Here is a 230,686-nt window from a genome sequence, read left to right as displayed (position 1 = left end):
CTAAATGTATCTGTATATGTACATCCATATTGATTAGTTATTGTAACAGTGTATAATCCGATTTCATTAATTTCAATTTCCGATGAGGTTTCTCCGGTAGACCATTGGTATGTGTCTGAAGTTGAGTTAGTGTTGGCAGAAACTGATAATGGTAAATCATTTAAACAAATTACTTGATCTGAAATAGAAACTCTAGGAAGCGGATTAACAACAGCAGAAAACTGTGAGATATCATAACAACCTGTGTCATTATTTTCTAATCGAACATAGATGATATCACCGTCATAAATAGCATAATTTGAGGTTATTGGGTCTCTGTTTTCAATCGCATCAGTATTGGAACTATAATAGCTAATAGTAAAATCATTTGAATTTTGATTGCCTAAAACGGCTGAGTTTTGCTGCGATAAATTAACTGAAATAGATCCGTCAAAATCATCATCACAAACCACTAGAGTATTTGGGGTATTTGCAACAGGCAGGGGATTTGTAACCAATTGAAAAGGATAAACTAGATAGCAATGCGTAGTGCTAAATTCTGCCCTAGTATAAAGTGTTTCTGTTGGGCTAGAATAAACATAATTTGAGTCTAAGGCATTTTCATTAGCCTCTGCATCTGCCTCATTTGAGAAATAGTTGATAATAACGTTATAGGTATTATCAATAAGTATTTCGTTAATATCTAAAAGGTTTACGGCGTTTTCTGGGTTTTCACAAACACTATAGGTTTCAAATTCATTGATTTCTGGAGGGGTATTAATTATGAGTTCAAATGGAACAGTTTCAAAACAGCTCGTTGTTGCATTTGTGATTTTGGCATAAATAGTTTGTGGGCTAGATGTGTTTGTATAATTTTCAGGGTTTGAAATAGGGTTGCTACCTATTAATGCATCTTCTTCAGATTCAAAATAAGTAAATCCAATATTATATTGTCTGCCTTCTAAAACCTCTAATTCAATTTGAGTTAAATCCCATTCTAGTGAAAAATTGTTATTGTCAGCGCACGCAGTAATAGATTTGCCCAATTGTACACCTGGAAGTGAAAGCGCATTAAGACTAAAAGTAGGAGTTTCAAAACATCCCGAATTTATGTTTTCTACTCTTGCATAAATTATTTGCGGATTACTTGTTGCTGTATATATTAACGGAATTGCATTAGATCCAAGTTCAGCATTAAGTGGTGTGAGGTGAAAAGAAACGCTTAATTCTGTTGGACTCCCTGTAGTTATATCATTTATTATATTACTTAAATCTGCTGTTACTAAACCTGTTTTATCGATATCACATTCAAAGACGTCTATTGGATTATTATAAATAGGAGCTTGGCGTGCTTCTATTTGCATTGGCGCAATCTTATAACAATTATTTTCAGCTTCATTTTCTAATCGTACATAAAGCGTTTGTGGATTTGATAATGGAAGATAATTAACTGTTTTATCTATGGGATTTATTCGATCTATAGCATCATTTTCAGATTCAAAATATAACACTTGCATACCCACTTGATTGTTTATGATCTCAGCGTCTTTAATCTCAAATAAAAATTCCGAATCCATAGTGAGGTCAAGCCCACAATAGATGTAATCTTCAATAGGATTTAGATGTGGGTTGGCATATATCTTAATGTCATATTTAAAGACCGTAAAACATTCTAAAGCTTCTATTTCACCACGTATATAAACAGTATTACTTTCTGTTATGTAGTTGTTTGGATTAGAAATTGGCGATATCTTATCTACCGCATTTTCATAAGTTTCAAAAAAAGTAAAACTTAAATCATTGGATCCACCAGATAATTCAGGAATTATACTTTCTAGATTAATTGTTGCACTACCATCTTGGTCATCATCACATATAATTAAGGGCTCTGGATTGCTTGCTTCAATAGCATTAGTAACATTGACCTCTAGTGTTGTTACATCATAACATTGCGTAGACGTATTTAATACTCTTGCATAGAATATATGTTGATTTCCAACAATGTCATAGCTTTCAATAAGTTCATTCTCTTGGTTTTCAGCATCATCGGCAGTAAGATAAAACTCAACAGGATTTACAATGCTTGGACCAGGAAGTACCACTTCTACTAAAGGGGCTAATACAATATTCGTTGTGTTTGTATCTGGGTTGGTGTTACCACAATAATCTATAATTTTGGGAGCAACGTAAAATCCTGGTGTTATGGTTAAATTTATTTTTGAATAATGTAAACACCCTTGAAAAGTTGAGATCGCAAAAAGTGTTTTAGAATTGGTAACCGTTTGAATTGTATTTTCGTCTAATTGATTATTTCCGTTATTCCGATCGTCTTCCGTTTCATACAATTTTAAATCTATATCATAACCACCTTTGAGTTCTGTAGCTATTCCTGCTAAGTCAAAATCTACGATACCGTCATTTGTTTCGTCGTCACATCTTGAAATATTATATTCATCCTTAAACCTAGAATATAATAGGTTTTTGTGAAGTTCTAAAGTCATAAACTTTGGACAGTTCTCATCGATATACCTTATGCTAATAGGTATCACATATTTGGTTTCGGACGTTGTGAATATTGGACTGCCATCTGTTCCAAGGAGGATTTCTAGTTGTACTGTAATACCAGGATAAGTGGTTTCGATTTCTTCAAATATTTCAACTATATTATAATCCGCAGGTATCGTGTTATAGTTGTAAGAATTTCCATCTATGGTTTCGCTATAATTAGGATCCATGCACAAATCGAATATGTAGCGTTCTATACCAATGTCGGTTTCTGGTATATAATCTAAATGAATAGGAACTATTACAGGGCAAACACTTGAGTCATCTACAATCCGTGCATAAAACAAATCTGGCTCGTTACTTAACGAAGGGAATTCAGTTAATTCATTCTCTATGTTAACAGCATCATCTTCTGTATGATAAAAGTAAACAGTTGTGTCTAAATTAAAATTTGAAACTACAGTTCCTAAGAAATTTAAATCATTAAAAACGGCTTCTACAAGTTCACCATTACAAACATCTATCGTATATTCTAGAGTGTCAGGCGAATCGCTAACCGAAATTTCAAAACTACCGACTTGCAGACAATCACCATTTAAACTTTCAATCCTAACAAAAATAGTTTCAGTTTGTTCTGTATTTTGATAAAGTCCTGTAATGGTATTAGTGTTATTTTGAGCTGCTTCTATAGTTGGGTGATAACTTATTATATAATCCGTGGATGGTAAATTGGCATATATTTCATCATTTTTTTCAGTAAAATCAAAGTTATTAGTGCCATCACTTCCAAAAGGATTACATACTAACCAATTGTCAATAGGAGATGCTTCTTGAAAAGGAATAATTTCTATAGCTATAGAGTCGCTTAAAGTACAATTACCGCTAACCGTTGGTATGCTCACTTCAACATCGTAGGTTCCAGACGTACTAACTTCTAGCGTGGGATTGTTTTCTCCGGCAATAGGATTACCGTTTAATAGCCACGTATAGCTTGCAGACGTATTATTGATGTCAGCATCTAGGGTTAGGTCACTACCACAGATATTTTGATCTGGACCTAAGTTTATTGAAGCTCCAAAACCATTAGCTTCAATAAACACAGCAGAATCATAACGTTGATCAATATGATCTGCAATTATCATCTTTATTTGGTAAGTTTCATTTGGAAGTATATCTGCACTTGCAGTTAAAACTTCTGTACTGCCATTAAAATTAGTATCACCAGAATTATAACCTCGAAAATAATTCTGGTTTTGTGCCTCACAAAATCCTGTTATAGATGGGTGAATGGTATTAGTGCTAACTTCTGTTGTCGTTTCTGGAACTAAAGCAATATTAACGTAAGGGTCTGTTGTGCCAGCACGTTTAATTAAAATAGCAAAGACATCTTGAAAATTACAAGGGTATTCTTGTTGATATTCGTCTGAAGCAAATAAATAATTAAAGGAAATAAAATTATTAGGAGATGAAAAATCGAATTCAATTGTTGTTGCATTTAGGGTTTGATCTATATTTAGAACATTCAGAATATCAGGATCCGTCACCCAGTCTAAATTCCCTTCACTTAGATCTTGATGATTTTGTGGATCTCCAACAGAACTCACACGACCTGTAGATAAAATTATACCATTTTGTAGTGGAAAGTTTGTGCCATTACTATCGAATGATCCATAACTAACAATATTATTTATGTTACCATTTATAGGAGAAGAAACGTTGTTTACAGTAACACAGTTGCTACCAACTAAATTCTGAATAAGCTCGTTTGGTAGCTGCGAATTGTCCGTAGTTATTTGTTGCGCATATGAAATATATATATACGCGAATAGGAAGAGAAATAAGAGAATATTTTTCTTTTTCATTAAATAGTAATCAAAGCAATAGCCGAAAACGAAGTTTTCTTTTTTTTTATAAATGTAATGAAAAAAATATAAAATGGTAAAACACCCGTGCCAATAGGTTATTTACGACGGTAATGCGATTTAGCGTCTCAAAGCAAAATGGCCTTTTACATGAAATTGGTCTCCATTCTGAATAACATCAGCAACAAACCAATAATCTCCAGCTGGCATGTTTTTTCCATTATAGGTACCATCCCAACCTGGCGTATTGTGATTTAATACGGTTAATAGTTTTCCATATTTATCGAAGATGTGAATAACGGTGCCTGGAAGTGTTTCTGCACCTGTAATGTGCCATGTATCAAAGTCGCCATCATTATTGGGAGTCATATGTTTTGGAGTATCAATCACTAAAATGTCTCGTGTAATGTTAGCACAACCATTTTGGTCAATTATAGTAAGTGTGTTGTATCCTATAGGTACATTATTGAAAACATTAGAAGATTGAAAAGGAAGATTATTTAGTTGATAAAGATAATTGCCAATTCCAGTTACAGTGACGGTTATATTATTAGGATCAGAAAAATCTATAGTTTCTACAACGTCTATAGTCGCAGATTCTGATTCTGTAACGTTAAATGTTGAAGTGTTTTCGCATCCAAACTCATTGGTTATAGTTACAAAATAAGAACCAATAGTATCAATTTCAATATAAGATGACGTTGATCCTGTTGACCATAAGTAACTATCGGATGGGTTATTGGTTTCTGCACTTACTACGGTAGGAGTATCATTTGCACAAATGACCTGGTCTTCAATATGGACAAAAGGTAAGTCTTCTACTATCGTTGAAAATTGAGTAATCGCATAGCATCCAGAGGTGCTGTTTTCTAGTCGTACAAATATGGTCTCATTAGTTTGAGTGATGTGTGTTGTTTCAATAGGCTGATTTCCTTGGATAGCCTCAATTTCAGAATTATAGTAGGTTATAAGAAAATTATCTGGATTCTGACCACCCAAAATTACAGCATTTTGATTTGTTAAATTGATTTCAGCAAAACCATCAAAATCATCATCACAAACGCTTAAATCATTTGGCTGATGAGCAATAGGAAGCGGATTAATCACTAATTGAAATGGATAAACAATATAACAATGTGTAGTATTGTACTCAACTCTAGTATAAAGTGTTTCTGTGGTATTGGTATAGATGTAATTTGAATCTAAAGCGTTTTCATTAGCTTCGGCATCGGCTTCATTTGAAAAATAGTTGATCATAACGTTATAGGTATTGTCAACTAAAAGTTCATTTACATCTAGGAGGTTAATGCTATAGTCTTCATTTTCACAGCTATTAAATGTTTCAAACCTATTAATTTCTGGAGGACTATTTGTTATTAGTTCAAAAGGCACTGAGTCAAAACATCCTGTTGATGCATTTGTTATTTTAGCATATAAGGTCTGTGGGTTGGATGTGTTGGTGTAAGTTTCTGGATTTACAATAGGATTTATATCCATATTTAAATCGTCTTCAGTTTCAAAATAGGAGAAACCGATATTATATTGTCGTCCTTGTAGAACTTCTAATTCAATCTGAGTTAAATTCCATTGTTGCGTGTAATTCTCGTTATTGCCACAAGCTACAAGTTGTTTGTTATATTGAACCTCAGGAAGCGATAAGGTATTAATATTAAATGTTGCTATTTCGACACATCCTGTATTAATGTTTTCAATGTGGGTGTATATTAATTGTGGATTATTAGTAGTAGTATAAATTAAAGGGATAGGGTTAGTTCCTATTTCAGCATTTAAGGGAGTGAGATGAAATGAAATGCTTAATTCAGTAGAACTTCCTTCGTTTATTTCTGTTATTTTATCGATTAAATTCGTCGTTGCAAAGCCTGTTTTTTCAACATCACATTCAAAAACATCTGAAGGATAATTAAAGAGTGGTGCCTGTTTTACTTCAACGTGCATTGGTGCGACCTTGAAACAACTATTTTGAGCTTGATTTTCAAGTCTAACAAAAATAGTCTGAGGATTAGAAGACAGTACATAAGCAGTAGTTTTATCTATGGGACTTACATTGTTTATTGCGTCGTCTTCCGTTTCAAAATAAAAGACGTGCATACCTTGCTGTCCATTTATAATTTCTAAGTCTTTATCTTCAAAAATAAATTCTGTGGGAGTATTTAAATCAGAAGTACAATATATATAATCTTCAATTTCACTGAGCTGCGGATTGGAGTAAATTTGTATGTTATAAGTAAAGACCGTAAAACACTCTAAAGCTTCAATTTCACCTCTTATGAAAACGTCTTTACTTTCTGTTGTATAGTTGTTTGGAGTAGTAATAGGGTTTACATTATTTACGGCATCGCCATAAGTTTCAAAAAACGAAAAACTTAAATTACTAGATCCGTCAGATAAGTCAGGGATAACACTCTCTAGATTAATTGTTGCACTTCCATCTTGGTCATCGTCGCAAATTATTAAAGGCTCAGGATCACTAGCTTCAATAGCAATGGTTATATTAACTTGAAGCGTTGAAATCGTAGGACAAGAGTTTTCCCAAAATAGATTAACGACTCTAACGAAAAACTCTTGCTGATCTCCAGCCATACTGTAGCTTTCTGTAACTTCATTTGTTTGATTTTCAGCATCCTCATAGCTTAAGTAGAAATTTACAGAACCAGCAACGTCCAAATCAAGAAAGTAAATATCTTTAAGCGGAGCTATTGAAATATTTGTATAATTTGTAATAGGGTCAAGGTTGCCACAGTAATCTATAGTAATAGGATCGAGTTCATGGACAGGGTCTATGTTAATTGTAACTTTAGAATCGTATGTGCAACCATAATAGGAAGCTTGCATAAAAATACTTTGCGCATGGGCAACAGATATAATAGAGCTTTGATCTAATGGATTAACTTGGTTGGTGCGATCTTGTTCGGTCTCATAGAAAACAAGGTTAATATCGTCATATCCACTTTTATATTCTTCAGCTAATTCAGCGAGGTTTATATCTATAAAGCCATCATTAGAAGCATCATCACATTCCGTAATATTTTTATCTCGTCCAAAAAGATTATAGACCAAATTTTTATGAATCACAACAGACGTAGAACTGTAACAATAGTCATCAGGAAATTTTACCCTTATAGGCAATACAAAAGACGGAGTAGAAAAGTGAATGATTGGGTAATCTGGATGGGGAAGTATAACCAAATTCATTTCTACTATAAGATCTGGGTATTGTGCTTCAAAATCACTAATTAAGTCATCTACATTATAAGTTAATGTTAAGTTGTTATAATCAATAGTATCAGAACCACTAGGTTCGCTATACATTGGGTCTATACATAGATTAATTATAGTACTGTCTATATCGGGTGGTATTACATAAGAGAAATTAACAGGAACTACCGATGCACAATCGTAAAAAAGGCTTTCTACTCTTGCAAAAAATCTAGGTGGTTCTTGTTCTAAATCAGGAAAGTCACTAATTTCATTTTCAGCATTTATAGCATCATTTTCTGTTAAGTAATAGGTCACTGTGGTGTCAAATTCGTAATTTGAAACAGTCCTATCAAGAGCACTCAACTCGGTAAATGTAGATTCAAAAATGACGCCGTTACAAACTTCAATTGTAAATTCTAATGTGTTAGGAGAATCTTTTACATTAATCTCAAAACGTCCCAACTGAAGACAATCACCATTTAGGCTTTCAATTCTAACAAAAATAGTTTCTATTGGAGCGGTGTTTTCATAAATACCTGTAATTGGGTTAATATTGTTTTCTGCATCATCTTCACTCAGGTGATACGTAATTATATAGTTTGTTGAAGGTAGCGACGCATAAATTTCATCATCTTTTTCTGTGAAATCAAACTGATGTACACCATCACTTGGGGCAGCATCACAGATATTAATGGTATCAATAGGTGAGGCATCCTGAAACGGAATAATTTCTATTTCGATTGAGTCACTCAAAATGCAATTACCACTATTTGAAGGAATAGAGATTTCAACGTCATATGTTCCAGATTCAGTAACATCTAAAGTTGAATTATTTTCTCCAAGAATTGGATTACCATTTAAATACCAAGCATAAGTTGCGGTAGCAGTATCAATTTCGGCATCTAAAGTGAGGTCACTACCACAAATACTTTGATCTGGTCCAAGATTGATAGAATTTCCAAAACCTTCTGCTTCAATAAATACGGCAGAATCAAATCTTTGATCAATATGATCTGCAATAACTAATTTTATATGGTAGGTTGTATTAGGAATAATATCTGTTCTAGCCGTTAATACTTCTGTACGACCATTAAAGTTAGTGTCACCATTGTTGTATCCTTGAAAATATTCTTCATTTTGAGCCTCGCAAAAGCCTGTGATGTTTGGGTGAACGGTATTGGTGCTAATTTCTGTTGTCGTTTCAGGAACGACAGCAATATTAACATAAGGATCTGTTGTTCCTACTTGCTTTATTAATATAGCAAAAACATCTTTAAAGTTACAAGGGTAATCTTGTTGGTATTCATCTGAAGCAAATAGGTAATTAAAAGACACAAAACTATTAGCAGATGAAAAATCGAATTCAATAGTAGTGGCATTAAGCGTTTGGTCTATACCAAGTACATTGAGGATATCAGGATCAGTAAGCCAATCTATATTACCATCATTTAGGTTTTGAGCGTTGAAAGAATTTCCAGCAGAACTTACGCGACCAGTAGAAAGTAGGATACCATTATTTAATGGGAAGTTAGAAGTACTTTTATCGAACGTACCATAACTAATTACGTTATTGATACTACCATTTATTGGTGAGGAAACGTTGCTTACAGTAACACAGTCGCTGCCAACTAGATTTTGAATAAGCTCATTTGGTTGTTCTGTATTAGTCGTGGTTATTTGCTGTGCATATGAGAAATATATCTGCACGAAAAGTATGAGAAATAGCAGTGTACTTTTCTTTTTCATTAGATTAGAATCAAAGCAATAACAGAAAGTGCTAGTTATCTTTTTTTGATAAATATAGAAAAAATTAAATACTTGAAACTAGATCTGAGGAAATAACATAGTTTAACCGTTAAGACGTCACTTTCGGAAAGTTGAATGCGTTTTAATCTAGACCTGTTTGTTCTTCTGAATCAGATTTAATAAATACCGTTATTTTTTTTGTAAATAAAATACACAATCGGTAGGTCCTAAATATAAAAAATCCCCTTACCGAGAAGTAAGGGGATTGTTATAAACTATGATTGAGTTTAATGTTTTAATGTAAAGTGACCTTTAACTTCAAAAGCTATTGAACCACGTTTTACGTCAGCAGTAAACCAAAAGTCACTTGTTGGTAGTATATGACCATTGTAATAACCATCCCAACCAGGAGAACTAGAAGTTAACTGTTTAATATGTTTACCGTAGCGGTCAAAAATATTAATTACAGTTCCTGGTAATGTTTCAATACCTACAATATGCCAAGTATCAAAATCACCATCATTATTAGGTGTAAAGAATTTAGGAATATCAACAACTAATACTTCTTTAGTTACATTAGCACAACCATTTAAATCTATGATTGTAACCGTGTGGTAACCCATGGCTACATTTTGAAATACATTAGAGTCTTGAGGTTCAAAATCATCTAACTGATAAAGGTAATTACCAATACCACTAATAGTAACTGTAATATTGTTTGGGTCTGAGAAATCTACAACTTCTGTAGTTTCTATAGTCGCTGTTTCTGATTCAGTAACACCAAAATAACTTGTGTTTTCACAACCAGATGCAGTGGTAACCTTTACCCAATAATTTCCTACTTCAGTAATGTCAATTTCAGGAGTTGTTTCACCAGTTGACCATATATAGGTATCTGTTGCATAGTTAGTGTTAGCAGAAACGAGTAGAGGCATATTATCGATACAAATAACTTGGTCTCCAACATCAACGACTGGAATCGGGTTTATAACAACGTTAAAAGACGTTACAGCATAACACCCTGTGTTGTTATTTTCTACACGAACATAGATTACTTCGCTATCAAAAGCCATATAATCAGTTTCTAAAGCAGTATTGTTTTCATTAGCTTGAAGTACTGTGTTATGATACGATACCGTAAAATTATTAGGATTTTGACCCCCTAAAATGCTTGCATCTTGTTGGGATAAATCAAAGTCTAAGAGACCATCAAAATCATCGTCACAGGCCTCTAAATCATTAGGTTGATTAGCTATTGGTAATGGATTAACTTTTAAATTAAATTCATAATATGTAGAACAATGTGTGGTGCTGTATTCCGTTCTTACAAATAAGGTGTCATAATTGCTTTGGTATGTGTAATTCGTATCTAACGCATTTGTATTAGCTATTGCATCTGCCTCATTAGAGAAATAACTATATAAAACATTGTAAGTATTATCAGTTGCTATTTCGTTGATTTCTGTTAAATCTAAGATGTTAGATTCATTTGCACATATTTCATAATCTTCAAAATCATTAATAATAGGAGGTTGGTTTACTATTAATTCTATAGGAAGTGCGGCATAACAGTTAGACACTGTGTTGGTCACTTTCATATAAACCGTCTGAGGATTTGAAGTGTTCGTATAATTTTCAGGATTTGAAATTGAGTTTATACCTGCTTCAGAATCTTCATAATTAGCAAAATATTCAATGATGATATTCTGTTGTCTAACATCTGTAATGTTGGCCTCTTTAACTGTTAAATCAAATTGAAGCGTACCATCGGTGTCATCATCACATGCTATAATTGGTTCCGGAAGTGTGACATCTGGTACTGCAATTACGTTAACAACAAATGATGTAATAGATTGGCAAATGGTACCATTATCTATCTGTACAAAAATTTGTTGTGGATTTACGGTGTTACTAAATTCTAGAGGTATTTCATTTGTGCTATTGATAGCATCACTTTCTGAAGTATAGAATTTTACCGTTTGTATATCTGGAATGCCAGCAGTGACTTCATCAACTACCCTAGAAAAATCAAAAAGCTCTGAACCGTCGTTTGAAATATCATCACAAACAAACCAATTTGTAGGCTCATTGTATGTTGGATTTGTACCGACTTCAACAGCAAAAGATGACGTGGTATAACAAGATTCGTCAGTAAGATTTTCTATTCTAACATGGATTTGTTGTGGGTTAGAAATATTCTCATAAACACTTGTTTTGTCGATAGGGTTAGTCTTATTTTCAGCATCAGTTGCGTTAAGATAGTAACTAACTTCTTTACCTGTTTGGCCGTCTAAAGCTTCACTATCCTTGTTTTCAAAAACAAATTGACCAATGCCATCTGTCACATCTTCACAAAACGTATATTGCTGAACATAGTTAGAGAGGTCGCCAACGTAAGGTAAGGTATTTACAATAATATCTAATTCTTCAATAGCATAACAACCGGTTGTACTGTTCTCAACACGCATGTAAACAGTTTCTGTTTGAGCGGCATAATTAGATGTGCTGGTAATTTCGTTTTCATCAGAGCGCGCATCAGCTAAACTATTATGAAAACTAACACTTCTGTTTGGTGTTGCCAAAATAGAGTTAGGAATACTATAATTTAAATTAATAGGTGAGAAACCGTCTCTATCGGCATCACATATTATAATATCTTCTGGTTTTTCACTTTCTGGTGCTGGTAAAACGGTAACTTCAAATGAATTATAGTCGTAACAACCCGTTTCAGAAAATGTAATTCTTGGAAATAATGTAAATGGGTTTGTTGTATTTGCATACGAGTTAGGAAGCGGATTGGTGTTGTCAATAGCATCTTGTTCTGTTAAGAAATATTTGACAGCGAATCCTTCTTCTCCATTAGTTACATCACTATTTAAAGATGATAAATTGGTGGTTGTAAAACCATCTTGATCTTCATCACAAACCGTTAAACTTACGATCGATTCAAACTGAATTATAGGATTTAGTACCAAATCGAATTCAGCAACCTCGTTACACGTTGGGTTTTCTAAAGTGATATAAATGGTTTGTGGATTACTCGTAGAGCTATAAGGAGATAAGGGATCAATAGGGTTTGTTCCATTGTCTCTATCAGTTTCAGTTTCGTAAAATACAATTTCTACATCAGGTAATTCGTTAATGATACCTATTGCAATATTTTCAAAATCGAAATCTTCTGTATTATCATCACCAGCATCACATACAGAGATATCTCTGATATTAGTTGCTGTTAACAAAAGGTTGGTGTGTAACTCAATAGGTGTTACAGATCCACAGCCAGAAGTTGCATTTTCTACTCTAATATATATCAGTTGTTCTTCAAAATTAATATTGGCATAATTCGTATCATCTGCTATTGGGTTTAATCCTGAAAGTGCATCTTCAGGAGAGATATGAAAAGTTACTGTCACATCAGTCAAACCTTCCAGTACTTCAGGTATAATTGATGTTAAATCAAAATTGGCATAACCATCCAAATCTGTATCACAGGCATCTATAAAATGTAGCTCTGTATTAATTACAGGGCTTTCAATAACGCTAATATCTAAAGTTGTTGTGCTAATACAACCGGTTTCTGTGTTTTTAACACTCACAAATACTTGTTCTGTAGCATTGGTGTTGGTATAAGGCATAGAATACGCATTAATACCAGCAGTTGCATCTGCAGCAGAGCTATGATAGCTAACCACAAGGTTGGGTTGCGAAAGTGTGATTTCGGTATCTTTATAAGCGTTTAAATTCATGGCTACTCTTCCGTCAGCAGAACCATCATTACAAACTTCTAGCTCTGTTGGGTTAGAAATGATTGGTAATGCATTTACAACCAAGTTAAATGTTGAAAAAGCTAAACAACCATTTACTGTATCTTCAATTCTTACATGAATAGATTGTGGATTCGAGGTGTTTTGAATAGGACTTGTAATAGCATTACTATTATTTATAGCATCTGTATTGTCATAGTGATATGAAATGGTATACGAAGATGATGGCACTGAGGCTATAACTTCAGCGTCTTTAGTAGATAAATCAAATGTTTCTATACCATCTCCGCTTAAATCATCACAAAGTTGATAGTCGCTAATAGGATCAGACGTTTGTGTAGAACTTAAAGTCACTTCAATATCATCCTCTATAATACAAGAGCTTCCTGCAAGGGGCAATTGAATTTCTACACGATAGTTACCAGACTCTAACGCTGTTAAGGTCGATCCATTTGCCGTAGGAATTTGTGAGTTATTGAAATACCAAGAATACACAGCATTAGGGTTATCGATGTTTCCATCTAATGCAACACTACTAGCACATGTAGAGAAATCTTCTCCTAAATCTACCGAAGCATCAAAACTATTACCTTCTATAAATACCGCAGAATCGTAATTTTGATCATTTTGATCTGCAATAACCAATTTAATTTGATATTGTACGTTAGGTTGAATAGTAGCTGTGGCAGAAAGAACTGCTGTTCTTCCATTATAATTGGTGTCTCCTAAATTATAACCTTCAAAATATTCTCCGTTTGAAGCTGGACAAAATCCGACAATTTCATCATGAACCGTTTGCGTATTTACTGGTGTTGATGTCCCTGGTATTAAAGCGATGTTTGTATAAGGATCGGAAGTTCCTGCTTCTTTAATTAAGAAAGCAAAACCATCAGAATAATCACAAGGGAAATTCCCGAAATATTCTTCGGAAGCTAGTATATAGTTAAATTGTATTTGATTTGAAATAGAAATAAACTCAAATTCTATAGAGGTTGCGTTAACAGTACCAGAAATGCCTAACGTGGCTTCGAGATCACTATCAGTTAGCCAAGTCGCATCTCCTTCGTTTAAAATATCATTGTTTTGTCCGTTACCAGCTGAAGTTGCATTTCCTGTTGTTAATACAATTCCATTTTCGAAAGGGAAATCTGAGGAGGCGCGTTCAAAGTAACCATAACTACCGATACCAATAGAAGAGCCGTTTGAGGGTGAGTTAATATTTGAGACTTCTACACAACCTTGTATTAGTGTGTTTTGAATTAAGTCTTGTGGTGAAACTGAATTATCTACGGTAACTTGTTGGGCAAAAGAAATAGTACAAATTAAGCCTATAAATAAGCAGAGGGAGCGGTTTAAATAAGTCATTAGTTTCGGTTAAGGGTTACTATGTTAGTGTAGGGTAGATTTGGAGTCGACTCGCACACATTATTTAATTATGGCCGAAAAGTATATTAAAATAAGATGAAATACAAAAAAATACGTCGAAATACACGAAATGTTAACATTTGGGCCCGAAAAATGGGCTTTTTAGCTGTTGGAAGCAGTGAAAAGAGAATATTCTTACACTTGAAAATCAGATTATTTACTTTTGTTTTGTAAGAAATATCTTAAATTAAGTGTCAGTAATTTAATTTCATAGCCATAGTAAACCTAAAATAAAATTAGAGGTACTACAATGAACTATTATAATTTTTTGAGGGAATTTTTAATAAAATTTTGAGGGAATTAGCGATGAAATTCTGCTATTGATTATAAAAATAATAGAACAAAAGTACAAATGCAAAAAAATAAGACGAACGGACTAAAATTTTAACAGTTCTAATAATTTACGTAAACCCAACCTACAAAAGGTTTATAATTTGGATCATTTAAATTCAAAATATAGTAATAGGTGCCAACTGGTGACAGGCCTCCAATATTATTAAGGCCTCTATTAATTGTGCCATCCCAAGGTTTTTCATTGTCTCCTACAAAGATTAAGTCACCGTAACGATTGTAAATCTGTAATTTGTGTTCAGTAAATATGTCGTATAAATCTTGAATGTTAAACCAGTCATTTTTAGTGTCGCCATTAGGGGAGAAGCCTTGAGGAATGTATGGAGGACAATTTTCGATGGTTAAGTTAAATTGAAAAATTTCATAACACGGAACACGTTCTACTCTAACATAAATTGTTTCCGGATTTGAAAGGTTATTATAATCCGATGGTATAGATATCTCATTAGAGGCAACTTCTAAATCCTCTAAGGCGAGATAAAAGGTGACGTTTTCTTCATTCAGATTTAACGTATTTAAAGCTTCAAATAAATTATAGCTCGCCGTTTCAAATCCTTCATTACAACCTATAAGGCTAGGTAAAACAACAATTCCCGGAATAATTTGTAGTGTTATTTCCGAGAACGCACTGTTGTTATTTTCGTTAGTTTCTGTTACAACGCCATTCATAGTACCGTCATCATCTACTATGGCAATGATTGTAACATTTGGCTCTGAATTTTCAGGTAGATTAAGGTAAATAGAGTTCATCTCACTACCATTAATAGCAATATCAGCTGCGGTTTCACTAGCTCCTATAAATTCACCATTATAATAAAATGCAATGGGTGTCTGTGCAGGTAAAATATCGGTGCTATTACTATTATATACGGTGTAAAATATTTCAATTGTAGTGTCTCCACAACTGATGGTGTCGTCGTCTATGGTTATCGTAGCATCTGGAAGCTGACTGTTTAGTACGGTGATGATATTATTTATCATTACAAAATCTTGTCCAGAAGTCAGTGCAATGGTGGCAGACGTATCTCCAATCGCTATATTATCTTGAATATTATACACATCAATATCCATATTATATAGATTGGTCGCTCCTGTGAAAGAATTTGTACCATTAAAAGCATTGTTCGCAGGATTCAACGGATAATTACTAATGACGTTACCGTTTATAGTCAGCTGTTCATTAACAGCAATAGACCGATCTCCTTCCCAAGCAATGAATCCAATTTTAGCATTTTCATTGTCTAATACGTTTAAATTATCTAATGAAATACTTAAGTTATCCGGAACACTTTGTAAACCATCATAAACATTAAGTTGATTTAGAGGAAGGTTGCTATCTTCGTAAATCACCGTAATTGCCCAACCTCCAAAATTTGTACCAGAAGGACAATATGGAGCAATAACAGCATTAAGGTCAAAATTAGAAATGGTGTAATCTGTACTACCTTGATCTATAATTATAGAGGTAACATCTGCAAAAGCAGCGAAGAACACTCTGCTACTATCTAAAGCGTCACTAAAAGTACGTTCTGCAGTAATGTCTATATTATTTATTGAGATATTTAAATCTCCATTCCCAGAACCAGCCCAATACAAATAAGCGGCTACTATAGTTTGGTCGCTATTAAGTGATAAGTTGGCAGATGAGGAGGTTAAAATAGTACAAGGACCTAAAGTACCGTTTTCAACAGTATTCATGGTGTTGCCTATCGCTGTATAATCATACCTGCCGTTGTATTGTTGGAATAATGATACATCTTGAGCTATTACAGGAAAAGTAAAACCAATCAGTAGGAAACATAATATGTAAAAATATTTTTTCAATTTTATGGGGTTGGTCAAACGAAAATACAATTTTTTATTTACCGTTTCAATGAAAAATGATTGGTAAATGTACGACCATCTTGAAGCTTCACTTTAAACCAATAATCACTTGTTGGCATTTGTTCGCCATTAAATGTACCATCCCAACCGACACTTAAAGGATCGAGTTCTATTAATAGTTTGCCATAACGATCAAAAATTAATACAGAAGAATTCTCTTGAAAAAGTGAAGAAATTCCTTTCACTTGCCAAAAATCATTAACGGTATCGTCATTTGGAGTAAAGAATTTAGGAAAACCGATTACAGAAACTAAAGCGTCTGTAATGCCACAATCATTTTTATCTTTGATATAAACCGTGTAAAGTCCTGGTTCTACATTTTCAAAAGTTGTAGAACTTTGATATGGCCCATTTATATCATCTAGCGCATATTCATAATCACCTTCACCACTAACAAAAATAGTTATGCTGTTATTCTGAGTAGCATCCACAACTTCAATATTAGTGACTGTGGCTATATTTGAAGGAGAAACCGTTATGGTTCTATCTTTAAAACAACCATTTGTATTGGTTACTCTTACGGTATAGGTTCCAGGAGCATTAATATCTATAGTTGAGGTGTCTTCTCCTGTAGACCATTCATAATAGTAATTGTTAGGGATGTCGTCAATAACACCACCATTGAGTGTTATCGTTTCTGGAAAAAAGTTAAGACAATATTGCGTTTCAAACGTCGTTTCGATATTTGGTAATTTAAAAACGGTCAGTTCTATTTCGCTAATCCCATAACATGCATTTTCATTTTCCATACGTCCATAAATGGTTTGATTATACGGTATGGTGTTCGTAAATGTTCCCGAAATAGGATTGGTTTCCAATAAGGCATCTTCGTAGGTTTCGTAAAAGACCAAAACAAAATCTTCAATTGTATTCGGAAAAATAGTACCAGCTACCGTACCGAGATTAAATTCCATAAAACCATCTTCAGTACCATCTGTATCACATAGCTGGATACTAGCGTTGTTAGTTGCTGTTGTACTAACTTCTAACGAAATTTCACTAAAGTTAACACAGCTAGTAGTATTGTTGGTGACCCTAGTATAAATAATTTGTGGGTTGAAAAAATTATCAAAAGAACTACCGTCAATGGCATTTTCTTGGTTTTCAGCATCAAGTAGTGAGAGGTAATATTCAATAGAGGAGTCTGGGTCACCTTCAGTAATTTCATTGGCCGCTTGCGTGATGTTAAACGTTGTGAATCCTTCTGGAATACCGTCTTCATCACATTGCAACAGTGAAACATCATTCGCTATGGGTTTAGGGTCAACGGTAATAATAAAATATGTGAAACCAATACAACCAGAATCCACATCTTGAATTCTAACAAATATTTCTGTTGGAGTAGGTGACGTATTACTATAGCTTAGAGGTAAAGCAGCTGTAGATGATTCTGCATTTGCTTGACTTAAATGATAGCTGATAGCGTAATTAACACCAACAATACCATCTAGAATTTCTTGTGATTTTATATTGAAATCAAATGTTGAAATACCATTTTGGTCATCTCCATCTAAATCATCATCACATATATTATAATCTGTAGTAGGATTAAAATTGGTGAGTGCAGAAACATTAATGTCCACATCATTAATAATAAAACAGCCTGTTGTTAAATTCTCGACTCTAATATATATGGTTTCATTACTCGATGTGTTATTGAAAATACTCCCCAAGGCATTGATATTAATGTTGGCATCACTTTCAGATTTATGATACGTTACCATTACATCAGATTCTCCATTAATGATATCTTGCGTTAATGTAGTGAAGTCAAATTCTGTAATGTTATCATCAAAAGGAGCCGTTGCATCGCAAACATCGATACTAGGTAAACTTGTTGAAATTGTATTTGCCGTTATCGGATTTGATGGTGCTTCAGGAAAGGTAGCTGTACCCGTCCATTCTAATGAAAATGGACTATTACCAATAGGTCTATCAATAACAATAAAATAGCTTTCGCCTGCTAAGACGTCGATATCACTTACAAAACTATCTCCATCTGCTCCTGGCCCTTCGTCTGGATCTGGATCCGTGGAATTTAGACCGGTTCTATTATTCCCTTGATTAGCGGCTGCAGGATTCGTTGTAGAACAGCGAATGGCTTGGCCTAGTTGTCCGCAATTCACATTCGGTCCAAAAATAAAGAAGTCATAATCTTCACTAATACTTGTACTGCTCGGTGTTAACGTAAATGCCAAAGTGCCAGCTGTGGCAATATTAACTTCTAGCCAAATACTATTATTTTCTTGACTTCCACAGGTGTTGGAGTTGTTTAATTCTTGCGTTCCAATACCATTAACATTTAAACTGAAATCGGAATTTCCACAAACTGTTACCGCAAATTGGCAATCGTTTGGCTGTTGAGCATAAACTAAACTGCCAAAGAAAAAGCAACACGTTAATACTATAAATTTGATAATATCAGTAGGGTAATTCATCATCGTTTTAATGTAAAGTGATTTGTGTATGTGCGACCATCTTCTAAGGTAACTTTAAACCAATAATCGCTAGTTGGCATTTTTTCGCCATTAAAAGTGCCATCCCAACCAGGACTTAATGGATTCAGGGTGGTCAGTAATTTTCCGTATCTATCGAAAATATAAATTTTTGAATTGGCTTGAAATTGTTCGGAAACACCATAAACTTGCCAGTAATCATTGACTTCATCGTTATTTGGCGTGAAAAACTTAGGGAAACCAATTACCGAAACGAAGTCTTCCGTAATACCACAATTATTTTTATCGCGAACATAAATCGTGTAAATTCCTGGTTGAACATTATTAAAAGTTGTACCGTCTTGGTATGGACCGTTGCTGTTGTCTAAAGCATATTCGTAATCGCCTTCACCATTCACGATTACAGAAATAGAATTATTTTGTGAAGCATCAATGACTTCAATTTGGGTTATGCTGGCTATATTGGAAGGTGATACCGTAATTGTTCGGTCTTTAAAACAGCCATTAGTATTAGAAACACGAACTGTATAAGTTCCTGGAGTATCTATTTCTATTTCTGATGTGGTTTCACCTGTAGACCAATTATAGTAATAGTTACTTGGTGAACCGTCAATGACTCCACCTTGTAAAACAATAGGTTCTGGAGAGAAATTCAAACAGTAATAAGTTTCAAATTCAGTCTCTATATTTGGTAAATCGTAAACAGTTAATTCTATCTCACTTATCCCATAACAAGCATTAGAATTCTCTACACGTGCATATATGGTTTGATGATTTGGAGTAGTATTGGTAAAACTTGTGCCAACCGAATTATTTTCTAACAAGGCATCGTTATACGTTTCGTAATAAGTTATATTTAAATCTGACGGAGAATTAGCTAAAATAGTAGCGTTAGCATCTGTAAGATTAAAAGACATTAAACCATCTTCTGTACCGTCCGTATCACATAGTGATAAACTTGCATTGTTTGAAGCGGTTGTACTAACTTCTAAAGTAACTTCGCTAATATTGGCACAATCAGAATCTGTGTTTGTAACTCTTGCATAAACGGTTTGAGGGTTGGTGTAGTTCTCAAAGGCATCAGCATTTAATGGGTTTTCTTCATTTTCGGCATCGGTTTCTGAGCTGTAAAAGTTAACGGTATTTAATGTTTCATCGGTGATTTCGCTGATGCTTTCATTCAAATTAAAGATGGTAAAACCTTCAGGAATACCATCTTCATCACACTGTATAATAGTGATATCGTTGGCTAAAGGAATAGGATTAATAAAGACATTAAAACTATCTGTAATAAAGCAATCCGTATGTAAAGCATTTTCAACTCTAACAAAAATAGTTTCATTAATCGCTGTGGTATTGGTATAATTTAGAGGTAGTACATCTGTATTTGTATCGGCATCATCTTGTGAGTTATGGAATGTAATATTGATATCCGTTTGGTTTCCTCTGATGCTGGGCAGTAAATCTCCAAGTGCAACAGTGGCAATACCATCCATTACATTACCAAAATTATCACAAAATTCAATAGTGTCTAAATTTGGAATTTGAGGTGTGTTAAAAACCTCTAGTTCAAAGGAATTAACAGCGAAGCAATTGGTATTATTAGTATTGTCTACACGAACAAATATAGTTTGTGGATTTGCTGTGTTTATATACGGAAACGTTATTATGTTTTCATTGGATTCTGCATCTTCAAGTGTTTCAAAATAACGGACGTTGTATTGCAAAGGGTCTTGGGTTAATAAGGCTTCAGAATTTTTATTTGTAAAATTGAATTGTGAAAACCCATCATTATCGAAAACATCACAAACCGCAACATTAGAAAGTGGATTTGCAATAGGAATTTCAAAAACACCAACTACAGCACTACCTTCAATTGGACATTCACCATTATTTGGTTCAATATAAACTTCATAAAAACCAGGTGTATCTATCATTAATTGCGATGAGGTTTCTGCTAATTGAACACCATTTAGAGACCATACGTAATCTGCACCTGCAATGTCATCGGCTTGTAAAGGGTAGGTGTCGTTGGTACATAATTTTAATTCGGTAGTACTTTCCCCATTTCTAATAATATCAATTTCAGAATTAAATAAAGATTGAATAAATGGAGGCAAACCAATCTGACTTGTGTTTTGGTTGGAGCCGTTAATATCTAATAATATACCTTGTTCGTCGTAATTTACAGATGAACCATTGGCTTCAGGATTATTAATAACTCCTAAGTATTTTGTAATTGTAGGGTTATTATTATAACTCAGATTTGCTCTATAAATACGACGATCAATTCCTAATTGTAAGGCACCAGCAGTAATATCGTTAGAAGAGTGAATAACTTGTTGTGAATTAGGAATATCAGTACTTTCTAAATCCCATTGTAACAAATGACTGGTTCCACTTCCTGATAAGCCTTCACTTAAAGTAGCATAAACCTTTTTACTTTCTGCAGAAAACTCTACACCATATGGACTATTTCCATTTTGAGAACCGTAAAGTTCTAAAGGGTTGGAAACCATTCCTGTTTCATTATTAAAATCATATAAAATAACATTTCCGGCAGCATCACCTCCAGCTAGAGTAGCTTCTCCAAAGTTCGCAGCAACAAGTTTTGAAGCATCAGGAGAAGTTTTTATATAACCTAAAGAATTTCGCCTGTAACCTTCAATAGGAATATAAGGACCAATTTCTGAAATTACAGGTGTCGTCTGTACTCCATTGGTGTCAATTTTAAAGGCATAAAACTTATTACCAAAGTGTGTAATTACCCAGAAGGATGAACAATCTTCAGCACGAACTGCCGTAATTTTTTCTGAACTTTTATATTGAACTTCGATAGGTGTAGAAGGATCATAAGTCACTAAATGGTTATTCTTTTCAATAGCATCTACATCACCTAATCCGCTATTTAAAGTCATGTCTATTAATGAATAATTAAATCCATTATTGTAACCATCATCAGCAGAAGGAATCGTTCCTCCTCCTTCATATGTTCCGGTGTATTGGTTTGGAGATGTTGTGGCATTAAATTGATGAGGTTCATCTACTGTAAAGAGGTAATACTTATCAGGATCTTCTGGTTTGGGAACAATTAGTCCAGATGACGTACTAGATGGATCGCCTAAAAGTCCGGTGCCACCAAAATAATCACCATTAGACATAATTTGGTGATTGCGGTTCCAAACCGTTCTTCCATCGGAATAAAACAATAAATTTCCATCAGAATCTGAAATAGATGTGCAGCCTTCTAAAGTGTTTATTTGACCATTGGTAATTGCTGTTACTGAACCCGTTGAGGCATTAAACCGTAGGCCAGCATTTCTGCCGAAATACCAAAAAGAGGCTTCACTTTGCGCGAAAAAATGAGGGCTTGTAAATAGTAAGACTAAAATTAAAAAGATCCTTTTCATAAGAGCTAAATGTGGGTCATTCACATTGGGCACACAATATAACACCTAGAATATAAAAAATCCCAAGTTTTAACATTGTATGATTGTAAAGCAATTTCTACAAAGCTATTATAAATCTCTCTTTTTTAGTAATTGATAAGATAAAAAGATAAAAATGGCAGTCCAACCCAAAACGATAGCAATTTCGTACCAATGTACAGCATAATCGTAAGATATGTCCTCACCAACTTGTTGTGCCATAGCTTGTACGGCAGATAATCTTGAGCCTGGTTCATCAATTAGATTCCATAGCGATTTAAATGGTGCAAATTGATAAATTTTATCAGCAACTTCTGTTCCTCTATTGTAACCAGAAACAATGGCGTAGCTGATAAACTCTATAAAAAACAATACGACCATTGTGGCAACTGCAAATGCAGAACGCTTAACAAGGACTCCTAAGAATAAACCAAAAGAGAAAAATCCGACTAATTTTATAAAAAACGCAAGGAGATATTCTAAATCAGAAAATACAATTGAAGGCTCTGTGTAACTAGAATAGATATGACCTAAAATTAAGGATACAACAAACACAAATAAGGTAGACACTAAAGAAAAAGCGATGACCATATAGAATTTAGATAATATAAATTCCTTTTTACTTAATCCATCGATGAGGTTTTGCTTTAGAGTTTTATTACTGTATTCATTTGAGACCATGGATACAATAACGAGTAGCAGAAAGAATTTTAGCAAGCCGGCAACAAACGTATTAAAATGCCATATATACGGAAAGTTGAACATGCCAAGCTCAGCAAAATGAAATTTTATTGGACCAATATCAAATTTTATCATTGCGAAAAGCGCAATAAGTGCTAATAGAATAAAGTAGGTTGAAATCAGTACTATACTAGCTTTACTATATCGTAATTTTTCAAATTCTATTTGTAATAATCGTAACATATGTCTATTGGTTTTGCATTATCCGATGAATAGGAATTATGCTGATTTTGATTGATTTATTGGTTGTCTGTAAGTTGTAAAAATTGCTCTTCTAAACTTTCTTTTCGTTTTACAAGATGCGACAAGAAAATTCCTTTTTCAAACATAAACTTATTAAATTCTGAAGCGGACATAGGTTCATTTAGAAAAGCGGTAATCAATTCTCCTTCTTCTTTTACGTTTCCAATATTTGAATGCGATTCTAACGCATTTAATAAAGCTTGATGATTTTCAGCCTTTAACTCAAAAAAACCATGACTATTAATCATTTCATCCACACGACCTGCATATAATTTTTCTCCTTTACGAAGTACAACAACATGTGTACACACTTTTTCAACTTCATCCAAAAGGTGCGATGCTAAAAGAATAGTTGTACCATTAGCAGCAATATCTTTTATAATTTGACGAATTTGATGAATGCCTTGAGGGTCTAAACCATTAGTTGGCTCATCTAAAATTAAAATTTCCGGATCGTTGAGTAGGGCAGAAGCAATAGCTAAACGTTGTTTCATTCCTAAAGAAAACGTTCTGAATTTATGGTCTTTTCTGTCTAGTAATCCAACAATTGCAAGTTTTTCTCCAATTTTACTTTGTTCAACACCTTTTATCTTACAGACGAGCTTTAAGTTTTGATAAGCCGTCATATACGGATAAAAATTTGGACGTTCTATAATCGCTCCAACTTGTTTTAAGGCATTATGAGTTGAGGTATTTCCGTCAAACCAATGAAAATCGCCTTGTGTTTTATTTACCACATTTAAAACGATTCCTAAGGTTGTAGATTTACCACTTCCGTTAGGTCCTAAAATACCATAGACATTGCCTTTGTTAATGGTAAAACTTAAATTTTTTACGGCCGTTAAATACCCGAATTTCTTGGTGAGATTATTAATAGTAAGGATTGGCTCCAAAATGATTGATTTTTGTAATGCTGAATTAAATTCAGCAAAAGTTGGTTATAAAGATAAGACGATTGATGCTTTTGTTTGTTACAGTATTTTTATTTTATAATAAAAGATACTCCAAATCAGTAATTAAATAAATGAAGAAGTCTTCAGGAGATTATTTCAATCAAATTTAGAATTAACTTTTTATAATTCATTTTAAAACCCTTAAATTTATCACATGAGTGAGGATTTAAAAATATCAAAGCGAAAACCAACATATCCAATTTCTGAAAAATTAGATGGTTATTTGTCTAAATATAGACGAAACATAGATTTGCCTATTTTTTATTCTGATTTGCTGCGTTTTCAAGGTTCTATTGTTGTTTATGATAAAGATGATGTTGATACACTTTGGGTACGTGTATATTATAATGATTATGAACGCGAAGAAATTGATAGTAGTTTAAAACAAGTCTATTCCAGTTTAATTTCAGATGGAGGCACATGGATTTTAAAATACCTGAGTGTAGATGCTATTGATTTCTGCACCTTTGGGAATTCTAAACCTTTTAGAATAAAGGTGAGAAATGTACTTAATGATAATTTTACTCATTTTTATGTTAAAACCGCAGATGCATCTAGAGTTTACGGCTTAGAACTTGAGCAGATGTTATCACCCTATCAAATCAACTTTTTGGTCTGTAAGGATACGTTGATTGAAGAGCACATTGCTGGTATTCCTGGTGATGAGTTTATAAAAAATATGTTGCCAGATTGTAGCCCTTCTGAAAAATCACAGATAGCTAAAGAGTTTGTAAAGTTTAATGAGCGCTGTTTAATTCGACTTTTAGGTGATATGCGTTCTTATAACTATGTCATTGTTCCTACGCACGATTTTGATCATGTAGTTTTTAAAATTAGAGCCATTGATTTTGATCAACAATCTTTTGAAGGCAATCTAAAGATTTATAGACCGCAATTTTTTAAAGAGAATAATAAGATGGTAGAGTTGGTACGAGAAAAAATTCAACCTGAATCGATAGATCAATATAAAATTGAAGAACGGTCTATTGTTGCTAAACGAATGATTAGTTATCACACACGCTTAAATGCACTACTAGATTGTATGGAAGCTGATGAAATTTCGCTTCCAAAACATATAGAAAGACTTAAAGATGAAATTTATAATCACACGTTAGATTTAAATTTTAGAAAAAGTAAAAACATGGGAGAGGTGCTTAAATATGCACTCGACTTTGTAAAGCGGAATTATGAAGATGTTAATTTAAAACGTTTGTTATAGGTCGTATAGGCGATCGGTTTGAAGGCAATTAACGATTGCATATAGGCATTTAAAAAGAATCTATCTTTATAGATTTTAATATAATTAAATATTAATTCCAGTTTTCATCAAAATTCAAATTATCGTAGTCGTCTAAATCTAAATCGTCGTCAAATTCATTGTAGTCGTCATCGTCTTCTTCAGCTTCAAACGTTTTTTCAGGAGCTTCATCAGGTATTTGACCGTGAACAAACATAAGATTAGGGTAATCCGTACCTTCTGCTTCTTCAACAATTTCTCCTAATTCGACATAAAACGTCCACATATTCATGAAATCGTAGAGATAAATTAAGCGTGTAGATGCTTCATGAACTATAGAATTAAGAACAGTTTCGTTCATCATCTTTACTTCATTACCAGCTTCGCTCATATCCATCATTGAGATTTCTTCACCTTGGTTCCACTGATCGTCGCTTATATAAAAAGACGCCATTTCCATACCATCAAAACCAAAAGATTGGGTTATAGTATTGTGTAAATCTTCCATCGTGTCACTTTCGCGGATTTCTATATCGCGGAACACATCATCTTCGGTGTCGTTATCTAGTATAACTCTAAATCTGTAAATCATGCTGCAAAGTTAAGGGATTTTTTAATTATTTAGTGAAGCGATGTAAGGTAAATGTCATCGCACTTAATAAAATAAATGCTCCAACCTGATGTGAAACACCTAACCAAACCGGAACCGCAAATATTAAGGTTAATACTCCCAATAAAAATTGAACTCCAACCATTATTAAAAGTAGGTTTATACCTTTAGTTTGCCAAATGGTTAGTTGCGTTCGTTTCGCTTTATACCAAATAGCTAGAATAAAAATAACTACGACATACGCCAATGTTCTGTGTACAAATTGAACGCCACTTTTACCTTCTAAAAAGTTAAGATATGTAGGACTTTGTTCTATAAATACGGTTTCATGAATCCATTTGCCTTCGTTCATTAATGGCCAATGGTTATGAATCCAACCAGCATCTAAGCCTGCAACAAAAGCACCATAAATAATTTGAAGAATAAGTACGGCTAATCCGATTCGTATAAAGTTACGCAACTTTTTATCAATGACTTTTTTATCTGGAAACATTAAATCTAATGCCACCCAAAAGGTGTAAGCAAAAGTTAGAAAGGCTGTAGTTAAATGTGCTGCTAGTCTAAAATGACTCACATTAGGCTCATCTACTAATCCAGATTTTACCATATACCAACCTAAAAAGCCTTGAAAACCTCCTAAAATAAGAAGTATTACAGATTTTTTTATGGTGGATTTAGAAAGACGTTTTTTAATTAAAAAATAAATAAATGGAATGATAAAGACCAATCCGATAAAACGACCAATAACTCTGTGGATCCATTCCCAGAAATAAATATCTTTAAATTCTTCTAAGCCAAAGTGATTATGAAGTTTTTGATATTCTGGGTATTGTTTATAAAGCTCAAACGCTTCATTCCATTCTACCTCATTCATTGGAGGGATTGTTCCTGAAATTAATTTGTAGTTTGAAATCGATAAGCCAGAATGCGTAAGTCTCGTGATACCACCAACGACAACCATGATAAAAATTAGTATGCAACCTGTGAGTAGCCAATAAATGACGGCTTTATTTTCTTTTATTTGATGATCCATAAATGCAAGAATTAATATTATTTTACTGCTTCAAGTCCTAATTTCTTCCCCTTTTTCAACATCAACTCAAAAGCCGCTCCATGTTCATTAGGAATCTCTCCTTCTAAAATGGCTTCCTTTATAGCTTCTTTAATCAGTCCAATCTCTCTTGAGGGTTTTAGGTTGAAGGTTTTCATAATTTCTTCACCAGAAACTGGTGGTTGGAAATTACGAACCTGATCACGTTCTTCTACTTCAACAATTTTATCTCTTACCTTTTGGAAATTATTATGGTATTTTTTGAATTTCTTAGGGTTCTTAGTTGTAATATCTGCTTCACAGAGTGTCATTAAATCTTCTACATTATCGCCTGCATCAAATACCAAACGCCTAACTGCAGCATCAGTAACGTCAGAAGCTAGAACTATTGGTCGCGAACTCATAAAAACCATTTTCTGTACAAATTTCATTTTGTCATTCAAAGGCATTTTTAGTCGTTTGAAAAGTTTGTAAACCATTTTTGAGCCTACAAATTCATGCGCATGAAACGTCCAGCCTATTTTTTTGTGGAATTTCTTGGTTGGTGCTTTTCCAATATCATGTAATAATGCAGCCCAACGCAACCATAGGTTATCGGTGGTTCTGGCAATATTATCTACGACTTCTAGGGTGTGGTAAAAATTATCTTTGTGACGTTGTCCTTCAATTTCATCGATACCTTTTAAGGCGGTCAACTCAGGAAGAATATAATCTAACAATCCTGTTTGTTCCAAATGAATAAAACCTATAGAAGGCATTTTACTTTCTAAGATTTTATTGAGTTCTACTACAATACGTTCTTTAGTTATAATCTTAATGCGCTCTTTATTATCAGCGATGGCTTTGAGTGAAGCATCTTCAATTTTAAAATTAAGTTGCGTTGCAAAACGAATAGCGCGCATCATTCGTAATGGATCATCGCTATAGGTAATATCGGGATTTAGGGGTGTGCGAATGATGCCTTTGTCTAAATCATTAAGGCCATTAAATGGATCTAGAAGTTCCCCAAAGTTGTTTTTATTTAAGCTTAAGGCTAAAGCATTTATTGTGAAATCGCGTCGGTTTTGGTCGTCTTCTAATGTGCCATTTTCAACAATAGGGTTTCTACTGTCTTCGTTATAACTTTCTTTACGAGCACCAACAAATTCAATTTCAATATCATCGTAACGCAACATCGCAGTTCCGTAAGTTTTAAAAACTTGAACTTTAGGTTGGTTTGGTAAATTTTTAGCGACTTGTTTTGCTAACTCAATTCCACTTCCAACGGCAACCACATCAATATCTTTAGCAGCACCACGTTCTAAAAGATAATCGCGCACGAAGCCACCTATAACATAGCTTTCTATCTGCAATTCTTCAGCAGATTGAGTGATGTATTTGAATATATTGTGTTTTAATGCTTGTTTGTGATTCATAAGATAATTGAAACTACAGATGCTCTATAAATGAATTGAAAAGTAACTGTATTTTTTAGCTGCGCAAAGATACGACACCTAGCCAATCTTTTAAAATGAATATTGTCCTTTTTTAGTTGAAGTATTCAAGTGAAGTAACTAAAACAATGGGCTAAAACTTTATGAACTTAATATCGTTTTGGGCTTTTTGAAAATCTTCGGGTTTTCCAATATCTAACCAATAGTCTAAAATCGGAAAATTGACTATTTTTTTTTCTTTAGCAATTAAGATTTCTATTAAGTCTGTGGCATCAAAAAAGGCGTTTTCTGGAATAAAATCGAAACATTCTTTTTTAAACACATAAATGCCAGCATTGGAATAATAGGTGTAAGACGGTTTCTCTTTTAAATCCGTAACAAAACCGGCTTTGGTTTCTACAACACCATGTGGAATGTCTACTTTATAAGGTATAGTAGCAATTAGGGCATCTCCATTTTTTAAAATAAAATCATTAAAAAGGGCTTCAAAATTTACATTGGTAAGTAAATCAGCATTCATTACTAATATGTAATCATTTTTAAAATTTTCTATAAGCTTTAATGCTCCAATAGTGCCTAGTGACTTCGATTCTTTTATATAATTAAAATCAATTTGATGCTTATTATTTTCTTCAAAATAACTGATGATTTGATCACTTAAATAATTGACAGTAATATTTATATGTTTTATTCCGAAAGCCCCTAAACGATCTGTATTATACTCAATTATAGGTTTGTTACCTATTTTTAAAAGTGGTTTTGGAGTGTTTTCTGTTAGAGGCATTAAGCGTTTGCCTTTGCCACCAGCCATAATTACAACATCTATTTTCTTATGCATCAATTACATTTTATGATCTAAATATTTACCAGTCTCTTTATGACTAAAGGTCGGTAATATTTTGTGAAATAATTGGATTAAATTTTCCTTTGTCCAAGATTTATTAGCTTTAAGATCTTTTATGGCATTCGAAAAATTGTTGAGTTTATCATCACTTTGTATGTCCAATTCGTTTTTAATAATGCCGAGCGCCTTAAAACGGTTGAGGTCTAATGTTTCATGTTTTGTATAGAATACTTCAGATTCTTTTTCGCCTGTGGTATCACTTTTAGTTATTAAATATGGCCACTTCCCTGTTTGCGGTAAGGTTTTGGCTAATTGCCGTGCTTCATTTTCATTGGCGCATACATATGGTTCGTAGCCATGTGCTGTTATATAGTTTATAGCAATGTCAGCGAAACTAGTGAGGTTTAAATAATCAGTGAATTTCGGGAAAAATATATCATTATTCTCACCAAATATGCAGGACATTAAACAGAGTTCTCCTGATTCTTTTGGCGTCATAAAATATCTTTTAATATCGTTGGGTGCCACAATGGGTTGCCCTTTTTTAATCCGTTGCTCAAAACTGTATAATAAAGAACCATCAGAAAATGCCACATTAGCAAAGCGTGCTGTAGAAATAGAAATGTCTTTACTGTTTTGCATTAGAAATAACTCCATGATACGTTTGGAAGCTCCCATCATATTCACAGGATCTGTAGCTTTATCCGTAGAAATGCAAAAGTATTTTTTTACACCATTATCAATAGATTGTTGAATCGTTTTTTCGGTATTAAAGATGTTTACATCAATCATTCGCATTAATGTAAAAGCGTCTTCTTCGCTTCGAACATGTTTTAAAGCTGAAAGATTCAGTACATAATCATAATTACCGTCTGAAGCGATAAAAGAGTCGTATTCTATAGAACCAATGTCTAAGGCAAAGGTTTTAAAATCACCATCAATATAACCGTAAGAACTTCGTAAATCTCTCACTAATTCTACTAAATTGTTTTCGCTAAGATCAACGCCATGCAGTTTTTTTGGCCCACGTTTAAAAATTTCCTTAGTCACAGCTTGCCCAATTGTGCCAGCAGCTCCTAGAACTAAAAATTTTGAAGAAGCTACGATAGCGTTAAGTTCGCTATTATGCGTTTTAACATCGTGTTCAAACAATTCATTGTCTCTATTTATGAGATTTAATATACTTTGTTTGGACATTTTTTGGTAGTTCATAATATAACAAGCGCTTTTAATGTTCTATAATTCAAAATAAAAAAAACGCGATTCTTAGCGTTGTAAATATAGGGTTTACCAATTATGTTTTAAAATGGTTCCATTTATTTCTTTACTTTTAATATGATAAAAATATTCACGGCAAAAATTATTAAAAATTGTAATATTGCTAAATGAAAACGATTAGAATTAGAACTGAATACAAGGATTCCAAAGAGAAATTGGATTATTTTATTCAAAATTTTGAAACTGAAGGAACGCCTTTTGGTGATCAAAAGCGGAATTCTCTTAGGCTCTTTAAGTTGAAGGATTTTCAGGTGAATATAAAATCCTTTAAAATTCCTAATATCGTTAATCAAATAGCCTATAAGTTTTTTAGAAAAAGTAAGGCACAACGCTCATACGAATATGGATTAGAGCTTAAAAAGCGAGGAATAGGCACACCTGAACCGATTGCTTATTATGAATTTAAAACGCTTTTTCTATTTAAAAAAAGTTATTATTTGTCTGAACAAGTAGATTGCGATTTAACCTATAGAGAACTTACACACGATTTTAATTACCCAGATTACGATGCTATTTTGAGAGCATTTACAAGGTTTACATATCAATTGCATGAAAAAGGCATTAAATTCTTAGATCATTCTCCAGGAAACACTTTAATAAAAAAGGTAGCTGATGGTTATGAGTTCTTTTTAGTGGATTTAAATCGTATGGAATTTAAACCTATGAGCTTTGAGGATCGTATTAAAAACTTCGACCGATTAACGATTCATAAATCGATGGTAGAAGTGATGAGTGATGAGTATGCTAAAGTTTCAGGCGAAGATTATGATAAAATCGTAAATATAATGTGGGATGCTACTGAAGCTTTTCAGGCAAAACATCACAAGAAACAGCGTATAAAGAAGAAATTGAGATTTTGGAGAAAATAATTATTTTCTATTTGTTTGCTGCAGTTCTCTTAACTTAGCGTATTTTAAAAAGGTAATATTGGCCGTTTGGACACCAATAACAAAACCATTAAATCCATCTAAAAATCCGAGTTTTAAAACATAGGATTTAAAAAATGCCCAAGTTGGATTCCAAATAACGTTTAATACAGAAGCTTTTTTCCCAGAATCGAAATAGGCTTGTGCTGCAATAGTCGAAAAATATTCTGTCTTCTGATTAAACTCCGAATAAGTTTGGTAGGTTTTATGTAAAATGTCACCTTTTAAATGTCCTGATTTGGAGTTGGAATCATGTAGTTGCACATTGTCGTGTGGATTAATTCCTTTCCATTCGGCACATCTTCTATCAAAAACACGTAATTTTTTATTAGGATACCAATCAGAATGCTTAATCCATTGTCCACAAAAGTTATTGAAACGATTGGCATAATATCCATCAAGTTTCCAATTCGATTTTAGATCAATAATTGATTTCTGGAGTGTCTTAGATAAGGCTTCGTCACCATCTAATGATACAATATGGTCGTAGTTTGCTTGTGATAAGGCAAAATTCTTTTGTTCTATATAACCCAAGAATTTTTGTTCAATAAATTTGACGTTAAACTGTTCACAAATGGCTTTAGTTCTATCTGTAGAAAATGAATCTACAACAACAATTTCATCTACCACATTAGCTAAAGATTGCAAACAGTGTTCAATGTTGCGTTCTTCATTAAAAGTGATAATGACTCCAGACAGTTTTAGCATGTTGTTGATTTCAATGCTGTAAAAATAGTATTTTTGCTAAATGCAATCTAATCTACAAGCAACTATAATTATAAGTACCTTCAATAAACCAGAATGGCTTAAATTGGTGTTGCTCAGTTTTGATATTCAAACCACTAGGAATTTTGAAGTTATTATTGCAGACGATGGTTCTGATAAAAGAACAAAGACTGTTATAGATTTATTTACTGAGCGTACAGATTTAAAAGTTATTCACGTTTGGCAAGAAGACGATGGTTTTCAGAAAACAAAAATTTTAAATAAAGCCATTGTAACTTCAAACGCTGACTATTTAATTTTTACAGATGGAGATTGTATTGCTCGTAAAGATTTTGTTGAAACCCATTTAAAATTAAGGCAATTAAGAAAGGCACTCTCTGGTGGTTACTTTAAACTAACAGAGGACGTTTCTAGGAAAATAAATGATCAAGTAATTAGACAGCAAAACTGTTTTGAAAAGGATTGGTTGATTGCTGAAGGGCAGCCAAAAACTTTTAAAATGAATAAGTTGACAACATCCAATGCAAAAGCAAACTTTTTAAACTTTATAACTCCAACAAAAGCCACTTTTGACGGTATGAATGTATCGTGTTGGAAAAGTGATATTCTAGCAGTTAATGGTTTTGACGAGCGTATGAAATATGGAGGAGAGGACAGAGAAGTAGGGGAGCGTATGATGCACAATGGTATCAAGTTTATACAAATACGTTATAGTGCCATTTGTGTTCATTTACATCATGATAGACCTTATAAGAATGAAGGAGCCTTGTTGCTAAATAAAAAAATTAGACAGGAAACTAAGCGTGAAAAGTGCACCCATACAAAATACGGAATTCATAAAGCATGATGCTATTTCTCTAAAGTATATGCTTTAGAATAGCTCTTAAACGTAAAGTAGCCAAGACGTTTTCTTATTTTATACTTCCTAATAAGGTTGAGCGGTTTCTTTTTTAAATATCGTTTGTCTTTATGTAAAAAGGTTAGGCAAGCATCCACAACACGTTTACTAGATTCGCCATCAAAATACGGATGTAATTGCTCAATAAATGCTTCTATGCTTTTTGTTAAATTCAATGAAGGATTTAATGCTTGTGTAAATGCAGTTTCAATAGCTTCTGCTGAAGTGATATTTATAAGATAATTGTGATTAAAGGTGTGATTATAAGTTACTACAGGTTTTTTTTGAAGTAAAAATTCTTGAATTGCAGATGTTGTATCAGCAAACATAATATCAGATGCCTTAAATAGAGGAATTAAATCGGTGGTGTTATAATAGGTGAAATTTTTATTCTCTAATAATTTCCATTTCTCTTTTATAGCATTGGGTAATTTTGGATGAAGTACCATGATAAATTTGTACTCATCAGTATTTGAAAGCCTCTTAATTTCATTATAAACCTCGTCTTGTAGTGCTAAACTTAGACGTTTGGTAAACGTAGAGGCAATCATAATAGTTGGTGTCGTACTTTTGGCTTTTGTCTTTAATGGAAATAAAGGGTCTACTTTACTCCAACCGGTTTCTATAACTTCAAAATGCGGATGCTTTTTTTGTTGTTCTTTAAAGCCAATAGTAGATGTTGGACCCTGCGTACAATACAAATCGAAAAATCCACGAATTCTGAAATGAGAAAAATTATTGTCTCCTTCTGGTCGTTTTTGGGCATTAAAACCATGGAAAATCTGCACTTTCAATCCTGAAATAAAGTCAGGAATATCATTGGTTGCAGCTAGTACAATATCTGGTTTGTAGCTTACAACACTTTCTATAGTGTCTAATATATTGTTTTTTCCTTGTAACGCTGTTTTACCATCGTTAAGGTCGCTAAACCACATTACGGAATATCCTCTATTTAGGATTTCTTTTTCTAACGGAGTGCCAATAGGTAAAGCGTAACTATAAGAAATGTATATTAAAAATTTATAATCCATTCTACTTTTATCGTTTAAGCTGTGTTGTTCTTAGCGCATACGCTCTTCTAGCCAACCTATTATATATTCTAAAATGTGAGGAGGACTGCGATCTAAACTTTGAAGACCTAAGAATAATTTCCCTTTAGTTTTTACATTTAATTTAAATCGATACCAAAACAACGGTTTTTTATAAGATCTGAAATACATCAGTTGAAGATCATCTTTAAAATAACATGTTTTGTTTTTTATTTCTAAATGATTCGCTAAGCCTTGAGGTGTAAATTGACTTGTTTTTCTAAAGCGATGTTTTATGTTTTCTATAAGCACATCTTCGTTGGCTTCAAAATAGGTTTCAAATGTCGATTTTCTAAGCGGATGTGGTGTGTGCTTAAAATTGTAATATTTTTTAAATCCGGCTAGTCGAGCAGCATTTTGCTGAATAGATTTATGACCAACTCTTCGTTTCTTGAATTTTTTATAGAAAATATCCTTATCAAATTTTAACCATTTTCCTCTTAAAATAGGAAGACCATTTTTAAAGAAATCACTGGGTTTTGTTTCATTTATTAAAAAGAAATCATCATTAAAATAGATGAAATGTTCCGCTAAATCAGGAATTCTGAATAAACAGGTTTCAATAGGTCTGCAGTTAAACGTAGGTAGATAGTCTTCATAATCTTTAAAAACAACTTTGTGATCAACAATAGAAACCTTCTTATACGTGTCGTCTTTACTGTTTTTTAAAAAATCTGGTGTTTGATTATCGGTTATAATGTGAATATTTCTAACGTAAGGAGCATATTTTAAAATAGAATCAATGGTGAAGTTAATTTCATTCACTTGGTCATAACGTGTTCTAAATTTTTCAGAATTAATTTTAGCTTTATCTTCTAAATAAGGCAGCATTTTGGCTTTATGATTGTCGTCATTTCCATCTACCCAAAGAATAACTGCGTCTATGGGATATTCCTCTATAATGTCCTTCGTCATAGTATCAATTACTTAGTTAAACAAAAAATGATTCATAGTCGGTCTATTAAAATTTAGTAATTACGTTTTGACCATTTTCAAGTTTAGGCAATTCAAAATAATCTCCAATAATAGTATTGTATTCATCTGGATAAAACTCTTTTCTAGCATCAGATGGGTAGAACGTCATTTCTCCAAATATAGTTTTACCATTTACAGAGTAAAAATCTACTCTAACAAAAGGAAGGTTTTTAGATAAGATTTCAGCTAAATCTATCATTTCTTTAAGATTCGTAGGTTTTGGGATTCCGTCAGAAATACTCTTATAAGTCTTACTTTTTCCAAATGGTAACACCTTAAAATCTAAATCAAAGCAGCCTTGTTTGTGGTCTTCTTCTCTGTCTATGTGGACATCTATAAATTTAGGTTCACCATTAAAGCAGTAAAATTTATAATCGATTAAGGTACTTTTGTCATCTTGCTTTAAAAATTTCTCAATAATGTATCTCGGTTTTACATCTTTATAAGCCCATTCTTGACCCATTCTGTAATACTGATTAACCTTAATCCACTTTTTTAACTTCTTAGACACTTTTTTAATGTCTAGTTGAGATTTGTCCTTAACAATTACATTGTGTCCGCTTGAGTGTGTTGCCTTTATTACAAATTGGTTGGGTAAGTCTTTAAACGGAATATCTTCAGCATTGTCGTAAACTCCATAAATTTCATTAAGATAATTTTTACCGATTGTGTTTTCTATAACATGCCTAACTTCATACTTGTCTACTAAGGTGTTTAATATCTTTGGCCTATAAAACACTTTATACCATTCTATTTTTGCGTTGAATTCTTTGGGGTTTTGAAGGTTTAACTTCTTACCAGAAAAATATTCGTAATGATATTGTACATATAACTTAGAAGGTAAAAAACGCATTTTTCGTAACTGTCTTAATAAGCTGCGACGTATTTTATTAGGCATTATTCAAGTTGTTTAGTTAAATATAAAACAAAAATTTGGTGTCAATTTTTTATGTTAAATTGAATTTAAACGAAGTTCATTATTCAAACCGATAACCAAAACAGTCTGCCTTTATAAAAACATAAAGGAGTTACTTAGTTTATTCATGGTAATAGCGTTGAATAATTCTAAACGTAGAATCCAACCATCAGTCTATAAAACAATTTTATTTTCCTTCAAATTAAACGGCTACATCATACTCGCGCAATGCATCATTTAAAGATGTTTTCTTATTTGTACTTTCTTTACGCTTCCCAATAATTAAAGCACAAGGTACTTGAAATTCGCCAGCAGCAAACTTTTTAGTATAGCTACCAGGAATTACAACAGAACGTGCAGGTACAACACCTTTAGTTTCTACAGGTTCGTCACCAGTAACATCTATAATTTTAGTACTCATTGTTAAAACAACGTTAGCGCCTAAAACCGCTTCTTTTTCTACACGTACACCTTCAACAACAATACAACGAGAGCCTATAAATGCACCATCTTCAATAATTACAGGAGCCGCTTGTAAAGGTTCTAAAACTCCACCAATTCCAACACCTCCAGAAAGGTGAACATTTTTACCAATTTGTGCACAACTACCAACAGTAGCCCAAGTATCTACCATCGTACCTTCATCTACATAGGCGCCAATATTTACATAACTTGGCATTAAAATAGTACCAGAAGAAATATAAGCTCCATGTCGTGCAACGGCATGAGGAACCACTCTAATTCCTTTTTCAGCATAACCACGTTTTAAAGGAATTTTATCATGATATTCAAAAATACCAACTTCAAATGTTTCCATTTTCTGAATTGGGAAATATAAAACAACGGCTTTTTTTACCCATTCGTTTACTTGCCATCCATTGTCTGTTGGTTCTGCGACACGCAATGTACCAGCATCAACAAGGTCAACGACACTTCTAATAGCATCTATGGTTACTTGATTAGTTAAAAGAGAACGATCGTCCCAGGCATTTTCTATAACAGATTGTAATTGTTTCATATTTTCCATTGTGTTTTGACATCAAAGATACTTTTATAATAATTGAAGCTAAAATACTTTTCAATAAAAAATGTGACGTTTTAATAAAGGTGGTGTCTTAATACTAATTAAATGCTTTGATATTTCTCATAGGTATCTAAAAATTTAACTAATAGCTAATGTTGAAAACTCCTCTCCCCATTAATTGAGGAGTTTTCTTTTTTATAATATATTTAAAATGTGACCAACGTAAATAAGTGGTGTCTTAAGTATAATTATCACAATGATTTATTTTTTAGAGGGAATATATCATATGATTAATTTGGTTTAATTGATTATTTTAAAAACGCTTCTTTTTTTTAAGAAGCGTTTTTTATTGCGTTATCTTTGCATTTATGGGACGAATTTTAGCCATTGATTATGGCACAAAACGAACAGGATTAGCAGTTACAGATGAAATGCAAATCATTGCATCTGGTCTTACCACAGTAGAGACTAAAGCGCTGCTTCCGTTTTTAAAAAATTACATATCAACTGAAAAAGTGGAGAAGATAGTCGTTGGTTTGCCAAAGCAAATGGATAATTCGGCTTCGGAAAGTGAAGTCTATATTCAGAAGTTTTTAGTGCAATTATCAAAAGCTATTCCTGAAATCCCTGTGGATCGTGTGGATGAACGCTTTACGTCTAAAATGGCATTTCAAACAATGATAGATAGTGGATTGAAGAAAAAACAACGTAAGAATAAGGCTTTGGTTGATGAAATTAGCGCAACGCTTATTCTACAGAGTTATCTTTCTAGTAGTCAATTTTAAGTATTTAGTAAAAAATGTAACGTAAAAAGTATTAAATCTTTGCATCTTCTATAGAAAACATAATGGAATTTAGTTTTTGAAAGTTGAAATATTATGTTAGAATTTGGTACTTTTGCACCCGAAAATAAATGAATTATGATTTTACCTATCGTAGCCTATGGCGATGCTGTTTTGAAGAAAGAGGCCAAGGAAATTGATAAAGATTATCCGAAATTAAATGAGCTTATCGATAATATGTACGAAACCATGTATGGTGCATATGGTGTTGGTTTAGCTGCTCCTCAAATTGGTTTAGCAATTCGGTTGTTTTTAGTAGATACAAGTCCTTTTGCAGATGATGAAGATCTTTCTGAAGAAGAGAGTGCAAAAATGAAGAACTTCAAGAAAACATTTATTAATGCTCAGATTTTAGAAGAAGAAGGAGATGAATGGGCTTTTAACGAAGGTTGTTTAAGTATTCCAGATGTTAGAGAGGATGTTTTTAGACAGCCAAAGATTAAAATTCAATATCAAGATGAGAATTTTGAGACTCATGTTGAAGAATATGATGGATTAATAGCGCGCGTTATTCAACATGAATACGACCATATCGAAGGCATTTTATTTACAGATAAATTATCATCATTTAAAAAGCGTTTAATAAAAGGACGACTTACCAATATTTCAAAAGGTAAGATTAAAATTGATTACAGAATGCGATTTCCTGCAATGAGCAAGAGACGTTAATAAAATATATATGAGCTTAGACAAAATTTTATCTATTTCTGGGAAACCAGGTTTATACCAAATCGTAACGCAAACTAGAACAGGTGCTGTTGTAGAATCGTTAATTGACAAAAAACGCATCACAGTTGGTGCTCACAGTAATATTAGTATTCTTAGCGAAATAGCTATTTATACTTTAGCCGAAGAAGTGCCTTTAAGAGAGGTTCTTAAAAAGGTGAAAGAAAAAGAAGGAGGACAACCAACGTCTATCAGTCATAAGGATAGTAAAGATACTTTAGAGGAATTTTTCTTTGAAGTATTGCCAGATTATGATGAAGATCGTGTGTATCCTTCAGATATTAAGAAAGTCGTACAATGGTACAATTTACTTCAAAAAAATGATCTTTTGGATTCTCTTGAAGAATCATCAAAAGAAGACAAAACTACTTCTGACGAAGAAGAATAAATATGTCTGATAAAACAGCCCAATTAAAAGCTTTTGAACGTTTGTTAACTATCATGGACGAGTTGCGTGAGCAATGTCCTTGGGATAAAAAACAAACCATGGAATCCTTGCGTCATCTCACTATTGAAGAGGTTTATGAACTTGGTGATGCTATTCTAGATGACGATTTAGAAGAGGTTAAAAAGGAATTGGGAGATGTTTTACTTCATATTGTGTTTTATTCTAAAATTGGTAGTGAAACCAATAATTTTGATATTGCAGATGTCTGCAATAGTATTTGCGATAAACTTATAGATCGTCATCCACATATTTATGGAGATGTTGTGGTTAAAGATGAAGCTGAAGTAAAACGTAACTGGGAACAACTTAAGCTTAAAGAGGGTAAAAGTAGTGTGCTCGAAGGTGTTCCAAAAAGTTTACCTGCTGTTGTAAAAGCTAGTCGCATACAAGAAAAAGTGGCAGGAGTTGGATTTGATTGGGAAGAACCGGAACAAGTGTTTGAAAAAGTGGAAGAGGAGATTGCCGAATTAAAAGTTGAAATTGCTAAAGGAGATCTAGATGCGATTGAAAGTGAGTTTGGTGATGTGATGTTCTCAATGATAAATTACGCACGGTTTCTTAAGGTAAATCCAGAAAACGCTCTAGAACGCACCAATAAAAAATTCATAAAACGCTTTCAGTATTTAGAATCTAAAGCTAAAGAGCTGAACAAATCTTTAAAAGATATGACACTTTCTGAAATGGATGTCTTTTGGGAAGAGGCAAAATTATTGTAATATTTTTTGTCATTCCTGCGAAGGCAGGAATCCACTTTAAATTATGCTTTTTAAGTTTACAGTCCTATCTATAGGAAATAGAAATCTAGATATAGATATCTGAATTGCCTTTCTGAATTGTAATTAAATCCTTAACAGCCGTCTTGTTTTTTAATTTGAATGCCTGTACTAAAGTTTCAACTTACATCTTGAAATGCTAATGGTAAGGTGCAATTTGTTAAAGTTTTCTAAAAATCAAAACCCAAACATCCAAAACTAAACTTTGTGCGTAAATACTGTATATAAAAACAAAAGCGTTTTTATAATCTTAGTAGGAAATCTTAATTATTATTTTAAGCGGTTGTAATTAAGGTTAATTTAGTTTAGTTAGGGCAAAACCCACTTGTAAAGCACAAGTGGGTTTTGATATTTTAGGCTTTAGCTAATATTAGTTCTATTAGATATAAGTTGACTTTAATATTAAAATAGCGATATTGAGAATGCCGACTAATTTTTTATTAGTTTTTCTCTAAAGATGGCTCCATTGGCATTTTTTATTTCAACAATATAATTACCACTATTCAAATCTTGTATATTTATTTCCTGATTTAATTTAGAACGTCCTTCTTTTACCGTTCTTCCTAATAAATCAATAATATCATAGCTAATATCTTCAGTAACATTTTCGTTGCTAGTTACAGTAATAGTATTGCTAGTTGGATTTGGAAATAATTTTAATTCTGATTTCACAGCGATTTCTTCTGTACTCAAAGTCTGGCTTTCAGCCATGATGTTGTCAATATCTAAAACCGCTTCGATGGGATCAGATTCCCAGGCAGGTACATCATTGTGTAATATTCTCATTTCTTCTACGCCTTGACTTGAACTTCCAAATGTAACAGAGTAGCTGAAGGTATCTGAAAGTGCTGTTATGTTTTCTTCAAGAATAGAAAAAGAAATTCGTTTCCATCCTTCGTTTGGTAAAACAGCTATGGCATTAGTTGTACTGCAACGATAAATAAGACCATAATCGGTTTGAAAAGATAACCTTAAAAAAATAACATTATCACCTGAATTTCTAACATCCATTGATATGTATTTAACACGACTCGAAAGATTACCTTGATAGTAGTTACCTTGCCATTGAGCATTATTCTTAGTCATTAATTCAAGATCAGAACCTGAACCGCTTGAGGTAACTCGTAAAAAATTATCGCCTTCACCAGAAGGACCTCCGTCATAAATATTTTCGTTAGCAATAGAATTGTTTTTGGTCCAGTTACTCATCGTATAATCTTCAAAATCATCAACCTGATCTAATTCAACTTGTGATAATGCAATAGTTGGTAGGCATAACAGTAAAAAGCGTAGAGTTTTTTTCATAATATTTGGGTGTTTAAATTGTTTGATTGAATTGATTTGTATTTAGAAATAGGACATAATGTATTTGTGATGCTGAGACTAAACTTTTTTAATATTTGGTTTATTACAGAAAGTATTTGCTTATAACAAACGGGTTGTGTGTTATAAGCAAATGAGTTACATCTAAATTCTATAGGATTTTAGCTATACATGCCACGAACCTTGGATAATTTGGCTTTCCAAGTGTCTAATTCCTTTTTGTGATTCGCAATATTTTTATGGACATCTTTCACTAAAGGATTATCTGATTTTACATTAGAGAAAAACTGTAAATTATTTTCCAATTGATTGATTTCAGATTTTATGTCACTAATACGCTTTCGGATGAAATTTTGTTCGTTATCCAATAATCTGGTATCATCAGAATCGGCTAAATTTTCAAGTTTGCTTTCAAACTTAATCATCTCTAATTTCGACTTATCCATTTTAAGCTTATCAAAGGCATCATCAATAGCTTTGTAGAATTTCCCATCAATATAACGTTTGTTTTGTGGTACATATCCTATTTCTTTCCACTCAGCAATCTTATCTTGAAGCACTTTTATATCTGCTTTTGGATCTTCTTCAGTAAATTCTAGTGTTTTTAAACCGTCTAGAAGTTTTACTTTTTTATCAAAAGCATCATATAAATGTTGGTCTTGCGCTTTGCGTTCAGCATGCATTTTATCAAAATAGTGATTGCAAGCTCCTTTAAATTGCTTCCAAATTTTATCACTATCACGTCTTGGAACATGACCGATTTTTTTCCATTCATTCTGAATTTTCTTCATCAATGGAGTTACCGTTGCAAAGTCATCGCTATCCTTATTGTCTTCTGCGATTTGAATTAAATCTTTTTTCTTTTTAAGGTTGTCGTATTGGTCTTTCTTTAACTCTTTGTAAAAATTGTTTTTACCACGATTAAAAGTTCTAACAGCAGCTTTAAATTTAGCCCAAGTACTTTCATTTACTTTTAAAGGCACTTTTCCTGCTTTAAAAAAGGCATCTCTTAAAGCTTCAATTTCTTTAATCTTTTTCTGCCAAGCACTATGTGAATTGCCTTTGTCTTCAGCTACAGCTGTTATTTTAGCAATGATTTCTTCTTTGCGCTCAAGATTTTTTTCGTGAGCCTTATCCATGTCAGCATAATACGCTTGACGCTTATCATGAATCAATTTTGTAGCATTACTAAAACGCTCCCAAATGACTTCTCTATGTTCTTTACCAACAGGACCTAATTCTTCTTTCCAAAGTTTGTGTAAAACTTGTAACTCTCTAAACGATCGGTTGGTGTTTTCATCTTCTGCTAACTCTTCTGCACGTTCAATGATTTTTAATTTCTGATCGTAGTTGTGCTTAAAGTCCATATCTCTCAAATCATTATTGAGATGTAAAAAGTCATAAAAACGTTCTACATGATGGTGGTAAGTATTCCATGCCGTATTGTACTTATCTCTTGGGATTGGGCCAGCATTACGCCATTTTTCTTGAAGTTCCTTGAAGGTTTTATAGGTCGTGCCCATGTTTTCTTCAACACTAAGTAAACCTTTTATATCTTCAATGATTTGAAGTCTATCATCAAGGTTTTGTTTTAAGTTTTGCTCGCGCTCCTTGTAATAGGTATTTATAGTTTGTTTGTATGTTTTATAATGCGAATTGAATTGTTTTTTGGTGTCGTTGGTGTAATAGAAGTCTATTTCGTTACCACCATCTTCAATAAACTCTTCCTTTTTTTCATCTAGAAGCTCACTGAATTTAGCATTAAATTCACCTTTTATTTCATTAACATGCTTAGAAATCGTCTGAACCTTATGGTTATTTAAGAGTCTGCCGAATTCAGCAGTCAGCTCATCCATAGTCATGGCATGATAATCTTTCTCTTCTACTTCATGTCTCTCAGCATTAGATTCATCTTCAGCATCCTCAGCATTTGATGCTTCTATTTCGTCAACAAGATTATCTTTAGGAGCTTCATTTTCAGGTAAGTCTTCTGTCTCTTCTTCCGTTTTTACGATGCTTTCTGCTTCGGTTTCAACTTCAGAATCCTTTTCCGCTTCAACTTCAATTTCGACTTCTGGCGTTTCAATTTCAGACTCGATTTCAGTTTTAATTTCAACTTTTGGTGTTGGAGTAGTTTCGGTTGATTCTACTTCTTTTTTTCCATCTGCATCTTGCAGGTTATCATTCTCAGACATATGTCAAATATTTTTTATAGTTGTTAAAGATACTAACTAGCGGTTTAACTACAAAGGAAATGCTTGTAGAGCTTGTATTTTAAGACTTATTCCATATTTCCCAAGATTTTTCGGCCTGTAGTCTTAGCATTTCGAGACCGTTTATAGTGGTTGCACCTTTAAGTTCTCCACATTGTAAGAATTTCGTTTGCTCAGGATTATAAATAAGATCATATAAAATATGCTTATTAGTGATCGCGTCATATGGAATGTCTGGACACTGATTAACCTTGGGAAACGTACCAATTGGTGTGCAATTGATGATAATTGTATACTTTGAAATAATTTCACTTGTTAAGTCGGAATACAAAAAGGTGACATTTTCCTTTTGAGACCGTGAGACAAAATCATATTTAATTTTTAATTTTTTCAGTGCGTATGCAATGGCTTTTGAAGCACCACCTGTTCCTAGAATTAAAGCTTTTTTATGATGAGATTTTAAATATGGTTTTATAGAGTTCTTAAAACCATAATAATCGGTATTGTAACCAATTATTCTATTCTTTTTTGTAAAACGAATGGTATTTACAGCACCAATGTTTCTCGCCTTTTTATTGAGTTTATCTAATAAAGGAATCACTTGTTCTTTATAAGGAATAGTAACGTTTAGTCCTTTTAAGTTCGGTGTATTATTTATGATTTCTGAAAGTTCATCAATTGATTGTAAATCAAAATTTACATAAGAATTCAGTGAATTTTCGGATTCAAATTTATTTTTAAAATAACCTCTAGAAAAGGAGTAGGAAATGTCTTTACCTACCAGTCCGAATTTATGCTTTAATTTGTCTTGTGCGTTCTCCATACCATTCTAATCCTAAAACTATGAGGATTCCTAGGGCAATATAAACAATTGCGATGTAAGTTTCGGTGTTCAATTCTGGTAAATACCGCTGGTAATTGGCAATGATTTGTTTTCCAGTGGAATCCAAAATAGTTGTGCCTTCAGTATTTGTTTTATATATGGTTTCTTTCCATGGCCAAACGACTCCTAAAGAACCGATGATAAAACCCATGATGGTGGCAAGCGTGATGAATTTATAATTCTTCAGAATATAACTTAACATGTGAGAAAAAGTCACCAAACCTGCTACGGATCCAAGAGTAAATACAGCTAAAACTTTCAGCATTCGTATGCGATAGGCGTTATGAATAAAGTCGAAATTACCACTAAAAATATCAAACATCGTATCGTATAAGGCATTTACAGAATCGACTAACAGCAATACGTAATTCCCTAAAAGAATAAGAATAAACGATCCTGAAAATCCGGGTAAAGTCATGCCAGAAACACTAATAATACCACAAAAGAAAACGAAAAAAAGGTTGTCATTTTCCGTTGCAGGATCTAGAAAACTAACACTAATACCTGCAATGGCTCCAAGAATTAAAGCGAGTAAAGTCGTTCTATTCCATTCTTTAAAATCCTTAGAAATATAATAAATTGACCCTAGAATCATTCCGAAGAACGTGCTCCAAACATAGAGCTCGTAGTGTACAATGAGGTAATCAAGAATTTTAGAAACACTAAAATAACTCACTATCATTCCTGAAAATAGTAAGCCTAAGAATTTACCATTGATATAGCGATAAAAGCTTTTAAATCTCCCATTTAATAAGAGCTTAAAAGCAGTTTTATTAACCCGTTGTAATGAATAAATGAACTCTTCATAGAACCCAGCAACAAAAGCAACAACACCTCCAGATACACCTGGAACTTTATTTGCTGCACCCATAGCCAAACCTTTAATGACCAAGAATACGCGATCTATAAGAGATCTTGTGCTTTGCATTACACGTTGTTTTTTTGTTTTCCTAAACTTTCTAAAATAAGAATCGTTGCAAAACCGATGACAATAAAAATGATTGCCATTACCAGTTCATTATCTCCTGTATAAGATGTTGGTAAAATACTTTTATCGAGTAAGGTAACAACTTCTCCTTCAGAATTAATACGTGTTTTTAGGATTTCTTTCCATGGCCAAATTTTATTTAAAGATCCAATCATAAATCCGGTTAGGATGGCTAACGTAAGATTTTTGTGATGTTTAAACATCCAGTTTAAGGCTTTTGAAAATACTTTTAGTCCAATGATAGCACCAACACCAAGTAAAACAAATTTTAACAAGGCATCTTTGAAAAGTTCCATGTTTCCATCTAATAATCCGTCTCTTAGATTATTAATGGTATCAATTGCGGTTTGGTAAGCTCCAAGAATAAGCAAAATGAAGGCTCCAGAAACTCCAGGTAAAATCATTGCAATAATGGCAATAAATCCACAGAATAATAAATAATACGGACTGTCTGGCGAGGCAAATGGTTCGGCTAACGTAATGTAAAATGAAACAATTGACGTTATGGCAATAGCAATTATCAATTTTATAGACCAACCCTTAATCTGCTTTGCGATATATAAGATACTAGCTAAAACAAGTCCGAAAAAGAATGACCAAAGTAAAATAGGCTCGTTGTGTAGTAACCATTTTATAATTTTAGCTAAGGATAATATACTGATTGCTATCCCAGAAAAAAGTGCTATTAAAAAATTTCCGTTAAACGAGTTCCATGCGGCTTTAAATCCTTCTTGTTTCCAAACTTTGATAACACTGAGGTTGACCTTATCAATACTTTCAATAAGTTCTTCGTAAATACCAGAGATAAAAGCAATAGTTCCACCAGAAACACCTGGCACAACATCTGCTGCTCCCATTGCAATACCTTTAAAAGTGATAGCTAAATAATCTATAAATCGTCTTTGCATTTTATAAAAAAAATATGAAATGCTAAGGTATGATTTTTTTTAGTTTGACGCCTTTTTAGCTTCTGTAATTATGGCTTTAATCAGAGGCTTATCTGTGAGTTGTGGAAATAATTCAGAAATAATAAAGTTGTAATCAATATTAAGTCGGGTTGCGTTTTTAAGATGAAAACGGCCTTCTTCAGATTGATGAAGGGTGAAATAGAGACCAGCTAACCGGTATTCTACTTCTGCATTTTCCGGGTAAAATTCTGAAGCTTGCAGCAAATTATAGATGCCAGCGTCGTATTCTCCTAAAGTTATTAAAACGTCCGATCTGCTTAACCATGTATCTAATTCGTAATTCCCTAGATCTAAAGCACGTTTGTAACCACGTTCAGCTTCTTCAAGTAAATTTAATCGTTTATTTACAGTGGCATATAATTTCCAATAACTAACATTTTCACCGTCAATAATAACGGCTTTATTAATGTAGTAAAGTGCTTTTTGGTAGTTAAGACGCTTCGTGTAAAATTTGGTTATTGCAACCCACCCTTTATCAAGTAAAGGATCTTCGTCTATTGTTTTTTTGAAAAACTGAATGGCTAATTCATCTTGACCGAGTTTATCATAGCATTGACCAATTCGCAAAAGGGCAAAGGAGGTTGGGTCCTCTAATGCTAAGGTGATTTTATAGTTGTCAATGGCTTCGTCGTATTGTTTTAATTTTTCTAAAACTTTACCTTTTTCAATGTAAGCACCAACAAACGTGTCATCTGAAATAATCGCGAAATCGAATGCTGTATTTGCTTTTACGTAATCTTTAATAGTATAATACTGTCTTCCTAATTGATGCCAAGCAACTTCACAATACGGATTCGTGTTTAAAAACGTATTCAAATAGTCTATAGCTTCTGAATTCTGATTTAGAAAATCATAACAATACACAATATTATGAAGTGCAGAATAATCTGAAGTGTCACTTTCTAGGCATTTTTGAAAATATTCTATAGCATTTTCAAACTGATCTAAAAACAAATACTCCATGCCAACTAAGGCATATAAATCAGCATCATCTTCTGGTGTGTGTGAAAGTTCTATTGCAATAAGTAACGTATCTATAGCTTGTTGATGTTTATCTTGTTTAGATAATACATTTGCTTTTTGGATATAAATTTCTTCATTGGTAGGTTCAATATCATGAAGTCTATCTAATAAATCGTCTGCTTCTTTAAACTTGTTTTCAATCACTAATATTTCAACTTGAAATAATCTTAGATTAATAGATGTAGGGTGTTGTTCTAAACCTAATTTAATGGCGCGTTTAGATAACGCAATCTTACCATTTTCTAAATAGTGGTGAATGATATTTTCGAACTCGTTAGAATCAAAGAACAATATATTATTGGTCTTTAACATCGATTCAAATCGAGTAAGAGGGAAGTTTTCGTCGTCTTGACTGTATTGCATAAAAAGTTCAATGGTTCGCTGAAATAAAATTACAGTTATCCTATCCGTTACATAGGTTTTTAAACTAATGTTCTTAACAAATTAATTAACATTCAAATTATTATTTATGTTATGGTATTTAAAAGATTGAATTACAGCATGTTGGGTGTGGTTAAACAAAATTAAATTTTGTCTAGTATTGAAGTTATAACACGACATCCTGCTATTATTTCATCATGAGAAATGGTTAAAGGAGGCGTAATTCGGATGGCTTTGGGTTCAAAAAGTAACCAGAATAAGATTAAGCCTTGGTCTTGAGCTGTTAAAATTACGTGGTTTGTAAGCTCTGCATTGTCGGTAAATGCGGCTAACATTAAACCACGACCTCTAATTTCTTTGATGTGTTTGTGCTGAAGATGTTGTCTAATTAATTGCTCTTTTTCTAAAGCTTCAGACATGAGATTAGTCTCTGTAATTTCTTTTAAAGTCGCTAAAGCTGCGGCTGCAATTACTGGATTGCCACCAAAAGTGGTAATATGGCCAAGTTTAGGATTGTCGCTTAAGCAATCCATCATGGGTTTAGACGCCGTAAATGCACCAATAGGTAAACCGCCTCCTAAACCTTTGCCTGTAACAACAATATCTGGTTGGCAGTTATAGTTTTCGAACCCAAATAATTTTCCAGTTCTACCAATTCCAGGTTGGATTTCATCGAGAATAAAAACGGCACCAACGTCATTACAACGCTTCTGTACTTTAGTTAAGTAGTTGTTGGTAGGTTCGATAAAGCCTGCTCCTCCTTGAATAGTCTCAAGAATAACTGCTGCAGTATTATTGGTGATTTTTTCTAAGTCTGTTACCGAATTAAATTCAATATGTTTTATATCAGGAATTAATGGCAGAAACGGTTGTTTGCGTTCTTCATAATCCATTAGACTTAATGAGCCCATCGTGTTACCATGATAAGCATTTTTCGCAGCAATAATTTCGGATCGACCTGTAAAGCGTCTTGCTAGCTTTAAGCTACCTTCTATAGCTTCTGTTCCTGAATTTACGAGGTATGTGGATTCTAAAGGCTCAGGTAAATGCTTTGCTATTAACTTTGTTAATTCTAATGCGGGTTTTTGGATGTATTCTCCATAAACCATTACATGAAGGTATTTATCTAACTGTTCTTTTGCTGCTGAAACAACCTTAGGGTGTGAATGCCCCAAACTACAAGCAGAAACTCCTGCTACAAAATCGAGATAAGCTTTGCCTTTCGAATCATAAATATAGCATCCTTTTGCGTGACTAATTTCCATCGCTAAAGGATGTGGCGTCGTCTGAGCTTGGTATTTTAGAAACTCGTTTTTCAATTATTGACCTTCGTTTTTGATGACTTGTTTTAAAGGATTTGCCTTTGTAGAGTCTGCCTTTTTGGTTAAAGATTCTAATGGTTTTACTTCTGTCTTTTTAGGAAGGTTTCGTGCTGCTTTATTCTCTTTTTCTGGAGTTGCTTTTCCGGCTTCTTCTATGCGTTCCGTAACACTATCGTCAATAAACTCTTCTGGAGGAACATAATCGAGTAATCCTTTAATTATTGGTAAATCTAAAGGCGGGTCATCTTTAAATAAATCTTCAACTGAGAGTGGTTGCTCATCTCCACGCCAATCGAAGTCTCTCAATTTTCTGCCACTTTTTGGAAAGTCGGACTCTGGAAAAATATTACCGTCAATTTGATTTATAAAACGTACTTCGTCTATAGCTTGTTCTATAATTTGAACATTGATACTACCCGATTTTGACTTTTGAATACCTATTAATTCGCCTTCGTCATTTCTTAAATAGCGAATGGTTTCAGCATTTTTAATGATATCTACAGTATTAAGTTCATTATCTTTAAATAATCCAATTAAACGAAGTCCTTTGATTTGGTTGAAGGCATCGTTACTTATAGTATCCTTATTTATTAAAAATGCATTTTCAAACACTTTTAAGGAATCTAATTGCTCTGTTTTGGGATTTGAAATTAAATGGATCGTATCACCTGTCATTTGGTTTCCAATATTCCAAAGTATAGGTTTTCGTTTGGTAGCAAAAACATCAGTAGAACTAAACCTATCTAGGTTAATTAATTGTGTTAACCCTTCTTTATGATTCACATGTATGGAATCTGCTTTACCTGCCATATTACTTTTATACAATCTGGCATTGTAGAATGCGCGCGTAATACGATTTTCGGGTTTGCCAGTTACCATTAAGGTATCTGCATGGATGTAAATTGAATCATTATCTTGAACGGTAATCGCTAAAGCGCGTTTAGTGATGTACATGGAGTCTTTTGCGCGCCAAACTTCGGCATAATGACCTTTTACAATACTTTTATTAAGTGTATCGGTCACTGTAATATTATTTGTTGCTGAAGCAAAGCTTTTATCGCGATCAAAATATAAACTATCTCCTTCTATAGTGCGATTGTCATAGTCGATTTTAGCATTCCGTTGAAAATGTCCTATATTATTATTGGTGTCGTAAAATCCACGTTCTGAATAAATTTTACTCGCTTCTCCAACGATTGTCGAAGGGCCAAAAAGATAAGCGAATCCATTTTCTGTAAAGAAATCGAGACGTTCTGTGTTTAAAGTATATTTCGGATTAACAAGAACTACATCTTTTACAAATTGGTATTTACTAGAATTCATGTAATACCTTCCAATTTGACTTGTAATAGTTCCCGATGTATCTCTTACAACCGTGCCTTTAGTGTTGTAATAAGCTTGCTGCTTTAGTCTATCAAAATAAAGGGTATCGGTTTTAAGAACGGATTGCGGTTCTGTTAAAACAACGTTACCTCTGGCAATGGCCAATTGAGATTTTCCGCTATACTCTAAATATTTAGCAACCATATTGATAGAGTCGCCTTGTTTCATTACGACGTTGCTAAAGGCTTCTATAAAGTCTTGGTCTTCATAATAAATGGCCTTATCGCAAAAAAGATCTGCTCCTTTATGAATAAAATGGACTTGTTGAGACTTATCTCTAAGAAATACTAAGGCACCATCTTTAATATCAGGAGAGGTTGATGTACTCCCAGAATATTTTACCGTTATTTTTTGCTTTTCTTGCCCAAAGCTAAAAAAGACAGACAGGAGGCAAATGAGAAATAGAAGCTGTTTAAATCGTTTCAAAGACATATATTTTTTACAAAATAACACTTATTAGATTTGCTTTAGTGTGTGTTAACGTTTTTTTTAACAGAACGGCATAGCTTACCAAGTATAATAGTAGATAAAAATATTGGTTTTTTTGTGAAATAGTTTAAAGCTAAGACTATAAATCTTTACTCTAAATTTCACAAAAAAACCAATACGTTATTTAAGTCTAATTATACCGTCTTACGGATAATTGTTTGTTTACGATCTGGACCTACAGATACAATTGTAATAGGAATATTTAGTTCTTTTTCTAAGAATTCAACATAACCATTAAGGTTCTCTGGAAGTTGTGATGCTTCCGTCATTCCTGTTAAATCTGCTGCCCAACCTTTTACTTCTGTGTAAATAGGAGTAACATTTTCTTCTTCTATATTATATGGTAAATGCGTAATCGTTTCACCTTTATAGTTGTAAGCTGTACATACTTTTAAGGTTTTAAATCCTGAAAGGACATCACCTTTCATCATAATTAATTGTGTAACACCATTAACTTGACAAGCATAACGTAAGGCTACTAAATCTAACCAGCCACAACGTCTAGATCTACCTGTTGTTGCTCCAAATTCCATACCAACACGTCCCATGGTTTCTCCATCTTCGTCAAATAATTCTGTAGGGAAAGGACCAGAACCAACACGAGTTGTATAGGCTTTAAAAATTCCAAACACTTCACCAATTTGGTTTGGTGCAACGCCTAATCCTGTACATGCACCTGCCGCTGTTGTGTTAGAAGAAGTAACGAAAGGATACGTTCCGAAATCAATATCCAATAAAGACCCTTGAGCACCTTCAGCTAGAATGGATTTTCCAGATTGTTGAGCTTGGTGAATAAATTCTTCAGAGTCAATAAATTTTAATGATTTTAAAGTTTCGATAGCTTCAAAGAAATCAGCTTCTAATTCTTTTAAATCATATTGAATATCGACGTTGTAAAATTCAATCATTGCTTCGTGCTTATCTGCTAAAGCTCTGTATTTGTCTTTAAAATCAGCTAATTCAATATCACCAACACGTATACCGTTTCTACCTGTTTTGTCCATGTAAGTTGGACCAATACCTTTTAGAGTAGAACCAATTTTTGCTTTTCCTTTTGAAGCTTCACTTGCAGCATCCAATAAACGGTGTGTAGGTAAAATAATATGAGCTTTACGTGAAATACAAAGCGATTTTTTATAATCTACATTTTGCTCTTCTAACTTATCTAGCTCTTTTTTGAAAATAACAGGATCGATAACAACACCATTTCCGACAAGATTCACTTTGTCCTCGTGAAAAATACCTGATGGAATGGTATGTAAAACATGTTTTTTACCGTTAAACACTAAAGTATGACCTGCATTTGGGCCACCTTGAAAGCGTGCAATAATATCGTATTTAGAGGTAAATACATCGACAATTTTTCCTTTGCCTTCATCTCCCCATTGTAATCCAAGTAGTAAATCTACTGCCATTTTAAAATTGAGTTAGTCGTCTTTTTTACGATTACCGTAAAAATATAATGAATGATTAGTTATCTGTATATCAAAAACCTCTTCAATGGTTTTTTTGATGGATTGAATGCGTGGGTCACAAAATTCTATGACCTCTCCTGTATCTGTAAGAATTACATGATCGTGATTTTTATCAAAATACGATTTTTCATAATGTGCCTGACTTTGACCAAACTGATGTTTGCGGACCAAGGCGCATTCTAATAGTAATTCAATGGTGTTATAAAGCGTTGCTCTACTTACACGATAGTTTTTGTTTTTCATTTTGATATATAAGGATTCAATATCAAAATGTTCTTTGTTATCGTAAATTTCTTGAAGTATAGCGTAGCGCTCAGGTGTTTTTCTATGACCTTTATCTTCAAGGAATTGTGTAAATACACGTTTTACAATTTCCTGATTACTTTCTTCTGTGGTTACATTCATAATTAAGGAGCAAATTTACACAAATTTTATAGGATATGGATTATAAAAAAGACGATTAAAAGCGAAAGAAATGAACAAGTTTCGAATAATAGTTAATAACCTTTATGCTCGTGATACTTTGTCAATTCCATTAATTTTTTTAAGCTTATCAATGAGCTTTTTAAGCATTGCTTGATTTTTAACCTGAACTGTTATCTTACCAGTGAATATACCGTCGTCACTAGAGAAACTTATACTCTTCATGTTTACATGCATATTGCCCGAAATGAGTTTTGTGATATCGTTTACAAGTCCCAAATTGTCAATACCAGATAAGAGTATCTGCGATGTATATACTTGTTGTGAGGAATCTATCCATTTGGCTTGCATAATTCTATATGCGTAGTTAGATTGTAAACTCACTGCGTTAGGGCAATTTGTTTTGTGGACTTTTAGACCATCGTTAATAGTTAGAAAACCAAAAACTTTATCACCTGGAATAGGGTTACAACAATTAGCTAAGGTATAGTTGAGTTTTTCTTCTTCTTTACCAAAAACCAGCATGTCATATTTAGAAGTGATTTCTTCTTTATGAATATCTTTTGAAACGGATGGTTTGTAAATCTTATTTTTAAAGTAACTCATAAAAGCATTACTACGCGATGACGCAAATGCTTTTAATTTGGTGTTGTCTATACTACCAATTCCAACACGATAGAATAAATCTAAAGAGGTATTAAGTTTAAAATAACTCACCAATTCATTAATAGAACTTTCATTCAGTGTAACTTTAAGCTGCTTTAACTTTCGTCTTAAAATCTCTTTTCCTTCTTCTGCTATGAGTTTAGTGTCTTCGTTTAATGCAGATTTAATTTTACTACGCGCTCTTGCGGTTGTAGCATAATCTAGCCAGTTAACATTAGGTTTCGCATTATCCGATGTCATAATTTCTACACGGTCACCACTTTGTAATACATGACTTAAAGGCATCAACTTACCATTGACTTTAGCTCCACGTGTTTTTAGTCCAATTTCGGTATGAATGCTAAATGCAAAGTCGAGTGGCGTAGCTCCTTTAGGAAGCGATTTTAAATCACCTTTTGGCGAAAAGACAAAAATCTCTTTAGAATATAAATTTAATTTGAATTGCTCAACAAAATCAACTGCATCGGCTTCATTATTTTCTAAAGCTTCTTGTAAGCGGTTAATCCATAAATCGAGATTGTCTTCTTTGACATCGGCGTTTTTGTATTTATAATGTGCAGCATAACCTTTTTCTGCAATCTCATTCATCCGGTCACTTCTAATCTGAACTTCTACCCAACGACTTTTTGGGCCAACTACAGTAATGTGAAGCGCTTCATATCCTGTAGATTTTGGAGAAGAAATCCAATCTCTTAGTCGAATAGGATTAGGTGTAAAATGATCTGTTACTATAGAATATATTTTCCAGGCTAAGAATTTCTCGTTAGCAATATCCGATTTATAGACAATACGAACGGCAAATTTATCATAGACTTCATCAAAAGAAACCCCTTGTTTCACCATTTTTCTACGAATGCTAAAAATAGATTTTGGTCGACCTTTGATTTCGTAGTTTAATCCTTCTTTATTAAGTGAGTCTTCAATCACTTTAGAAAAAGCTTTAATATAAGCATCTTGATCTTCCTTACTGTCTTGTATTTTACCTAGAATATCATTGTAAACTTCTGGTTCAGTATATTTTAAGCCTAGGTCTTCGAGTTCTGTTTTAATGTTGTAAAGTCCAATTCTATGTGCTAATGGAGCATAAATGTATAAGGTTTCGGAAGCGATTTTAACTTGCTTGTCCGACCGCATGGAATCCATAGTTTGCATATTGTGCAAACGGTCTGCAATCTTAATAATAATTACTCTAACGTCATCATTTAGAGTGAGTAGCATTTTTCTGAAGTTCTCTGCCTGTAAAGACACATCCATGTCTTTTTTTAACGAAGAGATTTTGGTGAGTCCATCTACAATTCTAGCAACTGTTTCTCCAAACAATTGCTCCATGTCGTCAATCGTGTAATCCGGATTGTCTTCAACGACATCATGGAGTAAAGCTGCAGCAATTGATGTGGCATCCATACCAATTTCTTGAGCTACAATTTTGGCCACAGCAATAGGGTGAAAAATATAAGCTTCACCAGATTTACGTCGTTGATCTTTGTGGGCATCAACAGCGACTTCAAAGGCGTGTCGAATTAATTTTTTATCGTCTGTCGTTAAAGTCTGGTAACTTACTTTTAGTAATTCTTTGTAAGCTTTGGCAATGGCTTTATTTTCTTTTTCTATAGCTTCATCAGTCATAGAACTAAAGTAGTGAATTGGTTTTTAATGAGCAATAGTTTTTTATAGGTAAATTTAGGAAATCAATTATATTTATTAAAATGGTTCATTAGTTAATCTTGGTAATTACTAATCATAAGCTTACTTATTATTTAATTTGCAGAATTTAGAAAATTTTTAAATATTTCTTTGTCATTTGTATAGCTCATTTTAGCTATTATGATTCCGTGCTCGTCAATTAACACGAAGTATGGCTGACTATTAGAACTGAATTTTGTTCTTTGTAAATTAGAGTGTTTTTGACCAATACTTTTAATTGTTTTCCCATTGTGATCTAATAGTGTCCATTCATCTTCTGGTAAAATCGATTGATCATCCACGTATAAGTTCACAAAATGAAAATCATTTTTAAGTCTTTCTTGAATAGATACATCTAAAAATGTATTCTGTTCCATTTTTCTACAATTAACACATGCGTAACCTGTAAAATAGAGCAGAAGAGGTTTCTGTAACTTTATAGATTCTTTTAATATCTCTTCGTAATTAACATTTCCTGCGTTTTTGAATAAGCTTTTAAGTTCTGTTTTCGGAATATTTTTGTTTGGAATTTCCTTATCTCTAAATGTAGTAAATACGTCTTTGTAGGTCTTGTTTGGGTTAGAATGTTCTTTAAGATACTTGTAAAATGCATTTATAAAATCTTCTGAGACTTGAAGCTTTTGTAAGAGTAATTTATCATCTTCCCAGTTTGAAATATCTGCTGGTCGCTTTTCTAAAGTCAATGAAGTCGTTATAAAAGGTTTATTATTCTTATAGTCTTCCGAATCTTTTATAAGTATTAATTTATCATATAAAGTTTGATATGTAAGTATTGAATCTGTTTTCTTCTCTGATGCTAATTGGACTATTAATGTTCCTATAATAGGACTGTTAGATAAAAATTCTACATCAGTATCGTCGAAACCACAATTTTTGAATAAAGAAAAACTCTCAAATAATTTAATTAAATTATCAGAGCTTGGATCGAGGTTTAACTCCATTTTTAATATATCCTCACAGTTCGCTTTGGGTTGTGTAACTCCTGGTAGAAAATTAAACAGTAAAAGTAAAACTAGAATTTTTTTCAATCTTCTGAGTATTAGAATAACTACAATGTTATATGTTTTTTTTAATAATTACAACTACTTTAAGTTTATAAAACAACAAAACCCACAATTAATGCAGGTTTTGTATAACTTATTTTAATTTGAAACTAAAATTACGGATTAGTAGACCATAAAGAGGCATTTGCCATCATAGCTCTACGTGGTAATTTTAAACCAGATACAATTAATTCGGCAAAATCTTCGGGTTGTAAAACACTGTCTTCAGAGTCTTTATTTGCAATACCTAATTCTATTGACATGTCTGATGCAATGGTACTTGGTGTTAGTGTGCAAACTCTAATATTATTTTTTCGAACTTCTTTCATTAAGGATTGCGACATGCCAATTACTGCAAATTTTGAAGCTGAATAGGCAGATGTTGTAGCGTTACCATTTAAACCAGCAGTAGAAGATACGTTAATAATATCACCTTCATTTTGATCTATTAAATAAGGAAGAACCTCTTTAGTAACATAATACATACCCATAACATTGGTCTGTATAATTTGGCTCCATTGACTTACAGGCATATCATTTAAGCTACCAAAAGCTGCAATACCAGCATTGTTTACTAAGATGTCTATAGAACCTAAAGTGTCAATTAAAGATTTAATGTTTTTCTGAACCTCTTCATAGTTGCTCACATCAAAAGACGCATAAATAGCATTGACACCAAATTCTTTTAATTCGGCAACAGTTGCTTTTAAAGCCTCGTCATTTCTTCCTGTAATAGCGACATCAATGCCTTCTTTTGCAAATGCGATTGCGGTTGCTTTTCCAAGGCCTCTGCTTCCTCCAGTTATTATTGCTTTTCTATTTTTTAACTCTGTCATGATTTTTTGTTTTTTTTGGTTACTCAAAGTTATAAAAAATGAAAGGGTATTATGTTATTGTTTTGTGAATTTAGGATTTTAAATTTTTAACACGTTCTAAAAGCGTAGGGTGTGAATAATGCATAAAGACATAAGCCTTATGAGGTGTTAAATTACTTAAGCTATTTTTAGATAGTTTTTTTAATGATGTTATTAAAGGTTCTGCTCTATAAGTGTTCTTAGCGTAATCATCAGCTTGATATTCAAAAACACGAGACACATAATTCATGATTAATCCTGTAATTTCTGAAATAGGCGAGTAGAGTAAACTAAATGCAATGAGTCCAACATGGAAACTTGGTTTTTCAACTCCAATGGCTTGTGATAAAAGCGGATTTGAAATAAAAATCGATAAAATAAAAAGTGTTAACCCGGTGAGTAGGATAGAGGTTACTAAATTAAAAATGATATGCTTTTTTTTATAATGCCCAACTTCGTGTGCTAAAACCGCAACAATTTCTTCATCGTCTAAATCGTTGACCAAGGTGTCATAAAGTGTGACACGTTTTTCGCTTCCAAAACCTGAGAAATAGGCATTAGCTTTAGTGCTTCGTTTTGAACCATCGATGATAAATATTTTTTCGAGATTAAAACCTACGGATTCTGCATAGGCTGAAATTTTAGTTCTTAATTCACCATCTTCTAAAGGAGTTTGTTTATTGAATAGTGGCACAATAAGTTTAGAATAAAACATATTCATAAACACTGTGAAGATGGTAACAATTCCCCAAGCATATAACCAAAATTGATTTCCGGTAACTTGATAAAACCAAACGATAAGTGCAATAATGCCACCTCCAAGAAAAACCGTGATAAGTAAGCCTTTCAATTTGTCTAGTATGAATGTCTTTCGGGTGGTTTTATTAAAACCGAATTTTTCTTCAATGACAAAAGTTTTATAATAACCAAATGGTGTGGTTATAATATCGCTAGCAATCATAATAACACCGAAGAAAATTAAAGCGATGATAATTGGGTTTTCAGAATAACTTCTAGCGATGTTATCAACATATTCAAAACCATCCAAAAGCAGAAAACCTAACGTTAGCGCGAAAGAAAATACGGATGTTTTTAGTCCAAATTTATAATTAACAGCTTTATAGGCTTGTGATTTTTTGTATTCCTGAGCATCATACACGTCGTTTAATTCTTCAGGAATTGGGTCATTATAATGTTTGACATTTATAGCATCGAGTACTTTATCAACTATAAAGTTGATGATAATGATGGCTAGGATAATATAGAATAGGGTTTGTGCTGTCATTTTAATAGTTTATGTGTGTTTTCGTCACTTCGAGTGAAATTTCCTTTTTGATATTTTGTATCGAGAAGCTTCGTAGTAACAATAGTTCTCGATACAATTTTCTCAGACTTCGAAAATCACTCCAACTGAAGTTTTTTATTTATTTAAAATCACGCTGTCGTTTCGCTTCAAAAATAAGAATTCCTGCAGCAACAGAAACATTCATAGAATCAATAACTCCTTGCATAGGAATGCTGATATTTTTAGTAGCAGCTGCTCTCCATTCTTCAGTTAATCCCGTCGCTTCAGTGCCAACAACTATAGCTGTAGGTAACGTATAATCTTGTGAATAGTAAGGTTCGGATTCTTGTAAAATGGCAGAATAAATATTGAAATTGTATTTCTTCAAAAAAGCAATAGCGTCCTCCGAGCTTGCCATAGCAATTTCAGTAGTAAACACACAACCAACGCTAGAACGAATGATGTTAGGGTTGTATAAATCAGATTTTGGATTCGCAATAATTACAGCATCTACATTTGCGGCATCTGCCGTACGTAATAATGCTCCAATATTTCCTGGTTTCTCAGGGGCTTCTGCCACCAAAATTAGTGGGTTTTTAGATGTGAGTTTTAAATCTTCGAGTGTGTGTTTTTTTGAATTTACAACAGCAATGACACCTTCAGTGGTATCTCGATGTGCTAATTTTTGAAATACGTCTTTTGAAATTTCAATGCATTCAATTTCATATTGCGATAAGGCATTAGCTTCGCTTTCCGAAAATAATTCAGGATAAAATAATAAGGTATCTATTTTATAACCGCCTTTAATAGCTAATGATAATTCACGTTTTCCTTCAATTAAAAATTGTCCAGACTTTTTACGTTGTCTCGATTTTTCTTTGAGCAGCACAAGTTGTTTTACAAACGGATTTTGAACGCTGGAGATGGATTTACTCATTACAATATTATTTAATCTAAATTTGAGAGATACAAATTTAACCTATTATAAAATAAAAACTATGTTACCGTTTTCAATTCTTAATATTTGAGCAACAACATTTGTTAAGGTAGCTAATCTACAAAGTGACTTAATGGTTTGGGATACTAAAAAATGATAATTTTAATGTTCGATTTTAAATCTATATGATGTGGAGTTAATTTTACAAAGTTGAAATTCTAAATGAGTGTTTTATCCTAAATAAAAGAACAATAATTGCTGTTTGATGTGATCATTTAAACTTCATTGCATTAAGAATTGAACCGATAGCGACTACGCTTCAACATAAATATAATTAATATTGTAGTGAGCACAAATAAATGTTGATAATGGTTAAAGATTATAGTTTATTTATATTAATGTTGGTAACCCTATTTTCTTATGGTCAGGGTATTACATTTCAAAAAAATACAAGTTCTGCAGCCAGAAAATTTAAATTAGTACAAAAACTGAATAAAAGTGGTGATAGTTTAATACTAGCTACAGAACATGAAAAGATAAAGGAAGTCGACATATTAAATACAGATTACTTTGAGACTATTGAGGTGCATAATACAAATGCAAAGATTAATTTAAAACATCTAACTATTGGTAATTACGTTGTACAAGCCAGAATTGGTAGACATTGGATTGTAATGTACTTAGAAAAAAGAGATTTGAAAGCAAATGGCCTTAAAACTGTGAGCCTTAATATTGAAAGTGATCCTATTAGAATTGTTCCTAAGAATACTATTGATTCCTTGGCATTCTCTAAAAGAAAATCTAATCAACTTTATTTAAAGACTAAAGAAATGTATTGGGTGGTTTATGAGAGTAAAACACAATTTGCGTCGCATAGGACCATGAGTTTAAAATATGCTGATGAAATTTATAATTTAATAAATCAAATAGAATTAGAAATTAATTCTAAAGTAGGGATAAACAATACTTTAAAGGTTTATGAAGTTTTTAATAAACCAAAATTTATGCGTAAACAACTTAGGAATAAGGACTATTATAAAAGAAAACGTTCTGAACACTTTAATGTTGAACCTTTATACAATTCTGATGAAAAAAAAGAAGACATTAAAGAGTTTTGAAAATTAACGGTTATTACGGATAGACTATGCTATTTCAGTGGTATATCGACTCACTTATTGCCCTTTGCTTTCCTAAAGCAAAACAAGTAAAAACAAAATTGTTTCAGCTCATTATTCCTTTTTATGACAAATGATCATTTGCATTTTTCTTCAATTAAAAATGGTCTAGACGCTCTACGCTGTCATATTTTTTCTCTTAGCTAAATAAACAGTTTTATTAATAGATTTTGAACGCTAGAGATGGATTTACTCATTACAATATTATTTAATCTATATTTGAGAGATACAAATTTAACCTATTATGAAACAAAAACTACTTTACCTATTTCTATTCTTAACAATCAACACAATTTCATTTGCTCAGGTGGCTTATCAGCCAGACCCTTTACAGGTTTGTGATGATGACAATGATGGTTTTGCTTTATTCGATTTAACTTATGCAGATGCCCAAGTTTTTGGAGCCCAAAGTGCAATAGATTTTACAATAACATATCACGAAACGCAGAGTGATGCTTCCAACGGCACTAATGCGATAAACGGTTCCTACATAAATATAATTAGTTGGTTTCAGACGCTATATGTACGATTAGAAGCTAATGCTACGGGAAATTTTGCTACTACTGAACTCACCTTAGTAGTGATTAATACGTCAGAATTTACAGCGGAGATAATAAGTAACGACGTTTTTTTTAGCGATACAGATTCTGATCCTGAAACACCAGTGGAAGCAAACTTGTGTGGATTTGGTTCCGTCACAATAGAAACCAACTCGCCATTAGCAGATGGGTTTATTTGGTATAGGAATGGTTTTGAAATGTTTGGAGAAACGTCTTCTTCGCTTGTAGTTACACAATCTGATGTTTATCAAGTTGCAGCATTTTATAATCAATGTGGATCTGTAGCGTTTTCTCAACTTGTAGTTCTAAATTTGTATGAAGAAGCAACTGTAATAGACCCACAAACTATTATGGCTTGTGATAATTCATCTACAGATGGTACGGCAGACTTTAATTTAGATGACTTATCAGCTTCATTTGGTCTAGGAGACGGGTTCGTAATAAGTTATTACACGAGTACTGCAGACGCCAACCAAGCGATTAACTCAGTAGTGAATTCTTATAACTCTGCCGGCGAAACTTTAATTATTAGAGTAGAAGATATTGATGCAGCGGCTGATGGTTTTTTAGGTTGCAGATCTTTATCAACAGTAAATCTTGTGGTTAATCCTATACCGGTAGCTGTATTTCCAACTGCACTTTCATTATGTGATGATTCTACGAATGATGAAATTGCTGTATTCGATTTAACTGTAAAAGATGCTGAGATTACCAATGGTAATACAGATTGGTCCGTAACTTATTATGAAACCAATGCAGATGCACAAGCACAGACTAATGTTATTACAAATCCAACAGCATATACCAATAGTTCTATAAATGGATATGGAGCTAATCCACAAACTTTATTTGTTGTAGTGACTGATATTAATACAGGTTGTGTTGATTACACCACATTAACCATACGTGTTTTACCAAATCCTTTTGGTGCTATGGGAACTCCAAGTGATATTATGCTTTGCGATGATGATAATGATGGAATTACCGATTTTGATCTAACACTAAACGAGGGTGAAATAAATCCGTCAGGAGAGTCCTTTACGCTATCTTATTTTATAAATGAAGCTGATGCCTTGGGTAATTTTGCTCCATTAGATCCAACTAATTTTACAAACGTAAGTAATCCACAAACTATTTATGTTAGAGTTGAAGGATCAAGTGGCTGCTTTGCGCTTACTAATTTTGATATTTATGTAAATACGTTGCCAGAAATATATATGGAAAGTAATTATAGCTTTTGCACAGGCGGCACTTTGGTATTGGAAACAGGATTGTCTGGTTTTGATAATTATTTTGAATGGGATTTTAATGGGAATACTATACAAGGCGCAAACCTACCTTCACTTACGGTAACAGAACCTGGTGAATATGCAGTTATGTTATATTCTTCAGATTTTGGGTGTTCTAGCATTACTCATATAATTGTAGAGGAATTCAGTTGTACAGATACTGATGAAGATGGTGTTATTGATAGCGATGAAGATTTGAATGATAACGGTGATTTAGAAGATGATGATACTGATGATGATGGGATTCCGAATTATTTAGACAGTGATGATGATGGCGATAACGTTGCAACTATAGATGAAATTAATATTGTTTTAGGACGATCTAATAACACAATACACCAATTTGTAGATACAGATAATGACGAGATAGAAAATTATTTAGATGACGACGATGATGGTGATGGCATTTTAACGATAGACGAAGATTATAATGATAACGGAGATCCAACAGACGATGATACCAATGACAATACTATTCCAGATTATCTTGAAAGTTCAGTAGCTTTAAGTTTAAATGAATTTAATGTCACTCGCTTTAACATGTTCCCAAATCCAGCAAAAGAAAACGTCACCATTCAATTGGCATCATCTAATTTTGAAACTGGAAACGTCAATATCTTCAATATTCAAGGAAAAGCAATTTTGAAACCTATTAATTTTGAAGGAAACTCTTCGGTTTTAGATATTTCAAGTTTAGAAAGCGGCTTGTATTTTGTAGAGTTAACTATAGGAAACACATCAATCGTTCAGAAGTTAATTGTGAATTAAGTTGAAAACAAGTTTTTAACTAAAGCTTCAGGTATATTCTGAAGCTTTTTTGTATTAGCAATAGAAATTGATATTTTCTTATATCTTTAGGCAACCCAAATAACTAAACATGAGACAAAAACTACTTTTATTTTTTATTACACTATTTCTTACGATGATTGCTTCAGCGCAATGTGATATCGTTACCCCAAATTATTATGAAGACTTTTCTGTAATACCTAATGAATGTTGGGAAGAAGCAGATAGTGGAGATGCTGAATCTGGACCTATGGATATAGGATCGGGATCTTGGTTGGCAGAAGGATTTTTAAATAATGGGCTTAGTGGTGCTTACCGAATCAACCTATACTTAGCTAATAAAAGTGATTGGCTTTTTTCTCCCGAGTTTGATTTGTCAGGTGGTCCTTTTCAAGTAGATTTTGATTTTGGCATCATGGCATGGGATAGTAGTACCACTGCAGGTACGTTGGGATCTGATGATACGGTTCAATTGTTATTAACCAATGATGGTGGTACAACATGGATACCGCTATTAACTTATGATGAAAACTCGGAGGTATCTGTTGAAGGTGAACATCCTATTATTGATTTAACGGCCTATAGTGGCGAAACTGTTCAATTTGGAATATTAGCTTCAGAAGGCGAAGTCGATGATATTGAAGATGTAGAAGTATTTGTCGATAATTTTAGAGTGAGGAATTTAATTACTTGTTTCGAACCCATAGCGCTTAATGCTAATAATTTAAACTTTACTTCGGCAGATATTAGCTGGGAAGAACAAGGAACAGCAACTTCTTGGAATATAGAATATGGTGTTGCAGGTTTTACACTAGGAACAGGAACCATGATTAATGGAGTTACAGAAACAATGTATAGTGTAACAGACTTAACTAATAACACAGCATATGATTATTATGTTCAATCGGTATGTGGCGAAGAATATTCTAATTTTGCAGGACCATTTACATTTACAACAACACTTCAAACTAATTTTGATATTGATTGTGTTGGGGATGGTTCACTTACTCAAGACTACTGTTACGGTGATGGTGGGGCAACAGATCCAATCATACTTACTTACACAAGTGCAGATGGTACGCCACTTAATTTAACCTTTAATTCGAAACTGCATGGGATGAGTTAGTGGTATTAGATTCTAATGGTGTACCATTTCCAGGTTATGCCGCAGAAGATGAAAATTACGGAAACGGAGGTGATATCGGCGGACTTACCTTTCAATCTACAGGAGATTCCATTTCATTTTATATTAATTCGGATGCTTCTTGGAGTTGCCAAAGTAGTAATTCTAGTGTGTCACAAGGTATTAATTATACGGTTTCTTGTGCTACATGTATTAATCCAGGAGTGACATTTGAAGTGGTTAATGATTGTGAGAATGGGGATCAATTTTTAATCGATGTAGATGTGACGAGTTTGGGTGATGCCACTTCACTAACAATTTCAAATAATAATAATGAAGAAACAACGTCTGTAACATCAACAGGAGTGTATCAAATAGGTCCTTTTCCTTTTTTAGTTGATGTAATTGTTACCGTGGACAATGACCAAGATGAAACTTGTAGTGTCAATAGCTCAATCATTCAAGTTTTAGGTTGCCCTCCTTCTAATGACGAATGTGATGCGGCGATTGTTGTACCTGTTAATAGTGGAATATCTTGTGATGTTTTAACTTCTGGTACTATAAATTTAGCTTCAGATTCTGGTTTGCCAAATAATAGTTGTGAGGGAATACCAAATGACGATGTTTGGTTTTCTTTTGAAGCTACAAGCGAAGAGCACGCCATCTCAATTGTTAATTTGGCAAATGGAACGTTAAGTATAGACCATACTTTGTATGAAGGTACATGTGGTGCTTTAACAGAAATATATTGTTCTCAAGGTTATTCAAGTATTGTTTCTAATTTAACTATTGGTGAAACCTATTTTATTAGAGTTTATTCACAAGATGATATTGCAGAGACCACAACTTTTGATTTATGCATTAGAGAAACACCATCAGAATTTATGTGCGAAAATACAAGTATGTTTTGTGCAATAGATGGTGTGTTGACAATTGATAACACAACGGGTGTTGAAAGCTTTGGAAGTATTGGCTGTTTGTATAATGCACCAAACCCAACATGGAGTGCTGTTCAAATAGGTAGTTCTGGTTTAATAAACATGCAAATTGAACAAAGAAATGTTAATGATGTTCTATTAGATGCTGATTATGTAGTTTGGGGACCATTTGATTCTTTGGGTATGGCATGTGAAACTATTGTTTTTTCCGAATGCTCTAATTGCCCTAGTGATTCAGAAAACCCTGATTTTTATCCTTTTGGTAATATTGTAAATTGTAGTTTTTCAGCTAGTTCCATAGAAAATTTTACTATAGATAATGCGCAAGCAGGTGAGTTTTATATCCTTTTAGTGACAAATTATAGTGGAGATCCTGGTACTATTTCAATAACACAAACTAATATAAATGAAGAAGGCGCAGGTGGTCTTACTGCCGATTTTGACATCGCTTTAGGACCAGATATTAATGTTTGTAATGATGAAGCAGAGGATGTAATATTAAATGCTACTTCACCTTTCGCAGATAATTATGAGTGGTTTTATAATGGCGAATTATTATTCTCGGGAATAGATGTTAGCTCAATAGAGGTTAATTTGTCTGGTGTATACAAAGTTATAGCTTATAATGATAACTGTGAAACACTAGCAGAAGATGAAATTGTAGTTTCGTTTTTAGATTGTGATAATACAGGGATTATTGAAGTCAGCGCATTTTATGATGATAATGAAAATATGGTTTTTGATACAACTGAATCCAATTTTACCAATGGATATTTTACCTATGAGTTAAATAATGACGGCATTATAAATACAGTTACTTCCTCTTCTGGAAGCTTTACAATAGCAAGTTTAGATGAAACAAATAGTTATGATATCAATTACTATTTCTATAGTGAACACGAAGATTGCTTTGATGTTTCGATACTTAGTTTTGAAGATGTAAGTGTGCTATTAGGTGAGATTATCACAGTTGAATTCCCTATCGTTAATGACCAGTCTTGTGAGGATGTCTCAGTCCATCTTATTAACCAAGAAACACCAAGACCAGGATTCAGTCACACTAACTATTTAATACTTGAAAATCTAGGTATATCTGCAACTTCAGGAACTGTAGAATATCTTTTAGATGAAGATTTAACAATTAATAGTATAAGTACAGGTAGCAATTATTTAACCACAACAAACGCAAATGGTTTTAGTCTCGATTTTGTTAATTTATTACCTCAACAAACGATAATTGTGAATGTAAATTTACAAACAGCAACCTCTGCGAACCTTGGTGATTTAGTTACCACCACGGCAACGTATACAACGTCTTCGAATGATATAGTTTCAGAGAACAATGAATCTTCTGTTACCGAAGAAGTCATCGGTTCTTACGATCCTAACGATAAAATGGAATCCCATGGAAAAGATATTTTGTTTGATGATTTTGCAGCATCAGATGAATATTTGTATTACACCATTCGTTTTCAAAATGTGGGTACAGCAGAAGCTATCAATGTTAGAATTGAAGATGTTTTAGATACACAATTAGATGCTTCTACTTTTCAAATGTTACGTTCTAGCCATAATTACGTAGTTACTAGGACAGCTAATAATTTAGAATGGAATTTTCATAATATCAACTTACCAGCAGAACAAGATGACGCAGATGGTAGTAATGGTTTTGTGTATTTTAAAATAAAACCAAACGCAGGGTATGCTATTGGAGATGTAATTGAGAACTCAGCATCCATTTATTTCGATTTTAATGCACCTATTATCACCAATACGTTTCAAACTGAATTTGTAGAAACCTTATCTGTAAATGGTTTTGATAGTACTAGTTTTAGTCTCTTTCCTAATCCTGCAAAAGAAAACGTCACCATTCAATTGGCATCGTCTAATTTTAGAACAGGAAGCGTAAATATTTACAACATTCAAGGAAAAGCAATTTTGAAACCTGTTAATTTTGAAGGGAATTCTTCGATTTTAGATATTTCTAGTTTAGAAAGCGGCTTGTATTTTGTAGAATTAACTATAGGAAACACTTCAACCGTTCAAAAGCTAATTGTGAATTAAGTTGAAAACAAATTTTATAAATAAAGCTTCAGGTATATTCTGAGGCTTTTTTTATTATCAAAAGAAATTGATATTTTCTTATATCTTTAACCAACCCAAAGTACTTCATTATGAAACAAAAACTACTTTTATTCTTTATTGGAACGTGTATTGCTTTTTTAACAACGCATAAAACAAGTGCACAATGTGATATTATTAGCGCAGATTATTATCAAGACTTCACAACAATACCAGCAGAATGTTGGGAAGAAGCTAATGGTGGAGATGCTACTACTGGACCAACAAGTATAGGAAGCGGCTCATGGAGTGAAGATGGATTTCTTAATAATGGAACAGTTGGCGCTTTTAAAATAAATTTATTTTTAAATTCAAAAAGTGATTGGCTTTTATCCCCAGATTTTGATTTATCAGGAGGTGGATTTCAAGTCGATTTTGATTTTGGTATAATGGATTGGAGCAGTTCTACGGTTGCCGGAACCTTAGGCTCTGACGATACTATTCAGCTGTTAATAACAACAGATAATGGTGCAACTTGGACAACACTTTTAACTTATGATGAAAATTCAAGTGTTTCTGTATCTGGTGAGCATCCTGTAGTCGATCTATCTGCTTATACAGGTCTTAATGTTCAGTTCGGTATTTTAGGTTCTGAAGGATTGGTTGACGATCAGGAAGATGTCGATGTATTTATAGATAATTTTAGAGTTAGAAGTTTGGTTACTTGTGTAGAACCGATTGAATTATTTGCTACGAGTGAGAGTTTAAATTCTGCTGTAATTAGTTGGACAGAAACAGGAACAGCAACTTCATGGAATATAGAATATGGTATAGAAGGCTTTGAATTAGGAACAGGTGTGTTTGTTGCAGAGGTAACATCAAACCCTTATGTAATTACAGGTTTATTACCAGATACAAGTTATCAATTTCACCTGCAATCTATATGTGGACCTGGAGATGAGAGTTCTTGGTCTACACCTTACCAACTCTTTTTTGGTTATTGTGAATCCGTTCCTCCTAGTAATGATGGGGAAGGAGTTGGAAATGTGACTATAGGTAATACCGATTTTCCAAGTTTAGGTGATCTAACCTATGAAAATCAAACCACAAATGCGGTTAATGTTTATCAAGGACTTAACAATACTGTGATTATAGATTATGAACATTCACTTTCTTATTATACTAACATTTGGATAGATTTCAATGATGATTTTACATTTGATTCAAGTGAGTTAGTTTTTCAAGACTCGTCTACAGGAGTCACCAATCCGCACAGTATAGAGGCTTCATTTTTAGTGCCATCAACAGCAACGATTGGCGAGCATAGAATGCGAATTGGTACAGCTGATACTGGTCAGGCAAGTCCGAACCCTTGTTACAGTGAATCTTGGGGAGTAACTTTAGATTTTATAGTTAATGTGCAGCAACTAAATTGCACACAACCAGAAGCCAATTACACTTTAAATCTAGATTGTGATGCTGACGTATTTTATGTAGACGTTAATATAACCAATTTGGGTGATGCTACTTCTTTAGAAATTTCAAATAATTTTGATTTAGCAAAACTTCAAGTTACGGAATTAGGGCTTTATCAAGTAGGTCCTTTCTCTTTTGAAAGTTCTGTGAAGGTCTTTGTAACTAACGAGCAAGATAATAATTGTACCATAAGTAGCAACTTGTTTGACGTAGATGGTTGTCCTCCTGCTAATGATGAATGTGAAACTGCAACACCTGTTATTGTTAATGATGCATTATCCTGTGATATAGTTGCTTCTGGCACCATTTTTTTAGCAACGGATTCTGGTGTTTTAAATGATAATTGCATTGGTGTACCTAATGACGATGTGTGGTTTTCTTTTACAGCCTTAGGTGAAGCTCAAATTATTTCTATATTAAATATGGAAGGTGGAACTACTGATTTAGATTTTACGTTATATGAAGGGGCTTGTGGTACATTAACAGAATTGAGTTGTTCACAAAGTACATCTGCTAATGTTCAAAATCTTACCATTGGAAATAACTATTATGTCAGAGTCTTTTCACGTATAGACATTTCAGAGACTACCACATTTGATTTATGCATTAGAGAAGCTTCATCCAATTTGATTTGTGAGAATGCAGTACCGTTTTGCTCTGATGGGACTGAATTTACTACATCTAATACTATAGGAATACCGAGTTCTTATAGTATGTCTTGTTTGACTTCAACACCAAATCCATCTTGGAATAGTCTCCAAATTGATAATAGCGGAGCCATTGAAATTGAAATTAGTCAATTAAGCACAGAAGGGACTAATTTAGATGTTGATTTTGTATTGTTTGGGCCTTTTGACTCGGTAGAATATGTATGCGACGAAATAGTTGAAGGTTGCACTACATGTCAAAATATTATCGATTGTAGTTATTCTGCATCTTCAGTAGAAAATTTCACGATTACCAATGCGTTATCAGATGAAATATATATTCTATTAACAACCAATTATTCAGGTCAGGAAGGCACTACATATATCAGTCAAACTAATTTTGGTCAACCTGATTCTGGATCTTTGAAGGCTGAGTTTGAAATTGATTTAGGTCCTGATCAAAATTTATGCGATGTAGATGCTTATGAAATAAATGCAGCATCACAATATGCAGATAGTTATCAATGGTTTCTTAATGGGTTTGCTATCTCAGGCGAAGTAAGTGCAACGCTTACTGTTACTGAACCTGGAGATTATGGTGTTGCTGTATTTAACGATCTATGTTCTTCTCAAGTTTATGAAGAAATAACAATAACATTTAATAATTGTGAAGATGTTGGTTTAATAAACGTAACTGCTTTTTATGATGATAATGAGAATACTGTTTATGAGGCTAATGAATTTAGTTTTTCTAATGGTTATTTTACCTATGAGGCCAACAATGACGGTGTTATTAATACCGTTGCCTCTTCTACAGGAAGTTTCAGTATTGCAAGTTATGAAGACACCGATACGTTTGATATCAATTACTATTTCTATAGTGAACACGAAGATTGCTTTGATGTTTCGATACTTAGTTTTGAAGATGTAAGTGTGCTATTAGGTGAGATTATCACAGTTGAATTCCCTATCGTTAATGACCAGTCTTGTGAGGATGTCTCAGTCCATCTTATTAACCAAGAAACACCAAGACCAGGATTCAGTCACACTAACTATTTAATACTTGAAAATCTAGGTATATCTGCAACTTCAGGAACTGTAGAATATCTATTAGATGAAGATTTAACAATTAATAGTATAAGTACAGGTAGCAATTATTTAACCACAACAAACGCAAATGGTTTTAGTCTCGATTTTGTTAATTTATTACCTCAACAAACGATAATTGTGAATGTAAATTTACAAACAGCAACCTCTGCGAACCTTGGTGATTTAGTTACCACCACGGCAACGTATACAACGTCTTCGAATGATATAGTTTCAGAGAACAATGAATCTTCTGTTACCGAAGAAATTATCGGTTCTTACGATCCTAACGATAAAATGGAATCCCATGGAAAAGATATTTTGTTTGATGATTTTGCAGCATCAGATGAATATTTGTATTACACCATTCGTTTTCAAAATGTGGGTACAGCAGAAGCTATCAATGTTAGAATTGAAGATGTTTTAGATACACAATTAGATGCTTCTACTTTTCATATGTTACGTTCAAGTCATAACTATGTGGTCACGAGAACAGATCGTAATCTAGAATGGTATTTTGACAACATCAACTTACCAGCCGAACAAGATGATGAGGAAGGCAGTAATGGTTATGTGTATTTTAAAATAAAACCAAATGCAGGTTATGCTATTGGTGACATCATTGAGAATTCAGCTGCTATATATTTCGATTTTAATGAACCTATTATCACCAATACGTTTCAAACTGAATTTGTAGAAACCTTATCTGTAAATGGTTTTGATAGTACTAGTTTTAGTCTCTTTCCTAATCCAGCAAAAGAAAACGTAACCATTCAATTAGCCTCATCTAATTTTGGAATTGGAGACGTCAATATCTTCAACATTCAAGGGAAAGCAATTTTGAAACCTATTAATTTTGAAGGAAACTCTTCGGTTTTAGATATTTCAAGTTTAGAAAGCGGTTTGTATTTTGTGGAATTAACGATAGGAAACACATCAATCGTTCAGAAGTTAATTGTGAATTAAATTTAACTTTGTTTAATAATTTAAGAAGCTTCAGAATTTATCTGAAGCTTTTTTTTGTAATGTATTGTATTTATTCACGTCGAAAGAACCTAATCAAAACCATATCATGAAAAAAATAGGACAAACTCTACTCTTAGCAATTTTAATTACAGGGTGTAAAAACGAACCAAAACAAGAATCTACAGTTATTGATGAGGTAAAACAAGAGCAAATTATCACAAGTATTTATCCAGAATCTATTACTAAAGTTTTCAATGCACACGGAAACATTGAGCAATGGAATAAAATGAATACACTTTCTTTTACCATGACTAAGCCAACAGGGAAAGAGAAAACAACTAAAGATTTAAAAACCAGAGCAGAACTAATAGAAACACCAACGTATACACAAGGATTTGATGGTGAAACGCTTTGGATTAATGAAAAAGATGGTAATGCATATAAAGGAAAACCTCAGTTTTATAAAGGTTTAATGTTTTACTTCTATGGAATGCCTTTTGTTTTTGGTGATGATGGTATTTCTTATGAAGAGACAGAACCTTTAGTTTTTGAAGGAAAAACATATCCAGGAATTCTAATTTCATACGAAGCTGGAGTTGGTGAGTCTTCAGACGATCAGTATAAGATTTTTTACGATGCCGAAACAGGGCATATGCAATGGTTAGGGTATACAGTAACTTTTGGTAAAGCAGAAGGAAGTCCAGATTTCCATTTTATAAGATATAATAATTGGCAAACAGTTAATGGTTTGTTAATACCTAAAAGTATTGATTGGTATAATTATGAAAATAATGTACCTACAGAAAAACGAAATACAGTTGAGTTTACAGATGTAGTGCTTTCTGAAAAAGTATTAGATAAAGCTATGTTTTCAATGCCCGAAGGAGCAACTGTAATTGATTAATACTTTTGTAAAAGTAAAAAAAGCGAACTGTGAGGTTCGCTTTTTTTATTATTAATCTATTTGACTGGGTTTTTTAGAAAACCGTTTCCAAAGTTTTGTTTGGTGTGTTTCTAGACTTAAACTTCTACCGTCAATAAAGGCGTGCGTTAATTGATTGGTACGCATATCTAAAGCATCACCTTCACTAATAAATAGTGTAGCGCTTTTACCAACTTCAAGCGTTCCGTACATATCATCAATTCCCATAATCTTCGCAGGATTCTGAGTGATTAATTGTAAGGCTTGTGCTTTTGTTAAGCCATGTGCAACGGTTGTACCAGCATAAAAGGGAAGGTTACGAGAATTCATGCGTTCCATTTGTCCGCTTGGTTGTAGAGCGACTAAAACACCTGCGTCAACTAATAACTTTGCTTGTTTATAGGCATAATCATAATCATCATCTTCTAACTCTGGTCTAGAATGAACACGTGTTAAAAAGACAGAGACGTTATTCTGTTTTAAGAAGCTAGCAATATTCGAGGCTTGATAACCACCAACGATAGTAATTTTGGCAACACCTTGCGACTTTGCAAAATTTACAGCGTCAGTAATCCCTTTTTCATCATCTACAGTAATATATAAATGTTTTGTGCCATCAAATAAACCACTCATGGCTTCATATGGTAAATGTCTTTCAGTTTTATCTCCATTATTAAAGCTGTGTGATTCTGTAAAATAATCGTTCAGCTCTTTAACTTGTTTAGTGTAGTTTTTATTTGGTTTTAAACCAGCGTCTTCACCCATCCACCAGCGCCCACGACTAAAACTATTCGGCCAATTAACATGAATCCCATTATCCATTTTTATAGCAGCATCTTCCCAGTTCCAAGCATCATATTGTACAACAGATGATGTCCCAGAAATACGGCCTCCTCTTGGTACTACTTGTCCAAGTAATACTCCATTCGGTCGCATAGATTCTATGATTTTAGATTCTGTGTTATAAGCTATAATACTTCTAATATGTGGATTAAAAGTTCCCAATTCTTCAAGATCATCTGAGGCTTTTACGGCATCAACTTCAACTAATCCAAGAGTTCCATTAGCAAGAATAAATCCAGGATAGACATCTTTGCCTTTAGCGTCAATAATATCCATAGCTTGTCTGGTCAGTGGAGTTGAAGCTTCTGGTCCAATTGTCGTTATTTTTCCATTACTAACAACGATAATACTGTTTTCGATAACAGTTCCATTTCCTATATGAGCTGTGGCTCCAACAATAGCAAAATCTTTGGTTTGCTTTGGAGCTGGAGTTTGTTGTGCGAATCCAACAGTGATACACAACAAAAACAATAGACTATTCAATTTATGTAAGTTTTTCATTTTTAAATCGTTTTTAGTGTTGATGTGAATCCATGGTGTCACAATGCATTATTTTTTCTTCTTTCTTTTTTACCGCCTGTGTCTTTAGGCCTTTATTTTTATCTTGAAGCATTAAATTGATAAGTTCACTTTTTTCTTTTTTAATGGCGTCGCGCATTTGTTTGTCGCGTTCCAAATCGAAATATATGACTCCTTCAATGATTGTTTTTTCAGCTTTAGCATAAATGGATAAGGGATGATCTGACCATAATACTACATCGGCATCTTTACCAACTTTTAAACTTCCAACTCTCTCATCGAGATGTAATAATTTAGCCGGATTTAACGTCACAAATTTCCAAGCCTCTTCTTCGCTAACTCCACCATACTTTACAGATTTAGCAGCTTCTTGATTTAAACGACGCGACATTTCAGGGTCGTCACTGTTTATAGCTACTGTAATGCCTGCGTTGTGCATAATAGCTGCATTGTATGGAATTGCATCATTAACTTCATATTTGTAAGCCCACCAATCACTAAATGTAGAGCCTCCAGCTCCATGTGCTTTCATTTTATCAGCGACTTTATAACCTTCCAAGATATGCGTGAAGGTGTTAATTTTAAAATCGAATTGATCAGCAACTTTCATCAACATATTAATTTCACTTTGCACGTAAGAATGACAAGAAATAAAACGCTCTCCGTTCAAAATTTCAGCAAGTGTTTCCATTTCTGTGTCATGTCTGTAAGGTTTGCCACTTTTCTTTAAGGCATCATAAGCTTTCGCTCTAGTAAAATAATCTACAAAAACCTGTTCAACTCCCATTCGAGATTGTGGGAAACGCGAATTGGTTCTGCTTCGAGATTGCTTTACATTTTCACCTAAAGCAAATTTGATGAATTTTGGAGAATTATTATAGATTAAATCTTCAGCTGATTCTCCCCATTTTAGTTTAATGATGGCAGAACGTCCTCCAATAGGATTTGCAGAGCCATGTAAAATTTGAATTGATGTCACACCACCAGCCAAATTTCTATAGATCCCAATATCTTCATCATTTAAGACATCTTCAATGGTAACTTCCGCTGAAGAGTTTTGACCTCCTTCATTTATAGAAGATGCTGCAAGATGGGAATGCTCATCAATAATGCCAGCCGTAACATGTTTTCCTGTGGCATCAATAACCGTTGCATTATTGCTAGAAAGATCTTTTCCTATTTTCGAAATCTTACCGTCTTTAATTAAGACATCTGTATGTTCTAAAACTCCTTCGCTTTCATTAGTCCAAACCGTGGCATTTTTGAATAATAAAGTTTCCGATTTTGGTTTTTCTGTGAAGCCGTATGCTAAGTTTGGATAAGTGATAGGACTCATAAAAGGTGTGTCGTCAGTTTTACCACCTTTCTTTTTATCATTGTCTTGGTCGCTAAGCGAAGTCGAAGTGTCAGTTTTATTTGCAAAAAAGGATAGCTCATTGCCATTTGGTAAAATAGCTTTTCCATTAAGATCATTGCTGTTTGTAGCATTGGCTACAATTCTAATATATTCTTTTTTAGTACTGTCTGCCGTTTTAATCGTAAGGTTTAACCAATCATCTGAATAATTCGTTTTAGTCCCTAAATTTTTGTCGTTGCTCTCAATTTTAGCATCTGCTTTACTAGTACTGTTCGAGATGGTTAATTTATAGCTGTCACCTTCAAGTTTAAATTCATAATCACCATCTATATCTTTAGTATTAATATCTTCAATGACATGCGCTGAACCTTGTACCCAATTTTCGTAGAGTTTTGTTTTCTTTTCAAAAATGTCTCCATCTGTTATTAAGAAGTTGGCATAACTTCCTTTTTTTAAAGTTCCTAAAACATCTGATTTTCCTAATAAGGACGCAGGAATTGTTGTTAAAGCTTCTAAGGCTTTTTGTTTGGATAATCCATTTTCTATAGCTTTCATTAAATTAGATGAAAACGATTTATTCGATTTTAAACCATGTGTTGTTAAGGCGAATTTAATACCATTTTCTGCTAGTAGTCTTGGGTTGTGTGGTTCTTGATTCCATGAACGCATATCGTTTAGTGACAATGTGCTCGCTAAGAAGGGGTCATCCACATCATACGCCAATTGAAAATCTATAGGCAGAATAATAGTAGCATTAGTTCCTTTTATTTCATCAATACGTTCGTATTCATCACCACCTCCCACAATGGTATACTGAATTTTAAAGGCATCTCCAACTTTATCTGCTCGCATCAAATTAGCTCTACTGCCAGCTTCAAAAATTTGAAGTAATTTTTTGTTTTTATTTAAGGCTTCTAGTGATAAATCTTTCGTGTCTATATGGCCAGCTTCATACCATTTTGAGTCATCATACATTTGACGCAATAAAGCCATACTTCCCATGATTGAAGACGGATAGCGTTGTTGTGATCGCACACTTTTACTAAATGAGAAGTGTTGCGATGTTTTTCCATCAACGATACGCATAGAGTTATCGGCATTACTATTAAGCGCAATTAACGCACCTGTACCACGCACAACACCATCTGGCATATGTGTGTTCACAACTCCAAATCCTAATTTGTGGAGTTCAGAAGCAGATTTAGCATCGTATTCAAAACTGGCCATCACATCTTGTTCTGGCATAATATGATCATTCCAATAATAGCCACTTCGACTTGCCCCATATTGTGGGCCATCTCCACCACGTTTTGGTTTCTCTACGCCAAAAGAGGTGTACACATCAATAAATGACGGGTAAATGGTTTTTCCAGTTAAATCAATCTTTGTGGTGTTCTTCGGAATGTTTACTGATTTTCCAACACTAACAACTTTACCATCTTTTATAAGGAGTGTAGCATTGTCTATAATTTCGGTTGGAGTGACATGGATCGTTGCATTTGTAAATGCTGTGTAGTTAGAGTTATTTGCAATGACTCCAGAATTACTCGGAAAGTAATCTTGTGCAAATAGCGAAAAACTGCACATAAAAATGAGCAGCCGTAAATGTACTTTAATCATATGTTTTGCTTGGTTAGATTGAATTCTAAAGATAGGAATTTAACATTAAAGGGAAATTTAATTTCAAATTTTAACTTTTACTGAATTCTGCATGATTGTTTGGTTGAGCGCAGTTGAAGCTTATATTAGAAAGATTTCAGAAGCATATCGAATCACTCAATGAGAAAGTAAGTTTCAATTTATAATGCTTTATCCTCATAGTAATTAACTAAAAGCGCTACAACATAACTGTAACTTTTCATGCCAGCAGATTGATTATTCGCTTTTAAGAAACTATCAAAGGTTTTTTCAAATACAGGTTCTATTGGGTTTTCGTAGGATTCCCAAAATTCTCGTACCTCTTGATAATTTTTTAGGATGCCTATATTTGCCTTTAAAATCATGGTATCATAAAGTTCTGTATCGCGTTTAAATACTTCTGCTAAACAGTAGCGAAGCGCAAACGTATAACCCGAATATTTAAAGTAAATATCATCATTATGAATCGCTGCTAAACTTCCAATAAAATTAGCTTCGTTTTCAGCGGCATAGCCCAATTGATGAGCGGCTTCATGGCAAGATGTTGTTGGAAATTTATAGGTAGAAATTAAACCGTTGACCTGAGCTTCATTAGTAAACGGATTTAAATAACCCGAAAATCCCATATAAGTTAAGGGGAGACTGTAAATAGATTTTTTGATACTTTTTGGGTGGTATTCTAAGTGAGGATATACTTTTGAAAGGTTTTGATAACCATCTTTTATTTTATCAAATATTTCAGACTTGGTATAAGGTATTTCAACTTTTATGGTATCATTCTTTGCTAATTGTAGCTGTAAACTATTTGATTTCTGAATCAGTTGTTCGGTAAATGTCACCAGTTGTTCTGTGGTGTAATCCGCCTCAAGTTGCAATGATTTATTAAGTGGTTGTCTGTAATAATTAAAAGCCCAAAGCATGTGAAAAGCAAAATAGGCTACAGACAATGTGGCTCCAATATCTAATAACCAGTTTATGGTGTCTTTAAAAATACGTTTTCTATATACTATAAGCCATCTGATGAGGTAGATTCCTGCTAAAGTATAAAAGAGGTCTCCAACAGAAAATGGTAACCATCCAAATGTATAGCGCATTAATTTTGAAATAAAAACGTAAAGTCCGTTGCTGTAAAATTGCTCAACAAATTCAGGGTAATGCTTTAATTGCGATAATAAAAGCAATTGAACTCCGAAGAAAACAACTAGGATTAATTTTTTGTTTTTAAGCATGACTCAAAAATAAGGAAAAGTTTGGATAGCTGTTTTTTATTTTGCAAGTAAGCGAATGGTAATTTAGTTAGTAAACTAAAGTTTTTAACGACGTGATTTTTCGTTATGCAATCACGTTCTTCTTTGCCGTAAGAACGGTATGGATGTCAAATTCAGATTCTGATGTTTTATATTTGATTTTAAAGGTTTTTATATTGTTAAAATTCGAAAGTTTTAATTGCGCTACTAAGTCTTCTAATTTGTAATACTGAAAATAAACTCTACCCAAATGACTTTCTTTAAAATGAGATTGTTCTGGGTCACCTTCAACAAAACTTAAATAAATTAAGCCATTTTCGTTTAATAGATGATATGCGTTAGAAATTAGGTCGTTACTCTCATTTTGTGATAAATACGGTATACAAAAGCCACCAATAATTCCATCATATTTAGTAGAAAGTATATGGATATCTCGGCTGTCCATAACGGCAAAATTTGCCGTTGGGTTATTCTTTTTAGCAAATTCAATCATATTTGGAGCAATGTCAATTCCAAGAATATCGAAGTTAGGTCTTTTAGTCAAAAGGTATTTTGTGATGTTTCCTGGCCCACAACCAATCTCTAGGAGCTTTGCGTTGGGTGGAGTGGAGTCGCAGATATAGTTATAAGTGTCATTATATACGGCTATATCCATAAATTTATCTTGATAAATAGATGCAATATTATTCCAGGTTTCGAATGTTTCGTCGTACTTGTCCATTGTCGTGTCGTGTTGTTCACGAAATTAAACATAAAACTTTAGAAGACATTCAAAACCTAGTAACCATGCTAAATGGAATGTTGTCCTATTTGCTTTTTAAATGAATGGTTTGCATCGCTCTAGGTGCAATCTGAGCGGTATAAGTTTTAGTGTCTAATTTGATTGTTATTTCATGCGCTTCTTCATTATTGTTGTACACCACAACTGCCATTGAGCCATCAGGGTTTTTAGCAGCAGTATAAATTAGGCCGTCAACGTTATCTCCTTTTAATGCAATTCGGTGGGCATTCGGACGGATAAATTTACTAAAGTGGCTTAATAAGTAATAAAGCGGTGTGTAAATCACTTCGTCCGTAACTGGATTGATAAGTACAGGCGCACTATTAAAATTATCGTAAGGATTTGGTTGCCCTTTATGACTTAGAATACTGCACCACTCAATGTAACCTTGCGTTCCGTGATTTAAATCGGTAATGATGTCGTTGGCATATGTTTCAAAAGGCACAAAGGTACCTGCGTAATCTGTACTTGCTCTCCAATATTGACCAATTGGATCATTTGCGTCAATATCGATGCTCGACTCTGTATGGATCATTGCTTTGTTTGGCCAGTTCTTTTGTAATTCGGCTAATTCTTCAGCATACCAATTGTTGTCTTTTAGTTCAGAATTGGTGTACCAATGAAAACCAGTTCCCCAAGCATATTTAGATGCTTCAGGATCTTCATACGTTTTTTGAACATAGTCGTTCATTGTAGACTTGTTGTGATCATAAATAAGAATACGTAAACCAGATTCTAAATCATCAAGATTAAGATGGCCGTCTTTAACAAGTTGTGGTCCTAAGTGATCTCTTAAGAAATCACGACCTTGTTCAGGTGTAAAGCCATTACTATCCCATTGTGCGTCATGCGCGTGAAGTGGTTCGTTTTGTGGTGTAAGACCCCAAAGTTCAATCCCCTCTTCTTTATATGCAGTCACATATTTTGACATATATTCCGCCCAAAGTCCATAATATTCTGGAAGTAAACTACCATTAGTCATTGTAGACGTTTCTCCAGATTTCATCCAAGATGGTGGACTCCAAGGCGAAGCGATAATTTTAAAGTCAGCACCAGAAATACTAGAGGCTTCCAAAATCATTGGAATAAGATCATAATTCGGTTCAACGAGTTCAACATCACGAACCTGTTCGTTTTCATCACCTGTAAACCCTTTCATATCTTCATGAATGCTGAAGGTTGAAAGATCTTCGTCACCTTCTTCAATATATGTGTAATGATTGTTTGAATAATCGCTACTATTAATATGTGTTCTTGTTAGCGTGAAACCAGCACCTTCTGTCGGACTAAAAAGTTTAGTTAAGACTTGTTTGCGAGATTCAACAGGAATTGTAGCCAAATTCCATGCTGAAGATTCAGTAAAAGAAGCACCAAAACCGTAATACTTTTGGAACTCTTCGTCTGGAAGTAATTCTAGAGTCACTTTCTTTACATCAGAGGAAGATGTCGTCGTCTCATCACGCGATAATAATTTAAGGTTGTCACCGGCTTGAGACGTCTGATAGACATCAGAGACATAATCGTCGTAAGCGCTTTTCTGTGTTTCAGATTTACAGCTAACAACCACCAAAGCTATAGCTATGGCGTGTAACCATGTGATTTTTGTAATGTGATTTTTTTGTTTTTTTTTAGTGATTAATGCTTCCATTCCTTTAGAGGTTTTACTATTAGTTTCAACTGATAAAGATACATAATGAATCTGTAAATTTCTTACAGAATTAAATAAAAAGGCTATTGAAAATAGTGATTTTTTCATGATAAATTGAATTCAATAGGATGCCGTTTTTCGATTCTGAAACAAGTTAAGAATGACCATAAAGTGATAATCGTATTTTGTACCTTTGCAAATCTAAAAACAAGATTTATGAGTTCAGAAATAAGAGCCTTAGAGCCAAAACAACTATGGAATAAATTTGCAGATTTAAATGCTGTACCACGACCTTCAAAAAAGGAAGAACGTGTGATTCAATTTATGAAAGATTTCGGGAATAATTTAGGTTTAGAAACGATAGAAGATGAGGTTGGGAATGTTATTATCCGCAAACCAGCATCAAAAGGGATGGAAGACCGTAAGGCCATTGTAATGCAATCGCATTTAGATATGGTACATCAAAAAAACAACGATACTGTTTTTAATTTTGATGAACAAGGTATTGACATGCATATTGAAGGGGATTGGGTAAAAGCAAATGGTACAACGCTTGGAGCAGATAATGGCTTAGGAGTTGCTACAATCATGGCAATTTTAGAAAGTGATACGATTGCACATCCTGCGTTAGAAGCACTTTTTACAATTGATGAAGAAACCGGAATGACAGGTGCAAAAGGTTTAAAAGGAGGCTTGCTTCATGGCGCTATTCTTTTGAATTTAGACACGGAAGAAGATGATGAAATCGGAGTTGGTTGTGCAGGTGGAGTTGATGTGACGGCAACTCGCGATTATAATGAAGAAGAAACACCGGAATTTAAAATTGGTTATACCATTACTGTAAAAGGTTTACAGGGAGGGCATTCAGGCATGCAAATCCATGAAGGCTTAGGGAATGCCAATAAATTAATGAACCGTTTATTATTTGATGGTTTTGAGAATTTTGGACTTCGTATTTCTGAAATTGATGGAGGAAGTTTACGAAATGCTATCCCTAGAGAAAGTAATGCAATAGTTGTTATTGATGCGGTGCATGAAGACGCTTTTGAAGCTGAAATGAAAGAATTTTCTGAAACGCTTAAAGTTGAATTTAAAACTATGGAACCAGATTTAGAAATAGTAGTTTCTAAAACTGAGACTCCAGAGACAATTATGGATTTAGGTGTGCAAGAAGGTTTAACGAGAGCTTTGCATGCGGCTTGGAATGGTGTTTACAGAATGAGTCCAGATATTAAGGATTTAGTAGAAACGTCTAATAATATAGCTAGAGTTATTGTGAAAGATGGTGCTATTAAAATTGGCTGTTTAACGCGTAGTTCTGTAGAAAGTACAAAACTAGACTTAGCTAATACGTTACGTGCTGTTTTTGAGCTTACAGGATGTGAGGTTGAGTTTTCTGGTGATTATCCTGGTTGGGCACCAAATATGGATTCAGATATTTTAAAAGTTATGGTGCCTATTTATGAGCGTTTAAATAATGGTGAAAAACCTCATGTTGCCGCTTGCCATGCAGGTTTGGAATGTGGGATTCTAGGAACTAACTACCCAGATATGGATATGATTAGTTTTGGACCAAATATTAAAGGGGCTCACTCTCCCGATGAACGTGCTCAGATTTCTTCAGCACAGAAGTATTGGGAATTTGTATTAGAGATATTGAAGAATATTCCTAAAGCTTAATTGGCGCAAAAAAAGACCTATCAGGTTTTTTAAAATCTGATAGGTCTAATTCATTATAAAAAAAAGCAGCTATTCAAACATATTTTGAATAGCTGCTTTTTTATAAGTTGTAATTATAGTATTATTTTATACCTACCAATTCAATGTCAAAGACAAGGTTGGCATTTGCAGGAATTACTGGAGGATTTCCGCGTTCTCCATAGCCTAAATAGTAAGGTATGAATACTCTAGCTTTGTCACCAATTTTCATGTTTAACATCGCTTCTCTAAAACCAGCAATTAAACCAGCGGTTTCATTGTATGGCATATCAAAAGGAGCATAACGACCAGCTTTATCTTGTCTTTCGTCGTATTTGCCATTTTTCTCTGCAACATCCTTTAAGGTGGTCCAGAAAAGATCACCGTTTTCTAAATAACCAGCACAATCAATATTAACACGTTGTGTAGCATTTGGTTTTACACCATTACTTTCGTGTGTAAATATCATTGCCATGCCTGTTGGAGATTCAATTTTACGACCTGTTAACTCTTCGTTCTTTTTTAAGAATTCAGTTTTTGCGACATCAGCTTTTGCTTTCGCTTCTGCCTTAGCTTCTTCTGCTTTTGCTGCAGCTTCAAGTTTTGCAGCAGCAGCTCGTTCTTTAATTTTTGGAAGTTCTTCTGTAAATACTTTAGGAGCATCAAATTTCTTAGCTACCGATCCAATGCGTATAATATTTAATTTAGTAATTACAACATCTTCCAATGGTTTGTTAGATCCAGGTGCCACTTTTACATTAGAAATAGAATCGAGTACAGGTAATCCTTTTACTAATTCTCCAAAAACAGCGTGGCATGCCACTCTAGGATTAGAACAATCTTTTAAATTGCCGTTTTCGTCGTAACCATCTAACCATGGAGTTACTTTTTCTGTGATAAAAAATTGACTTCCATTAGAGTTTACACCAGAGTTTGCCATAGATAACATACCTATCTTATCATGTTTATATTCAGGAACTAATTCGTCTTCAAATTTATATCCAGGATCACCAGTACCTGATGCTGTTGGATCACCTCCTTGAATCATAAAGTTGTTCATTACCCGATGAAACGTTAAGCCATCATAAAAAGGTTTTCCTTTAAGTTCTTCTTTTACTAAAGGATGGTTTCCTTCGGCTAAAGCCACAAAATTAGCTACTGTTACCGGTGCTTTCTCAAAAAAGAGTTTAGCAACCATAGTATCTTTTGAGGTTACAAATTCGGCATAAATCCCATTTTCTAAATCAGAATAGCGTTCTTGGCAAGAAATGTTTGCTAATACTAATAGTACAACGAATGCTGTAAGTGCTTGTTTAATCATTTTTTTTAGTTATAGTGTTTAAAGTTACTTCACAAATTAATGGAACATTAGTTCCTACTTTACTTTCATCTCCGTAATACCCATAGGCTTTTTGAGATGGAAAAATAAATGTTGCTGTTTCGGTTGGTTTTAAGAGTTTCAAACCTTCACGTAAACCTGTGAACAATTCTTCTTTGTCCATAATATAGGTTTTATCAGTGTCGGCATAAATTTCATCACCTTCAATATTAGAAACATCATAGGTAAAGTGTATTTCATCACCAAATTGTGGTTTAATGGTGTCACTTTCAATTTTAGTTTGATAAAAATACCAAAAACCACTTTCGGAAGCGATATACTCTTTATCAGGATTACTCTCTATAATATCTTGAATTTGTTGGTGTTCTAGTTCGTTTAGTTTTTTATTGCGCTCAGCAGAAGCTTTTAAGAATGAACCAGATTGTACGGATTCTGGTAGTCGTGCCTCTGGCGGTTTACAACTGAAACACAGCAGTAATACAATGGTAAGTATGAGTAGGTTTTTCATGAGTCTATATATTTTAGTCGACACCAATTTAGGGGTTTCATTGGGACAAATCTTGTTTATACTGCGGTAATATACTAATAAAATTATTTATTGTGGTTTGCATGTCATCATCACTACGTCCTCCAGCGGCATTGGTATGACCTCCTCCGTTAAAATGTGCTCTCGAAAATTCATTCACCGAAAACGCTCCTTTACTACGTAATGATATCTTTATAATTTGATCTTGCTGACTTTCAATAAAGATAGCTGCAAAAATAATATCTTTTAATGATAATGCATAATTAACAAAGCCTTCTGTATCTCCTTTTTTAAAGTTGAATTGATCCAATTCTGCCTGAGACAACGTAATATAAGCCGTTCTTAACTCGGGAATTACCTTTAAATTCTGCATGGCTCTTCCTAATAATTGTAAACGGCTATAACTGTTAGTATCGAATGTGTTATTATGAATTTGAGAATTATCAGCTCCTTTTTCAATAAGGTTTCCGATAACGTAATGCGTTCTACTCGTAGTTGCCGGAAAACGGAAAGATCCAGTGTCTGTCATAATGCCAACATAAAGACAGGTTGCTATAGTGGCATTAATTTTAGCATCATCACCAAGCATTTCAATGAAATTATAAACCATTTCACAAGTTGAAGACATGCTGACATCCGAATAGGTGTATTTGGCATAATCATCTGGTTGTTGGTGATGATCTATCATTATTTTAATCGCTTTAGAGGCTTCTAAAACTTCAGCCATTTGATGTCCTGCGCGATGAAACGCATTAAAATCGAGCGTAAAAATAAGGTCGGCCTTATTTATAAGTGTCGAAGTGTCATTTAGATGAGTTTCAAACTTTAAAACAGTGTCGTCTCCCGGTAACCATTTTAAAAAATCCGGATAATCATTAGGAGCAATGACGACTGCATTGTGATTGTAGAGTTTTAGATAGTGGTACAAGGCTAATGTTGAACCCATGGCATCGCCATCTGGATTTCTATGTGGAACAATAACGATGTTCTTTGGTGCGCTTAAGAGTACTTTTATTTCTGGAATTTGGTCTTTAATCATATGTGGCGAAGATACGTTTTTTAGATATTTTGAAGACTGCTTTTAATATGAAATTATAATTCTTGTGACTCTTGAGAAATTAGGAATCAACACTGTTATTACGTAATGGTTCTTACTAAAATATTAAAGAAAAAGGAATTTTACTCAAACTGAGGCTTGAAGCTTTAGACATAAATGAGATGATTTTTTATTGAAAATGAGATATTCATGCGCTTATTTTGGTAACATTAATTTAATAAAATCGGGACTTGATTAATTAAAGAAATATATTACTTTTGCACCTCATTTAAAAAAAATACATGGCAACTAACAGAACATTTACAATGTTAAAGCCTGATGCTGTTGAAAAAGGACACATTGGCGCAATATTAGAAAAGATTTCAGCTTCAGGATTTAGAATTGTAGCAATGAAATTAACACAAATGACTTCAGCAGATGCTGAGGAATTTTATGCAATACACAACGAACGTCCATTTTTTGGAGAGTTAGTAGAATATATGACTCGTGGTCCTATTGTAGCAGCTGTTTTAGAAAAAGAAAATGCAGTTGAAGATTTTAGAACTTTAATTGGTGCAACTAATCCTGCTGATGCAGCGGAAGGTACTATCCGTAAAATGTTTGCAGCTTCAATTGGAGAAAATGCAGTTCATGGAAGTGATAGTGATGAGAATGCAGCTATTGAAAGCGCTTTCCATTTTGCTGGAAGAGATATGTTTTAAACTCAAACAGTATATTATAAATAAAAAAAGACCATCTGTAAAGGATGGTCTTTTTTTTGTTTATAATTATTTTAGAGATTGGACATTGACGTAATTATGTGCTTGTGACTAAACTAAAGCACCATTTGCTCCTATAACTTGACCTGAAATCCATTTTGAATCATCACTCGCTAAGAACAAAACCACTCTTGCAATATCAATTGGTTCTGCTAATCGGTTAAAGGCGTTCATAGAACTCAACTTATCAATTGTTTCCTGTGATTTTCCATTTAAAAATAACTCTGTAGCTGTTGCTCCTGGCGCAATTGCGTTCACAGAAATACCTCTTCCTATTTCCTTAGAAAAAACTTTCGTTATTTGCTCTACAGCCGCTTTTGTGGCTGAATATAAAGCATATTTAGGAAACATTAATTTGGCTGTACTTGAGGAAAAGTTAATAATAATGCCGTTGTCCGCTAGTTTGCTGTCTGCCTCTTGAAGTGTATTAAAAATACCTCTGACATTGACATCAAATAACTTCGTAAATTCGTCTTGAGTGTTATCCTTTAAAAATTTATTATACATAATGCCGGCATTATTTATGAGGACATCTACTTTACCAAAAGCTTCTATTGTTTTATCAAATAGATTGGTGACTTCATCCTTTTGACTAACATCAGCCTTAATTGCTAATGCTGTACCACCATTTTTAGTGATTTGCTCTACGGTTTTATTTGCTTCACTTTCACTATTAGAATGGTTGACAATGACTTTGGCACCATTTTCAGCTAAGAGAAAGGCAATTTCTTGTCCTATTCCTTTTGATGATCCGGTGATTATAATGACTTTGTTGTGCAGTTTCATATATTTTATTTTTTAGTTGTGTTTTTATCATCATTCATAAAGTAGAGTAGTAAAAATAGAAAACCAATATAGGTTGATTGTAATCCTACAAGATCCCATTTTTGTGCAAAAGAACTTCCAATGACCAATATATTCATGAGTATAAACGTGGCTAATAATGTAGGTCTGGTGTATTTATTTAAAAGTAATAGAATACCAATAATCATTTCGGCAAACGGAATGGTATAAGCCATAGGTGTGACGAGAACTTCAGGTAATAAGGTATCCTGAAATGTGTTTTGCATGCCTGTAACAAACTTGTCTAAATTAGGCATTCTTACCAGTCCATGAAAAAAGTAGTTGATGCCAAAGGATATACGGAATAAATGTATAGCGAGGGTTTTATTATCTAGAGTGTTTAATTTCATATAGCTTAGTTGTTGTTAATTATAAAACATTCTTATTGGTATGTGTTTTTTTTTGTTTAAAAAAATTATAACTTTAATTGATTCAAGTAAACGGATAAGCCAGAAACATAATGATCTAAAATCACATCATTATCATATAACTTCCGAAGTCCTCTAACGCCTTCAAAAGCACTAATTAAATAAATAGCTACGGCTTCACTTGAGATTTCCTTTTTTATAGTGTTTTGGGTTTTACCTTTTTCAATAAGTGTGATGAGTGCTGCTTTCCAGTTTTCTACAATATTTTTTAAAGCTAATTGGTAGCTAGTTTCATAATTGCCAATTTCATTAATAAAGTTATTCATTGGACAACCATGTTCTTTATCGTAAAGCGGAAAGGATTTAATTCTGTTTAAAAAGGTGTTTTCTAAAATTTCCATGGCATTACCAGGCTCACTTAAAGGTAGAATCATACCGTCATAAACACGTTTCTGAACTTTTAATTTAATGACTTCTAACCCAAGTTGATGTTTGCTTTTGTAGTGATGATAAAATGCGCCTTTAGTCATTTTTGTAGCCTTCATCACATCATTTACGCTTGTTGATTTAAATCCGTTTTTATAAAACAGATGAAACGCTTCATGTATAATGTGCTGTTTTGTGATTTCGGATTTTAATTCTTGCTGCATATTACAAATATATAAAAAAGTCTAGTTGGTATGTTTTTTATTAAAAGAAATATTGTTGTTGGTTTTTATATCTAGTTTGATTTAATGCTGATGGCATTCAATTCATTAATGATATTTTATTTGGTATAATATATCCTCTTATCCACTTTAACTCTAAGAATAAGAGGAGGTTTTATATTAATTTATTTTTTCAATAAAGCATTACTTTTTTTAGTCTTCAATTTTTCGTTTTGCCACAAAAGTTCCATTTGGCTGAATAAACTTTACTTCATTAATACTTTTGTCGTCACTTTCAATGAATTCAATTTTAAAGCCTTCTAACGTTTTAAAATTAAATTTATGTGCTGCCGTTGGGATTAAGGCATATTCTGGTTGTCCAGGTACAAAAACATAAAGAACATTTTTATCTTTAATGTAGGCTTTGATTTCTGTTCCCATTAAATCATATTCTCCAACATACTGTTCTAAAGTTTTAGCGTCAACATCTATGGTGTTTGGTGTATGCTTAAAAGCAATAGGATCTACTATACCTTCAATATCTATACGTCCATAGTCAATGTCTCCTGCAACATTGGTGCTAAAGTTTAGTTTTAAAGCATTTCCAATTTCTGTGGTATCTATTTTTCCGTTTTTTACATCTATAAATTCAAAGGTGTCATAATGATAATGATGTAAGTATTGTTTTAATCCGTTGAGTTCTGTAAATAGAGAATCGTTTTCTAATGTAATTTCAAACTTACCGTAACCTTTCTGTTCATAGGTACCTGTATAATCTAATTTAGTATGTGAAGGCCTAGTGTTTTTTACATTAGAAGTTCCGATGTCATCTTTAGCTTCTTTCATGGCTTCTAAAGATTTTTCTAAATCTTCTTTATGCTTTTTTGCCCATTCTGTTTTGTTTACTTTTAGCATATAGTCTGCTGCAATATTTCTAATAAGTTTAGGGACCTGAGAACCGTTTTGATTGGCTAAAACCACAATGCCTAAACTGTCTGATGGATATAATGCCACACTAGCCGAAAAACCATCAATATTACCACCATGTTCTACCATATAATGACCTTTGTATGAATGTAAAAACCAACCATAACCGTAGTTGGCGAATTGCGCATCTGGTAATTCCTTGGAAGGAAATCCTGCAGCAACCACCATTTGAGAACTCATGGCTTCTTTTACATAGTTTTCGGGTATAATTTGCTCATCTTTATATTTTCCGTCGTTAATCCAAGTGATTAACCATTTACTCATATCATTAACACTACTGTTGATACTTCCTGCAGGTGACATTCCAGCAATATCGTAATAATCCATTTTTGTAATAGTTCTATCGCTATTTAATTCATAACCTAAAGCGGCGTTAGCACTCGATTTCATGCCAGCGATTGTGGTTTTAGAACGGTCCATACCCAAGGGTTTAAAGAATTTGGTTTCAATATTTTCTTCCCAAGTGTTTCCTGTGATTCTTTCGGTAATTACGCCTTGTAATAAAAATCCAAAATTGTTATAATACCATTGTTGGCGTACTCCAGTAAAAGGTTCGTGATATTTTAGTTTTGCGACTAAACTATCCTTACTATGACTTGGGAAAAAATACCAAGAGCCGTCGTGCCTTGGTAAACCTGTGCTATGACGCATTAAATCTTTGATGATAATGTTATTGTTCATATCGTCATTAAAAAATTCTAATTCCGGAATATGTTTCCTCGGACGATCATCAAATGTCAGCTTGTCGTCATCACGATGCAACCCTAAAAGCGCAGACGTGAATGCTTTGGTACTAGAACCAATAGCAAAAAGCGTGTTGGCATTGGCAGGAATTTTATTTTCATAATCGGCATAACCAAAACCTTTGGCGTAAATAATTTTGTCTCCTTCTACTATTGCTACAGCAAATCCTGGTGCTTTTGTGCTTTCTAAAACGGCATTAAATTGTTTTTCTATGCCTTTAAGGCGCTTGTCGGTTTGTGAAAACACTATAGTTGAAACTAGTGTTAACGCCATAATAAGTATTCGAGTTTTCATTTTTGATTGGTTTTAAGCGTGATTGTAACATATTAGTATGTAAATACTTCTGTAAGTTACTGTTTTTTAGGATGAATTTTAAAAAATTACAATTCGTCATTAAAAAATAACATTTCGGTTATTTCAGTTTTTAAAACCAGAACTTGTGTTCGATATTTGTATCAAACAAAACCACTCATCATGAATATACTCTTAAAAATCATCATTATTTCTGTTATTAGTTTATTTAGTTTTCAGTTAGAAGCACAAGAAAATTATACGCTAACTGTAACAGTTGTTGAAGCCGATAGCAACGATGGTAAAATGTTTATTGCCCTTTATAATACTGAAACAGGATTTTTAAAGGAAAACTATAAAGGCCATATAAGTGCTATTGAAAATAAACGTTGCACAGTAACTTTTGAAGGGATTCCTGGGGGTATTTATGCAGTTTCCGTTTTTCATGATGAAAATGATAATGGAAAAATGGATACTAATTTTATGCATATTCCCAAAGAAGATTATGGCTGCTCAAATGGAGCTACTGGTTTTATGGGACCACCAAAATGGAAGGACGCTAAATTTGAAATTAAAGCAGATAAAGCCATTAAAATAACATTGTAATTATAAAACTATCTCATGAAATATCTAATCCTTATTACATTTCTTGTTGTTACATCAGTAACACAAGCCCAAACCAATTTCGAAAAAGGCATGATAAAAGCCTTTGAACTTTGGCAAGCAGACAAAACCGACGAAGCTGAAAATATGTTTGAGCGCATTGCAAAAGCCGAACCTAAAGAATGGTTGCCCAATTATTATATTGCTCAGATTAACAGTTTAAAAAGCTGGACAGAAAAAGATGTCACCATTTTAAAAGCGCAACTAGACAAAGCCCAGCTGCATTTAGATGAGGCGCTATTAAAAAGTGAAAATAACGTAGAATTGCTAGTAATGCAGTCACAAGTTTATACTAATTGGGTGGCTTTTGATGGTATGACCTACGGTATGAAATATAGTGGAAAAATAGCAGAGTTGTATGAAAAAGCAGTGGCTTTAGATCCAAAAAATCCAAGAGCAGCTTTGTGTAAAGCAGAATGGGCAATGGGAAGTGCCAAGTATTTTGGAAAAGACACCACGCCTTATTGTAAAGAGATTGAAGCATCCGTAAAACTTTTTAATACCTTTAAAGCAGAGAGCGAATTGCACCCTAATTGGGGAAAAGAACGTGCTGTAGCCGTAGCAAAAGATTGTAAAGCTTAATAATAAATTATATGAAGTCATTAAAAAAAATAATTCTAACATTCGCCATAGGCTGTGTGGTATTTGTAATTGGGAACCTTTTATCAGATGGTTTTAAATATGATTCCTTTAATGACTTTGCTGTTCAATTCGGATTTTATCAATTATATGCCTTTGTTTTAGGGTATTCTAATATGGCGTTTTTCGATTATATGGAAAAGCGAACTTGGACAAAAGGAGATTACGCAAAGCGCATCATTATTGGTATCATTGGAAGTACCTTTATTACTCTCGTTGGTCTTTTTCTTTTACGAGCCGGAACGTCTGTGTTTTATTATAGTAATGACTTTACTAAGTTTATACAAAATGAAACTTGGAAAGCCTATTCGTTTGGTGTATGGATTACATTAAGTATTGTCACTGTTTTTCATGTGGTTTATTTCTATAATCGCTATCAGAAGAATAAAATTAAGGAGCAAAAAGTTATTGCAGGTACGGCAAGTGCTAAGTTTGATGCTTTAAAGAATCAGTTAGATCCTCATTTTTTGTTCAATAGTTTGAATGTGTTGACGAGTTTAATTGAGGAAAACCCTGAGAATGCTCAAAAATTCACGACGTCTTTATCAAAAGTGTATCGTTATGTTTTAGAGCAGAAAAGTAAAGAACTAGTAACGGTTGACGAAGAATTGAATTTTGCCAGAACCTACATGTCGCTATTAAAAATGCGATTTGAGGACAGTATCATTTTTGAGATACCAGATCAGGCTTCAAATCCTGAAAGTAAAGTGGTGCCTTTATCTTTGCAATTGTTGTTAGAAAATGCAGTAAAACATAATATGGTCACATCGAGTAAACCCTTGCATGTTAAAATATATGAGGATGGTAATCACTTGGTCGTAATGAATAATTTGCAACCCAAACAAATAGTAAAGAAGAGTAGTGGAGTTGGTTTAGAAAACATAAAACAACGGTACCAATTACTTACAAATAAAAAAGTACACATCAATCAACGAGAAAAGGATTTTGCCGTGGCAATTCCGATGCTCACAAAACAAGTATCAATCATGAGAACAATACAAAAATCACCTAAACATCTTAACGACGATTATGTAAGAGCACGTAAACGTGTAGAGGAATTAAAAGCCTTTTACTATAGTTTAATTTCTTATGTATTTGTAATCCCATTTCTAGTATTTATATGGTATAATTATTCTTATATGACCATTCAGTGGTTTTGGTTTCCTGCCTTTGGTTGGGGATTGAGTTTGGCTTTTCAGGCGTATAGAGTATTTGTAGATGACGGAGCGCTAGGATCTGGATGGGAAAAACGAAAAATTGAAGAGTACATGCGTAAAGAAGATGAACGTAAACGTTGGAATTAAACACTTGGATTATGGACAGTAATAAATCAAATTTTAGAAAAGCGAAGAATAAAGTTGAAAAATTAAAACGGTTTTACACACATTTAGGTGTTTATTTTATGATTAATACAATTATCACTATAGTAAAAGTAATGAGTCATATGAATATTGGAGGAACATTTAAAGAGGCCTTTTTTAGCTTCTCTACGATGGCTTCTTGGTTAATTTGGGGCTTGGTCATTGCTATACACGCGTTTTCTGTATTTGGACTGCCACTTATTGTTGGCGATGATTGGGAGGAACGAAAAATACAGCAGTTTATGAATGAAGAATTTGAACACAATAAAAAATATAAGTAATGGAAAAGTTTGAAATAGAATCTTACGAAGACCATAATGAATCTACCGATTTTAGAAATGAAGAAGCCTATTTAAGAGCAAAGAAAAAGGTAGATGCTATTGTTGGTTTTTACTGGCATTTGGCGGTTTACGTTATTGTGAATTTGTTTCTAATAATTCTGATCGGAGTTAATTCTTCAGAAGGGTTTACAGGTTTTGGACCCTATGCCACGGCTTTTTTCTGGGGCATAGGATTAGCATTTCATTTTCTAGGCGTATTTGGCACTAATTTCCTCTTTGGAAAGCAATGGGAAAAGCGAAAGATTCAAGAATTTATGGAAAAGGAAGAGGAGAATTGGGAATAGGTTTTAGTTGAGAGTGAAAAGTTAACAGTGAAGGGGTAATAGTGAAGAGTTGAAAGTGGGGCGTGAGGATGGAAGCGAAAAATATAGAAAATGAATAACAAGGAAAAAGAACAGTTAAGAATAGCAAAAGCTAAGGTGAGGAGAATTAAAATATTCTATATCCACTTAGCAGGATATATCATTGGTATAGGGCTTATTTTATATAATCTTTATATTGTTGCTGGCCCTTATAAAAATAATATCATCAGCTTAAATTTGAGTATAATAGTGGCTTGGACTATTTTTATTGTTATCCACGGACTGAATGTTTTTAAAGATAAACGTATGTTTAATAAGCGTTGGGAAGAGAAAAAAATAGAACAATTTCTAGAGAAAAAGGAAGAAGACACCACCTTTTGGGAATAAGATATATTTATAAATTAAGGAATCATTTTATATAAATTTAAAATCATGAATGTAATCATAATAGAAGACGAAAAACCATCAGCAAGACGATTACAACGTATGCTAAAAGCTGTAGATCTAAATGCTGAAACGATGTTGCATTCGGTTGAGGAATCTATAGCGTGGTTTCGAAACAATGAGCATCCCGATTTGATTTTTCTAGACATTCAGCTAAGCGACGGTTTGTCTTTTGAGATTTTTGAGGCGATTGAGATAAAATCAGCAGTCATTTTTACAACCGCTTATGATGAATATGCCTTAAAAGCCTTCAAATTAAATAGTATCGATTACTTATTAAAACCCATTGATGATGAGGATTTAAAAACGGCTGTTGAAAAATACAAAGGGAGATTACCTCAAAATCAATCGGTAACTTTAGATTTTAATGATATTAAAAATTTACTGGTAAATCCTATAGAACGCGAATACAAAAAACGGTTTTCAGTAAAAGTGGGTCAGCACCTTAAACTTATAAATATTGAAGACATCGAATGCATTTATAGTGAAAACAAAGGCACTTATGTCTACACATCTGAAGGTCGAAATTATCTTTTAGACGCGACTTTAGATGAGTTAGAAACCGAATTAGAACCGGATGTGTTCTTCCGGATAAGTAGAAAATTCTACGTGAATATAAATGCGATAAAAGATATGGTGAGCTATACCAATTCAAGGCTTCAAATAAAACTCAACCGTTTTAACGATCACGATATTATAGTGGCAAGAGAACGTGTAAAGGACTTTAAAAATTGGTTAGAATAAATATCGGATAGATATACTTTTTATGTTAACCGATAAAACTGTACCTTTGTGTTATGTGGGACGTTAGTACAGTATATCGTAAGGATTTAGACGCTACATTTAGTAGATTGTTAGACAAGGTTAAGGTTTTAAATGCAGCCAGACCATTGCCCAATATTGTATTGCAAAATATTAAAGAGTCCTTTATTATAGAATGGACCTATAATAGTAACAGTATAGAAGGTAATACGCTTAGCTTACGAGAAACTCAAATGGTATTACAAGAAGGCATTACCATAAAAGGCAAATCACTACGGGAGCATTTTGAAGCTAAAAATCACGAAACGGCAATCCATAAGTTATATACTTTAATTGAGGATGATTATGTTTTAAATGCTAAAGATATTTTAACGCTTCATGGTTTGGTGTTGCGATCCATAGAAGATGATTATGCAGGTCGTTTACGGAATGCTGCTGTTCGTATTTCTGGTGCTAATTTTATACCTCCAAACGCTCGTAAAGTGTCAGATTACTTAGATACATTAATAAACTATATTAATATAAACCCACAAGGACTCAATCCTATTGAGTTAGCTACTGTGTTTCATCATAAGTTTGTATGGATTCATCCATTTTTTGATGGTAATGGTCGTACCATTCGGCTTGCCATGAATTTATTATTGATGCGTTCTGGTTTTCCTCCAGCTATTATTCTTACTAATGATAGAGCAAAATATTACGCAGCATTAAATCAAGCTAATAAAGGTAATTATAGCAAACTAATGTTGTTAATGGCTCAGGCTAGTGAGCGCTCATTAAATATTTATTTGAGCGCTATTCCAGGTTCTGATAAAGACTATCAGGCTATTTCTAATATCGTTGAAGAACCAGAGGTGCCTTATAGTCAGGAATATGTAAGTTTATTGGCACGTCAAGGTAAAATAGATGCGCATAAAGAAGGTCGTAATTGGTTTACGACTAAAGAGGCGGTTCTAAATTATATTAATGCCAAAGGATAATAGAATTAATACAGCTATTGATAGTTGTATAGTTACTTTAGATCACGATTTTCATATAATTCAATGGCCTTTACGTAATCAATAGCACCTTGCATACTTAAATCGTGTATAAATCCATCCAATTCAGGGTGGTTTATCTTAACCCAATCAACCAGAGTGTCGACTTCTTGTTTCCAGACTTTCCAATTGGCATCGTTACAATCTAGTTCTTCTATTCTTGATATTTTTCCTGATGTAAATTGAAACTGATATTGACACGTCATTGGGTTATTCTTTAAAAATTCAAGTTTTAAAGAACGCATAGTAACTGTTGCCATAATTTGATCGTCTATTTCGTCTATAGCTACTAATTCATAAACGGGCTCAAAAATGGAATCCCATTTGAATTGTTCATAGTAATGCTCAGGAGTGAATGTGGTGGTGTAGTCACCATAAACAGTTGTAAGGCTGTCAGCTATTACGTTTCTAATGCTTTCGTAATTTGCATTTTTATAGCCATTGTAGTATGCTTTTAGTTGCTCTGATTCTGTGGGTTGTTTTTCAGTACAACTCGCAACTAATACAAATATTAAAAATACTAGAATGTGCTTCATAAGTTGAAGTGTCTTAGGTTGGCGTATCACAAACTCACTCCTTATCGTCTATTCTGTTATCGTCAAAAGCCGAAGGCAATAACCTAGGAATGAACTTAATAAATAGAGGTAAAAGCAACATCCCACCAGGCAGCATAAAGATGGCTAAACTTGGGATAGATTTAAAAATATCAATGAGTTGGGTTTGAATTTTCTTTTGCTCTTCGTTTGTGAGATTTCGCTGCGTGGATTGTGTTAAGAGGTATAGTGCTTCTTTGCTTTCTGACAACTCTTTAATTAAACGTTTACTATTTCGTTTGATGAGTTTCGAAACGACTTTACTACTATTATTATAAAAACTTTGTGCTAAATTTTTAGAACTTAAAAAGGCAACGTCTTCTTTATGTTCGTCATAAAACAGGTTAATGTCATTTACAGATCTTACAATAACTGTGTTATCAACGATTAAATCCGTTTTTAATTGATTTAAAAAATCTTGTTCTTCTCTATCTATAATTTTATCAGTCCACGATGCCATGCAGACTAAATCTATAACATAATATTTTTCTAATGGTTCATTTATAAAAGCAATAGCATCGCTGTACGTGAGAATCTCAGTATTTTTATGACGAATAGAACCTTCAAACAATTTAATAAGGTTTTCGTCATATTCTGATTTTTCAGTCTTATTTTCTATAACAGAGAATACTATGGTTTCCAATGCCGATTCAAGATTACCAACATAATCCTTAATGTTATTTTCATCTTTCAAAAAACGTTGATAGCCTAAAACATCAACAAACAAAAGAGCGTTAATTAAGAAGTAATTAAAACTTTTTGAAATAAAATTATCATCAATATGTATGCGCTTATGGATAATTTTCTCCAACAAACTATCTGGTGAATTGTCACTAAATAAATCTTCAAAAAATGAGCGCTTTTGGTCACTTATAGACTTGTAATATTTTATGAGGCTTTCTGTAAATTGTTCTTTAGACTTTTCCCTATTATAAATGTAGTAGAAGGTAAGCAGTAAATTAGTTTTACAACGCTCTTCTTCACTAAGCTCAAAGGGTTTAACAATATCTAATACCACTTTAATATTACTCCCATATATAAATCCGGCGCGTTTTAAATTAATATAAAACGCATCTGTTTCCGTTTCAGAATACATCGTTTCTGAAACTTGATTAAGTAATTTTTTTATCCAGCCGCTAGCTGATGGATTCATAGGGTATGATTTGAATGGGCAAAGTTAATTTTTTATCCTGAAAAACCCTTAATTTATTTCATTAACAAAATTTTAACAAAACCGCTATTTGTATTTTTTCGTAGGTAGAGCAGAGACATTAAAACTAACAAAATCTCAGAAATTATGAAAAAAACAAAAATTTTAATCGCAGCGGCAATTTTAGGAATTGGAACATTCGTTGCTATTGCAGCAGATCATATCGATGCTCCTGCTGTACAAGGTGGTACAAGTGATATCACAGACTTTTATGCCTTTAGAGGTGAAAACACATCAAATTTGGTTTTGGTTGCCAACGTTCAAGGACTATTAACTCCAGGTAATACGGCAGCAGCTTCATTTGATGAACGTGTATTATTAGAATTTAATATTGATACCGATGGAGACAATGTAGAAGATTTAGTTATACAAGCAACTCCAAGAGATGGTAAAATGTATTTCTTTGGACCAACGGCTCCATCGTCAACGGGTTTAAATAGTACAATTGTGACAACAACAACGAATGCAGGTGTTGTAGATATTACAAGCTATGGTGAAACTGCAATGGTTGAAGAATTTGCTGGTATGAAATTCTTTGCAGGCCCAAGAGATGACCCTTTCTTTTTCGATTTTAACAAATACACAGAAATTATTGCAGGTGATGCTGCTGGATTTGCAAGTCCTGGTGACGATACATTTGCAGGGTCTAATGTATTATCTGTAGTTGTTGAGGTACCGAAATCTATGATTGGAGGAACTGGCACAATTAACACGTGGGTAGAATCTAAAAGAAAACAATAATTTAAAAGTAAGCAGTCATGATGATGCCTCAATGTTTTTATTTCAAAATAATGAACAAAACAAAAAAGGTGATTCATGATAATCATTAATAATAAAATTTAAATACTATGAAATTCAATAATATAAAACTATTTGCAGTTGCAATTTTAGCGTCAATGACAGCTATTAACTGTAGTGACGACGACGATACTATTACAGGTCCAACAGCTCCAAACTTTACAGGAACTTATGTTCAGGAAGACCAAATGGGACGACCTGCAATTAATACGGTTTTTGTAAACGACGGCATGAAAGATGCTTTTAATACTACAACACCTTCTGATATGGGTGCGCTGTTTCAAAGTGCTTTTCAAACAAAATTAGAAACTTTGAGTCCTGCTTATGATCCTGCAAATCCAGATGATGCTAACGCTTTAGGGTTTACCGCAGCACAATTTACAGGAGTCTTAGCAACTGATGTTCTTTCGGTATCATTGGATGCCCCAACAACATTTTTTGATGGTACAAATATCTTAACCGGTAGAAACTTAACTGATGATGTTATCGATGTAGAATTGATATTAATTTTTGGTGGTGAAGAAGGTTTAACGAACCCAGAATTTCCAGGGTTAGTGAGTGATAATGTCGCTTCTAATGACAAAGAATTTTTGACGTCTTTCCCTTACTTAGCGTCTCCGTGGTAAGCGATTAATTAGTAAGCTAAAATGAGGTCGCAAGATCTCATTTTAGATTATTAATACTTACCTCAATACGAATTAACAAAACTCAAAAAACAAATTACTATGAAACTCAAAAACATACTTCCGATTTTTATAACCTTACTGATGCTTAGTTGTAATTCTGATAACGTTACAAACGTAGCTGATTATAACCAATACCTTTCTAACGAAATAGACCAAACCAAACTTTTAGGTGATGTCGATTTTTGGACTACTAGAATTGAAAACAGTACTAGTACCTATTCGTATTTAATTAATCGTGCTAATGCCAACACAGAGGTGTTTAATGTTACAGGTGAAATAGACTATTTAATTAAGGCTGAGGAAGATCTTCTTGAAGCTAATAAAATTGTTAAGGATAGTGACGCAGGACTTTTAAAAAATATTGCTGCAAATTACATTTCACAACACCGTTTTAAAGAGGCTTTAGTTTTACTTAAAAAAGCAGAAGCTAATGGTGCAAAATTGAATGGGACTAAAAAAATGCTATTTGATGTACACTTAGAATTAGGAAACTACATCTATGCAGAAACCTATCTAAAAGATTTACAAAACACCTCTAGTTTTGATTATCTCATTCGTTTATCAAAATTAGAAGATCATAAAGGAAATTTAGATGGAGCTATTGAACACATGGAAAAAGCCATGGCTATAGCTGAGGCATCTAATTTAAAAGGGATGAAATTATGGTCATACACTAACATAGCAGACTTTTATGGTCATGCAGGTGACATAGATAAGTCTTATTCTTATTTCTTAAAAGCATTAGAATTGGATCCTAATAATGCCTATGCTAAAAAAGGTATTGCTTGGATTGTGTATTCTCATGAAAAGAATCCGGAGGAAGCGTTAAATATCTTAAATCACATAACGTCTTATCACAATACTCCAGATTACGATTTATTAAAAGCAGAGATTGCTGAGTATAATAATGATTTAAAATTGAAAGCAGCATCTTTAACAAACTATCAAGCTGCTGTTAAAAATGATAGGTATGGAGCCATGTATAATAAGTATAATGTGATGGTATTTTCAGAAGATTTATTAATACCAAAACGTGCTTTAGAAATTGCCATGCAAGAAGTTGAAAACAGGCCAACACCACAATCGTATGATTTGTTAGCGTGGAGTTATTTTAAACTTGGTGAAGTAAAGAAAGCCAATCAAATTATTGAAGAATTTGTAGATGGAAAAACCTTTGAGCCAGCTGTATTGTATCATGTCGCTGAAATTTATAAAGCAGTAGGCAAAACAGCCGAAGTGCAACCTTTAAAAAAGGAATTAGTGGAAAGCTTATACGAATTGGGACCTTTAATGAAACAAAAAATTAAACAACTATAATTATGAAACATCATATTTTAGCCATCTTTATCTTTGGATGTTTCTCATTAGTTGTAACAGCCCAAAATTTAAAAGGATTAGTAAAAAACGAACTCAATCAGCCTTTAGAAGCAGCCTATATTTATAATCAAAATTCAGAATCTCATGCACATACTTCAGAAAATGGAGTATTTGTAATCACAAATACCAAATTAGGTGATACATTAAGAATAGGTTTATTAGGCTATAAAACGAGATTTATACCTTTAAAGTCAGCCGATAATTTTAAAATTATTCTGGAAGAAAAAGCCTTTCAATTAGATGAAATGATGATTACCGAAGAATTGAATACAGTAAGTACCATTTCGAGATTAGATTTAAATGTCATTCCTGTGAATTCCTCGCAAGAAGTCTTACGAAAAGTGCCTGGTTTATTTATAGGTCAGCATGCAGGAGGTGGCAAAGCAGAACAGATATTTCTTCGTGGATTTGATATCGATCATGGTACTGATATCGCACTGTCAGTTGATGGTATGCCCGTAAATATGGTGTCACATGCTCATGGTCAGGGTTATAGTGATTTACATTTTGTTATCCCAGAAACGGTAAACAAAATAGATTTTGGTAAAGGTGGTTATTATGCGCAAGAAGGAGATTTTAATACCGCAGGCTACGTTAATTTTAAAACAAAAGATTATCTAAAAGATAGCGAGGTTTCATTTTCTGTAGGACAGTTTAATTCGTTGAGAACGGTTGGTTTATTTAATCTATTAGAAAACACGAAGAATCAAAATGCCTATGTCGCTATGGAATATATTGCTACAGATGGTCCTTATGATTCACCTCAAAATTTTAACCGTTTAAATCTCTTTGGAAAATACGTGATGTTTTCACCAGAAAATGACAAACTGACGTTGACAGCTTCACATTTTACAAGCCGTTGGGATGCTTCAGGGCAAATTCCACAGCGTGAAGTGGACAATGGAAACATTTCACGTTTTGGGGCTATTGATGATACAGAAGGTGGACAAACCGAACGTACCAATCTTAATGTCACGTTTGATAAATATATTAATGATAATACTAGTTTAAGTGCCAATGCCTTCTACTCGCATTATGCCTTTGAGTTGTATTCAAATTTTACTTTCTTTTTGGAAGATCCTATTAACGGAGATCAAATATTTCAAAAGGAAGATCGGAATATTTTTGGAGCCCATACAGCCCTTACACATACTACATTTCTAGGTGATACAGAATTGAAATTGACGACTGGTTTAGGCTTAAGACATGATATTGCTGATGATGTAGAATTATCTCGAACATTAAATAGATCAACGACTTTAGAAAATATTCAACTAGGAGATATTAACCAAACGAATATTGATGCTTTTGTGAATGCAGAATTTGAGTTCGGTAAATTTAAAGTAGCACCAGCGTTACGTTTAGACTATTTCAAGTTTATGTATAATGATGCGTTACAAACCGATTATCAAACATTATCAGAAACTAAAACAATTGTAAGTCCGAAGTTGAATTTCTTTTACAATGCACAAGATAATCTGCAGTTGTATTTAAAATCCGGATTAGGATTCCACTCTAATGATACCAGAGTGGTGGTGGCCAATGGAGGTGAAGCTATTTTACCACGTTCTTATGGAGCTGATTTAGGTTCTGTATGGAAACCCTTTCCAAAGTTAGTTGTAAACTCTGCATTATGGTATTTGTTTTTAGAACAAGAGTTTGTTTACGTCGGTGATGCAGGTATTGTAGAACCAAGTGGAAAAACGAGACGTTATGGACTAGATTTAGGATTGCGTTACCAGTTAACCGATTGGCTGTTTTTAGATTCAGATGCCACTATTACCAAGGCGAGAAGCGTTGATGATCCGGATGGTGAAAACTATATTCCATTGGCACCCGATTTTACATTAACAGGAGGTTTATCAGTTGATGATCTTAACGGGTTTTCTGGAGGCTTACGTTTTAGATATTTAGATGATAGAGCAGCGAATGAAGACAATTCCATTGTCGCAGAAGGGTATATGGTCACAGATTTTAATGTGAATTATAAGTTGAACAACATCACATTTGGTTTTGCGATTGAAAACTTATTCGATGTGGACTGGAATGAAACCCAATTTGCTACAGAATCGCGATTACAAAACGAAGCACAGTCGGTTGAAGAAATACACTTTACACCAGGGACACCATTCTTTTTAAAAGGAACGGTAAGTTATAGATTTTAAAAAGCTTTCAACCCCTTAATTTGTGGGGAAGCAGATTAAGTTAAGTTGATTGGTTGCTAGCAAAAAAGATGAATCTAAACGTTAGGGTTTAGATTGATCGTGTCATGAGTTACTCATGATATTTTTTGAGTTTTTTTGTTAGTTAAGGCACCTGCTCGAAAGAGTGGGTGTTCTTAGTTTCATATAGAACAGCAACACTAAGTTTGCTAAAGAAGAACCAAGTTTTAAGATTTATTCAAGTTCTATTAATTTAATTTCGTTTGTACCGAGTCTCGTAAAAGTACCAATAACGATATCTTGATTTTCCAATAGTGCCTCTAGCGCTTCACATAAGGTATTGCAATCGATATCAATTTGATTCAGTAATTGGTAACCTGAATCGGTAGTCACAAAAACGTTGTCGTTTAGTTTTAAATTGATGTCAAATTCAATTTCCGCAGGTATTTCTTGTGCCGCTATAACTTCAAGGAGTGTGTATTTATATGAACCAGCATCAGCCGCTGGGTTGCCGATTTGGTCAATTCTCACAGAAAGATCATAGATATATCCAGGCACATAATCAAAACCTTCAATGGAGGAGTAGAAGTTGTTCCAACTTTCTGTTCCAAAGGAATCACCATATTGCACAAGTAATGTTAAAACGGGCTCTAAGGCTATAGCTGTATTTTGATAATGATTAATACGCATGGTCGTTATTTCAGAAGCCGTGACATCATCGTTAGAACAAGCGCATAATAGACCTATGGTCATTACCAATAGAAGGTGTTTTTTCATAATCGTGTAGATTGTGTCGTTTTTAAAGTAGATGCAGAAAAGACTTAAAGGTTGCGTCAAAATCGGAGAGAATTTTTTATGACGTTTAGAACTGAGCGCTAAATTTTACAAACCTTAAGGTCATAGGCTCGCATTACTCCTCTGTTTGTTAGTGTTACTCCGCTCTCCATGACTTCTCATATGCTATAAGCTTGTTTTAAGCATTTTATAAGCATGTTATAACCACGCTATAACCTGTATTATAATTTTTTGTATATTGCTGTATTGTAGGTGTTTAACTTAAATATTGGTGTTATGGCACAACAGACCGGAATTATCCCTTTAGTAGGGACCTTAAATGGTATTAATTTTTATTATTTGAATGGTAAGCCGATTGCACGAAAAGCGGGAGGTGGGTTTACTAAAAAAGCAATAAAGACAAAGGATAGTATGCAGCGTGTGCGCGAAAATGCCAATGAGTTTGGGCATTGTTCAGCGGTGAATAAAGCGTTTAGATCTGCTTTGGCTCCTTTCTATAAGGGCCACAGGTTTACGCATTTTCATAGTCGTTTGATGGGGCTTTTTACGCGTATAAAGGTTTTAGATACGACGCATAAACGTGGGGAACGCTTTGTTGCTGATGGGATAGGGCAGGCACATGGCCTTCCGTTATTACAACAGTTTAACTATACACCAGCTTGTGATGTACGGCAGGTGTTGCCTTTTGAGTTTCGTGTTTCTGAAACTGATTTAGCTTTGAGTATTACTGATTTTGATATTGCGCAGGTGGACTTTGTGGAAGGTGCTACTCATATGGCACTGACGTATGGTGTTTTGGATTTTGATTTTGACAGTTTAAATTACGCCTTGCATTTAGCGCCTCCTTTGGTTTTAAATCGTTCTTACGTGGGTTCTACGGTGACTTTAGAACCTGATACTTTGCCTAGTGGTGTTGGCACTGCGCTTTGTGTGCTTGGCGTGCGGTTTTACCAAGAGGTTGATGGGGCTTTGTATGTTCTAAATGCTAAAGACAGTGTGGGTATTGCGATTTTAAAATGTTTGTAGGGAGTTATAGGTTGTTAGTGTATTTTAATTTGTTTTGAGTTACAGTACTTTTGTTGGGCACAGTTATTAATAATATTCTATTCGTCGATAAACGATGTAATATTCATCTTTAAAAGTATGCGCAACTTTTTTAATCCAATTGTTTGATGAGTCATATTCATAAATGTATTTCCATTTGATTTGGGAATTGTCAATTACATCATACTCAATAACTTCAATTTCATTGCCTTTCTCGTATCTATAGTTAATTCTTCCCTCAATTTCTCCGTCATAGTAATTTTCCCAGATAGAAGAGGTCAGTTCATTTCCGCTGTAAAAGTTCTTTTCACTTTCTATAATTCCATCAACATTATCAAACCACTTTTTAGTTACAATATTTCCATTTGAATCATAATCATACGTAAACCATTCTTTTTGACCATCCTTATAAGTTGTTTCTTCTTTGGTTAATAGTCCATTTTCATTATAAGAGAAGAGTGTTGATGATTCAGTTTCGTTGGATTTATTATTCTCGAGTTTTTCCTTTAAACGACCTTTTGAATCATATAAATATTCTACGAGGATTTTTTCTTTGCCATCTAGTTCATCAATACTTGAAGCACTTATGACATCAGGTGTTTTGTCAAAAGTTTTAGTTCGTTTTAGTTTATTGTTGTCTTCATAGTAGTAAAATGTTCTTTTGTATTTCTCATCAGATTTAACCAAGTTGCCATTTTGATATTTATAATTTTGTTCTCTTACTAGTTTCGAATCCTTATCATAAAATGAGACCTTTACTATCTTTCCAGACTCATTTAATTCTATGACCTGGTTGTTTTTATCCGATTCTTCCCAGCCCTTTTTGACTTTTTGTAAACCTTTAAAAGTCATTTTTGCGAGGTAAGAGTCATAAGTAATTTTTTTTACTCTTCCATTGATATTGATGTCGCTATAGTAGGTTTCTTGACAGTATATTTCACTCTTACATAAAAAAAGAAATATTAGAAGAACTGATTTTATAATTGTATTCATTTAATTTTCTATTGAAGCTTTTTTATAATTGTGCACAACATCTTTGTATATGATTTACTTCGTCAGTTCGCTGCGCTCTGGTGTTGGGTGGTTTAGTGACTAAATTAGCAAACTTTTACGAACCCGTGAATATTCCGTAGGAATTTTTGCAAGTAGGGAAGAACCTAGCAATTAATTATACACGGTGTTGCCATTAGTATTTTTCTGTTAATTTTTCAAATCCATTCATTAAGTCAACGAGTTTTTGTCTTTCTTTCCAACCAGGAAATTTGCCATCAATAAATGATTCTGGTGAATAGCTCCCGTAAGCTAAGTAATTATTTCCTTGACATATCCTAAAGCTGTAATTCGCTCCATCAGAAACACTCATAGTTATCATTGTTCCTTCTTCTTCTCCTTTTTTTTCTGTGATATTCAATTTAGATTTATCAATTACATACTTGTTTCCTTCGATGATGTCGTTTAGATGATTCCAATAATATTTATACTCTTTTTTCTTAATTTTTTTCCGCTTGATTTTTGTTTTCAGTTTAGTCGAATTCGATTGGTAAACAACATAGCGTTTCACTTTACCATCGTTTAGGTAAACGATAAATTCCGAGTTCTGTCCTTTTGTCCAATAAGATGAATAACCAATCTTAATTATTAAAGAACTCTTATCCTTTAATTTCAATAATTCCACAAAATTATTTTCCGTTTCTGTAATTCCTTCCCATTCAATTTTTGGGATTTCGAAATCTTGAGAAAACGATTTTCCAACAAGTGTTAGAAACAATAATATTAAAAGATTTTTTTTCATTTCTATAGTTTGAATTCAAACATAATTTAAGATTTAATTCCTACAAACTTAAATTTAGTGAAACAGTCTTTCTGTTTAGGGAAATGTTAGATTTCAGTAGTTATTCTATATTAATGGCAACGTTGTTGTATAAGATTAGTTGTGTGGTTTAAGCATTAAAGTTAGCAAATAAATCACAGATAGAAAGTCTGCGAGGACTTTCGTAAGTAAGCTCTAACTAGCAATGAATTATACACATTGTTGGCTGTAGTTTTAATTTTTAATAGTTCTAACAGTTATCTTTTCATCAAACTTATCAAACGTATTCTGGACTTTCTTCTGGTCTACTTTGCCATCTAAGTCAAAACATTTATTTTTATACAAGAATTTAACATGATTTTTCCAATAATTATATGTAGATATTTCAATTATAATATCTTCCTTAAGAAATTTATATTGAGTATAATCATCATCTCTATAATCAGTGCCATTATCATTTTCCCTAATAAATATAATTTCATCGTCATTATCTAAATCAAATAAGGTGAGCCAACCTTCTCCAGCATTCTTTTCATATTTGAATACTTTCACGTCATCAATATAAACAAACTCTTTCTTTAATTTAACTTTTTGGGCATTCATCAGATTGTAACACATTATCATCATTAATAGTAAAAAGAGATTTCTTAATTTCATTTTTTCAAATTTTTTAATGTTAATTTTTAGTATTAATTACAGCCAACGGTTTTGTGTATGGTTAGCTGCGTGGTTAAGCAACTAAATTAGCAAATAAATCCCAGATAGAATATTCCGCAGGAATGTTCGTATGTCGCCAGTGACCAAGCAATGAATTATACACAGTGTTAGCAAAAATATTTTATTATTCCGATAGTTGCAATAATTAAAATTAGTTGTAGTATGAATAATATTAATACTGTTGTTGATAACGCCATTGCTTCAATTCTACCATTATTATTAAATATTTTATAAACTAGCCATAGAATCGCTAGATAAACTACTGGGTCAAAAATTAATGGAAACCTGAAAACTAAGAAGCTCAAAATTCCTATCAAAGTAGCTTGTCCAATTATAAATGAACTTATAGCTAGGTGTTCTATAAAATTATATTTTCTAAAAATTAGCTTTAATGTTATTCCTAATGGAATTATACATAATACCCAAAAATATTTTAAGTAAGCTCTAAGAAAAAATCCAACGTAATTACTTGTTTTTTCAAGTTGAGATTTTGTTACACTATTTTCTTCGACTAAATCTTTTGGTACCTTAAAAAAGGTTATAACAATGATATAAATGGTAATAGCAATAACTAGAAACGAAATAGGGTTAAGGATACCTTTTCTTTTTCCTAAAATATAGTCAATTGTAATTTTTTTTGGCTGTAGAACTAATGATCTTATATTAAATAAAAAGCCTTTATCCATATTTGTAATAGATGAAAATGAATCTTCAACTATTGAGCTCAACGTTATTTTTTTTGTTCCTTTTCTTTCGCCACAATTTGGACAGTATTTTTCATTGTGTTCAAAATTACAGTTAATACAATTCATTTAATTCTTTAATAGTGCGTTCTGGTTATATGTTTTTGCAAACGTGATTGTATATGGTTTACTTCGTCAGTTCGCTGCGCTCGGGTGTTGCGTGGTTTAGTGACTAAGTTAGCAAACTTTTACGAACCCGGGAATATTCCGCAGGAATATTCGCAAGTAGGGAAGAACCTAGCAATTAATTATGCACGGTGTTGTGCATAGTTTTTTACTTTAAGCAATTGACGCGACTTGTGTAAAGAAGAATATGATAAATATTGAAAAAAGTAATATTCCTAATTTTTTCAGCAAAGCTAGTGTTGATTTTTCTTTTTTAGAGACACCAAACATCTTTGCGGAATCAGAATCTTTAGATATCCAGTTACTTACTAATTCCCTATTGTTATTTATGATAATCAGCATTTTTATCATAATTATTGCTATAGAGATTATCAAGATAGATTTAAATATTATCACTTATTGTCTTGTAGTTTTTTATTCAGTTTTATATTCCGTTCTTAATTCAGCATATTAATCATATTCCTTATCGAGTAAGCTTTCCTCAAACTTGTATTTCAAATATTTTATGTCCAATTCAGTAAGAGAAACAGTCTTTTTTCCGTCCATAAAGTTTTCAATCGCTTTTTTGTGATAAGCGCAAAATATTCCCCAAACCATTAACTTTATTAAATTGGATTCATTTTCGGTTTTCAATTCCGCATTGTCCCATAATTCCGATAATGTTTTAAAATTTCCGCCACCTTTTACAACCATTGTTCCGTCCGAAATATCAATTTCAGATGGATAATATTTAATTGTCAGATTATATTCTTCCTTAAATGTCAATTTTTATCGGGTTTTGGTAAATTATGCATAACGTGTTTGTGTATGATTTCGTTGCGTGTTTAAGCATTAAAGTTAGCAAATAAATCACAGATAGAAAGTCCGCGAGGACTTTCGTAAGTAAGCTATAACTAGCAATGAATTATACACATTGTTGGCAACTGGCTTTATTCAGTCGAATATTTCTTTAATACACTAATAATTTCTATTTCCTCTTTTTGTAATTCCTTTGTATCTGTTGTATTCCCAAATAGAATATAACCTACTAAATTTTCTTTGTCAAAATAGGCATAAGTAGAAGTTCCTGCGTGTTCTCCGCTATGACCAATTGATTTAGAATATACTTCCCAGAAAATCCCTGATTCAAATTCAGGATTTATTTGTTGAGACATCATTTCATTATAACTCTCCGAATTTAAAATATTATTTTTTCCAGAATATCCATTAATCATAGTTGATAGATAATTTCCAAAATCGACAACGTTCGTAACAAAACTACCATCGGGATATGTTATGTCATTCATTTCGGGCATTGGAATGTCATTGGCATAAAGAGTTGATATATTTTCGGATATTGAACCTTCAAAAACCCAATTTGAACTTGTCATATTTAAAGGTTGAGTTATATGTTTTTTAATAAAATCATTATATTTTTCTCCTGTTACTTGTTCAATGATATAGGCTACAATCGTTGTATTATTATTGGTATAATTATATTTAGTTCCAGTAGGTTCTTTTAAGAAATGTCTTTTTTTGTACCAATCTCCTTGTGAACTATAAATGTTTTCAATAAAATCTACCATTGGAATATCTTTATTGTCTTCGCATTTTCTGCACCAATTATTTGAAAGATATTTTCTTGTTTTTTTTGGCAGACTGCAAAAGTCTTTCACAATCATTGTTTTTGAATAATTTCGAGAATCTTTCAAGCCAGAAGAATGTGTTGCAATATTTCTAATAGTTATTTTACTATTTGGAAAATAAGGATTGACAATTTTAAATGGTAAATATATATTTATGTCATCCTCAAGATTTAGTTTTCCTAATTCTTGTGCTTTCATTAAAGCAACTCCAGCCAATGTTTTCGAAATAGATGCAATTGGCTGTACTGTGTTTTTTGTGTAGAGTATCTTCTTTTCTTTGTCAGAGTAGCCAAAACCTTTGGCAAATAAAATACTATCTCGATTAACAATTGCTACTGAAAATCCGACAATTGAATTTTTATTAGATAGTTCAGTTAATTCCTTTGTTAGTGATTCCGTCTGAAATTTTTCATTCGTTTGAGCTATCAAGATGTTTGTAAACAGTAAAAATGTCCAAATTAATAACTTCATTTTGTTGATTTGTTTAGCTTGTTGCCAACTCGTTATATAAATCAAAACACATTCCTTATCGCATCCTATTTTTGGGATATCACCAGTTTATATGTTTTTGTTAGGTTTTAAAATTACCTAAATTTATTGAGTTCTATATACGTGAAGTCACGTATTTTTCATTGATACAACATACATCCTATCCGTCACTAAATGAAACTAATAAGCTTAGGTTATTTAAGACTGTTAAATGGCTAAAAATAATACTGTTTTAAAATAGTAATAGTTTTAAATCACCTTAAAATTTCAGTATTTTTATCGCACTAAATAAAACAACAAAACATGAAGAAATTATCCCTTACAATTATTGCCTTTATTATTGCATTTCCGTCGGTTATGGCGAATGAAGGTATGTGGTTTCTAATGCATATTGAGCGGCTAAATCATCGCGATATGCAAAAAATGGGTTTACAATTAACCGCTGAAGAAATCTATAGTGTTAACAACCAGAGTTTAAAAGATGCTATTGTACAATTCAATGGTGGCTGTACAGCTAGTATCGTTTCAGATAGTGGACTGGTATTAACAAATCACCATTGTGGCTATGATGCTATTGCAGAATTATCTACAGCAGAACAAAACCACTTAAAAAACGGCTATTGGGCAGGTTCTTTGGCAGAAGAATTAAAGCCAGAGAGTTTATACGTTCGCTTTTTTGTGCGCATGGACGATGTGTCTAAACGTATGTTAGCGCAAGTTAATGATAGTATGAGCGAAAAAGAACGTGAAGCTGCATTGAATAAAGAGATTGCTAAAATTGAACAAGAAAATAACGAAGGTGGTAAATACACTGTTTCGGTACGTTCGTTTTACCAAGGTAATGAGTTTTACTACTTTGTTTACGAAGATTATAAAGATGTACGATTGGTAGGAACACCTCCAGAGAATGTAGGTAAATTTGGTGGTGACACTGATAACTGGGAATGGCCAAGACACACCGGTGATTTTTCATTATTTAGAGTGTATGCTGATGCCGAAGGCCAACCAGCAGAGTATTCAGAAAGCAATGTCCCTTTAAAAGCAAAATACCATTTACCTGTTAATATTGATGGAGTAGAGGAAAATGACTTCGCCATGATCTTAGGGTATCCTGGTCGTACTAACCGTTGGATGCCAGCACAAGGTGTTGAGCAAAATGTGAAATTTGCTTATCCTGCTTGGGTTGAAGGTTCAAAATTGAGCATGGATGTGATGAAGAAATATATGGACGCAGACGAGTCTGTAAATCTTATGTATGCTTCTGGTTATGCAGGCATTGCTAACTATTGGAAAAATAGAGCAGGTATGATTGAAGCTTTAACGGAACACAAAACCGTAGAAAAAAAGAGCAAAACGGAAGCTAAGTTTGACAAATGGGCGAATAAGAAAGCGAACAAAGCGATGTATGGTGATGTAATTAAAAACATTAATAACTATTACAGCTTAACCAACGAAAAGGCGAAACAAACGAATTACTTATTAAATATATTACGTGCTAGTAAATTTTCAGTGTTGCCGTATAGAATAGGGTCTGCTTTTAAACAATATCTTGGTGCTACTGATGCCGAGCGTAAAAATCTTTTACCACGTTTAGAGGCTTTTATAGAAAGTAACTATGAAGATTATCACTTGCCTTTAGAGAAAGAAATTTTAGCCAAACAATTAGGTTTGTTAGCTTCAAAATCTAACTATTCTTTGCCGGAATTGGTTGCTGAAATTGGAGCAAAGAATGACAATGATTTTACAGCGTATACTAATGCTATTTTCGATTTGAGTATGTTTTCTTCAAAAGAAGGTGCTCTAGCATTTTTACAATATCCAGATGAAGCGCTTCTTGAGAATGACCCTATGTTTAAATTATCGAATCAATTATTGGATAAGTACAGAGAAAGTCCTGAAGAATTAGAACAACCAACAAATGATTTTGAGGCGTCTTTTAGATTATTAGTAAAAGGCTTACGTGAATCGGGATTAAGTGATATCCAGTATCCTGATGCGAATTCTACTTTAAGATTATCTTACGGAAAAGTGAGAGCGTTGCCCGCAGATAAAAGAAACGATGCTAAAGTGAACAATTATACCACATTTAAAGGTATGATTAAAAAATACAAGCCCAACGATAGCGAGTTTGATTTAGATCAGAGCATGTTAGATATTTATGAAAAGAAAGATTACGGACGTTATGCTAATGAGCGTGGCGAATTACCAGTGAACTTCCTAACCGATAACGATATTACAGGTGGTAACTCTGGTTCGCCAGTAATTAACGGAAAAGGAGAATTAATTGGTTTAGCGTTTGATGGTAACATTGAAGCGATGGCTGGTGATGTTATTTTTGATAAAGATTTACAACGTACCATTAACGTTGATATTAGATATGTCCTTTGGTTAATTGATAAGTACTCTAATGCCAAGCATATTGTAGATGAATTGACTATTATTACCAAATAGTAAACATTAGCAATACCTCATACGAACAAAAAGCGACCTGAAATTCAGGTCGCTTTTTTTGTGCTCTATTTTTAGTAAATAATGTTGAGGTTCCTATGATTATAGTTTTGTTCCTTAAGATTTTTCAATTCCGATGGCGTCAGCAATTCATCAAGCTATTGGATTGGGTATCTAATTCAGTTTTTAATTATTTCATTACATGAAAATTTGTACTCGAGCTAAAATATACTAAGTGATCTATATCTTCTATTTTAGTTTATTCTGATTTATTTTTTTGAAAATTGCCCAAATCATAATACCTCCAAAAAATACAATACAGGCAATTCCTACTGTTTTTGCTAAAAAGGTATCTTTAGTATTAACTAGGTATATTCCGCCTAATACAAATAAGATTGATATTCCAAATCCAAATACATGTTTCATGTTTTTATTTTTTAGTGTGTTAGTCAATACGTATCAACTTGTTTGTATATAATTAGTTGCGTGTATAAGTAACTAATTTAGTAAATAAAAACCGAATATAAAAAACGGAAGGATTTTTTGAGAGTAGGTTAGCACTAGCACTAAATTATATGCGGTGTTGAAATCATTTTTTATCGTTTTCTTCTTGTTAATTCATCTTTTGTAATATAACCGTCTTTGTTTTTATCTCGTTTATCAAAGTTATCTTTCAATTTACCTTTTGCTTCTGATTTAGAAATTTTTCCATCATTGTTGGTATCCATATTTGTCAGCATTTTTTCAAAAGAAGGCGCTGTATTTTTTAAACTTTGATTGTTGTTTTTTTGTCGATTTTCCTGTGTCTTTTCAATCTTAGGAACTGATTGTTGTGTCGTCTCAGTATGTTCTGCGTTGTTGATATTTCTAACACATCTTACATAATTATAAACATATCTAACATCACCTTGTGGTCCAAAATATTGAGGATAATCTTTTTTGTTCCCACTTTTTGGATCGCTTCTTTGAGCTCCGGCACCATGAACATCCATTAATCTACCATTCATTTCGCCTTGTGCTTCACCAAAAGCGATGTAAACGGCACTTGCGTATGGGTTTTTTCCATCTAAATGTGTTGTACTTGTCCAGTAAAATGGATATTGTCCAAGATTTCCCTTAGGATCTTTGATTTCAGTAGACTCAAAAATGGGGTTAATTGCAGGTGAATTGGTTGTTTGTGGAGAACGTGTATAATCCACAATACTTTGTAGTTCTTTTGCATTGGGCAAACGCCAATCTGAATGCTCTGCTAGTTTATTGTTTTCGGCATAATTTAGGGCTTCTTCCCAATCTTTGCCGATACCATCATCCATTTTTTGCCACATTAAACCAGTTGCGTAATCACTTACTGTACCATCTCCATTATCTATAAAATTATTTTTTCCATAGGCTGTATTTCCACGGACTAAACGGAAATACATTTTGTTGTCAGTACCAGATTTGGGTTTGTGTTTTGGATACCCTTTTATCCTTCCGTCAACAAAATTAACTCCGAATATGGTGGCATCACTTCTCATTGTTTTTCCTACATATACGGTTGAAGACCAAGTTTGTGCATCGATTTCTCGTTCTCCATTTTTACTATTCCCTAAAGGTTGATAAAAATAATTGGTATCAATAAATAGTTTTATAGCTGTAGCTCCTTTTACTTTTCCAGTGAACTGAATTAGCGAATAAAGTTCTTTAATTGTGGGTATTCTCCAGTCAGAATAACCACCCAATTTAGAGTCTTTTGCTTTTTGAATGGCTTCTTCGAGAGTCATTTTTGTTCCCATATCCTGTTCCCACATTAAACCCGTAACATTGTCCGTTACAGTACCATTTTCATTATTGGTATATGACGGCTGATTACCATAGTAGTTGGCATCTTGTCCGTAGAAAGAGTCTCCTACAGATGGTTTAGAAATTTCTTTTGTGTCAGAATAAAAAGTTTGAACTCCTGTGTCAACAATAGGGTAGCTATACTTCAAAGTTGAATCCTTGATTGTAACACTGTTTTGATTAAGTGGCAAAGCCATTAAGTCTTCTCCATATATAATTGTGCCTGGATAATTTTTACGTATTTCGGCAGTTGTTGCTTCTTTATCAATAGTTGTAAAGTTGAAATGTGTTAATACTAAATTTTTAACATTAGCTTCTTTTGCCATTTGAGAACTTTCTGCTAAATTAACATGTGCTTTTTCTTTAGTTTTAGAGTTATTTCTATTGGTGTTGTTTCTTGTTGGTTTTATTTTTTTTCCTAATTCAATAGCACCACCAGAGTCCATTATTAAATAATCGGCATTGTTAGCCAGGACAGGTAATGATTCTGAGTAGGTTAAATCTCCAGAAATCACAATAGATTCACCACCTGCATCAAAACGATAGGCATACGTTTCTATAGTATGTTTTACAGGTGCATAATTAATTTTTATATCTCCAATATAGAAAGGGGTATTGCCTGTTAAGTTTATGGCGGTGAAGTTTGGTTTAACATCGTTTAAACTTCTTCCTGATTTTGAGAGTCTATAGCTAATATCTTCTTCATATATACTAAGACTATTATTTACCATTGTTGTTGTAGGTTTTGGCCCAGCAATAATTATGCTGTTTCCTCCGAGCAGTGATTGAATAAAAATAGGGATAAACTCTTCATTGTGGTCTAAATGATGATGTGTAAAAAGGAAACCGTCAATGTCTTTAATTTTAGTGTTGTTTTTGTTTAAATTGGCTTGTGTCCCATTTCCCATATCTACCAAAATTAGAGTGTTTTTGTAAGCTATTAGCACAGAAGGTCCTGAACGTTCTGTATTAAATTTAGGTGAGCCAGAGCCAATTATTGTTGCCGTTAAGTAGTCGTTGCTTTCTTGAGCAAAAAGTTGTGAGCCAAAACAAATGATTATTAGAAAAACGTATTTCATTTTAATAAAGATTTTGTTTGTTGGACACCTTTTTTTCTAAATGGTTTAATTTTAATATGGAAATAGGTCTATTATCAGGTTTTGTTAATTTGGCAACAGTTTCTATTTAATTTTTAATGGCACCATATAAATTTTACTCAAGCCATTATTACTTTCTTTAATATGCTTTTTAAAATCGGACATGTTTTTAAAATTTCTTGAGTTAATATTACTTCTCTTACTTGTAAAGTACAATATTTGGTTTTTTTCATCATAGAAAGGACAATATTCCATTTTATTTGTATTGATAGGAATGCCTAAGTTAGTTGCCTTTTTCCATTTTCCGTTGACATCTTTTTTCGAGATATAGAGATCACCACTTCCTTGTCCATCAGCCTCATTGTATTTTGAAAATAATATAAAATCTTCTTTCTTCGATATAAAAGCATTAAACTCATAACCGTCGCTATTTATGTTTTCATCTAATAAAATAGGATTTGAATATTTATCATTCTCCCATTTACTAAAATAAATATCATCTTTTCCAAATCCATTGGGAGACTCCAATGTGAAGTATAAATTATTGTTTTCACTAAGCGTAGGATAAAACTCGTTTAAGTCAGAATTTATTGGTGTTCCTATGTTTTTTGGGGTTGACCATTCACTGTGGTTATTATATCTTTCAACATACCAAATATCAAAGTTTTTCTTAACGTTAATAGAATCATTTAAAGGTCTGTCTGAAGCAAAGAATAAGCGATTTCCATCAGCTGATAAAAATGGTTCTAAATACAGGTTTGAATCACAGAAGGACAATAGTTCTGGTTCTGACCATGCATTATGTTCTTTTTTCATGCTAGCCAATTGAGAAATGTCCTGATTAGGGCTTTGAACAGTAAAAAACACTTCATCCCCATTTTTTGAAATACAAAAATCTCTTACATTAAGAAATTGATTTAGTGTTTTATCGAATTGTCTAATATCATTTTCATTTTGCGTTAAGACTAAATTTGAAATCAAAAGAAATGCAATGATTAACCTGTTATTTATCATATTTATCTTTTCTAGCGTTTGAGTAAATTCGGTCTGTAGTTACTTATGCGTACAGTGTTATTAATAGTATTGAACTTAATTCTGTGAGTGAAACTTTATTTACTTGGATGCTTTTCTATCTCTTAATAATTTCATCAATAACCCATATACTAAACCACCAGCTAACCAAATTAAGACTTTTACCCAAAAACGGTCAAATGTGAAGTCATTAGTGATTAAATCAAGAATGCTTGAGAATATTAGCATAATTACCCCAAAGATTAAACCTTCTACAATCCAATTGATTTTTGTGTTCATATTTTTATTTTTTAGTTTGTTCGTCAATGCCAATTTGTGTGTCTATAGGATTAGTTACGTGTATAAGCTACTAATTTAGCAAATAATTACTGACCAAGAAAGTCAGCGAGGACTTTCGAAAGTGGCTTTTACTTGCAATTAATTTGATACGGTGTTGTATACCGTTATTTTTTTAATAATCTTTCTAATTCAGTAGAATCAGTTTTTTTTAGTTCGATTACAAGGTTGCCGATTGTGTTTTTATTCAACAGTATTCTGTTTGCATAAATATCTGTTCTTTTTTTAGCTATTACGACTAAAGATGTTTTATTCTTAATTGGTATTTCTGTAAATTTTAAATTATTCGGTTGTCGAAAATCCGAGATAAAAGAGTTTAAATCTTTATAAATCAAAAATGTGGAGACATTATCTAATTCTGTTTGGTTCAAGTTTAGTTCGTAAGAGATAATTGCATCAGGTTCTATAATTTTGTCAACATTTATCCAACCTAAATCATTAATCAAAATAGATGGGTAGTCCCACCAGTTTATAACATAAAGTTCAGTTGTTTCATCCGATAACATATCAATATTTAACTGAGAATAATAATCTAAAGAATCGATTGATATTATTTTATTCATATAAGTCTCCACTCCACCAAATTGTCTTGTTGATACAGAATCAAATACAGGAAATGATATATGTGTCTCTTTATCATCAATCCAAGTAATTTGATTTAATGAATCCATAACACCGTTATAAATTCTGTCTCCTTTTCTGAATTTTTGTGCAAATTCGATTTTTAATTTTTTATCATTTTTTAAATTGATTTTTTTATCTCCTACTTTTAAGTTGAGATATATCACACCGTTGGATTCTAACAGTTCATTTTTGTTGGTAATTGTATTTAAATTATCGGAAATCAGCTCTAATCGATTGTAATATTCTTTTAATTCTAAAGTTACTTTATCATTTTCGTTAATGTCAAAATCTTCTCGATTGAAGTATATTTTTGTCCCTTTTTCTCCCGTGATTACCTGGTTGGTTAGCGTATCTAAATCAAAGAATTGTTTTTCTATAACTAGAGTATTTTCAAAAGGATTGGTAGGTTTAAATTCAGCTATATCTTTTTTACAACTAAATATAGAAATTGAAACTAAAATGTATAATAAGATTCTGTTTTTCATAATTGTGTAGAACGTTGTTGTATAATATTAATGGCGTGTTTAAGCACTAAAGTTAGCAAATAAATCATAGATAAAAGTCTGCGAGGACTTTCGTAAGTAGGCTTTAACTAGCAATGAATTATACACATTGTTGCCTGTCAGTATTTTTTTATTAATCTTTTATTTTCATTAGTTGACTATATAATTCATCTAAAAACCTTTGTTGATTTTTATCTTCCTTAAAATACCTTTGGTTATTTACACCACAAGATTCGATATCCAAAATATTTTTTTTGTTAAAAGACCAATCATTTGTGTTTTCTACAGTTATTCCTAAATTATTATTACAACTGAACCATAGATTAGAGAATTGTGTTTTATTATTTTTATTCAACTTATCGAAATCGGCATAAACAGAAAACCCTTTCATTTCTGAATTAAAAAATTTATGAATAGAAGTTATCGGTACTCCTCCCCAATCTATTGTAATTCCTTCCATAAAAGAAATATCAGTAACATTCTCTTCATTTAGTAATTTATTTTGCTTGTGTTTTTCCCAGAAATACCGTTTTTTATATGTGATTTTCGTTCCTTTTGGCAATGGTATATTTTTAATAATTATTGATTTAGTAGTTACGAAATAAGGACTTTCGTCTGGCTTATTGAGTACCCACATTGAACCAAGTGCATTGATATAAGCATAAAAACAACCAATCAATAAAAGTATTATAATACTAATTATGATAAATATTGTTTTTCCTTTCATTTTTGTTGTTAGTTTCGATTTTTATATTGTAGGCAACTCGTTATATAATAACTGCCATTACCGATATCCCGAATTATTTCGGGATAAGATAATTTAATAGCTATTCTATAGCGTAAAGCTAACCAAAACAATTCGAATGTCTATACGTAAAGTTACGAATGTAACGCATAAAAAAACCACCAAGTGGTCACAAGGTGGTTTTCAAAATAAGATGTTTTTTATTTAAGACTCAGTATTTACGACACCAAGTGTATATAATTGATCCATTGTTGGAGAAGTGCTTCCTCCTGCTGGTTCTAAAGTGATACCAAAGGCCTGACTTTCGTTAACGTTGACAATGGTAAAGATTTTATTGTCGTCGGTATTAAAGTCGTCTATAGTTCCTAAACTTGTTGGTGTAAGGGGATTTAAGGTTAAGGACCATACTTGCCATACTTTTCCTTCGGGTGCGTCTGGGAGCCCTTCTGCATCTAAATAAATAGTATTATCAGCTTTGTTCCAATACACTTTGGCAAAGCTAGACGCATAATTTCCTTGGCCACCAAGTGGTACTGCAATGATGTCTTTATCTCTAATAACATTCAATAGGTTTTTAGTAGCTACCAAATCGGTTTTGGCATCTTCTATTTGTGTTTCGAGATATTGGTTTTCTATATCAGCAGTTTGCAATTCTTGTTCTAGACCGGTATTTAAACTTTGTGTCCAAAATAAACCTACAGCTAATAAAATAGCGGCTGCCCAACCTGTGTAGCTTATCCAGCTAGTGGCTCTCGGTTGTAATTCTACAACCTTAGTGTCGTCAGCCTTTAGTCTTGCCTCAATAGACTCAAAACCTTTTGCTCTTGGTGATACTGCTGCGGTTAGTTTAACTACAGCTCCTTCTATGTCTATAACTTCTTGTAACAGCTCTGGGTACTGTTTTAGGAGTTGATAGATCTCTTCGTTTTCTGTTTCAGAAAGTTTACCAGCTACGTATAGCTCTAAAATACCTGATTCTATGTATGCTTTAATATCCATATTACAATACCATATCTCTTAATTGTTGAATACAGTTCCGGTTTCTTGTTTTAATAGTACCTATTGGCATTTGTAATTCTTCCGAAGCTTCCTTTTGCGTAAATCCTTTAAAATAAAGGAGCTCAATAACGGCTTTACATTTTTCGCCTAATTGTGTTACAAAATTCTTAATACCAATGGCATCCGTACTGTTGTCTAAGTTATCATGGCTGGCTATGATATCTACGAAATAATCAGTGTTGAGGTTTTGTTTTGATTGTTTAAACGCTTTAGAACGTGTTTTATCTATAGCTGCATTGCGCGCTATATTTAAAATCCACGTAAAAAAACGTCCTTTTTTTGACGAGTAGGTATCGGCTTTGTGCCAGGCTTTTATAAAGACATCTTGCATCAACTCATCGGCAATAGCCGTGTCTTTTACGATATTGTAAACCACTCCATGTATACTTTTGTGGTACATGCCATATAGCTTTTCAAAAGCCGTATGATTTTTATCTTGAAACTGTTTTACCAGTAGTTCTAATTCCATTAAATAGCGATATTATTTAGAAGTTTTCGCAGAAATGGGGAAGTGAATCACCGCAATTGTTCTAACAATTAATTAGTGTTTATATGTCTATATTGTTTACTGTATAATTCCTGCGCAACCAATACGTGCGCCTGCGTCACCAGAAGGTTGCGATGTTAAATCATCGACACCAATGTGTACAATAACTGCTTTTCCTAAAATATCTTTAGTCTCATCGCCACAGCCAATACACCACTCATCTGTTGTTTTTGTAATGGTAGCACGTCCGTTGGCATTTGCTGTTAAATTTCCGATATCCCCTTTATGATACCCCGTTTCTGCTCCCCAAGCGCCATGCGGCTGTGCTGTGGGATTCCAATGGCCTCCAGCGGATGAACCATCGTTTGCTGAACAATCGGCTTTTTCATGAATATGAATCGCGTGTCCTCCTTCTTCTAATCCGGTAACCGTACCAACCATACTAACCACGCCATTAGTCTCTGTAAAGTTAATAGTTCCTTCTATGTTACTATCACTTTTAGGTGATAAGGTTACTGATAATTTGTTGGATGTGGTATCAACGTTTTCTTCTATAACTTCAGTTTCTGTTTCCGGCATGGTGTCGGTTTCTTTCTTAGTGTCTTTACAAGCTGTTGCTACAGAGATTATTAAGAAAGATAATAGTATTACATTTAAATTTTTCATGATATGCTCAAATTTTTAGTTGGAATTAATATGTTTAACAGTGTTATAATCCGTCTCTATTGGCTATGGTTTATAGCATTAAGACGACTAACATTGGGTACAAATTAATGAAGTAAAAAATGCTTCAAGTGCTCAATTACAATTAATATTAATTCATTTGATACTATTTAAGATGAGACTATTAGTAATGAAAGATAATAGTAGTTTACTTGTCACGTAAAAAAGTGCTCACTTCAATAGCGACATCTTCCCACGTTTTACTCACACCATCAGCACCTTTATGCAAATCAAAACACACTTTGTTTAAAGATTCTAATGCGCCTAATGCGTCCCAATCTTTAAGATCCATGGTGCCTTTCATGCTTACACGTCTTTCATCGGTGATGCTCACTTCTAAAGGTAAGTCTTTAGTAACTCCATTCATTGTTATTTCAGCAACATACGCGTTGTTGGCATATTTAATTTTTCCTTTTAATAATTCAGGATTTAACATCGCACCAAAGAATGACGTTTTTAGCTTTTCATCTCTAGTTTCATCCTTAGTAAATAAACTACTTACCGGAATTGAAAATTCTAAATTATTTAAAGCCTCTTCTGGTGTTGTACCTGCTTTTTCTTCAAAATTTAGCGTTGCAAATTCTCCACCTACTGGTACTTTATCGGTCGTTTTATAAGCTGTCCATTTTACATTGGTCGCTTCAGGTTTAACAACATATGTAATGGTGTTTTCAACAGTTTCAGTTGTTTTAATTTCTCCTTCTTTTTTCTCGTCTTTACAAGATGTAAAAACTAAACTAACAATAACTAATAGGGATACGAATTTTAAGCTTTTCATGATGTTTTTTATTTTAAGTAAAATTAATCATATAACTGCGTTAATGCAAGTAACGTGTGATTGATAAACTAAAAATTATTACCGTATGATAAATATCATATTTTTTATTGTCACTTAACTCTAATTTTGAAAGCTAATAAATAGGTATGAGTCAGTCATTAATCCACAAATACAATGTTGCAGGACCTCGTTATACGAGCTATCCTACGGTTCCGTATTGGGATTTAGAATCTTTTTCTTTAGAAGGGTGGAAAGCATCATTAAAACGTGCTTTTATTGAGAGTAATGCTACTGAAGGCTTAAGCTTATATATTCATTTGCCTTTTTGCGAAAGTCTGTGCACCTTTTGTGGTTGTCATAAACGCATTACTAAACGTCATGAAGTTGAATCTCCTTATATTAAAGCGGTTTTAAAAGAATGGAGTTTGTACTTAGCGTTGTTGGAGTCTAAACCAGTAATTAAAGAATTACATTTAGGTGGAGGTACACCAACTTTTTTCTCGGCAGAGCACCTTAATTTATTAATTTCAGGACTTTTAGAATCCTCTGAATTGGCAGAAGGGTATGAGTTTAGTTTTGAAGGTCATCCCAACAATACCACAGAAGCACATCTTCAGACCCTATATGATTTAGGATTTAGACGTGTGAGTTATGGAGTTCAGGATTATAATCTGAGTATCCAAAAAGCCATTAATCGTGTTCAACCTTTTGAAAACGTAAAACGTGCTACAGATTTGGCGCGACAAATAGGATATACGTCTGTTGGACATGATATTATTTTCGGTTTACCATTTCAGACCGAAACCGACGTGATTGAAACCATTACTAAAACAAAAGCCTTAATGCCAGATCGTATAGCATTTTATAGTTATGCGCATGTGCCATGGATAAAAGGTAACGGACAGCGTGGTTTTAGTGAAGCCGATTTACCAACACCAGCATCTAAGCGTCAACAATACGAAACAGGAAAACAGCATTTTGAAGCTGCAGGTTATGTTGAAATTGGCATGGATCATTTTGCCTTAAAAAGTGATTCGCTTTACAAAGCTATGGCACATAAAACCTTGCATCGTAATTTTATGGGTTATACAGCATCTAAAACACAAGCTATGATTGGGTTGGGAGTCTCTTCCATTAGTGATAGTTGGTATGGTTTTGCACAGAATGTAAAATCGAATGAGGAGTATTACAAGCTGTTAGAACAAGATATAATTCCGGTGTTTAAAGGTCATGTTTTAAATACGGAAGACCTTATCATTAGAAAACACATCCTCAACCTGATGTGTAATTTTGAAACGTCTTGGGAGGATGACTCATTAACATTTAATGAATTACCCGATGTACTCATAAAACTAAAAGAATTTGAATTGGATGGTTTACTACAGTTCGAATCAAAAAAAGTAATCGTAACCGAAAACGGGAAGGCTTTTATAAGAAACATATGTATGGCTTTCGATTTGTTATTGCAGCGGAAGAAACCTGAAACTCAGTTGTTTTCAATGACTATTTAATATAGAAAAAAATGTAACACGCCTATTCACAATTTAATCACCTTATGGTCTAATGAATAGCGAACAGCATGTGACAATTAAAAATTACTAAAATCAAAAGACATGAATAAAATTATTGTTCCAGTCGATTTTTCAGAACATTCAGAATTTGCGCTCGAAGCAGCAGCTGGGATAGCACATAAATTTGGGGCTGAACTTATTGTTTTGCATATGTTAGAATTGTCTAATGCAATTGTTTCATCTGCAAATGAATCATTACAACAAGAAGCTATTTATTATTTAAAACTTGCGGAGCAAAAGTTTGACGATTTTTTAGATAAACCCTATTTAGAAGGTCTTAAAGTGCATCCTATTGTGAAGCAATTTAAAGTGTGGAGCGAAGTCAACAAGGTTGCCACCGAAAATAATGCTCAACTTATAGTTATGGGTTCGCAAGGTGCTAGTGGTATAAAAGAGGTTTTAGTTGGTTCTAATACACAAAAAGTGGTGCGGTATGCCGATGTGCCTGTTTTGGTTATAAAGCACAATCCCATTCTAATGGATTTTGAAAATGGTGTTTTTGCTAGTGATTTTTCAGAAGAAGCGATTGCGCCATACCTAAAAGCAAAAGACACTTTTAATTCGCTCGGAATTTTTATGCACTTGGTGTATGTAAATTCACCAGATGGTAGCTTTAGAAGTTCTTCGGAAATAGACCAGCGTGTGTCTCATTTTTTGGAAAAGGCTGATGGAGACTTGAGGCATATAGATGATATTAATGTGGTTTCGGATTATTCCATAGAAAAAGGTATTCTTAATTTTGCTAATGTTATTGGTGCAGACCTTATTGCTGTAGCAACACACGGAAGAAAAGGATTGGCACATTTCTTTGAGGGTAGTGTTTCAGAAGATATTGCAAATCACTCTACCTTACCAGTTATGACTTTTAAAATATAGATGTCGATATTATTAGTTAGTGTTTTAATGTCGTCTATGAAAACGTCAAAGATATTTTTCTTTGGCGTTTTTTTTTTAGAAACGATATCCAATTCGTAAATGAAGGTTTAAAATAAGACCGTCGTAATCATTTAGATAAACATTCTTTTCTTTAAAATAGCGGATGTATCCTATTCCTATACCTGTTTCATAAGTGAAATGTTGACCGACATGACGTCTAATTCCCCAAGTTGGAATAATAGAAATATCACTAATAAAATTCAAATTATCAGCAACAGACCCTATTACGATATCCGGATGATACGTGGTTTTAATTGAAACGAAATTACCACTGTTACCATCTATACGTCTAGATTTGGAAACTCTTTTATTAAGGTTGTAATACCAACGAGGTTCTAGCGTAAGGGCTGGGACTAAAAAAAATTCTCTTGTTCCAATAAAGCTATTGCTGTAAATGCCGGCATCTAAGCCCAATTCACTTCGTAGGGCCATAGAATTTGATAGTTTAGATTCATAATGTCCCCAAACCCCTAAGAAACCAGCTTGTATGCCATAGGTAGATTGTTCTACACTTGCATCTTGTGCATTTGCCGCTAAAATTGAAAAACTAAAAAGGAATAGGAATAGAAAATATCTCATGGTTTTGATTGATTTATAAGTGCTGATTAAACAATGCCAATATATCAATAATTAGACCATTTTGTAGGAATCTATTTATATTTTAATGACACTCAATAGCACTAGAAGTCATTTCTATCATTGGAGCAGGTGAGAGGTAAGGAATTCCTAAACCGAGTCCACGTAGTATAAATAATAAACCAATAACTACGACGAACACAGGAATGGCTTTTTGAATACGTTGTTTAATAGTCGTGTTTAAAAACTTACCTAAATATATGGCCGAAGTCATTAATGGAATAGTACCAATCCCAAATAACACCATATACAAACTGCCTTCTAATAAGCTACCCGTTGCAACCGCTCCAAAAACGGCCATATAAACTAAACCACAGGGTAGAAATCCGTTGAGAAATCCAATAGTTAAAAACGTGTCTGCTGTTTTCTTTTTTAAGGCTTTGCCTAAAGAGGATTTTACTTTTGAAATAGCTTTGTAAAGTGGTTTTGATAAGTTGTATTTACCAATAATATGGTGTGGTAAAAGCACAATAACAATCATTAAAACTCCAATAATAATAGAGAGCTGTTGTTGTATGCCAAAAAGAGAAAAGCTTTTGCCAACAAGGCCAAAAACTAAACCAATAATACTATAAGCCAACAATCTACCAAAATGGTACATACCAATTTGACTTACTTTTTTAAATGAATTAGACCGATCTACTGGCAACATAAAGGCAATAGGGCCACACATACCAACGCAGTGCAAACTTCCTAATAATCCTAGTATGAGAGCCGATACTAACATTTAATAGGTAATTTCTTTTTTAAAGAGATAAGAATTTGTGTTATATTTCCAGTCTACTTTAATGTTCCATCGACCATCCAACAAACGTTTGTCAGGTATGAGCAAATTGTGGTTAGACAATGAAATCGTTGTTTCAAAATCTAATTGTTTGTTAGATGGTCTGTATAGGAACACTGTACCTGTTATATTTTGAATATCTAAATCTTCTGGAAATGTAATGATTACGCCATCATTAGTTTTTTTCAATAAAACGTTCGTTTTTAAATGGTTTGCATTTTCTTCATGATCAATATCAGCTTGAAATTGAAGCTCTTGTCCGTAATAATCTTCAATCACTAAATCATGCTCGTATTTTGTATCCGTACTCATAGTGATTACAAAATACATTATGAATGAAATAAAACATACAAATGCAATGACGATTGCTGTTCCCCAATTTATTTTCATAATTCATTATTTTTTATCCTGAATTATATTCAGGGTTTTATCGCGTTCTGGACTGCTTTTTTAGCAGTGTAAGCATTTGTTTCTTAAAGACCTACAAGGTTTTTGAAACCTGCTAGGTCTACTTTAATTAAAACTTCTTGGTCCTAAGAACGTTACAGATGTGGTTTCAATAATTTCACCATTACTGTAAAGATCTATCATCACTTCATTTTTATCACCAGACAAATCACTTTGTTTTAATTCTATAAATAAGGTGCCTTCTGCTATACCTTGAGCGTCTACATTAAACGTGTCTGAAGTAGACACTACGTTTATGGTTCCATCCCAACCTCTAAGCTTAAAGGTTATATCATCAATTTCTTGAGAGGTTTTATTAACAAGTTTAAAGGTGTAAACATTACTAATAATACCATTTTCTTTATGCTCAAATAATTGTCCAGGCAGTCTTAATATTCTAGCTTCAACATCACTACGCAGTAATAACATACCCGCTAAAATTCCGATTAAAATGGTGAGAACTGCCATGTAACCTTTCATACGAGCCGTTATTTTAAAAGGCTCTTTTTTCTCAATTTCATCCTCACTAGCAAAACGAATTAAGCCTTTAGGAAGATTAATGCTTTCCATAATATGGTCACATTCATCAATACAGGCTGTACAATTAACACATTCTAACTGCGTACCGTTTCTAATGTCTATTCCGGTTGGGCACACATTAACACATTGAGAACAATCAATACAATCTCCGTGACCTAATGCTTCTCTATCTTCGTTTTTTCTAAATTTCTTTCTACCATTTTCAGCTTCGCCTCGTTTGTAATCATATGCCACAACGATAGATTTATTATCTAAAAGCACTCCTTGCAAACGTCCATAAGGACAGGCTATAATACAAACTTGCTCTCTAAACCACGCGAATATAAAATAGAATACAGCAGTGAATATTAGTAAGGGAATTAGGGTACTTGTATGCTCTAAAGGACCTTCGGTGATATATTTTATGAGTTTATCACCTCCAATTAAATAAGCCAAGAATACATTAGCGATTATGAATGAAATTACTAAAAAGATAAACCATTTTAAGAGTCTTTTTTTAATTTTTTCCGCGTCCCATTTTTGGCGTGCCAATCGCATTTGTTTGTTTCGGTCGCCATCAATCCAGTACTCAATACGTCTAAAGACCATTTCTAAAAAGATGGTCTGTGGACAAATCCATCCGCAGAACACACGACCAAAACCAACTGTAAATAGCGTTATAAATATAACACCAATCAGCATAGATACCACAAAGAGGTAAAAATCTTGAGGCCAAAACGGAAATCCAAAAATATTAAAGCGTCGTTCTAATATGTTAAATAATAGAAACTGATTACCATTAATTTTTATGAATGGTGCAACTAGTAAAAATGCTAATAAGAAATAGCTTACTAATTTACGCTTCTCATATAATGGCCCAGAAGGTTTTTTAGGAAATACCCACTTACGTTTACCTTCTTCATCAATTGTACCAATTGAGTCTCTAAAAACTTCATTATCTGGCGTTTCCATTACTTGTAACTTCTAATTAATTATTAGATACCACGTTTTCAACAGTCTCAACCACTTCTTCAGCAGTATTGCTATTATCTTCTGTAGCTTCTGTTTTAGTATTTTCTGACCCTTCTTGGACCCAAATATCACCTTCCGCATCTTTAGGATTAGCAGGTGTTGTACCTTGAAACTGTAACACATAACTTGCTACTTGTGCCATTTCAAGAGGCTTTAAACTTTGTTTCCAGGCAATCATTCCTTTTCCAGATCGACCACCTTCAGAAACCGTTTTAAAAACATTTTTAATACCTCCACCTAAAATCCAATGGTCATCTGTAAGGTTTGGTCCAATTCCACCACCTCCATCTACCATATGGCAGGCCACACAGTTGGCTTCAAAAATCTTTTGACCAGCATTTAAATCGGCTGTTTCTGTTAGCAATTCTACAGTATTAATGTCTACTAAACCTTTTGCTGTTTTCTTATATTCTTCAATAGCTTTGTTAGCTTCTGCATATTCCATTTCATATTCTACAATTTGGTTATCTGCATCCAAAACGTGATAACGTACCATATAAACCACTGCAAAAACTATTGAGATATAGAAAGAGTAAACCCACCATGGCGGTAAATTATTATCTAATTCTCTAATGCCATCGTAATTGTGGTCTAGTATAATTTCACCTTCCTCTTCAATAGGTTTATGCTTCCCTACTAATTTTGAGTAAAATGCCTTTACTTTCGTAAACTGAGGAACTTTAGTCTGAGATGCTATGTAACGTTTCTTACCTTCTTCATCTAAACTTTGAAAAAGAATATTATCTAATGAATTTACTATACCTTCAATAGCTATAAGGACTATTAAGACTAAAAGTAAAAATAGTAAGATAATAGGCTGCTCAATAAAAGCTGGCTGATCTCCTGAATCTACAAAGTATTCTACAAGTCCGGCAATGGCGAAAAACATTACAGGTACTCTAATGTATGATGGGATTAAATGTCTCATATTTCGGTATCGTTTTGGTTGTCTAATGGTATATTACTAACAGTGGTTATATAATCTTTCTTAGCTGTGAATACCCAATAGAATAACACGACGAAGAAAATAAAGAAAATAAGAAGTGATATCATTGGGTATATTTCTATACCCGTAATACTTTCTAAATGACCTTTTATAAATTTGAACATAATAAATTAGTTTTGAGCGGTTTCGTCAATAATATCTTTTACTTTGATATCCGTTCCTAAGCGCTGTAAATAAGCAATTAAGGCTACGATTTCTCTATTTCGCATTTCAACAAATTCGTCACCTGAGGCCGCTTTATCGGCTTCATAAGAAGCTACAAAATCTGGGTCATTATATAGGCTTTGCTCGATTTGAGTACCTTGTTCTAACATATGCGCTTGTGCATTAGCAATTTCTTCATCTGTATAAGGGACACCTAATGACACCATGGTTTCCATTTTCATTTCAGTTGAGGATTTATCTAGTTTAGCTTCTTCTCCAACAATTAACCATTGATACGCTGGCATAATGGATCCTGACGATGTACTTTGAGGATCGTACATGTGGTTAAAGTGCCAGTTGTCTGAGTACTTACCTCCAACACGATGTAAATCTGGTCCTGTACGTTTACTTCCCCAAAGGAATGGGTGATCGTAAACAAATTCTCCCGCTTTAGAGTATTCACCATAACGTTCTACTTCAGATCTAAACGGACGCACCATTTGTGAGTGACAGCCCACACAACCTTCTCTAATATAAAGGTCTCTACCCTCAAGTTCTAAAGGAGTGTAAGGTTTAACCGTGCTAATAGTTGGTATATTAGATTTTACAACTATGGTTGGTATAATCTGCACAATACCACCAATTAAAATTGCAATTGTAGCGTAAATAGTTAATTGAATTGGTTTACGCTCTAACCAAGTGTGCCAGCCTTCTCCAGCAACTCTACTTTTAGAAACACGTGTTAACGCAGGAGCTTCAGCTAATTCGTCTGTAACCCCATGTTTAGACGTTACAACGGTAAGAATAACATTGACCACTAAAATGATCATACCAGTAATGTATAATGTACCTCCAATAGCACGCATCCAATACATTGGCATAATTTCGGTTACGGTTTCTAAAAAGTTACCGTATACTAATGTTCCGTCTGGATTAAATTGTTTCCACATACTTGCTTGTGCAAAACCTGCAACGTAAAGTGGTAAAGCATATAACATAATACCTAACGTACCAATCCAGAAATGCATATTTGCTAAACCGATAGAGTATAATTTTGTTTTAAATAATTTAGGGATTAGATAATAAATCATACCAAAGGCTAGGAAACCATTCCATGCTAAAGCACCAACGTGCACGTGTGCGATAATCCAATCCGTAAAGTGGGCGATGGCATTTACATTTTTAAGGGATAACATTGGTCCTTCAAAGGTTGCCATACCATAACCGGTAATAGCTACCACCATAAACTTTAAAACAGGATCTGTACGTACTTTATCCCAAGCTCCACGCAAGGTTAACAATCCGTTGATCATTCCACCCCAAGATGGCATTAATAACATAATTGAGAATGCCACACCTAAATGTTGTGCCCATTCTGGTAATGCTGTATATAAAAGGTGGTGAGGTCCCGCCCAAATATATATAAAGATCAATGACCAAAAGTGAACAATAGAAAGTCGATATGAATACACAGGTCTATTGGCAGCTTTAGGTACAAAATAATACATTAACCCTAAGAATGGTGTTGTTAAGAAAAATGCAACGGCATTATGTCCGTACCACCATTGTACTAAGGCGTCTTGTACACCTGCATACACAGAATAACTTTTCATACCGGTGAAACTTACAGGAAGTGCCAAACTATTAAATATATGAAGTACAGCTACCGTTACGAACGTTGCTAAGTAAAACCATAGCGCCACGTATAAGTGACGTTGACGACGCTTAATCATGGTACCAATAAGGTTAATACCAAAAGCGACCCAAATTAAAGCGATAGCAATATCTATTGGCCATTCTAATTCTGCATATTCTTTAGATGTTGAATAACCTAAAGGTAATGTAATTGCTGCAGCGACAATGATAGCTTGCCAGCCCCAGAAATTTAAGTTACTTAAAAAGTCACTAAACATTCTTGCTTTTAAGAGGCGTTGTGTAGAGTAGTAAACACCAGCAAAAATGGCATTACCAACAAAGGCAAAAATAACGGCATTGGTGTGCAATGGTCTTAATCGACCAAAACTCAACCAAGAGATGCCATCAGTCATGTTAGGGAATAAAAACATATAGGCCAAAATGAGGCCTACAAGCATCCCAACAACTCCCCAAAGAATGGTAGCATAGAGGAATTTTTTAACGATTTTATTATCGTAATAGAATTGTTGCATTTCCATATTTAATTTAATTAGTCAGTTTTAGTTTGTTTTGATGTATTGGTTGGTTCTTTTACCAGTTCGTCTTCAAATAGCATTCGTACAGAAGGAGTATAGTCGTCATCATATTGTCCAGACTTTACGGCCATTATAAAAATGACAAAGAAAGCCACGCCAATAACGACGCTAACCGTTAATAAAATATAAATAACACTCATACCTACTGAAGTTATGGCTCAAAAGTAATATTGAGGCCGGTTTGAAAACATGATAAATATCATGTTTCATTATTTTTAATCATTCTAATTTCTTTCCTAAAAAATTTGTGGCAATAGTTGTAAATATAACAATACTAATTGAACTTAAAGGCATTAATATTGCGGCAACTACGGGTTCTAATTGTCCGGTTATAGCAAAGTATAACCCAATAATATTGTAAAAAAACGACAATACAAAACTCCACTTAATAATTTTTATGGCTGATTTAGAGGCTTGGATATAGCTGTATAATTGCTTAAATTTTGAAGCATCTAAAATAGCATCACAAGCTGGAGAGAAGACGTTTACATCTTCTGATATAGCAATTCCAACATCACTCTGTGCTAATGCACCAGCATCATTTAAGCCATCACCAATCATTAATACTTTAGCTCCTTCGGATTGATGATATTTAATAAACTCTAATTTATCTTCGGGTTTTTGATTGAAAATTAATTTAGTTTTAGCTGGTAGCAATTTTTTTAAATTTTCAAGCTCACCTTCATTATCGCCAGAAAGAATGACCAAATCAAAATGTTTTTTTAATTGATTGAATAATTTTGAAACCCCTTTTCTATAGCTGTTGTAAAATGTAAATTTTCCTTTATAGATATTATTGCTACTGACATGAACTGTAGTGTTTAACAGAGCACTAGTGTTTGGATTTCCAACAAAACTTGCCGAACCAATTTTCATGTTTACAGCATTGTGTTTTGCTTCAATTCCTTTACCTATGTGCTCTTCAAAAGTATCAAGTGTCACAATATTGTTTTCTTCTAAAATAGTATATAAGGTTCTACTTAAGGGATGATTAGAACCTCTAAGTGAATTTTTAAGAACGATGTTTTCAGAATCTGAAAGTAACTCTCCATCATATTCGGCACTACTATCTTTATTAGAGGTAATGGTTCCTGTTTTATCAAAAATCACGGTATTTATTTGTGCTAATTGTTCAATGACACTGGCATTCTTTACATAAAATTTTTGTTTACCGAAGATTCTTAATAAGTTTCCAAAAGTGAAAGGTGCGGAGAGAGCAATTGCACAAGGACACGCAATAATTAGCACAGCTGTAAATACATTCATGGCTTTGCTAGAATCCACAAATAACCAAAATGATGTTGCAATAAATGCAATGGTTAGTATCGCAATAGTAAAATGTTTACTTATAGTGTTGGTAATATTGGTAAACCCGTCTTCTTTATTTTTGTTGAACACATCATTACTCCATAATTGTGTGAGATAACTTTGTTCAACGGATTTTAAAGCCTCCATTTCAATGACTCCATTGGTTTGTTTTCCTCCTGCAAATAATTTGTCTCCAGATTGTTTGGAAACTGTTTGTGATTCACCTGTTACAAAACTGTAATCTAATTTTGCTTTTCCATTAATAAGAATACCATCAATAGGAATTAGTTCTTCATTCCGAATTAAAATGCGATCCCCTTTTTCTATATCGTAAACCTGAATTGAATTTTCGTTTCCATCTTTATCAATTTTAGTGATGGCAATTGGAAAGTATGATTTATAATCGCGTTCAAAGGATAAGAACTCATAGGTTTTTTGTTGGAAGAATTTTCCAGTTAATAAAAAGAATATTAATCCGGCTAAACTATCAAAAAAACCAGAACCCATATCAAAGGTAATTTCGACGGTACTTCTTATAAAAAGAACAGAAACTCCAAGTGCGATTGGAACATCAATATTCAGGATTTTTGCTTTTAAACCTTTATATGCTGATATAAAATAATCTTGTGCAGAATAAAATACAATCGGTAATGACATGGCAAACATTAACCAACGAAAGAGCGGTTTATATTGTTCTAGCCAAAATTCGTTGACTTCAAAATACTCAGGAAAAGACAAAAACATAATATTACCAAACCCAAAAGCAGCAACTCCAAGTTTGTAAATTAAGCTTCGATTAATATGTTTTTTGCCAGAATTAAAATCATCTAAACTAATATAAGGTTCATAACCGATAGCGCTTAATAATAGAACTACCGCTTTTAAATTGGTTGTGTCTGAATTGTAAGTAACTCTAACTGTTTTCTTGCCGAAATTGACTTGAGAATCTGAAATACCTGGATTGAGTTTGTTTAAATTTTCGAGAATCCAAATACAGGAACTACAGTGAATATGTGGAATGTAAAGTGTAGCTATTTCTACGGAACCATCTCTAAATTCTGTAAGCTTTTCGATGATATTTTCTTGAGATAGAAAATCGTATTTGCCTTCTATTTCCTTTGGAATTGCTCCAGGAGAATTTTGTAAATCGTAATAACACGTAAGATCGTTTTCGTTAAAAATCTCGAAAACGGTTTTACAACCATTGCAACAGAATGATTTATCCTGAAATGTAATTGGATGACTACCACAGTCATCACCACAGTGAAAACAAGTTTTGTTTTCCATTTTTAATTTGCTCATTTATACCTATAACAAAAGTCTTAAAAGTACTAATTTTAATCTATGATATTTGTCATGTTTTGATTAACTTTGAATTTAAGAGTTTTTCCTATGACAAAGTGCCAACAATGTATCGTTAAACAGTTTAATGCTTTAAGATCTTTAGAAAAAGACGATTTAATTCGTATATCTGGATGTAAAACTTCTAAGTTTATACAAAAAGGTGAAACTTTATTTAGAGAAGGTGAAAGTATAAATGGTATTTATTGTATTAAGGATGGTGTTTGTAAGTTAACAAAATTGAGTGCTAATGGTAAAGACCAAATTGTTAAACTAGTCGTAAGAGGTGATTTATTAGGGCAACGTTCATTAGTTACCGATGAGAAATCTAACCTTACCGCTATTGCAGTAAATGAAATGGAAGTTTGCTTTATTCCTAAAAACGAAATTCTTCATGATTTATCAAAAAACGCAAGCTTTTCTTTAGATATGTTACAAGACATGGCTAAAGAGCTGAGAATTGCAGATAATATCATTGTAGATATGGCTCAGAAATCTGTAAAACAACGTTTAGCGGATTTACTAATGTATTTGCATTCTACTTTTGATGTTGACGAGAATGGGTATTTAAGCGTTATCTTATCTAGAGAAGACTATGCCAATCTTGTAGGAACTGCTACAGAGTCTGCCATTAGAATTTTGTCTCAATTTAAAAAGGAAGACTTGATTTCCACTACAGGAAAACAAATAAAGGTTATAGATTTTGAAGGTTTGAGACGTGTTGAGTAACAGACGTTTTTATTTATAAGTTTTAAGGCTAGAGTTTTAGTGATATTCTTATATATCATGCTAATGATTACAAAGTTGCTCAATAAGTATAATTTTTATTCATTGGAATAGCGTTACTACTGTCTAAAATATAGCGAAAAGCTATTGTTTAATTTCTAAAGGAGATGTTAATGCTGATGATAGCCGTGTGAAAAAGCCTTATTTTTACATAGCTATGAAACAAAAATTAAATAAATCGGGTTTTGTTTTTAAAACCTACGAAGCTCCTCACCAATCACCTTTCGAAAAACTTTTCGAGATTTTTAAGGAGCTCATTACGCATACCTCAGGCGATTTTGACGAAGCTATTGATTGGTTACGTAGTCTAGATAAAGAATATAAGTTAACGACTCCAGAGTATACCATTGATGATTTTATTGAAGACCTAAAGAATAAAGGTTATATAAGAGAAGAACTAGATCCTAATGGAACAGGTGAAGGCGGTATGACAATTACAGCCAAAACAGAACGCGCTATTCGTCAGCAAGCTTTAGATCAAATTTTTGGTAAAATAAAGCGCAGTGGTTCTGGTAATCATAAAAGTAAAGGTGTTGGTCTAGGGGATGAACATACAGGAGATTTTAGAGCCTATCAGTTTGGGGATAATCTAGATAAAGTTTCCATGACTGAAAGCATTAGAAACGCGCAGATCAATAATGGTATTGGTGATTTTAGTCTAACCGAAGAAGACTTGGTAGTTGAAGAAACCCTTCATAAAAGCCAAATGAGTACAGTACTCATGATTGATATTAGTCACAGTATGATTCTTTACGGAGAAGACCGAATAACACCTGCTAAAAAAGTAGCTATGGCTTTGGCAGAATTAATTACCACACGCTATCCAAAAGATACTTTAGAAATATTAGTATTTGGAAACGATGCTTGGCCCATTAAAATCAAAGAATTACCCTATTTAAAAGTAGGGCCATATCATACCAATACGGTTGCCGGATTACAATTGGCAATGGATATGTTACGCAGAAAACGAAATACTAACAAGCAGATTTTTATGATTACGGATGGTAAACCCAGTTGTTTGCGTATGCCAGACGGACAATATTATAAAAATAGTAATGGTTTAGATCCATTTATCACTAACAAGTGTTATGCGATGGCGCAACAAGCTAGACGTTTACATATTCCGATAACAACGTTTATGATTGCTGAAGATCCCTATTTAATGCAATTTATTAGAAAATTTACGCAAGCCAATAGAGGTAAAGCATTCTACACAGGATTGAAAGGTTTGGGTGAAATGATTTTTGAAGATTACGAGAATAACAGAAAGAAGAGAATTAAAGGATAAAAAAAGAATAAAGAATAAAGAGCATAGAATAGAGAAATGGCTGAGTCTATTTTCTTTTATCTATAATCTCTTTTCTAATAATTGAATATGAAAATAGAAACAATACATACGTTAGGCGAACTAAAAAAAGCAGGCTATCAATCAAAATCTATTAAAGATGAATTGAGAGATAATCTGATTGAAAACATAAAAAATAAGAAAACCACGTTTGAAGGGATTCACGGTTATGAAAATACGGTGATTCCTGAATTAGAACGTGCTATTTTGTCGAGACATAATATCAATTTATTAGGATTAAGAGGACAGGCAAAAACACGTTTGGCAAGAATGATGGTGAATCTGTTGAATGAATATATTCCAGTCGTAGAAGGTTCGGAGATTAATGATGATCCTTTAGCACCAATTTCAAGATTTGCTGTAGAATTGATTGCAGAAAAAGGAGATGATACTCCAATAACTTGGCTACACAGAAATGCTCGTTTTGCGGAGAAATTAGCGACACCAGATGTAACTGTTGCAGATATTATTGGTGATGTCGATCCGATAAAAGCAGCCAATTTAAAATTGAGTTATGCCGATGATCGTGTTATTCATTATGGCATGATTCCACGTGCTAACCGTTGTATTTTCGTCATTAATGAACTGCCAGATTTACAAGCTCGAATTCAAGTCGCCTTATTTAATATTTTGCAGGAAGGAGATATTCAAATTAGAGGATTCAAATTACGCTTGCCTTTAGACATGCAGTTTGTGTTTACCGCAAATCCTGAAGATTATACTAATAGAGGAAGCATTGTAACACCTTTAAAAGATAGAATTGGTTCTCAGATTTTAACGCATTATCCTGAAGATGTAGAAACGGCAAGAACAATTACAGCACAAGAGGCGAAACTAGATTCAAGACAATCGGAATCTGTTTATGTCCCAGAATTAGCAAAAGATTTACTAGAACAAATTAGTTTTGAAGCGAGAGAAAGTGAATATGTAGATGTTAAAAGTGGAGTAAGTGCGCGTATGAGTATTACGGCTTTTGAGAATTTATTAAGTACCGCCGAACGCCGTGCATTAATTTCTGGAGATGATACAACTTCAGTCCGATTATCTGATTTTATTGGAGTGATTCCTGCAATTACAGGAAAAGTAGAATTGGTTTATGAAGGAGAACAAGAAGGTGCCGATTTTGTGGCTAACGCTTTATTGGAAGCCGCAGTGAAAACGTTATTTCCTAAATATTTCCCTAAAGTTGAAAAACTAGAAAAACAAGGAGATGAAACTCCATATGATGATTTAATCTCATGGTTTTTCAATGGAGACGGTTTTGAATTGTTAAATGAATATGACGATAAAGCTTACAAAGCAAAATTAGATGAGGTTACTCCTTTAGATGCTTTAATTGCAGATTATCAACCAGAAATAGATCCTAAAGATGTTTATTTTGAAAAAGAATTTATTCTCTGGGGATTAACACAATTTAATAAGTTAAGCAAGTATAGTTATTCTGAAGGTATGCAGTTTAAAGATCCTTACGGAAGTTATATTAGTGGTTTGTAGTTTATCTTACCTCCCGACTTTTAATATTAGCATCGCAGAGTTTAATTATCTCTGCGATTCTTTTTTGTTGCGTAGTTTCTCTTTTTGCTTGATTTAACCAGTATAAATAGCTTTTTCTATAACTAGGAGCAAAGTTGAGGTAGTTAGAATAGGCTCTTTTATTGGAATCAAATGCCTTCTGTAGTGCTTCAGGAATAATGCCATTTTCTACATCATCTAATGCTGACCAGCTACCATTTTCTTTAGCAATCTTTATAGAATTATGACCGCTTTTGTGGATTAAGTTTTCTTTATGTAAATCAATAATATAATTTTTGTTAACCGCACTCCAAACACTCTTCGGTTTTCTAGGACAAAAATATTGTCGCCGTTTTCCATTACCCAAACTTTTTACAGTAGAATCTATCCAACCAAAACAAAGCGCCACTTTTACGGCTTCTTCCCAACGCATAGAGTCTTTTTTATGATCTACTTTGTAGAAAATTAAATGGACGCCTTTTACTGAATCATGATAGTCTAGTAACCATTCACGCCATTCCATATCGGTTTTAAAATATAATTCTGGTAATTCCAATAGTTATAATTTTTTAGAATTCACGTAGAAATCTCTATCTATTTTGAAATCTTCAGAAAAGACTTTTTTAGATTGCCATTCGGCTTTTGGAAATAACCACTCCGATTTTTCTCCAATTTCAACTTGAATGGGCATATCAAATTTCTCAACACTATTTGTCCAATGATACTTTAGTTCCCCTTTTTTTATTTCATATTCCAATGTCGGAATTTTAGTGGTTCTTAAATATTGATTAAAAAACTCCGTTAAATCAATACCTGAGTGCTCACTTAAGTAATCTTCAATCTGCTTAGTTGATACTGTTTGATGATAGAATTCAGAATTTAAACCTCTTAGAATTTGTCTCCATTTTTCATCATCTTCAATGAGTTGACGAAGTGTATGCAACATATTGGCACCTTTGTAATACATATCACTAGAGCCTTCATTATTTACGTTATAATGACCAATTAACGGTTTGTCATTTTGGATGTTTTTACGCGTACCAATCACATAATCCGCAGAAGCTTCTTTGCCGTAATAATAGTCTAAAAATAGATTTTCTGAGTAGGAGGTAAAGCCTTCGTGAATCCACATATCAGCGATGTCTTTGTTGGTGATATTGTTGGCAAACCATTCGTGACCTGCTTCGTGAATTATAATAAAATCGAATTTTAATCCCCAACCAGTACCCGATAAATCACTGCCTAAATACCCTTGTTTGTATTGGTTACCATAAGTGACAGAACTTTGATGCTCCATGCCTAAATAAGGGACTTCAACTAATTTAAAACTATCCTCATAAAATGGATAAGGTCCAAACCAATATTCAAAAGCTTTCATCATTTTTGGTGCATCTTTAAAATGCGTTTTGGCGAGTTCTAGATTATCTTTTAGCACCCAATAATCCATATCTAAATTACCTTTTTCGCCTTCGTAGGTTTCTGAAAAATTAGCATAATCCCCAATATTTACATTAACTCCGTAGTTGTTAATCGGGTTGTTGACGAACCAATGCGATGTCACGGTATTATTATCATTTTCAACTAATGCTCTAAGTCTTCCGTTTGACACATTAGTTAAACCTTTTGGATTGGTTACACTGATGAGCATACTATCCACTTCATCATACATGTGGTCTTTATTGGGCCACCAAACACTAGCGCCTAAACCTTGACAAGATGTGGCAATAAAGTGGTTTCCGTTTTTGTCTTTTTTCCATGAAAACCCACCATCCCAAGGGGCACGTTTGGCTTCTTTTGGATGTCCTTTATAATAGACTTCAATAAAATTGATATCTCCAATATTTTGATTTTCAGATAGCGTTATAAAATGTGCATTGCCTTCGTGTTTTACCTCTAATTCTTTTCTATCCTGAAGCACCTTTGTTATTTCCATCGGTTCTTGCAAATCGATTTGCATCACCTGATTTAGTTGCAATACTTTGTATTGAATGGTATTTTTTCCTGAAATGAATTTGTCTTCAGGTTTGACTTCAATATCTAAATGATAATAAGTTAAGTCCCACCATTCGCGTTCTGGATTGATGCTACCTCTAAGTGTATCTTGTTTAGTGAATTCTCCCTTGTCTTGAAGTAATTGGCCTTGAATGGTCGAAAATGCCAGTACGAATATTACGATTAATTTATTTTTCAATTTTAAACCATTTTTAATTTCAAATATTTATAAAACATAAATCCTGCCAATATTAAATTTAATCCAAGATATAAGGATCCAAAAATAACGAGGTTTTTCCAATTATGATTAACGTTGTCAAATTCTGATAACTCTGAAATCAATGCTAAAACCATAAATAAGGTTAGAACTATAAATACGGTAGAAAGAACTAATCCTAAGGTTGTATTTTTCTTAATGATTTGATAGCTTAGAACAGCTAACAAGCCAATAGCAATCGGATTAAAAAGATTAGGAGTTAAAAACCAATAATATAATACGGAAACTATTAAAAATAATTCGGGTATTAAGGGTTTGAGCTGACTGATTTTCATTGGTGTTTATCTCAAAATCTTATTTGGAAAAACCACAACACTTTCATGTCCGCCTGCACTAACAGCAGCTACTCCAAAGAAGGAATTATCAATAACAATACCCTCTAAGGTAAACTCAGTAATGTTTTCAACATAGCGACTGTGATCCCAAATTGGGGATGTAGTATCTCTCCAATAGATTTTATAACCTTTGGCACCTTCAACTTTAGACCATTTTAGTTTAGCAGAAGCTTCAACAATGCCACCAATGCTAACTTCGGTTGGTGACGGTGGAGCAGAGGCGAGGCTTGCCATGGTTATCGCATTGACTGCAGTTAATTTTTTACAATACGGAAAGTTAACATGCTCAAAAGTATCTCCATAGTTAATACCATTTTCAGTTCTGATATCTTGATGTTGTTGTGTGTAATTTTCGTGAGCTTCCATAATTCTAAGTCCAGGAAAACCTGCATCGTTAAAAGGTCTGTGATGGCCTCCGCGACCAAAACGGTCTAATCTATATATTAACATGGGATTCATTTCTGGCATGTAAGTTTTTGTCGTTTTGTGCACATAACGTGCTAACTGACGAGATGTTCCATCAACTTCTCCACCATAAAAACGTCTAGCTCTCGCTTGATTTGCTAATTTCTCTGGATCCGTTTCTGAGGTTGTAATAGGTTCTGAGAAAATCCTAAAGGTTCTATTGTCAATCACGCCATCAACTCCTGAGATATTGCCAATCATGTCATTATTTAAAACTCCAATAATATCCCAATTATGGTCTTGTGCATATTTTGCTAATCCCTTACCACCAAATAAGCCTTGTTCTTCACCTGACAATCCGACATAGATAATACTATTTTCAAATTTGTATTTCGATAATACACGTGCAGCTTCTATAGTTCCTGCCATACCTGTGGCATTGTCATTAGCTCCTGGTGCATCAGATGTGAAATCATTTGGGTCTGAGACTCTCGAATCGATGTCTCCACTCATTATAATAAAACGGTTGGGATATTTTGTGCCACGTTGTATTCCAACGACGTTTACCACCATAACATCTTTAACGATACGTTGATTTTCTCCTTTTTTGACTAAGTCTTTCTGGTAGAAGACCTCTAAACAATCGTTGCAATCTTTAGAAATGGTTTCAAATTCGGATTTTATCCAACGACGCGCCACGCCAATACCTCTAGTTTGTGAGAGTGTATCACTTAAAGTATGTCTTGTGCCAAAATCCGCTAAAGTTTTTACATCTTCACGTAAATTTTCTTCTGAAATTGCATCTATAATATCGTAGATTTTTTGGTCGGTTTGAGCAGTAACACTGATCGTTAGTGCTAACGTGACTAATACTAAAAGTTTGTTCATTTTAAATAAATTTCTTGAGTAATTCCCTAACCTCATTTGGGCCTTTAATTTGATACTTAGCTTTTGTTTTTACGTAACCAACTTTTATAGTTACCGCAGATTCTGGTGCGGCTTCAAACATATATTCATCGGTCCAGTCATCTCCCATAATTAATACAAAGTCGTAATCGTCTTTCATTAATAATTGGGTTGTTGCTCTACCTTTATTAACATTACTGCTTTTTATTTCAATAACCTTATTGCCTTGTAAAACTGATAATTCATTATTAGCGATCATACTTGTTAAAACGGTGCTGAGTTCCATGGTGCGTATTTGTGCTAATTCAGGATCAGCAGTTCTGTAATGCCAAGCCAAAGAGTATTCTTTTTCTTCGATAAATGTTCCTGGTGTTCTATCTACAAAAGTTTCGAGTATAGGTTTAATGCTAGACATCCATTCTGTTTTAAGAATTTCTAAGGGTGTCCATTTTTTTTGTTCCCGCATCCAAACTCCATGATCCGTAATAAGATCATAGTCTTTGTCTCCATGCCATTGTTGAAATGTCGCTTTGTCTCTTCCGCTAATTAAACAAAGTTTGACGGCCTTTTCGTTTTCAAATTTATCTAAGAGGTCATATAATTCTTCGTCTGGTTTGGCATCTTGCGGGTTGTTTTTAAAGCCAACTAAAGTACCGTCGTAATCTAAAAGAATAAGTCTGTTTTTAGCGTTTTTAAAGTGTTCAATAATTAGGTTTTCCTCCTCTTCGTTTAATTTTTTTGAAACACTCACATCTTTGAGCTCTTTAGTGGAATCCAAGGTTTTGAAAAACTCTCCAGCCCATTTTTCGACATCATAACGTTTTAAACGTTTTTGTAAAATTTTCATTCGATTTTGTTGTTCCTCTAATGGCATGGTTAATGCCTTATAAATTGCTTTTCCAAAGTCTTCGAAACTGTTAGGGTTAATAAGAATAGCTTCGTTCATTTCTTTTGCAGCACCAGCCATTTCGCTTAAAATAAGAACACCATCTTGTTTTGTGCGGGTAGCCACATATTCTTTAGCAACTAAATTCATACCATCTCTTACAGGAGTGATTAAAGCCACATCAGATGATGTATATAAATCGATAAGATTTTCAAAAGGCATAGATCTATAGAAATACCAAATTGGTGTCCAGCTTACTGTAGAAAATTCACCATTAATACGACCAACCAATTCATCGGTTTCACTTTTTAACTTTTTATATTGTGGTACATTAGAACGCGAAGGCACTGCGAGCATTACTAACCTCACTTTTTCTTTATATTGAGGATAAGTATTTAGAAAATGCTCAAATGCACGTAACCGGTTTGGAATTCCTTTTGTGTAATCTAATCGATCTATAGAAAGGATAAATTTTTGATCATCAGCTACATTTAAATGTGTATCTAAGCGTTTTTGGAGCTCAGATTTTTCAGTATTTGGATTGTCGTGCGCCAGTGCAGCATTGTAAAATTTGTCATAGTCTATTCCCATAGGAAATGAATCGACTTTTATAATTCTATCGTGATACGTAATTTCATTAAAATTAACATCGAGACGTAAAATTCGTTTAACGGAACTTAAGAAATGACGTTCGTAATCATAGGTGTGAAAACCAATAAGATCTGCGCCAAGCATTCCTGTTAAAAGTTCTTCGCGCCACGGAAATGTTCTAAATATCTCATAAGAAGGAAACGGAATATGCAGAAAGAAACCTACGGTCACATCTGGTCTTGCTTCTTTTATAAGTTGCGGTAAAAGCAATAATTGATAATCGTGAACCCAAACGGTATCACCTTCCTCAATGGTTTCTAATACAACTTTAGCAAATTTTTCGTTCACGCGCTTATAAGCTTCCCATTGCGATTTTTCGAACTCTGTATATTCTAAAAAATAATGAAATAAAGGCCAAAGTGTTCGATTGCTAAAGCCTAAATAAAAATCTTCAACATCAGCTTCAGTAAGACCTACAGCTCTACATTTGGCGTCTTTAACTTTAGCATTAACTTTTGATTTTAAGTTGTCATCTAAATCTTCATCTGTAATCCCAGACCAGCCAATCCAAACTCCATTTCCATCTGCGTGTACAGACTTCATTCCGGTGGCAAGCCCGCCAACACTAGGCGTTACGTTAAGTTTGTCATCTTCTATTGAGATTTGAAGTGGTAATCGGTTTGAAACTATTATTGTTTTATTCATGATAATATTTTGGATGGGTTTCAATATTTTCGTTAATTTAAAGAAATTAGAATTTTTATCATCATTTTAAATAGAGAAATTAATGAATAATTTAGATTACGGAATTATAGGAAATTGTAGAAGTGCCGCTTTAGTATCCAAAGACGCCTCCATTGATTGGTGTTGTTTACCAAAGTTTGATTCCGCATCTGTATTTGCAAAGTTATTAGATGATGACATAGGGGGTAGCTTCGGTTTTATTGTTGATGACGGTTATACAACAGATCAATTTTATCAAGAAAATACAGCGATATTAATTACACGTTTTAGTAAAGGTAATGATGTTTTTGAGGTCATAGACTTTATGCCTAGGTATCATAAACCAAATGGTAATTACCATTCACCTCCAGAATTTATTAGATATCTTAAATATGTTTCGGGGCAACCAGAATTAAAAGTAGCTTATGATCCTAAATTAGAATATGCTAAAGGCGTTACTTCTACTTATGTAAAGGATGATTTTATTGTGAGTCTTAATAATGAAGATACTTATGACACCTTGTTTTTATATACAGATTTAGATAAAGAAATTGTAATAAATGGGGATAACATTATTTTAAATGCCGATCATTTTTTCTTAGTGGGTTATAATGAAAAATTATTTTTACCCAATTTAAAATACGCAAGTTTAGAGTACGAACGTACTAAAGTATATTGGTTAAACTGGTTAGAGCGTACGCCAACTTATAAGAAATTTAATGAACAAATATCGCGTAGCGCAATGACATTAAAGTTGTTGAGTTATGATAAAACAGGAGCCGTTTTAGCAGCTGCAACCACATCGTTGCCAGAAACTATTGGTGAAGTTAGAAATTGGGATTACCGTTTCTGTTGGATTAGAGATGCTTCTATGGTGATAAAAGTAATGTCACAATTGGGCCATAAAAATATTGCTAGACGTTATTTAAAGTTCATTATTGATTTGATGCCGGATAAGGATGAAAAGTTGCAAATTATGTATGGCATTAGTGGTGAAAAGCAATTAACAGAAATATCTTTAGATCATTTATCGGGTTATAAAGGGTCTAGTCCTGTTAGAGTTGGAAACGCAGCCTACATGCAAAAGCAGAATGATATTTATGGTATCCTAATGGATGTGATTCATCAGTTACTTGTTAATTTTAGTAATGATATAGACAATGGCGAAGAACTTTGGACCATGACTAAGGGCATTGTTTGGGTTGTAAGTAAACACTGGAGAGAACCAGATAAGGGTATTTGGGAATTTAGAGAAGGAGATCAGCACTTTACATTTTCTAAAGTGCTATGCTGGACTGCTGTAGATAAAGCCATAAAAGTAGCTAAACTCTTAGGTAAAACTTCTAAACTTCAACGTTGGGAGGTTTTAGAGGAAGACATAAGAACAGACATCATGGAAAACGCTTGGAATGAAAAAGCCCAAGCGTTTACACAAGCTTATAATTCTGAAGATTTGGATGCTTCTGTGTTACTCATGGAGTCTTATGGATTTATAGATGCTAAACACCCTAAATTTGTGAGTACAGTAAAGGCCATTGAACGCGATTTATGCTACGAAGGGCTTTTATACCGCTATAAAACGAAAGATGATTTTGGATTACCATCATCTTCATTTACTATTTGCACGTTCTGGTTTATTAATAGTTTATACAAAATAGGAGAGGAGCAAAAAGCCACCGAACAATTTGAAAAATTATTGTCCTATAGTAATCATCTTGGTTTGTTTAGTGAAGATATAGATTTTAAAACAAAACGATTGTTAGGTAATTTTCCACAGGCTTATTCGCATTTAGCATTAATTGAAACTGCAATTAATTTATCTAATGTCACAACAGCTGATGAAAAAGTAAAACACACTATAAGAAACTAAAACTTAACTAGTCTTTTAGTAGAAGTGTTCCAAAGATATTAGCATCGATCCAACCTCGATTTTTATCTTCACCTTCTACAGGAATAGATCCTATGAAGTTTTCACGTTCTAAACTTTTGTCATTGTCACAGTAGGCAATGGCAAAGCCTATTTTTTTGTTAGCACTTAAGTTTACAGGTGTATTTTCTCCGTTGTCGTTGTATGAATCATCATATAATGCCATTTTTACTTCCCAAATGGTTGTGTTTTCTGTAGTTACATTTTTAGATTCTATATGTGAGTTGTAAAGTTTTCCTGTTTTTTCAGTAGACATATCAACCACATTACCATCTAACGCTATATGATACGCAAAGGCATTATGATTAAATTGATGTTCGCCACCACTGTTGTCTTCATCTATAAAAATTTCTAAGCAATCGTCATCCCACCATCTCACTAAAGGATCTTCAATAGTATCAATTAAAGTATCGTCTTGTATTTCAGCTAAAACATAAAGCGCATCATCAGACCAACTCAATTTAAAACGCCCTGAATAATCATTTTCAGTCAGAGAATCACCTAACCAAACTTGGTCTAAAGCATACCAAGGACTTTTTATCCAAGCAGAATCGTTAGCTATTCCATCAATTGTAATGGTCGTTTTAGCTTTGTAAACGTCTCGTAATTGCTTTTCAATTTTAGTTGATGCTATGTTTTGAGGTGTTTCATTTAGAGACGGTTCTTCTACTTTTTTAGAAGTTTCATTTTTACAATTGAAAACTAAAATTAGAAGTAGTAAGAGGTAGATGGCTTTTTTCATGTGTTATTTTTTGTAATTGAATTTTACGGTTTCAGTTTTTCCTTTGTCTTCGATATCAACATAGACATTCATTTCACTATCTGAAATTTTTTCAAAGGACATACCCTCAAAAATAACTTTATTTTCTGTGATTTCTTTTAAAGGAAAGTCTACTGTTTCATCCTTTGTTTCCCAGCCTTTAAGATCTGGACCGAAATGTTTTAATTGCAGAATTAATGAATTTTCGACTTCTCGGATGACTTCTATTTCGTAAAAGGTAACTTTTCCGTCGTTAATTAATTTAAAGGTTGCCATCATGGATCCACCAGAAGGTTCGCTCCATATTTCTTCGGTGATGCCTCCAAAGGCTTCACCATGCCATGTGCCAGCAATCCATGCAATGTTTTCTAATTTAGGCTCAAGAACTTTACTCGTTTGTGCTTTACTCGTTAAGGTAAAGGCAATTAGTAAGAACAGTAAGTGTTTCATTGAGTATGCTTTTATATAATCAAGTAAAGATAAAAATTACATGGTATAAACCGGTTATAAATAAAATAATAAGTCCTAGTGTTAATAGACTAATAGCACGTTTAACATTTTTAAATTTCCAATCGGATATTTTTGAAATGATAATTTGCTTTCTTAAGAAACACCTTATAAACGTGCTGCTGCATGTACCCTATCTCCCATAACGGTATAGACTATATCTTTGTAATAGGCATTGAACATTTCAATATCTGTTATATGCTTGTAAAGGACTGCGATTTTTTGCATTGTATATGGTTTTAATTATTTCTCTTTTAGTGCTACACAACAGGTTGTTAAGTTGTGCATTTCGAGATTACCACCTGTTGCTCTTGCTAGCTCAGCATTAGAAAACATCCCTACCATTGGAACATTCCATACGTTTTTTATTCCTTCAATTTCGTCATTCATAAGTGGTCCAAGCGATAGAATTCGTCCTCCACAACTAAACACCACTAAAGCGTCTGCTTCGGGCATTTCGGTATCTTTTAAATGTTGTACGCCTTGAATCACTTTGTCCATAACATCAAAATCTGGTGGTAATGAAAAGCGCACTTTAGAGCCTTGAGGTACAGTGCCACTGCAATAAAAGGAACGGTCGTTCCAATCTATAACGAGACCAGGGCGCATTACAGGATCTCCTTTTTCTCTTTGTAGTTGCAAGGGGAAATTGGCAGCAATTTCTAAAATGATATCGTCATTTTCCTGAGTTACATTTTCGATGCCACCATATTTTTGGGTAACATCTAAAACAGGAATATCATCCACGGTGTAAACGTGATTGCCTTCACTTTTAGTCACTGTTTTTTCAGTGCCAACAGCTTTCCAACCACAGGTAGCCACACCTTTAATTTTTATATAATCTTCGTCTAAAGCGAGTACAAGAGTACCTCTACTGCTTTCTTTTTTATTAGTAAATACAAATTGATCTAAAAATGCGTAATCATCTCCTGCCATGCCTCCATAAACATTAACGTGCTTTCCTATAACGTCTTCAAAGCCACGTAGTAACTGTTCGGCGTCAGTTTCTAAATGACTAGCTGAAATAAAAAATGCTGGTTTTTCAAATTGAGATGCTGCTTTGAAAGCGATATATTGAGCAACTTCACGGTAATTTTTTTCAGGAAACTCTTCGAGATAAATTTTAAAATGTTCACGCTTCATATCGAGCAATAATATTGCAGTCGATTTGTTATCAGTGTTTCCATCAATGAATTCTCCGTTTGATGTCGCTCCGAAAACGGAGATATTTTTTAAATCTAATAGTTCTCTAATAGCTTTGCGATCTTGAGCTACTGATAGAAAGACGATGGCTAGTGTGGGTTTGAAACCGTCATTTAAATTTTGCTCAAGGGCATTTTTAATCTCATTGAAAGACTTACCTTTTATGGATCTTGTGTTCATTTATAGATGAATAATAATACATTAGTTTAAAATTAAGATGCTCTTAATCAATTTAGGGTAATGGGATGCTTAAAATTATGATAATCTCTAACGATTGTCAATCACATATTAATGTGATATTAGACGGTACATGTTATTGATTCGGACGGATGATATAATAACTAATGACTAATCCATTTATTGATAAGCTTAGGATTAAAAAAAATCCATTTTTTAAACTGAATTTGGATATGTGATTTTTATTACTACATTTGTAGTATTAAAACTATATTTGTGGATATAAAACAATTGAATAAGTCAGAGCTTCAGGTTATGAAGTATTTATGGATGCTTGAAAAAGGATTTATGAAAGACATTGTAGAAAAATTTCCGGAACCAAGACCAGCTTATACAACGATTTCGACTTTATTGAAACGTATGACAGATAAGGATTATATAGGTTTTGAACGTTTGGGTAGAGACAAACAATATTTTCCAATTCTTAAAAAGAATGATTATTTCACGAAACAAGTTAATGGAATGATTCAGCATTTCTTCAACGATTCTAAAGCACAATTTGCGTCTTTTTTTACAAAAAATGCCGATTTATCCATGCAAGAGATAGAAGAACTACAGGCGTTGTTAAAGCAAAAAATGGAACAAAAGAAAGCCAATGATTAGTTATTTTATATATACCATTATTAGTCTCGGCTGCTCTTATGTGCTTTATGTTTTGTTACTCAGAAAACAAAAGACATTTCAGTTTAATCGTTTTTTCCTTATTGGTTCTATCTTATTGTGTTTGGCAGCACCATTTATGGAAATTGAACTGTTTAAATCGGTTCCTAGTATTACTGAAATTCCTCTAGAAAAATTTACTGAACCTGATGTTGATATGACTTCTAAAGAAAACGGAACTTTTGGTGAAGTAACACCAATGCAGGTCTCATCAACGCATCCGCTTTTCTATATTTATTTAGTGGTTGCTGGTTTTTTCTTATTTCGATTTTTGAAGAATTTATTTCAGATGTATCGATTAACAAGACAAAAAAGTAAACGTGTTGGGAAGCTAAAATTAATCACTATTACCGATTCGGAGATGGTGTCTAGCTTTTTCAATTATATGTTTATGCCTAAAAATCATGTTTTATCTGAAGATGATTATTTAAGCATTATTGCTCATGAAACCGTACATAGTAAAGAATTACATACCGTAGATATTATACTTTTAGAAGTGTTGCACTGCATCTTTTGGTTCAATCCATTTATCTGGTTGTACAAGAAAGCCATTCTGCAGAATCACGAATTTTTAGCCGATGAACAATCCGTTTTATCGGGCATTGCTATTGAAAATTATTCTAATACCATTATCAACTTAGGACAAAAGGACTACCGCGTTCCTCTCACTAGCGGATTTAATTTCATTCAAATCAAAAATCGAATTATTATGTTACATCAATCAAAATCATCAGTATTCAAACGAACTTTAAACATTATATCTGTCATTTTGCTTTTTACCAGCATTTTTGTATTTAGTTCATACAAAGAATTAAAAGAACCGCTCGTAGTTGTTATAGATGCAGGTCATGGAGGACATGATTCTGGTAATTTAGATGAGAAAAATATTGTTTTAAATATTTCTCATCAGTTATCTCTTTTGAGTAGTGATAATATCAGAATTATTACCACAAGAACTGAGGATACATTTTTTACATTACAAGAACGTGTTGAATTTATTAATACGCAAAATGCAGATCTAGTTGTAAGTTTGCATGCCAATGCACATTCAAATCCATTGACAAATGGAGTAGAGGCTTACTACAACGACAAAGACGAGTTTAAGGATAAATCTTATGCATTTGGCAAGATTTTATTAGAAAACCAGATGGAATTATTTTCAACCAATCGCGGACTTAAAACAGTGCCTATGTATATTTTTAGACATATCAATAGTCCTGGTGTATTATTAGAACTCGGATTTATTACGAATGAAGAGGATCATAAGGTTTTGATGAATGTGGATCGTCAAAAGGAAATAGCAGCTTCCATTTTTGAAGGATTAGAAGAAATTAGAAATAGTAACTAAACTAAAAAAGCCAACACAACCGAAAATCATGAATCGGAAGTATTGGCTTTTAACCATTTTCAACTTACTTAAATTTTAGAAGCAGTACTTATTTTCTGCTTTTACTTTTTCTGCAATTTCGATACGTAAATCTACGATATCTGGATAGTTAGCATATTTTGTAAAACGCTTAAGTCCCATTAACATCATACGTTGTTCATCGCCTTCAGCAAAAGAAATAATACTTTCTTTTCCTTTTTCTTCAACGATATCTACAGCGTGATATAAATATAATTTCGCCATAGCAATTTGTGCTGATTGTGATTCTTCGCCAAAACGCTTCACATTTTTCTCAGTCCTTAAAATTGCTGATTCTGCCATATAGATTTCAATTAAGATATCTGCAGCAGCAATTAATAACTGTTGGTGCTCTTCTAGTTGAGGTCCATATTTTTGAACGGCTCCACCAGCAACCATTAAGAATGTTTTCTTAAGTTTTGCAATCATTTCCTTTTCTTCCGAAAATAATTCAGAATAATCAGGCGTTTCAAAAGAAGGAATACCCATTAATTCTTCTTGTACTTTTTGAGCAGGACCTAATAAATCTACATGACCTTTCATCGCTTTCTTCACTAACATACCAACACATAACATTCTGTTGATTTCATTAGTTCCTTCATAAATACGTGCAATTCTTGCATCTCTCCATGCAGATTCCATTGGTGTGTCTTCAGAGAATCCCATGCCTCCAAAAATTTGGATACCTTCATCGGCAGCACTTTGAACATCTTCAGAAACCGCTACTTTAAGAATAGAACATTCAATAGCATATTCTTCAACTCCTTTTAGTTCTGATTCTTGATGTGTGTTTCCTGCAGCTACACGTAAAGCAATTCTATCTTCTATGTTTTTTGAAGCTCTATAGGTAGCAGATTCACCAGCATAAGCACTAGCAGCCATTTCAGCTAGCTTCGTTTTTATGGCACCAAAGTCAGCAATAGGTGTCTTAAATTGTCTACGTTCATTGGCATACGTTACGGCAGTTGTTAAAATTCGTCTTTGAGAATCTAAACAAGCTGCAGCTAATTTAATACGGCCAATATTAAGAGCGTTCATAGCAATTTTAAAACCTTCACCACGACCAGCTAACATATTTTCAACAGGTACAACGGTATCATTATAAAAAACTTGACGTGTAGAACTTGCACGAATACCTAATTTGTGCTCTTCTTCACCTAAAGTAATGCCGTTAGGATTATTTTTATCATATTCTACTATGAAACCAGTAATGTTTTTGTCATCTTCAATACGTGCAAATACAATCATCAAACTACAGAATCCTGCATTTGAGATCCACATTTTCTGACCGTTAATTTTGTAGGATTTACCATCCTCAGAAAGTGTCGCCGTTGTTTTACCAGAGTTAGCATCTGATCCTGCACCAGGTTCTGTTAAACAGTAGGCTCCAAACCATTCACCAGTTGCTAATTTAGGAACGTATTTTTGTTTTTGCTCTTCTGTTCCGTATAAGGTAATTGGCATCGTACCAATTCCGGTATGCGCACCAAAAGCAGTACTGAATGAACCGGTTCCAGAAGAGATATAATCACAAGTTAAAACTGTAGATACAAATCCCATTCCAAGACCTTCATAAGCTTCAGGAACAGCAACACCTAAAAATCCAAGTTCAGCAGCTTTTCGCATCACTTCTTCAGTTAAGGCATAATCTTTAGCTTCAAAACGTGCTTTATGTGGGATGATTTCACGGTCGTTAAATTCCATAACCGCTTCTTTCATCATTGTTTGTTCTTCTGAAAAATCTTCAGGAGTAAAAATGTCTTGGCAATCTGTTTCCTTTACTAGGAATTGACCACCTCTTAATAATTCTTTTTCTGTTGTTGCCATGTTTTTTGTTAGATTATTTAGACACAAGAACCAAGAATCAAGACTATTTCAGTCCAGATTTGAAACTTGAAATCATTTTTTGTATTTGTTTTATTTTTAGTTCTAATTCTTTAAATTTTTCTTCTGAAATATAGTCTTCATTAAAAGCTACATTCAGTTGTGTTTCCCATTCAAAAGCAGAACCTAAACTATGCTCTAAAAAAGCCGTAAAATGTTTTTATACTTTTTAGTCTTGGCTCTTGATTCTTTTAGTCTTGATTCTAATTCAAAAATTCAAATATCCCACAAGCCCCTTGACCTGTACCAACACACATGGTAACGGCTCCATATTTACCTTTCATGTCACGCTTACGCATTTCGTCAAAAAGTTGTACGGATAATTTTGCTCCTGTACATCCTAATGGATGACCAAGTGCAATAGCACCACCATTTACGTTAATGATATCAGGATTAAGACCAAGTTCTCTAATTACAGCTAAAGATTGAGAAGCAAATGCTTCATTTAATTCAATTAAGCTTAAATCGTCTTGTTTTAATCCAGCTTGTTTTAATGCTTTTGGAATAGCTTTTACTGGTCCAATACCCATGATACGAGGCTCAACACCAGCAGCAGCATAATTTACCATTCTTGCGATTGGTTCTAAGCCTAATTCTTTTACCATGTCTTCACTCATGACCATAACAAAAGCAGCACCATCACTCATTTGTGACGAGTTACCCGCCGTAACACTACCTCCAGCTGCAAATACGGCTCTAAGTTTTGCTAAGGCTTCTTTACTAGTTCCGGCACGAGGTCCTTCATCTTTAGTTACGGTGTATGATTTTGTTGCTTTTTTACCGTTAGCATCAATATAAGTTTGTTCAACTTCAATTGGTACTATTTGATCTTGAAAACGATCTTCGGCTTGCGCTCTTAAGGCTTTCATATGTGAATTGTAGGCAAACTCATCTTGATCTTCACGAGATACATTGAATTGTTTTGCAACAGCTTCTGCTGTATTTCCCATACCCCAATAATAATCTTCGTGACCTGCTTTTACAATGGCGTCATAATTTAATTCTGGTTTAAATCCAGTCATTGGAACGCTACTCATGCTTTCTGCTCCACCAGCAATAATACAATCTGCCATTCCGGCTTGTATTTTAGCTGTGGCCATACCAATGGTTTCCACTCCTGAAGAGCAAAAACGGTTGACAGTTACTCCAGGAACATCTACGATATCTAATCCCATTAAAGAGATTAAACGTGCCATATTTAATCCTTGCGAACCTTCTGGCATGGCGTTACCAACAATAACATCGTCAATACGCTTTGGGTCTAAATTAGGAAGCTCTTTCATCATATATTTGATGGTTTCTGCTGCTAATTCATCTGTTCTTTTAAAACGGAACACGCCTTTTGGTGCTTTACCAACTGCGGTTCTATATGCTTTTACTATATATGCTGTTTTCATAATTTTAGATTTTTAGATAATTAGATTTTTTGATATTTTAGATTTCTAAGCGTCTAGAAATCTGAGAATCTAAGTTGTCTAATTTCTTAACGGTTTCCCTTTAGTTAACATGTGTTGAATTCGTTCCAATGTTTTACGTTCTGTACAAAGCGATAGGAATGCTTCGCGTTCTAAATCCAATAAATATTGTTCTGTTACTTTAGTTGGTTCAGATAAATCTCCACCAGCCATAACGTATGCTAGTTTATTTGCGATTTTCATATCGTGCTCAGAAATGTAATTAGAGTCTTCCATAGAGTCTGTTCCTACCATAAACATTCCTAACGCTTGTTTTCCAAGAACTAAAACATCATCTCGTTTCACCGGTTGTGTATAACCAGAATTAGCCATTAACATAGCGTGTTGTTTTGCAACGGCTATCTGACGGTCTTTATTCACCACAACAACATCTTTTCCTTTTTGAAGTAATCCTAAATCAAAAGCTTCATAAGCAGATGTCGAAACTTTTGCCATACCAATGGTTAAGAAATATTCTTGTAAAATGTTTAATTGCACATCGCCTTTATGGAAAAGGTCTTGTGCTCTTAAAGCCATTTCTTTAGAACCACCACCACCAGGAATAACACCAACACCAAACTCTACAAGTCCCATGTAAGTTTCTGCTGCTGCAACTACTTTATCTGCGTGTAACGATAATTCACATCCACCACCTAAAGCCATGCTGTGAGGTGCAGAAATCGTTGGAATAGATGAATAACGCATGCGCATCATCGTGTCTTGGAAGTATTTAATAGCCATGTTAAGCTCATCGTACTCTTGTTCAGCAGCCATCATAAAAATCATGCCGATATTTGCACCAACAGAAAAGTTTGCGGATTGATTACCAACGACTAAGCCGGCAAAATCTTTTTCGGCTAAATCAATAGCTTTATTTAAGCCTGCTAAAACATCTCCTCCAATGGTGTTCATTTTAGACTGGAACTCACAGTTAAGGATGCCATCACCTAAATCTTCAATCACAACACCAGAGTTTTTAAACACTTCGTTTGTTTTTCTGATATTATCTAAGATGATGAAACTATCTTGACCAGGTATTTTTGTTTGTTTTTTAGAAGGAATATCATAGAAATATGAAGCACCATCTTTTACAGTATAAAAGGACGTGTTACTAGAAGCAACCATATCATTAACCCAAGCAGCAGGTTCTAAACCTTCGGCTTTCATTAATTCAATTCCTTTTTCTACGCCAATAGCATCCCAGATTTGGAAAGGTCCGTGTTCCCAACCAAAACCAGCTTTCATAGCATCATCAATCTTATAAAGCTCATCTGAAATTTCAGGAATACGATTCGATACGTAAGCAAATAGTGCGGTGAAGCTTTTTCTGTAAAACTCACCTGCTTTATCTTTTCCTTTTATTAATATTTTGAAACGATCAACAACTTTATCAATCGTTTTCGTAAGTTCTAAAGTGGCAAATTTTGCTTTTTTAGAAGCTCTATATTCTAGTGTATTTAAGTCTAGTGATAAAATTTCAGAAGAACCATCTTCTTTTCTCACTTTCTTATAAAATCCTTGTCCAGTTTTACTACCTAACCATTTATTTTCCATCATGGTGTTGATGAAATCTGGCAATTCAAATAACTCTAAACGTTCATCTTTTGGGCAGTTTTCTCTAATACCGTTTGCAACGTGAACTAAAGTATCTAAACCAACAACATCTACTGTACGAAAGGTTGCCGATTTTGGACGACCAATTACTGGTCCTGATAACTTATCTACTTCTTCAATGGTTAAATCTAAATCTTTAACCGCATGAAATAAACTTTGAATGCTGAAAATACCAATTCGGTTTCCTATAAAAGCAGGAGTATCTTTAGCAATTACGGAAGTTTTACCTAAGAATTTCTCTCCATACTCATTTAAGAAATCTAATACAGCTTGGTCTGTTTTAGGACCAGGAATGATTTCGAATAATTTTAAGTAACGAGCTGGGTTAAAAAAGTGCGTGCCACAGAAATGTTTCTGGAAATCGTCGCTACGACCTTCACTCATAAAGTGAATTGGAATACCAGAAGTATTTGAGGTAATTAATGTACCTGGCTTACGGTATTTCTCTAGTTTCTCAAAAACTTGTTGTTTAATGTCTAGTCTTTCGACAACAACTTCCATAATCCAATCGACATCAGCAACTTTGGCAATATCGTCTTCAATATTTCCAGTTGTAATACGACTTGCAAATGCTTGACTGTAAATTGGTGAAGGTTTAGATTTTAAAGACGCTGTTAAAGCATCGTTTACTAATCTGTTTCTTACGACTTTGTCTTCTAAAGTTAAACCTTTAGCTTTTTCTTTGTCGTTAAGTTCTCTAGGTACGATGTCTAATAATAAAACATCAACACCGATATTGGCGAAATGACAAGCGATACCGCTTCCCATAATTCCTGACCCAATAATTGCTATTTTTTTAATTCTTCGTTTACTCATCTTATTTTAAAATGTGTTCTTTTTTATTGTAAATCTGTTTATTTGAAATCATATTGTTTATGACTTCGGCAACTTTGTAAAAGTTATTTAGTTCTTCTGTAGAGATATTATTTTTTATAGTTTCATCGAAGGTTAAAACCTTTTCTTTTGATAAAGCTCTTTTTTTTCTGCCAAAATCAGTTAAAAAAATTAGCACACCACGTCCATCTTCAGGATTTGGCTTACGTTCTATTAAACCTTTGGATTCCATGGTTTTTAAAGTTCTAGACAGACTTGTGGCCTCCATTCCCATTTTTGGACCTAACGATGTTGATGGTGTTCCTTTTTCTGGATCAATACTTAATAATGCAAACCCAGTAGCCATCGTTGTTCCAAATTCAGACGCTTCTTCATTGTACATTTTGTTGACTGCTAACCATGTGGTTCTTAGGACGTAGTCAATAGTTTTATCTTTCATTTTTTGGCTTTGAATACCAAATATAGTAAAAAATTACTATGCACGCATAATAAATTTCATAATTTATCCTTAATTTTTTGGTATATGCATATTGATGCCGTTTAAATAAATACCTTAAATTTGCCACATTGTATTATTAATGGCATCTTGCCGCGAACGACACATTCCATTGAACAACTCAGTTTATAGATTTCAAGAATATAAAGTATTTTTTTACAGGCTTTTTCTAGTTTATGTTTTTTACTTCATTGCTAGAATTTTGTTTTTGATTTACAATTTTGATTTATTACATGTAGCGTCAATAGCAGAATTTCTTAAAATTCAGTACCATGGTTTAGCATTTGACACCACAGCGATATTATACGTTAACAGCCTGTTTATGTTATTGTCTTTTTTGCCATTCTTTATAAACACAAAAAGAGGTTATCAAAAGCTATTGTTCTATGTTTACTTTATAACAAATCTTATAGCTTATGCAATTAACTTCGTCGATTTAATTTATTATAAATATACTTTTAGTCGCACAACAATTGTTGTTTTAGATGTGCTTAAGCACGAAAAGGATGGAGGAAGTATGTTTTTTCGGTTTTTGATTGATTATTGGCATGTCTTTTTACTCTTTGGTTTATCTGCAGCACTTTGGATCTATTTATACAAAAAAGTAAAAGTAATCACAGTAGAACGTCCAAAACTCACAACTAAAAACGGATTAATTTATGTTGTACTATCATTAGTTATTTTTTGTGGTGTTTCAGTACTAACCATTGGCGGTATAAGAGGAGGTGATTTTAAGAAGAGCACGAGACCCATTAATCTTGTAGATGCTAATAGGCACGTTCAAAAAATCGAACAAGCTGATTTGGTATTGAATTCGCCATTTGCATTTATCCGAACGATTAATGCCAATTCGTTTAAAAAAGTGGCATATAAAATGGAACAAGAGGTTGTAGATAATTATGCACAACCCATTAAGCAATATTCTAATAATTCAAAATCGAAACCTAACATCGTATTGATTATTACTGAAAGTCTTGGACGTGAATATCTAGGTGCTTTTAATAAATCATACGATATACCTAACTATAAAGGTTACACTCCCTTTTTAGATTCGCTGGCAGGCAAAAGCTTAATTTTCCCAAATGCTTATGCAAATGGAAGTAAGTCCATTCATGGAATGTCATCGGTTTTATCTGGTATTCCTTCATTTAAAGATGCATTTACATCTTCTGCATATTCAAAACAAGACATTCAATCTTTGGTGTCTATATTGAATGAAGAAGGGTATTATTCCACGTTTTTTCATGGAGCAGCAAGAGGCTCAATGGGTTTTTTAGGTTTTAGTAATATACTTGGATTTGATTCGTATTTGGGTAGAGAAGATTATAACAACGATGATGATTTTGATGGCTCTTGGGGAATTTGGGATGAGCCTTTTTTACAATATATGAAGGACGAAATTAATGACATGCAAACACCATTTTTTGCAACCGTGTTTACAGTTTCTTCACATGAACCTTATGTTATTCCAGAGAAGTATGAAGGTAAATTTCCAGTTGGAAACGTGCCTATGCATAAAACCGTTGGTTACACAGATTTTGCCTTTAAACGGTTTTTTGAGGAGGCTAAAAAAGAAGAGTGGTTCGATAATACCATCTTTATTCTTACTGCAGACCATAGTAATCAGGTGTTTTATAAAGACATGTATTATAAGCCTATGAATCGGCATACTGTACCAATTTTGATTTATAAACCAGATAACTCCATGGCAGGAGTGAACATGGATTTGGCACAACAAATTGATATTTATCCAACAATTTTAGATATGATAGGCTACCAAAAGCCGTTTAGAAGTTGGGGACGAAGTTTAGTTGATACCTCATTTTCAACGATACCATTTGCCGTAAATTATAGTAACTCATATTACCGATTTCAGATGGGTAATTATATTTGTATCTTTGATGGTGTAAAAGCGACAGGATTTTATGATATTTTAGATAAAGGTTTAGAAAAAAATCTGATTGAAAATAAAAATTCTGAAATGTCTAAAATTGAAGCTATTTGTAAAGCTTATATTAAAGATTATTACGATAGAATTATTGATAAAAAATTAAGTGCAATAGAATAAACACATGAAACAAGTTTGTTCATTTTTTTATCACTTAAGGTGATAATTAATAGCGAATAGGATGTGACCTTGCAAAACAATAAACATTAACACATGAAAAAAAAAATAGGATTACTTGTCTTAGCTATCGTTTTAATTGGAGCTGCTAAATTTTATTACGATGTAAATTTAAACTACAATTTTAAAGCTATTACTGAGGGTAAGGTCTATAAGTCAGGAGTTATTCCACCAGATGAATTGGAAGATTATATCAGTGAACACAATATTAAAAGCGTTATTGATTTAAGATATCCTGGGACTAATGATCTTATTAACAATCCAGAAATTCCAGAACAATTAACACGCGAAAAGGAAGCTATTGAAAAAATAGATAATGTAAATTATTATAATGTCGGGTCTAGACAAGTACCAGATCAACCAACCGTAGATAAGTTTTTGGAAATTATGGATAATGACGATAACTATCCTGTTTTAATACACTGTTATCATGGTGAAGGGAGAGCACCATTATTTTCGGCAATTTATCAGATGGAATACGAAGATATGCCAAATGAAGAGGCGCGAGATAAAACTCGTGTTTTATTGAAATGGAGTTCTTTTGATGATGGCAAACCTAAAGGTGAATATCTTAAAAATTATAAGCCTCGTAGTAGCAAGTAATTTACGGTCTCAGTTTTTCTAAATTTTTATTACTAGTTAAAAGTAACGTGTTTTTTATAAATAAAACGAAAGCGCTTGGTAATATTTTATTGTTCGATAATTTAAAAAATAGTAGAATAAACACTTAGTGAGATTATTGAGTATTCTTTAAAATTGAAGACTTCTTTTATTATACCTTTCTGCAATGTCATCAAGAGGTATTAAACACTCTACCTTATTCTATTTTTAGAGCATTAAAAAAGGTCCAATAAAGTCCTAAAACTATATTAAACCCTTCATTATATCTTTATTGTATATTAGGCTCTATATATTTTATCGTAAAGATCTTGATAAATACCTTTTATAATAGCACGTTTCATTTTTAAAGTCGGAGTAAGATGCCCTCCATCAATAGACCAGACATCTGGTGTGAGTTCAAAACGTTTAATTTGTTCCCATTTTCCAAAATGCTTATTGTATTTATCTATTTCTCTTTGAATTCTGTTAATTACAATTTCTGAAGAGGCAATTTCAGCATCGGTTTTTCCAACACCATTTTGTTTATGATCTATCCAATCTCTAATAAAATCGAAATTAGGCTGAATTAAAGCGGCTGGCATTTTTTCACCTTCACCGACAACCATAATTTGCTCTATGAAAAGTGATTGTTTCATGTCGTTTTCTAAAAGTGGTGGAATCACGTATTTTCCTCCAGAGGTTTTGAACATTTCCTTTTTTCGACCTGTAATTTTTAAGAAACCATCGACGTCAATTTCTCCTTTATCACCTGTGTGAAAGAAATCATCCGTCATAACTTCTGCTGTTTTTACGGGATCTTTATAATAGCCCATCATCACATTTGGGCCTTTGATTAATAGTTCACCATCGTCAGCAATTTTCACTTCAACATTATCTATAGGCTTGCCAACGGTCCCTACTCTGTACATGTGGTCTTTATATAAACCAACAGCAACTACAGGCGAGGTTTCTGTTAAGCCATAGCCTTCCATAACTCTCATTTTAGCAGCTCCAAAAATTCTAGCTAATCTTGGTTGTAATGCAGCACTTCCAGAAACCATAGTTCCTAATTCACCACCTAGAGCTTCTCTCCATTTACTAAAAATAAGTTTATTGGCTATTTTCAGTTGAAACTCATACCAAGCTCCGTTAGCACCATAAGGTTCCCAACGTTCACCTAAACTTACTGCCCAAAAGAATAAGGCTTTTTTTATACCCGATAATTCATCTCCTTTAAGCATTATTTTATCGAAAACCTTTTCTAGTAATCGAGGTACAACACTCATTAAGTTCGGTTTGATCTCTTTTGCATTTTCTCCAATTTTATCAATGCCTTCGGCAAAATAAATTGAGGTGCCTGAATATTGATATACGTAAATCAATAAACGTTCAAAAATATGGCAAATAGGTAAAAAACTCAATACGCGCGTTTCACCTTCCTTTAAAGGTACTCTTGGAGAACTGTCTAAGGCATTACTTGTAATATTCCAATGCGATAACATTACCCCTTTAGGTTTTCCTGTGGTACCCGAAGTGTAAATTATTGTTGCTAAATCTGTAGATTTTACAGCATCTTTTCTTAGTTCTACTTCAGGTTGATTACTATCATCTTCACCGAGTTCTATTAACTCTGAATAATGTTTACAACCTTCAATGTGGTTAAAAGAATAGACCTCTTTAATCTTTGTGTTTGCTTGAACTTTTCTAACTTTTTCTAAGACTTCTTCATCAGAGACAAAACAATATATAGATTCACTGTGGTTAAGTACATACTCATAATCTTCAGCAGAAATCGTTGGGTAAATCGGGATATTTTGTGCTCCGAGTTGAAGAATTCCAATATCCATAATATTCCATTCGGTTCTATTGGTCGTTGAAATAACGGCAATTTTATCATCCTTTTGCACACCCAAACGCAACAAAGCCCTGCTCATTGCATTCGATTTATCTACATACTCTTGTGTGGATATAGATTCCCATTTGCCATTGTATTTGGTAACTAGGGCATTAGGGTTTGGTTTGTGTTTTAATTGGTAATATGGAAAATCAAAAAGACGTGTTACTTGGGTCATATTAATTGGCGCTTATTTAGTATAGAGATATTACGAAAATATAAAAATTAAAGTTATAAAATATAAAATTAGTAATGTTGATGCAAATAAATTGATAATATGGAAACTAGTTGTTCTTATCGTATAAATTTAGTAATGGTTTAGTGAATTCTGTAATAATAGTTTAGTTTTTTTATTAAAACTATATTTTTATTTATATATTTGGTTAACCAGTTTGGTTAACCAATTATAAGCGGTTGAAATTAATATCAATAACTAAATAAATTAATCAATTATGAAAACTTTTTACAATTTGAAGTCTCGGACTTTTTATGTGTTAACGATTGCATTATTCTCTACAATTAGTGCGATTTCCCAAACAACCTATAATATCCCCAATTTGGATGATATCGATGAACTTGAAGATTTATTTGAAACACTTGAGGCAGGAGATACTGTTATTCTAGCGGATGGAATTTATGATGACGATGATAGAATTAAGTTTTCACCTACTGCAGGTACTGCAGCTATGCCTATAACATTTAGAGCAGAAACTCCTGGTGGAGTTAGATTTACTGGAGGTATGCAATTGAGTATTGGAGGAGATCATGTTGTTGTTGATGGTTTTTATTGGGATGGCGGTTATGGATCTAGCGTTGTCATTGAATTTAGAGATGGAGAAAATTATGCCAATTATAGTACCCTTCAAAATTGTGCAATGGATGGTTTAGCCGTTGAAAGTCCATCTGCAGGAACAAGTACGAAACATAACTGGGTTATGTTATATGGTACCTATAACACGGTAATTAACTGTTCATTTATGAATAAGGGAAGTTCTGGAAATATGATTTTGGTTGAACTTGCTTATAATGCTTATCCGCCTGTAGGTGATGATGAGCCAGAAATAAACACGAGTTGTGATATCGTGGGTCATACTATTAGTAATAATTATTTTTATAAATATGCTAAAATTGATGCAGAATTATCTAATGCAGGAGATAGTGAAACGATACGTATTGGTACAAGTTCTTATCAGAATGTAGATAGTAGTGTAATGGTAAGCAACAATTATTTTGTTGAAGCTGATGGTGAAAACGAAATTATAACAAATAAAAGTAAAAACAATTCCTATATTAATAATACGTTTAGAAGAAGTAGAGGGTCTTTAGTGCTTAGACACGGATCCAACGCCACAGTTGAAGGTAATTATTTTTTAGGTGAAAATGTAGATGGAACTGGAGGTATTAGAATTGTGGATAGTGAGCATACTATTACAAATAATTATATTCAAGATTGTATCACAGTGGTTGATCAAGCTAAATGGAACAATGGTATTACATTTTTAGGTGGAAGCTCAAATAACTCAGTGCCTTGTACTTCTGACAATACTTCAAGTGATTATCAAAAGGTTGAAAATATTAATGTATCCAATAATACACTAATAAATACGAATGCACCTTTATATTATAATACAGATAAAGGATCAACCGATCCAACAGGTACAGTTTCGAATAACCTAATTTATTTTACAGCTGGTAATCAAAATATTACAGATATTATAACAGGTGATACTGAAAGTTCATATTCAAATCTTGGTACAACTTTAGATTATACAGGAAATGTATATACAGGATCTACTTTAGGTGCAACTAATACAGGTTTTTCTGAGGAAACAGGAATTGTAGCTACAGCTGATGGCGAAATTTTCACATTTTCAGGTCCTGGTTCTGAAAGTAAAGGTGCTGATATGGGCGTGTATGAACCTACTACAGACACTATGGTAGGCCATGGCATTGGAGCTTGTTTCTTAAATAATTTAGGGGCAAGTATAACTGATGGTGATTGTACTATTGAAATACCTGAATCATTAACGATAACCGGTTTGTCTGCTCTTGAGCCAGATGCTGGTAGTTACGATATTTCAGTAAATGCAAATGTAAGTTGGTCCGCTGTTTCTAATGATGCTTGGATTTCCATTGATCCAAATTCTGGTACTGGTGATGCAATTGTTTCGGTAACGGTAACTGATAATGTTGATACAAGTGCTAGAACCGGTTCTGTGACGTTTACACAAACTTCAGGTGAAAATGTTATTATAAGACAATTAAGTGTCACTCAAAATGGGGCAGATTTAACCGATTTGTACGACCTTATTAATACAGGTGTAGAAGGTGAAGATCCTGTTACAGTACATTCTTTCTCACAGCAAGAAGTAGATCTTAATGCAGACCCTCCCAAAACAAATTATGCATATAATACTTTAGATAAGGATACTGGGACGCAATGGACCGCATCAGATGGTTCTATTCTTGCAGGTGATTTTAAAGGTGATGGTGAATATATTATTTATGATTTAGATGATGAATATGAACTGGATTTAATACAAATTGCTACAGATGATAAGGCAGATCCTTATGGTATACAATTTTGGGTGTCTACTACAGGAACAGAGCCTTCAGATTTCACCATGGTTTTACCAACTACGGCAGATGATTTATTAATTACTACAACGACAGGTACAAGAGATGATTTTGACCAGTATGAAGTTTCAGTTAATGCACGTTATGTAAAATTAGTAAGTTACGGAAGATTTAATACTGCAGGTGATAGTAGAGCAAGTGCTTGGTCTAATATTACTGAAGTAGAGTTTTTTGGTTCTCAAGTTTTATCTGTAAGTGATGCTGATTTTCAAAATAACGTTTCTATTTACCCTAATCCTACTAAAAGCAATTTAACGATTAAGGTTTTAAATGAAACCGAAATTGAATTCGTAAAAGTATTTAGTATAGATGGTAGATTAATTATGAATAGAGAAACGAATTTTATAAACTCTGAATTCTCAATGGACGTTTCTACTATACCAAGCGGAACCTATATTCTTAAATTAGGAAGTTTAAATGGTGCGAATATTTCAAGATTTATTATAATAACTGATTAACAGCAACCCGCTTAAATCCTTGAATAATTATCCTAACAGGCTATTCAATAAAAAAAAGCTTTTACAATTTGTAAAAGCTTTTTTTGTTTTTATATACATCTAATTTATTTTTCCAACCAAAGTTTAGCATTTACAAATGCTTCCAACCAAGGAGATACTTCGTCTTTTCTGTCCTGTGGATAATTCGCCCAGTTCCATTGGAAAATAGAACGTTCAATATGTGGCATGGTTGCTAAATGTCGTCCTGTTTTATCACAAAGCATCGCCGTATTAAAATCCGAACCATTTGGGTTTGCAGGATACGCTGCATAGCCATATTTAGCTACAATATTGTATTTGTCTTCAGAATAAGGTAAATTAAATTTTCCTTCTCCATGAGAAATCCAAACTCCAAGAGTAGCTCCTTCTAAGGAAGATAGCATTACTGAATTGTTTTTTTGAATTTCAACAGATGTAAAACCACTTTCGTGTTTTTTAGAATCGTTATAGGTTAGTTTGCCATGTGTCTCGTGCTCTGGATTGACTAAATCTAATTCCATCCAAAGTTGTGCTCCATTACAAATACCAACAGAAAGTGTGTCTTCTCTTTTAAAGAAATCGTTAATCACTTTGTTCGCTTTCTCGTTGTATTTAATGGCTCCGGCCCAACCTTTGGCTGAACCTAGCACATCAGAATTACTAAAACCACCAACAGCACCTAAAAATTGAATATCTTCAAGTGTTTCTCTACCCGAAATTAAATCGGTCATATGAACATCCTTCACATCAAAACCAGCTAAATACATCGCATTTGCCATTTCGCGTTCAGAATTTGAACCTTTTTCTCTAAGAATGGCCGCTTTTGGACGTGAGCTGTTTGTACTAAGAGCATCTTTTAGTTTTCCTGTAAAATGACTTGGGAACGTAAAGTTTAATGCTTGATTTTTATAATTATCAAATCGGTCTTTCGCTAAACCGTTAGCCGTTTGCTTTTGATCGAGTAGGAAAGAGGTTTTAAACCACATATCTCTTAATCTCGAAACTGTCATGGTAAAAACTTGATCTCCATTGATAATCCCTAAAACATCACTTTCAGTAACTTTTCCTAATTTATGAAATTCAATATTAGCTTTAGATAATTCTTCTTCAATTGAATCATTTTCAGACTGAAAAACTAGTCCTGCGTTTTCAGCAAATAAAACTTTAAATGCATCTTTTTCGTTTAAGCTAGTGATATCTAATTCAGCTCCTAAATTAGTATCTGCAAAACACAATTCTAATAAGGTTGTAATCAATCCACCTGAAGCCACATCGTGGCCCGCAACAATTTGATTGTCTTTTATTAAATCTTGAATGGTATTAAATACCGTTTTTACGTAAGCCGCACTTTTAATATTAGGAGTGGTGTTTCCTATTTTATTATTGATTTGCGCGAATGAACTTCCTCCTAATTCAAACGTGTCTTGTGATACATTAATATAATATATAGATCCTTTTCCTTTTTGAAAAACAGGCTCCACAACTTTCGTAATATCATTACAATTTCCCGCAGCAGAAATAATTACGGTTCCAGGAGAGATCACATCACCATCAGGATATTTTTGCTTCATGGAAAGTGAATCCTTTCCTGTTGGAACATTGATGCCCAAATCGATTGAAAATTCTGAAATTGCTTTCACAGCTTCATACAAACGGGCATCTTCACCTTCGTTTTTACAAGGCCACATCCAGTTTGCCGATAATGATACACTTTTAAGTCCATCTTTTAGAGGTGCCCAAATAATGTTAGTTAACGCTTCTGCAATAGAATTACGACTTCCAGCTTCTGGATTAATTAATCCAGAAATAGGAGAGTGCCCAATCGATGTTGCTATCCCTTCCTTACCTTTAAAATCGAGTGCCATAACACCAACATTATTTAAAGGGATTTGCAAAGGACCAACACATTGTTGTTTGGCTACTTTACCACCAACACAACGGTCTACTTTATTTGTTAACCAATCTTTAGAGGCTACAGCTTCTAGTTGTAATACTTGGTCTAAGTAATCGTAAAATTTATTGGTGTCATAAGATATACCTCCATAATTTTTTTCAACCGTAATATCGTTCATTATGGTTTTTGGAGAGCTTCCAAACATATCTTCTAATGCTAAATCCATTGGCTTTGCACCAGTCGTTTTAGATTCAAAAGTAAAGCGGTGTTTTCCTGTAACTTCACCAACATCATAAATTGGTGAACGTTCTCTGTCTGCTATTTTATGAAGTGTTTCTAAATGTTTCTCAGCAATCACTAATCCCATTCGTTCTTGAGATTCGTTACCAATAATTTCTTTGGCAGACAATGTAGGATCACCAACGGGTAATTTGTCTAAATCAATTTTTCCACCGGTATCTTCAACGAGTTCAGATAAACAATTTAAATGTCCACCTGCACCATGATCGTGAATAGAGACAATAAAATTCTCATCGCTTTCTACCATGCCACGAACCGCATTTGCAGCACGTTTTTGCATTTCGGGATTAGAACGTTGAACGGCATTTAATTCGATGCCAGAAGCCAAAGCTCCTGTATCAGCAGAAGACACTGCAGCTCCTCCCATACCGATTCTATAATTATCACCACCGAGGATGACGATTTTATCTCCTTCTTTTGGAATATCTTTTATAGCTTGGTCTGCTTTTCCGTAGCCAATACCACCAGCTTGCATAATGACTTTATCGTAACCAATTTTACCGTTTGTATCTTGATGCTCAAAAGTTAAAACAGATCCGCAAATTAAAGGCTGTCCAAATTTGTTTCCAAAATCAGAGGCTCCATTACTCGCTTTAATCAAAATATCCATTGGAGTTTGGTACAACCATTTGCGCTCAGGAAATGCTTTTTCCCAAGGACGCTCATCGTTTAATCTCGAATAGGATGTCATGTAAACCGCTGTTCCTGCTAAAGGTAAAGATCCTTTTCCGCCAGCAAGTCTATCTCTTATTTCTCCTCCAGAACCTGTTGCAGCGCCATTAAAGGGTTCAACTGTAGTTGGGAAATTATGCGTTTCAGCTTTTAATGAAATTACAGATTCGTAATCTTTAGTCGTATAGTAATCTGGAATATCTGCGCGTTTCGGTGCAAATTGTTCTACAACAGGTCCTTTTATAAAGGCTACATTGTCTTTATAGGCAGAAACAATAGTACCAGGATTTTGTTTCGATGTTTCTTTGATAAGTTTGAATAAAGAGGTTTCTTTTTCTTCTCCATCAATTACAAAAGTTCCGTTGAATATTTTATGACGACAGTGTTCTGAATTTACTTGTGAAAATCCAAAGACTTCAGAATCCGTTAATGGTCGTCCTATTTTTTTTGAAACACCTTCAAGATATTCTACTTCTTCATCACTTAATGATAAGCCTTCTTGCTGGTTGTATTCTGATATGTTTTCAATGTTAAGAATGGCTTCAGGTTGAATATCGATTTTGAATATATCTTGATTCAAACTCTGATATTTCTCAGAAATCATGGGATCAAAATCTTTAAAATTTTCGGAGGTGGAAGTGAATTCCTCAATTCTAATGATATCAGAGACACCCATATTCTGAGTGATTTCAACGGCATTTGTACTCCAAGGAGTAATCATTGCTGCTCTAGGTCCAACAAAAAAAGCATCTAATGATGCTTGTTCTATTTTGGGTTGGTCGCCAAATAACCATGTCAATTTAGAAATGGTTTCTGTTGATAATTCTTTTGTGGCTTGAACAGCAAATACCTTACTGTTTTGGTTTCCGAAGAAATGAATCATTTATGTCGTGTGTTTGAGTTGTGTTTAGTAAAATGCAAATTTACTTTTTTTAAACGTGATTTAACTTATAATTCTGTATTGAAAATTGGGAGTTGTTCACGATGTTTTAAACATAAAAAAAGCGACTCATGGAGCCGCTTATTTTATTTTGTGTAATTATAATTATTGTTTAATCAAACGTTTTGTCTGAGTGCCGTTTTCTGAACTTAACTTTACGATATAAACACCTTTAGTTAATTCAGAGATATTTAATTTAGTTTGGTTGGACGTCATGTTTTGAACTGTCACTTTTTTGCCTAAAATATCGTAAACTTCAGCCATAATGTCTTGGTTGGAGATGATTGAAACTTCGTTGCCATTAACAGGGTTAGGGAACATTTTAATACGATTTTGTTGTTCATCATTAATCGAAAGATCTTCCCATCTGTTTTGAGCATCAGGTCCTCCCCAAATAACAGTAGCTAAATAAGGATTATCTATAAAAGGGTTTCTATTGCCTTGAGCAAACTCATTACTTGCATTTCCGTGATATGCGTTTCTCACATCTTCTAAACCACCATCAACTACAGGGTCTTCAGCATTCCATTGTAAAAACAGATCAATCATATCATCAGGTGTAGAGGCGCTACTACCAAAACCTACATTTGTTGGTAAGCATCGCTCGCCATAACGCAGATACATGTACATAATAATTCTAGCACAGTCACCTTTCCACTCATCTCCAGGATACCAGCCACTATTTGTAGTTCCAGACTCTCCATTAGGAAACTCACCAGAATTTTTATCAGCAAACTTTAAGCTCCCACGTTGACCGTTTCTTTGAACATCACTAGGTCTAAGCATTTGCGCATCAGAACCAGGGCCAGAAGTGCCTAGGTTAGGATTTCCTAAAGATTTTGGGTAAACATGTTCTCTGTTCCAATCGCCAACACCACCACCGTTATCAAACTTTCCTCTTGTTCTGTCAGTCGTTATGCTGCCATCAGTATCGTTATATCCGTAAAGTAAAAGGACATTATTTGAGTTATTTGGATCTAAATCTGTTATTCTTGAAGCATCCCAAACATCACCGTAACTTAAATAGTTAACGTGTTTGTCTGCCGTAACATCAATTAAATCATTTTTCAAATAAACACCCGTCGTAGTAAAATCAACAGTACTGTAGTATGATTCTAATTCTGTTGGAGGAGCTAATTGTGCAAATGAAAATGACGTTATAAATGCTAATAGTAAAGTGTAAAAGTGTTTCATTAATTTTTAATTTTTTATAATTAAGACATATTGAATCCGTAGAAAGTGAATTCATAAATATTGTCCGCAACAAAGGTAAATAAAAATAGAGATTAGATTTTATTTTAACACCGTTGTGACAAGTGCTTCTTTAAGTGCTGATAATTATAGTCTTAACCAAAAAAAAAGCAGTTACACTTCGACTATGGTCATTGTGCAACTACTTTTTGTATTAAGAATTCTTAAGTTTATTGTTTAATCAGCTTTTTAGTAACAGTTGAGTCACCTTGAGTCATTTTAACAATATAAATTCCAGTTTTTAAAGTCTGAAGATTTAAATCGCTAGTTTCATTGATGTTGATTTTAAAGACGCGCTTTCCAAGAATATCAAAAATTTCAATATTTGTAGCAATATCAGATTTAAAATCTACAGTTAAATTATTTTTAACTGGGTTTGGGTGCAGTTTTATATTTCCTAAACTATAGTCAGCCACAGAAAGTAAACCACATGTCCAAGATAAATTATCAAACATCACTCTGTTTGATGTTGAACTATTATTGTTGATTACCAATGATGTTACAGGGTTTACATTTATATCAATAATTGTTGTTATAGGATTATCACCATAGGGTATTGTTTCTACAAAATTTCCGTTAACAACTAAATCAAAAGTTCCAGTAGCCCCTCCAAAAACACGTTGAGTAGTTATGGTTAATTTATCTATAAAGGAAATGTTACTAAAATCCGTTGGTCCTAGTGTACCATTTCTAACGGTTATGGCTCTACCATCTAGCGTTTGATCTGTTCTAGCATCTGTAGCATTCCAAGTAAGACCTTCATTACCTGTCCAGGTAACACTTGAGTAAGATGCAGATGAAGTTCCTATGTTTTCAAAATTTTCGTCAATACAATTTGGATCAGGGTTATCACCGTTGTTTGTGGTTGTTTCACAAGATTCATTACTGAAACCTGACTCATTTCCTTCTGCATCTTTTGCTTTTACTGTAAAACAAAAGTTGATGTTTGGTATTAACGATGTTTTGGTGGCAGATGTATTATTAGAACTAAACGCATAATTTCCATCCATGTAAATATCGTAAGTTGTTACACCTATGTTATCTGTTGCAGCCGTCCAAGCTAAATCAATAGTGCTATTTGTAGGATTAGAAGCTACTAAATTCGTTGGGTTAGTTGGTGCTTCTGTATCTGGAGTAGGATTCCAAATCATATTCACATATTCTGGATGATCTACAAAAGGATTCGCGTTACCTTGAAAATTATATGCAGCATCATTTCTATCACGCTCTGTTTGATCTACAGGATCTACGTTATTGTGCCAATCTAATAACATATCAACAGCCCAATCTGATAGTGCTTGGTTTTCTGTGCCATTAAACATTTCAAAACTGGTATAACCATCAACATTATCTTGATAACGTGTTACAAAATAAAGTATGGCTCTAGCGATATCTCCTTTAAATTCATCTAGAGGTTCGAAAACAGTACCTGAATATCCTGATACATTACTAGATCCTAGTTTAGATCCATTTAGTGATGTCCAAGTTGCAGATCCAACTGTTCCAAAAGGGAAGTTATTTCTTTTACCATTAGCATAACCATCACTTGGTACAACATGGTGAATATCATTTTTCATTGGAGATGCGCTTCCAAAAGAGCCCTGTGGTACGATATGCTCACGGTTATAACAATCAGATTCAGCACCATAATTTCCACATTGGTTAGTGCCAAGTGTAAACGTGTAAGGATCTGTACCATTAGGGTTTTCAGTATAGTACATTAAAAGTGTGCCATCATTTTCATAACCAGTTTCTGCTATATTGTCAATAAACGCTGTAGCATAGCCTGTATATAATTCGCCATAGCCTTGATCGTCATGACCGCTAGTAATAATAGTTTTTAATTCAGTTTTTAAATCAAAACCAGTTAAGCCATTGGCACTATCATAATAATTTGAAGGGATTTGGGCAAATCCAATACTTGACACCAATAAAAGTAATAGGTAGATGTGTTTCATATGTATTGTTATAATAAATTATTTAGTCGTTTTTTTCTAAAAGCGCCATATAAAATCCATCGAATCCAGATTTGTAGGCTAATACTTTCTTATCCTTTACGAATGTAAAATCTTTCCCAGCTTCTGACGTTAGAAATTTTTCAACTTGTTTTTGGTTTTCAGAAGGTAAAACAGAGCATGTAGCATACACCATTTTTCCACCTGGTTTTACCATTTTAGAATATTGTTCTAAAACCTCTTGTTGCGTTTTCTTAATATTCTCTATAAATTCAGGTTGTAATTTCCACTTGGCATCCGGATTTCGTCTTAAAACTCCAAGTCCAGAACATGGAGCATCAATTAATAAACGATCGGCTTTACCGTGTAATTTCTTAATAGGCTTCGTAGAATCGATGACTTTCATTTCAATATTATGAACTCCATTTCTTCTAGCTCTAACTTTAAGTTTTTTCAATTTACTTTCGTAAATATCCATAGCTATAAGTTGGCCTTTGTTTTCCATTAACGACGCTAAGTGTAAGGTTTTACCTCCAGCGCCAGCACAAACGTCAACCACTTTCATTCCTGGTTTAACATCTAAATAGTCAGCAACTAACTGTGATGAGGCATCTTGTACTTCAAACCAACCGTTTTTGAAAGCTTCAGTAACAAATACGTTAGCGCGCTCTTTAAGTTTTAAAGCAGAAGGATGGTTTGGTAAAAATTCAGTTTCAATATCTTCTGATTCTAGCTTAAGCTGTAAATCTTTTTTAGTTGTTTTTAAGGTATTGACTCTAAGAATAACCTCGGCTTGTTCATTTTGCTTGGCAATTTCTTTAGTCCATTCGGCTTCACCTAATTCAGAAACACCCAATTCATCAATCCAATCTGGAATAGATTCGCGGTATTTTCTAATTTTAGACAATTCGTCAAAACGTCCTTTTATTTTACGCGTTGGTGTATCTGTAAAGTATTTCCAATCAGGTAACTTAATCCCTTTTAGCGTTGCCCAAACGGCAAATAGTCTCCATAGGTCATCTCTGTGGTATGGTGCTTTTACATTTGCTATTTCGGCATAGAGTCTTTGGTATCTTACTATGGTATAAACCGTTTCTGCCACAAAACCTCTATCGCGACTTCCCCAACGCTTATCGCGTTTTAATAATTGTTGTATCACTTTGTCAGCATATTCACCTTCATTAAATATAAGGTGTAATCCGTCAATTACTGCAAAGCATAAATTTCTATGTAATCTCATAAATACGTCTTCAGTTTTCAAGTTACAGTATTATTTTTCTGTAAAAATGAACGTACAAAGGTAAGAGAAAAGATTAAGAGTATAATGTTTTATTATAAAGTGTTATATTAAAAGGATAAATAATTTTAGTAAGTTTTTTTCGCTAAAGCATTTAAACTAAATTAGCTTCGTAATTAATTAAATTACTTTTTGGAAGAAACTGAATTTATACAAGAATTAAAATTGAAAAGCACAAAAGCTTATAGTCAGCTTTTAGATGATTTTCAGCAAAAAGTATTTAGCACGTGTATATCGTTTGTGCCAAACAGAGAAGATGCTGAAGATATTGCTCAAGATGTTTTTATTGAAGTTTTTAATTCGATTAATAAGTTTAAAGGTGATTCTAAATTATCGACTTGGATTTACAGAATTACAACCAATAAATGTTTAGAGTTTATAAGAAAGAAGAATACTAAAAAACGTTTCGCTTTTTTACAATCTATAACAGGTAATGCTATTCCGATGGATAAAACGGATTATTTCACTGAAATGAATCATCCCGGAATTTTATTAGAAAACAAAGAACTGAATGCCACTTTATTTAAAGCAATCAATAGTTTGCCAGAAAGTCAGAGTGTCGTTTTTACATTACATAAAATAGATGGTAAGAGTTATCAAGAAGTTGCTGAAATAACAAATAGAAGTTTGTCATCGGTTGAGTCTGTAATGTTTAGAGCTAAAAAGAATTTACAGAAGGTTTTAGAGAATTATTATAAAAATGAACATTAGCGCAAGTTTTTTTAAACTTATGCATCTAAAGATATAGTTATCAAAACAAATATGAAAATGGATAAAAAAGTGAAAGCTACTATAGATTCGGTTGAATCCATTAGTGAAGTTAAAGTGTCTCCTTTTTTTAAAGAAAATGTGATGCACCAAATAAGAACGGCATCAGAAGACGTTAAAGACGCAACATACTCGTGGTTTACACCAAAATTACAATTGGCGACTTTAGCATGTGTTGTAATTTTAAATATTATGGCATTTCAAAATTTGAAAGAAGCTACGTATAATGATAATGTTACTAGTTTTGCAGAATCTTATGGATTATCAACAAGTACAGAATCCTCTATATTAGATTAATCATGAAGAACAATACCATATTATACGTTTTACTTATTTTCTTAATAGTTGTCAATGGTTTTTTCTTGTTTAATTATATAGGAAGTGTCAATGATAATAGACCTAATGGGCCACAGCGAAATAACGAAATCATTGTAAAAGAACTTGATTTTAATGCAGAACAGTTAAAAGAATTTAAAGAAAGGAGTAAAGGACACCATAAAACTATAATGCGATTATCTGATGATGTGAGAGCATTAAAAGATCAGTTGTTTGGCACGTTATCTAATGATTTCATTAGTGAGAAAACAATTGACTCTATTACAGCTTTGATATGTGTAAAAGAAACTGAAAAGGAAAAAGAAATTTTTTATCACTTTAAAATGATTCAAGATATTTCTAATGAAAAGCAAAAAGAAAAATTTCAGAGAATATTATTGGACGCTTTGCGACAAGGAGAAAGCGCCAATAGGCCACCACCACCAAATGGAGAAGAAGGTCATAGACCACCTCCGAGACAAGACTAATACTATTAAAATGATATAAAGACCTTCAACTAAAATGAAGGTCTTTTTTTGTGTTTTATTTAACAAAGGCCATCACAAGTTTAATAGTGAAAGCACATCTAAACTTATATAACATTAAAAATTTAAAAGATGAAAAATCACACATTAAAAACAGTAGTCCTAGTTGCAATAGTTTCATTATTTATGGTGAACCATTCTTATGGGCAAGACAAACAAGACAGAAAAGGACCACCAACGTATGCTAAACTTTTAGAAGAGATGGATGCCAACGATGATGGAAAACTTGCAAAAGATGAAGTAAAAGGACCTTTGAAAGATAGTTTTTCAGAAATAGACACGGATGAAGATGGTTTTATAAGTGAGGAAGAATTTAAAAATGCTCCAAAGCCAGAACGTAAAAAAAGAGATAATTAAAGTTGAATTGTTTGGTTGATTTTTTAAAGGCTTCGTGAGAAATTACGAAGTCTTTTTATAAATACAAAAAGCGATGTACATGTATAATTAGCAGTAGGAATTATGAGATTATTCAGAAAAATCAGAAGAAAATTATTGATATCAGGCAAAATTCGAAACTACGTAATTTACGCATTAGGCGAAATTCTATTAATTGTTATCGGTGTTTTAATAGCATGGAAAATTAATGATTTAAATGAATTAAGAAAAAATAGAATCGTAGAATTAAAAATATATCAATCACTTAATGAGGAGTTAAATTCAAACTTAGTGCTTCTGGATGCTTCCATTGTAAGTTATACTGAAAACACTAAAATTATAGAAAATACAATTGATATTATAATGGACGAGCTCCCTTCAACATTAACAGAAAAGGAAAAAAGAAGTGTCGTTTATGTTAATTATAAACCTACAAAATTGCATTATGGAGCTATAAACTCTGTGAATACGACAAACAAATTTGAGTTTATAGAAAGTGATATGCTAAAAGATTTAATAGCTGCTTATCCGAATGAATTAGACAGTTTTGAAAGCCAAGAAACTAAAATTGAAAATATTATCGTTAATCGATTGCAACCAGCTATAGAGAAATATGTGTCTTTAATTGACATGCTTACGAAACGTGAATTTAAAATTAATTGTCTCGATTCATTTTCAACGGAATCAAATTACACACAACTGCTTAAAAGTAGAGAATATCAGAATAGTTTAGTCGATAGGTTATTACAAACTGAAATTCAATTAACCAACGCCATAAGCTTAAGGGATAAAACACAAACCATAGCTTATCAACTCAGTAAGGAGTTAGAAAACTAAATAATAAATATGATATTTTTAGTTGGAGCGCAAGTTTTTTAAAACTGTGGCATCTAAAATAATAGAGTTTAACTAAAACATGTAAATAATTATGAGAACGAATCAATTTTTAATAAAGTCAATTTCAATTTTTAGCTTTGTTCTATTAATATTTACATCATGTAGTTCTGATGATAGTACAGATAGTTCAGACGATGGAGGTGATGATGAAGTTTTAGTGACCAATGTAGATGCATCCTTTTTTACAACTGGTGATGGATCGGTTACTATTACAACTGTGCCTTGTACTTTATCTGATGGTACATCTACAGATTGCTACCAAATTGTAACAAGCAGTATACCAACAGACCATACGCTAGGGCCTTGGTGTCCAGATAATATTTCAGATGATGCTTCTGCTGGTGGTATATGGTTAGAGGATGGATTAGTTTATGATGTCGATGGCGCTTTTGTAGAAAATCTTGCCACTTTTTATAACGATGATAATTGGTTAATGTACGATGGCAATGGAGACATTTATATCACAGAAACAGAAGAAGATTGTATTAACGCAGCAAACCCTAATGTTAGCGAAGCTTACGAGAATTTTTGTGTAGAATGTCTGCCATCTTACATCACCGATTTAACTCAAACTTGGTTGATACCAATTTCTCCAGTGCTTCAAAATACAGGCGTGTTTTTTGCAACAGGACCAGGTGGACCAGCAAATACGGCACCTTCAACACGAGGTATCGCCTTAAATGGTATTGAGTTTTCAGCACCTGCACCTGTGGATAATATTCTTGGGGCTTATACTTTGGCACCTTTTGATGATGCAGGTGGACATATTAATGTCAACCAAGGCTATCATTACCATGCTGCAACAGGTTTTAGTACCAAGATAGAGCAAACCGATGGACATGCGTCATTAATTGGCTATGCTTTAGATGGCCATGGGATTTATGAATTAGAAGATAGTGAAGGTAATTCGCCAACTAACCTAGATACCTATCGTGGTCATACAGATGATACACGTGGTTATCATTACCACGTAGATGCGGCAGGAAACAACAATTTTATAAATGGTCTGAAAGGAGCATACGCGATTTAAAACAGGTATCTTATGAAAAGAATCTTGTCATTTTGTGTTTTAGGATTGCTATTTTTTTCACAATCGGTAAAAGCACATCAGCCAGAAATTTCTACCATTATGCTAGTAGAAAATAGTAACAATGTATGGGTACTTCAGATTAGTGCGTCGTTAACGGCCTTTCAACAGGAAATTAAATTGCATTATGCCGAGACACCTTATAATTCTCCAGAAGAGTTTCGTGAGATGGTAATTGCCCATGTTAAGAATAATTTAGACATAGAATTTAACGGAAATCATGAAGTTACCTTAAGTCAAGGTTTGGTTAAATTAGGTCATGAGACTAAAGTCATATTTCAACTTGAAGGTGTACCAAAAGAAATTTCTTCTGTTGTAGTTGAAAATAAAACCTTTCAAGATATTTATAATAATAAAAGTGCGGTAGTGATTTTGAAAGAGGGTTATGATAAGGATAATTTTGTACTAACAAAAGACAATAACCATATTCTGAAACTTGAATCGACAGGACATAAATTTATTCGTGTTGAAGAAAAAACACTGAGTTCATCATCCTTAAATGTGATTTTAATTTTATTTGTGATTGGTGCTTTAGGTCTTTTGGTTCATAGTATCGGCATAAGAAAAAAGTTGAAAAAGAATAATTAATAAAACACACTAAAAATAATATTTGTTTAGATTGTTTGATTGAAAAAGGCTTTGTGAGAAATCACGAAGCTTTTTTTTTTTTTTTTGAAAATTTTAAAATTGAGCACAAGTTTTAACCACTTATAGCATCTAAAGTTTTATACAAGAAATAATTTCAATATAAATACGATGAAAAAAACAATTACTCAATTTATTATTTTGTTGATATCTATCAATGTCTTTTCACAAGAATTGTACGACATTAATACGATACAAACTATAGAAATTGAATTTGCTGAAAGCAATTGGGATGCGTTGTTAGATGCTGAAAAAGCCGGTGACAATGAGTATACAGAAGCGACATCTGTTACTATTAATGGTACTGTTTTTAACCAAGTAGGGGTTAAGTATAAGGGCAATAGTTCTTATAGTGCTAATCAAACAAAAAATCCATTTCATATCGAATTAGATACCTATGTAGATCAAGATTATCAAGGGTATACAGATATTAAATTAGCGAATGTTTTTGCAGATCCTTCATTTGTAAGAGAGACCGTAGCTTATAATATTGTCAACCAATATATGGATGCACCTCAGGCCAATTATGCTAATGTCTATGTCAATGGAACATTAATTGGTTTGTATACCAATACAGAATCTATTTCTAAGAAATTTGTAAACAAGCATTTTAATTCTAATGATAATGCGTTCTTTAGTTGTAGTCCACCAGATGGCGCTGGTCCAGAAACAACCACACTCCCTAATTTAGAATATTTGGGAACCAGTTACACAAGCTACGATGATGCTTATGAAATTAAATCTGATGACGAAGACGATGAGTCAGTAGCACTTGCACATTGGGGTGATTTAATTGAATTAACCAATATTTTGAATAATGATATTACGAATATTGAAACTGTTTTAGATGTCGATATGGCGATATGGATGTTAGCTTTTGATAATGTGATGGTAAATCTAGACAGTTATATTGGTCAGTTTAAACAAAACTATTATTTATATAAAGATAATAATGGCCAGTTTAAACCTGTAGTTTGGGATTTAAATATGTCTTTTGGTACGTTTGCGATGACAGGTGAATCTAGTACTAGTGGTCCAGGAGGTCCAGGAGGTCCGGGTGGTCCAGGAGGACCAGGTGGCTCAAGTGGAACTTTGAATTCAACTACTGAAAAAGCAGAGTTGGATTATTTGCTTCATGATACAGATACTGATTTTCCGTTGATATCTAAATTATTAGCAGTACCTAAATACAAAAGAATGTATTTAGCACATTTTAAAACTATTTTGACCGAAAACATCAGTAACTCAAATTACTTAACATTAGCTAATGATTATCAAGCTATAATTTCAGAGGCTGTTACTGCAGACCTAAATAAATTTTACACAAATACACAATTCACAGGTAATATCAATACAGATTATAATATTGGCGGAAATACAGCTTGTGGCTTAACCAATTTAATGACTGCAAGAAGTTCTTATCTACTAAGTCAGTCCGATTTTACAACGACACAGCCTACTATAAGTAATGTTGAAACATCGGTATCGACACCATTAATTGGAGATACGGTTTCAATCACTGTAGAAGTAACAGATACGGATAATGTGTATTTAGGTTATAGAACAGATCTAACGGCACCTTTTACAAAAATAGAAATGTTTGATGATGGTACTCATAATGATGGTGTTGTGGGTGATAATGTTTATGGCATTGATGTCACTATAGATACGGCTAATCTTCAATATTATATTTATGCAGAAAATTCAAATATTGGTGCGTTTTCACCAGCTAGAGCTGAGTATGAATTTTATAGTATTGAAGCAACCTACACAACAATCGCCGTTGGTGATTTGGTTATCAACGAAATTATGGCCTCTAATGAAACTACAGCCGCAGATCAAGATGGTGACTATGATGATTGGTTAGAGCTTTATAACAATAGTTCTGAAACATTAAGTCTAGATAATTTATATTTATCTGATGATCAAGATGATTTATTGGTTTGGGCTTTTCCTTCAGGATTAACCATCGAACCAGATAGTTATTTAATAGTTTGGTGCGATAAAGATGATGATCAAGAAGGTTTACATGCAGATATAAAATTTTCTTCAGATGGTGAAAGTGCCATATTATCTTATGCAGACGGAACAGTAATTGAAAATATAACTTTTGGTGCCCAAACAGATGATATGGGGTATGCCAGAAATCCTAACGGCACAGGTGATTTTGTGATACAAGAACCAACGTTTAATGCCAATAATGAGAATATTGATGATTATGATGTTTTAAATGTGGGGGATTTAGTAATAAACGAAATCTTAGCATCTAATGACACAGGCGAAACTGACGATGCAGGAGAATATGAAGATTGGATAGAGTTATATAACACCACCAACGAAACACTTAGCTTAGATAATTTGTATTTATCCGATGATGCTGATGACCCGTTAGTATATCAGTTTCCAACAGGTACAACGCTAGATGCCGATAGTTATCTTATTGTGTGGTGCGATAGTGATCCAGATCAAGGTGATTTTCACGCTGATTTTAAACTGTCTAGCGGAGGTGAAACAGTGATTTTATCTTATGCCAATGGTGTGATTTTACAAGATATCGAATTTGGAGAACAAACTACAGATATGGGGTATGCTCGAAATCCAAATGGAACAGGAGATTTTGTGATTCAAGAACCAACTTTTGGTTTGAATAATGAGACACTATCTATAGATGAGGTTCTTTTTAGTAATGCGCTTAAAGTTTACCCTAATCCAACATCGAATAATCTTACCATAGAAAATTCAAATTATGCTATAGAAACTGTTGAAGTTTATAACCTTCAGGGACAACAATTATTTCAAAATGAGTATGCTAATAAAAATGCGATAACTCTAGATTTTACATCTTTTTCAAAAGGGCTTTATATGGTTGTATTGAATAAGACAACAGTCTTAAAGATTTCGAGAAGTTAAATATCAATTATATGAAGATAATGAGATAATAATCAACAACTCTTCTTAAAAAAAATATAACTAGATTTTAAGGCTCAAGAATAATCATTTTCTTGGGCTTTTTTTTATTTCAATCTAATTGTGCTAGAATTCTGAAAATTTGCGAACTATCGAGATTTTTTTGTGTTTTTTTTAACAGTAACAGACACAAGTTTAGAATAAAGAGCACATCTAAAGTTATATAACCTAAAAAGTTTGAAAATATGAAAAGTAACAGATTTAAAACAGTCGTATTAATATTAAGTGTTTCGCTGTTAACATTTAATGCTTGCAGTGATGATGATAATGATTATAGCGTAACATATTCAGAAGATATTTCTATCACTGATAGTGGCATAACAGGAACAGCTGAAGGTGATATCAATAATACAGGTTACGATGAAGATGATTTGGTAGAAAATGCAACGTTTGAAGATACGGTTCAAATTGTATTTTCCAATACGTCTGCAACAATAGTAAATCCCGTTCCTGATGATGTTGTTATTACCCAAGACGGAGCAGATATCACTATTAATTCAACGATTTCAAAAGTGGCATACGAAGTTTCAGGTACAACAACTGATGGTATGTTGAAAATTTATAGCGATAAAAAATTCAAATTATCGTTAAGTGATTTAAGTATTACCAATGCTGATGGTCCTGCGATTAATATTCAATCTTCAAAAACTATTTTTGTAATATTAGAAGGTACAAATAACTTAACCGATGCTTCAATCTACAGTGATATTCCAGATGATGAAGATGCTAAAGCAGCTTTTTTTAGTGAAGGACAATTGGTGTTTAGTGGTTCGGGAGCTTTAAACGTTGCAGGACTATACAAGCATGGCATTGCTAGTGACGATTATGTTAGAGTTATCAGTGGAACAATAACTGTTACTGAGGCGGCTTCAGATGCTATACACACCAACGATTACATCATTGTAGATGGTGGTACGCTCAATTTATCAGCAAGTAGCGATGGTATGGATTGTGAAGAAGGCTATATTATTATCAACGATGGGTCATTTACAATAAATACTGTTGATGACGGCATTGTAGCATCATATGATATTGACGAAGAAGAAGAGCCTGACGATTCTATTTTACCTAATGTGACTATCAATGGTGGTGACTTTGTGATTAATACTACTGAAGGTGAAGGTATAGAGTCTAAAGGCATAATGACTATTAATGATGGTATTATAAATATTACGGCCTATGATGATGGACTTAACGCAAACGGAACATTATACATTAACGGTGGAAATACTTATGTGTATAGTACACTTAATGATGCCATAGATAGTAATGAAGGTATTACCATTACAGGTGGTACTACTATTGCTATAGCTGTAAGAACCGATGAGCCAGATGGTAGTTTTGATTGCGATGACGGCTTATTTAAAATAACAGGAGGCACTATTTTAGGGTTGGCATTAAATACCTCATTCCCAACAGAAAGCGAGAGCACACAAAATGCTGTTATTTTAGATGGAATAAATGCGAATCAATTATTGCATATTCAATCAGAAGATGGTTCTGAAGCATTGACTTATCAGGTACCCTATCGTGTAAATACCATCATTTATTCAAACGCAAAATTAGAAACGGGTCAAACCTATAAAATCTTTACTGGTGGAATTGTAAGTAATGGTACAGAAGTTAATGGATTATATACATCAGGAACTTATAGTGGAGGAGCAGATTCTGGTGATTCATTTACTATAAGTAGTACAGTGACACAAATCGGAGGTGAAATGGGACCAACAGGTGAACCTAATACTGGTGGTCCTGGAGGTCATTAATTTTAAAATTAATAAACAAAATATAAAAATGAATTTTATCAAAGTAACATTAACAATTTTAGCGGTATTCATAAACGTCATTGCTTTTGCACAAGGACCACCAGGAGGAGGACAAAGCGGTAGAGGTGGAGGACAAGGAGGACCACCTAAAGGAGAAAAACCAGAGGCTTCAGATATATTGAAATTGTTAGACACTAATAACGATGATAAAATTGATAAAGTGGAAGCCGTAAATGATGAAAGAGGAAAAATAGCCAAAGATTTTGATGAAATAGATACTAATGAAGATGGTTTTATAGATTTAGAAGAGCTTGAAACTGAGTTAAACCGTGAAGGACCTCGAAAAGTTTTAGCAGCTAAACTTCTAAAAGAGGTTGATCAAAACGAAGATGGACTATTAAATGGATTAGAAGTTGCCGCAAAAGACAAACGTGATCTTATGGATAATTTTAATGCTATTGATACCAACGATGACGCTCAACTAGATTTAGAGGAGTTAAAAGCTTTTTATTCAAAAGATGAAGAGATTGAAAATAAGAAAAGAAAGAAAAGAGATTAAGAATTGTAAGATTAGCTTTAACTTAAACACTTAAATCACATTTATTATGAGACAATTTAGAAGTATTCAATCTTTTCTATTTTTTGCATTAATTACATCCTTTGTGTGTTGTAAATCAAATACAAATTCAACGGATGAAAATCCTGAAAATCCACCAGCACAACAAGCGCCTAATGTCTCAGAGTTATTTAGTCAAATGGATTCAAATAATGACGGAAAATTGGCAAAATCAGAAGTTGAAGGTCCATTATTAGAGGATTTTTCCAAAATAGACACCAACAATGATGGTTTTCTAACAACTGAAGAATTAGAAAAAGGTCCCAAGCCAGAAGGTAGAGGTCCTAGGGAAAATAATTCTAACAGTAAAAATAATGTGCAAAAAGATTTTGCAGTCACTATAAATGTCGATCCTACGCTTTTTATTAAAGAAAGTTTATTACAAGAAATAACCCAAGAAGAACATACATTGAGTAATGGTACAAAAGCACTTTGTTATGTTATTACAACAGCTTCCCAACCTCATGAACATAAAATGGGCCCTTGGTGTCCAACGCATATTGAAGATGGAAAGGATAAAGGAGGCATATGGTTTAAAGATGATAAAGTCTATGATGTAGATGGACACTTTATTGCTAATCTTAAAGAATTTTATAGTGACGAAGAATGGGCTTTATTTAGAGAGGATGGTTCCGTGAAAGTGACAAAAACTCAAGAAGAATGTGAAGGAGCAGCAAAGCCAGATGTTGAAGAAGAGTATCATAATTATTGCGTAGAATGCTTACCAGAATATTACAGAGAAAAACAGTCTACGTATTATATTCCCGTAAAACCGTTGTATTTAGAAAATTCAAATTCATTGGGTAGAGACGGTATTGGTGTTGCATTTAACGGAGTTAATTTTGAAGCACCTGCACCAACGCATGCTATTTTAGCTGCGCATACTCTAGCACCTTTGGATGATGCTGGAGGTCACGTTAATCCTCATGCAGGTTATCATTACCATGCCGTTACAGGTTCTACAAAAGAAGTAAAACAAAAAGATACACATGCTGTAATGATTGGTTATGCTATGGATGGTTTTGGTATATACGCACATAAGGATGCTGATGGTAAAGTAAGCACAGATCTAGACGATTGTAATGGTCATTACGATGAGGTGAGAGGTTACCATTATCATGCGGGTTCTGCAGGTAGCAATCAAGTTTTAGGTTGTTTACACGGAGCAAGTGGGTCAATGTCTGTTAAAGGTTAAAAATAAAAATGTAATAAGACCACAAGTTTTTGCAAACAACCGCATCTAAAAACTAAACGATTGCAAACACTAACAAAATTAAATTATGAAAAAGGTATTTAAACTATCAACTTTGGCCTTGTTACTCTTTACTTTAGGGATAGCTTGTTCAACAGACGACGACTCAACAGGAACAGACGATGGCGATGATGGCATAGTCACAGAGCTTCATGCAGCTTTTGCAGCATTTAACACAGATGCTACAACTATTTATTTGGATGGCTCTAATGTGGTTATTGAAACCACAGGCTTGCCAGATCATGAGACTGTTTATTGGGGACAAGGAAATACGCTTTATAGAGATGAGCCAGATGTTGAGCTTACACCAAGTATTATGTCTAGTAATAATAATGCGGTAACAATCACTGTTGATGCCACACCAGACTTAGATGGTAATACAGTTTCTACAAATTTTGATACTATAGGTATTGCAGTTAGTGGAGCTTCAATTTTTAATGATCAAGAAGGAGGAGGAGCTTTAGATGCAGCAGCAGCTTCTTTAGATTGGACAGGTGCTCACATCGGACCAGGTGTATATCACTACCATTTAGAGCCTAAAGCATTTTCTGATGATGATGACAGTTTGGTAGGCGTTTTATTAGATGGAGTTTTTCTTTATGGAAGAAAATGTAGTTCAATAGGTGCGTATCCAACAGACTTAGATGCATCAGGAGGACATACATCAACAACTCAGTATACTGATGGAGTAGAGGAATATCATTATCATATTATTAATGAAGTGTATTCTACTACTGGATCTTATTTAGCATTTGCAGGACCTTACCAAGGCTATTAATCATGAAATCGTTTATTTTCATCTTATTTGCCATATGCTGTTTTAGCTGTCAGGACGCTTCGAAGAATAATACTTCGAATGATTTTGACATAGCCAATGGAGAAAATGTAATTACGGTTGAAAATAATGAAGTTTTAAAATCCGACTTAATCTTGAATCAACTAGAAGGTACGTGGTATTATAATGATGAACCTTTTAATGGCTATTCCGTAAAATTTCATAGTAACGATTCACTACAAGAAAAATTAGGGTTTCATAATGGCAAGAGACAAGGTGTAGCTAAAACATGGTCAGAAAATGGAGTTTTGCGTATTGAGGCTTATTTTAATCAAAACAAATTAACCGGAGTTTATAAAAGCTACTGGGAAAATGGGATTTTAGCTTTGAAAGTGAACTATGTAGATGGAAAAAAACAAGGTGAAGAAAAGCAGTGGTATTCAAACGGAGAAATTTCTAAAATTCGACAATTAGAGGATAATGAAGAAAATGGACTTCAAAAAGCGTGGTTGCCAAATGGACAACTTTACGTTAATTATGAAGCTAAAAATGGACGGATTTTTGGAATGAAAAGAGCTAATTCTTGTTATAAATTAGAGAATGAAATAGTGATTAGGAAAGATGTTGTTGAAGCTAAATAAAAAGGATATGAAATATATTATGATTTTTCTGTTAGCGGTTAGTGTGAGTTGTAAAAATGACATTAAAAAAGAAAATAGTAAAGCAGAAGAAACAAGTAGAGTAGATTACCTGCCGTACTATAATGAGGAATCTTTTACACCAAATTGGATAACACCTAATTCCAAAGAAGAGAAAGCATTTCATAAAATACCAGATTTTGAATTAACCAATCAACTCGGAGAAAAAGTAACTCAAAGTACATTTGAAAATAAGATTTACATTACAGATTTCTTCTTTGCTAGCTGTCCTGGCATATGCCCTCAAATGACAGGGAACATGTTTAAATTACAAGAAGAATTTATTAATGATGATGAGGTTTTGTTCTTGTCTCATACAGTGACACCTACTCAAGATTCTGTTCCTGTTTTAAAAAACTATGCAGATAAATATGGTGCTATAGATCATAAATGGCACTTAGTAACTGGTGATAGAATTGATATTTACGAGTTAGGTAGAGATCAGTATTTTGTTGAAAATGATTTAAGAGAGCCTAAAACTATAGATGATTTTCTGCATACTGAAAACTTCTTATTAATAGATAAAAACAAACATATAAGAGGTATCTATAACGGATTAAATAGAGCATCTATGCAACAATTAATAATAGATGTTAAAGCCTTAAAAGAAGAAAGCTAGAGTGATGATCTAGTTTTATTTGATTGATTGATTATGGTTACTGAAAAGCTTTGCTGTAATACAGTAAAGCTTTTCTATTTTTAGAGAAAATTAAATACCCGTCTTATAACACAACTAACAGAATGTAAATGAAAAAAATAACTCAACTCATAACCGTAGTAATACTCATATCCGTTTTTTCTTGTTCAAGTAATGATGAAATGTCTTGTACAGAATCAACATGGTATCAAGATTTAGATAGCGATGGTTTGGGAAATCAAGATATCAGTCTTGAAGCTTGTGAACAACCAGAAGGCTACGTTGCTGATCATTCAGATTTAGATGATACCGGTTGTGAATCCGATCAAGTTCTTGACAGTTCACGAGGAGCATGTAATGAAACGCTGGTGTTTTCTAATTTATATAATCAAACAATTTCAGGTTCCAATAGAATTATAACCTCTAATAGTATTCCAGAACATATGGTTGGACGTTTCGGAATGGGCATAGGGTCTCTAAATCCAAATGCTATTTCTGAACAAAATGAAACATATACCTTAGAGTTAAATCCAAGTGTAGCCAGTACATTCACCCCTTTATTATCTACTACTGGTAATGGACCCAATGTAGGACCACAGTATGCCTTTGGTATATTATTAAATGGTGTGGAATTAGACCCTGTAGCAGCAGAACCTTTTCCGCATGAGGGTATTTTAGATCCCAACGTGAACTGGGAATGGAACTTAGAAGCCTTAAACGTTAATTTAGGATTAGATTGTAACAGTGCACATGTGCAGCCAACCGGAAAATATCATTATCATGGTTCCCCAATATTGTTTTTAGAAGCTCTAAATGTACCAGCAAATACAATGACATTAATTGGGTATGCCGCAGACGGATTTCCTATATATTATAAATATGCCTATGCGGAGGCTTCAAATAATAATTCTTCTATTGTGGAAATGACATCGAGTTACCAATTAAAATCGGGTAGTAGAGGAGGAGATGGTATTACAGTACCTTGTGGAGTGTATGATGGTGTGTATTCTAATGATTACGAATATAGTTCTAGTTTAGGAACACTAGATGAAGCTAATGGAAGAACAGGGGTTACTCCAGAATACCCATCAGGAACTTATTATTATGTTCTCACAGATGAATTTCCAAGCATCCCGAGGTATTTTAGAGGTACACCATCTCAAGATTTTAAAATAGGAAACAATTAAATGACGCGTTCTCGTTTCTTACTTTTTATTTTTGTCACGCTGTCAACGTTTAGTTTTGCTCATGATGCTAACAAAGCATTTTTTACAATTCAGCAAAAAGAAGCTATGGTTGAGGTAACTGCTGAATTTCCTTGGAGCATAAGAAATGCACTTATAGACGCTTCTCCAGAATTAGAAAACGCTAAAAGTCAAAATGATTTTGATACTGCTTTTTTTGAATATGTCCAGAATAATTTTCAAATTAGAAATAACGGTTCTAGTTTAAAATTACTGTCCGTTAATGACGCTTCTCATAAGGGGCATTCTCATCAAACCAATTTTGTTTTTTTATTCCAGGGAACTGAATTCGATGATATAAAAAATACCATGATGTTCAACATTTATAAGGATCAAGAAAACTTCCATGATGTTTTGTTTAAAAACGGACACTTAAAGTTTATCACATCTTTGGGTTTGAACTCCTTCGAGATTGTACCTTCTTCATCTGATTTAGGCGGTATAATTAAAATGGGCTTACTATTAATGGGTTTTATAGTTTTGGTTATTTCCTTTTGGCTTAAAAAGCAATTATAATTTGAACGTCTTAACCGTATTATCGCAAAGCTTTTCTATTTTTAGGGAAAATTAAAGTTATGCGATTAATTATTTTTTGTCTTTTATTAATTGGAATTGTCTCTTGCAAATCGGAAGATCCATTAAAAACTAGAAATTTTTCCAAGGTTGAGATTACACCATTGCAACAAGATTCGTTATTAAATATAAGAGCTCTAGAAGTTGTTAGGTCAGAGGGAGTTGGTATGTTTGCGACTTCAAGTGGTAGCTTAGGTCATGTATATCCTATTAATCATCCAAAACTTTATCCAGACCAAGAAACGCAAATGTCTTGTGGTATTTACTCCAAATTAGAGCATGATACATTAATGATTAATGTTAGAGCAATGGCATTAACAAGTAAAGGAATGCATTACATAACGATTGGCAGCCCAGCTTTAATTTATAAACGAGCTAAATCAGTAAAAAAAGTTACTTATTCCGAAACCCATCCAAAAGCCTTCTACGATTCCATGGACTTCTGGAATGATGAAGAAGGTATTGCCATTGGAGATCCAACAGATAATTGTATGAGTATTATTATCACGAGAGATAGTGGTGAATCTTGGACAAAATTACCGTGTGATGATTTACCAAAAGCTAAAGAGGGTGAAGCCGCGTTTGCAGCAAGTGATACCAATATAGCAATTATTGGAGATCACACATGGGTAGCAACAGGTGGTAAGTCGAGCAGAATATTGTATTCTCCAGATAAAGGTAAAACATGGGACGTTTTTGATACTCCAATCATTCAAGGTAAAGCAACTACAGGTATATACTCTATAGATTTTTACGATGAGAAAAATGGATTTGCTATAGGAGGTGATTATACTAAACCCAATGATACTTTACAAAATAAAATGAGAACCATAGACGGAGGGAAAACTTGGAAAATTGTTGCTAGCGGTAAAGGACCTAGTTATAGAAGCTGTGTGCAGTATGTTCCTAATTCAAAGGGCAAAGAATTAGTAGCCATTGGTTTTAAAGGTATAGACTATAGTAATGATTTTGGAGATAGCTGGACGCATTTAAGCGATGAAGGTTTTTACACCATTCGGTTTTTAAATGATTCTACAGCTTTTGCGGCAGGAAAAGGAAGGATAAGTAAATTGACTTTTAGAGAATAAAAAAAGGAAGCGTAAGAGCTTCCTTTTTGTTTTTTCAGTACACACTATTGTTTAGAGTGTCGTTTTTTATATTCTTCAAACATCTTCTGTCTAAATGAACGTTCTGCTTGATACAATTTAATTATTTTTTTTGCTGGAAGAATTTCTAATAACTCATTTAGCATTTTAGAATGTAATTCTACTTTTTGTTTTTCAACTTTCTCCATGGCTAACAATAAAGATTTGGCTTCAGTTTCTGAGAGTTCTTCTACGTTTTTATCTTTCCTTCTGTTTGTAGAATTTTCTCTTAACTTGTTCTCAGCATCCTCATTGGCATTGTAGATTGGCCAAAACTTCTGTGCTTCAGTTTCTGTTAAATCTAATTGCTCAGTGATGTGTGCGATTTTTAAGGCTTTAATTTTCTCTCTATCAAGTTTTTGTGCAAATATGCTTGTAGAAACAAATAATGTAAGTAAGAGTGTGTGTATTATTTTCATAATCTGTTTATTCAAAAATTAGGTCTTCTGTTGCGATGTTTTCAAAATAAAGATCAAGTGTTTCATCTGAAACATTTATATCTATGAAATCAGTTACCGAAATATCATCAGATTTAAATAAAGTGGCAAGATCGTCATTAGTGTAATCTTCCTGATATAAGTAACTTTCAAGTATTTCGGTTTCTAAAGTATCAATAGTAATATTATCGTTATTAAATCCTAAGCTAAATAATAGCATAATAGTAGCAGCAATACCAGCAAAATAATAAAATCTGCTTTTTGGTTTGAAGTTAATAACAGGTGTTTCCGTTTTATTTTTAAGTTTTTCTAAAACCTCATTTTCAACAGCATCAAAATAATTTTCCGGAACAGTGAAACCTGAAACTTCTGAAGACGTAATGGCTTCTTTTTCTTTTAAACGTTCAAAAAAGTCAGCGTCAAACGACTCAAAATAATTTTTGGGTGTTTTAAAACCTGTAGATTTAACGCTATGTAAATTATTTTTTTTCATGGTCATTTTCGGAATATCCGAAATCATTTAAACTTTTTTCTATTAATAAGACTTCAAATTATTAAAATGGTTTAATCTGAAGTTAAAAAGGCTTCAATTTTTTTAGCTGCAATATGATAGGATGCCTTTAAAGCCCCTTCACTTGTGTCTAAAATGTCGGCCATATCTTTATATTTTAAATCATCAAAATAGCGCATGTTAAACACTAATTGCTGTTTTTCTGGTAATGTTGCTATGGCTTTCTGTAATTTTAGTTGAATGTCATCCCCTTCAAAATAAACATCCGCTTGTAAATTATTAATAGCTTTTGTTTGGTGCTCTTGGTTAGTAATCTGTAAACGTTTGGCATTTTTGTTTATAAGTGTAATTGATTCATTTGTCGCAATTCTGTACAACCAAGAAAACAATTGACTCTCTCCTTTAAATTTGTCAATGCTACGGTATACTTTTATAAAGGTATTCTGAAGCACATCATCTGCATCATTATGATTGATTACAATTTTACGAATATGCCAATACAAGCGCTCCTTATAGAGTTGTAATAGTTCTCTATAGGCTACTTCTTTTGTTGAAGGATTTTTTAAACGCGTTATAAATTCCGATTCGTTAGTCAATTGCTACTATTTGTTATTAAGACTCCGTAAAATACTAAAAGTTTAATCGGTTTTTTTGATAAAATTTATTGTGCTTTATTGAGGTTGATAATCAGTGTTTTAAATACGAAATAATCGATTAAATACGTAAATAAGCGATAAAATGCGATATTTTCTTGTTTTCGAGTTTTATTTGCGCTATGTTTGTTTAAGCTTAACCTATTAAACGTTATCAGTTCCCCAATTCTGATGGCATATGTTATAAAGGATGTATTTAATTATATATCCTTTTTTTTTGTTTGTAAGAATTAGATAGTTGATGGATTTGGAAATTAAGTCACCACGTTGGCTACCGTTTAGATGGAGGCAAACCGTGTTTTTTAACTACAAAAAGTCAAAGTTTACTCAAAGCTTTGCATATCAACAAGCTTCTTGTAAACACCGTTTTTAGCAATCAATTCTGCATGTGTACCTTGTTCAGCAATTTCTCCTTTTTGCATTACCACTATTGAATCTGCATTTTGAATCGTAGAAAGTCTATGTGCAATAACAATAGAAGTTCTGTTTTTCATCATTTTTTCTAATGCATCTTGCACTAAACGTTCGCTTTCAGTATCTAAAGCTGAGGTAGCTTCATCTAGAATCATTATTGGAGAATTCTTAAGTACAGCTCTTGCAATGTTTATACGTTGTTTTTGTCCACCAGAAATTTTACCACCAGAATCTCCAATGTTAGTGTGTATACCTTGTGGTAAGTCTTTAACAAATTCCCAAGCATTCGCAATTTTTAAAGCTTCTATAATTTCATCATCGCTAGCGTCTTCTTTTCCTACTCTTAAATTATTAGCAACCGTATCATTAAACAATATAGAATCCTGATTAACTAAGCCTAAGAATCCTCTTAAAGATTTTTTAGACAGATTCTTAATATTTTCACCATCAATAGAGATATTACCTTCATTTACATCGTAAAAACGAGTGACGAGATTAGCGATAGTACTTTTTCCACTTCCAGATTGCCCAACAAGTGCTATAGATTTTCCTTTTGGGATTGTTAAGCTGAAGTTCTTTAAAACGTAGTGATTTTCATATTTAAATGAAATATTATTGAGCGTAATTTCGGTTTCAAAAGTTTGCTTTTCTATTGGGTTTTCAATTTCTACGATGTTATTCTCTGTCTCTAAGAACTCAAGAATTCTATTAGCGGCACCATCACCACGTTTTACACTATAGCTAGCTTTTGCAATTGCTTTTGCAGGTGTAAGAATATTATAGGCTAATGTAATATACCCAACAAAGAAACTAGCGTCCATGGTTTTATCTACAAAAACGAGGTATCCACCATAAACGAGTAGCACTCCAATAACAATAATACCCAATAATTCACTTAATGGAGAGGCTAAATTTTGTCTGTTTAGTAATTTGTTAGAATATTTATAGTACCTGTCATTACTATCTTCAAATTTACCAGCAAACATTTTTTCTACGTTAAAGGCTTTGATAATTCTTAAACCTCCCATAGTCTCTTCTAAAACGGATAGAAAGACTCCTTGTTCTTTTTGAACTTTTAATGAACCTTTCTTTAAAGATTTACCAATTTTAGAAATAATAAAACCTGATATAGGAATAAATACCAGAACAAATAACGTTAGCTTAGGACTAAGAATAAGCATTGAAACTAATGAAAATAAAATAGTAAGTGGTTCTCTTACTATCATTTCTAGTATAGCAAGAAATGAGTTTCTTACCTCATTAACATCTGCACTAACTCTAGATATAGTGTCACCTTTAGATTTTTCCGAGTAAAATGCCAATGGCAGTGTTATTATCTTGTCATATAGTTTATTACGTATATCTTTTAAAACTCCATTTCGTAAAAACGTAATGAAATACATAGCGAGATAATTAGAAATATTTTTAAGTAAGAACATACTAATTATGACTCCTACCATCATCATCAACACTTTAAAGTCACCGTGTTTTTCAATAGTATCAACCATAAAATAGTTAAGGTAGTCTTCACCGTAACTCTGTAATTCTAACCAACCTTGCCAAACAGGTTTATCTTTTATAACACGTTGATCACTAAAAATAACTTTAAATACAGGTATTAAAGCTATAAATGAAAGTGTGCTAAAAAGGGCATATAAAATATTAAAGAAAATATTTAAATACGCATACCTTTTGTATGGTAAAGCAAAAGGTATGAGTTTTTTTATGTAATTCATCTACTGTAAATTCATGTCTGCTAAAATCGCATTAATTCTATCATTCAATAACTGCTCCTTTGATGCAAAGTCTGCCGTATTGTCAAGATCAGTATTTACGCTGATGTAGAATTTTATTTTTGGCTCTGTACCACTTGGTCTAAGTGCAATTTTACTTCCGTTTTCAGTGTAGTAAATTAATACGTTAGATTTTGGAATATCTATAGTTGTTTCTTCATTTGTCTGAAGGTTCTTAGAAATAGATAATTGGTAATCTTCAATTAAGACTACTTTTTCGCCGTTGATTTCTTTTAGCGGATTTTCTCTAGCATCAATCATCATTTGTTTAATTTCTTGTGCTCCTTCAATTCCTTTTTTAGTTATAGACACTAAGCGCTCTTTAAAGAAACCATGTTCAACATATAGATCAATTAATTCTTGATATATAGTTTTACCTTTTTCTTTTGCTTGTGCAGCAATTTCAATAGCTAATAGCGTAGAAGTTACAGCATCTTTATCGCGAACAAAGTCACCTACCATAAATCCAAAACTTTCTTCACCTCCTCCAATAAAATCCATGGTTGGGAAGTCTTTAATCATTTTTGCAATCCATTTAAAACCAGTTAATCCAATTTTACACTCTACGTCATAAGAATCACCCAAAACAGACATCATTGGAGTAGATACAATTGTAGAGGCTATAAATTGGTTTCCGTTTATTTTATTTTCATTTTTCCATTGTTTTAATAGAAAATTAGTCATTAAAATCATCGTTTGATTTCCGTTAAGAATCACCAATTCATTTTCTAAGTTTCGCACCACAACTCCCAAACGATCGCAATCTGGATCTGTACCAATAACAATATCTCCATCAACTTTTCCTGCAAGTGCTATAGCCATTTTTAAAGCTTCTGGTTCTTCAGGATTTGGAGACACTACCGTTGGAAAATCTCCATTAGGAACACGTTGTTCTTCAACAATATTAACGTTAGTATAACCTGCGCGCTTTAGTGTTTCTGGAATTGCTGTGATAGAGGTACCGTGAAGAGACGTAAATACAATATTTAAATTTTCTTTAGCTTCTTTTGAAGTATCAAAACTGCCATTTTTTACAGAAGCATCTATAAAAACGTCATCAACATCTTTGCCTATATATTGAATTAAATCTGAATTCGTTTCAAATTTAATTTCAGAATAATCTAAACGGTTTATTTCTGCAATTACAGCAGCATCTTGTGGTGGTACTAATTGCCCCCCATCTTGCCAATATACTTTGTAACCATTGTATTCTGGTGGATTATGAGATGCTGTTAAAACGATACCACAATGGCAGTTTAAATGTTTTAAAGCAAATGATAATTCTGGTGTTGGTCTTAAATCCTCAAACAAAAAGACTTTAATACCATTGGCAGAAAATACATCAGCAACGAGCTTTCCAAACGTTTTACTATTATGTCTACAATCGTAGGCAATAGCTACTTTAATATCTTCGTTAGGAAACGATTGCTTTAAATAATTACTTAAGCCTTGTGTGTTTTTTCCTAAAGTGTATTTGTTAATTCGGTTGGTTCCTAGTCCCATAATACCTCGCATACCACCAGTTCCAAATTCAAGATCTTTATAAAAGCTTTCTTCTAATTCTTTTGGGTTAGAGGCAATCATCTGCTTTATTTCTTTTTGAGAATTGTCATCAAAAGTTGGTGTTAGCCAAGAATTTACGCGTTCTAAAATTTCTGGTTTAATGTGTATCATGGATATAATGGATTTATTAACAAAAATAAACAATTCAATATTTTAATATGTCTTGTTGTGAAACAAAATTGTCTTATTGTGGCAGATTCAAATGTTCTTTTATAAAATAACGTTGTTGTTGACGGTTAGAGCGTAACACAAGTTCTCCGAGAAAACCTGCGATAAACAATTGTGAACCAATAATCATAGTTGAAAGAGCAATATAGAATTGTGGTCGGTCTGTAATTAGACGTCCTGTTGGATTTAAAAATAATTTATCAATGCCTAAATATGAGGCGAATGCAAAACCAATAAAAAACATAATAACACCAAGTGCCCCAAATAAATGCATTGGTCTTTTACCAAAGTGTGATATAAACCAAATAGTGATTAGGTCTAAAAAACCATTTACAAAACGATTCATTCCAAATTTAGTATGGCCATATTTACGAGCTTGATGTTGTACTACTTTTTCACCAATATTAGTGAAACCTGCGTTTTTAGCTAGTACAGGAATGTAGCGATGCATTTCTCCATACACATCAATATGTTTAACAACGGTATTACTGTAGGCTTTTAAGCCACAGTTAAAATCATTTAGGGTAACACCAGACGTGCGTCTTGCAGCCCAATTAAATAATTTTGAAGGTAAATTTTTAGAGAAATATGAATCGTAGCGTTTCTTTTTCCAACCTGAAACTAGATCAAAACCATCAGTTTTAATCATTTTAAAGAGTTCTGGGATTTCTTCAGGATTATCTTGTAAATCGGCATCCATGGTAATAACCACATTTCCTTTCGCTTTAGCGAAACCAGCATGTAAGGCCTGTGATTTCCCAAAATTCTTAAGGAATTTAATGCCTTTTACATTAGGATTAATTTCTCCAAGTTCAGAAATAATTTGCCACGATTTATCAGTACTACCATCGTCTATAAAAAGAATTTCATAAGAATATTGATTTGATAGCATTACTGATACTATCCAATCGTGTAATTCTTTTAAAGATTCCTCTTCGTTAAGTAGTGGAATTACTACTGATATATCCATATAGTTTAAGTCTAATTTCTACTCTTCAAAAATAAAGAAATTATTTAAGGATACTAACGATCCTTTTTCAAAATAGCAGATATTATAAGGGAAACAATAAACCCAAAAAATAAACTTCCGAGAAGCATCATTGTTGAGATGAAAAAAGTAGAGGCTGTAATATCTATAAAATTCATTGCCGTATCTAATTGTTCTCCTTGCATGTTTGGATTTTGAGACATCATTTCTGCAATTGCTTCATCTTTTTTTCCTGATAAAAATTCAGGCATAATATAAGTGTAGTGTATCGCAGCGTAAAAAGCAGAAATTATTCCACCGATTAAAGCAATGCCCATTCCTGCCTTTAAACCATCTCTTATGCTTAACAAATTAGAGTTTAATTTTTTGTAAGCGTTAATTCCAAAATAGTAAATTGCAATTGTAGCAGCTGTACTTATTACACTAGCTATCCAATGACTCTCTATATTTAAGGCATATAAAATTATAAGTACTGCTATAGAAATAAGTGCTAAGTAAAGTCCGTAATTGTAAGCGATTTGTTTAACAGAAGGTTTGTCGTTTTCCATAATAATTGGACGTTTTTTTGGTTAATTATCTAGTTAGTAGTCAAAGTTACATAATTGTTACATACTTTTACTTAATAAAATTTGTCAAAAACATTGTAGATTTATAAAAATTGGTTAAATTTGCACCTCGAAAAATCGAATACATTTAAAGCATTTAGTGATGAAAGCAGGAATACATCCAGAAAATTATAGAGTAGTAGCGTTTAAAGATATGTCTAATGAAGAGGTATATTTAACTAAGTCTACAGCAGATACAAGTGAGACTATCGATGTAGATGGTACTGAATATCCATTAGTAAAATTGGAGATTTCAAGAACATCTCATCCTTTCTATACAGGTAAATCTAAATTAGTAGATACAGCTGGTCGTATTGACAAGTTCAAAAACAAATACGCTAAGTTTAAAAAATAAGCTTCGCCTACCAATACATAAAAAGCCTTTCTGTTATCAGAAAGGCTTTTTTATTTTCAGCAATTACGTTATTTTTGATATTATAACTAAGTTGAATTTATGAGCGTTAATCTTCTAGATGTCAATTTATAACTCAAAATCTCACAATGAACTACATATTATTTGACGGTCCGTATCGCAATAATCTTTTGCCATTTACATTTACTAGACCTGTTGCAGACCTTAGAGTAGGTATTTTAACCATTAGACAAAAATGGGAATCGTATATTGAATATACCACAACAACGGTTACCGAAGATTACTTAGCAGATAAGTTTCCGATGGTAGAAATGGAAAATAACATTATGATTAATGCTTCTTTTTTACCTAATATGGAAGTTGTAGCGATTGTGAAAAATTTAAGTCATAATCAAGCTTTATTTAAAGGTGAAGATGTTATTGCATTTTTTGTTAAAGAAGGTGAAGAGGTTAATGATTTTTCAACCTTTGAGGCTATAGAGTTTGAAGGTGAACTTTTGAAGATTGAACATACTTGGGATATTTTTGCTTTAAATGGAGAAGCAATCCTTGAGGATTTTAATTTAATCACAAAGGATAGACATTCTCAACCAATACCTGCAACTATAAATACGATTAATCCTGAAAACATTTTTATAGAACAAGGAGCAACTTTAAATTTTGCAACCTTAAATGCGAGTTCAGGACCAATTTATATTGGTAGAGATGCAGAAGTGATGGAGGGATCTATTGTAAGAGGGCCTTTTGCGTTATGTAATAATGCAACGTTGAAAATGGCTAGTAAGATTTATGGGCCAACAACAGTAGGACCACATAGTAAAGTTGGAGGTGAAGTCAGTAATTCTGTGATTTTCGGATTCTCTAATAAAGGACACGATGGCTTTTTGGGAAATTCTGTTTTGGGTGAATGGTGTAATTTAGGAGCAGATACCAATACAAGTAATTTAAAAAATAATTATGCAGAAGTGAGACTTTGGGATTACCAAACCGAAGGCTTTGCTAGAACAGGTTTACAATTTTGTGGGTTAATGATGGGAGATCATAGTAAGTGTGGCATTAATACCATGTTTAACACAGGCACTGTTGTAGGAGTGAGCGCTAATATCTTTGGAAGTGGTTTTCCTAGAAACTTTGTGCCAAGTTTTTCTTGGGGAGGGAGTAAAGGTTTTGTAACTTATAAAACTGAGAAAGCGTTTGAAGTTGCAGAAGTGGTAATGGAACGACGCAAAGAGGAATTTACAGAAATGGATAAGGCAATATTGACTCATGTTTTTGAAGAAACAAGTCAGTATCGTAAAAATTAAAAGCGACTTAAATGCGAATTTTCAATGACGCCAAAGTCATTTTAATTTTTAAGTTCAGATTTTTTAACCGATTTTAGTTCTAGTAAATTAGTAGCATTAATTCCTAATCCAGTCACATTTTTGCGAGTAAACCTAACGACTTCATCATAAAACATAGGGACTATTGGCGCAGAAGCCATAATTAGAGAATCCATTTTAGTATAGAGTTCTATTCGTTTTTCATAATTCGTTTCTAAATAGGCTGCTTCATACATTGTATCAAATTCAGCATTTTTAAAATGTGTATAATTTGGACCATTTGGAGCAAAATTTTTGCTGTAGTATAATGATAAATAGTTTTCAGCATCAGGATAATCGGCTATCCAACTGGCTCTAAAAAAATCGACTTGTCCATTGGCTTTGGCATCTTTTAAGCTAGAAGGAGGAATCACATCAACCTTCACCAATAAGCCTGTCTTTTGAAGCTCACGTTGAATAAATTCGCAAAAGCTTAAATAATTACTTGTCGTGGTTAGTGTGATCTCTGGGTTTTTAATGCCTGTTTCCGCTTTAAATTCTGATACTAATTGTTTAGCTAATTCAGGATTATAGTTATAACCAATTGTAGCATCATAACCTGGTAAACCTTTAGGAATAAAACCACCGTTTGCAGGAATACCGATTCCATTTCTCAAATATGTCATCATTTTATCACGGTCAAAACCTACGTTAATTGCTTTTCTCAGTTTTAAAGATTGAATGGTATTTGCCTTAGTTTCCATGTAAAATGCTAAATACTCCGTGTTGAGATATGGTCCACGAATCATTTTTACATTATTTGCATAGTTCGGTTTTAATTGTCCAACTGTGGTTAAAATTTCATCTTTATAGGAACCGTCTAAGCCAGAAACAAAATCAATATTTCCTTGTGCAAATTGTAGAAATTCACTTTGCTTATCTGGTAAAAAGGTTATGGCAACAGCTTCAAGATAAGGTAATTGTTGGTTTGTTGAATCCGTTTCAAAATAAGTATTGTTTCGTCTAAAAACCAATTTTAAGTTTTCTTCCCATCGTTTAAATTTAAAAGGACCTGTACCTATAGGATGTGATCTAAAATCATTACCATAATGTTCTACAATTTCTTTAGGAACCACAGAACAATATTTCATGGTTAATAAACCTAAATATGCAGGGAAAGCTTGTTTCAGTTTAATTTGAAACGTAGAATCGTTTATAGCCGAAAAATTTTCGACCTTATTTAAAACCCAACTTCCTGGAGAAGCGATAGCTTTATCTTTTAATCTATTAAAGCTATATTCAAAATCTGAAGCTGTAACATGTCGTGTGGAATCTTGGTTGCCGAGCGAAGGTGAAGGATTGAATAATTCATGTTTATGAAAAAACACATCATCTCTAAGCGTAAATGTATAGGTTTTTGCACTGTCCGAAATTGTCCAATTCTTAGCAATACAGGGTTTTACATTGAGTTGGTCATCCATTTGCACCAAACCATTAAATAATTGATGTGTTGCCCAAATGTCTGCTAAATCCTTAGAAAAAGCAGGATCTAACGAACCTATGTTTTTATGCTCATTGTATCTAAAAACGAGATGGTCTAATGGTTCACTTTGACTTGTGGTGCAAGAAAATACCATGAAAACGAATGCTCCAAAAAGTAATCTATTGAATAAGGATGGTGTGAGTTTTAGCATATAACTTATATGTTGTAAATTTGCCAACTTGGTAAAAGTACAAGAATGAATCCAACAAAAAAAGTCGCATTTTATACACTAGGTTGTAAACTTAATTTTTCTGAAACCTCTACAATTGCTAGAAGTTTTAAAGATGAAGGATTTGATCGTGTAGATTTTAAAGAATCGGCTGATATTTATGTGATAAATACCTGCTCGGTTACCGAAAATGCAGACAAGCGTTTTAAAACCATTGTTAAGCAAGCGCAAAAAAGCAATCCAGAAGCTTTTGTTGCTGCTATTGGGTGTTATGCGCAACTAAAACCAGAAGAATTAGCGGATATCAATGGTGTGGATTTGGTGCTGGGTGCCACAGAGAAATTCAAAATTACCGATTACTTAAACGATCTTACTAAAAATGATTTTGGTGAAGTGCATTCTTGTGAAATAGAAGAAGCTGATTTCTACGTTGGTAGTTATTCTATTGGTGATAGAACCAGAGCTTTTCTAAAAGTTCAAGATGGTTGTGATTATAAGTGTACTTATTGTACGATACCATTGGCTAGAGGGATTTCGCGAAGCGATACTATGACTAATGTTTTGAAGAATGCCAAAGAAATTTCAGAACAAGGTATTAAGGAAATCGTTTTAACAGGAGTTAATATTGGAGACTACGGAAAAGGTGAGTTCGGGAATAAAAAACACGAACATACGTTTTTAGATTTAGTTAAAGAGTTAGATAACGTTGAAGGCATAGAGCGTTTAAGAATTTCTTCAATTGAACCCAATTTATTAAAGAACGAAACAATAGATTTAGTTTCAAACTCTAGAGCTTTTGTGCCTCATTTTCATATACCATTACAAAGTGGAAGTAATGACATCTTAAAAAAGATGAAGCGTCGCTACATGAAAGAATTGTATGTAGACAGAGTTTCTAAAATAAAAGAGGTGATGCCACATGCTTGTATTGGTGTTGATGTAATTGTAGGTTTTCCTGGTGAAACCGATGATGTTTTTCTTGAAACATATAACTTTCTGAATGTATTAGATATTTCATATTTACACGTATTTCAATATTCAGAACGCCCTAATACAGAAGCTGCAGAAATGCCTAACGTGGTATCTAAAGCAAAACGAGCTAAACGCAGTAAAATGTTACGTGGGCTATCGGCTAAAAAACGACGGGCTTTTTATGAAAATCAATTAAACACAGATCGTACGGTGTTGTTTGAAAGCGATAACAAAGAAGGTTATATTCATGGGTTTACAGAAAACTATGTAAAAGTAAAAGCACCTTGGAATCCGGAATTAGTAAATACACTTGAGAAAGTTAGATTAACTAAGATTGATGAAGATGGCTTGGTTCGTTTTGAGTTTCAAGAAGATTTAGCACTTAAATAGCTAAAATTTGCATTTTTATTTATGTGTATTTTCCTATAAAGACATTATTTCGTTTTATATTTGAGTTTATTAATATTTCTAGTTTGAATAAAGTATTTTCAGTTTGTTTTCTTATTGGTTTATTAGGTTTAACCACATCTTGTTCTGATAAGAATGAACATGGCGTTGTTGGAACCTGGTTGTTAACCACACGAACCGTTAATATTCCTTTTGATGTAAACCAAGATGGTGTGTCTAATACCAATCTAATTGCAGAGATAAATTGTAATGAACGGGAAACATTAACCTTTGAAATTAACGGGACTGTATCTTCGGGAAATGAGTTTTCTAATGTGTTGCGCTATTTTAAAGAAGAGAATACCGATGTTTACAAAGTTAATTCAGACTGTAACAGAGAAGGAATTATTAGTTTTGCTTCAGAATATTCTACACCTGAAGAAAATACCATTAAAGTTTCAGCTAGAGTATACGTGTTAAATGGTGATACGTTAACGACTGTTTATAAAAATGCAGTAGATATTTATAACGAAGATTTTACAGAAGTCATAGAGACTAAAGATTTAACGCTGGTTTATACGAAACAATAAATTAGTTTAATTTTTACATATCAAAAAACCCGAAACTTTTAAAAGTTTCGGGTTTTTTGATAATTCATTCTCTAAAATTAGATGCGAATACCTACAGGAAGCATGCGCTTATATTTTCTATTGCGTCTTACAAACTTAGCAATTTCAGGACTTGTTGGTACCACGCTAATGTTACGTTCTTTAATGTTGGAAAACACTAAATCAATAAACTCTAATTCAAACTCTTCGGTCCTAATAGCATCAGGAATAACCATTTTTGTTAAGAATATCTTCCTTTCTTGTAAAGAATATTCAATAATTGCCATTTCGTTTTCAACATTTAATTCAAATTGACGTAGGAAGTCGTTGTCAATTAATTCAGCAGTTTCTGTCATAATTTGTTTATATTAAATTCAGCGGTCGGCAGTGTAGATACTATATTTGATATAGTTTTGCTGTGCAAAGGTACAAAAAATCAGCGAATTTTTAAGGTTATCGATGTTAAAACCTTACATTGTAATTATTTAAGACGTCCCAAAATAAAAGTTTTAAGACCTATGAATAGTCAATTAATACATGTTTATTTAATGCCAGGCATGGCTGCAAATCCAACAATTTTTGAGCATATTAAACTACCAGAAGAAAATTATAAAATTCATTGGCTAGAGTGGCAAATTCCCGATCATAACGAAACTCTTAGCACGTATGCGCAACGCATGTGCAAGTTTATTGAACACGATAATGTCGTTTTACTTGGCGTCTCTTTTGGTGGTATTTTGGTTCAGGAAATGAGTAAGTTTTTAACTCTCAAAAAATTAATTGTTGTTTCTAGTGTTAAGTCATATCATGAGCTTCCAAAACGTTTAAAATTCCTTAAAATCACTAAAGCTTACAAAATATTACCTACATCCTTACTTGGTAATATAGATTTATTAGCTAAATATGCTTTTGGAGAAACCATAAAAAAGCGTGTCGATTTATATAAAAAATACCTTTCCATTAGTGATAAAACTTATTTGGATTGGGCTATTAAGCAAGTGGTTTGTTGGGATCAAGAGAAACCAAATACAGATGCAACTTATATTCACGGAGATAAAGATGTTATTTTCCCACATTCTTGTGGCGGAAATTGTCACGTTGTTACAGGCGGAACACACATTATGATTATTACTAAGTTTAAATGGTTTAACGAAAATTTACCAAAACTTATTATGGCCTGAATTTGAATGGTGTTATTAGATTGATTACATTTATAAAAAGAAAAATGACGAAAAGATCATGTTTTAAAGCGTTAAAAATCAAATAAATGATTGATATCGAATAGCGTGTGACATTCAATTAATCTCAAATTTAAAGATATGAAAATCATAAAAAATAGTTTAGCAATAATAGGCGTGATTTGTATATCAGGCTTATTTATTTTTTCAATGCAAAAGTCACCTGATGAAATGGCGATACCAGATCATTTACTAGGTAAAGAAGATCCAATTGTAAATAGTTACAATGTTTACGCATTAGAAATGCCTGAAAATTTGAATTTTGCAGGTGAAGTTGTTCCTGTTAATGATCCAGATATTTATGAACGCATGGATAGGGAGTTATTAGTAAATACGTACTGGCAATCCAATGGACTTTTAATGTTTAAGCGTGCTCAAAAATATTTTCCAATTATAGAACCTATTTTGAAGAAAAATGGTGTGCCAGATGATTTTAAATACTTAGCTGTAATTGAAAGCGGATTAGTTCAAACAGCAAAATCACCTGCTGGTGCAAGTGGTGTATGGCAAATTATGGCAGCAACAGGAAGAGAAAATGGTTTAGAGGTCAATAAAAATGTTGATGAACGTTATAATTTAGAAAAAGCCACTGAAGTTGCTTGCGATTATTTAAAGAAGGCAAAAGAAAGTTTAGGATCTTGGACAAAAGCAGCAGCTGCATATAATGCTGGTAATTATGGAGTGTCTAGACGATTAAAAGAACAAGATGTTGATGGTTATTATGATTTGTTATTAGGTGAAGAAACGGGTCGTTATGTATTTAGAATTGTAGCTTTAAAGGAAATATTATCTAATCCAGATAAATATGGGTTTAATTTTAATAAATCTCATTTATATAAAGAAGTGCCAACGTATAAGGTTGAAGTTGACACTGCCGTAACTGATTTTGCCAGATTTGCAAAGCAATTTGGAATTAACTACAAAATTCTAAAACTTCATAATCCATGGTTAAGAGAACCACACTTAAATAATAGTTCTAGAAAATCATATTCTATTGAAATTCCTAAGGTAGGGTATTATAATACTAATCCATAAATTTTGGAGTTTGTAAAAGACCATATTTGGCAAGTATTAATTGTGCTCAATTATGCGGTTGCCTTATCTGCAGTCGTTACTATTTTATTAAAAAAAGTTAACCCAACAAAGGCATTAAGTTATATCATTGGTCTATTGGCGCTGCCTTTTTTAGGGTTGATTGTATATTATCTTTTTGGACAAGAATACCGAAAAAATAAAATATTCTCTAGAAAGCATGTTTTAAATCAGTCTATTATAAAAAGGATTCAAGAGGGTTTAGAGCTTGATACCAAAGCAATTAATGAAGTTGATGATTTATTGGATCAAAAATCTAAAGTGATTCCGTTATTATATAATAATGAAAACTCTAAACTCACGATTAATAATGCTGTAAAGCTTATTAAAAATGGAGATGAAAAATTCAAATTGCTATTTAATGATATAAAAGAAGCATCGAATCATATTCATCTAGAATATTTTGTAATAGAAGATGATAAAATCGGGACAGAACTTCTCAACTTATTGTGTGAAAAAGCAAGTGAAGGTCTCGAAATAAGAATAGTTATTGATGATGTTGGAAGTTCTATATCCTCTAAAATGAAGCGTAAATTAAGGGATTGTGGTATTGAAATGCATCCTTTTATGCCTGTTCGATTTTCAAATTCAACAGGTAAGATGAATTATCGTGATCATCGTAAAATTACCGTCATAGATGGAAAGATAGGCTATGTTGGTGGTATCAATGTGTCGGATAATTATGTTAACGCTAATAACGATAGATATTGGAGAGACACACATATGCGAATTATGGGAGAGGCGGTTATATCCTTGCAAATTTTGTTTTTTACCACATGGGATTTTGTAAGTGGTGGGGAATTGGAAATTTCTAATACCTATTTTCCAGAGCATAATTGTAAAGAAAATGTGCCGCTTCAAATTGCCGCAAGTGGTCCCGATACAGATTGGTCTAATATTATGGAGGCCATTTTTGTAGCAATCACAAATGCAGAAGATCATGTGTATATCACTACACCATATTTTATTCCTAATAGCGAAATTGTAACCGCGCTTCAAGTTATAGCAAGAAGTAACAAAGAGGTTAAGATTATTGTTCCAAAAAAGTCTGATTCTTGGATTGCAGAATATGCTACTAATTCTTATTTGGAAATGCTTTTAGAAGCCGGAGTAGAGGTGTATCAATATACTAAAGGATTTATTCATGCAAAAACCATGGTGGTTGATGGCGTGTTTAGTACCGTAGGTACAACCAATATGGATTATAGAAGTTTCAATATTAATTTTGAAGTCAATGCATTAATCTATGATAAGAAGATTAGTAGTGAACTCACAGAATTTTTTAATGAAGATTTAAAAGACTGTGAAAAACTTGATTTAAAGTTATGGCAAGAACGTTCTAAACGAACAAAATTCGTTGAAGCAGTCGCACGTTTAATGGCGCCTTTATTGTAATTTAAATAGAATATTAATTGCTTAATAAAAGTTGATAATAAATAAAAAAGGCTTAAACGTTATATTTGCTTAAGCCTTTTTTATTTTTTTTTTAATTAAAACTATCGTCTACTTCTTCTGTTTTGTCTAGCAGAAGTTGGCTGACCATATTGCTGTTTTGGAATAGATGCTTTCTTCATTTGGTCTTTCATCATCTTAATTTGCTCAGCGAGCATATCTCTTTTGTCTAATTTTTGGGCTTCAGCTAACAATTTTTGTGCTTCTGGTTTTCTGCGTTTAGAAAAAGCAATTCCGGCTAAATTTAATTTTGCCATAGCTAAATCATGATCCATTGACAAACCTAAAGCGATTGCTTTCTTAAAATAACCTTCAGCTTCATTCATATTAGTTTGAGAAACCATAATACCATTAAGGTAGTTTAAATAACCCTGTTGTTTCTTTACTAAAGCACCTTCTGGGTTCTTTATTTTATCTAACCATTTTTTTGCACCAGGAAAATCTTGTTTCCTTAGTTTTAAAAAAGCTAGTAAAATCATTTCATTTTTAAAGTAAAGGAAAATAAATATTGTAGATAATAATAGGTACATAATACCATTACCAATGTAACCTTCAGTGAATTGATAGATGCCATAACCAATAATTAATGCGGCAATGACTAATTTTATATTTTTATTAAACATATTTCTGTATATTTTTGCAGAGCGCAAAGATAATAAAATCTAAGAGTTTAAATTCTAAACAAAATTTTTCTTTTGCTTCTTGCTAAAGTAAAAACTTGTTGTATATTTGCACGCAGTTTTGAGAGACCTCTCAATATCAAAAAGATTATTAGTTTATAAAATATATAAGACATGCCAAAAAGAACGTTTCAACCGTCAAAAAGAAAAAGAAGAAACAAACACGGTTTCAGAGAAAGAATGGCTTCTGTTAACGGAAGAAAAGTTTTAGCACGTAGAAGAGCTAAAGGAAGAAAAAAATTGTCTGTATCTACAGAAACAAGACATAAAAAATAATGATTAACAATTGTTAATATATTAGGGCGTTACTTAGGTGTAACGCCTTTTTTTATATCCTATTGTTAACTATTTTTGCACTGCCAAATTAACACGTATATATACATTACAACATCAAACACTCAATCTCATGCCTAAAAATAAAAACATAAAATCAGTTTTACTAATCGGTTCAGGTCCTATCGTTATTGGGCAAGCCTGTGAATTTGATTATTCGGGTACACAAGCATTACGCTCTTTACGAGAAGATGGAATTGAAACTATATTAATCAATTCTAATCCTGCAACTATAATGACAGATCCTACAATGGCGGATCATGTGTATTTGTTGCCATTGACTACTAAATCCTTAATCCAGATCTTAAAAGATCATCCACAGATTGATGCTGTGTTACCAACAATGGGAGGACAAACCGCTTTGAATTTGTGTATTGAAGCCGATGAAAAAGGAATTTGGGAAGATTTTAATGTAGATATTATTGGTGTCGATATCGATGCTATTAATATTACAGAAGATAGAGAACAATTTAGAGAGTTAATGTTGAAAATAGGTATCGGTATGGCACCTCAAGCAACAGCAACGTCTTATCTAAAAGGAAAGGAAATTGCACAAGAATTTGGATTTCCTTTAGTAATTAGAGCATCTTATACTTTAGGTGGAGAAGGAGCTTCTTTTGTTTATAAAGAAGAAGATTTTGACGAAATGCTAACACGTGGTTTGGAAGTTTCTCCAATTCACGAAGTTATGATAGATAAAGCCTTGATCGGTTGGAAAGAATACGAATTAGAATTATTACGCGATAAGAACGATAATGTCGTTATTATCTGTACGATTGAAAATATGGATCCGATGGGAATCCATACAGGAGATTCAATCACTTTAGCACCAGCTATGACATTATCTGATAAAACATTTCAGAAAATGCGAGATATGGCCATTCATATGATGCGAAGTATTGGCGACTTTGCAGGCGGTTGTAACGTGCAGTTTGCCGTAAGTCCTGATGATGAAGAGGAAATTATCGCGATTGAAATTAATCCAAGAGTATCACGTTCATCAGCATTAGCGAGTAAAGCAACGGGTTATCCTATTGCTAAAATTGCATCGAAATTAGCCATTGGTTATAATTTAGATGAATTAGATAATCAGATAACAAAATCGACTTCAGCATTATTCGAGCCGACTTTAGATTACGTGGTGGTTAAGATTCCACGTTGGAATTTTGATAAATTCGAAGGATCAGATCGTACATTAGGCTTACAAATGAAATCTGTAGGTGAAGTTATGGCCATTGGTCGTTCTTTTCAAGAAGCACTTCATAAAGCCACACAATCGTTAGAGATTAAGCGAAATGGCTTAGGTGCAGATGGTAAAGGCTACAAGGATTATGATACCATAATTGAAAAATTAACTTACGCTAGTTGGGATCGTGTATTTGTAATTTATGATGCTATTGCAATCGGAATTCCATTAAGTCGTATTCACGAAATCACAAAAATTGATATGTGGTTTTTAAAACAATATGAAGAGTTATTTCAGATTGAAAGAGAGATTTCTACATTCAAAATAGATTCTATTGAACGTGAATTATTACTAGAAGCAAAGCAAAAAGGCTATGGTGACAGACAAATAGCACACATGTTAGGGTGCCTAGAAAGTGAAGTTCATAAAAAACGAATGGAACTTAACATCAACCGCGTGTTTAAATTAGTTGATACGTGTGCTGCAGAATTTAAAGCACAAACACCGTATTATTATTCAACGTTTGAAAGTGAAGTAGAAAAGCCAGACGGAACATTGTATGTACAAAATGAAAGTGTCGTTTCAGACAAAAAGAAAATAATCGTCTTAGGTTCTGGTCCAAATAGAATTGGTCAAGGAATTGAGTTTGATTACTGTTGTGTACATGGCGTTTTGGCAGCTTCTGAATGTGGTTACGAAACCATAATGATTAACTGTAACCCAGAAACGGTTTCAACCGATTTTGATATTGCAGACAAACTATATTTCGAACCTGTTTTCTGGGAACATATCTATGATATCATTCAACATGAAAAACCAGAAGGTGTCATCGTTCAATTAGGAGGTCAGACGGCTTTAAAATTGGCAGAGAAACTAGAAAAATGGGGAGTTAAGATTATGGGAACCAGTTTTAAATCACTTGATTTAGCTGAAGACAGAGGAAGCTTTTCAAACATATTAAAAGAAAATAATATTCCTTACCCAGAATTTGATGTTGCTGAATCAGCTGATGAAGCTTTAGCGATTGCAGATGTATTAGATTTCCCGATATTAGTAAGACCTTCTTATGTCTTAGGAGGACAAGGGATGAAGATTGTGATCAATAAGCAAGAATTAGAATCTCATGTTATTGATTTATTAAAATCGATACCAGGAAATAAATTGTTGTTGGATCATTATTTAGATGGAGCGATAGAAGCAGAGGCTGATGCTATTTGTGATGCAGATGGTAATGTATATATCATCGGAATAATGGAGCATATTGAACCTTGTGGTATTCACTCTGGTGACAGTAATGCCTTATTGCCAGCATTCAACTTGGGAGATTTAGTAATGCAACAGATAATTGACCACACACATACTATAGCAAGAGCGTTACATACGGTTGGATTAATTAATATTCAATTCGCTATACAAGATGATATTGTTTATATCATTGAAGCCAATCCTAGAGCATCGCGTACAGTGCCTTTTATCGCAAAAGCGTACAAAGAACCTTATGTGAATTATGCAACTAAAGTAATGTTAGGAGAGAAAAAAGTGACTGACTTTGATTTTAAACCACAATTAAATGGCTACGCAATAAAGCAACCGGTATTTTCATTTAATAAGTTTCCTAATGTGAATAAGCAATTGGGGCCAGAAATGAAAAGTACGGGAGAAAGTATCCTATTTATTGACAATTTAAAGGATGATCAGTTTTATGACTTATATGCAAGAAGAAAAATGTATTTAAGTAAATAATGGCACAGTTTTCGATGAAGTGTAAGTGTTATTCACTAATAATTACTAACTTAGCTTAACTAATGCCTACTTGTATGAGACTAAAATTACTTTTTTTACTATTTTTTATAACAGCAAATTCATTTGCTCAGGTATCTTCAACTCAAATTGATAATAACCGAACGAGCCTAAATTCAATTGAAATTCAAGATAGTGAATTTACAATTGCGCCTAATCCTGCTAAAAATAAACTTAATATTAAGTTGCACAATACAAATGAAGATTTAAAATTAGAAGTCTTTGATGTATTAGGAAAACGAATTTATAATGGTGTAATTACAAAATTAGTATCAACAATAGACGTTTCTAATTGGAAAAGTGGAGTGTATTTGGTTAGAATAACTGATGATACAGAAACACACACTAAACGTTTTATTAAACAGTAAAATAATTTTAATGTATAATAGAAGCTAATTCAGTAATGAATTAGCTTTTTTTATTTAAAATCTATTTGGACTTTGTAGTCTTTCAATTTGTCTAAATGTTGTTCTACGTTTTTATAAAGATGCTCTAAATCGGTACTTCGTTTCGTATCACTTTCTTGTCTAATAATAGATTTAAGAAACCGCTTTGCAGCTAATTTATTAGTTAAAATTAAACCAGGAACAGGAACGGTCTTTCCATCTTCATCAACGGCCACCATTATAAAATAAGATGAATTACAATGTTTGATTTCACCTGTTCTAATGTTTTCAGATTCTACTCTTATACCAACAACCATAGATGAACGTCCCACGTAATTAACAGAAGCTTTCATGGTTACTAATTCCCCAACTTCAATAGGGTTTAAGAAGTTAACTTTATTAACAGAGGCAGTTACGCAATAACTGCGAGAGTGTTTAGAAGCGCAAGCAAAAGCGATGTTATCCATTAAGCTTAAAATGTAACCTCCATGGATTTTTCCACCAAAATTGGCGTGTGATGGTTTCATTAACTCAGAAATCTGAATTCTAGAATCTTCAGTTGTTTTAAACATAATGTATAAGATTTAAGTATAGCAAACTAGTTAGTATGGCAATGCCAAAACTGATTAATGTGCCTATTAAAATGTATTCGGTTAGTTTTCGTTCTTTAGATGCCGTCAAATCACCAAATCTAAAAACGGATTTAGCAGTTATTAGAAAACCTACGGCTTCCCAATGTCCTGTTACAATAAAGATAAATACCAAAAGTCGCTCTAAAATGCCAATGTAGTTTCCTGCATCTTTTAAAGACTCATTATCTTTTGTGAGTTTTGAAATATTCCATTTAGAAAAAATAATTTTCATTACTATGGAGGTCGGTTTGGTTAAAAATGACACACAAATTATTAATGCTAAAAGGTTAGCATCTAAGGTTAAGGTGGTGTCAAAATGATCTGAATATAGAATATATGTTAATCCAACAATTGAAATAATATGCAACAATTGATCTATAAAAAAGAAGAGACGTTTTGTTTTCTTACGGTGTAACGTGAGTTTTAAACCATCTATTATAAGGTGTAACAAACTAATACCTAATATGAGTGGAGTATAAGATACATCCCAGACAATTATAAACATTAAGGATAAATGAACAGCAACATGCACATATAGCCAAACCGATTTTAGCTTCTTTTTCTCTTTGTCTTTAACCCAATATTCAGGTTGCAAAAAGAAGTCACCAATAAGATGTGCTAATATGAGTTTTAATAGTAATAGAGTCATAATCCTGCTATTTTTTCTCTGTATAAGGTATCTAAATCTAAAATTTCGTCTAAATAAGCACGTTTTTGGCGTTTGCTTACGGCGTCTTGACTGATTCCAATGATTTTAGCTAATTCGGCTTGTATCATATTTGGGTGCTCTAAACTTAATTTTACAATTTCGGCAGAGTTAACCGTCCAATTATCCATGGCTATAAGTGCTAGCCTAAAATAAAGATTTATTTCCTTATTAATTGTAGCATTACTTGTTTTTAATTTTAGATTTTGTTTGTCTTTTTTAAGCGTTTCAAAAGTTTCACCCGAAAAAATAAAAGCTTCTCCGTTTGATTCGCTAACAGAATCTCCGTGATAATTCTTTGTGCCTATACCAATTGACATACGCACATCTAAGCCTTTTACAGATTTCAAAAATGCTTTGATATAAACTGCAGTTCTAAAGCTATCTTCAATAGCATGAGATTCTAGTTGAAAACTATCACCTCTATAAATATCATAGAATGAAGCATTATCTGATACTTTTGATAATGCGGATTTTAATGGCTTAAGCCATAAATCTTCGCTGTGTGCTTTTCTAGATTTAATTATATCGCCTGTGATAACGCTGGTCATAATAGTTATTCCCTTTATTTCACAAATATATGCCTTTAAAATGGCATAATCTAATTTATTCCTTTAAAAAGGAATATTTGTAATTATGCCTTAAAATAGGCATAATGTATTAGTCGTCTTCATGAGCACGTTTTATAATACTTTCAGGAAGTGATTTCTTGGCTTTCGCACCCATTTTTTTAATCTTTTCTACACGCGAAATAAGATTTCCTTTACCATCTACCAACTTATTCATAGCAGACGAATAATCACTTTTAGCCGCATCAATTTTTTTGCCAACACCAGTTAAATCGGTAACTAAACCTTCAAATTTATCGTATAAAGCACCAGCTTGTTTTGCAATTTCTATGGCGTTTTGTTGCTGTTTTTCGTTATTCCACATGGAATCTATAGTACGCAAAGTTGCCAAAAGAGTAGAAGGGGTAACAATCACAATATTCTGCTCAAAAGCTTTATTGTAAAGTGAATTGTCTTCGTTTATAGCGACAGCAAAAGCAGGCTCAATAGGAATAAACATCAATACAAAATCTGGTGATTCAATATCGTATAAATCTTGATAGTTCTTAGCAGATAACTGATCTACGTGCTTTTTTATGGAATTAACATGTGCTTTTAAAAATAAAGCTTGTTGGTCATCTTCAGCGTTTACAAATTGTTCGTAAGCCGTTAATGACACTTTAGAATCGATAATCATTTTTTTAGAATCTGGAAGGTGCAATACCACATCTGGCATCACACGAGAACCATCTTCGCGTTGAAAGTTTTGTTGTACAAAATATTCTCTATCTTTTTCTAAACCAGACTTTTCTAAAACACGCTCTAAGACTAATTCGCCCCAGTTTCCTTGTGTTTTACTATCACCTTTTAAAGCTCTAGTAAGGTTGGTAGCTTCTTTTGCCATAATTTGGTTAAGGTCTTTAAGGCCTAATAGCTGTTCCTTCAACGCCGAATGCATACTGATACTTTCCTTTTGGGTATCATCTACTTTTTTCTCAAAGAGTTGTATTTTTTCTTGTAAAGGGTTTAAGATGTTTTTGATATTCTCTTTATTCTGAAGTGTGAATTTTTCAGATTTTTCATCTAATATTTTAGAAGCCATTAATTCAAAATCCTTACGCAGTTGTTCTTGTTGTAAGACTAATTCTTCGTCACGTTTTAAGTTTGCTTTTTCAAGATTTTCATATTCAGAATTACGTCTAGACAATTCTGTATTTAAGAAGTCTTTCTCTCGTCTAATGGTTTCACGTTCAATTTCAATTTTAGAAATGGTCTCTTTTAAATCCGTTAATTGCTGATTAAAATACTGATCTTGTTTTTGGTTTTCGGTTTCTGAATGGATTTTGAATTCATTGAATTGCTGTTGCAAATTAGCATTACGCTCTTCGAGTGTACTTTTGTCACTTTTACTTTTTAATTGCGAAAATTTAACGCCTATAAAAGCACCAATACCTGCGGAAATAATAATTGTAATGAGTAAAATAAGTGTGTCGTTCATGTTGAAAATGGAAATTTCTCAAAGATAATTTATAAAAAGGAAATTGGAGTTGAAAATGAAAATGAAATCGAATTGTCGAAATAGCAAATCTACTTAGTCACTCTAAAGCTTCCTGTTTTATCATCAAAAACAATCAAATCTTTTGGAAAAAGGGATTCAAAAACACCTTCTGAAATTAATTTACAAGGTTGATTACAAACCACGTCATTAGGGCGCATTACAATCATGGTATCACATAATTGAATGGCTAAATCAATTTCATGAGAAGAAAATAAAATGGTTTTACCTGTTTCTTTCGTAAGTTTTTGAAGCAGTTTTAAGATATACGCTTTATGATACATATCGAGATGTGATGTAGGCTCGTCTAAAACAATGACGTCTGTATCTTGCGCTAAAGCACGTGCTATCATTACTTTTTGTAGTTGGCCATCACTAAGCTCATAACATCTTTTGTCTTTCAATTCTGAAAGATTTACAAGTGCTAATGCGTCGTTAACAATTGTAGTATCGGCTTCTGTGAGGTTGCCTATCCAGTTGGTATAAGGATGACGACCTAAAGATACTAACTCGAAAACTGATAAATTTTTAGACGTCAAAGGCTCTGTCAACACAATACTTAATTGCTTGGCAAGTTCTAAAATGGAAGTCGACTTAAGGTCTTTATCATTTAGTGTTATAGAACCTGCTAATTCCGGTTGTACTTTAATGAGGGTTCGTAGTAATGTCGATTTTCCAATACCATTAGCACCAACTAAGCCAATGAGCTGGCCTTTTTGCAATTCAAAATTAATATTTGAAGCAATAACCGTTTCAGCTTTTTTGGTTTTGTAGCCAATTGAAAGTTGGTTGGCTTTAAGAACGATGTGTGTGGTTTCCGTTTTCATTTTAAAACATCATTTTTCGTTGCCGCACTAATAACCAAATTACAACTGGAGCCCCAACCAAAGCGGTTATCGCATTAATTGGTAGGGTATAATCGCTATTTGGAACTTGTGCAATAGTATCGCATATGAGCATCACAATCGCACCAACTAAAAATACAGCTGGCAATAATATTTTATGATTTGTTGTTTTAAAAACCTGACGTGTTAAATGCGGAATTGCTAAACCGATAAACGCAATTGGTCCTGCAAAAGCAGTAATGGTTCCTGCGATTAAACTGGTGGCGAGAATGATGATTAATCGACTTTGTTTCAAGTTTAAACCTAGACTTTTAGCGTAGTTATCACCAAGTAATAAACTATTTAATCCTTTTATGGATGCCACACTTAATAGAATTCCAATGGCATATATTCCGAAGAAAATTAGCAATTCTTCCCAAGATAAATTGCTTAAGCTACCAAAGCCCCAAAATATGTATTGTTGTAATTGTTCTGCTGAACTAAAATAAGACAACACGCTTACTACTGCAGCGGTAATGCTTCCAAACATTAAACCAATGATAAGAATGGCCATGGTATCTCTAACTTTGTTAGAAACTGCTAAAACAGCCAATAAAACCAGAAAACTTCCCAAACTCGCCGCAATAACAATACTCCATTTTGTAGCTAGAGCAGTTGCAAATAAACCACCAAAAAGACCTGAGCCTAAAATAACTAAAGCCACACCCAAACTTGCACCAGAACTAATTCCTAAAACAAAAGGACCTGCGAGTGGATTTCTAAACAAGGTTTGCATCAATAATCCTGAAATTCCTAATCCTGAACCCACCATAATTGCTGTGATGGCTTTTGGTAATCTTACTTTATTTATAATAATGTCATAGGTGTTGTTCTGAGTAGTTCCGAATAAACTTTCAAAAACTTCAGAAAACGGAATACTTACAGAACCTAAACTAATATTAAGTATAAAACATAATAACAGAATTGCTATTAAGATAATAAATGAATATGTATGATTGGTTTTCATGCGCTTAATAAGACCTTTTAGGTTTTTAAAACCTGACAGGTTTCTAAATAATCACTTTAATTCTTTAAAAAAATAAGGCTCATAATCGCCTAACAATTCAGGATGTGCAATTTTTATTATGTCCTTTAAAACCAAATCTGGTCTTGCGGTTCCTAATTCATAATATAAAACTCCACCAGTTGCACCTGTTGTATTGGCAAACGTATAGATGTTTTTATTTTTAAAGGCTTCAAAATTAGTATAAAGTGAATTAGCTTCTTCTAATTGTTGTAAACTGCCATAGTACGAAGGACTCAACCATAATTCAGTGTCTTGAGCTTTTTCTAAAACCACTTCAAAACTTAATGCTAAACTACCATTTCCTGTAGTGTCACTCCAAAGATAATTTAGGTTGGCATCTTTTAGAAATTGGGCTTCTGAGCTAGAACCATTAGGTAAATACCAGACCTCTTTATGCATAGCTCCACTTAAAACGGTGGGAACACGCTTTGCATTTTTTGCAATTGATTTCGCTGCTAAATAATCATTTTCAATTTGATTAAATATAGAATCTGCTTCTTTTTCTTTATTAAAAAGTACTCCAAATAATTTAATCCATTCAGCTTTTGCTAATGCAGATGATTCTACCCAATCTCCATTATATATTACAGGAATATCAGCTTTTTTTATGATTTCAAAAGTTTTATTAACACCATCAACACCAAAACCTATAACCACATCAGGATTTAATTCTAGTAAAACTTCAGTGTTAATACCTTCGTTCTTTCCGAGTTCTCTTACTTTTTCGTCATCAATTCGTTGACGTGTTTTTTCAGATGATACATAATTTGTTCCTGGAAACCCGATTAAGGTTTCTTCAACATTCAAAAGTTCTAAAGAAGGTATATGTGTTGTAGACGTCACAACTATAGTTTCAAGTGGATTTATAATTATTCCGTCAAATTCATTTGTTTTAAATGTAGTTTTTGCCATGTTTTCCTTTGAGATAATAACATAGCGGTAAGTTTTTTCAGCCTTTGGCCAAGGTTTTGTAATGGATAATACTTTATAGTTTTCATAATAATCTACTGAGAATCCTTCAGCATATTTTAATTCTAGTTTTTCACTTTCAATTATTGAAATAGTTTCTTGTTTAGGTTCATTTTTACAAGAACTCACAATTAATAGAAGTAGTAATATGCTATAAAATTTCATCTGTAACCTTTGTAACGTTTGTTTAATTTCTTCTTGATAAATTTGATAAAAAATAGATCATGAGAGGCGATTCAAATTTAACATTATATATCGTTGCAGGAATAATCATTGCACATTTTTTAATTGGCTTTATATATCTTCTGTATAAAATGAATAAAAAAAAGTGATAAAAATCAGGTATCAGCTATAATTAAAAGTCTATTTTTGCCGCGAAATTAGGTTCTAATTGTTAACCGATTAGATTAAAAGGGAATCTGGTGAGATATCATTATCAAGTCCAGAACTGTTCCCGCAACTGTAAGTTTTATGCTCAACTAGATTGGGCATCTCATTTTTGAGAGTTATAACATTCTTCAAAACCACTGGCTTTATTGCTGGGAAGGTGATGTTATAAAAAACAAGTCAGGAGACCTGCCCAATTCAAACAAAATTTTAAAGCTTTCGGGATAAAAGTGATTAAGTATGATACGGATTTTACTCGTTTTCTTAATAGTCTTTTTTAGTAGCCATATTATGGCTCAAGTTGCTTTGGATTCTATTCAACGCTTAGATGAAGTGGTGTTGAGTGACGTTAAGCTAACCCGTTATGCAAAAGGGTATAAAGTAACTGTGCTTAATGATTCTTTACTCAATAATAATAGAGTTTCATTTACGGATTTACTACGCTTTAACACCAATATTTATTTTAAAGAAAATGGATATGGCATGGTGTCGTCGCCATCGTTTAGAGGGACTAATGCTTCGCAAACCGCTGTAATTTGGAATGGAATTTCTATTAATTCTCAGCTCACAGGTCAAACTGATTTTAATACCATAAATACCACTAATTTTAATAGTATTGCTATTCGTTCTGGTGGTGGCTCAGTGCAATATGGAAGTGGAGCCATTGGTGGGAGTATTCACCTGAATAATACTTTGAGCTTTAAACAGCATTTTGATAATACGGCTACATTGTCTTATGGCAGTTATGAGACTAAAAATATAAGTTATCTATCTTCTTATAGTAACGAGAAGTTTTCTGTAAATGTAGGATTAGATTATATAGATTCTGAGAATGATTATAAGTATCTAAATACAGATCAATCTAATGAAAATGGTGCTTTTCAGAATGGGAGTATAAACGCAAATTTAGGTTATGTGTTGTCTAATAAGGATGTCTTAAAGCTCTATCATCAAACGTTTATAGGTGAACGTGAATTTTCAGGAACGGTTTCGTCTCCTTCTTTAGCAAAATACGAGGATCAAAATTTTAGAACCATGTTAGAATGGTCGCGTTTTGGAACTAAAAGCTATTCAAAATTAAAAGTAGCGCATCTACAAGAGCATTTTAAATATTTTGGGAATCAAAATTCGGACAATTTTACCTTCGGAAAAGTCAATACTTACCTTATTAATTATACTGCAGATATTGATCTGTTGAAGGATTTAAAATTAAAACCCATCGTATCGTATAATTATTACGAGGGCAGCGGAAGTAGTTTTAATAATCCTAACCGAAAAGAATTTTCAACGACAGCCTTATTACTTTATAACCCGAATGAGAAATGGCATTATGGCTTAAATTTAAGGCAAGATGTAACTTCAGGTTTTAATAGTCCTTTGTTATTTTCTTTTGATGTGGCTTATGAAGTTTCAAATTCTTATAAGCTAAAGCTTAATGGTTCTAAAAACTACCGTGTTCCAACATTTAATGATTTGTACTGGCAACCTGGAGGTAATCTAGATTTAGTACCAGAAACGTCTTATCAAATTGATTTAGGACAAGAAATCACCTATAAAAGTGTAAGCTTTAACTTGAATGCTTTTTATATAAAGACATCCGACCTTATTCAATGGAAACCTAATACTACAGGGTTTTGGAGTCCTGAAAATATTGCTAAAACTCAAAATTATGGAGTAGAAGCCAGTTTAGATGTTTCTAAGAAAATTAAAGCGCATCAATTTTCATTACAAGGTAATTATGCGTATACCGTTTCTGAGGATTTAGAAACCAATGCCCAACTTATATATGTGCCTTACCATAAAGCAAATATCAATTTGGCTTATGCTTATAAACGTATGTCATTATTTTTTCAACATTTATTTACAGGTGAAGTATATACAACTCCAGAAAACTTATCTGGCATATTTTACAGTGTAGAAGCGTATCAACTTACCAATTTTGGATTGAATTATCAACTTTTTAAAACGAATTCACAGCAAATAGATATAAGCTTAAAAGTGAATAATCTATTTAATACCGTATACGAGAACGTGGCATTTAGACCAATGCCAGATCGTAATTTTAATTTTCAAATTCAATATAAATTTTAAATCAAGTACAATGAAAAAAATTATCCTATCAATGTTTGCAATGTCATTATTAATCGTGTCCTGTTCTAGCGATGATGATGCAACACCATCAGAGCCTTTAGGTGCCTATGAAGACGGAATTATAGTTAGTGGTGAAGGTGGACCTTCTTCTATTACCTTTATTTCTGAAGATTTAATGACATCAGAAAACCAAATTTATTTTAACGTTAATAATGAAGCTACAGGTGTGTACTTACAATCTTTAGGCTTTAATGATGATAAGGCATATATTGTAGTAGATGCTGGTACAATTACGGTTGTTAATCGTTATACGTTTGAAAAATTAGGGACTATTTCTACAGGGTTAACTGCGCCAAGATATATTGCTTTTGCAAATGGTAAAGGTTATGTTACAAATTGGGGAGATCCTTATGATGAAGCTGATGATTTTGTAGCTGTGGTAGACTTAACTGCCAATACAGTCATTAGTACGATACCTGTTGGAAATGGGCCTGAGCAAATTTTAGCGGAAGATAATGTTGTATATGTGTCTCATAAAGGAGCTTTTAGTACAAATAATATTGTCTCAGTAATAAATACGTCTTCAGATGTTTTAACAACTACAATTACTGTAAATGATAATCCAGATGAAATGCTTGTGGATGACAATGGTGATTTAGTCGTTTTAAGTAGTGGTAAACCAGCATGGACAGGTGATGAAACTAAAGCTGCCATTACAAAAATAGATATGGATACAAATACGGTATCTACAACATTAGAGTTTTCAGATGGAGAACATCCTGAATTGATGATGTATTTAAATGGAAATCTGTATTATAACTTAGGAAGTGCAGTTTTAAGTATAACAGATGATGCTACTGCTGTAACGTCAACACCTCTTTTTACAACAGCAGCGACGACTTTGTATGGAATGGCAGCAAAAGATGATCGTTTATATTTTGTAGATGCAGTTGATTATACTAGTGCAGGACAATTATTTATCTATGATGACACGAGCTATTCGTTAATCAATAGCTTTAATGCTCCTGTAGTTGCTTCAAAAATATATTTTAATTAAATTTAAACATGACTTTGAATAACTAAGTCTGTTTCATTTTTGAATCAAAAAAAAGCCGCTTTTACCATGTGTAGAAGCGGCTTTTCAATGTTATTGATTTATAATATTAAATTTTAGTGGTCGATCATCTATCATATCAAATCGAAATGGATTTTTAAAATTCTGATCACCAATTTGCTTTACAGTTTCATAGGGCTGTTGTGTTTCTATTGCAGAACGACTTAAGCCTGTGATGTCAGCAATGGCTTCAGCTAATAAACGTTCTTCAATATCACCAAGTACACCAAGGTTTTCATAGTATTCCGATAATTGGAAAGAAGGATCTGGACTCAATCCGTTATAAAATTCGGAATAACCATCAGCATTTTGGGCTTCATAGATCAAAGGCTGCATAGCATACGTATGATTAGGGTTCACATTTTCTTTAGATAAATTAGCAGAATCATAGATTGTTCTCGAAGCTTGAGATTTACCTCTTGTCGTTGCTCCAACTTGCACAACATCAATATAAGGAGTTAAACCATTAATAACAAGTTCGCTAGCAGAAGCGCTACTTCTTGTTGTTAGGATATAGACTTTATTTAAATTTAAACTAGTAATTGATTGTTGATAGGTGATGTCACCATTAGTGTTACGTTTGGTCATTTGTGTAACAAAAGGATTTATTAAGGCATCCGGATTGCTTTGTTCAAATTCAGTGAGTATATCTGTATTCCATTTTTCTTTAAAGAACACCTCTCCAGTATATTGCCCAGTTATCATAGACGCTAACCATATAGCAGTATCAACGCTGCCTCCACCATTATAACGTAAGTCTAAAACCAAATCAGATATACCTTCAGATTGAAATTCTGCAAATACATTATTTAATTCATCAAGGTTGTCATCACCGATTCTAAATCCGTTATACATTAAATAACCTATAGCGCTACCATCAACATTAAGAACGTTATGAGTTAAAATTGGGTTCTCGGTATATGCCGATTTTGTAAGTGTTATCGTTTCATTATTAGATGTAATACTATCATCCGTTAGTGTTACCGTTGTGCCATTATTATCGTAATCAGCCAAACCAATAGTATATGTAGTAGGACTTAATAAAGCGCTGAAGTTAGTCTCAGTTATTAATGCACCATCAATAGTATTAAAAATCATACCTCGAGTGACACCTTTAGCCTCTGCATCTGTATTAGGCATTACATAGCGGACATAACCAAAAATATCTTCTGTGGCATTTGGCAATTTAACTAAACCATAAGCCATACCGTTATTAAAAGTGGTGCCTTGCAATAATTGCTCTAATTCGAAATAATTAGGGACAATAACACTAAATTCATCAATGTTATCTGGTAAATAAAGTAAGGATTCAAATAGGTCTTCGGGTGAAGCATACTCATTGAGGTAATTTGTGTAATCGTCGTTAGAAGTAAATCGATCATTCATTAAATCTGTGATTTCATCCTTATAGGCATAAACCGCATTCATTCCTTTCCACACGAAGTCATTAATTTCTACAGTTGAAATAGGATTGTCATCCATATCTTCAAAACAACTTGTTACTGCCATCATGGCAAAACAAGAGAGTAATAAAACCTTAAAATTTTTCATAGTTATTTTTCTTTAATAAGTAGCAATTTTTCTTTTCTTACTGTAAAACTCTAAATTTACTTACAATATTGTAAAAAAAAGAAATCTTTGTAACAAAACATAAAGTGTATCGTCGTAATAATGAAGGCAAGTAAAATTGACTTCACCAATCAATCAAAACAATAATGAAGCAAGCAGATTTTGTAAGCTTAGTAATGCCATTTAAGGATAAAGTATTTCGTTTAGCGAAACGATTACTGGTTTCTCGTGAAGAAGCAGAAGATGCCACGCAAGAAATACTTTTAAAATTATGGAAGAATAACAACAAGATTGGTGACTATAAAAATGTGGAAGCATTTTCAATGACCATGACAAAGAATTTTTGCTTAGACCGTTTAAAATCGAAACAAGCACAGAATTTAAAAATTGTTCATAGTAATTACACAGATAACAATGCGTCGTTACAACATCAGGTTGAAGCAAAAGATAGTGTGGATTGGGTGTCTAAGATTATGGAAGACTTACCAGAACAACAAAAAATAATAGTGCAATTAAGAGATATTGAAGAATATGATTATGAAGATATCGCTAAAATGTTAGACATGAATGAAACTGCGATTCGCGTAAATTTATCTAGAGCACGAAAAACAATAAGAGAAAAATTAACTAATACACATCAATATGGTATTAAATAATATAGAGACATTACTAGAAAAGTATAACAATGCAGAAACATCTGTACAAGAGGAAGCGCAACTAAAGGCGTACTTCAACGGAGATCATGTGGCGCCAGAATTTGAGCATTATAAGCCCATGTTTATATACTTTTCTAAATCAAAACAAGAACAGTATACCAAAGACGTTTCATTAAACACTAAGAAAACAAAATTGTATCAATGGATTTCTGTCGCAGCTGTTGCCGTTCTAATGCTTGGTTTAGTTGTGCCAAGTTTTATGGGTCCTACGGAAGAAGAAAAACAAGAAGCCCTTATGGTGTATAACCAAACGATGGAAGCTTTTAGTTTAATCTCTCTAGGGATGAATGAAGGAAAAACACAATTATCAAGTTTAGCTTTAGTAGGAGAGAACATCAACGAAGGTGCTCAGCAAGCCAGTAAGCTAGGTGAATTTAATACAATGACAAACAAAATTTTAAAAAACAATTAAAACAAAAAATTATGAAGAAATTAATTATAATCACAGCCCTTTTATTGACACCAATATTGACATTTGCTCAAGGTGTATTCGATAAATTTGAAGATAATGCAGAAGTCACTTCTTTTGTTATCAATCAGAAGATGTTTAGAATGTTATCTAGTATAGATATGGATATGGATGATCCTGAAGATCAAAAACTTTTAGAGATGGTTAAGAAAATAACTGGTCTTAAAGTATTTACCACTGGTGATGAAAAAGTGTCTTCTGATATGAAATCTACAGTAGATTCTTATTTAAAATCCACTAAGCTTGAAGAGTTAATGCGTTTTAAAGATGGTGAGCAAAGCGTTAAGTTTTACGTAAAAGAAGGTAACGACGAAAACCACGTAAAAGAATTATTGATGTATATGACTGGATTAAAAGCTATAACAGAAGGTACAGATATTGAAATTAATGGTAAAAAACGTGTGTTTGAAACAGTCGTGTTGTCTTTAACAGGTGATATAGATTTAAGACAAATCTCTAAAATAACCAGTAAAATGGATATTCCAGGTGGTGAGCAGTTAAAGAAAGCAGGAGATAAGAACTAATATTAACTAAAAAGAATACTCACTTTTGTGGGCCATAAATATGATACAATCAATCAAAAAATCAATAGTAATGTTGCTTTTGGTTACAGCTTTTACAAGTTGTAATCAGGAGCCTACGTTGCAAACCTACTATGTAGAAAATGAATTAAAACCAGGTTTTGCGTCGTTTGATTTGCCAACAAGTTTTGTCAATGTTGAGAATGTTGACATGACCGAAGAACAGAAAGAAGCTTATAATTCTGTAGATAAGTTGAATGTTTTAACATTTATGAAAGCGGATACAGATGCTGACGACTATAAATTAGAATTAGAAAAAGTAAATACCATTCTAAAAGACTCTAGTTACGAAGAGCTAATGCGTGGAGGTAATCCAACAGATGGAAAATTTGTAGTGAAATTTTTAGGAGATATAGACAATATTGATGAACTCATCATCTTTGGAAATGCTAAAAACAAAGGCTTTCTAATTGCTAGAATTCTAGGTGATGATATGAATGCTAATAAATTAATGTCATTAACGTCGTTATTAGAAAAGGCAGATTTTGATGAAAACCAACTTAAAGGTTTAACCAACTTTTTTAAATAATCTGACATATACTAAGTATACTTGGTATTCGTATTTAAATGTTAATTAGAATCGTTTTGAAGTGCTTCTTCAGGGCGATTTTTTTCTGTGTCCGTGTCATTTTTTATAGCATAGATACAGGCTAAAATAAATAAAGTACCAAAACTGAAAAATAATAAAGCTTTTATAATCAGATAATCTAGCACATCAAATAAGCCAGACAAAAATAGACCGAGTACTATCATAGTCACAGCTAACAAGGCTATAGTATCTTTAGATATAGAATATGATTTTACAAATGATATCATTTAAATTCCAGTATAGTTACTTGGTGTAATCGCTTTTAATTCCGATTTAATAGTATCAGAAACCTCTAAGGTATCAATAAAATTAGAAATAGACGTTTGTGTAATCGCTTCATTAGTTCTTGTAAGCCCTTTTAATGCTTCATAAGGGTTCGGATAACTCTCACGTCTTAATATCGTTTGAATAGCTTCAGCAACTACGGCCCAATTGTTTTCTAAATCTTGAGCAAATTTTGGTTCGTTCAATAATAATTTACCCAAACCTTTCACGGTAGATTTAAACGCAATAAGTGTATGTCCAAAAGGCACACCAACATTTCTTAAAACGGTACTGTCGGTTAAATCACGTTGTAATCTAGAAAGAGGTAATTTTGCAGAAAGGTGTTCAAAAATGGCATTCGCTATTCCTAAATTCCCTTCACTATTTTCAAAATCAATAGGATTTACTTTATGTGGCATTGCAGAACTTCCTACTTCACCAGCTTTAATCTTTTGTTTAAAATAATCCATTGATACGTATGTCCAGATGTCTCTGTCTAAATCAATAATTATAGTGTTAATACGTTTTAAGCCATCAAACAAAGCCGCAACATGATCGTAATGCTCTATTTGTGTTGTTGGAAACGAGTGATGTAAGCCCAATTTTTCTTGAACAAATTTAGTTCCAAATGCTTTCCAATCGATAGTAGGATAAGCGACTTTATGAGCGTTGAAATTTCCTGTTGCACCACCAAATTTAGCAGCACTTGGTACATCATTTAATAAATTGAATTGCTCTTTTAATCGTACAGCAAAAACTTCAATTTCTTTTCCTAAACGTGTAGGCGAAGCAGGTTGACCATGCGTTCTTGCTAGCATTGGGATATGAGCCCAATCTGAAGCGAGATTTTCTATCTTTTCTAAAAGTAAAAGGTATTCAGGAACATAAACATCGTTCATCGCATCCTTAATACTTAAAGGAATTGCTGTATTATTGATGTCTTGAGACGTTAATCCAAAATGAATAAATTCTTTATATGCTGATAGTTCTAAGCCATCAAATTTATCTTTTATAAAATATTCAACGGCTTTTACATCGTGATTAGTAACTTTTTCAATCTCTTTAATGGCAGACGCATCAACAGCAGTAAAATTTTTATAAATCCCTCTTAAATCTTCAAAAACAGAACTAGAAACAGGTTCTAACTGCGGCAATGGTAATTCACATAGTGCAATAAAATATTCGACCTCTACTAAAACACGATATTTAATCAGTGCTTCTTCTGAGAAATAATTGCCTAAAGCTTCAACTTTAGATCGGTATCTACCATCGATTGGTGAAATTGCATTAAGAGGTGAAAGTGCCATTTATGTTAGTTTTTTAGAAGTGGTAAATATAGGAAGTAAGTTTGAAGTTTAAAGCACGAAGCAAGAAGTTTTTAGGATATTTTCCAACAACAAACCTACAATTTCTAATGCGTTTTAATTTTCTTTAAAATATGCTTTGCTCTTGCTTTAAACCCGGAACTTTGCATTTCATAATCACGTTCTAAAATAATAGCTAGTTCTGGGTGAATCCAATCGTACTCAGTACCTAAGAGATATAAGCTATTCATGCTATAGGCTTTTGGTGCTATTTTTTCATCATTAATCATCCAATCGAAGCAAGCTTCTACAATTTTTTCTTTATGAGTTTCAGAAAGTGCTGTCTTAATGGCATTGTCGGTTTTAGAATAATGGGCTTTGGTCAAATACTCACAAATCTTAGCTACCGGTCTAACGGCCGGATCTAAGTGGACTTTTGAAATGTTATTAGTAAACGTATCGAGATGCGGAATTATAGCATCTAAATTTTCACCACACATAAACTCAAAAACCCAAGCGGCTCTGCACGAAATTTTATCATCCACATCAAATAGAATGTCTAAAAGTGGTGCGACCAATTCCGGATTATCAATGATAAGGTGAGCGTACTTCAATCGCATATCGCGCGAATGGTTGACGTAGTTTAATTCCTTATAGAGTTCTGCTTTGGTCAAATGAAAATTGATTAATTTAGTCCCAATTATTCGAGATAAAATTAATCAAAAAATAAGATTATAAAAATTAAATTCTATGCGGACCAATTGGTGTTTTAGATTTATTTTTTGGAATTTTATAATTGTTACATGAAAAAAAAATTATTCGTTATCGGTTTCGTTTGGCCAGAGCCCAAAAGTTCTGCTGCTGGCAGTCGTATACTTCAATTGATAACGCAATTTCAAAATCAAGGTTATGAAGTGACGTTTTCTTCTGCAGCTAAAATGTCTGATAATACGTTTGATTTAAACACCATAAATGTTGAAACCAAACCGATTCTTTTAAACGATTCGTCTTTTGATGCATTTGTAAAAGAATTAGATCCAGATGCTGTGTTGTTTGATCGTTTTATGACGGAAGAACAATATGGCTGGCGCGTTTCAGAACAATGTCCTAATGCGTTGCGAATTTTAGATACCGAAGATTTTCATGGCTTACGAAAGGCTAGGGAAGTAGCGTTAAAACGAAATGAAGTCGTTACATTAGAATATCTTCAAAACGATACTACCAAACGTGAAATTGCCAGTATCTATCGTTGTGACCTGAGTTTAATAATTTCTGAAGCTGAAATTGATATTTTAACCAATCAATTTAACATTGATACAAGTTTACTGTATTATTTGCCTTTTCTGTTACAGCCTATTTCAGAGGACGATATAAAATACTTACCAACTTTTGAAGCACGACAACATTTTATAACCATCGGTAATTTTTTACACGCTCCAAACTATGATGCCGTATTGTATTTAAAACAAACGATTTGGCCAATAATACGACAACAATTACCAAAAGCGGAATTGCATATTTATGGATCTTATGAATCGCAAAAAGTGACCCAACTCCATAAACCTAAAGAAGGATTTTTTATTAAAGGTTTTGCTGAGGACGTCAATGACGTCATGAAAAACGCCAAGGTTTGCTTAGCATCTTTGCGATTTGGTGCCGGACTTAAAGGAAAACTCATAGACGCGATGCAAAACGGAACTCCTTGTGCAATGACGAGCATTGCAGCCGAAGGCATGTTTGGTCATCTAGATGTTAACGGTTTTATCTCGGATAACCCTAAAGTTTTTGCTGAAAAAGCTGTCTTACTTTACAATAATGCTGAAACTTGGAAACAAAAACAACAACATGGTTTTAAAGTGATACATCAGCGCTTCAATAAAGTAAATTTTGAAAAAGGATTTGCATCTAAACTAATAGAACTTTCTACGGATATAAATGCACATCGCGAAAACAACTTTATCGGACAATTATTTATGATGCAATCCATGCAAAGCACCAAATTTATGAGTAAGTGGATTGAGGAGAAGAATAGATAATATGCTATAATTTTATGATCTTCTTATTCATTTCTCCGAAAGGTGTTTTCAATTTTAGCATGTAAAAACCATTTTTTAAATTAGTTAAGTCTAGCTTATTTAGAGATTCCGTTTGTTCTATAATTAATTGACCAGACAAAGTATACAGTGAAATTGATTGTAATAAACTTGTGCCTTCAATGTTCAAAATATCTGTAACAGGATTTGGGTATATTTGAATGGCGTCTGTACTGTTTTTATCGGTATGTAATCTTTCGTTTACAATTTCAGTAGAATAAGTATTCGTAATAATTGGAAAGTTATAATCAAAGTATATATCAGCCGTGCTTTCAAAGGTGTTTCCTAAATCTAAGGTCGATAGTGTTTTAATCTTAAATACAACATACCCATCATTGTTGGCATCATCAAATGGGAGTTCAATGTTTTCAAAAATAAATTCAACCTCATTATTATTTGTTATTTTGGTGCTATAAATATGACTACTATCTAGAGGTATAAAACTAGAGCTATCAAATTTTGTTTCATCAATTATAGTTTTAACAACAATATTTACAGCAGAGGCAGAGCCTGTATTTTCAAACCTAACTATGTAATGTACATATGTTCCAACTTCGTCTTCAAGAATTTGTGGCCCCTCTAAACAAGTTATATCATTTGGGTCAAAAGAATTAACAACCAATTGTTTAAGTCCCATGCTGTTATCACTAATAAATTCATCATTTGGAATAGGATTTATTCTCGTATCAAAATTTAAAATATCCGCATTATTTAAGGGGAATGTTAAGTGCGTTGGCGGATTGAGATTCATTGTAACAAGAATAGATCTGTTCTCAAAAGGTTGAAAATTGTTATAATCCCATGATAGTATGTTTTCATTTTGACTTGTTACAGCAGGAGCAGATGAAACGAAATCCATATAGTCGTCCTCAAAAGTGAATGTTACATTTCCTGATAAAATTGTATTTCCAACATTTCTATATACAATCTTATAAGTTGAATCAAACCCAGGACGTGCCGAAGATAATGGTACAATATAGGCCTGTAAGTCATTTTTTATGCCATTAGGAGTAATACAAAAATCCTGAGTGTAAGGACTGCTTTCGTCTGGGAAATTTACAGCGATATTTTCTGGACTAATTGAGAAGTAATCTTCATTAACAAGGTTTGGCGTAATGGTGTAATTACCCACTTCTAATGGAATGGTATAACTTCCATTATTGTTTGAAATGCTAATCTCTTCAATGGTACCATCTGAAATTGAATACATTAAATTAGGAAATGGTGTATCAGTGACATCACAGCCATCTGAATTGGAATCGAATTTATTTTCTCCTTCTACAATAAAATATTGGCCACCAGGTACAAAAGAACAATAAGTGTTGATGTTGCAGTTAGCTGGAATAAAATCACTAATGTAGTTTAGTTCGCCTTCATCAACACAGATATATGCTAGATTGGGCACATTGGTTAATGTGGGATCACTCAAGAAATTAACAGATTCCATGATGTCCCCGTTTTTAATGTTTATATTAAAGAGATTTACGTTATTATAAATACTAAAACTCTCCACTGTTGTGGTGCTTAAGTCTAAAGAAGAGAATTCTGTATTGCTTAATGATAAATTTCGAATTGTATTATTTTGTAAATTTATATTTGTCAATGGATTTGAACTTAAATTTAAGTTACCAGTAACCACAGTATTAGTTAATTCAAAATTGTCTAATTGATTTCCTGTAAATAAAATATCCTCTACGGTTTCTAGTAGAGGTAAATTAACACTAGTTAATTGATTGTATTTAACGTTTAAATCTACAGCATTAATTAAACTTGGGAGGTTTAGTTCTGTCAATTGATTATTTGATAGACTGATACTTCCGTCAATTAAATTTGTTAAATCTATGGTGTTTAAATCATGATTTGTTGTGTTCACATATAGACCACCAGTTTCTAAGGCGCTTAAATCAATATGTTGCACATCTCCACCAATCGTTATGTCTCCTGTTTGAAGGCTGGGCAAGCTAAGAATTGGCGAATCAAATGATAACGTGATATGACCATCGACATTGTTGAGGCTACTTAGATTGACATCCATGAGATTACCATTAATTATAAGGCGTTCAACAGAATATTCTAAACTTGATAAATCTATAGACTCTAGATTATAACTCTGAATACTAATCTCATCTGATGACGTTATATAGACTTCATTAGAAACTACATTGCTCAAATTTAAATCCGTTATAGTATCGTTACCGATAAATCTAAAGCCATGGATATAAGTTAAGTTACTTAAATCGATATCTAAGATATTATTATCATTAATAATCATAGATTGATTAACCGTAAATAGGTTAGATAAATTGATACTCATAGGTAGTACTGAGTCATTATTTGTAATATATAAGCTACTACCTATGCTAGAGAGACTGTTTAAGTCTAAGTTTATAGTTGTATTAGATGTTGTAGCATTATATCGGTAAACAAAACGACCACCAACGGTTGTTAAATTTAATAAATCAATGGATTCAAGGTTAGGATTTAAATCAAAGGTTATATGTCTAGTAACAGATGTAAGTTGTCCTAAACTAATAGACGTCAGATTGGGATTGCTTGAGATTTCTAATTCACTGATTTGAGAAATAAAGCTTAAGTCTATAGTATTTAAATTTGTGTTTTCTAACAAAAGTTCATTTAAATTAGTAAAAGCCGCTATCCCTTCTGCTGATATTGCTAAGCAATTTTCATTTATTTCTAGCATGAAAACAGCTTCAGCTTCAGAAATTTGTATTTCTCCATCATTATTAGTATCCACAACAGATTCTGGATATCCATCGTTGTTTAGATCAGCACAGATAGAGCTTACTAAGTAATTTTTGAAATTTGGATCCTCAAAAGTCACGTTTTGACTAAATAAATCTAAAAAGCAAATTAGTAAGAATGATGTAAGAAAAAAGTGTTTCATTGGTTAGTAGCTTGAGAGACAATAATAAACATATTTAGTTCAAACTTTAGACATCAATTCATTTTTTTCGATTAACTACAATACATAAATACATCGATTAATTAAAAGGAGATAGAAAAAGGGATTGTGACTAAGGCCTTAAGTTCTTATCGTAAATTATGCTAGTATCCCAGTAAATATAGCCACATAATATAACCCAGTGATAATAAAAACAACACCAGCTACAATACGCATGGCTTTTTCAATTTTGGTAATTTTATTATAAAACACTCCAACTTTTCCTGCGGTAAAAGCTAATAAATAGGTGAAAAGAATCACTGGTAATCCTGTACCGAAGGCAAATACTATGGGTAAATAAAGACCATCTGCAGATGTTATGGTCATGGGAATAAGCATCCCAAAAAATAAGGCTCCACTATAAGGGCAAAATGCCAAAGCGAAAACGACACCAATCAAAAATGACCCTAATACCCCTTTATCTTTAAATTTTTCGGATAGTCGTTCTTGAAAATTAGATGTTCCTAAAAAATTGAGTTTAATAATATTCAGCATTATTAAACCTATGATGATTAATAATGGACCTAAATATTTTTCGCCATTTTGATTAAAAAATCGTGCGATATGAAACTTACTCGCACCAAAATATAAGATGAATCCAATGGCAGTATAACTAAAGCCTCTACCTAATGAATATAATAAGCCGCTGAAAAATACTTTTCGTTTACTTGAAATATTTTTAGAGATAAAGGCCGTTGCTGTAATGTTAGTTGCCAAAGGACACGGACTAATGGCTGTCATTAGTCCGAGTATTAAGGCTGATACAATGGGAATGTTATAATTTTCTAAGAGTGCTTTTAGAAACTCCATTTAGAGTGTTTTTAATTGCGCATCAATTTTAGATTTTAGTTCTTTAGAAAACGCATCTTGTTCTGTGCCATTCATAAAAGCAAATTCGGTTAAATCTATTTTGGTTTCTTTTCCGTTTTTAATCACGTTTAAGATTAAAGCGGTACCCGAAGCTTCAAATTTTTCTGCTATTTTTTCGTTTTTTTCGTCATCGACATTTATGACTTGGAAGCTAATTTTATCCGCTTTTAATTCGTTCGAAAAATAAGTGTCTAATGTGAATTTCGTATTAGCCTCAATAGCATTGCACGTCATACAGCGATGCGTAGAGTGGAAA

The 230,686-nt window shown here is 33.2% G+C and carries 188 protein-coding genes, 1 pseudogene and 1 riboswitch (2 of these 190 running past the window's edge); of the genes and pseudogenes, 74 read left to right on the top strand and 115 right to left on the bottom strand.

Annotated features, from left to right (window positions below):
• The 8 genes from HM992_RS17225 to HM992_RS17190 form a co-directional block, all read right to left on the bottom strand.
• On the bottom strand, positions 1-4,346 hold the 5' portion of the coding sequence (locus HM992_RS17225; protein WP_179320618.1) for a T9SS type B sorting domain-containing protein. It extends 493 nt beyond the left edge of the window; only the first 4,346 of its 4,839 coding nucleotides appear in the window; it begins with the start codon at positions 4,344-4,346; the stop codon falls past the left edge of the window.
• 120 nt (positions 4,347-4,466) lie between these two features.
• A complete protein-coding gene (locus HM992_RS17220) occupies positions 4,467-9,311 on the bottom strand; it encodes a T9SS type B sorting domain-containing protein (RefSeq protein WP_179320616.1) in 4,845 nt (1,614 codons plus the stop codon).
• 287 nt (positions 9,312-9,598) lie between these two features.
• On the bottom strand, positions 9,599-14,440 hold the full coding sequence (locus HM992_RS17215) for a T9SS type B sorting domain-containing protein (RefSeq protein ID WP_179320614.1): 4,842 nt from the start codon (positions 14,438-14,440) through the stop codon (positions 9,599-9,601).
• 453 nt (positions 14,441-14,893) lie between these two features.
• A complete protein-coding gene (locus HM992_RS17210) occupies positions 14,894-16,675 on the bottom strand; it encodes a T9SS type B sorting domain-containing protein (protein ID WP_229720523.1) in 1,782 nt (593 codons plus the stop codon).
• Between the two features lie 38 nt (positions 16,676-16,713).
• Positions 16,714-19,176, bottom strand: a complete 2,463-nt coding sequence (locus tag HM992_RS17205; protein ID WP_179320612.1) for a T9SS type B sorting domain-containing protein — start codon at positions 19,174-19,176, stop codon at positions 16,714-16,716.
• Positions 19,173-22,601, bottom strand: coding sequence for a T9SS type B sorting domain-containing protein (locus HM992_RS17200; protein ID WP_179320610.1), 3,429 nt, complete (start codon positions 22,599-22,601; stop codon positions 19,173-19,175). Before HM992_RS17200 ends, HM992_RS17205 begins: the two co-directional genes overlap by 4 nt.
• A 108-nt stretch (positions 22,602-22,709) precedes the next feature.
• Positions 22,710-23,543: an ABC transporter permease gene (locus HM992_RS17195; RefSeq protein ID WP_179320608.1), complete on the bottom strand. Its 834-nt coding sequence runs from the start codon at positions 23,541-23,543 to the stop codon at positions 22,710-22,712.
• Between the two features lie 56 nt (positions 23,544-23,599).
• Positions 23,600-24,496 carry an ABC transporter ATP-binding protein gene (locus tag HM992_RS17190; RefSeq protein ID WP_179320606.1) on the bottom strand — a complete coding sequence of 299 codons (897 nt, stop codon included), beginning with the start codon at positions 24,494-24,496 and terminating at the stop codon, positions 23,600-23,602.
• 214 nt (positions 24,497-24,710) lie between these two features.
• On the opposite strand from HM992_RS17190, the gene HM992_RS17185 reads away from it, so the two are divergent.
• Positions 24,711-25,775 (top strand): hypothetical protein, encoded by a 1,065-nt coding sequence (locus tag HM992_RS17185; protein WP_179320604.1) that lies wholly within the window; start codon positions 24,711-24,713, stop codon positions 25,773-25,775.
• A gap of 91 nt (positions 25,776-25,866) precedes the next feature.
• Here the strand turns inward: HM992_RS17185 and HM992_RS17180 are convergent, their stop codons facing one another.
• From HM992_RS17180 to HM992_RS17160, 5 genes are all read right to left on the bottom strand, one after another.
• Complete coding sequence (locus tag HM992_RS17180; RefSeq protein ID WP_178983877.1) at positions 25,867-26,385, bottom strand: IS1096 element passenger TnpR family protein; 519 nt, start codon at positions 26,383-26,385, stop codon at positions 25,867-25,869.
• Positions 26,386-26,410: 25 nt separating this feature from the next.
• Positions 26,411-27,436 (bottom strand): COX15/CtaA family protein, encoded by a 1,026-nt coding sequence (locus HM992_RS17175; RefSeq protein WP_179320603.1) that lies wholly within the window; start codon positions 27,434-27,436, stop codon positions 26,411-26,413.
• A gap of 17 nt (positions 27,437-27,453) precedes the next feature.
• Positions 27,454-28,869 (bottom strand): CCA tRNA nucleotidyltransferase, encoded by a 1,416-nt coding sequence (locus tag HM992_RS17170; protein ID WP_179320601.1) that lies wholly within the window; start codon positions 28,867-28,869, stop codon positions 27,454-27,456.
• A gap of 151 nt (positions 28,870-29,020) precedes the next feature.
• Positions 29,021-29,725, bottom strand: coding sequence for a nucleotidyltransferase family protein (locus tag HM992_RS17165; protein WP_179320599.1), 705 nt, complete (start codon positions 29,723-29,725; stop codon positions 29,021-29,023).
• A gap of 3 nt (positions 29,726-29,728) precedes the next feature.
• Positions 29,729-30,943, bottom strand: coding sequence for a UDP-N-acetylglucosamine 4,6-dehydratase (locus HM992_RS17160; RefSeq protein WP_229720522.1), 1,215 nt, complete (start codon positions 30,941-30,943; stop codon positions 29,729-29,731).
• Between the two features lie 173 nt (positions 30,944-31,116).
• Here HM992_RS17160 and HM992_RS17155 point away from each other — a divergent pair, with 173 nt between their 5' ends.
• Complete coding sequence (locus HM992_RS17155; RefSeq protein WP_179320598.1) at positions 31,117-31,878, top strand: lipopolysaccharide kinase InaA family protein; 762 nt, start codon at positions 31,117-31,119, stop codon at positions 31,876-31,878.
• Here the strand turns inward: HM992_RS17155 and HM992_RS17150 are convergent, their stop codons facing one another.
• Positions 31,879-32,643, bottom strand: coding sequence for a glycosyltransferase family 2 protein (locus HM992_RS17150; RefSeq protein ID WP_179320597.1), 765 nt, complete (start codon positions 32,641-32,643; stop codon positions 31,879-31,881).
• 40 nt (positions 32,644-32,683) lie between these two features.
• Between HM992_RS17150 and HM992_RS17145 the strand changes: the two genes are divergently transcribed.
• Entirely contained in the window at positions 32,684-33,508 is an 825-nt protein-coding gene (locus HM992_RS17145; protein ID WP_179320596.1) for a glycosyltransferase family 2 protein, read from the top strand.
• Positions 33,509-33,510: 2 nt separating this feature from the next.
• Here HM992_RS17145 and HM992_RS17140 read toward each other — a convergent pair whose 3' ends face one another.
• The 4 genes from HM992_RS17140 to HM992_RS17125 form a co-directional block, all read right to left on the bottom strand.
• Positions 33,511-34,590 carry a CDP-glycerol glycerophosphotransferase family protein gene (locus HM992_RS17140; RefSeq protein WP_179320595.1) on the bottom strand — a complete coding sequence of 360 codons (1,080 nt, stop codon included), beginning with the start codon at positions 34,588-34,590 and terminating at the stop codon, positions 33,511-33,513.
• A gap of 30 nt (positions 34,591-34,620) precedes the next feature.
• Positions 34,621-35,562 (bottom strand): Stealth CR1 domain-containing protein, encoded by a 942-nt coding sequence (locus HM992_RS17135; protein WP_179320594.1) that lies wholly within the window; start codon positions 35,560-35,562, stop codon positions 34,621-34,623.
• 46 nt (positions 35,563-35,608) lie between these two features.
• Positions 35,609-36,520, bottom strand: a complete 912-nt coding sequence (locus tag HM992_RS17130; RefSeq protein WP_229720521.1) for an ATP-grasp fold amidoligase family protein — start codon at positions 36,518-36,520, stop codon at positions 35,609-35,611.
• 220 nt (positions 36,521-36,740) lie between these two features.
• The gene (locus HM992_RS17125; RefSeq protein WP_178983886.1) at positions 36,741-37,556 is read right to left on the bottom strand and encodes a 2,3,4,5-tetrahydropyridine-2,6-dicarboxylate N-succinyltransferase; all 816 of its coding nucleotides are present in this window, start codon (positions 37,554-37,556) and stop codon (positions 36,741-36,743) included.
• Between the two features lie 374 nt (positions 37,557-37,930).
• Between HM992_RS17125 and ruvX the strand changes: the two genes are divergently transcribed.
• The 4 genes from ruvX to mazG all read left to right on the top strand — a co-directional run bounded on the left by ruvX (position 37,931) and on the right by mazG (position 40,294).
• Positions 37,931-38,347, top strand: a complete 417-nt coding sequence (gene ruvX / locus HM992_RS17120) for a Holliday junction resolvase RuvX (RefSeq protein WP_179320593.1) — start codon at positions 37,931-37,933, stop codon at positions 38,345-38,347.
• A gap of 135 nt (positions 38,348-38,482) precedes the next feature.
• Entirely contained in the window at positions 38,483-39,073 is a 591-nt protein-coding gene (gene def, locus HM992_RS17115) for a peptide deformylase (RefSeq protein WP_178983888.1), read from the top strand.
• Between the two features lie 10 nt (positions 39,074-39,083).
• A complete protein-coding gene (locus tag HM992_RS17110) occupies positions 39,084-39,518 on the top strand; it encodes a DUF5606 family protein (protein ID WP_179320592.1) in 435 nt (144 codons plus the stop codon).
• 2 nt (positions 39,519-39,520) lie between these two features.
• Positions 39,521-40,294: a nucleoside triphosphate pyrophosphohydrolase gene (gene mazG, locus HM992_RS17105; RefSeq protein ID WP_179320591.1), complete on the top strand. Its 774-nt coding sequence runs from the start codon at positions 39,521-39,523 to the stop codon at positions 40,292-40,294.
• Positions 40,295-40,780: 486 nt separating this feature from the next.
• Here mazG and HM992_RS17100 read toward each other — a convergent pair whose 3' ends face one another.
• From HM992_RS17100 to HM992_RS17030, 15 genes are all read right to left on the bottom strand, one after another.
• Positions 40,781-41,656 (bottom strand): T9SS type A sorting domain-containing protein, encoded by an 876-nt coding sequence (locus tag HM992_RS17100; RefSeq protein WP_179320589.1) that lies wholly within the window; start codon positions 41,654-41,656, stop codon positions 40,781-40,783.
• A 179-nt stretch (positions 41,657-41,835) separates the two neighbouring features.
• Positions 41,836-43,869 (bottom strand): DUF349 domain-containing protein, encoded by a 2,034-nt coding sequence (locus tag HM992_RS17095; protein WP_178983892.1) that lies wholly within the window; start codon positions 43,867-43,869, stop codon positions 41,836-41,838.
• Positions 43,870-43,948: 79 nt separating this feature from the next.
• Positions 43,949-44,710 carry a shikimate dehydrogenase family protein gene (locus tag HM992_RS17090; RefSeq protein WP_179320587.1) on the bottom strand — a complete coding sequence of 254 codons (762 nt, stop codon included), beginning with the start codon at positions 44,708-44,710 and terminating at the stop codon, positions 43,949-43,951.
• Entirely contained in the window at positions 44,679-45,698 is a 1,020-nt protein-coding gene (locus tag HM992_RS17085; protein WP_178983894.1) for a DUF368 domain-containing protein, read from the bottom strand. Before HM992_RS17085 ends, HM992_RS17090 begins: the two co-directional genes overlap by 32 nt.
• On the bottom strand, positions 45,698-46,666 hold the full coding sequence (locus tag HM992_RS17080; protein ID WP_179320585.1) for a DUF368 domain-containing protein: 969 nt from the start codon (positions 46,664-46,666) through the stop codon (positions 45,698-45,700). The genes HM992_RS17085 and HM992_RS17080 overlap by 1 nt, the downstream gene beginning before the upstream one ends.
• Positions 46,667-46,705: 39 nt before the next feature.
• Entirely contained in the window at positions 46,706-48,112 is a 1,407-nt protein-coding gene (locus HM992_RS17075; RefSeq protein ID WP_178983896.1) for a tetratricopeptide repeat protein, read from the bottom strand.
• A gap of 161 nt (positions 48,113-48,273) precedes the next feature.
• Positions 48,274-49,449: an aspartate aminotransferase family protein gene (locus HM992_RS17070; protein WP_179320583.1), complete on the bottom strand. Its 1,176-nt coding sequence runs from the start codon at positions 49,447-49,449 to the stop codon at positions 48,274-48,276.
• Positions 49,450-51,267: an OstA-like protein gene (locus tag HM992_RS17065; RefSeq protein ID WP_179320581.1), complete on the bottom strand. Its 1,818-nt coding sequence runs from the start codon at positions 51,265-51,267 to the stop codon at positions 49,450-49,452.
• Positions 51,268-51,458: 191 nt separating this feature from the next.
• Positions 51,459-52,739 carry an adenylosuccinate synthase gene (locus HM992_RS17060; protein WP_178983899.1) on the bottom strand — a complete coding sequence of 427 codons (1,281 nt, stop codon included), beginning with the start codon at positions 52,737-52,739 and terminating at the stop codon, positions 51,459-51,461.
• Positions 52,740-52,751: 12 nt separating this feature from the next.
• The gene (locus tag HM992_RS17055; RefSeq protein WP_178983900.1) at positions 52,752-53,204 is read right to left on the bottom strand and encodes a Fur family transcriptional regulator; all 453 of its coding nucleotides are present in this window, start codon (positions 53,202-53,204) and stop codon (positions 52,752-52,754) included.
• Between the two features lie 102 nt (positions 53,205-53,306).
• Complete coding sequence (locus tag HM992_RS17050) at positions 53,307-55,514, bottom strand: RelA/SpoT family protein (protein WP_178983901.1); 2,208 nt, start codon at positions 55,512-55,514, stop codon at positions 53,307-53,309.
• 131 nt (positions 55,515-55,645) lie between these two features.
• The gene (locus HM992_RS17045; RefSeq protein ID WP_179320579.1) at positions 55,646-56,620 is read right to left on the bottom strand and encodes a thioredoxin family protein; all 975 of its coding nucleotides are present in this window, start codon (positions 56,618-56,620) and stop codon (positions 55,646-55,648) included.
• Positions 56,621-56,751: 131 nt separating this feature from the next.
• Positions 56,752-57,471, bottom strand: a complete 720-nt coding sequence (locus HM992_RS17040) for a 3-ketoacyl-ACP reductase (protein WP_179320577.1) — start codon at positions 57,469-57,471, stop codon at positions 56,752-56,754.
• Between the two features lie 70 nt (positions 57,472-57,541).
• Positions 57,542-58,774, bottom strand: coding sequence for a M48 family metallopeptidase (locus tag HM992_RS17035; protein ID WP_179320575.1), 1,233 nt, complete (start codon positions 58,772-58,774; stop codon positions 57,542-57,544).
• A 139-nt stretch (positions 58,775-58,913) separates the two neighbouring features.
• Positions 58,914-59,711 (bottom strand): TrmH family RNA methyltransferase, encoded by a 798-nt coding sequence (locus HM992_RS17030; protein WP_179320573.1) that lies wholly within the window; start codon positions 59,709-59,711, stop codon positions 58,914-58,916.
• A gap of 368 nt (positions 59,712-60,079) precedes the next feature.
• On the opposite strand from HM992_RS17030, the gene HM992_RS17025 reads away from it, so the two are divergent.
• The 6 genes from HM992_RS17025 to HM992_RS17000 all read left to right on the top strand — a co-directional run bounded on the left by HM992_RS17025 (position 60,080) and on the right by HM992_RS17000 (position 72,722).
• Complete coding sequence (locus tag HM992_RS17025) at positions 60,080-60,829, top strand: hypothetical protein (protein WP_178983906.1); 750 nt, start codon at positions 60,080-60,082, stop codon at positions 60,827-60,829.
• A gap of 301 nt (positions 60,830-61,130) precedes the next feature.
• On the top strand, positions 61,131-63,503 hold the full coding sequence (locus HM992_RS17020) for a T9SS type A sorting domain-containing protein (protein ID WP_179320571.1): 2,373 nt from the start codon (positions 61,131-61,133) through the stop codon (positions 63,501-63,503).
• Positions 63,504-63,612: 109 nt separating this feature from the next.
• Positions 63,613-64,647, top strand: a complete 1,035-nt coding sequence (locus tag HM992_RS17015) for a fibronectin type III domain-containing protein (RefSeq protein ID WP_179320569.1) — start codon at positions 63,613-63,615, stop codon at positions 64,645-64,647.
• The gene (locus tag HM992_RS19940) at positions 64,647-67,646 is read left to right on the top strand and encodes a T9SS type A sorting domain-containing protein (RefSeq protein WP_179320567.1); all 3,000 of its coding nucleotides are present in this window, start codon (positions 64,647-64,649) and stop codon (positions 67,644-67,646) included. The genes HM992_RS17015 and HM992_RS19940 overlap by 1 nt, the downstream gene beginning before the upstream one ends.
• 110 nt (positions 67,647-67,756) lie before the next feature.
• Complete coding sequence (locus HM992_RS17005; RefSeq protein ID WP_179320565.1) at positions 67,757-71,818, top strand: T9SS type A sorting domain-containing protein; 4,062 nt, start codon at positions 67,757-67,759, stop codon at positions 71,816-71,818.
• 106 nt (positions 71,819-71,924) lie between these two features.
• Positions 71,925-72,722 (top strand): DUF6503 family protein, encoded by a 798-nt coding sequence (locus HM992_RS17000; RefSeq protein WP_179320563.1) that lies wholly within the window; start codon positions 71,925-71,927, stop codon positions 72,720-72,722.
• Positions 72,723-72,773: 51 nt separating this feature from the next.
• Here the strand turns inward: HM992_RS17000 and HM992_RS16995 are convergent, their stop codons facing one another.
• The 5 genes from HM992_RS16995 to HM992_RS16975 form a co-directional block, all read right to left on the bottom strand.
• On the bottom strand, positions 72,774-74,084 hold the full coding sequence (locus HM992_RS16995; protein WP_178983910.1) for an amidohydrolase family protein: 1,311 nt from the start codon (positions 74,082-74,084) through the stop codon (positions 72,774-72,776).
• A 13-nt stretch (positions 74,085-74,097) separates the two neighbouring features.
• A complete protein-coding gene (locus tag HM992_RS16990) occupies positions 74,098-77,079 on the bottom strand; it encodes an amidohydrolase family protein (protein WP_229720520.1) in 2,982 nt (993 codons plus the stop codon).
• A 179-nt stretch (positions 77,080-77,258) separates the two neighbouring features.
• Complete coding sequence (locus HM992_RS16985; protein WP_179320561.1) at positions 77,259-78,326, bottom strand: DUF3810 domain-containing protein; 1,068 nt, start codon at positions 78,324-78,326, stop codon at positions 77,259-77,261.
• 103 nt (positions 78,327-78,429) lie between these two features.
• Positions 78,430-79,065 (bottom strand): class I SAM-dependent methyltransferase, encoded by a 636-nt coding sequence (locus tag HM992_RS16980; protein ID WP_179320559.1) that lies wholly within the window; start codon positions 79,063-79,065, stop codon positions 78,430-78,432.
• Between the two features lie 85 nt (positions 79,066-79,150).
• Positions 79,151-80,881, bottom strand: coding sequence for a glycoside hydrolase family 30 protein (locus HM992_RS16975; protein ID WP_179320557.1), 1,731 nt, complete (start codon positions 80,879-80,881; stop codon positions 79,151-79,153).
• Between the two features lie 108 nt (positions 80,882-80,989).
• On the opposite strand from HM992_RS16975, the gene HM992_RS16970 reads away from it, so the two are divergent.
• Positions 80,990-82,453, top strand: a complete 1,464-nt coding sequence (locus HM992_RS16970) for an aminoacyl-histidine dipeptidase (protein WP_178983914.1) — start codon at positions 80,990-80,992, stop codon at positions 82,451-82,453.
• 121 nt (positions 82,454-82,574) lie between these two features.
• Here the strand turns inward: HM992_RS16970 and HM992_RS16965 are convergent, their stop codons facing one another.
• The 3 genes from HM992_RS16965 to HM992_RS16955 are packed head-to-tail and all read right to left on the bottom strand — an operon-like array spanning position 82,575 to position 85,375.
• On the bottom strand, positions 82,575-83,792 hold the full coding sequence (locus tag HM992_RS16965; RefSeq protein ID WP_179320555.1) for a peptidylprolyl isomerase: 1,218 nt from the start codon (positions 83,790-83,792) through the stop codon (positions 82,575-82,577).
• Complete coding sequence (gldI, locus tag HM992_RS16960; protein WP_178983916.1) at positions 83,785-84,318, bottom strand: gliding motility-associated peptidyl-prolyl isomerase GldI; 534 nt, start codon at positions 84,316-84,318, stop codon at positions 83,785-83,787. Before gldI ends, HM992_RS16965 begins: the two co-directional genes overlap by 8 nt.
• A gap of 37 nt (positions 84,319-84,355) precedes the next feature.
• Entirely contained in the window at positions 84,356-85,375 is a 1,020-nt protein-coding gene (locus HM992_RS16955; RefSeq protein ID WP_179320554.1) for a DHH family phosphoesterase, read from the bottom strand.
• A 299-nt stretch (positions 85,376-85,674) separates the two neighbouring features.
• Here HM992_RS16955 and HM992_RS16950 point away from each other — a divergent pair, with 299 nt between their 5' ends.
• Positions 85,675-86,094, top strand: a complete 420-nt coding sequence (locus HM992_RS16950) for a nucleoside-diphosphate kinase (RefSeq protein ID WP_178983918.1) — start codon at positions 85,675-85,677, stop codon at positions 86,092-86,094.
• A gap of 108 nt (positions 86,095-86,202) precedes the next feature.
• Here HM992_RS16950 and HM992_RS16945 read toward each other — a convergent pair whose 3' ends face one another.
• The 4 genes from HM992_RS16945 to HM992_RS16930 all read right to left on the bottom strand — a co-directional run bounded on the left by HM992_RS16945 (position 86,203) and on the right by HM992_RS16930 (position 90,034).
• On the bottom strand, positions 86,203-86,937 hold the full coding sequence (locus tag HM992_RS16945; RefSeq protein ID WP_178983919.1) for an SDR family oxidoreductase: 735 nt from the start codon (positions 86,935-86,937) through the stop codon (positions 86,203-86,205).
• Positions 86,938-86,942: 5 nt separating this feature from the next.
• The gene (locus tag HM992_RS16940; protein ID WP_178983920.1) at positions 86,943-87,344 is read right to left on the bottom strand and encodes a DoxX family protein; all 402 of its coding nucleotides are present in this window, start codon (positions 87,342-87,344) and stop codon (positions 86,943-86,945) included.
• A 65-nt stretch (positions 87,345-87,409) separates the two neighbouring features.
• Positions 87,410-88,012, bottom strand: coding sequence for a TetR/AcrR family transcriptional regulator (locus HM992_RS16935; protein ID WP_179320552.1), 603 nt, complete (start codon positions 88,010-88,012; stop codon positions 87,410-87,412).
• Between the two features lie 210 nt (positions 88,013-88,222).
• Positions 88,223-90,034 carry a serine hydrolase gene (locus tag HM992_RS16930; RefSeq protein ID WP_179320550.1) on the bottom strand — a complete coding sequence of 604 codons (1,812 nt, stop codon included), beginning with the start codon at positions 90,032-90,034 and terminating at the stop codon, positions 88,223-88,225.
• Between the two features lie 180 nt (positions 90,035-90,214).
• Here HM992_RS16930 and HM992_RS16925 point away from each other — a divergent pair, with 180 nt between their 5' ends.
• From HM992_RS16925 to HM992_RS16890, 8 genes are all read left to right on the top strand, one after another.
• Positions 90,215-90,637 carry a DUF2141 domain-containing protein gene (locus tag HM992_RS16925; protein WP_179320548.1) on the top strand — a complete coding sequence of 141 codons (423 nt, stop codon included), beginning with the start codon at positions 90,215-90,217 and terminating at the stop codon, positions 90,635-90,637.
• Positions 90,638-90,652: 15 nt separating this feature from the next.
• Positions 90,653-91,276: a tetratricopeptide repeat protein gene (locus HM992_RS16920; RefSeq protein ID WP_178983924.1), complete on the top strand. Its 624-nt coding sequence runs from the start codon at positions 90,653-90,655 to the stop codon at positions 91,274-91,276.
• A gap of 11 nt (positions 91,277-91,287) precedes the next feature.
• The gene (locus tag HM992_RS16915) at positions 91,288-92,637 is read left to right on the top strand and encodes a histidine kinase (protein ID WP_178983925.1); all 1,350 of its coding nucleotides are present in this window, start codon (positions 91,288-91,290) and stop codon (positions 92,635-92,637) included.
• Between the two features lie 11 nt (positions 92,638-92,648).
• Positions 92,649-92,975 (top strand): 2TM domain-containing protein, encoded by a 327-nt coding sequence (locus HM992_RS16910; RefSeq protein ID WP_179320547.1) that lies wholly within the window; start codon positions 92,649-92,651, stop codon positions 92,973-92,975.
• Positions 92,975-93,319 (top strand): 2TM domain-containing protein, encoded by a 345-nt coding sequence (locus HM992_RS16905; protein ID WP_179320545.1) that lies wholly within the window; start codon positions 92,975-92,977, stop codon positions 93,317-93,319. Before HM992_RS16910 ends, HM992_RS16905 begins: the two co-directional genes overlap by 1 nt.
• 90 nt (positions 93,320-93,409) lie before the next feature.
• On the top strand, positions 93,410-93,724 hold the full coding sequence (locus tag HM992_RS16900) for a 2TM domain-containing protein (protein WP_179320543.1): 315 nt from the start codon (positions 93,410-93,412) through the stop codon (positions 93,722-93,724).
• A gap of 45 nt (positions 93,725-93,769) precedes the next feature.
• On the top strand, positions 93,770-94,525 hold the full coding sequence (locus HM992_RS16895) for a LytR/AlgR family response regulator transcription factor (RefSeq protein ID WP_179320541.1): 756 nt from the start codon (positions 93,770-93,772) through the stop codon (positions 94,523-94,525).
• A gap of 53 nt (positions 94,526-94,578) precedes the next feature.
• A complete protein-coding gene (locus HM992_RS16890; protein ID WP_179320539.1) occupies positions 94,579-95,523 on the top strand; it encodes a Fic family protein in 945 nt (314 codons plus the stop codon).
• A 32-nt stretch (positions 95,524-95,555) separates the two neighbouring features.
• Here HM992_RS16890 and HM992_RS16885 read toward each other — a convergent pair whose 3' ends face one another.
• Positions 95,556-96,116 (bottom strand): hypothetical protein, encoded by a 561-nt coding sequence (locus HM992_RS16885; protein WP_179320538.1) that lies wholly within the window; start codon positions 96,114-96,116, stop codon positions 95,556-95,558.
• A 34-nt stretch (positions 96,117-96,150) separates the two neighbouring features.
• On the bottom strand, positions 96,151-97,326 hold the full coding sequence (locus tag HM992_RS16880) for an LETM1-related biofilm-associated protein (protein WP_179320536.1): 1,176 nt from the start codon (positions 97,324-97,326) through the stop codon (positions 96,151-96,153).
• A gap of 144 nt (positions 97,327-97,470) precedes the next feature.
• Here HM992_RS16880 and HM992_RS16875 point away from each other — a divergent pair, with 144 nt between their 5' ends.
• From HM992_RS16875 to HM992_RS16860, 4 genes are all read left to right on the top strand, one after another.
• Positions 97,471-98,124, top strand: a complete 654-nt coding sequence (locus tag HM992_RS16875) for a DUF4331 family protein (protein WP_179320534.1) — start codon at positions 97,471-97,473, stop codon at positions 98,122-98,124.
• A 107-nt stretch (positions 98,125-98,231) separates the two neighbouring features.
• The gene (locus tag HM992_RS16870) at positions 98,232-98,807 is read left to right on the top strand and encodes a DUF4331 family protein (protein ID WP_179320532.1); all 576 of its coding nucleotides are present in this window, start codon (positions 98,232-98,234) and stop codon (positions 98,805-98,807) included.
• Positions 98,808-98,906: 99 nt separating this feature from the next.
• A complete protein-coding gene (locus HM992_RS16865) occupies positions 98,907-100,184 on the top strand; it encodes a tetratricopeptide repeat protein (RefSeq protein WP_179320530.1) in 1,278 nt (425 codons plus the stop codon).
• Between the two features lie 2 nt (positions 100,185-100,186).
• Complete coding sequence (locus HM992_RS16860) at positions 100,187-102,409, top strand: TonB-dependent receptor (RefSeq protein WP_179320528.1); 2,223 nt, start codon at positions 100,187-100,189, stop codon at positions 102,407-102,409.
• 231 nt (positions 102,410-102,640) lie between these two features.
• Here the strand turns inward: HM992_RS16860 and HM992_RS16855 are convergent, their stop codons facing one another.
• The gene (locus HM992_RS16855; protein WP_179320526.1) at positions 102,641-103,183 is read right to left on the bottom strand and encodes a DUF4377 domain-containing protein; all 543 of its coding nucleotides are present in this window, start codon (positions 103,181-103,183) and stop codon (positions 102,641-102,643) included.
• A 294-nt stretch (positions 103,184-103,477) separates the two neighbouring features.
• On the opposite strand from HM992_RS16855, the gene HM992_RS16850 reads away from it, so the two are divergent.
• Entirely contained in the window at positions 103,478-104,227 is a 750-nt protein-coding gene (locus HM992_RS16850; protein WP_179320525.1) for a hypothetical protein, read from the top strand.
• A gap of 66 nt (positions 104,228-104,293) precedes the next feature.
• Here HM992_RS16850 and HM992_RS16845 read toward each other — a convergent pair whose 3' ends face one another.
• From HM992_RS16845 to HM992_RS16820, 6 genes are all read right to left on the bottom strand, one after another.
• Positions 104,294-105,097, bottom strand: a complete 804-nt coding sequence (locus HM992_RS16845) for a hypothetical protein (protein ID WP_179320523.1) — start codon at positions 105,095-105,097, stop codon at positions 104,294-104,296.
• A gap of 334 nt (positions 105,098-105,431) precedes the next feature.
• Positions 105,432-106,037, bottom strand: a complete 606-nt coding sequence (locus HM992_RS16840) for a hypothetical protein (protein ID WP_179320522.1) — start codon at positions 106,035-106,037, stop codon at positions 105,432-105,434.
• 252 nt (positions 106,038-106,289) lie between these two features.
• Positions 106,290-106,712, bottom strand: coding sequence for a hypothetical protein (locus HM992_RS16835; RefSeq protein ID WP_179320520.1), 423 nt, complete (start codon positions 106,710-106,712; stop codon positions 106,290-106,292).
• A gap of 167 nt (positions 106,713-106,879) precedes the next feature.
• On the bottom strand, positions 106,880-107,584 hold the full coding sequence (locus HM992_RS16830; protein ID WP_179320518.1) for a DUF3667 domain-containing protein: 705 nt from the start codon (positions 107,582-107,584) through the stop codon (positions 106,880-106,882).
• A 507-nt stretch (positions 107,585-108,091) separates the two neighbouring features.
• A complete protein-coding gene (locus HM992_RS16825) occupies positions 108,092-108,406 on the bottom strand; it encodes a hypothetical protein (RefSeq protein ID WP_179320516.1) in 315 nt (104 codons plus the stop codon).
• Between the two features lie 164 nt (positions 108,407-108,570).
• Positions 108,571-109,737, bottom strand: coding sequence for a serine hydrolase domain-containing protein (locus HM992_RS16820; RefSeq protein WP_179320515.1), 1,167 nt, complete (start codon positions 109,735-109,737; stop codon positions 108,571-108,573).
• Positions 109,738-110,058: 321 nt separating this feature from the next.
• Between HM992_RS16820 and HM992_RS16815 the strand changes: the two genes are divergently transcribed.
• Complete coding sequence (locus HM992_RS16815; protein WP_179320513.1) at positions 110,059-112,206, top strand: S46 family peptidase; 2,148 nt, start codon at positions 110,059-110,061, stop codon at positions 112,204-112,206.
• Positions 112,207-112,452: 246 nt separating this feature from the next.
• On the opposite strand, the gene HM992_RS16810 is transcribed toward HM992_RS16815, so the two are convergent.
• From HM992_RS16810 to HM992_RS16765, 10 genes are all read right to left on the bottom strand, one after another.
• Positions 112,453-112,629, bottom strand: a complete 177-nt coding sequence (locus tag HM992_RS16810) for a hypothetical protein (protein ID WP_179320511.1) — start codon at positions 112,627-112,629, stop codon at positions 112,453-112,455.
• Between the two features lie 170 nt (positions 112,630-112,799).
• A complete protein-coding gene (locus HM992_RS16805; RefSeq protein ID WP_179320510.1) occupies positions 112,800-115,103 on the bottom strand; it encodes an Lcl domain-containing protein in 2,304 nt (767 codons plus the stop codon).
• Positions 115,104-115,205: 102 nt separating this feature from the next.
• Positions 115,206-116,135, bottom strand: coding sequence for a TolB-like translocation protein (locus tag HM992_RS16800; protein WP_179320508.1), 930 nt, complete (start codon positions 116,133-116,135; stop codon positions 115,206-115,208).
• Positions 116,136-116,234: 99 nt separating this feature from the next.
• Positions 116,235-116,432 carry a hypothetical protein gene (locus HM992_RS16795; protein WP_179320506.1) on the bottom strand — a complete coding sequence of 66 codons (198 nt, stop codon included), beginning with the start codon at positions 116,430-116,432 and terminating at the stop codon, positions 116,235-116,237.
• A gap of 164 nt (positions 116,433-116,596) precedes the next feature.
• Positions 116,597-117,598 carry a hypothetical protein gene (locus HM992_RS16790; RefSeq protein ID WP_179320504.1) on the bottom strand — a complete coding sequence of 334 codons (1,002 nt, stop codon included), beginning with the start codon at positions 117,596-117,598 and terminating at the stop codon, positions 116,597-116,599.
• Between the two features lie 151 nt (positions 117,599-117,749).
• The gene (locus HM992_RS16785; RefSeq protein ID WP_178983951.1) at positions 117,750-118,343 is read right to left on the bottom strand and encodes a hypothetical protein; all 594 of its coding nucleotides are present in this window, start codon (positions 118,341-118,343) and stop codon (positions 117,750-117,752) included.
• A 222-nt stretch (positions 118,344-118,565) separates the two neighbouring features.
• Positions 118,566-119,360 carry an anti-sigma factor gene (locus tag HM992_RS16780; RefSeq protein ID WP_179320502.1) on the bottom strand — a complete coding sequence of 265 codons (795 nt, stop codon included), beginning with the start codon at positions 119,358-119,360 and terminating at the stop codon, positions 118,566-118,568.
• A gap of 1 nt (position 119,361) precedes the next feature.
• Complete coding sequence (locus tag HM992_RS16775) at positions 119,362-119,889, bottom strand: RNA polymerase sigma factor (protein ID WP_179320501.1); 528 nt, start codon at positions 119,887-119,889, stop codon at positions 119,362-119,364.
• A 96-nt stretch (positions 119,890-119,985) separates the two neighbouring features.
• A complete protein-coding gene (locus HM992_RS16770) occupies positions 119,986-120,573 on the bottom strand; it encodes a superoxide dismutase family protein (RefSeq protein ID WP_179320499.1) in 588 nt (195 codons plus the stop codon).
• 205 nt (positions 120,574-120,778) lie between these two features.
• Entirely contained in the window at positions 120,779-121,408 is a 630-nt protein-coding gene (locus HM992_RS16765) for a YceI family protein (protein WP_179320497.1), read from the bottom strand.
• 146 nt (positions 121,409-121,554) lie between these two features.
• On the opposite strand from HM992_RS16765, the gene hemN reads away from it, so the two are divergent.
• Together hemN and HM992_RS16755 are read left to right on the top strand one after the other, a co-directional pair.
• Complete coding sequence (gene hemN / locus HM992_RS16760) at positions 121,555-122,919, top strand: oxygen-independent coproporphyrinogen III oxidase (protein ID WP_179320495.1); 1,365 nt, start codon at positions 121,555-121,557, stop codon at positions 122,917-122,919.
• Between the two features lie 102 nt (positions 122,920-123,021).
• On the top strand, positions 123,022-123,855 hold the full coding sequence (locus HM992_RS16755) for a universal stress protein (protein WP_178983957.1): 834 nt from the start codon (positions 123,022-123,024) through the stop codon (positions 123,853-123,855).
• Positions 123,856-123,930: 75 nt separating this feature from the next.
• Here the strand turns inward: HM992_RS16755 and HM992_RS16750 are convergent, their stop codons facing one another.
• The 9 genes from HM992_RS16750 to HM992_RS16710 all read right to left on the bottom strand — a co-directional run bounded on the left by HM992_RS16750 (position 123,931) and on the right by HM992_RS16710 (position 133,309).
• Positions 123,931-124,494: a hypothetical protein gene (locus HM992_RS16750; protein WP_178983958.1), complete on the bottom strand. Its 564-nt coding sequence runs from the start codon at positions 124,492-124,494 to the stop codon at positions 123,931-123,933.
• Positions 124,495-124,576: 82 nt separating this feature from the next.
• On the bottom strand, positions 124,577-125,278 hold the full coding sequence (locus tag HM992_RS16745; protein WP_179320493.1) for a sulfite exporter TauE/SafE family protein: 702 nt from the start codon (positions 125,276-125,278) through the stop codon (positions 124,577-124,579).
• Positions 125,279-125,725, bottom strand: a complete 447-nt coding sequence (locus tag HM992_RS16740; protein ID WP_179320491.1) for a FixH family protein — start codon at positions 125,723-125,725, stop codon at positions 125,279-125,281.
• Positions 125,726-125,848: 123 nt separating this feature from the next.
• Complete coding sequence (gene ccoG, locus HM992_RS16735; RefSeq protein WP_179320489.1) at positions 125,849-127,273, bottom strand: cytochrome c oxidase accessory protein CcoG; 1,425 nt, start codon at positions 127,271-127,273, stop codon at positions 125,849-125,851.
• A gap of 16 nt (positions 127,274-127,289) precedes the next feature.
• A complete protein-coding gene (locus HM992_RS16730; RefSeq protein WP_179320488.1) occupies positions 127,290-128,261 on the bottom strand; it encodes a cbb3-type cytochrome c oxidase N-terminal domain-containing protein in 972 nt (323 codons plus the stop codon).
• Complete coding sequence (locus HM992_RS16725; protein WP_178983963.1) at positions 128,258-128,443, bottom strand: CcoQ/FixQ family Cbb3-type cytochrome c oxidase assembly chaperone; 186 nt, start codon at positions 128,441-128,443, stop codon at positions 128,258-128,260. The genes HM992_RS16730 and HM992_RS16725 overlap by 4 nt, the downstream gene beginning before the upstream one ends.
• 6 nt (positions 128,444-128,449) lie before the next feature.
• The gene (ccoN, locus tag HM992_RS16720) at positions 128,450-130,657 is read right to left on the bottom strand and encodes a cytochrome-c oxidase, cbb3-type subunit I (protein WP_178983964.1); all 2,208 of its coding nucleotides are present in this window, start codon (positions 130,655-130,657) and stop codon (positions 128,450-128,452) included.
• 11 nt (positions 130,658-130,668) lie between these two features.
• On the bottom strand, positions 130,669-130,854 hold the full coding sequence (ccoS, locus tag HM992_RS16715) for a cbb3-type cytochrome oxidase assembly protein CcoS (RefSeq protein ID WP_178983965.1): 186 nt from the start codon (positions 130,852-130,854) through the stop codon (positions 130,669-130,671).
• 79 nt (positions 130,855-130,933) lie between these two features.
• Entirely contained in the window at positions 130,934-133,309 is a 2,376-nt protein-coding gene (locus HM992_RS16710; RefSeq protein ID WP_179320486.1) for a heavy metal translocating P-type ATPase, read from the bottom strand.
• A gap of 105 nt (positions 133,310-133,414) precedes the next feature.
• Between HM992_RS16710 and HM992_RS16705 the strand changes: the two genes are divergently transcribed.
• The 3 genes from HM992_RS16705 (at position 133,415) to HM992_RS16695 (ending at position 136,988) form a co-directional block, all read left to right on the top strand.
• Positions 133,415-134,092 carry a Crp/Fnr family transcriptional regulator gene (locus tag HM992_RS16705; protein ID WP_179320484.1) on the top strand — a complete coding sequence of 226 codons (678 nt, stop codon included), beginning with the start codon at positions 133,415-133,417 and terminating at the stop codon, positions 134,090-134,092.
• Positions 134,093-134,306: 214 nt separating this feature from the next.
• The gene (locus tag HM992_RS16700) at positions 134,307-135,437 is read left to right on the top strand and encodes a vWA domain-containing protein (protein WP_179320482.1); all 1,131 of its coding nucleotides are present in this window, start codon (positions 134,307-134,309) and stop codon (positions 135,435-135,437) included.
• Positions 135,438-135,524: 87 nt separating this feature from the next.
• Positions 135,525-136,988, top strand: coding sequence for a MoxR family ATPase (locus tag HM992_RS16695; RefSeq protein WP_179320480.1), 1,464 nt, complete (start codon positions 135,525-135,527; stop codon positions 136,986-136,988).
• 1 nt (position 136,989) lies between these two features.
• On the opposite strand, the gene HM992_RS16690 is transcribed toward HM992_RS16695, so the two are convergent.
• From HM992_RS16690 to HM992_RS16670, 5 genes are read right to left on the bottom strand one after another with little or no spacing between them, the layout of a single operon-like run.
• Positions 136,990-137,562: a YdeI/OmpD-associated family protein gene (locus HM992_RS16690; RefSeq protein ID WP_229720519.1), complete on the bottom strand. Its 573-nt coding sequence runs from the start codon at positions 137,560-137,562 to the stop codon at positions 136,990-136,992.
• A gap of 3 nt (positions 137,563-137,565) precedes the next feature.
• Positions 137,566-139,197, bottom strand: a complete 1,632-nt coding sequence (locus HM992_RS16685; protein WP_179320478.1) for a M1 family metallopeptidase — start codon at positions 139,195-139,197, stop codon at positions 137,566-137,568.
• A 2-nt stretch (positions 139,198-139,199) separates the two neighbouring features.
• Positions 139,200-139,550 carry a hypothetical protein gene (locus tag HM992_RS16680; protein WP_179320477.1) on the bottom strand — a complete coding sequence of 117 codons (351 nt, stop codon included), beginning with the start codon at positions 139,548-139,550 and terminating at the stop codon, positions 139,200-139,202.
• Positions 139,551-139,556: 6 nt separating this feature from the next.
• On the bottom strand, positions 139,557-140,903 hold the full coding sequence (locus HM992_RS16675) for a M28 family peptidase (RefSeq protein WP_179320475.1): 1,347 nt from the start codon (positions 140,901-140,903) through the stop codon (positions 139,557-139,559).
• Between the two features lies 1 nt (position 140,904).
• Entirely contained in the window at positions 140,905-143,103 is a 2,199-nt protein-coding gene (locus HM992_RS16670; RefSeq protein ID WP_179320473.1) for a bifunctional alpha,alpha-trehalose-phosphate synthase (UDP-forming)/trehalose-phosphatase, read from the bottom strand.
• An 82-nt stretch (positions 143,104-143,185) separates the two neighbouring features.
• Here HM992_RS16670 and HM992_RS16665 point away from each other — a divergent pair, with 82 nt between their 5' ends.
• Positions 143,186-144,991: a glycoside hydrolase family 15 protein gene (locus tag HM992_RS16665; RefSeq protein ID WP_178983975.1), complete on the top strand. Its 1,806-nt coding sequence runs from the start codon at positions 143,186-143,188 to the stop codon at positions 144,989-144,991.
• A gap of 7 nt (positions 144,992-144,998) precedes the next feature.
• Here the strand turns inward: HM992_RS16665 and HM992_RS16660 are convergent, their stop codons facing one another.
• The 3 genes from HM992_RS16660 to HM992_RS16650 form a co-directional block, all read right to left on the bottom strand.
• Positions 144,999-145,790, bottom strand: coding sequence for a sugar-binding protein (locus HM992_RS16660; protein WP_179320471.1), 792 nt, complete (start codon positions 145,788-145,790; stop codon positions 144,999-145,001).
• A 3-nt stretch (positions 145,791-145,793) separates the two neighbouring features.
• A complete protein-coding gene (locus HM992_RS16655; RefSeq protein ID WP_179320469.1) occupies positions 145,794-146,258 on the bottom strand; it encodes a DUF6265 family protein in 465 nt (154 codons plus the stop codon).
• Positions 146,259-146,558: 300 nt separating this feature from the next.
• Positions 146,559-147,698: an FIST signal transduction protein gene (locus tag HM992_RS16650; protein ID WP_179320467.1), complete on the bottom strand. Its 1,140-nt coding sequence runs from the start codon at positions 147,696-147,698 to the stop codon at positions 146,559-146,561.
• A 273-nt stretch (positions 147,699-147,971) separates the two neighbouring features.
• Here HM992_RS16650 and HM992_RS16645 point away from each other — a divergent pair, with 273 nt between their 5' ends.
• Both HM992_RS16645 and HM992_RS16640 read left to right on the top strand, forming a co-directional pair.
• Positions 147,972-148,358 carry a BlaI/MecI/CopY family transcriptional regulator gene (locus HM992_RS16645; protein ID WP_179320465.1) on the top strand — a complete coding sequence of 129 codons (387 nt, stop codon included), beginning with the start codon at positions 147,972-147,974 and terminating at the stop codon, positions 148,356-148,358.
• A complete protein-coding gene (locus tag HM992_RS16640) occupies positions 148,351-149,763 on the top strand; it encodes an N-acetylmuramoyl-L-alanine amidase (protein ID WP_179320463.1) in 1,413 nt (470 codons plus the stop codon). The genes HM992_RS16645 and HM992_RS16640 overlap by 8 nt, the downstream gene beginning before the upstream one ends.
• A gap of 75 nt (positions 149,764-149,838) precedes the next feature.
• Here HM992_RS16640 and HM992_RS16635 read toward each other — a convergent pair whose 3' ends face one another.
• From HM992_RS16635 to HM992_RS16615, 5 genes and pseudogenes are all read right to left on the bottom strand, one after another.
• Complete coding sequence (locus tag HM992_RS16635) at positions 149,839-151,647, bottom strand: acyl-CoA dehydrogenase family protein (protein ID WP_179320462.1); 1,809 nt, start codon at positions 151,645-151,647, stop codon at positions 149,839-149,841.
• Positions 151,648-151,690: 43 nt separating this feature from the next.
• A pseudogene (locus HM992_RS16630) lies at positions 151,691-151,852 on the bottom strand (four helix bundle protein); the annotation flags it as partial.
• A 55-nt stretch (positions 151,853-151,907) separates the two neighbouring features.
• Entirely contained in the window at positions 151,908-153,101 is a 1,194-nt protein-coding gene (locus HM992_RS16625) for an acetyl-CoA C-acyltransferase (protein ID WP_179320460.1), read from the bottom strand.
• A gap of 78 nt (positions 153,102-153,179) precedes the next feature.
• Complete coding sequence (locus HM992_RS16620) at positions 153,180-155,588, bottom strand: 3-hydroxyacyl-CoA dehydrogenase/enoyl-CoA hydratase family protein (RefSeq protein ID WP_179320459.1); 2,409 nt, start codon at positions 155,586-155,588, stop codon at positions 153,180-153,182.
• Between the two features lies 1 nt (position 155,589).
• The gene (locus tag HM992_RS16615) at positions 155,590-156,045 is read right to left on the bottom strand and encodes a MarR family winged helix-turn-helix transcriptional regulator (RefSeq protein WP_178983983.1); all 456 of its coding nucleotides are present in this window, start codon (positions 156,043-156,045) and stop codon (positions 155,590-155,592) included.
• Between the two features lie 139 nt (positions 156,046-156,184).
• On the opposite strand from HM992_RS16615, the gene HM992_RS16610 reads away from it, so the two are divergent.
• Together HM992_RS16610 and HM992_RS16605 are read left to right on the top strand one after the other, a co-directional pair.
• Entirely contained in the window at positions 156,185-158,170 is a 1,986-nt protein-coding gene (locus HM992_RS16610) for an LTA synthase family protein (RefSeq protein ID WP_179320457.1), read from the top strand.
• Between the two features lie 93 nt (positions 158,171-158,263).
• Positions 158,264-158,830, top strand: coding sequence for a dual specificity protein phosphatase family protein (locus HM992_RS16605; protein WP_179320455.1), 567 nt, complete (start codon positions 158,264-158,266; stop codon positions 158,828-158,830).
• Positions 158,831-159,126: 296 nt separating this feature from the next.
• Here HM992_RS16605 and HM992_RS16600 read toward each other — a convergent pair whose 3' ends face one another.
• Complete coding sequence (locus HM992_RS16600) at positions 159,127-160,899, bottom strand: AMP-dependent synthetase/ligase (protein WP_179320453.1); 1,773 nt, start codon at positions 160,897-160,899, stop codon at positions 159,127-159,129.
• 274 nt (positions 160,900-161,173) lie between these two features.
• Between HM992_RS16600 and HM992_RS16595 the strand changes: the two genes are divergently transcribed.
• Positions 161,174-163,816: a chondroitinase-B domain-containing protein gene (locus HM992_RS16595; RefSeq protein ID WP_179320452.1), complete on the top strand. Its 2,643-nt coding sequence runs from the start codon at positions 161,174-161,176 to the stop codon at positions 163,814-163,816.
• A 104-nt stretch (positions 163,817-163,920) separates the two neighbouring features.
• Here the strand turns inward: HM992_RS16595 and purL are convergent, their stop codons facing one another.
• The 4 genes from purL to HM992_RS16575 form a co-directional block, all read right to left on the bottom strand.
• On the bottom strand, positions 163,921-167,583 hold the full coding sequence (gene purL, locus HM992_RS16590; RefSeq protein WP_179320450.1) for a phosphoribosylformylglycinamidine synthase: 3,663 nt from the start codon (positions 167,581-167,583) through the stop codon (positions 163,921-163,923).
• Positions 167,584-167,745: 162 nt separating this feature from the next.
• Positions 167,746-168,834 (bottom strand): endonuclease, encoded by a 1,089-nt coding sequence (locus HM992_RS16585; protein ID WP_179320449.1) that lies wholly within the window; start codon positions 168,832-168,834, stop codon positions 167,746-167,748.
• Positions 168,835-169,061: 227 nt separating this feature from the next.
• On the bottom strand, positions 169,062-170,849 hold the full coding sequence (locus tag HM992_RS16580; RefSeq protein WP_179320448.1) for an endonuclease: 1,788 nt from the start codon (positions 170,847-170,849) through the stop codon (positions 169,062-169,064).
• 22 nt (positions 170,850-170,871) lie between these two features.
• Positions 170,872-172,086: an RsmB/NOP family class I SAM-dependent RNA methyltransferase gene (locus HM992_RS16575; protein ID WP_179320447.1), complete on the bottom strand. Its 1,215-nt coding sequence runs from the start codon at positions 172,084-172,086 to the stop codon at positions 170,872-170,874.
• 189 nt (positions 172,087-172,275) lie between these two features.
• Here HM992_RS16575 and HM992_RS16570 point away from each other — a divergent pair, with 189 nt between their 5' ends.
• From HM992_RS16570 to HM992_RS16485, 17 genes are all read left to right on the top strand, one after another.
• Positions 172,276-172,854 (top strand): RNA polymerase sigma factor, encoded by a 579-nt coding sequence (locus tag HM992_RS16570; protein WP_179320446.1) that lies wholly within the window; start codon positions 172,276-172,278, stop codon positions 172,852-172,854.
• Between the two features lie 57 nt (positions 172,855-172,911).
• Positions 172,912-173,208 (top strand): hypothetical protein, encoded by a 297-nt coding sequence (locus HM992_RS16565; protein WP_179320445.1) that lies wholly within the window; start codon positions 172,912-172,914, stop codon positions 173,206-173,208.
• Positions 173,209-173,210: 2 nt separating this feature from the next.
• The gene (locus HM992_RS16560) at positions 173,211-173,714 is read left to right on the top strand and encodes a hypothetical protein (protein WP_179320444.1); all 504 of its coding nucleotides are present in this window, start codon (positions 173,211-173,213) and stop codon (positions 173,712-173,714) included.
• Between the two features lie 129 nt (positions 173,715-173,843).
• Positions 173,844-174,128 (top strand): EF-hand domain-containing protein, encoded by a 285-nt coding sequence (locus HM992_RS16555; RefSeq protein ID WP_178983995.1) that lies wholly within the window; start codon positions 173,844-173,846, stop codon positions 174,126-174,128.
• 102 nt (positions 174,129-174,230) lie between these two features.
• On the top strand, positions 174,231-174,983 hold the full coding sequence (locus tag HM992_RS16550) for a hypothetical protein (protein WP_178983996.1): 753 nt from the start codon (positions 174,231-174,233) through the stop codon (positions 174,981-174,983).
• A 91-nt stretch (positions 174,984-175,074) separates the two neighbouring features.
• Complete coding sequence (locus tag HM992_RS16545) at positions 175,075-176,073, top strand: YHYH protein (RefSeq protein WP_179320443.1); 999 nt, start codon at positions 175,075-175,077, stop codon at positions 176,071-176,073.
• A gap of 12 nt (positions 176,074-176,085) precedes the next feature.
• Positions 176,086-176,718 carry a hypothetical protein gene (locus HM992_RS16540; protein WP_179320442.1) on the top strand — a complete coding sequence of 211 codons (633 nt, stop codon included), beginning with the start codon at positions 176,086-176,088 and terminating at the stop codon, positions 176,716-176,718.
• A 168-nt stretch (positions 176,719-176,886) separates the two neighbouring features.
• A complete protein-coding gene (locus HM992_RS16535; protein ID WP_179320441.1) occupies positions 176,887-179,685 on the top strand; it encodes a CotH kinase family protein in 2,799 nt (932 codons plus the stop codon).
• A 242-nt stretch (positions 179,686-179,927) separates the two neighbouring features.
• Positions 179,928-181,508, top strand: a complete 1,581-nt coding sequence (locus HM992_RS16530; protein WP_179320440.1) for a carbohydrate-binding domain-containing protein — start codon at positions 179,928-179,930, stop codon at positions 181,506-181,508.
• A gap of 28 nt (positions 181,509-181,536) precedes the next feature.
• Positions 181,537-182,067 carry an EF-hand domain-containing protein gene (locus HM992_RS16525; protein WP_179320439.1) on the top strand — a complete coding sequence of 177 codons (531 nt, stop codon included), beginning with the start codon at positions 181,537-181,539 and terminating at the stop codon, positions 182,065-182,067.
• A 46-nt stretch (positions 182,068-182,113) separates the two neighbouring features.
• A complete protein-coding gene (locus HM992_RS16515; protein WP_229720518.1) occupies positions 182,114-183,319 on the top strand; it encodes a YHYH protein in 1,206 nt (401 codons plus the stop codon).
• A gap of 85 nt (positions 183,320-183,404) precedes the next feature.
• Positions 183,405-184,154: a YHYH protein gene (locus HM992_RS16510; protein ID WP_178984002.1), complete on the top strand. Its 750-nt coding sequence runs from the start codon at positions 183,405-183,407 to the stop codon at positions 184,152-184,154.
• Between the two features lie 2 nt (positions 184,155-184,156).
• Complete coding sequence (locus HM992_RS16505; protein ID WP_179320438.1) at positions 184,157-184,792, top strand: toxin-antitoxin system YwqK family antitoxin; 636 nt, start codon at positions 184,157-184,159, stop codon at positions 184,790-184,792.
• Between the two features lie 7 nt (positions 184,793-184,799).
• Positions 184,800-185,468, top strand: a complete 669-nt coding sequence (locus HM992_RS16500) for an SCO family protein (RefSeq protein ID WP_179320437.1) — start codon at positions 184,800-184,802, stop codon at positions 185,466-185,468.
• Between the two features lie 128 nt (positions 185,469-185,596).
• Positions 185,597-186,673 carry a YHYH protein gene (locus tag HM992_RS16495; protein WP_229720517.1) on the top strand — a complete coding sequence of 359 codons (1,077 nt, stop codon included), beginning with the start codon at positions 185,597-185,599 and terminating at the stop codon, positions 186,671-186,673.
• Entirely contained in the window at positions 186,674-187,246 is a 573-nt protein-coding gene (locus tag HM992_RS16490) for a DUF6702 family protein (RefSeq protein WP_179320436.1), read from the top strand.
• A gap of 59 nt (positions 187,247-187,305) precedes the next feature.
• Positions 187,306-188,391: a WD40/YVTN/BNR-like repeat-containing protein gene (locus HM992_RS16485; RefSeq protein ID WP_179320435.1), complete on the top strand. Its 1,086-nt coding sequence runs from the start codon at positions 187,306-187,308 to the stop codon at positions 188,389-188,391.
• A gap of 44 nt (positions 188,392-188,435) precedes the next feature.
• Here HM992_RS16485 and HM992_RS16480 read toward each other — a convergent pair whose 3' ends face one another.
• The 7 genes from HM992_RS16480 to HM992_RS16450 form a co-directional block, all read right to left on the bottom strand.
• Positions 188,436-188,867 carry a Spy/CpxP family protein refolding chaperone gene (locus HM992_RS16480; protein ID WP_178984007.1) on the bottom strand — a complete coding sequence of 144 codons (432 nt, stop codon included), beginning with the start codon at positions 188,865-188,867 and terminating at the stop codon, positions 188,436-188,438.
• Positions 188,868-188,874: 7 nt separating this feature from the next.
• Complete coding sequence (locus tag HM992_RS16475; RefSeq protein WP_178984008.1) at positions 188,875-189,378, bottom strand: hypothetical protein; 504 nt, start codon at positions 189,376-189,378, stop codon at positions 188,875-188,877.
• A gap of 71 nt (positions 189,379-189,449) precedes the next feature.
• Positions 189,450-189,992 (bottom strand): RNA polymerase sigma factor, encoded by a 543-nt coding sequence (locus HM992_RS16470; RefSeq protein ID WP_178984009.1) that lies wholly within the window; start codon positions 189,990-189,992, stop codon positions 189,450-189,452.
• A gap of 380 nt (positions 189,993-190,372) precedes the next feature.
• Positions 190,373-192,199, bottom strand: coding sequence for an ABC transporter ATP-binding protein (locus tag HM992_RS16465; protein ID WP_179320434.1), 1,827 nt, complete (start codon positions 192,197-192,199; stop codon positions 190,373-190,375).
• Complete coding sequence (locus tag HM992_RS16460; protein WP_179320433.1) at positions 192,200-193,930, bottom strand: phospho-sugar mutase; 1,731 nt, start codon at positions 193,928-193,930, stop codon at positions 192,200-192,202.
• Positions 193,931-194,003: 73 nt separating this feature from the next.
• Complete coding sequence (locus HM992_RS16455) at positions 194,004-194,957, bottom strand: glycosyltransferase family 2 protein (RefSeq protein WP_179320432.1); 954 nt, start codon at positions 194,955-194,957, stop codon at positions 194,004-194,006.
• 53 nt (positions 194,958-195,010) lie between these two features.
• The gene (locus HM992_RS16450; protein ID WP_179320431.1) at positions 195,011-195,523 is read right to left on the bottom strand and encodes a DUF4199 domain-containing protein; all 513 of its coding nucleotides are present in this window, start codon (positions 195,521-195,523) and stop codon (positions 195,011-195,013) included.
• A 160-nt stretch (positions 195,524-195,683) separates the two neighbouring features.
• On the opposite strand from HM992_RS16450, the gene HM992_RS16445 reads away from it, so the two are divergent.
• Both HM992_RS16445 and HM992_RS16440 read left to right on the top strand, forming a co-directional pair.
• Positions 195,684-195,935 (top strand): type B 50S ribosomal protein L31, encoded by a 252-nt coding sequence (locus tag HM992_RS16445; protein ID WP_092467308.1) that lies wholly within the window; start codon positions 195,684-195,686, stop codon positions 195,933-195,935.
• 146 nt (positions 195,936-196,081) lie between these two features.
• Entirely contained in the window at positions 196,082-197,257 is a 1,176-nt protein-coding gene (locus tag HM992_RS16440) for a GlmU family protein (RefSeq protein ID WP_178984014.1), read from the top strand.
• A 41-nt stretch (positions 197,258-197,298) separates the two neighbouring features.
• Here HM992_RS16440 and HM992_RS16435 read toward each other — a convergent pair whose 3' ends face one another.
• The gene (locus HM992_RS16435) at positions 197,299-198,948 is read right to left on the bottom strand and encodes an ABC transporter substrate-binding protein (RefSeq protein WP_179320430.1); all 1,650 of its coding nucleotides are present in this window, start codon (positions 198,946-198,948) and stop codon (positions 197,299-197,301) included.
• Positions 198,949-198,993: 45 nt separating this feature from the next.
• On the opposite strand from HM992_RS16435, the gene mtaB reads away from it, so the two are divergent.
• Both mtaB and HM992_RS16425 read left to right on the top strand, forming a co-directional pair.
• Positions 198,994-200,328 carry a tRNA (N(6)-L-threonylcarbamoyladenosine(37)-C(2))-methylthiotransferase MtaB gene (gene mtaB, locus HM992_RS16430; protein WP_179320429.1) on the top strand — a complete coding sequence of 445 codons (1,335 nt, stop codon included), beginning with the start codon at positions 198,994-198,996 and terminating at the stop codon, positions 200,326-200,328.
• Between the two features lie 83 nt (positions 200,329-200,411).
• Entirely contained in the window at positions 200,412-200,915 is a 504-nt protein-coding gene (locus tag HM992_RS16425) for a hypothetical protein (protein WP_178984017.1), read from the top strand.
• 77 nt (positions 200,916-200,992) lie between these two features.
• Here HM992_RS16425 and HM992_RS16420 read toward each other — a convergent pair whose 3' ends face one another.
• Positions 200,993-201,289: an N-acetyltransferase gene (locus tag HM992_RS16420; protein ID WP_178984018.1), complete on the bottom strand. Its 297-nt coding sequence runs from the start codon at positions 201,287-201,289 to the stop codon at positions 200,993-200,995.
• A 162-nt stretch (positions 201,290-201,451) separates the two neighbouring features.
• On the opposite strand from HM992_RS16420, the gene HM992_RS16415 reads away from it, so the two are divergent.
• The 3 genes from HM992_RS16415 to cls all read left to right on the top strand — a co-directional run bounded on the left by HM992_RS16415 (position 201,452) and on the right by cls (position 204,658).
• The gene (locus HM992_RS16415; protein WP_179320428.1) at positions 201,452-202,114 is read left to right on the top strand and encodes an alpha/beta hydrolase; all 663 of its coding nucleotides are present in this window, start codon (positions 201,452-201,454) and stop codon (positions 202,112-202,114) included.
• A 138-nt stretch (positions 202,115-202,252) separates the two neighbouring features.
• On the top strand, positions 202,253-203,206 hold the full coding sequence (locus HM992_RS16410; protein ID WP_179320427.1) for a lytic transglycosylase domain-containing protein: 954 nt from the start codon (positions 202,253-202,255) through the stop codon (positions 203,204-203,206).
• Between the two features lie 3 nt (positions 203,207-203,209).
• A complete protein-coding gene (gene cls / locus HM992_RS16405) occupies positions 203,210-204,658 on the top strand; it encodes a cardiolipin synthase (protein WP_195806635.1) in 1,449 nt (482 codons plus the stop codon).
• Between the two features lie 101 nt (positions 204,659-204,759).
• On the opposite strand, the gene HM992_RS16400 is transcribed toward cls, so the two are convergent.
• Entirely contained in the window at positions 204,760-205,338 is a 579-nt protein-coding gene (locus tag HM992_RS16400; protein WP_178984021.1) for a tetratricopeptide repeat protein, read from the bottom strand.
• 171 nt (positions 205,339-205,509) lie between these two features.
• On the opposite strand from HM992_RS16400, the gene rpmH reads away from it, so the two are divergent.
• The 3 genes from rpmH (at position 205,510) to HM992_RS16385 (ending at position 209,082) form a co-directional block, all read left to right on the top strand.
• The gene (gene rpmH / locus HM992_RS16395) at positions 205,510-205,671 is read left to right on the top strand and encodes a 50S ribosomal protein L34 (protein ID WP_091426250.1); all 162 of its coding nucleotides are present in this window, start codon (positions 205,510-205,512) and stop codon (positions 205,669-205,671) included.
• Between the two features lie 130 nt (positions 205,672-205,801).
• Positions 205,802-208,657: a carbamoyl-phosphate synthase large subunit gene (gene carB / locus HM992_RS16390; protein WP_179320426.1), complete on the top strand. Its 2,856-nt coding sequence runs from the start codon at positions 205,802-205,804 to the stop codon at positions 208,655-208,657.
• Positions 208,658-208,731: 74 nt separating this feature from the next.
• On the top strand, positions 208,732-209,082 hold the full coding sequence (locus HM992_RS16385; protein WP_178984023.1) for a T9SS type A sorting domain-containing protein: 351 nt from the start codon (positions 208,732-208,734) through the stop codon (positions 209,080-209,082).
• 50 nt (positions 209,083-209,132) lie between these two features.
• Here the strand turns inward: HM992_RS16385 and HM992_RS16380 are convergent, their stop codons facing one another.
• The 7 genes from HM992_RS16380 to HM992_RS16350 form a co-directional block, all read right to left on the bottom strand.
• The gene (locus HM992_RS16380; RefSeq protein ID WP_179320425.1) at positions 209,133-209,672 is read right to left on the bottom strand and encodes an acyl-CoA thioesterase; all 540 of its coding nucleotides are present in this window, start codon (positions 209,670-209,672) and stop codon (positions 209,133-209,135) included.
• The gene (locus HM992_RS16375) at positions 209,665-210,381 is read right to left on the bottom strand and encodes a DUF3307 domain-containing protein (protein ID WP_179320424.1); all 717 of its coding nucleotides are present in this window, start codon (positions 210,379-210,381) and stop codon (positions 209,665-209,667) included. Before HM992_RS16375 ends, HM992_RS16380 begins: the two co-directional genes overlap by 8 nt.
• A complete protein-coding gene (locus HM992_RS16370; RefSeq protein WP_179320423.1) occupies positions 210,378-210,989 on the bottom strand; it encodes an HMG-box domain-containing protein in 612 nt (203 codons plus the stop codon). Before HM992_RS16370 ends, HM992_RS16375 begins: the two co-directional genes overlap by 4 nt.
• Before the next feature lie 109 nt (positions 210,990-211,098).
• On the bottom strand, positions 211,099-212,484 hold the full coding sequence (gene rmuC / locus HM992_RS16365; RefSeq protein ID WP_179320422.1) for a DNA recombination protein RmuC: 1,386 nt from the start codon (positions 212,482-212,484) through the stop codon (positions 211,099-211,101).
• Positions 212,485-212,573: 89 nt separating this feature from the next.
• Positions 212,574-213,368, bottom strand: coding sequence for an ABC transporter ATP-binding protein (locus HM992_RS16360; protein WP_179320421.1), 795 nt, complete (start codon positions 213,366-213,368; stop codon positions 212,574-212,576).
• A gap of 1 nt (position 213,369) precedes the next feature.
• Positions 213,370-214,392: a FecCD family ABC transporter permease gene (locus tag HM992_RS16355; protein ID WP_178984029.1), complete on the bottom strand. Its 1,023-nt coding sequence runs from the start codon at positions 214,390-214,392 to the stop codon at positions 213,370-213,372.
• A gap of 51 nt (positions 214,393-214,443) precedes the next feature.
• Positions 214,444-215,586, bottom strand: a complete 1,143-nt coding sequence (locus HM992_RS16350; protein ID WP_179320420.1) for an ABC transporter substrate-binding protein — start codon at positions 215,584-215,586, stop codon at positions 214,444-214,446.
• 200 nt (positions 215,587-215,786) lie between these two features.
• A riboswitch (cobalamin riboswitch) is annotated at positions 215,787-216,019 on the top strand.
• A 29-nt stretch (positions 216,020-216,048) separates the two neighbouring features.
• Here HM992_RS16350 and HM992_RS16345 point away from each other — a divergent pair.
• Both HM992_RS16345 and HM992_RS16340 read left to right on the top strand, forming a co-directional pair.
• Positions 216,049-217,899, top strand: a complete 1,851-nt coding sequence (locus HM992_RS16345; protein WP_179320419.1) for a TonB-dependent receptor plug domain-containing protein — start codon at positions 216,049-216,051, stop codon at positions 217,897-217,899.
• Positions 217,900-217,909: 10 nt separating this feature from the next.
• Positions 217,910-218,956, top strand: a complete 1,047-nt coding sequence (locus HM992_RS16340; protein WP_179320418.1) for a YncE family protein — start codon at positions 217,910-217,912, stop codon at positions 218,954-218,956.
• A gap of 90 nt (positions 218,957-219,046) precedes the next feature.
• On the opposite strand, the gene HM992_RS16335 is transcribed toward HM992_RS16340, so the two are convergent.
• The gene (locus tag HM992_RS16335; protein WP_178984033.1) at positions 219,047-220,564 is read right to left on the bottom strand and encodes a S41 family peptidase; all 1,518 of its coding nucleotides are present in this window, start codon (positions 220,562-220,564) and stop codon (positions 219,047-219,049) included.
• Between the two features lie 164 nt (positions 220,565-220,728).
• Here HM992_RS16335 and HM992_RS16330 point away from each other — a divergent pair, with 164 nt between their 5' ends.
• Genes HM992_RS16330 through HM992_RS16315 form a run of 4 tightly spaced genes read left to right on the top strand, consistent with a single transcriptional unit; the run spans position 220,729 to position 222,877 of the window.
• The gene (locus HM992_RS16330; RefSeq protein WP_179320417.1) at positions 220,729-221,238 is read left to right on the top strand and encodes an RNA polymerase sigma factor; all 510 of its coding nucleotides are present in this window, start codon (positions 220,729-220,731) and stop codon (positions 221,236-221,238) included.
• Entirely contained in the window at positions 221,225-221,710 is a 486-nt protein-coding gene (locus HM992_RS16325) for a hypothetical protein (protein ID WP_179320416.1), read from the top strand. Before HM992_RS16330 ends, HM992_RS16325 begins: the two co-directional genes overlap by 14 nt.
• Before the next feature lie 11 nt (positions 221,711-221,721).
• Positions 221,722-222,291, top strand: coding sequence for a DUF4252 domain-containing protein (locus tag HM992_RS16320; protein ID WP_178984036.1), 570 nt, complete (start codon positions 221,722-221,724; stop codon positions 222,289-222,291).
• A 40-nt stretch (positions 222,292-222,331) separates the two neighbouring features.
• Positions 222,332-222,877, top strand: a complete 546-nt coding sequence (locus HM992_RS16315) for a DUF4252 domain-containing protein (RefSeq protein ID WP_179320415.1) — start codon at positions 222,332-222,334, stop codon at positions 222,875-222,877.
• A 41-nt stretch (positions 222,878-222,918) separates the two neighbouring features.
• Here the strand turns inward: HM992_RS16315 and HM992_RS16310 are convergent, their stop codons facing one another.
• The 3 genes from HM992_RS16310 to HM992_RS16300 form a co-directional block, all read right to left on the bottom strand.
• Entirely contained in the window at positions 222,919-223,164 is a 246-nt protein-coding gene (locus HM992_RS16310) for a hypothetical protein (protein ID WP_179320414.1), read from the bottom strand.
• Positions 223,165-224,508, bottom strand: a complete 1,344-nt coding sequence (purB, locus tag HM992_RS16305; RefSeq protein WP_179320413.1) for an adenylosuccinate lyase — start codon at positions 224,506-224,508, stop codon at positions 223,165-223,167.
• Between the two features lie 104 nt (positions 224,509-224,612).
• On the bottom strand, positions 224,613-225,179 hold the full coding sequence (locus tag HM992_RS16300; protein ID WP_179320412.1) for an adenylosuccinate lyase: 567 nt from the start codon (positions 225,177-225,179) through the stop codon (positions 224,613-224,615).
• A 129-nt stretch (positions 225,180-225,308) separates the two neighbouring features.
• Here HM992_RS16300 and HM992_RS16295 point away from each other — a divergent pair, with 129 nt between their 5' ends.
• On the top strand, positions 225,309-226,541 hold the full coding sequence (locus HM992_RS16295; RefSeq protein ID WP_179320411.1) for a glycosyltransferase: 1,233 nt from the start codon (positions 225,309-225,311) through the stop codon (positions 226,539-226,541).
• Positions 226,542-226,545: 4 nt separating this feature from the next.
• Here the strand turns inward: HM992_RS16295 and HM992_RS16290 are convergent, their stop codons facing one another.
• From HM992_RS16290 to HM992_RS16280, 3 genes are all read right to left on the bottom strand, one after another.
• Entirely contained in the window at positions 226,546-229,503 is a 2,958-nt protein-coding gene (locus HM992_RS16290) for a T9SS type A sorting domain-containing protein (RefSeq protein ID WP_179320410.1), read from the bottom strand.
• 156 nt (positions 229,504-229,659) lie between these two features.
• Positions 229,660-230,370 (bottom strand): aromatic aminobenezylarsenical efflux permease ArsG family transporter, encoded by a 711-nt coding sequence (locus HM992_RS16285; RefSeq protein WP_179320409.1) that lies wholly within the window; start codon positions 230,368-230,370, stop codon positions 229,660-229,662.
• Positions 230,371-230,686: the 3' portion of a nitrophenyl compound nitroreductase subunit ArsF family protein gene (locus HM992_RS16280; RefSeq protein ID WP_179320408.1), read on the bottom strand. It continues 125 nt past the right edge of the window; 316 of the gene's 441 nt are visible here — the last part of the coding sequence; its start codon lies beyond the right edge, outside the window — the gene reads right to left on this strand; it ends in the stop codon at positions 230,371-230,373.

The sequence above is a fragment of the Winogradskyella helgolandensis genome (genome assembly GCF_013404085.1).
Classification (GTDB): Bacteria; Bacteroidota; Bacteroidia; order Flavobacteriales; family Flavobacteriaceae; genus Winogradskyella; species Winogradskyella helgolandensis.
Note: the sequence above shows the minus strand (reverse complement) of the source record. Positions and strands in the feature narration are given on the sequence as shown.

Coding starts and splice junctions, on each gene's coding strand:
- HM992_RS17220 (WP_179320616.1), bottom strand. CDS start 9,311: ATGAAAAAGAAAAGTACACTGCTATTTCTCATACTTTTCGTGCAGATA.
- HM992_RS17215 (WP_179320614.1), bottom strand. CDS start 14,440: ATGACTTATTTAAACCGCTCCCTCTGCTTATTTATAGGCTTAATTTGT.
- HM992_RS17205 (WP_179320612.1), bottom strand. CDS start 19,176: ATGATGAATTACCCTACTGATATTATCAAATTTATAGTATTAACGTGT.
- HM992_RS17200 (WP_179320610.1), bottom strand. CDS start 22,601: ATGAAAAGGATCTTTTTAATTTTAGTCTTACTATTTACAAGCCCTCAT.
- HM992_RS17195 (WP_179320608.1), bottom strand. CDS start 23,543: ATGTTACGATTATTACAAATAGAATTTGAAAAATTACGATATAGTAAA.
- HM992_RS17185 (WP_179320604.1), top strand. CDS start 24,711: ATGAGTGAGGATTTAAAAATATCAAAGCGAAAACCAACATATCCAATT.
- HM992_RS17180 (WP_178983877.1), bottom strand. CDS start 26,385: ATGATTTACAGATTTAGAGTTATACTAGATAACGACACCGAAGATGAT.
- HM992_RS17175 (WP_179320603.1), bottom strand. CDS start 27,436: ATGGATCATCAAATAAAAGAAAATAAAGCCGTCATTTATTGGCTACTC.
- HM992_RS17170 (WP_179320601.1), bottom strand. CDS start 28,869: ATGAATCACAAACAAGCATTAAAACACAATATATTCAAATACATCACT.
- HM992_RS17165 (WP_179320599.1), bottom strand. CDS start 29,725: ATGCATAAGAAAATAGATGTTGTAATTATGGCTGGTGGCAAAGGCAAA.
- HM992_RS17160 (WP_229720522.1), bottom strand. CDS start 30,943: ATGAACTACCAAAAAATGTCCAAACAAAGTATATTAAATCTCATAAAT.
- HM992_RS17155 (WP_179320598.1), top strand. CDS start 31,117: ATGAAAACGATTAGAATTAGAACTGAATACAAGGATTCCAAAGAGAAA.
- HM992_RS17150 (WP_179320597.1), bottom strand. CDS start 32,643: ATGCTAAAACTGTCTGGAGTCATTATCACTTTTAATGAAGAACGCAAC.
- HM992_RS17145 (WP_179320596.1), top strand. CDS start 32,684: ATGCAATCTAATCTACAAGCAACTATAATTATAAGTACCTTCAATAAA.
- HM992_RS17140 (WP_179320595.1), bottom strand. CDS start 34,590: ATGGATTATAAATTTTTAATATACATTTCTTATAGTTACGCTTTACCT.
- HM992_RS17135 (WP_179320594.1), bottom strand. CDS start 35,562: ATGACGAAGGACATTATAGAGGAATATCCCATAGACGCAGTTATTCTT.
- HM992_RS17130 (WP_229720521.1), bottom strand. CDS start 36,520: ATGCCTAATAAAATACGTCGCAGCTTATTAAGACAGTTACGAAAAATG.
- HM992_RS17125 (WP_178983886.1), bottom strand. CDS start 37,556: ATGAAACAATTACAATCTGTTATAGAAAATGCCTGGGACGATCGTTCT.
- ruvX (WP_179320593.1), top strand. CDS start 37,931: ATGGGACGAATTTTAGCCATTGATTATGGCACAAAACGAACAGGATTA.
- def (WP_178983888.1), top strand. CDS start 38,483: ATGATTTTACCTATCGTAGCCTATGGCGATGCTGTTTTGAAGAAAGAG.
- HM992_RS17110 (WP_179320592.1), top strand. CDS start 39,084: ATGAGCTTAGACAAAATTTTATCTATTTCTGGGAAACCAGGTTTATAC.
- mazG (WP_179320591.1), top strand. CDS start 39,521: ATGTCTGATAAAACAGCCCAATTAAAAGCTTTTGAACGTTTGTTAACT.
- HM992_RS17100 (WP_179320589.1), bottom strand. CDS start 41,656: ATGAAAAAAACTCTACGCTTTTTACTGTTATGCCTACCAACTATTGCA.
- HM992_RS17095 (WP_178983892.1), bottom strand. CDS start 43,869: ATGTCTGAGAATGATAACCTGCAAGATGCAGATGGAAAAAAAGAAGTA.
- HM992_RS17090 (WP_179320587.1), bottom strand. CDS start 44,710: ATGGAGAACGCACAAGACAAATTAAAGCATAAATTCGGACTGGTAGGT.
- HM992_RS17085 (WP_178983894.1), bottom strand. CDS start 45,698: ATGCAAAGCACAAGATCTCTTATAGATCGCGTATTCTTGGTCATTAAA.
- HM992_RS17080 (WP_179320585.1), bottom strand. CDS start 46,666: ATGCAAAGACGATTTATAGATTATTTAGCTATCACTTTTAAAGGTATT.
- HM992_RS17075 (WP_178983896.1), bottom strand. CDS start 48,112: ATGCAATACAGTCAAGACGACGAAAACTTCCCTCTTACTCGATTTGAA.
- HM992_RS17065 (WP_179320581.1), bottom strand. CDS start 51,267: ATGTCTTTGAAACGATTTAAACAGCTTCTATTTCTCATTTGCCTCCTG.
- HM992_RS17060 (WP_178983899.1), bottom strand. CDS start 52,739: ATGGCAGTAGATTTACTACTTGGATTACAATGGGGAGATGAAGGCAAA.
- HM992_RS17055 (WP_178983900.1), bottom strand. CDS start 53,204: ATGAATGTAACCACAGAAGAAAGTAATCAGGAAATTGTAAAACGTGTA.
- HM992_RS17050 (WP_178983901.1), bottom strand. CDS start 55,514: ATGACTGATGAAGCTATAGAAAAAGAAAATAAAGCCATTGCCAAAGCT.
- HM992_RS17040 (WP_179320577.1), bottom strand. CDS start 57,471: ATGACAGAGTTAAAAAATAGAAAAGCAATAATAACTGGAGGAAGCAGA.
- HM992_RS17035 (WP_179320575.1), bottom strand. CDS start 58,774: ATGACAGCACAAACCCTATTCTATATTATCCTAGCCATCATTATCATC.
- HM992_RS17030 (WP_179320573.1), bottom strand. CDS start 59,711: ATGAGTAAATCCATCTCCAGCGTTCAAAATCCGTTTGTAAAACAACTT.
- HM992_RS17025 (WP_178983906.1), top strand. CDS start 60,080: ATGGTTAAAGATTATAGTTTATTTATATTAATGTTGGTAACCCTATTT.
- HM992_RS17020 (WP_179320571.1), top strand. CDS start 61,131: ATGAAACAAAAACTACTTTACCTATTTCTATTCTTAACAATCAACACA.
- HM992_RS17015 (WP_179320569.1), top strand. CDS start 63,613: ATGAGACAAAAACTACTTTTATTTTTTATTACACTATTTCTTACGATG.
- HM992_RS17005 (WP_179320565.1), top strand. CDS start 67,757: ATGAAACAAAAACTACTTTTATTCTTTATTGGAACGTGTATTGCTTTT.
- HM992_RS17000 (WP_179320563.1), top strand. CDS start 71,925: ATGAAAAAAATAGGACAAACTCTACTCTTAGCAATTTTAATTACAGGG.
- HM992_RS16995 (WP_178983910.1), bottom strand. CDS start 74,084: ATGAAAAACTTACATAAATTGAATAGTCTATTGTTTTTGTTGTGTATC.
- HM992_RS16990 (WP_229720520.1), bottom strand. CDS start 77,079: ATGATTAAAGTACATTTACGGCTGCTCATTTTTATGTGCAGTTTTTCG.
- HM992_RS16985 (WP_179320561.1), bottom strand. CDS start 78,326: ATGCTTAAAAACAAAAAATTAATCCTAGTTGTTTTCTTCGGAGTTCAA.
- HM992_RS16980 (WP_179320559.1), bottom strand. CDS start 79,065: ATGGACAAGTACGACGAAACATTCGAAACCTGGAATAATATTGCATCT.
- HM992_RS16975 (WP_179320557.1), bottom strand. CDS start 80,881: ATGAAAAAATCACTATTTTCAATAGCCTTTTTATTTAATTCTGTAAGA.
- HM992_RS16970 (WP_178983914.1), top strand. CDS start 80,990: ATGAGTTCAGAAATAAGAGCCTTAGAGCCAAAACAACTATGGAATAAA.
- HM992_RS16965 (WP_179320555.1), bottom strand. CDS start 83,792: ATGATTAAACAAGCACTTACAGCATTCGTTGTACTATTAGTATTAGCA.
- gldI (WP_178983916.1), bottom strand. CDS start 84,318: ATGAAAAACCTACTCATACTTACCATTGTATTACTGCTGTGTTTCAGT.
- HM992_RS16955 (WP_179320554.1), bottom strand. CDS start 85,375: ATGATTAAAGACCAAATTCCAGAAATAAAAGTACTCTTAAGCGCACCA.
- HM992_RS16950 (WP_178983918.1), top strand. CDS start 85,675: ATGGCAACTAACAGAACATTTACAATGTTAAAGCCTGATGCTGTTGAA.
- HM992_RS16945 (WP_178983919.1), bottom strand. CDS start 86,937: ATGAAACTGCACAACAAAGTCATTATAATCACCGGATCATCAAAAGGA.
- HM992_RS16940 (WP_178983920.1), bottom strand. CDS start 87,344: ATGAAATTAAACACTCTAGATAATAAAACCCTCGCTATACATTTATTC.
- HM992_RS16935 (WP_179320552.1), bottom strand. CDS start 88,012: ATGCAGCAAGAATTAAAATCCGAAATCACAAAACAGCACATTATACAT.
- HM992_RS16930 (WP_179320550.1), bottom strand. CDS start 90,034: ATGAAAACTCGAATACTTATTATGGCGTTAACACTAGTTTCAACTATA.
- HM992_RS16925 (WP_179320548.1), top strand. CDS start 90,215: ATGAATATACTCTTAAAAATCATCATTATTTCTGTTATTAGTTTATTT.
- HM992_RS16920 (WP_178983924.1), top strand. CDS start 90,653: ATGAAATATCTAATCCTTATTACATTTCTTGTTGTTACATCAGTAACA.
- HM992_RS16915 (WP_178983925.1), top strand. CDS start 91,288: ATGAAGTCATTAAAAAAAATAATTCTAACATTCGCCATAGGCTGTGTG.
- HM992_RS16910 (WP_179320547.1), top strand. CDS start 92,649: ATGGACAGTAATAAATCAAATTTTAGAAAAGCGAAGAATAAAGTTGAA.
- HM992_RS16905 (WP_179320545.1), top strand. CDS start 92,975: ATGGAAAAGTTTGAAATAGAATCTTACGAAGACCATAATGAATCTACC.
- HM992_RS16900 (WP_179320543.1), top strand. CDS start 93,410: ATGAATAACAAGGAAAAAGAACAGTTAAGAATAGCAAAAGCTAAGGTG.
- HM992_RS16895 (WP_179320541.1), top strand. CDS start 93,770: ATGAATGTAATCATAATAGAAGACGAAAAACCATCAGCAAGACGATTA.
- HM992_RS16890 (WP_179320539.1), top strand. CDS start 94,579: ATGTGGGACGTTAGTACAGTATATCGTAAGGATTTAGACGCTACATTT.
- HM992_RS16885 (WP_179320538.1), bottom strand. CDS start 96,116: ATGAAGCACATTCTAGTATTTTTAATATTTGTATTAGTTGCGAGTTGT.
- HM992_RS16880 (WP_179320536.1), bottom strand. CDS start 97,326: ATGAATCCATCAGCTAGCGGCTGGATAAAAAAATTACTTAATCAAGTT.
- HM992_RS16875 (WP_179320534.1), top strand. CDS start 97,471: ATGAAAAAAACAAAAATTTTAATCGCAGCGGCAATTTTAGGAATTGGA.
- HM992_RS16870 (WP_179320532.1), top strand. CDS start 98,232: ATGAAATTCAATAATATAAAACTATTTGCAGTTGCAATTTTAGCGTCA.
- HM992_RS16865 (WP_179320530.1), top strand. CDS start 98,907: ATGAAACTCAAAAACATACTTCCGATTTTTATAACCTTACTGATGCTT.
- HM992_RS16860 (WP_179320528.1), top strand. CDS start 100,187: ATGAAACATCATATTTTAGCCATCTTTATCTTTGGATGTTTCTCATTA.
- HM992_RS16855 (WP_179320526.1), bottom strand. CDS start 103,183: ATGAAAAAACACCTTCTATTGGTAATGACCATAGGTCTATTATGCGCT.
- HM992_RS16850 (WP_179320525.1), top strand. CDS start 103,478: ATGGCACAACAGACCGGAATTATCCCTTTAGTAGGGACCTTAAATGGT.
- HM992_RS16845 (WP_179320523.1), bottom strand. CDS start 105,097: ATGACTTTTAAAGGTTTACAAAAAGTCAAAAAGGGCTGGGAAGAATCG.
- HM992_RS16840 (WP_179320522.1), bottom strand. CDS start 106,037: ATGAAAAAAAATCTTTTAATATTATTGTTTCTAACACTTGTTGGAAAA.
- HM992_RS16835 (WP_179320520.1), bottom strand. CDS start 106,712: ATGAAATTAAGAAATCTCTTTTTACTATTAATGATGATAATGTGTTAC.
- HM992_RS16830 (WP_179320518.1), bottom strand. CDS start 107,584: ATGAATTGTATTAACTGTAATTTTGAACACAATGAAAAATACTGTCCA.
- HM992_RS16820 (WP_179320515.1), bottom strand. CDS start 109,737: ATGAAGTTATTAATTTGGACATTTTTACTGTTTACAAACATCTTGATA.
- HM992_RS16815 (WP_179320513.1), top strand. CDS start 110,059: ATGAAGAAATTATCCCTTACAATTATTGCCTTTATTATTGCATTTCCG.
- HM992_RS16810 (WP_179320511.1), bottom strand. CDS start 112,629: ATGAAACATGTATTTGGATTTGGAATATCAATCTTATTTGTATTAGGC.
- HM992_RS16805 (WP_179320510.1), bottom strand. CDS start 115,103: ATGAAATACGTTTTTCTAATAATCATTTGTTTTGGCTCACAACTTTTT.
- HM992_RS16800 (WP_179320508.1), bottom strand. CDS start 116,135: ATGATAAATAACAGGTTAATCATTGCATTTCTTTTGATTTCAAATTTA.
- HM992_RS16795 (WP_179320506.1), bottom strand. CDS start 116,432: ATGAACACAAAAATCAATTGGATTGTAGAAGGTTTAATCTTTGGGGTA.
- HM992_RS16790 (WP_179320504.1), bottom strand. CDS start 117,598: ATGAAAAACAGAATCTTATTATACATTTTAGTTTCAATTTCTATATTT.
- HM992_RS16785 (WP_178983951.1), bottom strand. CDS start 118,343: ATGAAAGGAAAAACAATATTTATCATAATTAGTATTATAATACTTTTA.
- HM992_RS16780 (WP_179320502.1), bottom strand. CDS start 119,360: ATGGATATTAAAGCATACATAGAATCAGGTATTTTAGAGCTATACGTA.
- HM992_RS16775 (WP_179320501.1), bottom strand. CDS start 119,889: ATGGAATTAGAACTACTGGTAAAACAGTTTCAAGATAAAAATCATACG.
- HM992_RS16770 (WP_179320499.1), bottom strand. CDS start 120,573: ATGAAAAATTTAAATGTAATACTATTATCTTTCTTAATAATCTCTGTA.
- HM992_RS16765 (WP_179320497.1), bottom strand. CDS start 121,408: ATGAAAAGCTTAAAATTCGTATCCCTATTAGTTATTGTTAGTTTAGTT.
- hemN (WP_179320495.1), top strand. CDS start 121,555: ATGAGTCAGTCATTAATCCACAAATACAATGTTGCAGGACCTCGTTAT.
- HM992_RS16755 (WP_178983957.1), top strand. CDS start 123,022: ATGAATAAAATTATTGTTCCAGTCGATTTTTCAGAACATTCAGAATTT.
- HM992_RS16750 (WP_178983958.1), bottom strand. CDS start 124,494: ATGAGATATTTTCTATTCCTATTCCTTTTTAGTTTTTCAATTTTAGCG.
- HM992_RS16745 (WP_179320493.1), bottom strand. CDS start 125,278: ATGTTAGTATCGGCTCTCATACTAGGATTATTAGGAAGTTTGCACTGC.
- HM992_RS16740 (WP_179320491.1), bottom strand. CDS start 125,725: ATGAAAATAAATTGGGGAACAGCAATCGTCATTGCATTTGTATGTTTT.
- ccoG (WP_179320489.1), bottom strand. CDS start 127,273: ATGGAAACGCCAGATAATGAAGTTTTTAGAGACTCAATTGGTACAATT.
- HM992_RS16730 (WP_179320488.1), bottom strand. CDS start 128,261: ATGAGACATTTAATCCCATCATACATTAGAGTACCTGTAATGTTTTTC.
- HM992_RS16725 (WP_178983963.1), bottom strand. CDS start 128,443: ATGTTCAAATTTATAAAAGGTCATTTAGAAAGTATTACGGGTATAGAA.
- ccoN (WP_178983964.1), bottom strand. CDS start 130,657: ATGGAAATGCAACAATTCTATTACGATAATAAAATCGTTAAAAAATTC.
- ccoS (WP_178983965.1), bottom strand. CDS start 130,854: ATGAGTGTTATTTATATTTTATTAACGGTTAGCGTCGTTATTGGCGTG.
- HM992_RS16710 (WP_179320486.1), bottom strand. CDS start 133,309: ATGGAAAACAAAACTTGTTTTCACTGTGGTGATGACTGTGGTAGTCAT.
- HM992_RS16705 (WP_179320484.1), top strand. CDS start 133,415: ATGACAAAGTGCCAACAATGTATCGTTAAACAGTTTAATGCTTTAAGA.
- HM992_RS16700 (WP_179320482.1), top strand. CDS start 134,307: ATGAAACAAAAATTAAATAAATCGGGTTTTGTTTTTAAAACCTACGAA.
- HM992_RS16695 (WP_179320480.1), top strand. CDS start 135,525: ATGAAAATAGAAACAATACATACGTTAGGCGAACTAAAAAAAGCAGGC.
- HM992_RS16680 (WP_179320477.1), bottom strand. CDS start 139,550: ATGAAAATCAGTCAGCTCAAACCCTTAATACCCGAATTATTTTTAATA.
- HM992_RS16675 (WP_179320475.1), bottom strand. CDS start 140,903: ATGAACAAACTTTTAGTATTAGTCACGTTAGCACTAACGATCAGTGTT.
- HM992_RS16670 (WP_179320473.1), bottom strand. CDS start 143,103: ATGAATAAAACAATAATAGTTTCAAACCGATTACCACTTCAAATCTCA.
- HM992_RS16665 (WP_178983975.1), top strand. CDS start 143,186: ATGAATAATTTAGATTACGGAATTATAGGAAATTGTAGAAGTGCCGCT.
- HM992_RS16660 (WP_179320471.1), bottom strand. CDS start 145,790: ATGAAAAAAGCCATCTACCTCTTACTACTTCTAATTTTAGTTTTCAAT.
- HM992_RS16655 (WP_179320469.1), bottom strand. CDS start 146,258: ATGAAACACTTACTGTTCTTACTAATTGCCTTTACCTTAACGAGTAAA.
- HM992_RS16650 (WP_179320467.1), bottom strand. CDS start 147,698: ATGAACACAAGATCCATAAAAGGTAAGTCTTTCAATGAGATTAAAAAT.
- HM992_RS16640 (WP_179320463.1), top strand. CDS start 148,351: ATGATTAGTTATTTTATATATACCATTATTAGTCTCGGCTGCTCTTAT.
- HM992_RS16635 (WP_179320462.1), bottom strand. CDS start 151,647: ATGGCAACAACAGAAAAAGAATTATTAAGAGGTGGTCAATTCCTAGTA.
- HM992_RS16625 (WP_179320460.1), bottom strand. CDS start 153,101: ATGAAAACAGCATATATAGTAAAAGCATATAGAACCGCAGTTGGTAAA.
- HM992_RS16620 (WP_179320459.1), bottom strand. CDS start 155,588: ATGAGTAAACGAAGAATTAAAAAAATAGCAATTATTGGGTCAGGAATT.
- HM992_RS16615 (WP_178983983.1), bottom strand. CDS start 156,045: ATGAAAGATAAAACTATTGACTACGTCCTAAGAACCACATGGTTAGCA.
- HM992_RS16610 (WP_179320457.1), top strand. CDS start 156,185: ATGGCATCTTGCCGCGAACGACACATTCCATTGAACAACTCAGTTTAT.
- HM992_RS16605 (WP_179320455.1), top strand. CDS start 158,264: ATGAAAAAAAAAATAGGATTACTTGTCTTAGCTATCGTTTTAATTGGA.
- HM992_RS16600 (WP_179320453.1), bottom strand. CDS start 160,899: ATGACCCAAGTAACACGTCTTTTTGATTTTCCATATTACCAATTAAAA.
- HM992_RS16595 (WP_179320452.1), top strand. CDS start 161,174: ATGAAAACTTTTTACAATTTGAAGTCTCGGACTTTTTATGTGTTAACG.
- purL (WP_179320450.1), bottom strand. CDS start 167,583: ATGATTCATTTCTTCGGAAACCAAAACAGTAAGGTATTTGCTGTTCAA.
- HM992_RS16585 (WP_179320449.1), bottom strand. CDS start 168,834: ATGAAACACTTTTACACTTTACTATTAGCATTTATAACGTCATTTTCA.
- HM992_RS16580 (WP_179320448.1), bottom strand. CDS start 170,849: ATGAAACACATCTACCTATTACTTTTATTGGTGTCAAGTATTGGATTT.
- HM992_RS16575 (WP_179320447.1), bottom strand. CDS start 172,086: ATGAGATTACATAGAAATTTATGCTTTGCAGTAATTGACGGATTACAC.
- HM992_RS16565 (WP_179320445.1), top strand. CDS start 172,912: ATGGATAAAAAAGTGAAAGCTACTATAGATTCGGTTGAATCCATTAGT.
- HM992_RS16560 (WP_179320444.1), top strand. CDS start 173,211: ATGAAGAACAATACCATATTATACGTTTTACTTATTTTCTTAATAGTT.
- HM992_RS16555 (WP_178983995.1), top strand. CDS start 173,844: ATGAAAAATCACACATTAAAAACAGTAGTCCTAGTTGCAATAGTTTCA.
- HM992_RS16550 (WP_178983996.1), top strand. CDS start 174,231: ATGAGATTATTCAGAAAAATCAGAAGAAAATTATTGATATCAGGCAAA.
- HM992_RS16545 (WP_179320443.1), top strand. CDS start 175,075: ATGAGAACGAATCAATTTTTAATAAAGTCAATTTCAATTTTTAGCTTT.
- HM992_RS16540 (WP_179320442.1), top strand. CDS start 176,086: ATGAAAAGAATCTTGTCATTTTGTGTTTTAGGATTGCTATTTTTTTCA.
- HM992_RS16535 (WP_179320441.1), top strand. CDS start 176,887: ATGAAAAAAACAATTACTCAATTTATTATTTTGTTGATATCTATCAAT.
- HM992_RS16530 (WP_179320440.1), top strand. CDS start 179,928: ATGAAAAGTAACAGATTTAAAACAGTCGTATTAATATTAAGTGTTTCG.
- HM992_RS16525 (WP_179320439.1), top strand. CDS start 181,537: ATGAATTTTATCAAAGTAACATTAACAATTTTAGCGGTATTCATAAAC.
- HM992_RS16515 (WP_229720518.1), top strand. CDS start 182,114: ATGAGACAATTTAGAAGTATTCAATCTTTTCTATTTTTTGCATTAATT.
- HM992_RS16510 (WP_178984002.1), top strand. CDS start 183,405: ATGAAAAAGGTATTTAAACTATCAACTTTGGCCTTGTTACTCTTTACT.
- HM992_RS16505 (WP_179320438.1), top strand. CDS start 184,157: ATGAAATCGTTTATTTTCATCTTATTTGCCATATGCTGTTTTAGCTGT.
- HM992_RS16500 (WP_179320437.1), top strand. CDS start 184,800: ATGAAATATATTATGATTTTTCTGTTAGCGGTTAGTGTGAGTTGTAAA.
- HM992_RS16495 (WP_229720517.1), top strand. CDS start 185,597: ATGAAAAAAATAACTCAACTCATAACCGTAGTAATACTCATATCCGTT.
- HM992_RS16490 (WP_179320436.1), top strand. CDS start 186,674: ATGACGCGTTCTCGTTTCTTACTTTTTATTTTTGTCACGCTGTCAACG.
- HM992_RS16485 (WP_179320435.1), top strand. CDS start 187,306: ATGCGATTAATTATTTTTTGTCTTTTATTAATTGGAATTGTCTCTTGC.
- HM992_RS16480 (WP_178984007.1), bottom strand. CDS start 188,867: ATGAAAATAATACACACACTCTTACTTACATTATTTGTTTCTACAAGC.
- HM992_RS16475 (WP_178984008.1), bottom strand. CDS start 189,378: ATGAAAAAAAATAATTTACATAGCGTTAAATCTACAGGTTTTAAAACA.
- HM992_RS16465 (WP_179320434.1), bottom strand. CDS start 192,199: ATGAATTACATAAAAAAACTCATACCTTTTGCTTTACCATACAAAAGG.
- HM992_RS16460 (WP_179320433.1), bottom strand. CDS start 193,930: ATGATACACATTAAACCAGAAATTTTAGAACGCGTAAATTCTTGGCTA.
- HM992_RS16455 (WP_179320432.1), bottom strand. CDS start 194,957: ATGGATATATCAGTAGTAATTCCACTACTTAACGAAGAGGAATCTTTA.
- HM992_RS16450 (WP_179320431.1), bottom strand. CDS start 195,523: ATGGAAAACGACAAACCTTCTGTTAAACAAATCGCTTACAATTACGGA.
- HM992_RS16445 (WP_092467308.1), top strand. CDS start 195,684: ATGAAAGCAGGAATACATCCAGAAAATTATAGAGTAGTAGCGTTTAAA.
- HM992_RS16440 (WP_178984014.1), top strand. CDS start 196,082: ATGAACTACATATTATTTGACGGTCCGTATCGCAATAATCTTTTGCCA.
- HM992_RS16435 (WP_179320430.1), bottom strand. CDS start 198,948: ATGCTAAAACTCACACCATCCTTATTCAATAGATTACTTTTTGGAGCA.
- mtaB (WP_179320429.1), top strand. CDS start 198,994: ATGAATCCAACAAAAAAAGTCGCATTTTATACACTAGGTTGTAAACTT.
- HM992_RS16420 (WP_178984018.1), bottom strand. CDS start 201,289: ATGACAGAAACTGCTGAATTAATTGACAACGACTTCCTACGTCAATTT.
- HM992_RS16415 (WP_179320428.1), top strand. CDS start 201,452: ATGAATAGTCAATTAATACATGTTTATTTAATGCCAGGCATGGCTGCA.
- HM992_RS16410 (WP_179320427.1), top strand. CDS start 202,253: ATGAAAATCATAAAAAATAGTTTAGCAATAATAGGCGTGATTTGTATA.
- HM992_RS16400 (WP_178984021.1), bottom strand. CDS start 205,338: ATGTTTAATAAAAATATAAAATTAGTCATTGCCGCATTAATTATTGGT.
- rpmH (WP_091426250.1), top strand. CDS start 205,510: ATGCCAAAAAGAACGTTTCAACCGTCAAAAAGAAAAAGAAGAAACAAA.
- carB (WP_179320426.1), top strand. CDS start 205,802: ATGCCTAAAAATAAAAACATAAAATCAGTTTTACTAATCGGTTCAGGT.
- HM992_RS16385 (WP_178984023.1), top strand. CDS start 208,732: ATGAGACTAAAATTACTTTTTTTACTATTTTTTATAACAGCAAATTCA.
- HM992_RS16380 (WP_179320425.1), bottom strand. CDS start 209,672: ATGTTTAAAACAACTGAAGATTCTAGAATTCAGATTTCTGAGTTAATG.
- HM992_RS16375 (WP_179320424.1), bottom strand. CDS start 210,381: ATGACTCTATTACTATTAAAACTCATATTAGCACATCTTATTGGTGAC.
- HM992_RS16370 (WP_179320423.1), bottom strand. CDS start 210,989: ATGACCAGCGTTATCACAGGCGATATAATTAAATCTAGAAAAGCACAC.
- rmuC (WP_179320422.1), bottom strand. CDS start 212,484: ATGAACGACACACTTATTTTACTCATTACAATTATTATTTCCGCAGGT.
- HM992_RS16360 (WP_179320421.1), bottom strand. CDS start 213,368: ATGAAAACGGAAACCACACACATCGTTCTTAAAGCCAACCAACTTTCA.
- HM992_RS16355 (WP_178984029.1), bottom strand. CDS start 214,392: ATGAAAACCAATCATACATATTCATTTATTATCTTAATAGCAATTCTG.
- HM992_RS16350 (WP_179320420.1), bottom strand. CDS start 215,586: ATGAAATTTTATAGCATATTACTACTTCTATTAATTGTGAGTTCTTGT.
- HM992_RS16345 (WP_179320419.1), top strand. CDS start 216,049: ATGATACGGATTTTACTCGTTTTCTTAATAGTCTTTTTTAGTAGCCAT.
- HM992_RS16340 (WP_179320418.1), top strand. CDS start 217,910: ATGAAAAAAATTATCCTATCAATGTTTGCAATGTCATTATTAATCGTG.
- HM992_RS16335 (WP_178984033.1), bottom strand. CDS start 220,564: ATGAAAAATTTTAAGGTTTTATTACTCTCTTGTTTTGCCATGATGGCA.
- HM992_RS16330 (WP_179320417.1), top strand. CDS start 220,729: ATGAAGCAAGCAGATTTTGTAAGCTTAGTAATGCCATTTAAGGATAAA.
- HM992_RS16325 (WP_179320416.1), top strand. CDS start 221,225: ATGGTATTAAATAATATAGAGACATTACTAGAAAAGTATAACAATGCA.
- HM992_RS16320 (WP_178984036.1), top strand. CDS start 221,722: ATGAAGAAATTAATTATAATCACAGCCCTTTTATTGACACCAATATTG.
- HM992_RS16315 (WP_179320415.1), top strand. CDS start 222,332: ATGATACAATCAATCAAAAAATCAATAGTAATGTTGCTTTTGGTTACA.
- HM992_RS16310 (WP_179320414.1), bottom strand. CDS start 223,164: ATGATATCATTTGTAAAATCATATTCTATATCTAAAGATACTATAGCC.
- purB (WP_179320413.1), bottom strand. CDS start 224,508: ATGGCACTTTCACCTCTTAATGCAATTTCACCAATCGATGGTAGATAC.
- HM992_RS16295 (WP_179320411.1), top strand. CDS start 225,309: ATGAAAAAAAAATTATTCGTTATCGGTTTCGTTTGGCCAGAGCCCAAA.
- HM992_RS16290 (WP_179320410.1), bottom strand. CDS start 229,503: ATGAAACACTTTTTTCTTACATCATTCTTACTAATTTGCTTTTTAGAT.
- HM992_RS16285 (WP_179320409.1), bottom strand. CDS start 230,370: ATGGAGTTTCTAAAAGCACTCTTAGAAAATTATAACATTCCCATTGTA.